The following is a 230,686-nucleotide window of genomic DNA, read 5'->3' on the forward strand; positions in this document are numbered from 1 at the left end:
ATTGTACTCACAATTGGGGTACAACCTCCAGGTAAACCTAAGTTATCGATGTTACCGTTACAGTCGTTATCGATACCGTCGTAACATACATCAACTGCACCTGGACGAATGGAAGCATTAGCATCATTACAGTCTGAGCTGTTAGCCACAAATCCAGCAGGAGCACCTGTACAAGAAATACTAGTGACCGCAATATTACCGAAACCATCATTATCGGCATCTTGATAATAGGTAACATTTGGCAATACACTAATTGTACGGTTTCCAGCAATAGAACAACCTGTCGTAGTGTTGGTCACAGTCACGGTATAGGTTCCAGAAGCCGCTGTTGTTGCAGAAGCAATTGTTGGGTTTTGTTGGTTTGATGTAAATCCATTAGGACCTGTCCATGAGTAGGCTAAAGCAAATGGAGTAAAGGTAATACTCTGTCCATTATTCAAACTAGCGGTATTGTGAGAATACTGTAAAGCTGCCGTAGCATTGTAGTTCAAACCAATAGTGGCAGAAGCACCTCGATCATTCACTGTATCTGTTCCAGAGAATAACACATCATTATATACAAAGTGAATCTGACCTGTTACAGTATCTAACTGAATCTGGAAGGTGATGGTACCTGTACCCGTAGCACTAAAGCTATCTTGGTTGGTCCATTGAACGATAAACGTGTTTCCTACAGTTTGCGTACGAATGCTTGCGCCGGTACCCGGGGTTAAATCATCCCACCATGGGCAAAGTGCAGCAGCACCTGCATTTCCAAGACCTGTAGAAGCAGAAGTACTACCTCCTTGCGGTAGTGGAGAATTCACCCAGTAAATATCACCTGCAGTAGAGCCTAAAACAAGTACTCCATTGTTACCAATACGAGCAGTGGTATAGGTAGTTCCGAAGTAGGTGAACGAAGGAATAGTTACATTATGCTCTGAATCATCAGCAATTGAAGTTACAGCCGTACCTGTAGTACTAATGTCAACAAACGCAACACCACTGTTGGGGTTCATTGCATATCCTAATGCAGAAGAAGTTGCCGTTAAATTCACAGGGGAATTCTCACAAATTGGAGAAGTCGAACCTCCCATTACTGGAGCAGATGGAAGCGCGTTAACTACAATAGTGAAGTTAACTGGAGTTCCAATACAGCCATTAGCTTTAGGAAGAATTGTAATTGTAGCAACACCCGAGGCAGTTGTTGTGAAAGATGGGATCTCAGTTACATCCGATTGGTTGGCTAATCCTATGCTAGCACCTCCTGAAACTTCAAAAGTAACACCCGATGGAGTACCAGACAATACAATTGGTAATGTTGTAGCATTTACACAATAGGTTTGAGTAGCTGGTGCAGTAACCGTAGGCGTTGGATTAACAATTACTGTTACAGGATCACTGATGGCCACATTTCCACAAGCTGGGGTCACGACTACGTCGTAGGTACCCGATTGTGCTGGTAAAGCACCCGTTACAGAATACGTAGCGGCAGTAGCACCAGAAATGTTATTTCCGTTCAAACGCCACTGATAAGTCAAACCAGGACCCGTTGCCGCAACACTCATCGAGAAGTTTCCTCCCTGACACAATGGTGCTGGAGCCACAGGTTGCGTAGTAATAATCGCATCAGCTACAATATTTACCGTTACCGATGCAGTAGCTGAACATCCTGTTCCCGAAGTTACCGTTACGTTATACGTAGTAGAAACTGTTGGGTTAACCGTTGGGTTTTGCAATGATGACGTAAATCCAGGAGGATTTGAGGTCCATGCATAAGTATACGTTGGTAAGTTACTAGGTGTAAAACGATACAAACGTCCATTATCAGGTAATAATGGTGCCGCAAAAGTTCCCACAGCACAAGTTGAAATTGCTGCCGTTCCCACAGTTGGTGAAGACCATGCACCAATATTATTCAAAGAACGAACATTGACAGAGGCGTTACTTGCCCCACGTAAACCAACTTGAACAGTTCCTCCAGCTGTTCTTCCTGAAGAAGTTGTGAAAGCACCATAACGCATTTCTACGATATTACTTCCTTCATACAACCACAATTGGAAATTAGCGGTTGCTGGATTCACTGTACTTGAGAAACTACGTACATTCACCCACTCAATTTTCAAAATACGGTTTGGAGCCGTACCTGTTACTTGGGTGTAGTAGGATGTTGCAGTTGTATTATTACCATTTAAATCACGGTTGAAAACAGCAATAACATTATTGTCTGAACCGTTCAATGCAGAATAGTTAGTTGTACTTACTGAAGCACCTCCTAAGTTTATCCATCCATTGGAGTTGATTTTATACGAAGTAAAATCTGTACCGCCAAAATTGAAGGTAAACGGAATAGTTTGAGTCGCAGAAATTGAATCATCCATACTTGACAAAGTCACTGCACTAGTTCCTGGTTGTCCAACAATAGTTGCATAGGGTGACGTTGTGTTTGCAAATACATAGCTTCCAATGTTGGCTGGTGTGAACGATGATACTCCATTTGCAGTAAGATTAACCGCAGTCGAAGGACACACGCCTAATTCAGAAGCATTTGCTGAAGCGGTTACTGTATTAGAAACGGTAACTGTAACTGTAGTTGAATTAGTACAACCTAAAGCATCAGTTCCTACCACAGTATATACCGTAGTTGTCGAAGGACTCGCTAATACAGTTGCCCCTGTAGTTGCAGATAATCCAGTTGCTGGAGACCATACATAGGATACCGCTCCATTAGCCGTTAACGATACGGCTGAACCTGGTACACAATAGGTAGCACTTCCAGGTGTAACTGTGATGGTTGGCTGTTGAATGGTTAACGAGGCTACAGAAGAAGTCACTCCTGTACAAGGAGCAGCAACATTGACTAAAACACGATAGAAAGTTGTTCCAACTGTTGAAGAACCCGTAACTGGAATAGTCAAAGTAGTCGTTCCAGTGATAGAATCATAGGTACCACCACTTACATTGGTCCATCCTGTTGTACCATTGGCAGAAACTTGCCATTGAACAGAAGATACTGAACCAGCAGCAACAGCAGTAAATACAGCATTACCTGTAGTACGACAAACCGTAACGTCTGTGGGTTGCGTTGATACAGAAACCCCTGTATTGATAAATAACGTAACTGTATTAGAAGAAACAATATTTCCACCATTTACTACGACATAATAGGTATAATTATTACGTGTATTATCCGCATTTTGAATCACAAGGGTATCTGAAGTAGCCCCACTGATATCACCTCCATCTTCTAAAGGAAGTTCTTCAATACCGTCATTTTGATACCATTGATACGTCAATCCTGTACCCGTAGCAACAACACTAAAGGTTGCAACTCCTGATTCACAAAGCGTAACATTAGTAGGCTGTGTAGTAATAGCCGTGTTCCCTACATTTAAGATAACTGTATTCGAATCTAAAGAAGTACATGGAGCCGTTCCAGTAACTTGACAGTAGTAACGGTTATTGTTAAATGAACTAGGAACAGCCGTTAATGTTAACGTAGCAGTAGTAGCCCCTGAGTACTCTCCACCATCTACAACAGCAGTAAAATTGAATCCACCATCAGTAGACTCATACCACTGATAAGCTAAACCTGAACCCGTAGCTACCACACTGAAAGAGGTGTTTGTACCTGTTAAGATAGCAACACCACTAGGTTGCGTAGTAATTGCAACGGGAGCATACACATTGATAGGATAAGAAGCTGTTGTTGAACAACCGCTTACAGTGACTGTATACGTAATTGTTGCAGCACCTGCCGCTAAGGCAGTAACATTTCCACCATTAACTGTAGCTACTGCAGGATTTGAAGTTCCCCATACCCCTTGCGCAGTATTGTTTGTCAAAGCTAAACTAGGTGATGATAAACAAATAGCGTTAGTTGAACCTACAATTGGGTCAACCGTTGGATTAGGTGTAATGGTTAGTGAATTCACACTTGAACCTGTTCCGTAAGCATTGGTAGCGGCAAACACTCCAGAAGTAGCACCAGAAGGTACCACAACACTCATTGAAGTATCAGAGTTAACTGTAAATGAAGTTACTGGAGCACCGTTAAGCGTAACAGCGGTAGTTCCAGTAAAGGAATATCCTGTTAAGTTTACCGTACCGCCTTCATTGAAACATACAGCAGTTGGGGTGAAACTATCAATAACTGGAGCTGTAAAATCAATTCGTAGATTATCAATAGAAACATCATAACTTCCTGTTAACCAAGAACAAGTTAGACGAATGTTTACATTTTGTCCTGCATAAGCACCCAAGTTAAACTTGTAATTACGGTAAGAAGCCGTAGGCGCATCACTAATGGTACCAATAGCAACATAGCTTGTACCACAATCAGTACTTGCCAACACTTCAATGGATCCCCAACCTGCAGCTGGTGGTGCAAATGGAGAAGCAAAATTAGATATTTTCAAATCAAACGATACTGCCATACCTGTTTGAACAGGTCCAAACTTAGCCGTTGACAAAGTAGCCGTAGTATTTGAAGTAGAAAGGTTGGTAAAGGCATTTGCTCCAGGGTTTCCTGTAGCACCACGAGCGGTACCAATAGCAAAACCACCAGTAACCGTCCAACCACCCAACGTATTTAAGTTGGTGAATGGTTCATTCAACGGAAGTGGGTTCGCGTTGTTATTGATTTCTACTGTATTCGAGAAAGAATCTTGCGACGTGTTGGTACACGTTGATCTTAAACGATACTGAATAGTTGTACCTGCGAAAACAGGAGGAGTGTACACAGCAGTAGTAGCTCCTGAACCTCCTACAGCATTACCCCATGAGGCTCCGCCATCGGTAGATTGTTCCCATTGGTAGGTAACCCCAATCCCTGTATCAACACCATTAGCTGTAAATGGCAATACGGGTAAATTAGGACACACACGTTGTACTACAGGAGTTACGTTAGGTACTAAAGGAGCACCTGAACATGGGGTATCAATTTTGATGTTATCAACAGCAAAATAGTAATCCCCTGTTGCCCAAGTTCCTTGGAAACGTATTTTTACATTTTGACCTACATAGGCTGATAAGTTATACGTTTTGGGTCTCCAGTTGATATTTGAGTCAATATTAATAGTCTCAAGTGTAGTATAGCTTGTGCCATAATTCGTAGAAATCTGAACTAGAATTGTACCTGTACCTGTAGATGTAGTTGCTCCTGCACCAAAATTGATGTTACGATAATCAAAAGTTAACACTTGCCCCGCCAAAACAGGACCTAAATTAACCGTAGAGAAGTTACCTGAGGTTGTGGATGACCATAAGTTTATATAAATGGAATTCCCAGGATTTCCGCCTGCAGGTGTACCAATAAAGAAGCTAGTTAAATTGTAGCCAGTTGGTGTTGTCGTTGTCGCAAAAGGCTCATTGTAAGGCGTAGGCACCACTAATTGCGTGGTAAACGAACCACCAGCAGCCCAAGCGGATTGATCAGAAACTGAACAATTGGCACGAACCCAATAGAAATATTGCGTATTGCTATTTAATCCAGTCAAAGCTACTGTAGTACCAGTCACATTACCTGTTGGCGTTGTTAAAGCCGTAGGAGCTGTATTTGTCGTAGACACAAAATAATCGTATCCATTACCCGGTGTAATCGTTGCCGCTGTCCAATTTAAATTAGCAGAGGTATTCGTGATTCCATTAGCGGTTAAAGCCGTAGGTTCCGTACATGTGGGTGTTAACTCCAATCTGAAATCGTCAAAAGCCATATACCACGGAGTTCCACTTGACTGATTTCCACGTATTGCAAAATAATACACCCCTGTAGTTGGTGGAACAAATGAGCGCGTTACTTTAGCGTATGACTGAATCGCTATTGTTCCCGAACCCGCAGCCGTGTATGTTGGTGTTAACTGGGTTGCACCTGTAGCTGAAGGAGTCGTATTCACAAAGATATCATTATTCCAGCCCGTAAAACCATCTCCTTGACCAAAGAACGAAAAGTCATAAGAAACTCCTGCTGTTAATTGGAATGGAGGTGTCCACATAAAAGCATTGGTAGTAGACCATGCATAACGAATATAATTCGACCCCGTTCTGGCGGTGTTATACGTGGTAGCATTGGTTGAACTCCATTGTGTAGATTGGCTTGTCCAACAACTAGGTAAATTGGTAGAAGACCCTGCTACTGTTGTTCCAAGAGTTGTAGATTCAAAGCCTTCATTCCATGGTAATGTTGTAATTGGATTACATGGAGTAACAAAGGGAGCAGAAGTACTCCAAGTACTTATGTCTGTACCAATTGTACAAACAGACCGTACATGTATGTAATATGTTGTTACAGCAGACAATCCTGTCACACTTGCAGTTGTAGCAGCTACAAATGCACCAGATGTAGGTGGTACAGGAGAGGTTGTGACAGCGTACTCATACCCCACAGGAGTGTTACCAGAAGCTGGAGCAGTCCAAGAGATAGTAGCTCCATTAGCCGTAACTGAAGAAGCTGTCAAAGCTGTAGGATTTATACATGAGGGAGTTGCCGAAACGTTTAAATTATCAATAAAAATATCATCACTTCCAAAATCACCCGTACCTAAAAACCGAATTACAGTTGTTGCTGAGGTAGATGCTGTAACTCTTGTAACATTAGTCCAAGATGTAGCTATACCCAAAGCAGCTCCTAAATTCGTAAAAGTCAATCCACCATCGGTTGAAATTTGAACTTGTAAAGCATCAGTACCTGATTGATTTCTATAGTCAAAAGCGATAGTTCTTGTACCAGGACCTCCTGTTGACATATCAACAAATAAATCCATATAACCAAAACTACCAGCAGATGCGTCATAAGAATGGAATCTAGCTGTTGGAACTACAGCAGGCGCTGTAATTGCAGTAGCTGTAGACTCAGTTGTTGATGTCCAACCTGAAGTTGAGGTAAATCCAGAAACCCCAGCATTGTTAGCACGCCAAGATGTATCGCCTCGTGATGGCCATGAACGCCAATTAGTTGCATTTGGCAAATCACCTGTTGAATTTCCATTTGCCCAAGTACCAAAGTTTTCGGTAAAAGGTAAAGAAGCATATGTACCTGTGGCAGAAACCCAAGTTCCTGGGGTATATGTAAATGTTAATCCACTAGCAGGAATAGTTGTACCTCCAGTGGTTCCTAACGTACAACTGCTAGTAGTAAGTGTACCCGCTGTTGTCGTGGTCCAGTTTGTACCAGTACGGTTATTTACATCGGAAGATTCCCCTCCTTTCAAACCTACTTGTCCAGTTAAGGCAGCTGTTCCTGAAGCCCAAGTTCCATAAACAATACGAACAACATTTGTAGTTTGTTCTAATTGAATCTGAAAAGTAATTCGTTGTGCAGCTGCTGCGGTATTCCCCTGCAAATCTTGAAATTGAACCACAAACGTATTCCCTCCTACCGTTTCATAAGAAATCTCAGAGGTTGTTGTAGTTGCATTTCGCAAGTTAACAGCAAAGCCAGCAATAGCCCCTTCATAGTTGGGGTTTGGGTTAGAACTTAGCCCAGTATAAGTAGTAGCCAATGGAGGGTTATCACCAAATGTGATAAAACCATTGTTACTAATTCGAATACTGTTGTAACTTTTACCATTGAACCTAAATGTCCATGGCAACGTCACAGCACTTGAAACTGCATCTGTCCCTAGAGTGGCATTGGATTGCCAAATAACTCTAGAAGCAGACAATGGCGTGTAAGTCCCTGATGTTTGGGCAAAAGAATAACCATTTGTTATTCCAGCACCCGACGTCGGAGGACCTACTTGCGCGATTAATGATACTGTAGAAATCACAAGCATCATTAAACTCACAAACCAAGTTGTCCGATAATTCCTTTTGACTCCATTATTCTTCGGATAGCCAGAGGAACTACTCGAACAGCCAGAGAAAGCATTTTCCCTAACCTTTGAATTGTAGTTATCCATCATAATTAAAAAAATTGGGTTAATTAATGTGTTAAATTAATAAAAGAAATAATACCTCGTTAACACCCCATTAACAAAACCGATATAAACACAAAAAAATCGACAAAATACACTCTTGCCGATTTTTTTGTTATTAATTTCTTAGATTACTTTCTAAGGATACTGTATTTTTCTTGTTAAAGTATTGCCGAATTCATCGGTCACTTTGACCAAAAGTATTTGCTGAGCAAACAAAGAATTACTGAATGAAGATTCCAATCCAGTTGCACTTTGAGTTCCGAGTAAAGCCCCACGGATATCATAAATGTCTACTTTTTGTAATGCATTTAATGAGGACTTCACGCGAATGACACCGTTCTCTACATACACCACCACCAACTGATCAAATTCAAGCGAGGGAGTACTCAATGCACTGTTGGTGAAAACCAATTCAAAGCGATCGTTAAATGTGCCTTGAGCCGAAGTAAAGGCATAATCACTTGACTTTAAATCATGCAATACTTGCAACACCTTATCTTTTAAATAGATGTTTTGTGCTTCAAATAATCCGTCAAAATTATGCAAGCCAATGGTTAGATTACCTGGAGCTGTAGCACTATAGCCTAATGGAATAACATCGGTATCTTCAAAAGGCAATGCACGACCCTGAATAGTTAAGGCATGTGAACCTACTAAAGAATAAATGCTCACTGGAGTCCCCGACGCAAACAAATCACCGTCGTATCCAGAGTCAATTCCATCCGTTGCTCCGTGTGCATAACCCACTAACGCTTGCTTATAGCCGGCAGCTCCATCATAAATTTGCAACCAAATGCGGCTTTTATCTTCAGCCGAACGGAAGAATTGATTGTTGTTCCCCGTTATACGCATACTGTTATTAAACAACGCAGTACCGGCAGACAACCCTTTGATGAAGAAACTTTGACCCGAAGCAATATTCCCATTAGGCACATTGGAATTCGGACCCGGAGCCGCGGCGGTTCCTACCCCACCCATATAGTTATAAACCGCATAGTCACTATTGGTATAATTGTTATTGGTCATTGGAGTGTTGTGAGTCCAGATATAAATGGTCTTATCAACTACATTGGTTCCAGTGTCCCCATTCAAATCCATAAACAAATCGATATCTACCGCACTCGGATAGGGGTTACCAATTAAATTCACGTCAGACGCTCCCAATACAATTGGCACCGAAATAGGACCATTATTTGGCACTCCAAAGAAAGACGCATTAAATACCGAAGGCGTCACTACATCAAAATTGTTGGGAGCCCGGATAATGTATCCTTTTCCAGCATCCATCAACGAGTTACCAGCTACATTAACCCAGTTTCCAATGACAGGATTAAATGTAAAGTATTTATCTGATAACGTTAAAGGAGATAATCCCACTAAGGTCTGAGGAGCTACTGGTGAAGACCAATAGGTATAGTCAAACTTACGCATTGGTGTTGTATTGCGTCGGTAAGTAATATTACCGCTATTAACTGCATTTGTATTTTGTAATAAACTTGAAGTATCTTCAAAGGTTAAACTACCCCCTACTACATTCACCGCATTTTGAACGGTCAATGTATGCCCAGGGTTAATGACCACTGTACCGCTTTGAACGGTTGCCGAACAAGCCGATAAATTTCCAGTTGAGGTAAAGTTACCCGCAAAAATAGCCGCTTTCGTTAGCGATGGGAGACCATTACTCCAAGCAGAACCGTTCCATGTCGTTGCATCAAACGTGATCGTTACCACTGTTGAGAAAGCCGTACATCCACCAAACGAGACCACTGCACGGTAATAACGGGTTGCCGTTAACGTACCCATTTGCGCCGAAGTCAAGGTTGCCGTAGCACTTGCCGGAATATCAACCGGTGTCGTAAAGGCTAAATCACTTGCGTATTGCCAACGTAAAATCGTTCCAACATGGCCCGTCAGCGTCAAATTGGCTGGGGCTCCATCACAAATCGTTTGGTTAGGTCCAGCTGTACCCGCATTTACAGTCGTCACATTAATCGTAACATTAGTTGACGTGGTACATACCGGTGCCAACGTACTTGCACTGGCTGTATAGGTAGTCGTTGTGGTGGGTAAAGCATATACGGTGGCTGCTCCAGTACCCGCTACATAAGGTGTTGTTGCAGCTGCATCAGTAAATAATCCTGCGGCTGGCGACCATGTAACGGAAGAGTTTGCCGTACCCGATACCAAAACATTATCAATAGCCCAGAACCAGTCCCAAGTAGCATCGTATCGGAAACGAATAAATAAGGTAGGTTGGTTAATGTAGGCATCCAAGTTGATAATAACATTATTAAACGCGGTCAACCCTCCTTGGTTTGAACTGTAAACACTTAAATCGGTCCAAGTTACCCCATCAATAGAGGCTTGCACGCGACCGGAATCGCCCGAGAAGAAACGATAACAATGCCAAAAACTCAATCCGAGAGTTGTATACCCTACCGTATTGATGGCTGGAGACGTTAGCGTGGTAGAAATTGAAGTTCCAGAACCGGGTTCATCACTATCAGCCAAGTAGAATTGTGTATTGTCATTACTTCGAATAGCTCCCAAAGGACCAGCGAAATTGTTAGGGCGTAACGTCCAATTGGCAATAGGCGCACCCGAACCTGTTCCAGCTACTGTCCATGTATTGGTAGCACCATTAAATCCTTCATTTAAAATAGGGAATCCTGACACCAAACCTCCCGAAGTGTTGATCGGAATCGCTGGACCTGTCGAGCACACATTGGTGCCTGAAGGGGTTGTAATGGTAATCGGTGTAGGTCGGGTATTCGCATTGTAACGGAAGGTCACACTACGAGTACTGAAAGGAGGGAATGTTTGAACTCCTGTCAATGTATACGTTATAGAGGTGTTACTACAAATGGTATACCCAGTAGCTGCCGTTCCAGTAACTCCCAAAGGAGGACTCCATGTATAGGTATTATAATTACCAAGAGCTGTAGTAATCGAAATCAACGGAGAACAATCACCGGCACATTGTGTTGTAGAAGAAATATTGATCGCTAATGGCGGTGGAGCTACCACTACATTTAAAGTGTAATCCTCAAAGGCTTGATAATTTCCGTTACGACAAGGATCGGTAAACGGACCAAAGTCAATCCCACCAATACGCATACGAACGGGTCCCAAAGGCTGGGCCAAAGGCACAGTAAACGAAGCATTCAATGTAGTAGGAATAGCATTCGTTGAAACGCCTTGATACACCAATTCACCGGCATCAGCGAAGTCCCCATCATTATTCCAATCCACCCAAATATTGGTATCATAGGTAAAACCCGTAGCATAAGTAATACTACAGTTCATCACTTCTCCTTGAGGAGCGATAGTTACCAAATTGGAATAGTTTCCATAATTGTTTGTTTCAATACCCGTAGTATTGTTAATCGAACCAATAGTAACATTCGTTATACCGTTGGGATCTTGAGGGAAAGAAGCTCCAGAGGGCGTACAATATGCTGGAGGAGGTGGCAAAGTTGTAAAGAACGGATTACCCGCATTATTTAAAGCTACCCATTCGCCAAAATCACCTCCACCACAGTTGGTACGAACCCATACATAATAGGTAGTACTTCCGGTAAGTCCCGTTATGGTGGTTACCGTTACCCCAGGCCCTGTTGCACCTGTGGGCGCTTGACTGTACGAGGGAGTGGTTGGTGAAGTGGATACATAATACACATAACCATTGGATGGCGCAGGAGTGGGTGCTGTCCAACTCAACAAGGCGGTAGTAGCCGTGATACTAGCCACCGATACGTTGGTAGGACGCAAACATACCGATAAGTCTACCGATATATCATCGACCGCCAACTGTCCATTGTTGGGATTGGAATAACAATTGAATCCAAAATAATACACCCCACTTGTGGCCGGCACAAAGTTGACAATTGAAATCGAAGGACCTCCTTTAATTTCAGGCTTGTCATCCAATTGTGTGGACATGTTGGCCGCAAATGGTAGCGTTCCATACGAAACACGCATGCGATTCAACGCCGTTGGTGGATTATCGGTACCACTATATAAATATTGTAAACGATAGGATGTTCCTGCCGTCAAGTTGACGCCTTTGGTAAAAAACCAAGTATTGGCCGTACCCGATGCTGAAGGAGCTTGACCGTTATACATCAAGAAATTCCCTTGAAAATCCATATAAATATTGGTGTAGCGCGATTCATCGGAGGTAACCCATGGGTTTCCTACCCCTGTACTTGCTAAATTCTGATTGCGCGTACAAAAAGGCAACCCGCCATGGAAGGGCGTTGTACCCGGTATGGTCACCAAATCATTATCGGGGGCACCCGAGGCAATACCCGCCCCATCAAAACCAATATAATACGGTACATTCACCGCACAATAGGTTTGAAACGAACCCAAAGTTGTCCAAGCACTGCTATCCGAACCGCTACATACCGAACGTACAGCAAAATAATAGGTTTGTCCTGAAGCCAGAGATAAAGGACCTGTTGTAAGCCCAGTGGTTGAATTTGTTACCGTTGGTGTCATCGAGGTCCCTACATAATATTCATACCCTAAAGCGGGCGCAGGACTTGGTGCGGTCCAATTTAAAGTGGCACTGTTGTGAGTTATATCAGTTATATTTGGTGTACCTGGACTTGGACATGTCACAGGCGTCCAACGGAACAAACGGTTGGAAGCCGTTTGAATGGTAGCCGTTAATGTGGCACTATTTCCAGATGTAAATACATTCAATGCATTATTTGTTGTGGTTTGCGCCATACTCGTACTCGGCCAAGGCGCTGTGTGACTTTGATACGAGAGCATATTAAAATCAGAAACACTATTCCCTCGCAAACCGATTTGTCCCGTCATTTGGGAAATAGTTCCTTGAGAACCAAAGTTGGTCGGTTGATAATACATTTCAATCACCCCTGTCGTTTCATACAACCACAACTGCATGATCATACTTGTTTCAGCAGTGGGAGTAGTAATAAAAGAGTTGGCTCCATTGGATCGACGCACTACCCACATCACTTTAAAAATACGATTGGGTGCCGTTCCTGAAATACCATAAAAAATATTAATCCCTGTAGCTGTAGTTCCAATTAAATCCAAATCACGAGCATACACCGCAATAGCACCCGCCGAATAGGTTGTCACTGTTGATGAAATGGGATTGTATTCTGTTGCTGGTGTCCCAGTGGTTGTACCAAAATATACATGACCGTTGGTAGAAATATTCACAGCGGTTTGATTTGCACCTCGGTAAGTAAACTGAAATCCAGCCCCATTGGTCAAAGTTCCAAACGTAACAGGAATAATTGCATCATCTACATTTATACCCGCACCATAAGCGGCAACACCGTTATTATTAGTGTTAAAATTTGCCCCCGTTGTCCAATAACCAGCTGTATTTGCGGCTGGCGCAGCGAGCTGTTGAACCGTGTAGGCAGAAACCTGCGCTTGAGTAGGTACGGTAACACCAATCCACAAGCCCAACACTAGGAGGATTCTCGTGAAAAACGAAACAGAAAAGGGTATTTTTTGTGCCATAGCGATTTATTTTGGGTAAACGTTGTAATAGGCGCTAAATTTACATTAAATTTTTGTAAATACCGTAATCGAAAACCCATAGAAAAGTTAAATCGATAAAGCGAATGTTTTTAACGATGAATTACATAGTTTATTAGCTTTTTCCACAGTATATTTTGTAAAAATTGACTTTCAAATCAAATACAAACTCCTGTATATCAGCAAGAAATGGATCGTATTGTAAATTGAGCTCACCTAATTATCAACAAAAAAGCCTGCTCGGTATAAGCAGGCTTTTGGGGTAAACTAACCAAATTATATATAAAACTAAACTAAAGCGGTTTCTTGAGAAGCAATACGCTTTACAAACGTTCGGTATAACACTTTGTTGGGTTGAGAACCCGAAGTGATGATTTGACGTTTTGTAGTAGACGCCCCTTTGGTTGTGGTTTGCTCCTCTTTATTTAAGTTATTTTGTTTGGTAGACATGAACCAGTTTACTAAATCGGTTTCTGACTCATAAGCTACTTCAACAGCAGGAGCTGGAGTAACTTCTTTTTGCGCAGGCACTTCTTGACCAAACATTCCGAAAGCAGAAAATAAAAACAACGCCAAGAATACAAGAGTACGTTTTGAAGTTGCTGGTGAAGTAGTGGTTGTGTTCATGTTTGTGATTTCGTTTATTTTTCTGGGTCAAAACTACAATCGAACCCAAGGGCACTGAAATAAATTCGATAAAATACATCAAAACTCGTTTAAGACGACACGTTGAGAAGTTCATCCTTTTTTTGTGCATTTCATAGACCAAAAAAAAGCGCCTACCGAGGTAAACGCTTTATTTTGAAGTTATTTCACATATTTTCGCATCACTTTTCGACCGTCGGTGGTCGTAATTTCAAAGAGCAATACTTGTTGCGGTATCGCAAATTGGAAGGTCAAGGAAGTAGCTCCCTCCCCTATGCGCGTCTCTAACAAAGCGCCGCGCACATCATAGACTTTCACGAGTGCCAGCTGTTCCTTTTGTGCCGCTACGGTAATCGTTTCCGGAGTAGTGTGATACAACACTATTGAACTTTCAGAATCAAAATCGGTAGTATTCAAAGCACTTGTTCGGTATACTATCACAAAACGATCGTCAAAAGTACCCGCCACCGAACGGAATTGATAAGGTCCTTGTTTTAAATCATGAAGGACTTCTAAATATTTATCACGCAAGAATATATCCTGAGCCGTAAATAAACCATCGAAGGCCGACAAACGAATGGTGTAATCCTCTGAAGTGGCAGCTGTAAATCCTAACGAAACTTGATCGGCCTCCTCAAAAGGCATTGGGCGTCCTTGGATGGATAGTTTTTGGTTTCCTGGCAAAACCGAATACAAAGCTACGGGCAAGCCTACATTTAGGTAATCACTATCAAAACCACGGTCAATACCCAAGGTAGCTTGGGGTGCATAACCGATTAAGGCTTGCTTGTAGGCGCCTGTGGTATTGGTGACTTCCAACCAGTAACGATGTGCTGTGGTGGGGTTTGTTGCTGGAGCCTGTGCCATACGGAAAAACTGATTGTTATCGCCCACTATACGCATGGAATTATTAAAAAGTACATTCCCCGAACTTAAGGCTTTCATAAAGAATCCTTGCCCCGCAGCAATTTTCCCGTTGGGAATTGACGTATTGACCCCAGGATTGACCGCTGCACTGGTCCCTGTTCCCCCCAAATAATTGTATATCGCATAATCATTATTGGTATACCCATTATTGGCCATGGGGGTATTGTGCGTCCAAAAATAGAGCGTTCCATCCATAACACCCACATTAGAGGGATGCGACAATAAAGCATCGGCACTAATAGCGCTTGGATAGGGATTCCCGATAAGATTATAATTGGTCGTTGAATTTAATACTGGCACATTAAATACTCCATTATTAGGCACCCCCACAAAATTACTGTTAAATACTGTTGGAACAGTAGCCGAAAAATTGTTGGGCGCCCGTATAATGTAACCCACTCCGGGTGTCATTACGGTGGTATTGGCCACATTGACCCAATTCACTAAGGTTGGGTTGTAGATAAAAAATTTATCGGAAAGGGTTTGTGGACTGAAAACATTTAACACTTGCGCGGCAACGGGTGAAGACCAATAAGTGAAATCGAATTTGCGCATAGGTGTTGTAGTGCGACGATAACTAATATTTCCACCATTGATAGCCGTATCGGAAAGTTGTACCAAACTTGCCGTATCCATAAAAGTTAACGACCCTCCAGCCACGACAACATTATTGGTAACTACCAAAGAATGGCCGGCACTAAAAACAATAGTACCTGAATTGACCCGAACGGAGCATGCCGTAATATTTCCAGTTGATGTAAAATTACCTGCAAAAATGGCTCGTACATTGGCATTGGGTACTCCATTACTCCAAGCAGTTCCATTCCAAGTAGTCACAGGTAAGGCCACTGAAACAATATTGGAAAAAGAAGCGGTACATGGACTACTCTGGACGACCACACGATAATACTTTATGGGATTAATAACTCCCATTTGCGCGGGCGTTAAGGTATTGGTCGTATTGGTAATGGTAGCAATATTGACGGTAAAGGCAGGATCATCGGCGGATTCCCAACGAATGATATTACCCACATTTCCAGTGAGGACTAAATTATCAGGGGTTGCCGAAGAACAGACCAACTGACTACTACCTAAGACGCCAGGATTGGTCGCTGGTGCCACGGTAATCGTGCTGGTGCCTACGCGTACACAACCGTTGGACCCCGTTAGAGTAGCGCTATAAGTGATAGTTGAAAGGGGTTTAGTATACACCACACTGGCGGGTGTTCCTGAAACATAAGGAATCGTTGCCGCAGGATCGGAGAACAAAAAGGTTGTAGGCTCCCAAGTTAGCGCCGCCGCCAAACTACCGTTAATAGATACTGAATCAATGGCCCAACAATACCCCCAATTGGACTCGTAATTGAATCGAACCTGTAAATTCGTCATCCCCAAAAAGGCACCCAAGGACAAGCTAACATTGTTAAATGATGTAGGTCCTCCTTGAGAAGCTAAATACGACTGTATCGTTGTCCATGTAGCACCACCATCAGGAGAAACTTGTACCCAAAAACGGTCACCGGAAATAAAACGAATGTAATGTGCAAATTGTAGCTGCGCTGTGGTATACCCGGCTAAACTAAATACGGGAGAAGTAAGCGTTGTTCGGGTGACAGAACCTGCCTCCGTACTTTGTGAATCCGAATTAGCCAAATAAAACTGGGTTCCCGTAGGAGAATTAAACGTAACATTCCAACCAAAGGCATTGATATAATTATAACCACTTGGCCGTATCGTAAATTGAGAATTGAGTGGTGTCCCTCCCGTTGATGTATTGGCTACAACCCAGTTATTGGTAGGGCCGTCAAACCCCTCAAACAATACAACTGACGGGGTGGCTAAACTTGTACTCCCCAAAAGAGGCACGATACTATTCTCACAAACGGTAGGATTTACAGGGAGAATAGCTACGGTTGGCGGAGCAGTTCTCACGTTTATTGTGATGCTAGTTAAATTCCCACATAAACTCCCACCTGTTTGATTGGCGACCAAAGTATACGTAGTCGTTACGGTGGGATTGAAGGTATATCCAGCAACGGCAGAACCCGAAACACCGGTATTGGGTGTCCATGTAAAGGTATTGTAAGCTCCTGCCCCACTCACAGTAACAACAGCTGTAGTTTCGCCCTCACATATCGTCAAGGCACTTTGGCTCAACGTCAAGGCAGGGGGTGCCGTAATGGACAAGGTCACGGGAACGCGCGGGGATAAACATTGGGTGGTAAATCGCCAATTATAGGCGGCTAAATAAAAATTAGGATCGACACTGTTTCCATCCAATGTGGCCACAGCGTTGGTATAAGGATAAGCTGAATTGGTGGTATTCATTCGCAACCCTGAAGCTGGAAGTGTTTCAAAAAACAGATTATACATACCAGGATCTAGAGGAATGTTAATTGGAATAGCTTGAAGCGTATTGCCTCCTGAAACGGCAGTTGTGTAATTGATGGTTGCTAAAGGAATATTTGTATTTGTTCGCACAATGATACGCCCGGTTTGTCCCGAAACCATGGGAAAAATATCGACAGAAAGCAACGTAGTGATGGAATTAACAGAAAAATCGATTTGCCCCACAGTAGTTTGCACACTGCGCACTCCCAATTGGGCAATAGGTGAAGTAGGACCCAATTTAGCAATAGCCCCTAAAGAACGTGCCTCGGCATAATAGGTAAGATTCGTCGAAGTATTTGGAGTGGTAAAGGTATTTCCTGTACCAATGATTGCCCCATTCACGGGAGTATCATACCATCGAATCGTCGCCCCTGCTGAAGGGGTTGCCGTTAACGTTCCGTTTCCAAAACCACATCGAGTCACAGGAATCGTAGACGTTACGGTTGGCGTGGAACATTCGGTATTGAAGGTCTCTTCGGCAGTCCATACACTTTTATCGGTTGGACCACAATTGCCTCGAACCCAAATCCAATAAAAGGTACTTGGAATCAATCCCGTTAAATTTAAAGTAGTAACACCAGGCCCGACAGAACCCGTAGGGGTTGTAGCCGCTGTAGGAGGCGTTGCTGTGGTGGACAAAAAGTATTCATATCCACCAGAGGGGGCAGTGGTCGAAGCCGTCCATTCAATAGAAGCGGTCGTCGAACCAATAGCGCCTACGGCAAGGTTCGTAGGGTCAATACAAGAAGGCGATAAAGTAACACTGATATCGTCTAATGCTAAGTAGGATTGATTGGCAATACTTGACCCGCGGAATCCGAGGTAATACACCCCTGAAGTCGCTGGAACGAAATCGATAGTTACGGTTTCAAAAAAACTATTATTGATTCCATTTAAGTTGATCAAATTGTTGGTCATCCCAGCCACTGTTTGAGAAGTTCCGTAGAAAACGGTCAAATTTTCGGTGGTGGCCGCAACGGCTCCTGTATTGTATCGAAAAATCAAACGATAGGAAACTCCACCTGTTAAATTCAACCCAGGTCCCATCAACCAATCGTTCATATCAACGGTGGCATTACGGTTGATAAAAACGGAACGTGGTGCCGAGGAAAAAGTTGTGGCTTGCACATTCCAAGTTTGGGTGTCACCGTTATTATTTAAAGCCACAAAACAATTGGGAAGTGCATTAATGGCAGTGGTATCAAAATTTTGGAGGTAAGGAATGGTATAAAATCCACAAGTAGTGGTTAACGAAATTGTCCCACTATTTAAAATACAACCTGGACCATTGGCACGAACCCGATAAAAATAGGTGGTAAAAGGCAACAAACCGGTCACATTAAGACTTGTTGTTCCAGCGGGTACATTAAAATTATTGTAAGCGGGTAAAATGGCAGTAAACGTATTATTGGTCGAAACATCCACCGAATAACTCGTGGCCCCAGCTACCGCATTCCAGTTGGCTACAAAATCATTCCCTCCTACGGCTGTAGCTGCGGTAGCAACAGCAGTGGTAAAACACGTGGTAGCATTGGCATACAACGGGGAAGACAAATTATAAAACGGAGCACCCAAACATTTTTCATTAAAAGGAATTACCCAATAGTGATAGGTCGTCCCTGGTGCTAATCCCGTTTGGTTAAACGTTGTCAAATTGGAGTTGGCAATCACCGTAAAGCCACTTACAACCGTTCCTACAGGATAAAAAACGCGATTGACAAATTGAGCTGAAGTGGGCGGTGTAGCCGACAAACTTCTCACAATCAAATAACGAGAGGGAGCTGGCGTTGGTGCCGTAAAACTGTTCCCCACAAAAGAAGTACTTGTTATACCCGTTCCTCCTAAAATCAATCCCGTCGGTAAAGCCGAAGGAATGGCGCAGGGTGGATTTTGAGTAAAAACAAATTGCAATCCAAAATTGGGGTACGCCGATGGGTTGGTAAAAAGGGTTGAGCTATTGGCAAATCCTTGGGTGGTAGCCCCCGCATTTCCCCACAACTGCGAACTCCCTTGAACACGGTTAAACACATTCCCTTGGACTATATTGTTATCAAATCCACGAAGACCTACTTGTACATTATAGGAGGTTGTGGTTAAGGAAGTATCACAATTTCCGTAAGCAAACGTAATCGTATGCGTCGTTTCGGATAGCCGTATTTGAAAATCAAAGTCCCCAGGAAGGGTTACCGTGCCGCTTTTTCGGTTGGCATTGGTCCATTGTATTACAAAAGTACGGTTGGGCGCCGTACCCTCAATGCCATATTCAATGGGCGAACCATTCGATATCCAATCTCCCCCCATGGGCGCTATTGCACCTCCCGTATTTCCTGTGTTGTAAGCTACTGCACTACTCAGCGGAATAAAATTAGTTCCCAAAGGTGCATTAACCCCCAAAGTGATAAACCCATTGGGACTAATAAAACACTGCGTGAAATCGGTGCCGTCATAATTAAAGGTGAACCCAATGGGCACTTGAAGGGCAGTGTTGTTATCCCAAGGCGCGGCAAAGGCAGTAGTACCTCCAGTTAGCGGAGTGTAGCCCACAATATTTTGAGCGAAATTGTAGGAGTTAACCTGGGCTTGCAAACGTGCTGAATCAAGCAATAACCCGCCAAAAATCAATATTACTACAATGAAATACCGAAAAAATTTATCCATAGCTTTTTCAAAATCGACCCTTCTTAATCCCTTGAAATACAAAGCGCTAAGTCAATTAGAAATCTAAAGTAATGCATATTTTTTTAACAAAATAAGCTATTCGATTAACGCTTAAAAACCTCGACAAAATGCAATAAAGCCCGCTTAAGCAGGCTTTATTTTTATTTTTAACATGATATTATTTACAAAATAAACCGACTTAATTTCCTAATTTTTTAACCCATTTCTGACCGTTGGCAAAAACACCTTTGACAATCAAAATTGCATTCGTAGGCAAATGATTAACAGTGTGTTGAAACCCTTCTACAGTTCCTGATGCATGTAATTTACGGCCGTTCAAATCAAAAACTTCCACCGACTGCAAAGCCTCTTCTTGGGATTGAATCATTAACTGACCTTTGTTCAACTGTACTTTCACGCCGGGCGTATCGGTGATTGTTGGGGTATTCAATAAGGTTTGGTACTGAATTTCAAAACGGTTAGCAAAACTTCCGAGAGCCGTGGTAAACGTATAACCACCCTCATTCAATAAATGCATTGCACCCGTTTCATTATCTTTCAAATACACCGCTGTATCGGCTTCAAACACTCCTTCAATACCATCTAATGCAATCGTGTAAGAACCTGCAGCTTCTACTGTGTACGACAAGGGCACTACATCGGTAGGCATAAATGGAGCCTGACGTCCTTGAATCGCAAAGCCTTCACTTCCAATAGTTGAGCTCAACAAAATAGTTCCATCAGCAATTTGCTTGGCATCAATTTCGGTATCCAATCCATTCGTAGCTTCTGCAAAATACCCCACCATGATTTGAGAAAAAGCACCATTGGTATTGGTCATTTTCAACCAGTAACGGTCATTAGACACGCTCTGCGTCGCATTTTCACCTGCTCTAAACATTTGATTCGCATTGTTCAAAATACGCATATCGTTATTGAACACCACTTCAGTAGCATTTTCGCGAGCTTCTACAATAAATCCTTGTCCTACTTGAATAACCCCGTTAGGATTCACCCCTTCCCCATTGGAAGAATGTCCGAATTTAGAAATCGCCCAGTACGAATTGTGAGGAGCTCCGTTGGTTTTTCTCCAAAAATAAACCGTACCGCGGATGTTATTTTGATTCGCATCCAAAAACTTCTCCAAGCTAATGGTTGATGGATATGGATTTCCAATCATATTAAAGCGTTTTGTTGGGTCGGCCGAATTGGTCAAAGGCATCGAAATGGTTCCATTGTGAGGTACGCCTACAAATTGTCCGTTCCAAATTGTAGCCCAGGTAGGATGATTGTTGGGAACACGAATTAAATACCCTCGAGCTCGTTCCATCGTCACTGAAGCTGGAGCCGTAATCGAATTGAAGAAGTTGGTGGTTGTGTTGTAACTGTAAAAACGCGACGTTGGAGAAACCGATGTCAAAGGAGAAAACCCTAATAAGTTTTGTCCAGTTACAGGTGCCGACCACATAATATAATCCAAACGTTTTAAAGCACTACTTCTACGACGAACGGTAATGGGAGTTGCATTGGTCACCGCATTGATTTGTACCAAGTTGGCATTGCTTTCTACGATGAAATTGGTAGCCGCCGTAGTTGAAATTTGATTTGTAACGGTAAGATTTCTTCCGGCTCTCACGGTCAACACGCCTGTACCACTTACCACTACATTATACGCAGTACCATTCGTAGCAATAATTTCAGCCGTTTTAGCCGTGCCAATGCTCACTTTACAATACGCGTTTGGCACTACATTTTCAGCCCAGTTTCCAGGTACATTCCATAGCGTGTTGATTGCGCCTGTCCAATTGCTGTTTCCTAAAACCTCGATTGATTCTTCAGAAGGTGTACCACAATCGCCTGTGATTTGAACATAATATTTTCCTGGACCCATATTGGGCAACACAGCACCTGTTCCTAAAAAGTCGCCATTCCCATTGGGCGCTGAATACCAAGAGGCATTGGCATTGGTTCCTGTTAAGCCATTGACACGCAAAGTGGTGGTTTGATTGGCTAACAAATCATTGGCATCAGCCGTGACACTAGTATAATTTACGGGTTCGATTACTACTACAGTAACTTCAGCGGTAGAAGAACATCCAAAACTATTGGTCGCTGTTACCGTGTAGGTTGTGGTTACCGATGGGGTCAATCCTGTTGGATTTTTAACATTTGAAGTAAACCCTGCCGGATTCGAAGTCCATGCATAGGTAGCTTCTGGAGCACTGCTTAACGTTCCATTGATTACAACATTATCAATCGCCCAATACCAATCCCATGAAGCATCATATTTGAAACGAATGGCCAAATTAGACTGATTTAAATACGCATTTAGATTGAGCGTAGCAGTTGTAAAATTATTGGCAGCGCCTTGTGTTGAAGAATAGGTCACCAAATCAACCCAATTTCCGTTGGTAAAAATTTGAACTACCGCTGCTTCTGTTCCGTTAAAACGATAATAGTGTTGAAAAGATAAGGTAGCCGCAGCTAATCCAACAGTTGAAAACGTTGGGGATTGTAATGTAGTCGCAGTGATACTGCCTACACCTTGAGCATCGCTGTCTGATAAATAGAATTGGGAATTATCGGGCGAGGTAAACACATCAAATGTATTGTCATAGCCGCTAGAACGTAAGGTCCATGCCGCAAGTGCTGGATTTCCTAATGTACTTGTATTGGTAGTTGTCCAGTTGTTGGTCGCACTGTTAAAATTTTCATTCAATACCGTAACCGACGTTGAAGAATTCGAGTTGGCAGAGGCAATCAAATTAACCGACTGACCCAAACATAACGGATTGGGAACACTAGCCACAGCCGTAACTTGGGTAGGTGAAGGATTGATTCGAATCGTTCCAGTCGCTACAACTGAAGAACATCCTCCGATAAGTGGAATACTATAGTTGAACGTTCCCGCTACGGTAGGTGTTCCACTGATGGTAATTGTGTTTGAACTCCAAGTTGCCGTTACACCAGCGGGTAAACCTGTAGCCGTACCGATTCCAGTTGCTCCTTGTGTGCTGTGGGTGATAGAAGGCATTGTGGCATTTAAACATAGGGTTGGTGAACTAGAAGCGCTTCCTACGGTAAAGGGAGCCGCTCTTCGCAACACCAACAAGATGGAGGAACTACGATCAGAACCCGATAAAGTTACAGTTCCATCTCCTGTTGCACCTGATAAAACACAAGCATTCCATGCCGCTCCCACTGAAGCATCATCAGTAAGGGTGGTATTGTGATCAAAAAGTTCTGTGCGTGAATTCGACCAATTGCTGAATGTACGGTCATTATTTATCATAGAAATCATCAATACCGCTGCATTGGCTGATGAAACCGTAGTTCCAGTGGCTGTTGGAGTCGCTGAATTTTGATTGTTGAATGTTCCAGGAACTACGTCAAAAGGACCTCCAGCGGTTCCATTAGGGCGAAGCGCATTGGTGGCAACCCCTGAGAAAGCCACGATACTTCCGATGGCCATATCCGCTCTATCGTTGGGCATGGCAAAAGAAAAGTTTGCCCCTTCGGTGCCATCGGCAATACGATATAAAATAGTTCCAAACCAAGCATTATCGCCATTAGCCGTTCCATCCGAACGTACCAATCCACTGGATACTAAAATCCAACCCGAGGCGGTATTGGCCGATAATCCTCCATTATCATTATCGGTTTCATTTTGAACAATCGTAGCAATCAAAACATCACCCGCTACTACGCCTGCAGGTCTTGCAATGGATAACGTTCTGTTGGAACCCGACAAGTTGGAGGCATTGGTGGTAGCAGTACCACGTTGTGCAATTTGCCCCCATGAAATCGAAACACAAAACAGCAAGGCCAAAAGTAAAAAGGCTTGCTTCAAAAAGCGTGTGTTTGTAAATGCAGGGCGAAAAATTTGATTTTGGGTAATCATTGTTTTCATGATGTGTAGGTTTTTTTATTTGTAAATTGGTGTTACAAAATTGATGTGTATTCCTACATTTTGAAAAACAAATCGATTAGTTGCCCTAAAAATCGTTGAAGTTTACTTTTTTACAAATTGAATGCTTTTTGTAGGTTTTTTCTGTTTTTTCATCGATAACACGCTTCCGATAAACGGTATCATTTTTCAGATAAAAGAGTAAAATCAAACTATTCAATACGAGTGTTTACCTCAAAAAACGCCAAGAAGCAACCAAAATAAAATTAACTATCAATTTTGGATTCGTATTTCAACACTAATCACCATAAAAAACCACCTCGTGGAGGTGGTTTGTTATATCATTTACAAAAGTATTACAAGGTTTTCTTTGCGCCTACTTTTCCATCGGTAGTGGTTACCTGAACAATAAACACTTGATCGGGCTGATTGACAGGTAGTGTTACCGTGGTAGCATTTACAGCATCCATGGTCATAACTATGCGACCGCGTAAATCAAATACTGTTACTTTTTGAAGCGTCTGACTTGCTTGTACAGTAATCGATGTATTGTTTCTGACCACCTCGAAACCGGTAGCCTCCAAGGTAGGATTCTCGTTAGATAATGCATTTTGATACACCAATTCCAAACGATTAGAGAACGTACCCGGTTGGGTATTGAAGGTAAACGGTCCCTGATTTAAGTCGTGGTAAGTACCGTCACTCAAATCCCGAATATAAATAGGTTGCGTTCCTCCTGTAAACAAACCATCTACGCGATCGATCGCAATGGTGTGCTGTCCTGCGGTTGTCGCTTTGTAAGTAAGTGGCACTACATCGGCTGCATCAAAAGGAACGGGACGACCGTTTACAATATAATTAGTGCCGTTGATTTGTGTCATCAAACCTAAGTTTCCATCGTTAAAATACTTACTATCGGTGGCATCCAAGTCCAATGAGCCATCGGTAAAATATCCGACAACCGTTTGGGCAAAATCAACACCACGAGTAATGTTCAACCAAATACGGTTTTTCTCAATTGATGTCGAACGGAACATTTGATTGGCATTGTTGGCTACGCGTTGCGTATTGTTGAATGCCATCGAAGTTGCATTTCCTTTGGCTTCAACAAAGAATCCTTGCCCCACTTGAATAACGCCATTGGGATTTTCAGTAAAGGCTTCCCCATTGTCAACGTAGGTTTCTGTAGCCATGTTCCAAGTACAATACGTAGGACTGTTGGCATTGTTCGTTTTACGCCAGAAATAGAGCGTTGATTCTAAAGCACTGCTGTTCTCCGCAAAGAAAGTATTGATATCTAACGTTGACGGATAAGGATTACTCACCAAATTAAAACGCTGTCCTGGACCAACATTATTTAGAGTAACGGTTTTCGTTCCGTTATTAGGCACTCCTGTAAACACTCCAGTCCAAGTGGCTGGCGCTGTAGGATGATTGAATGGCAAACGAATCAAATACCCACGTCCGGTTTGCATGATATGTGTAGCATAATCGGAAACATTGTTGTATAAGTTGGTTGTCGTATTATACCCGTAGAAGCGAATCGTAGGGTTAACTGAAGTCAATGGTGAAAAGGCAAATAAGTTCTGTGACGCAACAGGGGATCCCCACAAGATATAATCCAAACGAATCAACGGGTTAGTCGTACGACGTACCACAATATTCCCTACGTTCACCGCAGCAGGATCTTCTTGCAATAAATTGGCATTGCTGTTTAAGGTGAAGGTCGAACCTGTTGCTACTTCGAGAGCACCAAACAAAGATACATTGAATCCAGAATTCACGGTAACCACCGCATTATTGCTGACAAACATGCGACAAGCTTGTAAGTTAGCAGCTACGGTTAAATTCCCAGTGACAAAGGCCGCTGTCGTAGCATTGGGAGCTCCATTACTCCAAGCAGTACCATTCCATGTGGTCGTTGCCACAGTAATTGTTGCGCTTTCTGAAAGCGGTATATCAACACAGCCCCCTAGGGTAATCGTTTGTAAAACCAACGTTTGACTAGCTTGAGCTCCACTCACCGAAACGGTTAGGGTGCCTCCTGTTAACACGCCCGTTTGTGTCGCGCCACCATTGAGGGTATAAGCAACAGTAGCTCCAGCTGTTCCATTAATCACAAAACTAGCATCGTATCCATAACACACTGAGGATACAGGGGCAATAGTAGCCGTAGGTTGGGGAGTTACTGTCATTGAAATACTATTCGAAGTCGCTGGTGACCCTGTCAAACAAGGGGTAGCATTCGAAGTCATCACCACCGTAACCACATCGTTATTGGTCAATGAAGACGAAGTAAACGTTGCACTATTCGTTCCTACAGGGTTTCCGTTCACACGCCATTGGTAGGCCGGTGACGTTCCGCCGTTGGTAGGCGTAGCGGTAAACGTTACTGAAGTTCCTGCACAAATCGTCGTAGCCGAAGCCGCAATGCTTACCGATGCATTCAAAATCGGATTCACAGACATCGTGATACTATTTGAAGTCGCTGGCGAACCTGCTAAACAGGGTGCTGCATTCGAAGTCATTACCACGGTAACCACATCGTTATTGGTCAACGAAGACGAAGTAAACGTTGCACTATTGGTTCCTACAGGGTTTCCGTTCACACGCCATTGGTAAGCAGGTGTCGTTCCGCCGTTGGTAGGCGTTGCGGTAAACGTTACTGAAGTTCCTGCACAAATCGTCGTAGCCGAAGCCGCAATGCTTACCGATGCATTCAAAATCGGATTCACAGTCATCGTGATACTATTTGAAGTCGCTGGCGAACCTGCTAAACAGGGTGCTGCATTCGAAGTCATTACCACGGTAACCACATCGTTATTGGTCAACGAAGATGAAGTAAACGTTGCACTATTGGTTCCTACAGGGTTTCCGTTCACGCGCCATTGGTAGGCCGGTGTTGTTCCTCCGTTTGTAGGCGTAGCGGTAAACGTTACTGAAGTTCCTGCACAAATCGTCGTAGCCGAAGCCGCAATACTTACCGATGCATTCAATATCGGATTCACAGTCATCGTGATACTATTCGAAGTCGCTGGATTTCCTGTAACACAAGTCAACGAAGACGTTAACACTACCGATACCACATCGTTGTTGGCCAATGTTGTCGTTGTAAACGTTGCACTATTCGTTCCTACAGGGTTTCCATTCACACGCCATTGGTAAGCAGGTGTCGTACCTCCGTTGGTAGGCGTAGCGGTAAAGGTTACTGAAGTACCCGCACAAATCGTTGTGGCCGAAGCCGCAATACTTACTGAAACGGGTACGGGATTATTTACTACAACTGTGGTTGAAGCCGTAGCGGAACATCCAAAATTATTGGTTGCTGTTACCGTATACGTTGTTGTAACCGCAGGGGTAACATTCGTTGGATTTTTTAAATTGGAGGTAAACCCAGGAGGATTTGATGTCCAAGCATAGGTAGCATCAGGTACAGTTGCCAATGTCCCCGCAACGGTTACATTATCTACGGCCCAATACCAACCCCAAGGGGAATCAAACTTAAAACGGATAAACACAGTGGGCTGATTCAAATACGCACTCATATTGGCTGTTACCTGAGTAAAATTGTTTGCGGCACCTTGCGTTGAAGTGTAGGGGCCTGCCAATGTAGCCCAGTTAGAGCCATCAGTAGACGCTTCCACTACGGCTACCTGCCCTGTAAAATGACGATTGTAGTGGAAAAAAGTTAAAGTAGCGGCTGATAATCCAACGGTACTGAATGAAGGCGATCGTAAAATAGTCGCCGTGGTACTTCCGCTACCTTGCGCATCACTATCAGAAAGATAGAATTGCGTATTATCATTGCTATCAAACACATCATTGGTATTGTCATAACCATCGGGACGTAATGTCCAAGCGGCATTCGCTGGCGTACCTCCTGTACTATTATTGATGGTCGTCCAGTTGTTGGTCGCCCCATTGAAATTCTGACTTAATAACGTAACTGCTGTACTGGAGTTTGATGTAGCCGAAGCAATCAAATTAACTGCCGTTCCTAAACATACACTAGAAGAACTTGCTACTGCACTAACGGCAGTTGGAATAGGATTCACGACAATTCGACCGGTAACCACGCTTGAGGTACAACTTCCCGTAGGAGTAACGGTGTAAGTAAAGGTTCCTGTGGCCGTAGGTGTTCCTGAAATGACAATGGCCCCATCGGTATAGGTTCCTGTCACACCCGCAGGTAATCCTGCAAAAGTAGCACCATAAGCGCCCGAGCATGTATAAGTGATATTGGTAATTGGAGATCCAAGACATACGTTTTGGTTGTCTGTTCCCGCAGCTGAAGTCAGCACATTAGAACATGTCCACGTGACAATAATTTGCCCACGAGCTCCTGCGCCACCGGTAACATTTCCGTTATTTCCTGAGCGAACGCCACCACCGCCGCCTCCAGGTATTGACCCAGCAGTTCCAGCCGTACCGTTATTGGTACTTCCATTCCCTCCATTGCCACCACCTGTGGGAGCCGTTGCTCCATTTTGATTTGTAGCCGTTACACCCGCATTGTCTGGACCGGCAGAAGAACCTCCCCCACCACCATTATTACCATTTGAACCATTAGCCCCTGCCCCGCCGTTGCGTGTAACATCACCCACCGAAGCTGCTGCAGTACCACCTGTTGCACCATTGGTATTATTGTTAGCTACCGAATTACCTCCTTTAGCCATCACCGTGGTGGCATTATTGAAAAAGGTATCACCACCAGGAGAGGCATTCGTACTTCCCGTGCCCACTTGCACATTATAATTTGTGCGAGGAGTAACGGTCAGCGCATTACGACGAGCATAAGCACCTCCCCCGCCGCCACCGGTTTCATTCCCGCTTGATACGGTTGTCCCTCCACGGCCACCACCGCCCCAACATTCTACGCGAAGTGAGGTAATCCCGTCAGGAGTTTGGAAGGTTCCCGTAGTGGTAATCGTTTGGGTTTGAGCAAATGCTGTAAATCCAAAGCCTGTAAATAAGGAAAGTAAGACAAATCGAATCCAAGTGAGCGTGTACTGTTTTTTCATGTTGTTTTTTAATTATTAGATCTAGCGCTTTTTTTGCAAAGGTAACTCCCGTTTTTTCGTCGACACTATTCATGCGTTCAACGATTAAAAAACTCGTTCAATGGACAAATTTGAAAAATATTTTGTATTTCATCGGCTTTTTTATACACTTTATCGATTTTTTGTTTTCGATGAAAATACATAAAAATCCGATGAATAGAATTTCAATATGTTGATTTTCAATATTTTAATTAAATTTACTTTCTGCTAACATTTTTTTAATATTAGTGCGTTTTTTATGTAAAATCTTACACAAAAATCTGTCGCTGTAAGAGAAAAAGAATATTGGAGAATACCACTATTTTATTTGCTTAACCTTTCATCAGGTCTATTTACGGTAAAACATTATTTATGGTTTCCTTCTTTGGGCGTGCCCCCGAATTCATCCTCCAATTCAATCAAATCCTTCGTCGGGGTCGGGTCGTTCGCTTCAATCCGGGCGCTCGTTCCTTCGGCCCGGGATTTCCACTACCACCCCTCACGCACCCATTGCACCTATGGAAATCAGTATAAATCACAAAAGACCATTTTACAAGACACAAAAAAAGCTGCCCTCTCGGACAGCTTTTTGTAAGAAGTAGTGCAGAATGTTTATAAAACTTTCTTCACGCCCGTTAAGCCTGAAGTCGTCGTTACCTGAACTAAGTAAACTTGATTCCCAACAACAGGTAAACTTACTTGCGTAGCGTTAACCTTCGATTGTTGTACGATCAATCGTCCGCGTAAATCATATACACGCACCGTGTCAATTGATTCTGTAGCAGTTACCTGAACTTGTGTTGGATTTTTCACTACCGTGAAGGTATTCGCATTCAATGTTGGATTCTCTGTAGACAAAGCATTTTGATATACCAATTCCAAACGGTTAGCGAAAGTTCCCACCGCAGTCGTAAACGTATACGGACCGTCGTTCAAATTGTGGTACGTTCCTGTTGTCAAATCATGAACATAAATCGGTTGTGTGGTCGAAGCAAATAATCCATCTTTACGATCAATCGCAACACTAAAGGTTCCCGCCGTAGCCACTTTGTACGTTAACGGTACCACATCGGCAGCATCAAAAGGAACGGGACGTCCATTCATGACACAAGCTACGCCATTCACAGGACTCGTTAATTCGGTTGTTCCATCGTTGAAATATTTCGAATCTGTACCGTCCAACCCAAGCGTTCCATCGGTAAAATATCCTACCATCATCTGACTAAATTCGCCTGCAGTTCCGGTAAGGTTCAACCATACACGGTGACGCTCAATCGACTGGGTCGAAGCAGCAGTACGGAAGGTTTGGTTGGCATTATTGGCCACACGTTGTCCGTTATTGAATGTCAACGTCGTCGCAGCATCTTTCGCTTCTACAATAAAGCCTTGCCCTACTTGAATCACTCCGTTGGGATCTTCGGTAAACGGTTGGCCATTGTCGGTATACGTATCTGTAGATAAATTATACGTACAATACGTTGGGTTTTGTGTACCATTGGTTTTACGCCAGAAATACACCGTAGGTTCAATCGCATTGCTATTGTCGTTATAGAAATCCGTCATACTCAATGTAGAAGGATAGGGATTACCCACCAAATTATACCGTTGCCCAGGCGCTACATTTGCCATAGTGATATTTTGTGTCCCATTGTTGGGAACTCCAGTGAATATTCCTGTCCATGTAGCGGGTGCTGTGGGGTGATTAAACGGTAAACGAATCAAATACCCACGACCCAAGACCATCGGATGCGTAGCAAAATCGGCTACATTGGCAAATAAATTCGTCGTCGTGTTGTACGTGTAAAAACGTATCGTTGGACTCACTGAAGTGAGTGGCGAAAAGGCTTGTAAGTTTTGTGCAGCCACAGGTGACGACCACATCACATAATCCAAACGAATTAACGGATTGGTTGTACGACGAACAATGATGTTTCCACTATTGACAGCGCTAGCATCATCTTGTAATAAATTGGCATTACTATTTAACGTAAACGTCGATCCCGAAGCTACTGTTAACGCACCACTCAAATGAACGTTAAATCCAGCAGGAATAACTACTACCGCATTGTTGTTTACGACTAAAGAACAAGCGTCCAAATTGGCTGTAGCGGTATAATTACCTGCAATAACTGCCGTAGTCAACGCATCTGGCACACCATTGCTCCATGCGGTGCCATTCCAAGTGGTGGTTCCCCCTACGGTAATGGTCAACGTGGTGGTTGAGGCACACTGACCCGCATCAGGTGTAAAGGTATACGTAGTCGTTTGTGTATTGTCTAAAGCAGGTGACCATGCACCCGTGATACCATTGGTTGAAGTAGTTGGTAAAGCTGCCAACGGCGCTCCTTGACAAATCGGCGCAACGGGACTAAATGTAGGCGTTACCAAACTATTCACAGTAATCGTCAAACTTGCAGTCGTAGCACATTGACCCGCATTGGGTGTAAAGGTATAGGTTGTTGTTTGCGTATTATCTAAAGCAGGAGTCCACGTCCCAACGATACCATTGTTGGAAGTCGTTGGTAAAGCCGATAAGCTATCGCCAATACAAATAGGATTGACAGCATTAAACGTTGGTGTTGTGGGACTATTTACTGTTAAAACCGCATTGTCAGAGGTCAATACTGGTCCACATTCCCCCAAAACCTCAACAGTATAGGTTGCAGCATCGGTCAAAGCGACTGCAGCAATCGTAAGCGTTGCATTGGTTTCTCCAGAAATTGAAACACCATTTTTATACCATTGATATAAATATCCTGAAGGTGAATTCGCCGCTGTAACACTAAACGTGACAGAACCTCCTTGACATACCGTTTGCGACTGAGGTTGCGCGGTAATAGTAGTATTTGGGGTAACTGTGATCGTCACAACATTGGTCGTAACCTCCAAACAAGCGCCACTTTTCACAACAGCACGATAGTATGAGATTTGCGAAAGTGATCCTGTATTTAAAGTAGCTGTTGTATTACTGATATCTGTCACATTCACGGTAAAGGCCAAATCATCGGCACGTTGCCATTTCACTACACTTCCTGTTTGACCATTCAACGTAAGCGTAGCTCCCGTACCCGTACAGACCGTTTGATTACTACTTAAAGTTCCAGCAACGGTAGTAGGACTAACGGTAATCGTAACAACATTAGAGTTTACAGCTACGCAACTTCCATTACTTACAACCGCACGATAATAACCCGTAGCCGTTAAAGCCCCGAGCGATAAAGTTGCTGTAGTATTTGTAATATCGGTTACATTGGTTGTGAAAGCCAAATCATCGGCACGTTGCCATTTTTGGATAGTACCACTAAAACCAGATAAAGTTAAGTCGGTAGGTACATCTCCACTACAAATCGTTTGATCGGATGAAACGGTTCCGGCAACAGGCGCAGCATCAACCGTTACCGTAGTGGTTGCGGTCGAGGTACAACCAAATGCATTGGTAACCGTTAAGGTATACACTCCTGACATTGCTGGGGTTGCATTGGCAATCATTGGGTTAGCATTGGCCGTCAACACAACTGTTACATCATCAATTGCCAAAAGATGATCATTTCCTGAATCATTCAAATCGGCCCAACGTATCCAAATACTCTCCCCATTAGGAATGGATAAACCTGTCAGTGTGGTCGTCAAGTTAGCATTTCGATTTGCAGCCGCATTACCATCTATTTGCAGTGAATTAGCATTTGTCGTTGAGGTATACGTCAAGGCTGGAATCGATGTCCATGTTCCAGAGGCCGTCGTTAAAGCAGTAGCATTGGTTGAATAATCAACCGTTAAAGTTTGTGGAACAGTATTCGTATCGCGGTATTGTTCTCCCGTATAACTGATGGTAACATTGCTCACAGGGAATCCCGTAGTATTGGTGACGCGAACACCATAATAGTAGGCGGTTGATCCAGCTGATGCTATCGAATTCCCCGCCAATGAACCTAAGGCGCGGTCGGTTGTAGTTACTCCATTGCTTAAATTATACACACCAACAGCAGTTCCCGATCCTGTTCCCGCAACTAATGTTGTAACAGGGGTAGCGGGTGAGGATGTTGTACCTGTACCTTGACCTTGCAACAAATACCAACCGGGTAAAGTCACGTTGTCGGTCCAAGTTGTTCCAGTACCTAAACCGTTGAAATTTTGCGTTACGGTTTGCTGTGTAGAATTGGAACTAAATCCATTCGGACCTGTCCAAGCATACGAACTCATACCCGATGGACCTGCTGTCAAAGCAATAGTCCCACCCTCACAGTAGGGACCTCCATTGGAAGCCGTTGCTGTAGGTGTCGGATTAACAGTCAAAGTAAATACGGTGCTCGCGCTAGGGCAACCAAAAGCATTAGAAACGGTAATTGTTCCCGTATAAGTCCCCGCAGCAGTTCCCGCTGGAATTTGAATCGTAATTGTTCCTGCACCGGTGTTAAACGTATTAGGCTCATTTGTTACAGGAGCAAAAGAATTGGTCGGTGTAGCATTCCATGTGATAGAATATGTAGAAGCTGCACCCGAAGTGGCCGAATAAGCCAATGTAGTGGTTTGCGCAGCTCCAGAGGCACATACAGCGGTGGCTGTACCCGACCATGTAGCCGAAGCGACAGGATTTACGGTAAATGTATCTAAACTCGTAGCCGTTCCTCCAGCTGTAGTCACTTGAACCACACCTGTGGTACCTGAACCGATAACGGCCACGATTTGGGTAGCTGAATTACTCGTAATCGAAGCTACAGGTGTCCCGCCAATGGTTACATTACTGGCAACAACACCATTTAAATCGGTACCATTAATTGTAATTGAACCACCGACGCATCCAGAAGTAGCACTCAAACTTGTAATTGTAGGAGATGAAGCCACGGTAACCAATAAACCATAGTCTTCTACTTCACCATAGGTAAATACTTGACATGGTGTAGCATTCATCGCTGTAGTACCACTAACTGTATCTCCATACTTGATGCGCATTCTTGTTTTTCCAAGTGTTGCGGTCGCAGGTACCGTGATGGTTACGTTATATACAGGTCCCAATCCCGTCACAGGTGAAGAGGTTTCACCAGAGTCCGAAAAGTCACCATCTTGATTCCAGTCTGCTAATACATAGGCAGCATCATCGGCAACAATGGTTCCTCCACCGGTGACCGTTACAGTCAATAATTGACCTTGTGAGACCGTTGCTGTTTGGGTGGCAAAATAACTCGTGTAATTGGAAGCACCTGAAGATTGATTGATACCACCAGCAACGGTAACATTAGAAATGTGCTCAAATGTGGAATCAACAGATCTTGAACCACAATAGACAGTCAAAGCGCCAACATTGGTAGTTGATGTTGCTCCACAGGTTCCCGTTACAACACAACGATAGTAATATACCCCTCCCGCAGTATTAGAGTTTGAGGTAATATTCAACGTTGCCGTGGTATTTCCTGTGTAGGATAATCCGTTTGGAGTATTATTGGCTACATTCGTGTACGTACCGCCTGGGGTTGTCGAATATTGCCATTGAAAAGCAGAAGCACCCGTAGCTGATGTAGAGAACGAAGCTGTATTATTGGTTGTTGCAGCAATTAATGTCGTATTAACGGGTTGACCAGTTATTGTAGGGGCAATAAAGGTAGAACACACAATAGCGTTACTATTTCCAACTACAATTAAATTTGAACCATTCTGAAAAGCCAAGCCGGCGGCAGTAGTGGTGTTGGTATTTAATGTAACTGGACTCGTAGTGTAAGCCGTTGTAAATATCCCGAGTTCTCCAATGCCCGTATTGGTAAAGGAAGCGGCTTGATTGGCAGCTACCCATGTTGGGGTAACCGTAGCCGTGGTTGCAGCTGATGAATTGATACTCCACTGAAGGTTTACAATTCGTGTGGCATCAAATACCGCATTGGTAATCGTACTTCCTACATTTACCGACAAATCGGAAGTTCCTACGGTATTGGTTACTGCTACAGGAGTATAATTAGTAGCATTCAAACCAATAGGAAAAGTAAAAGCGGTATTCCCAACTGCTGCTTTAACCAAACGTCCTGTACCATTGGTAACCACATAATTGGTTGCAGAAGCATTTGAAATAGAAGCTGTACTTCCCAACGAGAGATTATTGCTTCCCAACGTAATACGACCTGCAGTAAGATCTAAATTGGTAATCACTACAATCGCATTATTCAAAGTCAAGCCCGCACTGTTATTTAAACGTAATAAATCAAAAGTCGTTGCTCCTGTAAGGGTTTGCGCTACAGTTCCATTGAAAACAACCAAACGTGTATTGGCATTAAAGGTTCCATTGTTGGTAAAGTTTCCTCCAATATTTAAATCCCCACCTGGTGAAGTTCCAAGATTTAATATACTTCCTGAACTTATGGATAAATTTCCAGCTAAGGCTCGGGCACTACTTGCAGGCATATTGACCGAACTGTTGGTCAAAGTTACATTCTGAGGCGTACCTACCCCTGCCGTGGCGGCATTACCCGTCCATTCGCTGTTCACCCCATAAGAAGTTACGCCGTTGTATACCAATGTAGAAACACTGGAATAAATCGGAGCATTGGTACTCACAAAACCACCACCGTTGATTTGTAACGTTCCATTTAAGGTGGTTCGCGAAGGACCGAAATCCATTCCCGAAGTAAGAATCATCGTGATATTGGACCCTAAATTTAGAGTTCCAGCCCCTGTGACAAACTTATTTCCAGTAATATTAATTACAGCTCCTGTCAACGTCGAGGTTATTGAACGTCCAGCAGCATTGACCAAAATATTTCCGTTGGTATTGTTAAGAGTTAATGATTGTCCGTTCAAATCAAAAGCACCTGCATTAAGTAATTGCAACACTTCTCCTGCCGTAGTATTGATGGTAATGCTGGTAGCCGGTGAGGCACTTAATTGTACACTTCCAGCCGCTTTGTTGATGATTAAATAATCAAAAAACACATTTCCTCCCCCTGTACGTGCAATTGTTTGTGTTCCCGTGGCACCATTAAAAAATACAGCTCTATTGTTATTGGTTTGCGTGGCTGAGGCACCTAACGTCCAGTTTCCAGGCGTAGTGACATCGCCTCCCAAACTTATTGTTCCGTTATTAACGACATTACCCAACACGATTAATCCACCTGATGGCGTATTCATGATGGTACTAGCATCTATGGTTAGTGTACCCGAACATTGGGCAAAATTAGAACCCATATTTACGGTAGTAACCGTTCCTGGGTTACTTATTTGTACGTTGGCAGGATATCCCGCACCCGAGGTAGCTGTGGTCCATTCATTACCCCGACCAAAACTTGTACCTGTATTGTAAATCAATGTTGATGTAGAACCGTAAGAAGGTGTATTGTTAAAAAAGCCTCCTGTATTGATACGACAAATGCCGTTAAAAGTTAGCGTAGCCGAGCCAAAGGTTACTCCGGCAGCAGTTTGAAATGTACCGCTTACTGTTCGGTTGGCACCTGCGTTTAAGGTTAACCCCCCTTGCAATACCGATACGTTAACTGGACCGCTGGTGGTAGGCCAATACACGTGACTGGCATCGACTCCATAAGCACCGGAACTGTTGAAGTTTAATCCCCCTGAGGAACCATACGTAAAGTTAGTACCGCTGGCAAAACCGCCGCTATTTAGCTGAAACGTCCCGTTAACTGTGGTCGAACCCGTGCGCGTTAAGGAAGCAGCCGTTGAAACGGTATGCCCCGCAGCAATGATCACATTATCGGTAGCCGTTGGAACAACCCCACCGACCCAGGTAGAAGTCGCTGCCCAATCCCCTGACTGTGCAGAGGTGATGGCATTTGAAGTACCTTGAACAGTAAAATCATCTATTCTAAAATTACCATTGTTGGACGCTGTTCCAGTCCAACGAAATCTAAGGTTAGTAACACCAGCAGCTCCTGAAGGCAATGTAATTCTCGTCCCACCATTAACTAAAGCCCAGCTTGCATTGTAAGCAACCTGAGTATAAGTAACATTATTCCATGTAGTTCCGTCTGTACTCCATTGAAATGGAACTGCCCCGGTAAAAGAAGCCGTTCCTCTACCTGCCCACAAAACTGTGATATTTGTGAGACCTACTGTTGATAAGTTATTCGCATAAGTTAAAGTATGCGTTGCTCCATTAGTTCCAGTACTATTAAACACAATATTTCCTGTACCGCTGGCACCAGCATATCCAGTAGAGGCAGAAGCACTAGAGAAAGTCCATCCGTTGGTGGTGTTAGAACTTGTCCAACCGGTTGGTAACGCAGTACCTGCACCGAAAGTCTCATTTAATATTGTTGTTTGTCCAAATGATTCAACATTAAAAACAAACAAAAATAAAAATGAGGCAAACCAATGTAAAACTTTAAACTGGTTGAAAAAACGATTAAAACTCGAAGTAAATTTTTCCATTATTCGATTCCTTTTTTTTAGAGTGAAATTCATCCGTTACCGCCTTGAAAATGAGTTCAATTAGGGGTGTTAAAATTACTTCAAAATTCGGTTTCAACAAGGGGATTTTTGGGCATTACAAACAAAATCGACGTATAACCAATTTCATCGTTCAACAACACTACTAGGGTTAGAAAATCGATAATTTTATACCGTTTATGGACTTTTTTCACAAAAAAAATAAGAATCTTTCAAAAGTTTTTGGACAATTTTCAATAATTTTTCATATAATTTTCTTACAAAAAATAACATCTTCCATCATTAACCCTTTGAAAGTGTAATCGACTCCAAAAAGGCACAACAATTGCTGATTTTAAACAAATTACTACAAAAAAAAGGGACCTTTTCAGATCCCTTTTTTAAAATAAAAACTATAAAGAACTAACGCTTCACTACACGAAGGGTTTTCACGTTGGCTCCTTGGGTTAAAATCACTTGGTATACCCCAGCAGGATAGTTGGCTCCTACTTCGGTACTTTCGATAGCATCGGCATTAACCGTACGGGTTTCGATCGTACGTCCCATCATGTCATACACTTGGATAGTGAACGAGGCTTGGCTAGAAGTAGCTACTTTGAAGTAGAACTGCTCTGCAAATGGGTTTGGATATACTTGCGCATCCAATCCTAGGGTAGCAGTGGTAGTTTCTTCAAGGCTACGAGCTATAGAAGGCACAGTCAACGTACAAGTTTTACTGTAGGGGCCGAAATCCAATTGGTTTGGCATACGCACCGCCACTTGAACTGAATAATTTTCCCCCGAAATCAATCCAATAAAGTCACTCAAACGGAAACTATTCAAAGGACGATCGATCGCAAAATCGTATTCTTGTGCTTCATTAAACAAACGGAAGCGATATTGAGCCGCCGATTGAACCGCATCGGCAAACAAACGCTCACTGAAGCTCACTACAGCATAATCATTACACTGCGTACCGCGCATTTGTGTTGTAGGATGTTTCGGCGCTTGAATCGTACAGCTTGGTCCATACGGTAAGAAAGTTCCATCGGTATTACGAACCGCACACGATACATTGTAATTGGCATCGTAACGGAAATCGGTCACCGCTGCAAATGTAAAATTACGTAGTCCCGAGGTAATTTCTTGCGGTAAACCTACCGGTTGCAACGCATTATCCAAACGCTGAATGCGGTAACGGTATCCTGTACTACGCGGAACGAGCGAACTAAAAACTTGGGTATTAATGCCTGTAATCTGTGTACCACAACTCAACATGGTACTCACAGCCACAGGTGTAAACAAGAAACAAGGAGCGCTGAAATTGGGCTGCCAAACGTTGTTGATTCGCACAGCGATTTCAACTTTATATTTTGCATTGTATTTATAATTGGACAAATTGTGTAAATATAAATTACGCAATACCATATCTACGGTCACTTGTGTACCCGGAATTTCACTATCATCCGCTGGATTTACTTCAGTAACGCGGTAACGATACCCTTGAGCTCCAGACACTAAACTTGAATATACAATTCCACCAAAGGCAACTGTTGTTCCACAAGTAGCCGTTGGAAAGGTACTGACAATAGGGGTACATCCTCCTGGCAAACCAAGGTTATCGATGTTTCCATTACAGTCGTTATCAATGCCATCGTAACATACATCAACCGCACCTGGACGGATGGAAGCATTAGCATCATTACAATCGCCATTATTTACAGAAAAACCTGAGGGTGCAATCGACACATTTGCCACACAAACTGTTGAAGGTGCTGCGGTGGAGGCACCAAAGCCATCACCATCCGCATCGACATAGAATGTACCGTTTACAAATACCGCTGGATTAGCATCATTACAGTCGGTTGTGTTGGTAGCGCCACAAGGAGCGGGCGTACTCGTACCGAATCCATCGCCATCGGCATCTACATAGGTCAATAGTGCGTCGTTACAATCAGTATTATTTAGTACACCGCCACAAGCGACAAAGGTCGCAGATCCAAAGCCATCGCCATCAGTATCGGCATAACGCAATTGGCTATCATCACAATCGGTGTTGTTCAACACGCCTCCACAAGCGACAAAGGTTGTCGATCCAAAACCGTCGCCATCGTTATCGGCATAACGCAATTGGTTGTCGTTGCAATCGGTGTTATTTACTACCCCACCACAAGCAACCAAAGTGGTTGAACCAAATCCATCCCCATCAGCATCGGCATAACGCAGTTGGTTATCATCACAATCGGTGTTGTTCAACACGCCACCACAAGCGACAAAGGTCGTAGATCCAAAACCGTCGCCGTCATTGTCGGCATAACGCAATTGGTTGTCGTTGCAATCGGTGTTGTTTACTACCCCACCACAAGCTACCAAAGTGGTTGAACCAAATCCATCCCCATCAACATCGGCATAACGCAGTTGGTTGTCGTTGCAATCGGTGTTATTCAACACACCACCACAAGCCACAAAGGTTGTCGACCCAAATCCGTCGCCATCCGCATCGGCATAACGCAGTTGGTTGTCATTACAATCTGAATTGTTGGTTACAAATCCAACCGGAGCCGAACATGTGGTTTGTGCCACTGAAGGATTTCCAAAACCATCTCCATCGGCATCTTGATAATACGTTGTACTGGGTGTAATCGTCAATACACCGCTATTGTTACTGGTGCCGTTCCACGTTCCACCACCGCCAGCATTAAAACCACCATAGAAGAAGGTACAACCGTTGATTTGGTAACGGAAAGCATAGTAATACGTTCCGGGTGCTAAAGCGGCTCCAAAAGTACCGCGGTATTCGTCGTTATTATTCCCCAATCCTCCTTGTCCAAAATACGGAGCTGCAATCCAATTGGTCCATGTATTTGGATTGGTATTGGTTGAACTGTATCCAACTTCGGCAACAATTCCCGAACCTGCTCCAGGAGCTTCAGTGCGTCCTGAAACAAAAATTTGACCAAATGCATTAAAATCACTGCCTTGGCAAATGGTTACACTACCTGGGAATTGTAAATTCACAAACCCTGGCGTTGGTGCGATAGAATACGAGTAATTACTTCCCCCATTGTTTCCCAATCGTAGGGTTATCAAGTCGTGATCGGAAGCATCGGTTGCCGCAACGGTTGTTGTGTAAGCATAATAAAAAATAGTTCCCGAAGTGTTGTCTGCCCCAGGAATAGTAGCCGAAGCTGTTGACCATGTCGAACCTGTTCCTGTTGCTTCTACGACTTTGGAAGTAGCAAAATTGGAAGTACTGCTGTAGCGAACAAAAACGCGCTCCTGTGGCGATTTTGCGCCCGCCAAGGTAACATTGATCGTTACTGCAGTCCCCGAACAAACAACGCCAGGATTACTCACTGCAGTTGAAGCTGTGGGGTGAAAAGACTGGGGTGCATTGTTGGTCTCCATGATTACTCCTTGACGTGTAGAATAAGAAAGTCCACGTATTTGCAAGGTGTAATGACGGCCCGAGGTTGGTGCAGTAGCAAAAGCACCATTAGGCCCATTAAAACTTCCACCGCCCCAGGTTAAGGTAAAGACCTGATTATAAGGGGTTGAAGTATTCGACCACTTATTGGCATAATTATCCCATTGAACCAAATAATAATTGGTGGTACTAGTGGCTTGGGTGGTATTGGACACAATACCATTCACAGGTGAATTATTGGTCATCACCACATTACCCATTCCAAAACGATCCCAGGCATACCCCCCCGGCTGCGCAAAAAGGAACTTGGTCATTAAGAGCATAACACAGCATGCCCATACTTTTTTCAAGCGTAATTCTTTTTTCATAAAACATTGATTTATAGGGTGTCTTTTTTCTGAAATTTAAAATTACGATTTTAGCTAAGGAAAAAAAATGCACCCTGCAACCGAAAACGTTTTCGTGTTGATAAATTCTGATTTTTATAGGTATATAACCTACACAACCCCTTTTTCTCTTTACGAAAAATGCAAAAAAAGGCACTTGGTAAAGCCCTTTAAATGCAATCAAAAATATTCCCTACCTAACTCACTAGTATAAGTCAATTTAACGGGGTTGTTCGTACGCGTCATCGCCAAAGATATAGCACTGATATAGCACTAGTATAGCACTCTTTAAATAGCTGCTGAGAAGCTAATCCCAACCCTTCGGGGCTGAGCCGTATATAAAAAAAATATCGGTTATGAAGAGACTGCGACTGAGACTGAGACTGAGACTGTTTTTTTAAGCACCTAAGCCGCTGAGAAGCTGAGCTACTGAGACTGAGCTACTGCAACTGAGACTGCGACCGCGACTGAGACTGAGACTGAGACTGTTTTTTTTAAGCTCCTAAGCCGCTGAGAAGCTGAGCTACTGAGACTGAGCTAATGCAACTTAGACTGAGACTGAGACTGCGACTGAGACTGTTTTTTTTAAGCTCCTAAGCCGCTGAGAAGCTGAGCTACTGAGACTGAGACTGTGACTGTGACTGTGACTGTTTTTTTTAAGCTCCTAAGCCACTTAGCAGCTGAGCTACTGAGACTGAGCTACTGCAACTGAGACTGCGACCGCGACTGTGACTGTGACTGTGACTGTGACTGCGACTGCGACTGTGACTGAAATAATTAAGCGGAATAAACTTGAAACCTGTAACCAATCACTAGTCACAAAAATCGTAAATTCCAATAGCTAAAATTCCAAATTCCAAAAGTCTAACAACGAATCACTAGCCTTACTACCAGGATAGGCAGATCACTAATCACTAATCACTAGTCACTAGTCACTAGTCACTAATCACTAGTTACCCACCCCATAATACGCCTTATACCAATCGACAAAAGCCTTTACCCCCTTATCCAAGTCGGTTTGGGGTTGATAATGAAAATCGCGTTGTAATTCGGAGACATCGGCCCATGTTCGTGCTACGTCACCGGGTTGCATGGGAAGCCAATTTTTTTGAGCAGAAATCCCTGTATGGCGTTCGATGGCCTCAATAAAATCTAATAAACGAACCGGTTTACTATTTCCAATATTATACAACCCATAAGGTTTCGTGTAGGCTCCAGAGGCTAAGGCTGCTACGATAGCTTCCATCCCTTGGGTAATATCATCGACGTAGGTAAAATCACGGGATAATTCGCCATGATTAAAAACATCTATAGGTTTTTGATTGAAAATGGCATCCGTAAATAAAAACAACGCCATATCGGGTCGACCCCATGGGCCGTAGACTGTAAAGAAACGCAAGCCTACCGTGGTTATTCCAAACAAATGGCTGTAGGTATGTGCCATTAACTCATTGGATTTCTTTGTGGCTGCATATAAACTAATAGGATGATCAACGGTATCGTTTACTGAAAAAGGCACATGTTCATTGAGTCCGTAGACACTAGAACTACTCGCATAAATCAACTTCTTTACCTGATGATGGCGACAGCATTCTAAAACATTTAAAAAACCTGTAACATTACTATCTATGTACGTAAATGGCTGTTCCAAACTGTAGCGAACGCCCGCTTGAGCCGCAAGATTACAAACAATGTCAAAGGAAAATTGACCAAACAAAGCGTCCATTCCCTTTCGATCTTCCAAGTCAAGCAATACAAATTGAAACCGATCACCATGAATAGCACTCGCTACGGGCTTCCCTGATTGAAATTCATTTGACGTTACCCCCAAAACAGCCAGGCGGTCTTTTTTTAAGGAAACTGGATAATAGGGATTCAAATTATCTATACCCACAACAGTGTACCCTTTTTGAAGTAAGAGTTCACAAAAATGGAATCCAATAAATCCCGCCGCTCCGGTGACCAATATACGCATGACTCGTTTGAATTATTGATATTGTTTTTCGTAATATTCGCGGTAGGCCCCTGAAGTAACATTCTGCAACCATTGTGCGTTTTGCAAATACCAATCGACGGTTTGCTCCAAGCCTTCTTCAAAGGTAACCGAGGGTGACCACCCTAATTCGCGGTTAATTTTACTAGCATCAATAGCATAACGCAAATCATGTCCTGGACGATCTTTCACAAAAGTAATTAACCCTTCAGAAGTCCCAACTTCACGCCCTAACTTGCGATCCATTATCTGACACAACAACCGTACTAAGTCAATATTTTGCCATTCATTAAATCCACCGATATTATAGGTTTCATGATTTTTCCCTTCATGGAAAACCAAATCAATGGCAATCGCATGATCGATGACATACAACCAATCGCGGGTATATTTCCCATCGCCATAAATGGGCAAGGGTTTTTCTTGGATAATATTGTGGATGCACAGGGGAATCAATTTCTCGGGAAAATGATTAGGTCCGTAATTGTTGGAACAATTGGTTAACACATAAGGCAATCCATAGGTTTCTCCATAAGCCCGCACAAAATGATCGGAACTGGCTTTGGAAGCGGAATACGGTGAATTTGGATCGTAAGGGGTTTCTTCCGTAAATAATCCCGTAGCGCCCAAAGTTCCATAGACCTCATCGGTAGAGATATGGTAAAATCGTTTGCCTTCAAACTGACCTTGCCAAGCGGTTTTGGCCGCATTCAACAAATTCATGGTCCCTAATACATTGGTACGTACAAAAGCCAATGGATCGGTAATCGAGCGATCGACATGCGACTCAGCGGCCAAATGAATTACACCATCAAAAGCATGCGTTTTAAAGAGTGAATCGATAAAATGCGCATCCGTGATGTCGCCTTTGACAAAGGTATAATTGGGAAGTTTTTCTACATCGGCGATATTCTCTAAGTTCCCTGCATAGGTGAGAGCATCTAAATTAACAATATGATAATTCGGGTAGCGGGTCACCATGCGTCGAACCACATGTGAGCCAATAAACCCTGCGCCTCCTGTAATTAATATTTTTTTCATATGCTATAATTTTCCGTCCACCGTGTAGGGGAGAACGCCTTTAACATCATAAACAATTGACTTAGGATTTCGTAATCCTGCTAAATCCAGTTCTAAAAACTCACGGTGTGCCACACCCAACACCACGGCATCAAAGGTAGTTTTGGGGAGTGTATTGGTTGTCGTCAAGCCATATTCATGCTTTACTTCCTCGGGGTTGGCCCAAGGGTCGTAAATGGTTACTTGGATTCCGTAATCGGTCAAGGCATTGACCACATCCACGATCTTCGTATTGCGCACATCGGGACAGTTTTCTTTAAACGTAATTCCCAAGAGTAAAAGCGACGAATGATCGACCGAAATCCCTTTTTTAATCATCAATTTAATGATACGCGATGCAACATATTCCCCCATGCTATCATTCAAACGCCGACCTGCTAAAATGATTTCCGGATGATATCCCGTCTCTTGTGCTTTTTGCGCCAGATAATAGGGATCCACTCCGATACAATGTCCACCAACGAGCCCCGGCTTGAAGGGTAAAAAGTTCCATTTTGTTCCCGCAGCAGCCAAAACCGCATGCGTATCAATGTCGAGCAAGTTAAAAATCTTAGCCAACTCATTGACAAAAGCAATATTGATATCGCGCTGTGCGTTCTCAATCACCTTAGCAGCCTCAGCCACTTTGATACAAGGGGCTAAATGGGTACCTGCGGTAATGACAGAGCGGTATAAAGCATCTACTTTTTGACCTATTTCGGGCGTAGAACCCGAAGTGATTTTCAAGATTTTTTCAACGGTATGTTCCTTGTCTCCAGGATTAATGCGCTCGGGAGAGTAGCCCGCGTAGAAATCAACATTAAATTTCAAACCACTCACCCGTTCTAAAACAGGCACACATTCTTCTTCTGTTAATCCGGGATATACGGTCGATTCATAGACTACGATATCCCCTTTTTTCAATACTTTACCCACCGTTTCACTCGACTTATACAAGGGTGTTAAATCGGGACGGTTGTTTTTATCGACAGGCGTTGGAACCGTAACAATATAGTAATTACAATCGCGAATAGCCTCCAAATCGGAAGCACATAACAACCCTTGGGCTTCCGTATGCTTCGACACTATTACCTGCTGAAGCAAGTCGGAGGAAACCTCCAAGGTGCTATCGTGTCCCGCATTCAATTCGGAAACTCGTTGCTGATTAATATCAAATCCGACCACGGGATACTTTGTGGCAAACAAACGCGCCAAAGGCAATCCGACATACCCCAATCCGATAACTGCTATTTTTATATCCATAGTTTGTGTATCACGAACCTATTCCTTGGTAATGGAAGCCGATAACACGCATAGCTTCGGCATCTAATATATTTCGCCCATCAAAAATGAAGGCGGGTTTTAACATGGAATCATAAATTTTTTGCCAATCATAGGTTTTAAATTCATCCCATTCGGTCATAATCGCAATGGCATGCGCTTCATGACATGCCGCATAAGGATCTCCAATTGAGGTGACCAAAGCAGCATTGGAAGCCGCATCACGAGTTTCCAAATAGTTCAAATCCGAGAGCACCTGAGGGTGTTCTACTTTGGGATCATAAACTGCTATTTGTGCTTGTTCTTGCATTAAAGCATCGGCTACATAAATAGCCGCTGATTCACGGGTATCGTTGGTATCTTTCTTAAACGCCCAACCCAAAAAAGCAATCTTTTTTCCCGATATGGTATTGTACAATGTACTTACAATATTGCGTGCAAAACGATTTTTTTGGTGGTCATTCAATTGAATTACTTGCTCCCAATAATCGGCGACTTCTTGCAATCCATATGATTTAGCGATGTAAACTAAGTTCAGAATATCTTTTTGAAAACATGAGCCTCCAAATCCAACCGAAGCTTTCAAAAATTTCGATCCAATCCGACTATCCATTCCGATAGCACGGGCTACTTCATTAACATTGGCTCCTGTTTTTTCACACAATTCTGAAATGGCATTAATGGATGAAACGCGCTGCGCTAGGAAGGCATTTGCGGTCAACTTTGACAATTCTGACGACCATACGTTGGTGGTTAAAATTCGCTCTTTGGGAACCCAATTGGCATAAATATCGACCAACGCTTGGATGGCTTTCTGACCCGCTTCATCGGTTCCTCCACCGATCAATACACGATCGGGAGCTAACAAATCCTCAACGGCCGTTCCCTCTGCCAAGAACTCAGGATTGGATAAAATTTGATATTGAACTCCATTACCGGTATTGTCCAAAATGCTTTTTAAGGCTTCAGCGGTTCGAACGGGTAACGTTGATTTTTCGACTACAATTTTATCGGTAGTCGCAACACGAGCAATTTGTCGGGCACACAATTCGATATACTTCAAATCGGCCGCCATTCCTTTACCTGTTCCGTACGTCTTGGTAGGCGTATTCACCGAAATAAAAATCATTTGCGCTTCGTCAATAGCTTTATCTACTTCTGTTGAGAAAAATAGATTCTTCCCACGGGATGCCGCAACAATCGTACTCAAACCGGGCTCATACACGGGAATATTTTCAACATTATCATCGTTCCAACGAGCAATACGTTCGGCATTTAAATCGACGACCGTCACTTTGATATGTGGACATTTATTGGCAATAACAGCCATCGTTGGGCCACCTACGTAACCAGCACCGATACAACAGATATGCGATATTTTCATATGAATTTATTTTAAATTGTCCCAATACCATGCTACAGCTTCTTCCAAGCCTGCCGCAAAATTGTATTGAGGTTGATAGCCTAATAATTCTTGTGCTTTAGCAATACTCGCTTTGGAATGCGGTATATCACCTACGCGCTGGGGTCCGTATACGATAGGTACTTCAGCAATAGAAGCATCGTAACGGGATAAATATTTTTTGAGTAAATGGACCATTTCATTCAGCGAAATTTGATCTCCTACCGCAGTATTATATACGGTATTTAGGGCTTCGGGTTGGGTTGCCGACAAAGCCAAGGCATTCATTTGAATGACATTATCAATGTAGGTAAAATCACGGGAATACGAACCGTCACCGTTAATTATTGGGGATTCTTTTTGCATCAATAGCTTTACAAATTTGGGAATCACTGCGGCATAAGCGCCATCCGGATCTTGTCGTCGTCCAAAAACATTGAAATAGCGCAAACCGATTGTTTCTAACCCATAGGTTGAGGAAAAAATCGACGCATACAATTCATTGACATATTTGGTTATGGCATAGGGTGACAAGGGTTTTCCAATCACATCTTCCACTTTTGGTAAAGAAGCCGAATCCCCATAGGTCGACGAACTCGCTGCATAGACAAAGCGTTTTACCCCCGCATCGCGAGACGCCACCAACATATTCAAAAACCCTGAAACATTAACTTCATTGGAGATTATTGGGTCGTTGATAGAACGAGGAACCGACCCCAAAGCGGCTTGATGTAATACAAAAGTAGCCCCTTTGACTACCCGATGACACGTTGCTAAATCCCGAATATCACCTTCGTGAAACGTGAAGTTGGCGTGCGAAAGAAATGGCTCTATATTGCGGCGATGTCCCGTAGCAAAGTTATCCAAACCCACCACGTGAAACCCCTGCTCCAAAAAGTGAGCCGTTAAATTGGAACCGATAAATCCGGCCGCACCGGTAATGACGAGGGTTTGCATAGAATTACCGCATTATTTATTACGCTTGAACAGCTTATCTTTTAACTTTTCAAACAGGTTTTTAGGACGATCGTCTTCGTGATAGCCGTTTGAATAATTTCCATAGCCGTAGCCGTAGCCATAGCCGTAGCCATAGCCCGTACCGTAACGCGCTTTGTTTTCAAAACCATTCAAAACAATGCTCACATTTGACAATTCATCGCGTTGTACACGAGTATTGATGAGTTGCACCATTTCTTTTTTAGTGAAATTTTGACGCATGATATACAAGGTTACATCGGCAAAAGGAGCCAATTCTACAGCATCGGTTACTAGACCCACGGGAGGCGTATCCAAAATTACATAATCATAGCGATTCTTTAATTCCTCCATAAACTCCCGCATCGTTTCTCCCATAATCAATTCAGAAGGATTGGGTGGGATCGGTCCTGAGGTAATGACATCCAAATACGGGATTTTCGTATTTTGAATGATTTCGTCGAGTGAATTTTGACCAATCAAATAGTTGACGACCCCTATTTTATTTTTTAAATTAAAATCATCAAAAATTTTAGGCTTACGCAAATCCAAACCGACAATAACGGTCTTCTTCTCACTAATTGCAAATACCGTGGCGATGTTGATGGAACAGAATGTCTTTCCTTCACCCGATACCGAAGAAGTCAACATGAGCGTCTTACTTCCCTCCTTCTTCTGTTTTTTATACAAAAATTGAAGCGAGGAACGCAACGCCCTAAAGGATTCGGAAAGCGCCGATTTGGGTTTCTCAAAAACAGCTAAATTGGAAGAGGTGTATTTCACCCCGATTACTCCTATCAAAGGAATATTGGTTAATGCGCTAATATCTTCTGCATTTTGTATCGAATTGTTGATAAAGAAAATCAAAAACACCACCAACAATGGAATTAAAAGACCCGCAAAAATGGCTATCACATAGTTGACTCCAGTTCGAGGTCCGATCAATCCACCTCCAATATCCTTTGCAGGATCGATAAACTCTACATCCGATAGATTGGCTGCCTTTACAATTTGGGCTTCATTGCGTTTTTGTAAATACGCATCGATAACACTATTGCTCAAGTTGAACTTTCGGGTAATTCGTAAATAATCTTGGCTGTCCTCGGGTAGGCTTTCTATCTTATTTTCCGATGCTCGAATTTTACGGTTCACCTGCGCTGCTTCAAATTGAATGGCCGATTTTGCCGCCACAATATTTTCCAATAAAACCCGCTTCACAGCCGAAATTTCATTGTCAATATTGTTGTACATCAAAGCACTTTTGACGGAGTACGTCATTTCAGAGCGTCGCACCGATAAATCAATCAGCTGCGCAACATTTTTGATAATGTTAGGATCGTCAATACCCGCCACAGATGGAGCAGGCAATTTGGAGTAATCATTGCTATTGCGCAAGTAATTGTTCAATACATTGTAATAATTGATTTTGCGATCAATACCGTCTTTGATTAAATCTAAATCCTGAATTTGAGCTTGGTAGGTTTCACCGCGTTTTTCAATCTCCACGACATTCCGCCCTTTACTAAAATCTTTCAAATCGTTGTTGGCAGATTTCAAATTTTCTTCCATCAAAGCCAAGGTAGTATCGATGTATTTAATGGTGTTTTCAGCAAATAAGTTTTTGCTTTCCAATTGTTTCTTTTTCAACATTTGAACACTTTCGTTCAAATAATCAACGATGCGTGCTTTGTTGGTCCCTTGAAGTGAAATACGAATAATCGACCCTGCTTTTTCATCAATAACGACGCGAACATTACGGTACATACTGACCACATTATCAAACGAATTCATCCGGATGATAAATTTTTGTCCTGTATAATTTCCAGGCATCCCTTTGATATCCAAAGTCCAATTCAAGAAGGGCAATTGCAACGGCTGCCCTACCTTACAACGCTTGCGAAAATCGCCCGAACGCACCGCCTGTGCATCAATGATATTGGTATTGTAATTAATAACGGGTACCGAATTGGATTTTACGGCAATACTAATTTCGTAATCGGTTGGAGACACAAAATGTATTTCAATAGGAATCCCTAAAAGTTGGTTTTTGGATTTATCCAACTTCACTTCAAAAGGAGCCGATCCGTAAACATCTTTTTGATAGTATTTATCTTCTTGAAGGTAGTCGATATAAAACCCGAGTTTATCCACCACCAATTCATTGTGCGAACGCGATTTCAAGGTACTCGCAATACGTTGCACCTGATCGGAAGTGCCTCCCCAATTAAATATCAGGTTGGTATTACTCATAAACAAGGGATTCTCTTGTTCTTTTACGGCCAAGGTAGCCTCTAAGGCATAGATTTTCTGTTTGCGAATATTGATTTGATGCGCCACAAATAAGGCAAAACCCAATCCAAATAAAAACCACTTCCAATAACTTCCTGTCTTAATCAGGAAAGCTTTGAAATCGAAGCTATTTTGTTTTTCAAAAAAGGAAAAATCTTTGATATCAAGCATGGAACGTCGTTTAATTGCGTAATAACAGCGTAAGTGTCAACAACATGGAAGCTGCAGTAATCATAACCGTCAAGGTATCGCGACCTGTTCCGCCAAATCCCCAAGATTTTTGTTTCAAGGGTTTGACGTAAATATAATCGTTGGGTTGCAAATAAAAAGCAGGAGAATGTACTGCCGCAGCATCGGTCAAATCAATACTAAACGTCTCCAAACCATGGGGAAACTGACGAATCACTTTCACCTCTTTTCGATCACCCGTCATGGTAATATCGCCTGAATTGGCTAGGGCTTCCAACACATTCACACGGTCTTGGTACAATACTTTCGACCCAGGATTGTTCACCTCTCCATTAACCGTATATCGGAATCCAGCAAGTTTCACATTGACAAACAACTGCGCTTCTTTTTTGAAATAATCGGCTAACAATTGGGTTTCAATTTTGGCGCGCGCCTCTTCAACCGTATATCCTAATACATTCACCTCTCCCAAAATCGGAATACGAATATTTCCATGATCATCTACGGTATAACCATTAAAATAGAGGGTCTCCACCGTTTGAATCGCTTGATTTTGTGGCGCTGTGTTAAAAATCTCTAACAATCGCTCGTCTACTAGCGCTTTGATTTGCACCGAAACAACATCATTCACCTGCAAGCGGTAAGGTTTATTGCTCGCGACAACCGAGGAACCCGTAGAAGAAGGAGTATTTTTTTTATCTTGAAGGTATATTAAATCCTGCGTAGGAACACAAGCGGTAACAAGGAATAACAATACTATGGAAAACGACAGTATTTTGGTTTTCATCTACTTTGTTTTAGCCAACAAAGATAGTTTTTCAATCGTAAAATCAAAAGACTCGATAGGGAAATCTCTAATTATTTTTAAGGGAATTTTCAAAAGGAATACGGTGTAAAATACTGCGCCCCAGCGTCACTTCATCGGCATATTCCAACTCATCACCTACGGCAATTCCACGGGCAATCGTCGACGTTTTTACCCCCGTGTCTTGAATTTGTTTGTAAATATAAAAATTGGTGGTATCGCCTTCCATCGTAGAACTCAAAGCAAAAATCACTTCTTCAACTGCGGTTGTCTTTACTTTTTCAACCAAGGAAGCAATATGCAACTGACTCGGACCGATCCCGTCGATAGGCGAAATTTTACCGCCCAACACATGGTAAATCCCTTTAAATTGCTGGGTGTTTTCAATCGCCATGACATCGCGTACATCTTCTACAACACAAATCACATGATGATTGCGGGCAGGATTGCTGCAAATCGAACAAACCTCAACATCCGAGAGGGTGTGGCAACTCGTACAAAACTTCATCTGCTCCCGCATTTGGGTTAAAGCCTCGGTCAAAAAGCGGGTTTGCTCCTGCGGTTGCCGCAACAAATGCAACACCAACCGCAACGCCGTTCGCTTCCCAATTCCAGGCAATTGCGCCATTTCGTTGACCGCTTGCTCCAATAACTTTGATGAAAATTCCATACCACAAAAGTACATAATTTGAAAAAGGCATCAATATTTTTGTATTTTTCGCTTTTTAAATAGTACAACATGAGCCCAACCCTCATTCTTTCCATCATCCTCGTGTATTTTGGATTGTTATTGTTTATCGCCTACCGTATTGGTAAAAAAAGCAGCGATAACGACACTTTTTTTAAAGCCAATAAAAACTCCAAATGGTACCTTGTCGCCTTCGGAATGATCGGCACAGCCCTCTCTGGCGTGACCTTTATTTCGGTCCCTGGCGCCGTGGGAAATCCCGAAAATCAGTTTTCCTATTTTCAATTTGTACTCGGCAATGCCCTCGGATTTATCCTCATCGCCACCGTGCTGCTACCGTTGTATTACCGCATGAATCTCACCTCCATTTACAGCTATATCGAACAGCGTCTGGGGGTGGTCAGTTACAAAACGGCGGCCAGTATTTTTTTAATCAGCCGCACCATCGGATCGGCATTTCGACTGTATTTAGTGGTTTTGGTGTTGCAACGCTATGTATTTGATGCTTTCCACGTGCCTTTTGCCGCCACGGTTTTAATCTCGTTGGGTTTAATTTTTGCCTACACGTATCGCGGGGGACTCAAAACCATCATCATCACCGATACGTTGCAAACATTTTTCTTGGTCACTTCGGTGTTTCTTACCATTTACTTTATTTGCAGCAGCCTCAATTACAGTCCCACCCAAGCTTTTGAAGCCGTCAAAAACAGCAGTTATTCGCAAATCTTTTTTTACGAAGATTACCTAAAAGGGCATTTCTTCTGGAAACAACTTCTCGGCGGCATCTTTGTAACTATAGCCATGGTGGGGTTGGATCAGGACTTGATGCAGAAAAATTTGAGCTGTGCCACCATACAAGAAGCCCAAAAAAATATGTTTACGTTTACAGGGATTTTTATACTTATCAACTTGTTTTTCTTGAGTGTAGGGGCTTTGCTATACTTGTATGCCGCGCAAAACCAAATCGCAATTCCTACCGTCAATGACGTACCCCGAACCGATTTACTCTTTCCCGAAATTGCTTTTCATCACCTAGAAATCATACCCGCCATTACCTTTTTGTTGGGATTAACGGCGGCAACTTTTGCCACAACCGACAGTGCGTTAACCGCATTAACGACTTCGTTCTGTGTTGATTTCTTACACATGGACAAGCCCGAAAATCAACATTCCCCTCAAAAACAAGTTCGCATTCGACACCAAGTACATCTCGGCTTTTCATTCCTAATGTTTTTGGTGATTGTTCTTTTCAATATACTCAACGACGAATCGGTGGTCAAAATGATTTTTAAGGTGGCCAGTTATACCTACGGACCGCTTTTGGGACTTTATGGATTTGGATTATTTATGAAAACGAAAACCGTCAACGATCGCTGGGTACCTCTCGTTTGCATAATGGCACCATTGCTATGTTGGGGGATGACAACCTATGCGAAAGAGCTATTTGGCGCGTACCAGTTTGACAACGAACTCATTATTATCAATGGTTTGTTGACGTTTGTTGGCTTACTTTTTATCAGTAAACCTGCCGTAGGACAAACCCGTTTTTAATATTGATGGGTAGCTAATAAAACCAACGTACAGGCCACTTCAACATGAATGCCATGCGACGCCAAAAGGGTATAAAACGCTGGATTTTCGGTTCCCGGATTGAATATCACCCGTCGGGGATGCAACCCGATAATATAGTCGTAATAGGCGGCTTGGTGTGTGGGATTCAAGTACAGTGTAACGGTATCAACATCGGTCAGTTCGGGCAACCCTTCTTGGATAAGAATACCCTCGACCTCAGTGGCTTTACGACCTATGGCGACGACTTCATGCTGGTGTTTTTGCAAACGTAATAACGCTTGGTAACTGTATCGATCGGGGTTGTGGGAGGCGCCCAAAACTAAGGTTTTCATCGGTAACGATTATTTTACCCCACAAAAATACAACGAAACCCCCAATCCCCTACCTTTGTACCATGAACGATTTCATCTTTCTTTTAGCGGCTTTATTTTCGGTGTTAAATCCTATTGGAACCGTGCCAATATTTGTGGCGCTTACCCAAGATTACACCAAAGCCGAACGCTCAAAAGTGTCCCTTTGGACCGCCATAAATGTGTGTCTCATTTTGGTCATCTCTTACTTTATTGGGCAGTACGTACTAACATTTTTTGGCATTACGATTCCCGCATTGCGCATCGCTGGCGGTATCATCATTGCCAGCTCGGGGTTTGGACTTTTAAATGGAAAATTCACTCGCAATAAAGGGTTGGACAAAAAAGCCGAAGAGGAAGCCCAACAACGCGACAACATCGCGCTCACCCCTCTTGCTATGCCCATGTTGGCGGGACCTGGCTCCATTTCGCTTCTCATTGCTTACTACCAAGAACACAACAGTACGCGAGAAATTATTTTCTCTACATTAGCCATTTTTGCGGTAGCAGTATTGATTTTCCTCATTCTTCGAAGTGCACATTATTTGGCCAAATACCTAGGTGCTTCTGGGATTGTAGCGATTTCTCGCATTGTGGGATTCTTAACCATTGCCATTGGCATCCAGTACATCATTAACGCCGTAACCAGTATTTTAAAAATCTAAACCACTACCCATGCGCAACGTTTTATTTAGCCTTTGTATCGCTTTAGGCTTACTGGGATGTAAATCCGCACAAACGCCAAAAAACACCGATAGTTCGGCCATGAAGGAATTAGTCACCATCATGCAAGGCCACTACAGTTCTGAAAAACAAGCCAACCTTGACAAGGACTATTTCAATATCTCCTTGCGGATGACCCCCATTTGGAAATCCAAAGGCCACTACCTTTTTGTAGAGCAAGCCCTTTTCAACAAACAAGACCAACCCTATCGGGTACGCATTTACAAATTAACGCAACAAGGCGACCAATTCATCAGTACCATTTATACGCTTAAAGATGAAAAAAAGTGGATTGGCAAATGGGCAACTCCCGAAGCCTACGATCAACTCTCGGAAGCCGATATCGAACTCAAAGACGGCTGTGAAGTCGTTTTGAAACGCCTCGGAAAAAACACGTTCGAAGGCGCTACGGGGGATAAAACCTGTCCCAGTGAACTCCGCGGCGCACGTTGGGCCAATTCCAAAGTAACGGTTACCCAAAACACCATTCGCTCTTGGGACCAAGGATTTGACAAAGACGGCAAACAAGTATGGGGCGCCACCAAAGGCGGATACGAATTTATCAAAATGTAATAAAAAACCCCAAGCACAAAAACGTTCTTGGGGTTTTTTAATGTCCTAAAGCACAATTATTTCTTGGGCAAAAACACTTCCGCCATCATGCAACGGGCACTTCCCCCTCCGCAGGCTTCAATGGTATCCAAACTCGAATGCAAAATAGTGACATGCTGTTCGATTTGAGCAATTTGTTTTTTGGTTAGCGCTTGGTATGCCGACGAACTCATCACCAAATAGCGTTTCCCCTCCGACCCTTTTACTTCCAACATATTCCCAGCAAAGTTGTTAACCTGATCTTCGGTTATCAAAATAAGGTCTTTCTCATCGCTACGCAAGGAGTCCAAAACCATTTTGCGCTCTTTTTTATCGTCAATAGAATCGGCACAAATCACCGCAAAGGTATCGCCAATACACATCATCACATTGGTATGGTAGATCAGTTTTCGCGCACCGCCCACCGTTTGAAACGCTTCAAAAATAACCGGCGTATACTCAAAATCCTCACAAAATTCAATCATCAACTCCTCATCCGCGCGAGGCGACAAAGCACAATACGCTTTGCCATTTTGTCGGTCAAGCAACAAACTCCCCGTTCCTTCCAAAAATATATTGTCCGCTTCTGCCGACGTGTAATCCATAATGTCATTGACTACAAAACCTTTGTCTTCCAGCAAATCCAAAATATCTTCCCGGCGTTCAGCCCGACGGTTTTCGGCAAACATGGGGTACAATACCACATCCCCTGTTTCGTGAAACGAAATCCAGTTGTTTGGAAAAATACTGTCGGGGGTATTGGGTTCCAACGTATCGTCGACCACGGTAACATCAACCCCCACGAGACGTAGTTTTTGCACAAAGGCATCAAACTCCTGCTGCGCTTTCGCATTGACCGTTTCAGGCGATAAGCCATCCAAAACCTTTTGATAATAATTGTTGACCGCAGTCTGTTCGTTCATCCGAAACGCCACCGGACGGATCATTAAAATAGCATTCGTCGTTTGATTCATATCTCTAGTCTAAAGGTTTCCCTAATTCATAATTCATAACTCGTATCTTTTTGTGCGTGCCCTCCGGGCCGGGCTATCCGCGGTGCACGGCACCTTGCTCCTATCCCTCACGCGGCAGTGCTCCGAATATCAATCCCGAATTAATGGGAGCGTCGAACAGCGCAACAACCCTTCTTGTTTGGCAATTTCGGCATAGGGAATTTCTTCTACCGTAAAGCCCTTGCTGCGCAACCAGGTGTTTAAACGGATAAAATTGCGCTCCGAAACCACCACGTCTTCGGCAATCGAAAACACGTTCGAATTCATGTGGTACATTTCATCGCGGGTAATGTGGAACAGATTTTCTTTTCCAAACAAATTCAAAAGAAAAACATAATCGGCTTCTTCCCGAAAACCACTCTTGTAAATGATGCCTTTGTCTTTTCCTACCGGCTGAAAACAACAATCCAAATGCAAGGCATTGTCGCGGGCTTCCAATTTGGATTTGACCAAATCAAATTCTTTTACAATCTTATGGGGAAACAAACTTTGAATGTAAGCCACCCCTTCCATATTGGTGCGAGCGGTTATATAATCCTTATAATCCGAACCTTTGTAGGTTCCTATAAAAATATAGTCGTTCCATGGCATCACGTCACCGCCTTCAATATGAACTTCCTCGGGGGGACGTTGCACTTTCGCGGGATTGATTTGATCAATAACGTACTGAATCGCATCCAATTCCCGTTCCCGATCGGGGAGAATATTGGCTTTGATAAAGGTATCTTCGATAACAAATCCGATGTCTCGTGAAAAAATTTGATTATAATTCTCGATAATATCAGGACGAAAAACCTGCACATCGTATTTTTTAAACACGTCATGAAAAGCTTCCATTTCGCGAACCATATCGGCTTCTACCGGATACGTTCCTGCCAAAATGTGTTCGAGCGACTTCGGATCATAAGCTTCTTCGGCCGTCGGCGTGGGTCCGTTACTCACCGCGGTCCCCAACACTACTGCACGTAACCGCGAAGTCTCGTTGGTGATATGTAATGGTAGCATAAAGTTTGTTGTTGGCTTTCTACAAATATAAAAAAGCTCCGCCGATTGACGAAGCTTTTCTACTATTGTGAACAAGTTTTAATTTTTCACCAATTTCTCCGCAATTACGGTTCCATCGGTAAGTACAATACTCACCATATAGATGCCATTCGGATAGGCTTGTACATCCAAACGATGGCGTTGGGAAGCCGTAATCGTTTGTGCCATCAAACTTTTTCCTTCGATGGTGGTGATTTGAATCTGGGTAAATTCGCCTTCATCAACAGCTATTTCTACCCACGATTGCGCCGGATTGGGCACCAAAGTGAAGCCGTTGCCAATACGAATGAGATGAATCTCTTCGGGAATGACATCCAAAGGAATATCACGATCCGAAGGCGTTGCTAAGGGAGTGTCGCGGTACAAGAAGTTTCCTGTACAACCCTCGGGATAAGCCGCAAACTGTGCCCCAAATTCTGCTTCAAATCCGGGGAGTAATTCTACAAAATTACCGGCATGATATACAATGCCATTGGCTACTCCATTATTCCCTTGAAAAATAACATTGGTTGCACGAATCCAATCGGAACGCTCTTTTCGCTTGCTCGCGATTTGACCATTATTATTAGTATCATCCGCTGGAGAGGAAAGCGTCAATGTTGGCAAACAACAATTTTCAAACGTGACGTCGGGACCAATGGCTGCCGATTCATCGCGTATGGTATATTGAAAGGTTCCCGCAGGACAAGTAACATTAAAAGTAGCGACCACATCAAATTCAAAATCACCTTGCGGATTGGCGCCAAAGATATTTGGCGGAAGATCAAAACAAAATGTTGTGGGCGTAAGTTGTGTAGGCGCGTTGATGGTACCGATAATGGTATTGCCTTGCAACACATGAAGTACCAAAGAACTTAGCGTAGCATTAACCGGCGGACTGTAGGTTCCACAAACTTGAACAGGTGTTGTTGGAGTTATCGAAGGACAGTTCAATTGAATCGGGTCAATGTTTAAAGCGCCCAACTGAGGCGTAGCACACGTAAATCCACATACATTGTCGATATAAACGGTACCAAAATGCGCCGAGGGCTGGCAATCACTTACTGACAATTCCAAAATTCCAGGTTGACCTACCAATTCTCCCACATTCAAGCGGGCGCATACCCAGCCTGTGTATAGAATACGTCGTCGAGAACTGACATTAATGCGACTAAACAAACAGTTATTGGGATTGGCAATGATACAAAACTCATCAACGATATTTCCGTTTACATCTTTTACTCGAGCTCTAAAATACGGTTGGATATCTTGCTCGTGATCGGGACGGTTGTCCATGATTAAAGAGAAGTTAAAATCCAAAGTGGACTCATTTATCACGGGAAAATAGCGAGAAACTGTTGCCAAATCGGAGGATCCCATGCCCCCCGTATTGTTCAATTTGATGCAACGTGTACCACCATTGGGCGCCAAGGTAGGCATATTAACACCAAAGCTGGCTAACACGGGATCAAATTGTTGGTAATTGGGCGCATTGCTGTCAATTAAGGTAGCACGCGATCCAAAATTATTGGTCGTTGCGGTGAGCACATTGGTTGTAGTCAACGCAGTGGGTGTGGCGCACGATTGAAAAAAAGCGGTTCCCGACTGGGGTTGTGGACGTAAATCGGCCCAAAAAGTGTAGCCTGCGGTTCCATTTTCAAAATCGCCATTAACACAAGTTTGCTCCTCCGAAACCGGTAAGGTCCCCGCGCGATAATACTGTGTTTTTTCTGGAAATTTGGTAAAAAAAAGCTTTCTCAACTCGTTGCGTTTGGCGGCAACTATGGCTTTTTCAACCTCTTCATCAGTAAAATCTTCATGCTCCCGAAGCTCTTCAATAAGTGAGGCCGAGGCTACTTTTGACAGTCGGTATTTATGAAAATTAGCTTCAATAAATTGCTCCACCTCGCGCTCAACGCTAGCGGCTACCGTTATTCTTTGCTGTTCCTCGTCCAAGAATTCCTGAACTTGTGCCCGTCCCCATGAAATATTTAGTAACAGGGCACTGATCCCGAGGAGATAGTGTACCTTGTTCATCTTATTTCATTTTTTGGATCAAAAGCTCCAATTGTGCTTTTAACTGATCGATTTCTTGTTGTTGTTTTGAAAGTGTAGCTTGTTGTGCTTCAATCGTTTTGTTTTGATCGATTACATACAACGTTAATTCTTCAATTTTCTCCATGTGTTTGGCTTGCATCGCAGCTACATCCAAGCCTTCTTTTGCCAAAGTTTCAGCTGAGGCTACACCGGGTAAGTGTTTGTTTTTTTGAATAAACGCTTCCACTTCGTTCAAAGGCATCAAACGGTAGTCGTCGGCAAAAACATAATCTGCCCAATTGGCGGTGCTTCTTAGTGCCACTTTCACTTTTTCTGTCAAAATACCACCTTCTACATACAAGCGATAATTTCCAGTACTGGTGGGATACGTTGCCGTATTTCCGATGTAAATTTTACCATTATTTCCACTTCCTGTTGAGTTGAACCAAATGTTGCGATTGTTCATAGTCACAACGCGATTCAACCCCGTGGTTGTTGCTTGATTGATGCTTCCGTTAGCCGAATATAGACTGGTATCATTGGCATTAATTACAAAAGGCGTTGCGGCCGTTCCGTTGCCAGTTACGGTTACATTAGTTCCGGCAGTAATTTGTGTAGTAGGCAAAGTGATGTTGTTTCCATTAGAAATTGACAACACGTTACCATTTAATGCTAGGGTCTGCGCATCGGTATCTACAGGTAACGTAAACGAACCGCCACCGTTGGAAAGCGTAATGGTATTCCCGTTTTGCGTCAAGGTTTGCAACTCATTAGTTGCATTCGAATCGCCATCAACAGGCAAGGTAACCGAGTTTCCATTAGAAATTGAAAGTACCTGACCGTTTAATGCTAAAGTTTGACCATCTGTGTCTGTATCGACGGGCAAGGTAAACGAACCGCCACCGTTGGAAAGCGTAATGGTATTCCCGTTTTGCGTCAAGGTTTGCAACTCATTGGTTGCATTCGAATCGCCATCGACAGGTAAAGTAACTGAGTTTCCATTAGAAATCGAAAGTACCTGACCGTTTAATGCTAAAGTTTGACCATCCGTGTCTGTATCGACGGGCAAGGTAAACGAACCGCCTCCGTTGGAAAGCGTAATGGTATTCCCGTTTTGCGTCAAGGTTTGCAACTCATTGGTTGCATTCGAATCGCCATCAACAGGCAAGGTAACCGAGTTTCCATTGGAAATCGAAAGCACCTGACCGTTTAACGCCAAGGTTTGTCCATCGGTATCAATGTACGAAGGGATGGGTAAAGTCACTGGTGCACTAGGAACACCATTGATAATAGTAACCAATTGATTGCCTTCATTGATCACGGTAGCAACCGAATTGATAATTGGTGTCGAGGTAGTTACCCCATTGACATTACTTTGTAGGGTATTTTGATTGGATTGCAATTGATTGGATATGGAAAAGGATGGAATCCGTTCTAGCACTACATCACCTGCTGCATTAACGGTTAAAAACTTATCGCTGAATGTTGTATTCGTAGGCACAAAAGCACTGGTAAGATTGGTAAAACGCAATCCAGATGCACCGGGTGTTCCTTGAGCAATTTCCAAACGATTCCCGGGTGTAGCAGTTCCAAACCCCACACGACCCTCTACTAAAAGTCCGTTGGCAGGTGCTGTAAATCCAGCTGTTGGGGTTGGCCAACTACGCGAGGTGTAATTACGACCAATGACTACACCCCCATTGACATCCAAACGGTTGTTGGGGATTACGTTGTTTCCTAATCCTAATCCGATATTTCCTGTTGATGAAACAAAGATGCGTTGATTACCTGCCCCATCAGCAAAGATTATACTTCGATCAAGATTATTTCCAGCGATGATGGGGGTGGTTGGATCGGTAGATACTGCTACACGACCAAGAATCACGTTATGATCCCCTGTAAGCAAATTTACCGCGGTTTCATGTCCTATAAAAATATTGTTATTCCCAGAACTCATGTGTCGTGGCGTCATACTTCCCAACGCGACATTTCCACTACCATAGGTACTAAATAAACTACCAAAACCAACGGCTGTATTATTGGAACCAGGATTTACTACATTGCCCATACTTCTATGACCAATAGCAACGTTTCGATTGCCTGTAAAGTTGTTTTCTAAGGCCCGCGTACCGATAGCCACATTGAGCTCTCCAGTATCATTGTTAGCTAGGGCGCCATTACCAAAACCACAGTTGAAGCTTCCTTTGGAAAGTGTTAAAACGTTATTTCCAAATCCTGCGTTACTATTTCCACCATTATTGGTAAGTGTAAAAAAACCAAATCCGGCATTGTAACTTCCAACATTGTTGGTTCCGGTTTGTTGTCCTTCAAAGGTGTTGTTTAAAGGAGGTGTTTGTGCGAAGAACATAAAAGGGGTGCCGAGGGCAAGGCACGCCCACCATGAGGTAATTCTTTTCGTTTCCATAGGCATTAGTTTGAAGTGGGGTAGGTTAATGTTTGGGGTTCTTTTTTTACATGATAATTTAAATTAAGTTTGACCTATGATTCTGTGTGTTTTGTTGTACTAAATTATAGAATGTTTTTAAAAATAACGACAAAAAACTTATTAAATCGTTGAAAAACACATTTTAATAAAATATATAATATTTTTCTTACAAATAAATTAAAGCCGTAAAAAAAACTCCCCATAAGGAGAGTCTTTTTGAATGAATTATCGTTGATCGACTGGAACAAAGGGACGCAAAGCATACCCAGTGTACACTTGACGGGGTCTTCCAATAGGTTCTTTGTTGATGCGCATTTCTTTCCATTGGGCAATCCATCCAGGCAAACGTCCAATGGCGAACATTACGGTAAACATTTCAGTGGGTATCCCTAATGCGCGGTAAATAATCCCCGAATAGAAATCTACATTAGGATATAGATTGCGTGATTTGAAATAATCATCCTCCAAGGCTACTTGCTCCAACTGTTTGGCGATATCCAGTAGTGGATCATCGACTCCTAGTTTTGCTAATACTTCATCTGCCGCTTTTTTGATAATTTTTGCACGAGGATCAAAATTTTTGTAAACGCGGTGTCCAAAGCCCATTAATCGGAAAGGATCATCTTTATCTTTAGCTTTCAAAACATACTTCGCTACATCGCCACCGTCATTATTAATTTGTTCCAACATTTCCAAAACCGCTTGGTTGGCACCTCCGTGTAAAGGACCCCATAAAGCAGAAACTCCTGCAGAAATCGAAGCAAATAAACCTGCATGTGAAGAACCTACGATTCGAACTGTTGAAGTGGAACAGTTTTGCTCGTGGTCGGCATGCAAAATGAATAATTTATCTAATGCTTCTACGATGACTTTATCGGATTGATAAGGACCCGTAGGCAATTCAAACATTAATCGCATGAAATTCTCTACGTAGCCTTTCGTGTTGTCGTAATAATTCAATGGGAAGCCCATTGATTTACGATAGGTCCATGTAGCAATCACGATAAACTTCGCCATGGTTTTACACACAGCGATATACATTTCCTTGTCATCATGGGGATCAACCGACTTCGGATTGAAAGCGGTTAACGCACTGGTCAAGGAAGCCAAAACGCCCATAGGATGTGCTGTTTTTGGGAACCCATCGATGATGTTTTTCATTTCCTCATTGACCAAAGTATATTTACGAATATCGTCTTCAAATTGATTGAGTTGAGCACGCGTTGGAAGCTCACCGAAAATCAACAAATAGGACACCTCTAAAAAACTTGCCTTTTCGGCCAACTCTTCAATGGCATACCCTCGGTAACGAAGAATCCCTTCTTCCCCATCGAGAAAAGTGATTTTACTCTCACAAGAACCTGAATTTTTGTACCCTGGGTCCAACGTAATAGCCCCCGTTAAAGCACGTAACTTTTCAATGTCAATGGCGGCTTCATTTTCGCTTCCTACGATCATGGGAAACTCATACTTCTTGCCATCAATTTCTAATATCGCTGTTTTTGACATAATATAAATAGGAAATTAAATCTGATAAATAATAATTTAACAAAATTAGGGAATTAACCACGAACTAAAAAGGAAAATATCCAACGTTTTCGTTAAATAAATAATAAATTTTGCAAGATTAATATAGCTGGACGACGGACTGAAAACCAGCACTTATTCTCAGGAAAAAACTGCACGACATGGATTTAGTTCTTGATCAGTTTTTTTACAGCGGTACCGTTTTCGGTCTCCACTTTGATCCAATATACTCCCGAAGCTTTTTGTTGAAAATCAAGCGAATCTTGTAATCCTTGGGTATATCGGATGTGCAACAAACGTCCTTGACTGTCGTATACTTCAATTTTTTTAATCGAAGCCGACGCATAAAGGTTTACCACATCGCCTACAGGGTTGGGCGCTAGAATTATCCCTACAGTATCGGGAGTTTCAGGCAAATTCAAATCTTGATAAACCGTTTGTGTAATACCTGTATTTAAAGGAAGATTGTAGTCAAAGAAAATATCAGCACGGCTATTCACATCGTCTCCATTGCCCAAAGAATCTTTGGAACGAATTCGCATCAATACATTGCCATGCCCCCCGGTATCGATTTGTAAATTCGGAAAAAAGATATCAATTAATTCGTCCTTTTGACGAACTATCGTAGGTGCTGATGTATCGAGCATTTGCCAAGAATCAACATCAAATTCGGTCCCGTTTATTTCTAATCGAACCACTACTTGCGCCGCTTGACTCGCTCCTGTATTTTCAAAATTAATCATATAATGCAAATACGACCCAATAGCTGCGGTTGGCAACTGAGTGCCTTGCAAGCACAACAATGAGTTAGGTTCAAAAGAAGCAATAACAGGTTGTTCTGTCACAAACGAATCGTCATTGGGCTGTTGGTCACTATCGACAGAGCTCGCTGTGGCTTGAAAAGGCAACGAATCACCCACCAATACAGGAATCGCATCGGTTTCGGCATTGACGGCCAATTGTACATAAACCGTTTGCGTCGCCCAAGGGGATAACCCTGTGTAATTCCACGTTAAAAGTCCCCCCCCACTCTGATTTGGCGCCACTGTGGCATTGAGATAGGTACAGCGTGTCGCATCATAACTTAAGGAAAATGTTCCTTGAGACACTTGGTTGCCTTTATTTCGAAGAACGACGACTAAGGTATTGGTAGTTCCTGGCTGAAATAAATAAAGAGGAGCTACCGCTACTTCTACATCGTGATATACGCCGTTGGGTGCCAAACACACATCAACAATTTGCTCTTGCCCATTTACTTGCGAAAAAGTTATGGTTTGTTGCGAGGGTGTAACTGCCGTATTTACAGTATTTTCTACCCAAGGAGAAAGCGTGTAATTGAGGCCCGTATTGGGAAACAATGCAAACGACCCATCGCTAGCCGTAAAGGTGGCATAATTCGCCCCTCCTTCGGCTTTAAGTTTTAAATAACGAACCGGAAAATCATTTGAATCACATCCATTTTGACCAGCATCCCATCGAGCTGTCCCGCGGAGCGTGTTGTAATTCCCCCCTGGCGGTATTGTACAAAAATCGTTAACGGGAACGGTGGAAGCGCCCAAAGCAATCTGAAAGTCATCAAAGGCAGATGCATCGGCGCAAACATATTGTAAACTGGGCAAACTTGACAACGTCAATTGTTGATAGGTAACTTGTCCATTTTTGGCAAAAATAAACTGTAAGGAAGGATTGTTATTACATTCCAAAAATGTAAGCCCTTTTACATTATTAAGGTTGAGCGAAGATAAATTGGCACAGTTGGACATGGTAACCGAATTTAAACTCGGCGCCAAGGGAAACACAAAAGTGGCAAAGCTATTTTGACTGAGATCTACACTCAATAAGTTGGTGTTTGAGGTTAGATCTAAATTTTGCAACCCCATATTTCGAGCGATAAGGGTTTTCAAATTCACCAAAGCTGCAAGATTTGGCGTAAAGGAATTATCCGATAATTTTAAAAACAATAGGGCTGGCGTCGACAACAAATTAAGGCCCGAAAGACTACAACCTTGCAACGACAAAAAGGAAAGCGCTGGAGTAAATTCCAAATTAACCGTCCCCAGCGGATTAAAATCAGCACGGAGGGATTCTAGCAACGCAACGGGTTGTAAATCCAAGGCATTCAAATTGTTTTGCGAACAATCTAAATCATTTAAAAACCCTAGCCCGTTGAGTGTAAGTGTATTTAGCGCATTGTTGTTTATTTTTAAAATTTCAAGCGCTGGCATAACAGCATCAAACTGGGTAATTTGATTAAAGGCTACATTCAATTCCCGACAAGCCGTAAAGGCATTCAATCCCGTAGCATCTGTAAAGGCATTGGGACTGGGTAAACTGGTATTGTTCAGTTTTAAACGCAATACAACTTGCGCTTCACTGACTTGAATTTCACCATCATTATTCGTATCGACATCACCATCATAAATACCATCATCATTAAAATCAGCACAAGAAGTACTTACCAACTTATTCTTCAATACAGCATCGGGAATCACAACCGTTTGTGCTCCGAGGGTAAGTGTACCCAAGCTTAACCAGAAGAATAAAATTTTCTTCATATCCTATGCCGTTATAATGTTTTGGTTATCAATTCTTGCAAGCGTTCCTTGTTTCGTTGTGAAATGGGCAAATGGGTTTGATCGGCCATGATTACATAGCCTCCATTTTTTTTGACATAACTCTTCAAAAAGGTCAAATTAATCAAATGGGACTGATGTATTCGAACAAAACCGTGGTCTCGCAATAACTCTTCAAACTCTTTTAAAGTGCGTGAAACCAAGACAGGCTTATTGTTTCGAATATAGAAAGTGGTATAGTTGTCTTCACTTTCACAACGAATAATATCGGCGATTTCAAACAAATGGATACCATCAGAATTTGTGAGGGCTATGCGTTTAAAATTGTTTGTTTGCCGTTTGATATTCTCTAGTAACAATTCGACATGCGAAATACCTGTAGTCTCATTTTGTGATTTTTTCAACTTTTCGACCACCGATTTCAACTCATCCGGATCAACCGGTTTGAGCAAATAATCTAGGGCACTTAACCGAAATGCTTTCACCGCATATTGCTCGTGAGCGGTAATAAACACCACTTGGCTTCGCAATACGGTATTGTTTTTTGTAAAATGCTCAAGTACATCAAACCCAGTTCCGTCGTTGAGTTGGATATCTAAAAAGATAACTTGGGGCTGCCACTTTTCAATCGCAGCGACTCCAGAAGTTACATCGTCGGCTTCGGCCACAATCTCTACTTCGGGAGCAACCATAGACAACAAACCGCGCATACCACTGCGAAGGTTTGGATCGTCGTCGATTAAAAGGGCGGTTATTTTCATACTATTGTGCTATAAATTGAATAGGGATACTCAAAATTACTTCGGTTCCCGATACCGTCCCTTGTGAGGACAATTCTTTTATTTCAACTCCCGCAGTCTTTCCTGTCGTAGAGGCTATTTTTTCTAAGCGCATTCGGATAATTTCGATAGCCATCGATTTATGCACCGATACCGACTGGGCTTTTATTTTTTGTGAGGCTGTGATTCCAATCCCGTTATCGGCAATGGTACACCTCAATTGTTCGGCGTCCAAATCAAAGCGGATGGTAATCAACCCTGCATTTTTCTTTGGCACAATGCCGTGAATCAAGGCATTTTCCACAAAAGGCTGGATGAGTAATGGAGGAATCCCCATGTTATCTTCAATATCATCCGACTTTTCAATGGTAAATTCAAAGATCGAATTGAAACGCAATTGCTCCAATTCCAAATAATTTTGAAGCGCATCAATTTCTTTATCTACCGAAATTAAGGATTCTTTTGAAAACTCGAGCGTCAAACGCATTAATTTTGAAAATTTAGCCAAATATTTTACCGCAGATTCTTTTCCGTTATTGACGATAAAACTAGAAATCGACCCCAAACAGTTGAATACAAAATGGGGATTCATTTGCAAATGCAAGGCTTTTTGTTCGTATTCGGCCAACTCTTTTTGGAGTGTCAATGTTTTCTTGATTTGTAAACGATTGTACCACAAAAAACCCAATCCAAACAACAAGACGGCAATTAAAACCGAATACACCAATTGCAGGCGATTTCGCTTTGCGGTTTCTTGTAATAGCAAGTCTTTCTTTAGTAAGGCTTCTTTTTGCAACAAATTGCGTTTGTCAAATTCAAAATTTAGTTCAGCTTCGACGCCTTTCCGGATGGAAGCCGCATTTTGAATACTGTCTTTGAGCGAAGTATACAATTTGTAATGACGAAATGCCCCGTTGAGGTCGCCTTCTTTTTCGGCTACTTCACTCAACAATTTCTCAACCAGCATTTGTTGCTCCAAGACTTCATTTTGACGGGCTAAGGCTAAAGTTTTTTGCGCATAAAAACGGGCTTTATCGGTTTGCTTTTCCGTTTGCCAAAATTGAGCGAGATAAAAGTAGGTATCGCCCAAGCCAAAAGATTCCCCAAACGCCGTAAATGTTTGCTCAGCCGATTGCCAGGCTTTGATGGCTTCAGCTTTTTGACCTTTCTTTTGGTAGAGCAATCCAAGATTATTGAACAATTCCCCCAACCCGCGGGCGTCTTGATTTTTCTCTAAAATTAATCGGGCTTTTTGGTAATACGAAGCGGCACTTGTATACTGTTTCTGACCCACCAATGCATTGCCAATGTTGGTATACGTCACTCCCAAAACAGGATCATTGGGATCTTTTAACAACTTTTCGGTTTTTGTAAAATAGGTCAGTGCCTTGCCATAAGCCTGTTGCGATTGATAGAGTACACCGATATTATTGTACAAACGCGCGCATCGTTCGGGTTCGTTTAACTGCTCATAAATGGTTACCGCTTTTAAATAAAACTCAAGCGCTTTGGTGTAATTACTTTGCTCTGAGAAGATTATTCCCAGACTCCCGAGCGCTTTGGCCATACCAATTTTAACGGAGGGTAGCGTTTGATTCTCGGTTTCAAAAATAGATTTCGCCTGTTGAAAATAGCGCAGTGCTCTTTTGTAGTTGGACTGCAACACATCGGCGTTGCCCAAACTAATTAAGGCATAGCCCTCTTGCACATGATCGCCCAGTTGTACCGCTAACTTTTGGGCTTGCAAGGCATAGGTTCGCATGGACTCGGGAGCTGCGGGTTTGTAGGCATCGGATAGGGCATTCAATAAACGTAACCGCTCAACAGGATTGTTTTCTTTGCGCAATACCTGTTGCAAACTATCGGCACTCTGAGGTTGTGCACCAACCCAGAAAAATAGAAGTAAAAAACCGACAATAAATCCGTTACGCATGCTTTTTTATGTAAGAAATCAAAGATAAACAAATCTTCACATGCGCTTCAACTCAATGAGCAATTGCGGGGACAAGACGAGAATTTGCATAAAAAAAGCCCCATCAACACTTGTGATAGGGCTCGTTTATGAAATTAAAAACAACTTATCGTTGCTTAAAAGCTTTTTCACCTGGGAAATATGCGGTTTCAGCCAATTCCTCCTCGATGCGCAACAATTGATTGTATTTGGCCATACGATCGGAACGAGAAGCCGAACCCGTTTTGATTTGTCCGCAGTTGAGTGCAACGGCTAAATCGGCAATCGTAGTATCTTCAGTTTCTCCCGAACGATGTGACATTACAGAGGTATACCCTGCATTATGGGCCATGGTTACTGCTGCGATGGTTTCCGATAAGGTTCCGATTTGGTTTACCTTTACCAAAATTGAATTGGCAATCCCTTTTTCGATACCGGTAGCCAAACGCTCCACATTGGTTACAAACAAATCATCGCCTACCAATTGTACTTTATCTCCAATTTTCTCGGTCAACATTTTCCATCCGTCCCAATCGTCTTCATACATCCCGTCTTCAATCGATACAATCGGATATTTTGAAGCCAAGGAAGCTAAATAATCTGCTTGTTCTTCTGAAGTACGCACTTTTCCGTGGGCGCCTTCAAATTTGGTATAATCGTATTTTCCGTTGACATAAAACTCAGAAGCGGCACAGTCTAGGGCGATTTTGATATCTTCCCCAAAGATGTATCCTGCATTTTCAACAGCAACTTTAATCGAGTCTAAGGCATCTTCAGTACCCCCTGCCAAATTGGGTGCAAATCCACCTTCATCACCTACCGCTGTAGAAAGATGACGGTCGTGCAACACTTTTTTCAAATGATGAAAAATCTCGGTACCCATTTGCATCGCATGCGTAAATGACTTTGCTTTTACCGGCATAATCATAAACTCTTGGAAAGCAATAGGGGCATCGGAGTGCGACCCTCCGTTAATGATATTCATCATCGGTACAGGCAAGGTATGTGCAGAAACACCTCCTACGTAACGGTATAAAGGCAAGCCCAATTCGTTGGCAGCCGCTTTAGCTACGGCGAGTGAAACCCCTAAAATAGCATTGGCTCCTAAATTGGATTTGTTGGCGGTTCCATCCAAATCGATCATAGCCTTATCGATACTATTTTGCTCAAAAACAGAAGTCCCTACAAGTTCTGGTGCAATTTTGGTGTTGACATTTTCAACTGCTTTCAAAACGCCTTTTCCAAGGTAATTTTTGCCACCGTCACGTAACTCAACCGCTTCATGCTCGCCAGTTGAAGCACCACTAGGAACGGCAGCGCGACCTAAAACACCATTTTCGGTTACAACATCCACTTCAATGGTAGGATTTCCACGAGAGTCTAAAATTTGACGCGCATGTACTTTAATGATAATACTCATGCTAATAGGAATTTAATAGTTATGCAATGTTCTTTTTACAAAATTAAAGAATCAAGGGGAACCAAAGTTTGAATTCCTCAAAAACTTATAAACTCAATCGATTGCGAATCAGAAAAAAATAGCTGGAATGAAGAAACAGTCGTCGACAATACTATTAAAAAGTATTTTCTTACTTTTTGTTATCTATTTGTTATTTTATCGTATTTTTTTGTATTTTTATCGAGTAAAAAATTGCACAGCTAAATTTCAGTTTGTATTTTTATACCGTTTTTTAACTAAAACAAGTGAACCCATGAAAACCCTACGCCTCCAATCGATGTTGTTGCTATGTTTTTGTTCCTCATTGCTGATGGGACAACATTACCGCAATGCCAAAGCCTACATTAATGATTTTGGAAAAAACGAATTGTTTGTTAAAGAATCCTTGATGGAGTATTCAAAATCCATTATTGATTTTACTCCAGACTCTAGGATTAGTGCAACGATGGAGCGGATTTACAACAAATTAGAAGATATCAATGAAAATCTTCTTCGGAATGACATTGGGATTGATGGCGATGTGGCTTTACGGGATGCATTTATTCAAATGAATACCAAAACCATTGAATTATTAAAAAACAAATCGCTCAAATTAAACGATTACGCGATACAAAGTGGCTTGGATTATGCCGATATCTTCAAAAATTTTGCGTACAAAGAACATCAAATTGCAAATTATTACAAAGATATCTTAGCGTATGAAACGGCCAAGAAAGCCTTCGGGTTAAAGCATCGTATACTTATTCGCAGCTTCAATAAACGCAATGTTTTTGAATATAATGCGTATCAAAATCTAATTTTTTATAAGATTAACGTGTTGGATGACAAATTAATGGCGTTATTGAAATTCCGTTCCGTTGACCAAGTTCAAGAGTGCATGACCTTCATGAGTGGGGTGTTGCAAGAGTCGTTGCTCAAAACAGACTTATATAAGAACGATTACGAGGATCAGAGTTTGATTGAAGCTAATGTTGAGTTTATTCATTTTATAAAAAATCAGAACGAAACGTTACTTCCCTTGTTTCAGCAATACGTGACGGTTTATGAAGATTTTCAAAAAATTAAAAAGAGTTTTCTTGAAAACAACACTCCCATCAAAGTGGAAGACTATAATGCAGAAGTGCGTCGTTTTAACGAAATAAAAAACACTTTTTTTGACACGCTCTATGCGATACAAGTCAAAAAAAGTGAATTAGTAAACCGCTGGTACGTTACAAACAGTCAGTTCTTAAAAAACAATATTGAATTTGAAGATCTTTACGAAAAATTCACCAATAACGATTAAGCGTTAACCGATTTTGCCTGCTGAATCGCTTCTATAAATTGATCAAACAAATAAGAGGCATCGTGTGGTCCTGGACTTGCTTCGGGGTGGTATTGTACGGAAAAACAAGGTTTCGACTTCATTCGCATCCCTGCCACGGTTTGATCGTTGAGATGAAAATGGGTTATTTCCAAATCAGCATGGTTTTCTAAAGCTTCGCGATCGACAGCAAAGCCATGATTTTGTGAAGTTATCTCCCCTTTCCCTGTCAATATATTCATCACGGGATGATTTATACCCCGATGTCCATTAAACATTTTATAGGTAGGTACACCATTGGCCAAAGCTAGAATTTGATGGCCCAAACAAATCCCAAACACAGGTTTGTTGGAGGCAATCATTTGTCGCGCAGTTTCTTGTACTTGTACTAAGGGATCGGGATCACCAGGACCGTTGGACAAAAAGTAACCGTCAGGCTGAAGGGACGCTAACGTTTCAAAGGGAGTATCATACGGAAAGACATGGATACAACAATCTCTTTGTGCTAAGTTGCGGAGGATATTGCGTTTTATGCCCAAGTCTAAAGCGGCGATATGATAGGTTGCCTCCGTAGCACCAAACGTATAGGGTTTTGTTGCAGAAACTTTTGAGGCCAACTCGAGTCCTTTCATATCAGGCACTAAAGCCAATTGGCGTTTGAGTTCGTCGACGGGAGTTCCATCGGTGCAAATTACAGCATTTTGAGCGCCATGATCACGAATATAACTTACCAAAGCTCGGGTATCAACATCGGAAATAGCGACGACATTTTGTTTTTCAAAATAGGTAAACAAATCACTTTCCGAATCGGGACGCGAATGGGTGAAACTAAAATTTTTACACACCAAGCCCGAGATCATTATTTGATCAGATTCGACTTCCGAAGCATTTACCCCATAATTTCCGATATGCGCATTGGTGGTCACCATAATTTGCCCGAAATACGAAGGGTCGGTAAAAACTTCTTGATATCCTGTCATTCCGGTATTGAAGCAAACTTCACCAAAAGTAGTTCCCGAAATTCCAATAGATTTTCCGTAAAAAAGGGTTCCGTCTGCAAGAAGCAAAAGGGCTTGAGGGCGCGTGGTATATTTCATAGTGTTGTGTTGTTGAGGGCAAAATTAGGATTTCACTTTGGGATGTAAAAATTCTTTTATCAAACTTTTTAAACAAAAAAAAAGGACAAACCCGTAGGTTCATCCTTTAGTATAGTTAATTCAAAAAATGAATTATTCTGCATTTTCAGCGGTTTCTTCAGTACTTGCTTGAGGTGCTTCAGGAGCAGTTTCAGCAGCAGGAGCAGCAGTTTCAGCTTTTTTAGCTTTACCACCACGACGGCTTTTTGCTTTTTTCTCCTCTTTTTTACCTCCGTTGTACAATTCGTTGAAGTCTACCAACTCGATCATTGCCATATCAGCGTTATCGCCCAAACGGTTTCCTAATTTGATAATACGAGTATATCCTCCAGGACGATCCCCTACTTTGGCAGCTACATCTCGGAACAATTCTGTAACGGCATATTTATTTCTCAAATACGAGAAAACGATACGACGATTGTGGGTAGAATCTTCTTTTGATTTAGTGATCAATGGTTCAACGAATACTTTTAGTGCTTTCGCTTTCGCAACCGTCGTGTTAATGCGTTTGTGCTCAATTAAAGAACAAGCCATATTCGCCAACATCGACTTTCTGTGTCCGCTTTGTCTACTTAAGTGATTTACTTTTTTTCCGTGTCTCATTTTAAAATCTTTTTACGCAATAAAGCACTAGTCTTTATCTAATTTATATTTTGATAAATCCATTCCGAACGTTAGGTTTTTGTTGGCTACCAACTCATCCAATTCGGTCAACGATTTTTTACCGAAGTTGCGGAATTTCATCAAATCATGTTTGTTAAACGAAACCAAATCGCCTAGGGTTTCCACTTCAGCCGCTTTCAAACAGTTAAGGGCGCGAACAGACAAGTCCATATCGACCAATTTTGTTTTTAACAACTGACGCATGTGAAGGGATTCTTCATCATACGTATCGGTTTGTGCGATTTCGTCAGCTTCCAACGTAATACGCTCGTCAGAGAAAAGCATAAAATGGTGGATCAAAACTTTAGCTGCTTCTGTTAAAGCATCTTTCGGATTGATTGAACCGTCGGTTTTGATTTCGAAAACTAACTTTTCGTAGTCGGTTTTTTGTTCCACACGGAAGTTTTCGATGGCATATTTTACATTGACTACTGGGGTAAAGATAGAGTCAATATAGATCGTACCGAATGGAGCATTTTGTTTTTTATTTTCTTCGGCGGGAACATAGCCACGACCTTTTTCGATCGTTAATTCAATATTGAAATTAACTTTAGAATCAAGGTTGCAGATCACCAATTCTGGATTTAAAACCTGGAAACCGGAGATGAATTTTTGGAAATCACCCGCAGTAATTTGGTCTTTTCCAGTCAAGGAAACAGTTACCGACTCATTATCGATATCTTCGATTTGACGTTTGAAACGAACTTGCTTCAAATTCAAAACGATTTCGGTTACATCTTCCACAACACCAGAGATCGTTGAAAACTCATGCTCAACACCCTCGATTCTTACAGAAGTAATTGCGTAACCTTCTAAAGCGGATAGCAACACGCGACGCAGTGCGTTACCCACAGTCAATCCATATCCCGGTTCTAAAGGTCTGAATTCAAACTTACCTTCAAAATCGGTAGAATCGATCATGATTACTTTGTCTGGTTTTTGAAAATTAAATAATGCCATAATTTCGACAGGTGTCAGTTATTATTTGTTGTACAACTCTACGATCAATTGTTCTTTGATATTCTCAGGAATTTGAATTCTGGCAGGGACAGAAACAAAAGTTCCTTCTTTAGTATCGTTGTTCCAAGTAATCCACTCGTAAACAGCTGAGGAGTTAGCTAATGAACGTTCGATTGATTCTAATGATTTTGATTTCTCACGCACCGCAATTTTATCGCCAGGTTTTAAGTGGTACGAAGGGATGTTTACCACTTCACCGTTAACGGTAATGTGACGGTGAGAAACGATTTGACGTGCTGCACGACGTGAAGAAGCGATACCCATACGGTATACAACATTGTCTAAACGCGCTTCGCACAATTGTAATAGGATTTCACCCGTTACTCCAGAAGCAGCAGATGCTTTTTCATATAAGTTACGGAATTGTTTTTCCAAAATACCGTACGTGTACTTCGCTTTTTGCTTTTCCATCAATTGTACTGCGTATTCTGATTTTTTACCTCTCTTTTTAGCCAAACCATGTTGTCCTGGAGGGTAATTTCTTTTTTCGAAGGCTTTATCGTCTCCGAAGATCGCTTCACCAAATTTACGAGCGATTTTAGTTTTTGGACCAGTATATCTTGCCATTTTACTTTTTATTTGGGATAGAGATTATGAATTCAGGTCAAATCCTCCGATAATCTGTATTCTATCCGAGTTATACTTTAAAATTAAACGCGACGTCTTTTCGGTGGACGACAACCGTTGTGAGGCATTGGTGTAACATCAATGATTTCGGTAACTTCAATTCCTCCATTGTGGATGGAACGGATAGCAGATTCTCTACCGTTACCTGGCCCTTTAACATATACCTTCACTTTCTTTAAACCAGCTTCTAAGGCAACTTTTGAACAATCTTCAGCAGCCATTTGTGCCGCATAAGGCGTGTTCTTTTTAGAACCACGGAAACCCATTTTACCGGCAGATGACCAAGAGATTACTTCTCCCTTTTTGTTGGTTAACGAAATGATGATATTGTTGAAAGTAGCGTTAATATGAGCTTCACCAGATGATTCAACAATTACTTTGCGTTTTTTTGTATTTGCTTTAGCCATACTACTTATTATTTAGTTGCTTTCTTCTTGTTAGCAACAGTTTTGCGCTTACCTTTTCTAGTTCGAGAATTGTTTTTAGTACGTTGACCGCGTAATGGAAGTCCTGATCTGTGACGGATTCCACGGTAACAACCAATATCCATTAAACGTTTGATGTTTAAGGAAGTTTCTGAACGTAATTCCCCTTCAATTTTGTAGTAGGAAACCGCATCACGGATTGCTCCGATTTCGGTATCATTCCAATCTTGAACTTTTTTGTCTTCGCTAACATTAGCTTTTGCTAAAATTTCGCTAGCTCTGCTTTTCCCAATTCCGAAGATATAGGTCAAAGCAATTACCCCTCTTTTATTTTTAGGTATATCTACCCCTGCTATTCTTGCCATAATTATCCTTGTCTTTGTTTAAATCTAGGATTCTTTTTATTAATAACGTACAATCTTCCTTTACGACGCACAATGATACATTCTGCGCTTCTTTTTTTAACTGATGTTCTTACTTTCATTTTTTAATAACTTTAGTATCTGTAAGTGATTCTTGCTTTGGATAAATCGTAAGGACTCATTTCCAACTTCACTTTGTCGCCAGGCAACAACTTGATGTAATGCATACGCATTTTTCCGGAAATATGAGCAATTACAACATGCCCGTTTTCTAACTCTACTCGGAACATCGCATTGGATAATGCTTCAATGATGGATCCGTCTTGTTCTATTGCTGATTGTTTTGCCATAAAAATTAAGCTACTGCTTTTCTATTTTTACCACTTTTCATCAAACTGTCATAGTGTTGATTCAATAGATACGTATTGATCTGTTGAATTGTATCGATGGCAACACCTACCATAATGATCAACGAAGTTCCACCGTAAAACATGGCCCAAGACTGTTGCACATCCATACTCACTACAATCGCAGGGAATACAGCAATCAACGCTAGGAATAACGACCCTGGAAACGTAATCAAAGACATAATACGATCTAAGTAATCGGAAGTTTCAACACCAGGTTTCACACCAGGGATAAAACCACCACTACGTTTCAAATCATCAGCCATTTTGTTGGTTGGTACTGTAATTGCGGTGTAGAAGTACGTGAAAATGATGATTAGCAAAGCAAAAACAACATTATACCATAATCCAAAGATATTACTGAAAGTACCCGCAATGGATTGGGAAACATCGGATTTTGATAAACCAGCCACGACACCAGGGATAAACATAATTGCTTGAGCAAAAATGATTGGCATTACCCCAGAGGCATTCAATTTCAATGGAATCCATTGACGATTTCCTCCGTTGGCGTCTTGTTCAAAATCACCTGTAGTCGTTCGGCGTGCATATTGCACCGGAATTTTACGAACTGCCATAACCAGTAAGACACAAGCGATAATCACCAATAACCAAATGATAATTTCGAAAACCAACAACATTGGTCCTCCATTATTATTGGTTACACGAGACGAGAATTCTTGAATCAAAGCTTGTGGCAAACGCGCTAAAATTCCGACCATGATTAACAATGAGATTCCGTTTCCTATTCCTTTATCGGTAATTTTTTCACCCAACCACATGGCAAAAATTGTCCCTGTCGTTAAGATTAATACAGATGAGAATAAGAATGCAAATGAATCAAATCCTAGTAAAAAGGCACTGGAAGGAATGGTTTGGTAAAGGTTGTAAATATACCCTGGGCCTTGCAATAAGGTAATCCCTATGGTTAACCAACGGGTAATTTGATTTAACTTTTTACGACCGCTTTCGCCATCCTTCTGTAACTTTTGAAGATATGGAATTGCAATCCCCATTAATTGAACAACAATTGATGCAGAGATGTAAGGCATAATACCTAAAGCAAAAACAGATGCTTTAGAGAAGGCGCCTCCGGTAAACATGTCCAAAATAGAACCCAACCCTTGATCGGTTTGACCCGCTAGGTTGGCCAACTGATTGGCATCAATACCTGGAAGTGTAACGTGAGCCCCAAATCGGTACACCAAAAGCAAGCCTAGGGTGAAAACGATACGGTTTTTCAACTCTTCTATTTTCCAAACACTCTTAATGGATTCAATAAACTTCTTCATAAAGTTAACGTATTATAAAGTTACAGCCTCACCACCAGCAGCTTCGATTGCTGCTTTAGCCGTAGCTGTAAATTTGTGAGCAGTTACTTTCAATTTAGCCTTTAACTCGCCGCGACCTAGAATTTTTACCAATTCGTTTTTAGTTGCCAAACGGTTTTCAACCAACACGGTAAAATCTACAGTATCGGTAACCAAACCATTATCAACTAAAGCCTGAAGCGTGTCTAAGTTTACACCTTGATACTCTACTCGGTTGATATTTTTAAAACCAAACTTGGGTACACGACGTTGAAGTGGCATCTGACCTCCTTCAAAACCAATCTTTTTGGAGTAACCAGAACGAGACTTAGCTCCTTTGTGACCGCGCGTTGAAGTACCTCCTTTTCCGGAACCTTCTCCACGACCTACTCTTTTGTTTTGGTTGTGCGTAGAACCCGCTGCTGGTTGTAAGTTACTTAAATTCATAACGTATCTTGTTATTTAACTTCCTCAACGGAAACTAAGTGTTTAACTTTATTTATCATTCCAAGGATAGCTGGGTTTGACTCATGTTCCACAACTTGTCCTATTCTACGAAGACCTAAAGCAACCAAACCTCTTTTTTGAGATTGAGGACAGTTGATTTGACTTCTAACTTGTTTTACTACTAACTTTGCCATACTTTAAGCGAATTATCCTTTAAAAACTTTATCCAAAGACACTCCTCTTTGTTTGGCAACAGTAGCTGCACTACGCATTTGAAGCAATGCATCAAAAGTAGCTTTTACCACATTGTGAGGGTTTGAGGATCCTTGCGATTTTGACAATACATCGTGAACACCTACCGATTCCAAAACGGCACGAACAGCACCACCGGCAATAACCCCGGTACCGTGTGAAGCAGGCATTAAGTAAACGCGAGCTCCTCCGTATTTTCCTTTTTGTTCGTGAGGTACAGAGTGACCACTAAGAGGGATACGCACTAGGTTTTTCTTAGCATCTTCTACAGCTTTGGCAATGGCTTCAGAAACGTCTTTGGATTTCCCAAGACCGTGACCTACTACACCATGCTCATCACCTACAACGACGATAGCGGAGAAACCAAATGCTCTACCTCCTTTGGTTACTTTCGTAACACGATTTACACTCACCAAACGGTCTTTCAACTCAAGTCCGCTGGGTTTTACTAGTTCGATATTTTTGTACTTGTACATAACGATTAGAATTTAAGTCCAGCGGCTCTAGCGCCATCTGCTAATGATTTAACACGTCCATGGTATAAATAACCACCACGATCGAATGCGATAGTTTCAACACCTGCTTTTAACGCTTTTTCACCCAAAAGTTTTCCAACTTGCTCGGCAATTTCCACGTTTGTACCTTTGAAATCTACTCCTTTTTCGCGCGATGAAGCAGCTAATAAAGTAACACCATTCACATCGTCTATGAGCTGGGCATAGATTTCTTTATTACTTCTGAATACCGAAAGTCTGGGTTGGGTAGCAGTACCCTTGACAATCTTACGGATTCTGAACTGAATTCTTTGTCTTCTTTCCGATTTTGATAATGACATAACCTTTATTTTTAAGCTGATTTACCTGCTTTTCTTCTTAATACTTCACCTACAAACTTGATACCTTTTCCTTTGTATGGCTCAGGCTTACGGAAACCGCGAATTTTCGCCGTTACTTGACCTAAAAGCTGTTTGTCGTAAGAGGTAAGTTTTACAATAGGGTTTTTACCTTTTTCAGAAATTGTTTCCACCGTAACTTCTGGTGCAATTTCTAAAACGATATTGTGCGAATATCCTAAAGCAAGATCTAATTTTTGACCTGCATTAGAAGCACGATATCCTACCCCTACTAGTTCTAATTCATTCGTAAAACCAGTTGAAACTCCAGTAATCATGTTATTGATTAAAGAGCGATATAAACCGTGTTTTGCGCGTTGATCTTTATAATCAGATGATCGTTCAACTGTGATTTGATCACCTTCAACTTTTACAGTTACGTCTGAGAACTCCTGTGTAAGTTGACCTAATTTTCCTTTTACTGTAATCACACCTTCGCCTAGAGTTACCTCTACTCCCGCTGGGATCGTAATTGGGCTTTTACCTATTCTTGACATCGTTTCCCTTTTTATTAGTATACGTAACAAATAACTTCACCACCCACATTCAACTGGCGCGCTTGCTTACCGGTCATCAACCCTTTGGACGTTGACACAATAGCAATACCCAAACCATTCAAGATTCGGGGTAATTTTGTAGCACCTGCATATTTACGTAAACCTGGTTTACTAATTCTTTGGATATCTCTAATCACCGACTCTTTAGTATCCTTATCGTACTTAAGAGCGATTTTGATGGTACCCTGAACGGTAGTATCTTCAAACTTATAGCTTAAGATATACCCTTGATCAAATAAAATTTTGGTGATTTCTTTCTTCATATTAGAAGCAGGAATCTCAACCACTTTGTGATTGGCTTTTGCTGCATTTCTAATTCTCGTAAGAAAATCGGCAATTGGATCTGTATACATATGTATGAATTTGCGGTTATGGTTTTCGCTGAACACTATGCTCAGCGAACCTTTAACCAATTAAACTTTTAGTTGCTTACCAGCTCGCTTTTTTCACTCCTGGAATTAAGCCTTGGTTGGCCATTTCACGGAAAGTTACACGTGAAATACCGAATTGACGCATATATCCGCGAGGACGACCCGTTAATTTGCAACGGTTGTGTAAACGAACAGGAGAGGCGTTTTTAGGTAATTTTTGTAACCCTTCGTAATCTCCAGCTTCTAATAACGCTTTGCGCTTTTCAGCATATTTCGCTACCGTTTTTTGGCGTTTCACCTCACGGGCTTTCATTGATTCTTTAGCCATAACTTAATTCTTTTTAAAAGGTAAACCTAATTCAGCTAGTAATGATTTTGCTTCTTTGTCGGTTTTGGCAGTCGTTACAAAAGTAATGTCCATACCGGCAATTTTGTTCACTTTATCGATGTCGATTTCTGGGAAAATGATTTGCTCAGTAACCCCTAGGTTGTAGTTTCCACGTCCATCAAAACCATTGGCTTTGATTCCGCTAAAATCACGTACACGAGGTAACGCTGAAGTAATCAAACGATCCAAGAATTCGTACATACGCTCACCACGTAAAGTCACTTTAGCACCAATAGGCATTCCTTTACGTAATTTAAAGGAAGCTACGTCTTTCTTAGAAATAGTAGCTAAAGCTTTTTGACCTGTGATTTTAGTTAACTCATCAACCGCGTAATCCACTAATTTTTTATCCGATACCGCAGCACCTACACCTCGGCTAATTACAATTTTCTCAAGTTTAGGCACTTGCATTACATTTTTGTAACCGAATTCTTCTTTAAGAGCGGTGATTACACGACTCTTATATTCTTGTTTTAGTCTTGGAATATATGCCATAACTACAATACTTGATTAGATTTTTTTGAAAATCTTACTTTCTTATCTCCTTTAGACTTGAATCCAACCTTGGTAGCTTCTTTCGATTTAGGATCTACTAGAGCTAAGTTAGAAATATGGATAGGAGCTTCTTTCTTTACAATACCTCCTTGAGGATTTTGAGCGCTTGGCTTAGTGTGTTTAGAAACCATATTGACTCCTTCAACAATCGCTTTATTATCCTCACGGATTACACGAACTACCTTGCCTTCTGCCCCTTTATGGTCACCAGCAATGACTTTAACAACGTCGCCTGATTTAATTTTAATCTTTGTCATCTCTTGATCGAATTAAAGCACTTCAGGTGCCAATGATACAATTTTCATGAATTGCTTCTCACGAAGCTCTCGAGCAACCGGACCAAAAACACGTGTACCGCGCATCTCACCTGCCGCATTCAACAATACACAAGCGTTATCATCAAAACGGATGTAAGAACCATCAGCACGACGTACTTCTTTTTTGGTACGTACAACAACTGCAGTGGAAACCGCACCTTTTTTAACGTTTCCGTTTGGTGTGGCATCTTTGATAGAAACTACAATTTTATCTCCAACAGAGGCATAACGACGTTTCGTTCCTCCTAATACGCGGATGGTTAGTACTTCTTTAGCACCTGTATTGTCCGCAACTTTTAATCTACTTTCCTGTTGTACCATGATTACTTCGCTCTTTCAATGATTTCAACTAATCTCCAACATTTGGTTTTACTCAACGGACGTGTCTCCATGATACGTACGGTATCGCCAATGTTACAGTCATTTTTTTCGTCGTGTGCAACATATTTCTTAGTCTTTAACACGAACTTACCATATAATGGGTGCTTTACTTTTTTAGTTTCAGCAACAACAATCGATTTTGCCATTTTGTTGCTAGTAACCACACCAATTCTTTCTTTTCTTAAATTTCTTTTTTCCATCATTCAGCGGATATTACAATTATTGTAACTCTCTTTTGCTTAATTCAGTCGCCAATCGAGCTACCGTTCTACGCATACTGCGAATTTGAAGCGGATTTTGGATTGGAGAAACGGCGTGAGCCATTTGTAAATCAGCGTAAGACTTTTTCATTTCACTAAGCTTTGCTTGCAACTCAGCTGTAGACAGATTGATAATTTCTGATTGTTTCATAATGTGTTCTGATTATGCTTCGAAATCTCTAGCAACGACAAACTTAGTTTTTACGGGAAGTTTCTGAGCGGCCAAACGCAAAGCTTCTTTGGCTACTGATAGCGGCACTCCACCTACTTCAAACATGATTCTGCCTGGTTTAACAACGGCAGCCCAATATTCAACGGCACCTTTACCTTTACCCATACGTACTTCAAGGGGTTTCTTTGTAATTGGTTTATCCGGGAAGATCTTAATCCATAACTGTCCTTCACGCTTCATGTAACGGGTAGCAGCGATACGGGCAGCCTCGATTTGACGGGATGTTAAAAACGCTGAATCCAACGATTTAATTCCAAACATTCCGTTGGAAAGTACATGTCCACGTTGTGACACGCCTTTCATTTTACCTTTCTGTACCTTGCGGTATTTTGTTCTTTTAGGCTGTAACATTTTTCTTTAATTTAAAAAATTACTTTCTTTTACGGGCCCCTCCCGATTTACCGGATTTCCCATTACGGGGTGCATCCCCTTTACCACCAGCAGCTTGTTTTTTATCCATGCCTACTAATGGCGATAAATCGCGTTTTCCGTAAACTTCACCTTTCATGATCCATACTTTGATACCCATTCTACCGTAAGTAGTATGTGCTTCAGCCAAAGCGTAATCAATATCGGCTCTGAAAGTGGATAGAGGAATACGACCTTCTTTGAAATTTTCAGAACGTGCCATTTCAGCTCCGTTCAAACGACCAGAAATCATTACTTTGATTCCTTCCGCATTCATACGCATAGCAGCCGCGATAGCCATTTTAATAGCTCTTCGGTATGAAATACGACTTTCGATTTGACGTGCGATACTAGAAGCTACTAGAAAGGCATCCAACTCGGGTCTTTTAATTTCAAAGATGTTGATTTGAACCTCTTTGTCAGTAATTTTCTTTAACTCCTCTTTCAACTTGTCTACCTCTTGACCGCCTTTACCAATGATGATACCAGGACGAGCCGTAGTGATAGTAACGGTTACAAGTTTAAGAGTGCGCTCGATAATTACTTTAGATACACTAGCTTTTGATAAACGCGCATGGATATACTTTCTGATTTTATAATCTTCAGCGATTTTGTCGCCGTAATCATTTCCACCATACCAGTTTGAATCCCATCCTCTGATGATACCAAGGCGATTTCCAATTGGATTTGTCTTTTGTCCCATACTGTTTATTAATTACTTTGTGTGTTATCTACTTGTCCTAACACGATGGTTACGTGGTTGGAACGTTTTCTGATTCTGTGTGCGCGACCTTGTGGAGCGGGACGTAATCTTTTCAACATTACACCACCGTCAACTTTGATCTCTTTTACAAATAAGCCTGCTTCTGCTACATTGCCTTCGCTATTTTTCTGCTCCCAGTTGTTGATTGCCGATAACAATAGTTTTTCCAATTTGCGTGAAGCTTCTTTTGAGCTGAATCTTAGAATACTAAGTGCTCTTTCCACTTTCTGACCTCTTACCAAGTCTGCTACTAAGCGCATTTTTCTAGGTGAAGTAGGGCAGTTATTTAACTTAGCAAAAGCCAAAGACTTATTCGCCTCTTTTCTTGCGTCTGCTGTATTTCTTTTACGAACTCCCATTTCTTCTTATTTTTTACCTTTATTTTTAGCTCCAGCATGACCTCTAAAGGATCTTGTTGGTGAAAATTCTCCTAATTTATGACCTACCATGTTCTCGGTAACATACACGGGAACGAATTGGCGACCATTGTGAACTGCGATAGTTTGTCCAACGAAGTCAGGCGTAATCATTGAGGCTCTTGACCAAGTCTTAACCACATTTTTATTGCCATTTTCAGCGTTTTCTAAAACTTTCTTTTCTAATTTATAGTGAACGTAAGGTCCTTTCTTTAATGAACGTGCCATGTCTATCTAATTATTTCTTTCTGCGTTCAACAATATACTTGTTACTTGGATTAGCCAAAGAACGTGTTCTATATCCTTTAGCCGGTAGACCTTTTCTAGAACGTGGGTGACCTCCAGAAGAACGTCCTTCACCACCTCCCATGGGGTGATCAACTGGGTTCATCGCTACTGGTCTTGTTCTTGGTCTTCTACCTAACCATCTGCTTCTACCTGCTTTACCAGATACAATTAACTGGTGGTCAGAGTTAGAAACAGCTCCAATCGTAGCCATACAAGTCAACAAAATCAAACGTGTTTCACCTGAAGGCATTTTGATTGTAGCATACTTACCATCACGCGCCATTAATTGGGCAAAAGTACCCGCAGAACGCGCAATAATAGCTCCCTGCCCTGGACGTAATTCAATACAAGAAATTACGGTACCAAGAGGAATTTTACTTAATGGTAAAGTGTTTCCGATTTCAGGTGCAGCATTTTCACCTGATACTATGGTCTGACCTACTTGTAAACCATTTTGAGCAATGATGTAGGTTTTTTCTCCATCCGCATACGCTAATAATGCGATAAAGGCAGTTCGGTTTGGATCATACTCAATCGACTTAACGGTTGCAGGGATACCAAACTTAGTTCTTTTGAAATCGATAATACGATAACGTTGCTTGTGACCACCGCCTGTATAACGCATGGTCATTTTTCCTTGACTATTTCTACCTCCTGAGCTTTTTTTCGGTGCGATCAATGAACGCTCCGGCTTATCAGTTGTAATGGCGTCAAAACCATTGACAACTCTAAAACGCTGGCCAGGGGTAATAGGTTTTAATTTTCTAACTGACATTGTTTACTTAGTTATTAGAATAAAAATCAATTGTTTCACCTTCCTGTACTTGTACGATGGCTTTCTTGTACGAGTTTGTTTTTCCTTGAATCAAACCACTTTTGGTATATTTAGTAGTACGATCAGGACGAACATTCATCGTGTTTACTTCAACAACGGTAACGCCATAAGCAGCCTCTACAGCTTTCTTGATCTGTACTTTGTTGGCTTTCTTATCTACAACGAAACCAAAACGATTAAAAAGCTCCCCGTCTTTGGTCACTTTTTCGGTAATGATAGGTTTAATGATGATACTCATGGCTCTGTTATTTACTTAAATTTTCTACAATTCCCGCTACAGAACTCTCTGTAAGCACTAAATTATTAGCATGTAAAATACTGTAAGTGCTTAATTCTGAAGAAGTTACAACCTTAGAGGCTTGTAAATTGCGTGACGACAAATATACATTATTATTTGTATCACCCAACACGAACAATGATTTTTTGTTCTCTAACCCTAAAGCATTCAATACACTAAGGAATTTTTTGGTGCTTGGAGTTTCAAAAGCGAAATCTTCCACAACAATCAAATTAGACTCTTTTGCTTTCATTGACAAAGCTGATTTACGCGCTAATCGCTTCAAGCCTTTGTTCAATTTGAAAGAGTAGCTACGGGGACGAGGTCCGAAAATTGTACCCCCACCTACGAACACAGGAGACTTAACACTACCTGCACGCGCCGTACCTGTTCCTTTTTGTTTTTTAATCTTGCGTGTACTACCCGCCACTTCATTGCGTTCTTTCGCTTTGTGTGTTCCTTGTCTTTGGTTAGCAAGATATTGCTTAACATCAAGATATACCGCATGGTTGTTTGGCTCGATGCCAAATACAGCGTCAGAAAGCTCTACTTTTCTGCCTGTATCTTTTCCGTTACTATCTAAAACTTTTACTTCCATTACTTCTGAATGATTACATACGAGTTTTTATGTCCAGGAACCGCACCTTTAACCACCAATAGGTTTTTGTCAGCTACGACTTTTAAAACTCTAAGATTTTGTACTTTAACATTTTGACCTCCCATTCTTCCGGCCATACGCATTCCTTTGAATACACGAGAAGGATACGATGAAGCACCCACAGATCCCGGTGCACGCAAACGGTTGTGCTGACCATGTGTAGATTGTCCAACCCCACCAAATCCGTGACGCTTAACAACCCCTTGGAAACCTTTTCCTTTTGACACACCTTGTACATCGACAAATTCGCCTTCGCTGAAAACGTCTACAGTGATGTTGTCACCTAATTTGTACTCCGTTTCAAAACCTTGGAATTCAACGACTTTTTTCTTAGCAGATGTTCCCGCTTTTTTAAAGTGACCTACGGCCGCTTTGGTGGCGTGTTTTTCTGTTTTGTCATCGAAACCAAGTTGCAACGCTTCATACCCGTCAACCTCTTTGGTTCTGACTTGGGTAACGACACATGGACCTGCTTCAATTACGGTACAAGGGATATTTTTCCCGTTCTCGTCAAAGATGCTGGTCATGCCGATTTTTCTTCCAATTAACCCAGACATAAAAATTATTAATTAATTAAACATTGTTTAGCAATGGCAAGTAGCCATTTTTTTGAGCGTGCAAATATATAGATTAGAATCCATCAATCAAAATAATCTAAGTAATTATTTTTCAGGAAGTAATCAACCGATTTTTAACGACAAATAATACTGAAATAAAATTGATGAAAATATGTTGTAAGCCCCCGAAAACAAAAGGAAACAAAGTTTCAGCATTGATTTTAAAGCGGTACAACAGGAAGGCAAACGCTTAAAAATAGTTATCAACAAAATGGAACAAAAAAAATTTTGCAATAAAAAAAAGAGTTTCACCTCTCTTTTCTTACTTCCCAAAAACAAAAAAAAATGACCGGCAAAAACCGGTCATTTAGAAGGTATAAAAAGTGAATTATCACACTTTGATCTCAACTTCAACACCACTAGGAAGCTCTAACTTCATCAAAGCATCAATAGTCTTAGAAGAAGAACTATAAATGTCTAACAAACGTTTGTAAGAGCTCACTTCGAACTGCTCACGTGCTTTTTTGTTTACGTGAGGAGAACGCAATACGGTGAAGATTTTCTTGTGTGTAGGAAGTGGAATAGGACCCGTTACTACAGCACCTGTGCTTTTCACTGTTTTTACGATTTTTTCAGCGGATTTATCCACCAACATATGATCGTAAGATTTCAATTTTATTCTAATTTTTTGACTCATCTTTTCAAGAATTAAGCGTTACCTTTTGCTTTTTTGATTACCTCATCAGAGATGTTAGAAGGCGTTTGTTCGTAGTGTGAGAACTCCATTGTTGAAGTTGCTCTACCCGATGACAATGTACGCAACGTAGTTACGTAACCAAACATTTCAGAAAGTGGCACATTCGCTTTGATGACTTTAGATCCCGCACGGTCACCCATGTCGTTCACTTGTCCTCGTCTGCGGTTAAGGTCACCTACGATATCCCCCATATTTTCTTCAGGCGTAATCACTTCGATTTTCATGATAGGCTCAAGGATTACAGCACCTGCAGCTTTTGCAACTTCTTTGTATCCTAATTTAGCCGCCATTTCAAACGATAACGCATCCGAGTCCACAGGGTGGTACGAACCATCCAACAAGGTTACTTTCAAGCTATCCACAGTGTAGCCTGCCAAAGGCCCTTGCTTCATCGCTTCTTTGAATCCTTTTTCTACAGCAGGAACGTATTCTTTTGGAACGTTACCTCCTTTTACTTCATTGACAAACTGAAGACCCACAAATCCTTCTTCGGCTGGCTCCAAACGGAAAACAATGTCCCCGAATTTACCACGTCCACCGGATTGTTTCTTATAAACTTCACGGTGTTGCGCTGATTTAGTGAATGCTTCTTTGTACTCTACTTGAGGCTCTCCTTGGTTTACTTCAACCTTGAACTCACGCTTCATACGGTCAATCAAGATGTCTAAGTGTAACTCACCCATACCTGAGATGATGGTCTGACCAGAAGCTTCGTCCGTACGTACCGTAAACGTTGGATCCTCTTCAGCCAATTTCGCCAAAGCCATACCCATTTTATCTACGTCAGCCTTAGTTTTAGGCTCAATCGCGATACCGATTACCGGATCAGGGAACTTCATCGATTCAAGAATGATCGGGTGTTTCTCATCACACATGGTGTCTCCCGTTTTGATATCTTTAAAACCAACTGCTGCTCCGATATCACCTGCTTCGATAAACTCGATAGGGTTTTGCTTGTTAGCGTGCATTTGGTAGATACGAGAAATACGTTCTTTGTTGCCTGAACGTGTGTTCAAAATGTAAGAACCTGCATCCAAACGACCTGAATACGCTCTAAAGAAAGCCAAACGACCTACATAAGGATCGGTAGCAATTTTGAACGCCAATGCCGCGAATGGTTCAGTTACATCAGGGCGACGTGTAATTTTGGTTTGCTCTTCTTCAGGAAGATCAGCATCATCAGGGTGAATACCTTGAATACCATCTTTATCTACAGGTGAAGGCAAATATTTACAAACAGCATCCAACATAAATTGAACTCCTTTGTTTTTGAAAGAAGATCCACACATCATAGGAATGATGGCCATGTCAATAGTAGCCGCACGTAAGGCATTGTTAATTTCGTCTTCCGTAATAGAGTTTTCATCCTCCATGTACTTATCCAAAAGGTTTTCATCGTATTCTGCTACGGCTTCAATCAAGGTAGAACGGTATTGTTTTACCTCATCAACCATTTCAGCTGGAATATCAACGATATCAAAAGTAGCGCCTTGTGTTTCCTCATGCCAGATAATAGCTTGGTTTTTTACCAAATCTACTACTCCTTTGAAGTCCATTTCATCCCCGATTGGCAATGTAATGGCTACTGCATTGGATTTTAACATGTCGCGTACTTGCTGACAAACAGCCAAGAAATTTGATCCTTGACGGTCCATTTTGTTAACGAATCCCATACGAGGAACACGGTATTGGTCGGCCAATCTCCAGTTGGTTTCGGATTGAGGCTCTACCCCATCAACCGCAGAGAATAAGAAAACCAATCCATCCAATACACGCAATGAACGATTTACTTCCACTGTAAAGTCAACGTGTCCGGGAGTATCGATAATGTTAAAGTGATATCCTTTTGTTTCGGGTAAATTTTTACCTTGTTCGGTTGGGAAATTCCACGTACAAGTGGTCGCCGCCGAAGTAATGGTAATACCGCGCTCTTGCTCTTGTGCCATCCAGTCCATGGTAGCTGCTCCATCGTGAACCTCACCAATCTTGTGAGACTTTCCAGTGTAGAACAAAATACGCTCAGTCGTAGTCGTTTTTCCAGCGTCAATGTGCGCTGCAATTCCGATATTTCGGGTAAATCTTAAATCTCTTGCCATCGCTTAAAAATTAAAATCTAAAGTGAGAGAATGCTTTGTTAGCTTCTGCCATTTTGTGGGTATCCATTCTCTTTTTCACCGCTGCTCCTTCTTCTTTTGCAGCAGCTAAAATTTCAGAGGCTAGTTTACCCGCCATGGATTTCTCGTTTCTTTTGCGTGCATAAAGGATTAACCATTTCATCGCCATTGAAATCTTGCGATCGGGACGAATTTGCATCGGGATTTGGAACGTAGCTCCACCCACACGACGTGAACGAACTTCTACGTGAGGCATCACGTTAGTCAATGCATCTTTCCAAATTTCTAAAGCAGATTTTTCTGCATCTTGCTTTTTAGTTTCTACGATTTCCAACGCAGAATAAAACACATTAAAAGCAATTGATTTTTTACCATCCCACATTAAGTTATTCACAAAACGGGTGACCAATTGATCGTTAAATTTTGGATCCGGTAAAAGCGGTCTTTTTTTGGCCTGTCTTTTTCTCATTTCTTCTGATTAAAAGTTTTTAATTACTTTTTGTCTTTTGGGCGTTTTGCTCCGTACTTTGATCTTCTTTGAAGACGTCCGTTAACTCCGGCCGTATCCAAAGCACCACGCACGATGTGGTATCGTACCCCTGGCAAATCTTTCACCCTTCCACCTCTCACTAATACTATCGAGTGCTCTTGTAGATTGTGTCCTTCACCTGGGATGTAAGCATTCACCTCATTACCATTGGTCAAACGTACACGCGCAACTTTACGCATGGCTGAGTTTGGTTTTTTTGGCGTAGTGGTGTAAACACGCGTACAAACCCCTCTTCGTTGAGGACAAGAATCCAAAGCAGCCGATTTACTCTTCTTAGCGATTTTGGCTCTTCCAGTTCTTACTAATTGTTGAATTGTTGGCATAATTTAAATAATAAATTTACTTATGTTTACTTTTACCCGCATTTTACGGGGTTGCAAATGTATAAATTATTTTTTATCAAACAAATACAAAATTCTGTGTTTTTATAGAAACAAAAAAAACCGCCTTTCTTTACACAAAAAAGACGGTTTTAATTGGAAATATCATTTTACTTTTTCAAAACTTTCTTGAGGTATTTCCCCCCAATTGTAGTGGTTTGAATCAGATATACGCCAGGCGGTAACGCTTGCATATCCAATTGCAAGGTAGCTTGATCACCCAATTGCGTCCATAATAAACGGCCCTGGCTGTCGGTAATGGACACAGACTTTATGAGCTCTGGAGCTACAATTTGTAGCGTATTCTCGGCTGGTACCGGGAACATGTCTATTGCATCCGATTGAAAATTAGCAACATCTAGCGTCGTAAAAATACTTGTTTCTGTATTTGTAATAATAGGATAATTAAAATCAAAATAAATAGACGCCGTATTACTAATAGTACTGTTTAAAGTTAGCGTTGGTAATGTTTTAATCTTAAACACTACATACCCATCGTTGCTGTCATCTTCAAAGGGTAATTGAATATTTTCAAAAATAAACCTGACTTCATTTCCTTGAATTTGGGCATAGCCTGAATGACTTGAATGCACCCATCGTAAGGTTGAAATATCAAACATAGCAGGATTAATCACATCCTTAATTACAACATTCCGCGCAGGAAACGTTCCCGTATTTTCAAAACGAATTCGGTAATACACATACGAACCAATTTCTGCTGGATCTATAACAGTTCCTTGCAAACACGTTTTATCGTTAGGATCATACGAGTTAAAAACCGTTTGTGCTAGATCAAACGAATTGTCCAATGGCGTTACATCTGTCGATAATCCCGCCGCATTTGCTTGAAAATTCAAAACATCATTTGCATTGAGCGAAGGAACAGCAGTTGGCGTGTTTAACACAAACGTTACGTTTAACATTCTCGTTTCAAATGGAGCAATCACGCCTAAATTCCAAGTCAATAAACCAACTGTGGAAGATGTAGGTGCTATGGATGCTTGGGTAAAATTCATTACCGCATCATTGAACGTGAATGAAAGCGTGACGTTTTCATTTTGATTCCCTTTATTTTTAACTAGGAGGCTGTAAGAGGACTCAAACCCAGGCACTGCAAAATCTGTTGGAACAATCACCACCTCCAAATCATGGGCAACTCCCACACTAGTTAAACAAAAATCTTGTGTAAATGGGGACGGCGTCGCGGGAAAAGTTACCAAATAGTTTGGTGGTGTAACCGTAAAATAGGTGGGATTCTCCAACTGAGGGGTAATTGAAAACGTACCGTCTTGAACAGAATAGCTATATTGTCCATTGGCATTTCCTATATAACTTGCCGTATTCGTCCCATTGCTGATGCTAATTCGAGGGCTGGGCACAACAAAATCGGCGGGATCACAGCCACTGGCATTGCTATCATGGCGAAATACTCCACGAAAAGTAGATACAGCACCGCCTGGTGTAAACGTACAAAAACTATTAGTGTGGCAGGTTGGGGAAAGTCCAGATTGTTGTTGTTCGATTATATTCTGCATCCACGGCACCTCATCTTCGTCGACACAAATATACACCATAGGATTAGGAGACAAATAAACTGAACTTAAGCTTGAATTTACACCATTTTTAAACGATAAGGTCTGTATTTGGTTGCCCCCACATGCAAATGAAATAAATGAAAAATTGGGAACGGTTGTTAAATCTAAACTACTAAGTAGATTGTTACTACAATCAAATAAAGACATATCATACAAGTTATTCAGTATAAGATTTGACAACAGATTGTTTTTACAATCTAGATAATCTAAATTAGGAAAATCTGAGATAGTTAGAGAGGTTAATTGATTTTCTGAACACCTCAAAAAAATTAAATTTGTTACTCCAAAAAAATTGATGTCCTGAATTAAATTATCATTACACTCTAATAGAAAAAGATCTGAAAGTCCTGAAAGATCTAAAGTTCCAATTTGATTATAACTACATTTTAGTGTTTTTAATAACGTAAGACTAGAAACATTTAACGTCGTTAATAAATTTGAAGAGCAATCTAAATTTTCAAGATTAGTCATGTGAAGTAAGTCAAGAGTGGTTAAGAGATTTTGTTCACAATTTAAAGTAACCATCGAGTCCTGACTTGAAAGATCTAAGATAGATATCAAATTACTAGAACAACCTAAAGTTGTTAGGTTAGATAAACCGGATAAGTTAATATTTGACACTTGATTATATGCAAACAATAAAGTCTCTAAATTTACCAGTCCGCTTACATTTAAATCAGTAAGCTGATTCGAACTACAATTTAAAAACTTTAAATTAGTACTACCCGTAAGATTAATTTGTTGAACATTTGAAGACCCTACCTTAACTGTCTCTAAATGAGTCATATTCGAAATATCTAAATTTGGTATATTGTTTTGAGTAATATCCAAATACTTAAGCAGTGGTACGTCTAGCTTATTAAAAGAGGTCAAATTAGCATTAATAGCATGTAAATATTCTAAATTAGGCATTAGGGACAGATTCAAACCCGTTACAGATGTAATTGAACTATCAAAAGCCTTTAAATTGGGCAACAAAGGAAGATTTAATGCAATAGTCAAATTCATAGCACTATAACCGAAACGGAGCCCCTCTAAGTTTTGTAATGCTGCTGGAAGTGTGAATGTAGAAGCACTTGAACCCTTTAAATTCAAGCCTTCAAGATTAATGAAAGCCTCCAAACCCGTCAAATCTTGGATTGATGTATTGTAGTAATCCACATCCAAGTAAGTTATAGCTTGCGCTTCTGTTACCTGAATCTCCCCATCATTGTTTGTATCGATTGGAACAGACATTCCAATAGGAATAAAAAAACCGACATTATAATCCCAAGGTTGATTGCTTGCAATTAAATTAGTAGAATTGGCTGATAATAAATAAGCCTTAAACGCAGGATCAGGAATGTTTACGATTTGTGCACTGGTTAACTGAACTATAAGAAGCACAAAAAAGGCGTATAACTGTTTCATAATTAAAGGGTTTTAGATGTACAAATATAGAAAAGTATGTACAGACAATCCATGAAAATTCCGTAAAAAATTCACTCCTCAACAATTTCCCAAGAATTCCAGCCTTTTGCTATACCGAAACATCGTTTTTTACGTTATTTTTACCACAAATCCTCGTGATGCGCATACTAATGTTACTTTGTTTGGGTTGTAGCTTTTTCCTCTGCCAGGGACAAAAACAGTATTTGGAGATTACCACAGCCGAAAAAAAAGTCCAAACCCTACTCGAGCAATGGAACTATCAAAAACAACACGATTCGCCCCAAAAACTCCAAGACGAATTGGCGCGCGTACTGCTTCAATTGCAAAAAACGGGATACATCGAAGCGCATTACGAATCGCCCACCGCCGTCAATGACACTCTTGTTAAAGCGCCCTTGAAAGCGGGTCGTTTTATTCCATGGATTCAACTGCAAGCGAGCTCCGGAATGACCTCATTGCCCGAATCCCTTCGCCCCAAAACACCTGTAACGCTACCCTTTTCAGAATGGGACCAGTGGGTGGGCCTTTGGGTAAAAAAATGGGAACGCAACGGCTACCCTTTGGCCACCGCACAACTCACCCAAATTCACATCGTGCAAGACACCTTAAAAGCTACCCTAACTGTGCAGTCGGGACAGCCAAGGAAGGTTAATGCGATTGTGGTGAACGGCTATGAAAAGTTTCCCACCAGTCACAAAAAAGAACTCGAGCGTTTGTTTCGCAATCAAACATTTAACCAAGAAAATCTTGAAAAACTTCACAAAACTATAGGACAGTTTCGTTTTGTGCGCGCCACGAAATACCCCGAGATTTTATTCACCACCGACTCAACAAAGGTTTTTGTATACCTAGAAAAAGTTAGGGCCAACACCTTCGATGGTTTCCTTGGATTTGCCAATTCCGACGGCCAACAATTGGTATTCAACGGCTACCTCGATGTAAGTTTGACCAATGTTTTAAACAACGGCGAACGAATGAATCTCTATTGGAAAAGCAATGGCGAAGAACAACGAACGTTTAATGTCTTGTTTGACCAACCTTATATTTTTAAATCCCCCCTAGCCCTCAAGGCACAACTCAATATCTTTCGGCAAGACAGTACTTTTCAAAATACACAAACCAATATCGACATAGGCTACTGCCTCAATTATGCGTCTCGAGTGTACCTCGGCTATCAAGCCATGGAATCGAGCGATATCAATAATGCCAATACCGCATTACTTCGTGATTTTAAAAATCGATTTCTAACAGCGCAATGGCTATGGACCGTTCGCAATACCGAAGAAGATGCGCTTTTGTTTCCCGACAAAACCCTCCTTTCGCTTAAACTTGGGTGGGGATCCCGAACCGCTTTGGAACAAAAAAACAGTCAATTTCAAGGGCAATTAAACCTCCACCATCAAATCTATTTGAACAAACGCAACAGTATTGCCCTGCGAAACCAAACGTTTGTTTTGCAAAGTTCCTCGTATTTAACCAATGAACTTTTTCGCTTTGGTGGAATTAATTCGGTACGAGGATTTAATGAAAATACGCTTCAAGCCAATTTTATGACAGCTCTTCTCAGTGAATACCGCTACACCTTGAGCAATACCTTGTACTTACACAGTGTGCTCGATTACGGCTATTTTCAAGACCAAACCACCAAGGTCAATGGGAATTTACTGGGAATCGGGTTTGGATTTGGACTGCTCAATAAAAACGGATTGCTCAACTTTGTCTACGCCAACGGAACCACCAACGATCAAGCCATCAAATTAAATAACTCCATTGTGCAAATCAGTTTGAAAACTATTTTCTAACCGTAAATTACGCTCCCCAAAACCAACGGCAGAATTCCTATCTTTGCCGCATGGAAAAAGAAAACCAAATCTTTGGCATCCGTGCCGTTATTGAGGCCATTCACGCCGGTAAAGAAATTGATAAAATTTTTGTGCATAAAGAAGCCCAAGGCGATTTAATGCGGGAATTGATGAAAACGCTCAAAGCCAACAATCTCCCGTTTACGTATGTGCCTGTCGAAAAACTCAACCGCCTTACGCACCTCAACCACCAAGGTGTTGTAGCCACCATTGCGCCTATCAAATTCCAATCGCTTGAAACCCTGGTTGAAAACGTTTTGGAAACGGGTAAAAAACCCTTGTTTCTGATTCTAGATCAACTCAGCGACGCCCGCAACTTTGGTGCCATTATCCGCACCGCCGAATGTACAGGCGTTGACGGCATAATTATTTCAAAAACCGGAGCCGCTCCCGTTAATGGTGATACCGTGAAAACCTCCGCTGGTGCCGTTTTTAATGTACCCATTTGCAAAGTAGACCATATCAAAGACGCCGTGTTTTACCTGCAAGGTAGCGGTATTAAAACCGTTGCCGCTACTGAAAAAACCGAGGATACACTTTATGCGGTCGACTTTACCGAACCCGTGGCCATCATCATGGGTAGCGAAGACCGTGGCATTAACCCATCGGTATTGAAAATTGTGGATGAAAAAGCCAAACTCCCGCTATTTGGAACCATCGGTTCGTTAAATGTATCCGTGGCCTGTGGCGCCTTTTTATACGAAGTGGTACGCCAACGTTCTTAACGATTGGGAGCATCATCCTTTTGCTTTCTCGTGAAGTAATCACCCGCTTTCCGCTGTATCCCTTCACTTCGTTACGGGGATGCCGCTGCAATCGGGGCTAATATAGACCGTTTATCGTTAAAAACAAAAACGCCGAAGGACTTATTCTTCGGCGTTTTTGTAAATATAATTGATTTGTAAGGGAATGCTTTTTGTTCCCATTTCTTCTTCATAGTCCACTATGATTTCTTCTAGTTTTGGCGGATTCACAAACTGACCATTTTCGTCAAAACGCCGCATGAAAGGGTCGGATTTAGGATCAAAATCAGGATGTTCCCATTCGTATCGGTATTCAGAAATATAGTCAGGTGTTTTAAACACAAAAGCCATGACCATACCGGTTAAAAATCCACCCAAATGTCCCTCCCACGAAATCCGCGGATCAACCTCAGGAAACACATACCACACCATCCCTCCGTAAACCACCACGACGGCAAAAGACAAGGCCATCAATCGGTAATATCCCGTGCGCAATCCTTTAAAAAAAATAAAAGAAACCAATACATAAATTAGTCCACTGGCCCCCAAATGCACATTCGGCCGTCCAATTGCCCAAGTAAATACCCCCGAAAAAAGAATTCCGAAAATCAATACTTTCAACGAAAGATCGCGGTAAAAATAAATTAACGCCATCGTCAATACAAACAAGGGCAAACTGTTGTTTGTGAGGTGCTGCCAGTCGGCATGTAGAAAAGGACTGCAAACAATACCCACTAATCCTTCCATGGTTCGGGGAAGAATACCCAAAAACCTCGGACTCATATTGATCCAATCCAACCCCAAAAAAACAGCCCAAAGCGTCACCACAAAAAAAGTGGGCAACAGCCAAACGACGGGGGTAAATTTAAAAATATGGGCGTCTCTCATAAGTAACTTTACACAAATATATGACCAAAGTTGGTTTTCTGCTAAAATGGCAGAACATGGAAATGGGACAAAGATTTTCTTCTTAACTCCTTTTTTTTACCTTTAACGCTCAAATTGGTCCGTATGGAAGCACCCTTAGCCGAACGCGTTCGCCCACATAAACTTGAAGACTACATCAGTCAGTTGCACTTGGTAGGTCCCCAAGGTTCCTTAACCCAACAAATTGCTCGTGGCGTGATTCCGTCTATGATTTTTTGGGGTGCACCGGGAACAGGAAAAACTACCTTGGCGCAAATTATTGCCCGACAAAGTGACCGACCGTTCTATGAATTGAGTGCCATTAATTCGGGGGTTAAAGACGTCCGGGAAGTGATTGACAAAGCCAAGCAAAGCGGCGGTATTTTTACCACCAAAAATCCAATTCTTTTTATCGATGAGATTCACCGCTTTAGTAAGTCGCAACAAGATTCGTTGTTGGGCGCCGTTGAAAAAGGCTGGGTGACGCTTATCGGAGCAACCACCGAGAATCCGAGTTTTGAAGTCATTCCCGCGTTGTTGTCACGTTGTCAGGTGTATGTTTTAAATCCGTTTACCAAAGAGGATTTATTGGCCTTGCTGGATCGAGCGATGAAAATAGACCCTCAGTTGTCGCAACGAAAAATCACCATAGAAGAACACGAAGCCTTATTGCGTTTATCGGGCGGTGATGGACGGAAGCTTCTCAATATTTTTGAACTCGTTGTGAATGCCACTCCTAGTGATGAAGTTGTAATTACCAATGCCAAAGTGTTGGAGTTAGTGCAACAAAACACGGTATTGTACGATAAAACGGGAGAACAGCATTACGACATTATTTCAGCCTTCATCAAATCCATTCGCGGCAGCGATCCCAACGGAGCGGTGTATTGGTTGGCGCGCATGCTGGAAGGCGGTGAAGATGTGAAATTTATTGCCCGCCGAATGCTCATTTTGGCGAGTGAAGATATTGGTAACGCCAATCCCACAGCATTAATCATGGCCAACAACACTTTTCAAGCCGTGACCGCCATTGGCTATCCTGAAAGCCGCATCATTTTAAGTCAATGTGCCATTTACTTGGCGACTTCAGCCAAAAGTAATGCGAGTTATATGGCTATAGGCGCAGCGCAAGCTTTGGTGAAACAAACCGGCGATTTACCTATTCCATTGCATTTGCGCAATGCCCCCACCAAGTTGATGAAAGAGTTGGGTTATGGCGAGGATTATGCTTATGCGCACAATTATGCCAATAACTTTGTCGAACAAGAATACCTGCCCGAGGCCATTCAAGAAACTAAGTTTTACGAACCTGGGAATAACGCGCGCGAAAACGAACTGCGTAAATTTTTACAAAACCGTTGGAACGACAAATACGGGTATTAATTACAATCCCGCAATAAACTGTGGTACTACACGAAGTTGACTCTCTTCATAATATTCCCAAAACCATTGTTGATTGCGGTATAGTAAAACTCCTTTGGGTGCATTGTTTTGGGTGACCATAAAACAATCCCGTGAGCTTGTTTTGTAAAGCACTAAGGTTGGAGTTAAACCCTTCTGTTCATACAAACCTATTGAATTCGCCGAAAGAGTTCGCGCCTCCAAGTATTGGTCTAGGGTCACTTTTCGTTCGGGTAGCGGCGCCTTCCCTTCGAGAATTACTTGAGGTTGAGAAGTGGTGGTTGTGGGCTTATTTTCGGCTGGAGTTGTCGTAAAAAGAGTGCGGTTTTTTAACGCTGTAAATTGATCCATAGCTGCGCGTACAGCTTCGATATAGGCATAACGAAATTCTTTTTCGCGACTGGTTCCCTCGGGGGAAACGGCTATTTCATTGCCTTCGTAATCCATGAGGACTACTTGCATTCGAGTGATAAAAAAATTACTCTTTTTTTTGATAATCACGCCATACTCATGGGGCGCTATTTTTTTGGAAAGTGCTTTTTCGGTCACATCGGTCATGACAACCGCCTGGTATTGATATTTTTCAAAATACAAGCGCAAAAGCGTGCTAATCCCGTATTGGTCGGGGGAAGTCATAAAATCAAACTTTTCTGGAATGCGAATCACCTGACTCTGCAGAGGAACTATCGATAAAAGTCCAATGAGACAAAAAAAGAATACGGATTTATGCATAAGAAAAAATCGGTTTTAATTCGTATAAATTGGTTACTTGACGAATGGTCTCTGGGACCGCTACGTTGAATTCATTAAAAAAAATAGCTTGCATTCCCACCTCAAGCGCTCCTTGAACATCGGCCTCCAAACAATCCCCTATCATCACGGCTTGTTGGGGTGTACATTGTGCTTCGGTTAAGGCTACTTGAAAAATCTTCGGATGGGGCTTTTTAACACCCGCTGTTTCCGAATTGGTAATAGTTTGAAAATACGGCGCAATCCCCGAATTTTTTATTTTTTTATCCTGTACCGCTTGAAATCCATTGGTAATTATATGAAGTTTATAATGCGGTTGTAAAAACTCCAAAAGTTCCAAAGCGCCGTCATATAAGTGGTTATTCAACGGCAAATTTTGTATATACGCCTCCGACATTTCATGGAGTAATGCATCGGAAATGGCATAATCCAAACGATCGAAGGTTTCTTTTAATCGTCCGTATCGCAATTCGGCTTGGGTAACTAGATCTTTACGATATTGCTCCCAATACCAACGATTTAACGGGACATAATGCGTTAAAAAATCAGCCAGTGGAATATCAATATCAAACGCCTCCAACACTGACGCAAAAGCCAAGGCGGAATTCCGTTCGAAATCCCATAACGTATGATCTAAATCAAAAAAAATATCGGTAATACCTTTCACCTTTATAAAATTCCTTCATCGGCAAAACTCAAATATCCGGTTTCGGTAATGATAACATGATCCAAAACCAAAATATCCAAATGTTGGCCCGCAATTTTTAACCGTTGGGTGATGGCCAGATCGGCTTCGCTGGCTTGCAATTTCCCCGATGGATGATTGTGGCTCAAAATTAACGAAGTTGCTTGGTTTTCCAATGCTGATTTGAAAATTAAACGAATATCGACAACGGTTCCAGTAATACCCCCTTTGGACAATACCGCTTTGTGTATAATTTTATTGGAGTTATTTAAATACAACACCCAAAACTCTTCGTGGGCCAACTCACCAATGAGCGGCTGCATGATGTCGAAGACCGTCTTACTCGACGTAATTTTCACTTTATCTTTGACTTCCTCCATCCTTCGGCGTCTTCCGAGTTCGAGCGCAGCCGCTACAGTAATCGCTTTGGCCTCACCGATACCGCGAAACTCCATGAGTTGCGTTATCGTTTGTTTACCAAGCGTATTCAGATTGTTTTGGGAGTGCGCTAGAATCCGTTGCGCCAATTGAACGGCACTTTCGTTTCGGGAACCTGACCCTAATAAAATGGCTAATAATTCGGCATCGGATAAGGCTGTTTTTCCTTTGAGTAAAAATTTTTCACGCGGCCGATCATCTTCAGCCCACTGGGAAATTGGTGTATACATAATGAATTGGCTTATATTGAATTACGAAATAACCGATTTTTTTTATTTCATCAAAATAAACTAATCAACAAAATCGTTTCCTTATAAAACCAACCGTATGCCCTACTTTTTAATCGTTGCCTTACTTTTTATTTCTTGCCAACAAAAACCACAGCAAACCGTTTTTGTACGCGCTGAAGTCCAAGAAAAAAAGATAGAAATTACACCTCTATCTCACCCTAAAAATTTTGGCGAGCGCTTATCCAATGCTGCGTTGCAAGTTATTGACTCTTCGGTAGTTTATACGCCTGCCTATGTATCCATTCCCTACCCCATGGGCGATGTGCCTGCCAAAACGGGCGTTTGTACTGATGTGGTGATTCGGGCGTACCGCAAATGCAACATAGATTTGCAAAAAGAAGTGCATGAAGACTTGAAAGCACATTTTAATCTATATCCTAATTTGAAGAAATGGGGACTGAAAAATCCGGATAAAAACATTGACCACCGAAGAGTCCCCAACCTGGAAGTATTTTTCAGTCGCAAAGGCAAAAAACTAGCTTTAACTCATAACCGTGCCGATTACTTACCTGGTGATATTGTAACTTGGATGATCAATGATAAATTACCCCATATTGGGATTGTCACCCACATCAAAAAAGAGGGTGTCCCAATGATCGTGCACAACATTGGCGGAGGACAAATTATCGAGGACTGCTTGTTTAAATACCCCATGGTAGGGCATTTTCGCTATGAGGGCAACTAAAAATGTCGACCTGAGAACAGGAGCTTTCTTTATGCAATTAATCCTTTTACCTCATCAAAATGCAATCCCCCATAATTTCCAGAACTCATGAGTAACAAGGCGGTATGCTCGAGATTATAATGGAACAAAAACGCTTTGAATTCCTCGGGATTGGTATAAATAATCAGATCATTTCGCTTGAACGATTGCGCAATTTGTTCGTAAGTGACTTCTTCCAATTGTTTAATTTTTACCGCATCGGGGGAATAGAAGACTACGGCAACATCGGCCGCATCTAAAGCCCCTTCATACTCTTTCAAAAACGCCGCATTTAAGCTACTGTAGGTGTGCAATTCAAGACATGCCACCAATTTGCGATCGGGATACTGGTTTTTAACTGCTTTGGTGGTTGCTGCAACTTTACTCGGAGAATGGGCAAAATCTTTATAGGCAACCTTGGTCGTACTTTCAGCAATTTTTTCCAATCGTTTGGAAGCGCCTTTGAAAGTGGCAATAGCTTCGTAGAAATCGGCTTCATCAACACCCATGCATTGGCAAACCCATTTGGCTCCCGCAAGATTATTTAAATTATGGGCGCCAAATACTTCGATAGGCATAGGACCTTCGGGGGTATCTAACAAGGTTTTCCCGTTTTTCACTGTATAACTTGTGGTTTGATACGGAATTTTACGAATGGTGTTTTGGGTTCCTTCGGCGACTTGCTTTACGTGGGCGTCTTCTTCATTATATATCAAAATCCCGCCTTGGGTGATTTGATCTACAAATAGTTCAAATTGATGCACGTAATTTTCAAACGTGGGAAAAACGTTGATATGATCCCAAGCGATACCTGATAGCAAGGCAATATTGGGTTGGTACAAATGAAATTTAGGACGGCGATCGATAGGAGAAGACAAATATTCATCGCCTTCCAAGACAATAAAATCATTGGTTTCGGTGAGGTGAACCATCGTATCAAAACCTTCCAACTGCGCCCCAACCATATAATCCACTTGAATATTATGAAAATGCATCACATGCAAAATCATTGAAGTTATGGTCGTTTTCCCATGAGAGCCTCCAATGACCACACGGGTTTTATGTTTGGATTGTTCGTATAAAAATTCGGGATAGGAGTAAATTTTTAACCCTAACGCTTGTGCCCTTAACAATTCGGGATTATCGGCTTTGGCATGCATTCCTAAAATCACAGCATCGATATCGGAGGTTATTTTTTCGGGAAACCAGCCCATGGCTTCGGGTAGTAACCCTTTTTGTTGTAACCGTGAAAGAGAGGGTTCAAAAATAGCATCATCGCTTCCTGTCACCTGAGCTCCTTTTTGATGAAGGGCTAAAGCCAAATTGTGCATCGCTGCACCACCTATCGCTATAAAATGTGTTCGCATATGTTTTGTTCCGTTAGCCTTCGAATTCTTCTTTTAATTTTCGAGCTTTTTCGGTATTTTTTAATTTGTATTGGTATAAATGATAAAGTTTTTGATACGTTGTTTTGGAATGACCAATTTCGTGCGCTTTCAAATAATGTGCTTCGGCTTTGGTGTACCGTTTAAAATATTCGTCAATGTATCCTTTGGCCATAAAACCGTCTACTTTGGAAATGCCCATTAATTCGTTGGCATATTTAATGGCTTTATTTTCACTGCCCCCAAGAATACCCGGTAATTCCAGATACAACATGACCAAAGCCCAACGGGTATCGACATGTTTGGCGTCTAATTGAGCCGCTTTAAGAAAGGCCGCTTCCACGTCATCAATCAAGCCGAGCGCTTTAAATTTACTAACGGATTTGGCTTTCATACCCATCGCTCCACCATATTTATACCAATAGTTGGCATTGTTGGGAAAACGACTTTTTAGCGTACCATAACGATCAATGGCAGCATCCCAATCCTCTTGCTTCCCTGCGATATCGCCTAAATATTCTATCGTCTTTGGGGCATTGGGTTGCTCGCGCAAACTTTTCTCAAAACAAACTTTGGCTTGTTCCCATTTTTGGGCTTTAAACCATTGCTCTCCTTTTTCAAAATCGGATTGCGCCATTGTTCCTAGTGAAAACAATAAAAATACAATTTGCATGCAACGTTTCATAAGCTCCTTCTTCGTTCTCAAAAATAAAAAAACTCCGGCGATTGACCGGAGTTTTCATGTGATTTTATGGGAAATTATTTGACTAAAGTCATTTCATCGACGATATGTTTCGCTCCAGCAAAATTTTCGATAACCCATAACACGTAGCGGATGTCTACGTTGATGGTGCGTTGTAATTTTTTATCAAAAATAACATCTCCTGCCATCGCTTCAATGTTACCGTCGAAAGCCAATCCGATTAATTCACCTTTACCATTCAATACAGGAGAACCTGAATTACCCCCTGTAATGTCATTATCGGTCAAGAAATTTACGTGTAATGAACCATCTTTATCGGCATAACGACCAAACTCCTTGTTGGCGTTCATTTCAAGAACACGTGCTGGCAAATCAAACTCGGCATCGCCTTTTTTGTATTTTTTTACCTGACCGGCCAAGGTAGTATAGTTGTTAATGGTCGCATCATTGCGTTTGTCGGCGGGTAAAGAACGAACTTTTCCATAGGTCAAACGCAAGGTTGAATTTGCATCAGGATATTTGATAGTCGCAATTTTGGATTCGCGCAATCCTTCAACCAACAGACGGAAAGCTGCTCCAAAGTCGTTTTGCGCTTTGGCAATTTCATCTGATTTGGAATTGAAGTGTGTGATTAAATCAGCAGACAATACATACAAGGGGTCGTTGGTCAATTGTCCTTCAGAAGGAAACTGTAAAAACGCTTTTACGCGGTCTAATGAACCGAAAATTGACATGTCAAAAGCGGCGTTGACATAGCTTGTAAAGTTATTATTATTGGCCTCACCAATCTTTTTCACCATAGGAGCCATAGGATACCCTACCGCTTTTGTAGCATACAACGCCAATTGAGCCGCTAAAATATCACGCTCGGCAGGAATATGCATTTCTTTATACATTTCTTCCGCCATTTCGGTTAGCATGGGCAACATTTGACTGCGTTTGGCCGCATCGGCTTTGGCATAGTTTTCCAATTGACGTCCAAGACTACGAGAAATGGTTCCCATTCCGGAGGTACGTAACAATTGTTGTAAATAATTATCATGACGTGACTTCTCATTGGTCAACGCATAATATTTGTTGATGGTTTCTACAACGGTACCGTATTTTGCCTTGTTTTCGGCTTTGTTGGCCCATTTGTTGAATTTGGCTTCTTGAGCCGCTTTGGTCTTGGCGGTTTCAAATTTAGTCAACGCATCAATCATTCCTTGACGGTTTTTCCAATAGTTGGCCGTAGAAGCATATTTGGAAGCATAGATCAAATTTAAAGCTGCATTTTGATCCATGTATTTTTTCATATTATCCATTCCTGTTTTAGCACCTTCAACCCAAGCAGGATAAGCAAATTTTACATTTTGCTCAATTCCACCAGCGGGCATCCAACGGTTGGTTCGACCCGGATAACCCAAAATCATGGCAAAATCATTTTCTTTCACTCCCCCTAAATTTACAGGCAAGTAATGTTTGGGTTTTAAAGGCACATTTTTTTCAGAATATTCCGCTGGATTTCCATTAGCATCACCATAAATACGGAACATAGAGAAGTCAGCGGTATGACGAGGCCACTCCCAGTTGTCGGTATCCCCTCCAAATTTCCCTAAACTTTCTGGAGGAGTTCCTACCAAACGGACATCTTTATAATCTTGGTATACAAAATAGTAGAACTCATTGCCTTGGAAGAACGAGCGAACAGAAACAACATATTTACCGCCTTCGTTATTCTCTTTTTCAATTTTTGCGATTTCGGCGTTGATTGCTTTTTCGCGTTCTGCTTCGGTCATTTTATCATTGACTACCCCTAAAATTCGTTTGGTACAATCGTCCATTCGAACAAAAAAGCGCACAAATAAACTAGAGGGTTTTAATTCTCCTTTTTTATTGGCAGCCCAGTAGCCGTCTTTCAAATAATTTTTCTCTGCCGAGGACAATTCTGCAATAGCATCATATCCACAGTGGTGGTTGGTTAATACCAAACCGTCTTTGGAAATTACCTCAGCGGTACAACCTCCGTTAAATTGCACGATAGCATCTTTTAAACTGTGGTTGTTAATGCTGTAAATTTCCTCAGAGGTAAGTTGTAGTCCCATTTTTTGCATATCGCGGTGATTCAACCGTTCGATAAACATTAAGAACCACATTCCCTCATCAGCTTTGAGTGAGAAAGGGGTTAGAAGCACTGCCGAAAGCAGCGTAAGTACAAGTTTTTTCATGATTGTTTGTTTGTAATTATGCAATAAAAAAAGAATTGTAAATAAACGGATTTACTTACAATTCTTCAATGGTTTTAAGAAAATTTTTATTCTACAACAACTTTCTTCGTTGCGATACCTTCTTGGGTACGTAACATCACAAAATACACTCCTTTTTGTGCTGAAGGTAACGTGATGGTGCGAACCAATTCGCTATTGTTAACTTGTTCTTCATCAACAATTACACGACCGGTAGCATCATATACTTGGAGCGTATAATTGGCAATGGGATTGGCAAACTGAACGGCAAAAGTTCCGTTGCTTGGGTTGGGAGCCAATGTAAATTGATTTTTCAAAATTTCTTCATTTCCTAACGTCGTCATGTTGAATTGTGAAGAAATGGTATTGTACCATGCGGTCATACGGGTAGCTTGCCCTGCGGTGAACATATACATACACGCATCTTGCACATAATCCATGTAGTTCATGGTCAATTGTGGATTCCCTGTACATGGACTCGCTACATCCCCTGCAGGTAAGCAATCGTATTCAGGAGTATTGGTCGATTCTGTATCACATACGCGGTCACCAGAAGTAGCACAGTTGGATCCATCACAAGACTGGAATGTATGCGCCAAGTTGAAGAAATGTCCCAATTCATGGGTTAACGTACGTCCTCTATTGTAGGGTGCAGTAGGCGCATAACCCGCACAGGTTGCTGGAGAGGTAGTCATTGTTGCCCCAAAGGCATTGTTATCAATTACTACGGTCATACCTTGACCTGGTGATCCTCCTAGTGGTGAAAATCCTAAAATACCACCCGTTAAATTTCGCACCACTAAGTTCATGTACCCTGACCATGTGGAATCTTGATTACAGCCGTCGGTACAACCAATATTCCCAGAGGTTAAGAAATCTGTACCAAATGTCACGGCCACTGTTCCATTGGTCAATCCTGTTCCAGCGGGGTGGTTTTGGGTAGCCAAAATGAATTGCACATCCATGCTACCTACATTGGTATTGGGATAAAATGAACTAGCACTGTTCCACAATGAGATATCAGAATTGGTGGCATTGTAGTCGGCATTCAAAATATTTACCTGTGTTTGAGCCAATGCGCGCAAACATGATTTCAATGATTCTGAAGAAGTATTCGCAACCGTTGGGTAGTGAACTGCTACAGGAATACGAATCGTTACATTAGGTGCCGCTTGAGTGGCTAAGCTAGAACGCCCTTCCAATTGTTCGGTAACTAAACGTCGTAACTCCGTTTCAAAACGGTCTTGCAACGCTTGGTGTTGCTGCTTCATCACCGGATTGGCCATTAATTTTTCCATGTAGGCATCGACACCGCAGGTACGTTGTTGCGCAAATCCTAACTGTGCGATACACAAAGCGAAAAGTAATCGTAATTTCATAAAGTGTAATTTAAATTTTTAGTGGTATAGCCTTATTGATTTATAAAATTTAGCAAATGTAGCCTATTTTTCTTTAAATCAAAGCAATAAGCTCAATACTTCCGTATTATTTTTAGGAATTTAACATTTTCCAAAGCGTATCCTTCAGCTCTTGCAAGCCTTGCTGTGCTACTGAAGAAATAAACAAATAGGGAATTTGCTGAAAGTCACGATCCAAAAGCACCTTCATCTCGGCTTGGAGTTCGGCATCGAGCATATCGCTTTTGGAGATCACCAACAAGCGTTCTTTGTCGAGAAGCTCGGGATTGTAGCGTCGCAATTCATCCAATAAAATATCGTATTCCTTTTTGATGTCATCGGCATCGGCGGGTACTAGAAACAGGAGTGTTGAATTACGCTCGATATGGCGTAAAAAATAGTGCCCTAAGCCTTTTCCTTCGGCGGCTCCCTCGATAATTCCTGGAATATCGGCCATAACAAACGATTGAAAATCGCGATATGCCACGATACCAAGATTGGGTTTCAAGGTTGTAAAAGGGTAATCTGCTATTTTGGGTTTGGCTGAAGTGAGCACCGACAATAACGTTGACTTTCCTGCATTGGGGAAACCGACCAATCCTACATCGGCCAAGACCTTTAACTCGAGAATCACATCGTGCTCTTCGGGGGGCATCCCAGGTTGGGCATAGCGAGGAGTTTGGTTGGTGGCGCTGCGAAAGTGCCAGTTCCCTAATCCTCCTTTACCGCCACGAGCTACGATTTTTTCTTCTCCATGTTCGGTGATTTCAAACAAGATTTCTTCGGTTTCTTGGTCTTTGACGACCGTACCGAGGGGGACTTCAATGATTTTATCTTCGCCGTCGTGCCCGGTGCTTCGGCTGCTTCCGCCATCGCCTCCGTGGCCCGCTTTTACGTGTTTGGTAAATTTCAAATGAAAAAGTGTCCACAAGTTTTTGTTGCCGCGCAAGATCACGTGACCTCCACGGCCACCGTCACCGCCGTCGGGACCACCTTTTTCGATAAATTTTTCACGATGTAAATGCGTAGACCCTTTGCCTCCTTTACCGGAGCTCACATAAATCTTTACATAGTCTACAAAATTTCCTTCTGTCATGGGTTTGGTATTGAGCCAGCCTTGGTTTTGCCCTTGGGCTGGATTAGGAACACGGTTGGGTGGTCCTGTTGAAAACGATTCGTGTATTCTAGCCCCGGGAGCGCCGGCATCCCCCGATTTTCGGGGATATAGGCAATCACGGGAAGGGGGTTGATCGGGTTGTGGGGTGCTTGCTCCTACTGATCGGCCACATAAGGGGCAACGCGTATTTTCTCGACCTTGGCGCCTGCAGTTTCCAAAATGGTGAACTGCATTTTATTCCAAATCAGAAGTTCCCCTTGCTTGGGAATATACCCCATTTCGGTGGTGATTAGGCCGCTCACCGTGGTCACTTCATAATCGCCAATCAAGTCGTCCATATCAAAATAGGTAAGAAAATCATGCAGTGAATATTGACCGTCAACGGTCCAGGTGCCATCGGCTTCAGCCACCAGCTGGTATTCGTCTTCATCAAAATCGGACGCATCGCCCACCAAAGCTTCTAAAATGTCGTTGAGCGTAATTATTCCTTGGAAAATCCCGTGTTCGTCGACGATTAGGGCTTGGTGATTTTTGGTGGATTTAAAATTTTCGAGCGCTTTGTAGGCCGATGTATGTTCGATCAAATACGTGGCTTCGCGTGTAATTTCGCTGAGTTTAAAATCTTTTTGCTCCAATCCCACAAACAAATCTTTGAGCAATACGATACCTTTCACTTCATCGAGGTTGTCTTCACAAACAGGGTACACCGAATGCATTTCGTTGAGAATTTTCTCTTTGACCTCGGCAAAAGTGTCTTCCATGGTGAGGTAGACCACATCATTGCGGTGGGTCATCAAGGAATTGACTTTGCGATCACCGATATGAAACACGCGTTCTACGATATCTTGTTCAATTTCCTGTACCTCGCCCACTTCGGTGCCTTCTTTGATGATGGCTTTGATTTCTTCTTCGGTGACTTTCCCGTCGGCGGTGGGTTTGATTTGAAACAGTTTCAAAAGCGCCTCGGTAGAAGTAGTCAACAACCAAACGAAAGGCATGGTGATTTTGGACACGAGTTTCATGGGCACGGCCACGGCTTTGGCGATACCTTCGGGGAAATTAAGCCCAATACGCTTTGGCAGTAATTCGCCCAATACCAGAGAGAAAAAGGTAAGCACCACCACTACAACAATGGTAGCCAACGAATCGGCGTAGGGGGCTAGTGCGGGAAATCCGGCAATTGCATCTTGTACATCTTGGGTTACTTTCTCGCCGGAGTAAATCCCTGTAAGAATGCCGATTAGGGTAATCCCTATTTGCACCGTGGACAAGAATTTATTGGGAGAATTGGCGAGATCAAGCGCGGCTTTGGCATTGGAATTACCTTTTTTAGCCGCCGTTTCCAATCGGTTTTTACGCGCCGAAATCAAGGCAATTTCCGACATCGAAAAGACCCCGTTGAGTAGGATTAAAAAGAGAATAATCAGTATTTCCATAGGCTGTCACAAAAAAAGAGCCTTCGTCCCGAAGTCCGAAAATGCTCTTTTCTGGTGTACAAATATCTTAAAAATTATTGAATTACGGCTAACATTCAACGGTTTCCTATTTAAAAAGTATCCAATACTGCACTCAAACGCGCGGTAACTTCGGCGATACTTCCTATTCCATCCACCGCATAAAACTTTCCTTGGGCTTGGTAATACGCCATAAGAGGCGCTGTTTTTTCGTTGTATTCTTGGTAGCGGTTGCGAATTTTTTCTTCGTCTTGATCGTCGGGACGGCCTGAGGTTTTACCCCGTTCCAACAAGCGTGCTACAAGAATTTCATCGTCGGCTTCCAAGGCTACGGTAGCGCGAATAGACTCCCCTTTGGACGCTAAAAAAGCATCTAGTGCTTCGGCTTGCGCGATAGTACGTGGAAAACCATCAAACAAGAACCCTGCAGAATCAGGATTTTTTTCCACTTCGCTTTGCAACATTTGAATGGTTACAGCATCGGGGACCAAATCGCCTTTATCCATGTAGGTTTTGGCCAATTGCCCCAACTCGGTTTCATTTTTGATGTTATACCGAAAAATATCCCCTGTAGAAAGGTGTGTCAAGTTGTATTTTTCTTTCAAAAATTCGGCTTGGGTTCCTTTTCCCGCGCCAGGTTTCCCAAAAAGAACGATGTTAATCATTATGGTATTGAAGTTTAGGTTTTAGACTTTAGAAGTTCGACGTTAGACTTTAGAAGTTCGACGTTAGTCATTAGATTATTTAGATTATTGCGCCAGTTGGTATACATCGGGTAGATTACGACCGAGACCGTTGTAATCCAATCCATAGCCCACAATGAATTTATTGGGAATGCGGATACCGATGTAATCGATTTTTACCTCTTGCTGATATGCTTCGGGTTTGAAAAATAAGGTTGCAATTTTCAAATGCTTCACTTTTTGTTGTTTCAAAAGTTGTTTTAAAGCCACAATGGTCGTTCCCGTATCGATGATATCTTCTACGATTACCACGGTTCTTCCTTCCAGATTTTCATTCAACCCAATCAAATGTTTTACGTCATGGGTACTTTCTGTACCTTCGTAGGAACTCACTTTAAGGAAACTCACTTCACACATCCCGCGATAGGCTTTCATCAAATCACCCATCACCATAAAAGAACCGTTGAGTACTCCGATAAAAACAGGAACCTCATCAAAAAAATCATCTGCCATTTGCTTGGCCATATTTTGAATGGCAAAGTCAATTTCCTCCGAGGCAATGAAGGGTTCAAACGTTTTATCGTGTAAATGAATCATAGGTGTTGGGCTTGGGAATAAGGTGCAAATTTAACAACTAAAACCTATTAAAAATCAACTCGTTCGTAAAATTTGCAAATTTGATATATTTACGTCATGAATTCCGATGACTACTCCCAAATCGCTTCCATTAAAGCGTATCGAGCGACCCGAGATTTTTATAAAATGCGTGCTTTTGAGTCGCCCGAATTTTTGGCGCTTCTTGTGGCAGTGGGTTGCAACCCTAAAGACAAACACCATTACAAAGCGTTGTGGATTTTGGAGTTGGTGGCTGAAGAACGCATAGCCTTGCTCGCCCCATATTTGGATGAATTTTGCAATACATTGTCGCAATTGACGTTGGATCCCGCAGTGCGACCGGCTTCAAAAATTTGTTTGTTTTTGGTGACTCAAAAAGAAATTACTTTACTCCCTGTTCACGAGGAAAAAATCATTGAAGGCTGTCTCGATTTTATCTTGCGGGAGGCAAAAGTGGCGACGATAGCTTATGCGCTTCGGGCGTTGTTTCGTTTGGGGGAAAAATATCCGTGGGTTCATAATGAATTGCGATTACTGTTGTCACGCGAATGGGAGAATCCCTCGCCCGCAATGCGGTTTGTGTTAAAGGAAACGCTACATCGTTTGGCCAACCGATAACGAAGTAGTCTTGGAGGAAAGGACGTAATCAACTTCAGAAATATTATATTTGCACAAACAACACAACACTATGAATTACTTCTCTTCTGATTTCCGTTTGGGCATTTTAGGCGGAGGTCAATTGGGCAAAATGCTCCTTTCGGACACGCGAAAATTTGACATCCAAACCTTAGTTTTAGACCCCAGTGCGGAGGCTCCCTCCCGTTTTGGCTGTTCGGCTTTTTACCAAGGAAGTTTGTTGGAATACGATACGGTGTACAAATTTGGGAAAATGGTGCATGTGTTGACGATTGAAATTGAAAACGTCAATTTGGAAGCATTGGAACAATTGGAATCGGAAGGACTTCCCGTGTATCCCTCGCCAAAAACGCTTCGTCTTATTCAAAACAAGGGAAAACAGAAAGATTTCTATGTCCAACATCACATTCCAACCTCGGCGCATCAGCGATTTGTGGGATTAAACGCTTTACGTCAAGCGCTAGCCAACGACACGCTCGACTTCCCTTTTGTTTGGAAAGCAGCCACCGGCGGGTATGACGGCAACGGGGTTAAAATTTGCCGATCTGCTTTTGACTTGCGGGAACTTCCCGATGTAGAATGTGTAGCCGAAGCTATGGTCGATTTTAAAAATGAATTGGCGGTCATTGTGGCCCGTTCGGTTTCGGGAGAAATACGCACCTACCCTGTGGTGGAAATGGAATTTCATCCAGAAGCCAATCAAGTAGAATATGTGATTTGTCCTGCGCGAATTGAGGCTGATATCGCACAAAAAGCGCAAGAAGTCGCTCTAAAAGTTTCGGAAGCGTTTCAACATGTAGGTTTGTTGGCGGTGGAAATGTTTCAAACCCAGGACGACCAAATTTTGGTCAACGAAGTCGCCCCTCGCCCGCACAACTCAGGACACTACAGCATTGAAGCGAGTTATACATCGCAATTTGAAAACCATTTGCGTGCGATTTTGAATTTACCTTTGGGAAATACTGAGAGTAAAGTCGCAGGCATCATGGTCAATTTAGTCGGCGAAGAAGGCCATTCGGGTCCAGTTGTCTATGAAAACATCGAAAAAATCATGGCCATAGATGGTGTCACGCCGCATATTTATGGCAAACGCGAAACCCGTCCGTTCCGAAAAATGGGGCACGTGACGATTGTCAATGCAAATATGGCAGAAGCACGTCGAGTGGCAGAAGAAGTGAAGAATAGTATTCGGGTAATCAGTGGGCAGTGAGCAGTGTTCAGTGAGCAGTATTCAGTGGGCAGTGGGACTTTCATCTAACCAGACAACAAATCCATCGCTTTTTCGTTTAAAAATCTATGAAAAAAATTATTTGCCTATTTACTTTTCTGGTTGTTGAGATCATTTTTGCTCAAGAAAAAACCTTTATTCCTGAGGGACAAATTGCGTTGGATCGAACTACATATTTTGAATTTGTTCAAAAAAAAAGACCCAAAACCCAACTCTTCTTACCTGATGGCAAAGAAATGCCGTTGAAAAAATTGGATTCCCTGAATAAAACAATTCACGACCAACCGTTTACCACTCTTTTTTATGCCGATACTATTCAAAACAAAGCCTCTTTAGTGCTGAAATATCTTTCAAAAGAAGATGTAAAATTGCGCAATGAGCAATTTCGGAAACAGCAAAAAGACTTCGAAAAAAACCGTCGAAAGTTAATTGGCTCAACCCTTACCGAATTGTCTTTAACCGATATGGAAGGGAAAACCTATACGTTGGAGGATTTAAAAGGGAAAGCCATTTTTCTCAACTTTTGGTTCACCCAATGCAAACCCTGTATTGAAGAAATGCCCGATTTGAATAAACTGAAAGAAAAGTACAAAGACCAAAATATCGTTTTCTTTGCGGTAACGTATAATGAAAAGAAATTGATCACTGAATTTTTAAAACGAACAGAGCTGGAACTCACGATCATACCGAACGATCGCAAAACCATCGATCAATTTCACATCAACTTTTACCCCACCAACATTTTAATCGACCCGAATGGCAAAATACTGTTCATCAACGAACTCCTGGGCGGTAACGGTTTGAAGGAAATCAAAAAGTTATTGCAAAAAATGTTCCCGGAATAGACTTCCCTTGTTTTCGCCATTTGGCTAATAAATTGTACCTTCGTATCCGATCATTCAACAAATACAATTTACAATTTACAACAACATGAAAGTAGCCATCGTCATGGGAAGTAAAAGCGACTTGCCCGTTATGCAAGAAGCCATTGATATACTACAATCCTTCGGAATTTCGACTGAAGTTGATATTGTTTCGGCACATCGCACACCTGAAAAATTAGTGGATTTTAGTTCGAATGCCCACCTCCGCGGCATAAATGTTATCATAGCAGGAGCCGGTGGCGCAGCCCACTTACCCGGAATGGTCGCGTCTATGAGTCCGCTGCCCGTTATTGGCGTTCCTGTTAAATCCAGTAACTCGATTGACGGGTGGGATTCGGTACTTTCTATTTTACAAATGCCCGGTGGCGTTCCTGTGGCAACGGTGGCTTTGAATGGTGCCAAAAATGCCGGGATTCTAGCCGCCCAAATCTTAGGCAGTCAACATCCGGAAATTCTGCAAAAAATTGTCGATTACAAAAACGAATTGAAGGACGTGGTGTTGAAAGCCGCTGAGACACTAAAAGGGTAAAGAACCTCATTTAATTTAAAATTTCATAAAAATCATAACGTTATTGCTCCGTTACTGAATTCAGTTCGGACGCCTTAATTTTAGTAAAAAATGTTTACCGAAAAATTCAACACACCCTATACCGCAGCTCCTTTTCGTCAAATACAACTCGACGATTATGTACCTGCTTTTGATCAAACGATTGCCCAAGCCCGCGCTGAAGTCGATGCCATTATCACTAATCCCGAAGCACCAACTTTTGAAAACACCATCGAAGCTTTGGAGTTTTCGGGACAAGCTTTGGACCGTCTATCGTCGATTTTCTTTAATTTGAATTCGGCCGAAACCAACGACACCATGCAGCAGATTGCACAGGAAGTCTCCCCGAAACTAACGGCTTTTGGCAATGACATTGCTTTAAACGAAACCTTATTCCAACGCGTAAAAGCGGTTTATAATCAACGTGAGACTTTATCCCTTTCCCCAGAACAATTGATGTTGTTGGAAAAGAAATACAAAGGATTCAGTCGGAACGGTGCTTTGTTAAATGAAGAGAAAAAGAACCGCTTGCGTGAAATCGACACGGATTTGGCCAAACTCAAATTAACTTTTGGCGAAAATGTTTTGGCCGAAACGAACAGCTATTTCAAGCACATTACCAATGCTGAAGATTTGGCAGGTATACCCGAAGGTGCCCAAGAAGCGGCTGCCGCTTTAGCACAATCCAAAGAACTCGAAGGTTGGGTCTTTACTTTGGACTTCCCGAGTTATATGCCATTGATCACCTATGCCGACAACCGTGAGTTGCGAAAAGAGTTGGCCCTTGCCTTTGGGAAAAAAGCTTTTCAAGACAATGCCCATAACAATACCGAAATTTTGAAAAAAATTGTCGCACTGCGTCACGAACGCGCCCAATTGTTGGGGTATGAATCCCATGCGCATTTTGTTTTGGAAGAGCGTATGGCACAACATCCGGAAACAGTAAAAACGTTTTTGAATGATTTATTAGCCAAAGCCAAACCGGCTGCCCAACGTGAATTTGCGCAGTTATCGGCATTCGCCAAAGAAAAAGACGGATTGGATCATTTGGAAAAATGGGATGGTGCTTATTATTCGGAAAAATTAAAACAAGAATTGTTTGATTTGGACGACGAACTCTTGAAACCGTACTTCCCATTGGAGAAGGTTTTGCAAGGTGCTTTTACAGTAGCGGAGAAGTTGTTCGGACTCACTTTTCATGAAATCGATACGGTTGACAAATACCATCCCGACGTTCAAACCTATGAAGTACGGGGAGAGTCCAATGAATTTGTGGCCTTATTTTATGCCGATTTCTTTCCCCGTGCGGGCAAACGTCCCGGGGCGTGGATGACCTCGTTCAAACCGCAATACATTCAAAACGGTGTGAATGAACGTCCGCATGTATCGATTGTGTGCAATTTTACGCCGCCTACCCCCTCTAAACCGTCGTTGTTGACGTTTAACGAAGTAACCACGTTGTTCCATGAATTTGGACACGCGCTTCATGGCATGTTGGCGAATACCACTTACCCGAGTTTATCGGGCACTTCTGTGTATTGGGATTTTGTTGAATTACCGAGTCAGGTGATGGAAAACTGGTGTTACGAACCCGAAGCGTTGGCGTTATTTGCTCATCATTATGAAACGGGTGAAGTGATTCCGCAGTCCTATGTGGATAAAATCAAAGAAAGTGCGAGTTTCTTGGAAGGCATGGCTACAGTGCGCCAATTGAGTTTTGGATTATTGGATATGGCGTATCATGCACAAGTTCCTACTATTGACGATGTAAAAGCTTTTGAAGTGGCGGCGACACGTGACACTGCTTTATACCCAGATGTTGCAGCCAATTGTGTGAGTCCGGCCTTTTCGCATATTTTCCAAGGCGGTTATTCGTCGGGGTATTACAGTTACAAATGGGCCGAAGTTTTGGATGCCGATGCGTTTGCTTATTTCCAAGAAAAAGGAATTTTCAATAAAGAAGTAGGAACCCAGTTTAAAGAAAACATACTCTCAAAAGGCGGAACAGCCTTACCGATGGAATTGTATAAAAAGTTCCGCGGGCAAGAGCCTAAACCGGAAGCGTTATTGAAACGCGCTGGGCTATTGTAGTTATGAATTATGAGTTATGAATTTAGAGTTATGAATTTAGAGTTATGAATTTAGAGTCGTGAAAGCGGCTCTTTTTTTTAAAAAGTATGACTGCTTTAACTTTTCTGTTTCATTTTCTGAGTAAACGCTTTGTATATTTGTGGAAATCAAAATTTTACTTTTATGCGCCTGAATTTCATTATAATGCAATGTTCCCTTCGTCAGCGGTTTTGGTTAGCGCTTTTACTCATGACGGTGTGCACCTCAACTAAGGCTCAAAATAGGGAAGATAAGAGTCCTCAAGAAACAAGTGAAACGTTTTTCCTTGTTCCCGACGGCACCTCCACCAACCCCATTACCTTCACAACCGCTGGGCAGCTTACTAGCCCTGCTGGAATAGTTTACAATGTACTCAACAACGACCGCCGTATCACCAACGGGCCGTTTTGTAACAGCAATACGCCACCAACGGTGCCTTTAGCGATGAGCTCTATCACCCTTACCAGCACCTCCTCGAGCCCGTTTTTTAGTATTGATAGTAGTAATGGGAATTTACTTCCTTCCGTAGGATTTAATGGAATACCCTTGGGCAATTACACCCTAACTTACACGGTATGTGACTTGACCTTTCCGAGTATTTGCCGCACCACCCAAGTCAATATTCGGGTGGTGGCGCCCAGCCCCCGCTTATCCCAACCCGAAGCGACCAAGACAGTGCCTCAAGTGGCCAGTACCGCTACCCCTAGCTGCGATTGCTCCCCCATTATTTGCTTTAACGACCTCAACTTAAAAAATAGATTGCTTACCGACCCCTCAACTTGTGTTGACCAAGGTTTAATTAACTCTTTTCCCGTTGATGCCAATGGCGATGGTGAGATTTCGATGGCAGAAGCAGCCTTAGTGGGTGGAATAAATATAGGTCACCTTTCAGGGCCTAAATTTACCGACCTGACAGGGTTAAATTGCTTTCAAAACTTAAAGCTTCTTGTTGCCACTGATCATTTGATAACAACTTTTAATTTACCGCAATCCCTTGAAGTTATCTTATTATTTGGCAATCCATTAAATAGTTTTAATACGCAAAACTATACTCAGTTAAGAAGATTGGCTTTATCAAATACACCTGTCAGTTCGTTAAATCTAGAAAACTGTCCCTTGCTTGAAGCCCTTTTTCTCGGAAACAATCCCAACTTAACCTATTTGAACCTTAAAAATGGGTCTTCCTTACTCTATTCCGATATTGGAATGACGTCCTTCTGTTGGAATAACTTCCCGAATCTCAATACGATTTGTGTCGATGATTTTGAATTACCCGCTTTGCAGAATTATCTATTTGGGTGTAACGTCCCTACCTCAGCCATAGCGTTTCCTGCCAATTGTGGTTTAGATACAAGCGCATTTGAATCCTCGAGTCTGCTTCGCGTGAGTCCCAACCCCAGCTCGGGTATTTTTTACCTGCACACAAGTCTTGCGTTGAATACGCGCATGATTCACGTTTACAACAGTCTCGGGCAAAAAGTATATCAAACTTCGCTTCCTCCTCTAGCCGTTGGCGAGTCTATACCCATCGATTTATCGGCGCAACCCACAGGAATATTCTATATTACACTCGATACTGAAACAGCCTCCTATGCGTTGAAAGTTAGCAAACAATAAAGCAAGAACCTGTGTGTTACTTGAAAGAAAAGAGTCATGAAAGCGGCTCTTTTTGTATAGTATACACCATTGACAACAAGGATTGTCAACCTCCAAACCCATACACCAATCCCGCCCATACCATCGGAAGCGCTTCTACCCAAAAGGCTGTAAACGTTTTTGATTGGTGGGGTTGGGTTTTGTAAATGGCCCCTACGGTAAGCACCGCTATACTGATGGCCGCCCATAACTTGTGAAGGTCTTGATTTAGAAAAACGAGTACCACAAATACTACCCCCAAAAAATACCCAAATCGCTTGGTCCAAGGTATTCCAATACGTTGCGGTAACGTACGCAATTCGGCTGGATCATGAGCGCTATCGTAAATTTCAAACGGCAGCATCAGGGCGCTTACAATCACAAAGCGAGAAATGCTCTCCAAAACCAAGAGATTCATAGGTTGCTTGCCATATAAAAAAGGAACCAAAACGGTAAAATACGTTACAGTTCCACTCACCCAAAATAGTTTAAGCCATCCCCATTTTCGGAGCCATGGGTAAAGTACTACAAAACCAAAACCAACGACTAGGCTTTCTTGAATCTCGGTTGGTAACATAAAAAAAAACAAGAGAAAAAAGAGGCTCGCCATTAGAGTTATGGCAAAAATAAACCGATGCAAGAAGAGCCTTGGAATTTGAAAATACCAAATTTTTATATACTTCAATCCATTATAAACTACAAGAGTCCCTAGAACCATTAATCCAATATACTTTTGATTCATGGGCAGATGCTGTTGCTTGTATGTTATTAGAGTTAAACAGCCCACGGCGAGCGCAACATGAAAAGAAGCGTTCAAGTATAAGGTGATAATTGTTCTCCATAAAACCATATTTCAAAAGTAAAGTATCTTGTTAATAACCCCGCTTTTGGTTGAAAAATTCTAAAAATATTAGCAACTGTGCGCTATTAACATAAAAGGATAATAAGTACTTTTGTTAGCGATTTTAAAAATCGAAAAAACAACACACAACATACAACAAACTGACGCTTTATTCCACTACGCAATGAGAACAGATTTATTTGCATCCCGGCACATTGGTCCACGTGAATCCGACTTGAACCTTATGTACCAAACCATCGGTGTAGCCGACATGGACCAACTGATTTACGAAACTTTACCGGATGAAATTCGATTAAAGCAACCGTTAGCGTTGGAACCTGCACTTTCCGAACATGAGTATTTGAACCATATTACGGCTTTAGGTAAAAAAAATAAGGTATTTCAATCGTATATCGGATTGGGATACCACCCCACTGTGATTCCTGCGGTAATTCAACGTAATATTTTTGAAAATCCAGGATGGTATACGGCTTACACGCCTTACCAAGCAGAGATTGCACAAGGTCGTTTAGAGGCTATTTTGAATTTCCAAACCATGGTTATCGAACTTTCGGGAATGGAAATCGCCAATGCTTCATTGCTCGATGAAGGGACAGCAGCAGCCGAAGCTATGGCGCTCTTATTTGATGTGCGTACCCGCGATCAGAAGAAAAATAATGCGCACAAATTCTTTGTTTCCGAAGATATCCTTCCCCAAACCTTATCGGTTTTACAAACCCGTTCAACCCCTATTGGCATTGAATTGGTCGTAGGAAATCACGAAACCGCAACACTTGATGCGGAGTATTTTGGGGCTATTTTACAATATCCTGGAAAATACGGCCAAATCAACGACTACACGGCTTTTGTGGCGCAAGCCAAAGCTTTGGACATTAAAGTTGCCGTTGCAGCCGATATCTTGTCACTTGCTGTACTAACGCCTCCCGGAGAATGGGGTGCTGATGTAGTGGTGGGAACAACCCAGCGTTTTGGTATTCCTATGGGATATGGCGGACCGCATGCTGGATTTTTTGCTACGAAAGAAGAATACAAACGTTCGATGCCCGGACGTATCATTGGGGTAACCATTGACACGAATGGCAACCGTGCTTTGCGCATGGCTTTGCAAACGCGTGAGCAACATATTAAACGTGAAAAAGCGACCTCCAATATTTGTACCGCTCAGGTATTGTTGGCAGTTATGGCTGGGATGTATGCCGTATTCCACGGACCCAAAGGGTTACAATACATCGCGCATAAAGTTCACGCTTCTGCAGTAACCTTAACCGACGCCTTGAATCAGTTGGGTGTGTATCAAACCAACACCGCCTTCTTTGACACTATCGTGGTGAAAGCGGATGCTGCAAAAGTTCGCCCAATCGCAGAACAACACGAAATCAACTTCTATTATATTGACGGTGAAACTATTTCGATTGCCCTCAATGAAACGACATCCGTGGCGCATTTGAACCAAATCGTTCAGGTTTTTGCTACAGCACTTGGAAAATCTCCAGTGACCATTACCGAACTTAGCGCACAAACCCAAATCCCTGCTTCCTTCGAACGTCAATCTGCGTTCTTACAGCATGAGGTGTTCAACAGCTACCACTCGGAGAGTCAGTTGATGCGCTATATTAAAAAATTAGAACGCAAAGATTTATCCCTAAACCACTCGATGATTTCCTTGGGTTCGTGTACCATGAAACTGAATGCGGCAGCTGAAATGCTTCCGTTATCGCAATCCCAATGGAACAGCATTCACCCTTTTGCACCGCTCGACCAAGCGGAAGGGTATCAAATCATGTTGAAAAAACTGGAACATCAATTGAATGTAGTTACCGGTTTTGCGGGAACAACGTTACAACCCAATTCAGGAGCACAAGGAGAATACGCTGGATTGATGGCCATTCGCGCCTACCATTTATCGCGTGGCGACCATCACCGTACAGTGTGTTTGATTCCGTCTTCTGCGCACGGAACGAATCCCGCTTCTGCGGCGATGGCTGGAATGGAGATCATTGTGACCAAAACCACTCCCGAAGGAAATATCGACGTAGAAGATTTGCGTGCTCGTGCCATCGAAAACAAAGACCGTTTGTCGGCTTTGATGGTGACGTATCCTTCTACACATGGAGTGTTTGAAAGTTCGATTATCGAAATTACCAATATTATTCATGAAAATGGCGGTTTGGTCTATATGGATGGCGCCAACATGAATGCCCAAGTAGGTTTAACCAATCCAGCGACCATTGGAGCGGATGTGTGCCACTTGAACTTACACAAAACCTTCTCCATTCCTCACGGCGGTGGTGGTCCTGGTGTGGGTCCTATTTGTGTGAATGAAAAATTGGTGCCGTTTTTACCTACGAATCCAATTATCCCAACGGGTGGTGATCAAGCGATTACCGCTATTTCAGCAGCACCTTTCGGATCGGCTTTGGTGTGTTTAATCTCGTATGGCTACATCATGATGATGGGATCGGAAGGATTGACCAATGCCACAAAATATGCCATTTTGAATGCTAATTATATGAAGGCCCGTTTGGAAAGCCACTACCCTGTTTTGTATTCAGGCGAATGTGGACGTGCCGCTCACGAGATGATTTTGGATTGTCGTGAGTTCAAACAAAAAGGCATTGAAGTTACCGATATCGCCAAACGTTTGATGGATTATGGTTTCCATGCCCCTACGGTTTCTTTCCCTGTTGCAGGAACCTTAATGGTGGAACCAACAGAATCAGAAGATTTAGCTGAATTGGATCGTTTTTGTGATGCCATGATTGCCATTCGTAAAGAAATTGAAGCCGCTTCTGCTGAGGAACCGAACAATGTTTTGAAAAATGCTCCACACACTTTAGCTATGCTAACGGCTAACGATTGGAACTTCCCGTATACGCGAGAAGCAGCAGCATTCCCCTTAGAGTATTTGCATGACAACAAATTCTGGCCTAGCGTTCGCCGTGTAGATGATGCGTATGGCGACCGTAATTTGGTTTGTTCATGTGCACCGATTGAGGCGTATATGTAGGTGGAGTGACTAGTGACTAGTAATTAGTGACTAGTGACTAGTGACTAGTGACTAGTGATTAGTGACTAGTGATTAGTGATTAGTTTTAAAACTTTATAAAATAAAAAAACCGCTTTTAACGAGCGGTTTTTTTATGGGTTTATTCTCGATTGTAAGGCATCAAAATAAGCTTTCATTTCCAGTTGGGCCGTTTTGTCGATTTCATTCGTATCAATTACTAGGGTGGTATGCTTTGCTTTGATGGTATAATCCCCTGCAAAATATTTTAGCGATAGAATTTCATTTACAGGAATGATCTTTTTATGAAAAAAACCGAAGTATTCGATAGACTCAGACTGGAGTTTGACCAAAATCTTGTTTTTGGAATAAAAATACTGCCCAACATAAAGCACTCCTATACCTGATAAGCCCGCAAGGTAGGAACTCCCATCTGTAAAAAATGAAGTAAAACCGAGAGCGATATACCCTATTCCGAGGTATAACGAACGCTTTAAATAACGTTGATTGAGAAGAATATTCATTGTTTTTACCTTATTTTATACGTACCAACACTCCCTTTCGTTTCACCAAATTTTTATAATCCCATTGAATCATTTGTGCCTTTTGCAACCAACGCTCGAGTGCAAGGGCATCGATTTGCGAAACATCTGTATAAAAAATAGAAGCATCCTTACATTTTTCTCCTTGAACATTTAAATCGGGTTCGTCAAAATCTTGCCCACTCCAAAACATTAACCGAATATCGCGTTTCTGTTTACTGTACCCCACAATCGGATTCCCTTCCATAAACCAAACGGGATGCGCGTGCCATAGATTGGATTCAGCTTTTGGCAAACCATCGTGAATAATCTTTGCTAATAACGTACAAATAGACTGTTCCTGAAGATTTAACTGAAGAGTATAGCAATCTATTGACTGCATAATTTAAATTTCTTAACTGCTTTTAAGTACTAATTTTCACAATTTATAATGACTAAAATTAAGTAATTTCTTCCATTTAATTGGAGTACTGCTATTCATTTACGCTATAAATAAGTGTATTCGCTTTATTAATCAAAAAGCAACAATGAAAAGTAAAATTGTAGCATGCGCCTTACTTTGTTATTCCATGGTATCGGCTCAATGGACTCCGAAAGTTAAATTATCTGAAGAAATATCAAAAACACTAATTTTCTAAAAACGAAGCGAGCTTTAAATGGGCAACTAACTCACCATTAAGGATAGCTTCCAATCCACGTTTTTGGAGTTTTGCAAGAAAACCATTAAGGTCTTCTCCTATTTTGAATTGCTTCAAAAATTCATCGGTTAATAAATCTTCTTTTTTCATAAGTCAGTGTAATGTGTTAAAATAATGGGGTTTAAAACCCCATTATTTTTAAACTTACACAGTTGGTGAGATACTACCTTTTCATTCCCTATTATTTTAAAAACATCACTTTAACGAGTAATTAATATAGGTCAAGGGGCTTACCTCCAAGGAATGTTACTTCTTCTTATTCTTTCCTTTTTTCATTGGCTTTTCTTTTGCTAAAGATTGCTTTGTCTTTATACGTTGTTTTAATCGCTCTATTTCACTTTCATTATTAGTAACAGAGGCAAGTGTAAGTTTTTTAATACCTTCCATAGCTGCTTTCCAATCACCTCTCACTTCCATCAAGTGAACATAACGCAACAAAATAGTATACCGATTTATCCCTTTTAAAGTGAGTGCAAATGAAATTAAACGTTCTGCCTCATCCCATTCATTATATAAAATTAATGCATCAATAAAATAGGGATACACAGCCACAGCACCTACATCTGAAGCTAATGCTTCTTGAAAATAGCTAATTGCTTGTTCATAATTCTCTAATTGTTCACTATAAACGCGTCCATACAAACAAAGGGCTGTAACATTGGTTTTGTCATAGGCCAAAGCATAATCCAATGACTCAATGGTTTCCATCAAGGAATAAGGATAATTATCTAAGGCTTGAAATGTATAATGATCTACCGTTTTCATTCTTTTACGTTTTTAATTTTTTGCTCAACACGCACTTTAAACCGTTGTGTTGGCTTTTAAATTCTGATTTTTTTCGTTCCGGTTTAAAATCACTCCCCGTAAATGTGCGCACCGGATTCCCACGTACTACTCGGGTTTGGTTGAGCCATTGATCGTTTAGTTGGTTACAAAGTTGCGCTGCTTGATGACTGCTTATTTTTGCTTTTAATCGCTCCGTTGCCACTTTCTTATTTTGATGTTGCGAACGAAAATCCATGGCAACTACACTGAGACCTGTTGGCAAATGAGTGGCTCGAATAGCCGAACTTACTTTGTTCACATGTTGTCCTCCAGCACCTGAACTTCGAATGGCTTGATAGTGAATATCACCATCAAAGACACTTTGGTTTTGTAATGGGTGCATTGTAAAAACACCAACAAACCAGTTCTTCCTTTTGTGCATTTTGCGAAAAGTACTTTGACCTATCCATTGAATAGTCCCTTCCCATGATGCTACAAACTCTACAACTAAAGAACCTTTTAGTAGAATAGATGCGGTACGAACTGTTCCATTTAAAGTTCCCGAAACATGTTGTACTACTTCTGCATCTATCCCTTGTTCCTGCGCCTCTTTTAAAAGCTGCTTAACAACTTGGGCGGCTACCCAAGTACATTCTTCTGGTCCACGTCCAGCGGTTATTTGAACTATTCGCTCCATATTATCCATCCATTCGGACTATTTTAGGTTGAAACATTCCTCGAACATCCACCAAATCGGATTGCAGTGCCATGACCTTATGAATGTCTTTATAAGCCATTGGTGCTTCATCAATTCCACCGCCAATTAATCGCACCTCTTTTTGTTTTATAGCTTTTAAAAATTCATGTCTCGTGAGTGTAGCTTTACATTTTGACCGCGAAAGTACGCGCCCTGCTCCATGTGAAGCAGACTGTAATGCTCCAGCATTTCCTTTGCCTTGAACTAAAAATCCAGGGGCAGTCATAGAGCCCGGAATAATTCCCCATTGATTACGCGCTGCGGGGGTTGCTCCTTTTCGGTGAACAATAACCTCACGTTCTTCATACCTTTCTTTCCAAGCTAGATTATGATGATTGGAAATCGTAAAAATTGCTTTCTCACCTAAAGCTTTTGAAATTCTGTAATGAATATCTTCATGACAAGCTGTTGCATATTCTGCAGCTACTTGCATTGCCCTCCAATAATCTTGACCCTCAGAATGACTTAAATCTAACCAAGCTAAATGTTGAACTTGTTTCGGCAACTTACATAAAGACTGAGCTATTGCAGTATAATGTTGGGCCACATGGGCTCCCAAGGAACGCGAACCACTGTGTGACAATAAAGCAAAATAATCCCCTGGTGGAATCCCATTTTCAGAAATTCCTTCAGGTAAACGCATCGAACCCAACTCAACAAAATGATTCCCCCCTCCAGAAGTCCCCAATTGTAAATAGGCTTTGCTTTTTAATTTTTTCAAAATTGGAATTTCACTAAAAGCAACATGATTAAAAATTACATGATCTCCTTTACTTACATGGACTTCTTTCATCCCAAAACAAGTATGTTTACGCAACAAGGCGACCATTTGATCTTCTCTTCCCTTTGCAAAATCTCCTGGCAAATTGAATAGAGTTAAATGCATACTGCACCCAATATCTACGCCAACTCCATAAGGAATCACTGCATTATGAGTAGCTAATACTCCACCTATTGGCAATCCATAACCTGCATGTGCATCAGGCATTAAAGCACCAGAAACCGCAATGGGCAAACGCAAAGCATCATACAACTGATTTTTTGCTAAAGCATCAATTTCATTGGCTCCAAAAATCGAAAAAGGAGCTGGAGCATTCAACAAACTATACGTTCGCTGCGCTAATGAATTTTCAAAATTTTGAACTAAAAAATGCCAAGTTGGATCATTTTTAAATCGATCCGGTTGTTGCAATACACTTTTAGCTTCTGCCAGTAGTATTTCTTTTTTTTCGTGGCGACGGTTACGCCCGACATAACCTAAAACTTTTTGTATTGCAGTATCGTTGGGAAACCCTAATTTTATAAGGTCTCTCCCGTTTAATTTATTTCCCATAAAAAATGTAACTTAATTGTGGACTTGATGTCCTAAAAATAATTTTCCCTTTAAGGGTTCGGGAAAGCAGTCTGTCAAAAAAAATCAACAAAAAAGCCCGATTAACTTCGGGCTTCGGTATAACAGACTTTCTTGAGAAGTTACTAGGATACTACGAAACCACGAAGCGACATTACAACCACTTCTTGTGGTGTAAAGTTCAAAGTGTCTAAGCTGTACTTTAACATTTCTTCGTGTTTTTAAATGGTTTAACGCTGCAAAGATTTGAACATTTTTTTTAAAACTCCAAATTTTAATTCGATTTTTTTTTTCTAAGTATTTCGTTTTTAAACCGCTATACTACGTATAGGTTTTTTTTAAATTAAAAAAATATAAGAAAATAATTCGCACTATTCTATTTTATCGTAATATTGCAATATAATTATAAATTAAGAACAATGGGGGTTACTAAAACTGAACATTTCACCGAGGCACAAAATGCTACTGCCCTTCAACTAAAAGCTTTAGCACATCCGGCACGCGTTGCCATTATGGAGTATTTATGCGAAGTTAATTCTTGTATTTGTGGCGACATTGTCAACGAATTACCCTTATCTCAACCGACGATTTCTCAACATTTGAAAGAATTGAAAAACGCTGGACTCATCAAAGGAACGGTTGAAGGAACCGCCATTTGCTATTGTATTGATGAAAATGGGATCGCACAATTACAATCCTACTTCAATCAATTTGCCACACGTCTACACGACAAAAAACAATGTTGTTAACTAAAAACACCTACTTATGAAACTAGCTGCTTTACAAAACGAATTAAAATCGCTCTCAAGTATTCAATTTCAATTGCCTAATGGACAATGGGTACCGGAGCATTTTCACATAACCGAAGCGGGCCTTACCACCAAACGCTTTATCGATTGTGGCGGCACTTTTCGCACCGAAAAAACAATTAATATGCAAGTTTGGGTCGCTGAAGATGTGGATCACCGACTGACTCCTACGAAACTTTTGGGGATTTTGAAAAAAGCGGAACCCTTGTACCAAGAGGAAGATTTGGAGGTTGAAGTCGAATACCAAGAAAGTACTATCAGTCGCTATGGTTTGACTTTTGAGAATGGTGTTTTTCGTTTCGAACCCAAATTCACAGATTGCTTAGCTAAAGACCATTGCGGAATTCCAGAAAATCAGATGCCCCAAAAGAAAGAAACTTCAACAACGACTTCTTGCACTCCTGGAGGAGGTTGTTGTTAATTTTTTGACAGATGAAAAACGAACTTTTTCCCGACTTACGCCACTACCTCGAAGCGAGTGATTTTGAGCGTCTAACCCCAGAACGGTTGTCATTGCTTGAACCTATAATCGCTTTTGGACGCGAGGAATGGGCCGCTGGACGTTCTCTTGTATTGAATTGCATTTGTACCCACAATTCACGGCGCAGCCACCTTACACAGGTTTGGGCGCAAGCCGCAGCCGATTATTATGGCATTCCGCTCACTGCCTATTCGGGAGGGACGGAGGCTACTGCGCTTTATCCTGCCATTCTCGAAACACTGCAAGCTGCTGGATTTCATTGCCAGACCTTGGCGAAAGGAGAGAATCCAATTTACGCCCTCCGCACAGGTCCAAACACCATCCCCATTATTGGATTTTCAAAACGGTACGAGCACACGTTCAATCCCCAAACTGGATTTATCGCTTTGATGACTTGTTCGAGTGCCGACGAAGGTTGTCCTATTGTACTTGGTGCAAAAGCCCGTTTTCCACTTCGCTATATCGATCCGAAACAAGCCGACGGAACTCCAGAACAAGCAGCAGTGTATGCCGAGCGTTGCCGACAAATTGCCACTGAAATGATGTATGTAATGTCTCAAATTCAAAAACAACTACGATGAGTGCCCAAAATTGTACCCCAGTTGTCAACCGAAAACGGCTATCCTTTTTAGACCGTTACCTAACCCTTTGGATTTTTTTAGCCATGGCTTTAGGAGTCAGTTTGGGACATTTTTACCCTTCTGTAAGTGAGGATATACAAAACTTATCCCACGGCACGACCAATATTCCTTTGGCTATTGGATTGATTCTCATGATGTATCCTCCCTTGGCTAAAGTGAATTACAATAAAATGAGACCCGTTTTTAGGAATACCAAAGTACTTTCGGCTTCCTTAATTCTGAATTGGATTGTAGGGCCTATCCTTATGTTTGCTTTGGCGTTGTTATTGCTTCCAGATTACCCAGAATACCGAAACGGATTGATATTAATTGGCTTGGCGCGATGTATCGCCATGGTGGTTGTTTGGAATGATTTGGCCGAAGGAGACCGCGAATACGGCGCCGGACTCATTGCTTTGAACAGTATTTTTCAAGTCCTATTTTACAGCGTCTATGCCTATCTCTTTTTAGGCGTTTTACCACCCTATTTTGGATTACCCGGGATTGAAGTAGATTTATCCATAGGTGTCATCGCTGAAAGTGTCGGTATTTATTTGGGAATTCCATTTTTACTTGGTATAACTTCACGCTATGTTTTGATCCATCAAAAAGGGGAAACTTGGTTTCAAGAACGGTTTGTTCCGTTGATATCACCCTTTACTTTAATTGCCTTGTTAGCAACAATTGTATTGATGTTTAGTTTAAAAGGGCAACTCATTCTTGAAATTCCATGGGATGTTGTGCGTATTGCGGTTCCATTGGTGCTGTATTTTGCCATCATGTTTGTGCTCAGTTTTATCATAGGCCGCTACTTTGGTGCCAACTATGCCCAATCGACAGCGGTGGCTTTCACGGCAACGGGTAACAATTTTGAATTGGCGATTGCGGTTGCCATTGGCGTATTTGGATTACACAGTGGTGAAGCTTTTGCGGGTGTCATCGGGCCTTTGGTTGAAGTCCCCGCCCTCATAGCCCTAGTCCAACTGGCCTTTTGGTTTCGAAAAAAAGGTGCAACAACCGAATCCTAAGGATTGCTATATTTGTCAGCTTAAAACTAAATTCCCGTGACCGACTTACAAACCCAAGAGGATATTTATGTAATTGTAGATGCCTTTTATAAAAAGCTTTTTGCCGACGCGCGAATCAGTTATATTTTCACCGAAGTAATACCCGTACATGAAAAACTAGAAGAACATTTACAAATACTAGTACGCTTTTGGTCGCAAGCCTTACTTGGCACTGGGGGTTATTTCAATAATCTTACCCAAATTCACATGGAGGTTGATACCCTTTCGGCCTTGACCAAGGAACATTTTGACATTTGGTTGAACCATTTTGAAGCGGCGATTAATGAAAATTTTGAAGGATTCAATTGTGAACGCATGAAGAATATGGCACACAATTTATCGACGATAATGCAAATCAAAATCAAACAAAAAAGAGGGTAGCCTAAACAGTCACCCTCTTTTTTTATAACTATACCTTACGGTTTACTTTTTCACAAAAGGTCGCACTACCGATTGCGTATCGTCGCTTAAACGAATCCAATACGAACCTTGGGGTAAGTTGGACACATCAAGCGAGGCCGCCGTTAAAACCCCTTGTCGTACCGTTTGCCCTAATGCATTGACAATTGTATACGAGTTGAAATCTACAGGAGTAGTCCATGTCAACTCGGTTTGCACCGGATTGGGATACAAACGCAAATCAGCAAGAGCGATTTCAGCAACATTCAAGGCATTATTATACACACAAACCACAAAATTAGCCGCTGTGGTAAGCGTGGCGTTGACATTAAACACGCGAATCAAATAGGTTGTACCTACCGTCAGATTAGTTAGATTCACAATCTCAGTAGCACTTGTTCCTGCTTGACTCATACAATTGATTACCGTACCAGAGCAAGAGGCTTCATACACTTGGAACCCGTGATTCACACTATTACCCCCTGTCAATTGAACTGTCATTGTCGATAAGGGAGCTACAAACGAATACCAAACATCTTGCGAAGCCACTGCCGCACAAGTGGGAGCCGGCGGTTCAATCGTTGCTCCAGCAAAAGACACTACGGGACCATTACAAGCATTGGAAGGCGTAAGTGGTGTGGCATTGGCACAAGCATCGTTAGTAGGTTGCGGAAAACTCTGTACACAAATGGTAAATCCATTGGTAATTACGCCACTTGTTGCAGAAGCCACTCGGACAAAGTAGACGGTTCCAGGCACGAAAATAGAATTCAAATACACCTCTGAAGCTCCATTGCCTCCAGTGTTGACACAAGCTAACGCAGTTCCCGTACAACTTCCTTCAAATAATTCTAACACTATATTGAAATTGTTGACTGGGTTTACCGTAATGCTAGTAGTGGCATTGTTGGCCGTAAATTGATACCAAACATCTTGGGTTGAAGCCGTTACACAACTGGGTATAGTACCTGTAGCCGTAGCGCCGTTAAACGTTCCTGACGTCAACACACAAGAAGTTCCAGGGGTTAGTACTTGAGCTGAGGCACAAGCATCATTATTCGGCTGAGGATAATTTTGCACACAAATCACAAAATTTAAGGTAGACAATGCAGCGGCTGTATTCAGAACCCTCACAAAATAGGTGGTTCCCACAACAAAATTGGTATTTACATAAAATTCAGCCACACTACTGCCCGTCTGATTTTGACAAGCCACTAAAGCTCCTGTACACGATTCGGCGTAAATCTCAAAAGCAACATTAAGGTTGGTATTGGGTCCAACGGAAACACTCATCGTAGGGGCTGTTGCGGTAAACTGGAACCACAAGTCTTGCCCAGCATTGGGCGCACAAGTGGGCACACCACCGTTTAGGGTACTTCCTGCAAAAGTAGCTGAAGTTGCCACACAGGTTTCGGCAGGAGTTAACACCAAGGCATTGGCACATGTATTATTTGCGGGTGTTGGATAATTTTGAACACATATGGTAAATCCAGCAGTATTAATTGAAGCCGTCGCCGAAAGTACACGAACAAAATACACTGTGCCTACTGTAAAGTTACTATTCAAAAAGTTCTCCGAGGCCCCAGAGCCACCATTGTTGAAACAACCCAAAAGCGTTCCCGAACAACTTCCGCTGTACACTTCAAAAGCGACATTGAGATTATTTTGAGGGGTTACGGTTATTTCCATCGTTGGGTCGGTTGCTGTAAATTGATACCAAACGTCATGCGGACTGGAAGTCACACAAGCAGGTACTGATCCCGAAATCAAGGCGCCGCTCATTGTGCCTGAAGTTGGATTACATAAACTCGCAGGCGTTAGGACTTGCGCATTGGCACAAACATCATTTGCCGGTTGGGGATAGTTTTGCACACAAATAATAAAATTTAATGTACTCAGCGAAGCACTAACATTAAAAACGCGAACAAAATAAGTGGTTCCTACTACAAAATTAGTATTCACAAAAAACTCCGAAACACCCGTACTTGTCTGACTCACACAGGCTATAGACGTTCCTGTACATGATCCTGTAAAAATTTCGAATCCAACATTTAAATTTGAATTCGGACCCACTGAAACACTCATCGTGGGATCGGTAGCTGTAAACTGGTACCACACATCTTGAGAGGCGGTATTGGCACATGCAGGAGCCGCTGTGGATATAGTCGCTCCGTTAAATGACCCAGAGGTGCCGGTACACGTTGGAGACGGTGTCAAGGTAATTGCATTAGCACACAAGTCATTGGGCTGTGTCGGAATATTTTGCACGCAAATGGTAAATCCACCTGTTACCAAAGAGGCGCTCGAATGCAATACACGAATAAAATAAGTGGTACCTACGACAAAATTATTGGCTAATAACGTTTCTGTAGAACCTGCACCGAACTGTCCGATACAGGAAAATACCGTACCCGAACAACTGCCTGAATACACTTCAAAGGCAACGTTTAAATTGTTATTTGGCACTACAGTAATACGGTTGCTCGTGTCGGTGGCTGTAAAACTATACCACACATCTTGTTGCGATGCTGAAGCACAAGTTGGCGCCGCTGTTGTACGACTCGATCCGCTAAAAGTTCCCGAAATAGCATTACAAGTTAGCGCCGGCGTTAAGGTTACTGCATTGGCACATTCGTCATTGGCGGGTGTGGGGTAATTTTGCACACAGATCGTAAACGAGTTGGTCGCCAAGCCTGCACTCGCATTTAAAACTCGTACAAAATAGGTATTGCCTACTACAAAGTTATTATTCAAATACGATTCGGTTGAACCTACACCAAACTGACTGATACAAGCGACTGAAGTACCGGTACAGCTGCCGTCCAACACATCAAAAGCAACGTTGACATTCCCATTGGGCACCACCGTAATACTCATGGTAGGGTCGGTGGCTACAAAACGATACCACACATCTTGCGAAGCGGTGTTGGCACAAGTTGGCGCTGCTGTTGTACGACTCGATCCGCTAAAAGTTCCCGAAGTAGCATTGCAAGTTAGCGCTGGCGTTAAGGTTACCGCATTGGCACATTCGTCATTGGCGGGTGTGGGGTAATTTTGCACACAGATCGTAAACGAGTTAGTCGCCAAACCTGCACTCGCATTCAATACCCTTACAAAATAGGTATTGCCGACTACAAAGTTATTGTTGAAATACGATTCGGTTGAACCCGCTCCAAGCTGACTGATACAGGCGACTGAAGTACCGGTACAGCTGCCGTCCAAGACATCAAAAGCAACGTTGACATTCCCATTGGGCACCACCGTAATACTCATGGTGGGGTCGGTGGCCACAAAACGGTACCATACATCTTGCGAAGCGGTGTTGGCACAAGTTGGCGCTGCTGTCGTACGACTCGATCCGCTGAAGGTACCCGAAGTAGCATTACAGGTTAGCGCTGGCGTTAAGGTCACTGCATTGGCACATTCGTCATTGGCGGGTGTGGGGTAATTTTGCACACAGATCGTAAACGAGTTGGTCGCCAAGCCTACACTTGCATTCAATACCCGCACAAAATAGGTATTGCCGACTACAAAGTTATTGTTGAAATACGATTCGGTTGAACCCGATCCAAACTGACTGATACAAGCGACTGAAGTACCGGTACAGCTGCCGTCCAAGACATCAAAAGCAACGTTAACATTCCCATTGGGCACCACCGTAACACTCATCGTTGGGTCGGTGGCTACAAAACGGTACCATACATCTTGCGAAGCAGTATTGGCACAAGTTGGCGCCGCTGTTGTTCGACTCGATCCGCTGAAAGTTCCCGAAGTAGCATTACAGGTTTGTGCTGGCGTTAAGGTTACCGCATTGGCACACTCGTCGTTAGCCGGGGGAGCAAACTGTTGCACACAAATGGTAAATCCAGCGGTAGAAGTCCCACTACTCGCATTCATGACACGCACAAAATAGGTAGTCCCTATAGTAAAAATATTTCCAAAATAAGATTCCGTGGAGCCTCCTCCAAACTGTCCAATACAAACTACAGAGGTTCCGGTGCAATTGGCCTCCAATACTTCAAAAGCCACATTGAGGCCGCCTGCTGGGGCAACGGTGATACTCATTGTCGCTTGTGTAGCGGTAAAACGGTACCATACATCTTGCGAAGCGGTGGTGGCGCAATTAGGTTGCGGTGTGGTACGGGTAGCACCGTTAAACGAACCTGAAACCGCATTACAAGTGTTGGCAGGTGTAAGTTCGATCGCGTTGGCACATTCATCATTTTGTGACCAACCGCTTACGATTCCTAGAAAAAGGACAAAAAATAAGCGTAAAGTTCTTTCCATTTTTTCAATTTTTGACAAAAATAATGCATCTATAGTAAATTTAACTGCCTGATTTTAGGTAAAATGTTAATAGGGGGTATAAAAAATTTTAATTTAATAATTTTATAAAGAAAGGGTAACATCTTAGGGTAGAACTCCGTTTCATTTCGTACTTTCGGGTTCAAAAATTGAAACTCATGGCAATAAAAATTACGGGGTCTGGATGTTATATTCCTACTGAAACAGTCACCAACTTGGATTTCGCCCGCCACCAATTTCTCAACGAAGATGGCACACCTTTTCCTTATTCGAACGAAGTGGTAGCTGAGAAATTTTTGGAAATAACAGGGATTCAAGAACGGCGGTATGCTTCCAATGATTTGTTGACCTCAGATATTGCCACTATTGCGGCCCAACGGGCTATTGCCGATGCAGGTATCGACCCTGAAACCCTAGATTACATTATTTTTGCGCACAATTTTGGCAACGTTAAAAAAGGCGCCATACAAACCGACATTCTACCCAGTTTGGCTACGCGTGTGAAATATGATTTAAAAATCAAGAATCCGAAATGTGTAGCTTACGATATTCTTTTTGGTTGCCCCGGTTGGGTGGAAGGCGTAATTCAAGCCTATGCCTTTATTAAAGCGGGTATGGCCAAAAAATGTTTGGTGATTGGCGCCGAAACTTTATCCCGTGTAGTTGATATTCACGATCGGGATTCGATGATTTATTCCGATGGGGCAGGCGCTACGATTATTGAAGAAACCAAAGAATCGGGCGGAATCTTGGCGCATGAAACGGCTACGTTTGCCCACGATGAAGCGTATTATTTATATTTTGGCAATTCCTTCAACAAAGACCATGATCCCGATGTGCGGTATATCAAAATGTACGGACGTAAGATTTATGAATTTGCCTTGAGTAATGTCCCCAAAGCTATGGCCGCTTGTTTGGAGAAAAGTGGTCTAGATATTAGTCAGGTTAAAAAAGTGTTGATTCATCAAGCCAATGAAAAGATGGACGAAGCAATCATTCATCGCTTTTTCAAACTTTACAAACAATCACCCCCTGAAGGTGTCATGCCTATGAGTATTCACAAATTGGGGAATAGTAGCGTAGCGACCGTACCTACGTTATTTGACTTGTTAGTAAAGGGGCAGATTGAAAATCAAGAATTACATCCAGGCGATATAGTGATTTTTGCTTCTGTGGGTGCCGGCATGAACATCAATGCAATTATTTACCAATTGTAATCCAACTGCTCCGAAAAGCTAACTTAGTTCCACCACCAATAATATCCTATAGCAAATAGTGAAGCGTACAACACCAATAAGGTGATTTCCAAACGGTATTTTGTAAAAAGCTGCATGGTTTATTTTTTGTAAAGGTCTTTATTTTAGGGCATATCTAATGGGATAAATACATGAATCCCTGATTTGAATTCGTAAACGGCAGGTTTTAATGCGTATTTGGATGAGCAATTCATAACAAATTTATTTATAATTTTGTCCCGCTTCGTCCTATTGCGAGAAGTCAATTGGTATGTACGAGAAAACCTATCCCTCCAAACGATTCCGAATCACCCTGGAATTTTTAAAAAAGCACATCACAACCGCGGAAACCGTTTTTGACTTGGGTGTTCCTAATCCGTTTTCCAAAATCATGGAGGACAATGGGTATACCGTTCTTAACACCACTGGGGAAGATATTGATATCGATCAATCGGCCTTGCAACAGACGAATTATACCGTATTTACGGCGTTTGAAATTTTTGAACACTTGCTCAATCCGTTTACGGTATTGCAACAAGTAAAAGCCGACAAAGTCCTTATCTCCATTCCGCTTCGCCTTTGGTTTTCACCCGCCTATCGCAGCAAAACCGACCCTTGGGATCGGCATTACCATGAGTTTGAAGATTGGCAATTGGACTGGCTGCTGGAAAAAGCGGGATTCACCATCATCGACCGGGTAAAATTCACCCATCCGGTGAAAAAAATCGGAATTCGTCCGTTCTTCCGTTGGTTTACACCGCGGTACTATTTGGTTTACGCCGAACGAAAAACGTCTTAATCACCAGTTATGTTGCGGTTTGCGGTTGTTATCCCCACCTACAATGAAGAAGCGTTTATCGGACAAACGTTGGCGTCTCTCATGGCCCAAACACAGCTCCCCGAACAAATTATCGTGGTCAATGACGGCTCCACCGATAACACGGCTGCCATTGTTGAATCGTTTGCTGCTCAGTATGCGCAAATTCAATTGGTCCACAAATCTTCTGAAGCCATTCACCTGCCAGGGAGTAAGGTCATTCAGGCGTTTAAGGTTGGCGAAAAGGCACTTACCCTTCCGTATGATGTGATTGCTAAATTTGACGCCGATTTAATTTTTCCTCCCGATTATATCGCTACACTAAACACCCATTTTGAAGCCGATGCTCATGTAGGTATGGTCGGTGGATTTTGTTATATTGAAAAAAATGGGATATGGGTCCTGGAAAATTTAACCGACAAAGACCATATCCGCGGTGCCCTGAAAGCCTACCGTAAAGAAGCCTTTCAGGCAATCGGTGGCCTACGCCCGCAAATGGGTTGGGATACGGTTGACGAATTGTTATGCCACTTTTACGGTTGGAAAATTATCACCGACAACCGTTTGCATGTAAAACACTTAAAACCCACGGGGGCCAGTTATAACCAAGCCGCACGCTTCAAACAAGGAGAAGCATTTTACACCCTAGGCTATGGCTTTTGGATCACGGCTATTGCGGCTGTAAAACTTGCCCAACGCAAACAAAAACCCTTGTTGTTTTGGGATTACCTTCGCGGCTATTGGAAAGCGCAAAAAGCACAAAAACCAATGTTGGTTACCCCCGAACAAGCCCGGTTCATACGACGTTATCGTTGGCAAAAAATGCGTTCAAAACTGCAAGGCCTTTGGCGTTAACAAAAGAAATACTAGCCTAGAATGGCATTTTGAAACAATGAACTTACGAGTCAATAGGTTTTTCGTTGGACCTATTTCGCCACCAAAGACATCAAAATCCAGCACCCGCGCTATCTTGGTCTTTCAAAAAATAAGCGTACTTTTGTGCCAATCTTAAACACAACGGATGCTCCGCTACCTCACTCAAATTGGACAATATTTCTTGATGATCAAGGAAGTATTTTCAAAGCCTACCAAGTGGTCGGTCATGCGTGGTTTGTTGTTCAAAGAAATCGATGATTTGATTATCGACTCGCTTGGGATTGTCTGTTTTATTTCTTTTTTCGTGGGAGGGGTTGTCTCCATCCAAACAGCCTTGAACCTAACCAATCCGTTGATTCCAAAATTTCTTATCGGATTTGCAACCCGTCAATCGGTGATTCTCGAATTTGCCCCTACGTTTATCTCCATCATTATGGCAGGTAAAATGGGTTCGTTTATTACCTCAAGTATCGGAACCATGCGGGTTACCGAACAGATTGATGCCTTAGAGGTAATGGGGGTAAATTCACTCAACTACTTGGTTTTTCCAAAAATGATGGCACTGCTACTTTACCCTTTTGTCATCGGAATTGCTATGTTTTTGGGCGTTTTAGGCGGCTGGATGGGTGGCGTTTACGGTGGATTTACGAGTAGCGCACAGTTTATTCAAGGAATACAAACCGAATTCATTCCGTTTCACATTACCTATGCCTTTATCAAAACTTTTGTATTTGCCTTTTTATTGGCCACTATACCTTCTTTTCACGGCTATTACATGAAAGGAGGCGCCCTAGAAGTAGGTAAAGCAAGTACGGTTTCCTTTGTGTGGACCTCCGTCGTGATCATTTTAACCAACTATATCCTAACCCAATTACTTTTGGCATGATAGAAGTTAAAGACATCGAGAAATCATTCGGTAACGCCAAAGTGTTGAAAGGGATTACTACGACATTTGAAACGGGTAAAACCAACCTTATTATTGGTCAAAGTGGCTCGGGAAAAACAGTACTATTGAAGTCTTTATTAGGCATCCACCAACCCGACCACGGCATCATCGCTTTTGACGGGCGTATTCTTTCTCACATGGATGCCGATGAACGACGGGCACTACGCACCGAAATAGGAATGGTTTTTCAAGGGAGCGCATTATTTGACAGCATGACGGTAGAAGAAAATGTGGCTTTCCCTCTGAAAATGTTTACCAGCAAAACGCCCGCTGAAATTAAAGAGCGAGTTGATTTTGTCATCGACCGGGTAAATTTAGTCAACGCTCACCATAAAAAACCTTCAGAATTATCGGGGGGGATGCAAAAACGAGTGGCTATCGCTCGAGCTATAGTGAATAATCCGCGCTATTTGTTTTGTGACGAACCCAATTCGGGACTTGATCCAAAAACCTCTATTGTTATAGACAACTTGATTCATGAAATTACCGTCGAATACAATATTACCACGGTGGTAAATACCCATGATATGAATTCGGTGATGGAAATTGGGGAAAAAATCGTCTTCCTCAAGGAAGGAATTTTAGCTTGGGAAGGCTCCAAAAAAGAAATTTTCAAAACCGATAATGAAGCGGTAACCGATTTTGTTTACTCTTCCAATCTGTTTAAAAAAATTCGCAAAGCGCAAAACCGCGACGATAGTTAACGACCCGAGGTCAGCAACACCCATCCTTGTTTCTCTGTTCCATTGCGTAAAAACACCAAATAGTAGTACACTCCATCTGGTAAGAGTCCGCCGTTTTCATTTTGCCCACGCCAACTGTTGAGGTAATTTCGCTCTGCAAACACTCGCCGTCCCCAACGGTTATATACTTCAAAACGATCGACATCCAATCCTATTAAATTAAAACTATCGTTGTTCCCATCATCGTTGGGTGTCAGCACATTGGGAAATGCACAAAAAGTATTGAGTACTTCCAAAGGTACAGTAGTGGTACATAAGCCATTTACCGTCACTGCTGCCGTATACGTTCCCGCAGGTTGTCCCGTTAAATCAACCGTTGACGTATTCGCTTGAAATCCGCTAGGCCCCGACCAAGCCAAAGAAGCATTATCCAAATTGGAGGGCGATTGCGGAACAACTTCAAGGTGCACAGACCCATTCACACAAGTAGAGACAATAGAAAAAACAGGCAACGGAGTGACCTCAACGGTTGTCGAGGCAGTCGCCACACAGGAATTGCGTTGTACTGTCAATTCATAAGTACCTGCCGCCTCGGGCGTTGCTGCCAAGGGAGGCGGATTGGCACTCGTAGCGGTAAATCCGTTGGGACCAACCCAAAGGTAAGTAGCCCCCGGAATGGTGGGCGCTGCAAGTTCCAACGGACTTCCCGCACATAGGGCTAGGTCGGCAGTAATATTAAGTTCGGGCAGGGGTTCAAAGAATTGTACAACCACCGTTGCCGTATCAAAAGTATTACACAATCCATCGACGCGATACTCAAACGTATACGAACCAAATGGCAATCCTTGCGTTGACCAAACCGATCCATTGAGTCCACCACTGCCAGAGATATCAGTCCAAATTCCAAACGGTTGATAATTTCCAGACAATACGGTAAATAAATCGAGTGTTACCGTGGGCGAACACAAGGAAACTATCCCATCATCGCCTGCAAAAGGGAGTGTTGTGGGCGGAATTACATATTGCAATACTTGATCGGGACACCCTGATCCGGCAAAAGCATAGGTAATCCGTACAAAATAGGTTCCTGCATGCACCGCATTAAAAAATGGATTAAAAGGAAGTACTGCAGTGGTGCTTAATATTTGACTAGGATTATTGGCATTCCACCATTGGTACGTAAAAAGTGCATTATCATCGACCGCCAATTGTCCAAATTGCCCTTCGCACAAATTATTGGCGGTAATGGCAGGCGGATTCAATGACCCGAGGTTGACCAATCGATTCACAATATTTCCACATTCGTCTTGCACTCTAAAATTGTAAACCCCAGGGACCAATCCTGTAAAAATATTGGAGGTTCCATTCACCAAGGTAAACGGCTGTCCATTAAACGAAGTAATCGAGTAGTAAAGCGGCGCTGCACCTTGGGCAACAATCACCACGCGGGGCGTATCGGCACAGGGAACGCTATACGCATTAATAATTCTTAAATCCCCAAAAAATGAACCTTCCTTTAAGGTGGTCACGCAAGTGGTCAAGCTAGCGTTTCCATTGCTGAAGTAGTAAAAAACTTCAACCACACGAAACTGACCTGTGTAGGCAAAATTTAAATTCATCCCTTGAAAAAGCGGAATCCCATTGGAGGAATTTGGAATGGCTCCACTCACTTGTGGAACTCCCGTCCCAGGATGTGTCCATTGTCCTAATGCAGAGTTCCATTTTTGCAAATAAAAGACATGATTGGACAAGTTATTATCTGTAAAAAACAAGCGTACATCAAAAGAGCCGCAATTGGGGATAAAATCAATCGTATTTTGGGTCACTTGATAGCCAACAAGGGTGTAATCCTCCTCCAATTGTACATTGCAAACGTCGACAGAAGCAATCGTATACGACCCGGCTGGCAATCCATTCATATAGAGTCGTCCGTTAAATAAGTTGGCCGAAACATTATGCGGTAAGGGCTGGGGATACCCAGGGGGCGCAGCGGTTATTTGTACCGACACCAAATCTCCATTCAACGACCGTAAGGCAATGGAACTGAAACCAAAACCACAACCGGTCAACTCTTGTTTGATTAGGGCATTGGTATTGATTTGAGGAACGAGGGTGACACTTCGCACAAAAACACGTCCGCAAACATCCGTTATGGTAAAGGTATAGGTACCCACCGGTAAATTTTGTACAAAAGCATACACCGCTGCGGGTTGAACTATAAAAGGAGTACAATCGTATGGTAGTGGAAAGGTGAAGTTCGCTGGGGCTTCCGTCATTACAATGGATTGAAATTGTGAAAAACGGATACCAATCCCTACCGAACCTAAGTTTCCTACACATCCGTTCGGATTTCCTGGTACCAATTCAACTTCCACAGGTGGTGCACCTACAACCATTGTCAATTGAGATGTTATACCACAACTATCGACTACGGTTATTTCATAATTCCCAGGAGGTAATTCGTCTTCAAAAACACCCCCAACAATAATCCCCGAGGCATCAAAAGGGAGCTGTTGGGTATATTCGGGTGGTGCCTCGGTAAAAATCACGGAAACCACAGGATCACCATTAATTGGCATGCTCAAAACCCAAGAACATAAGGCAGGTTGATATCCCAAATTATACGTCATCGGAGGGTCGTTGACCGTGAAGGAATACGTGATCGTTCGATTACAACCGTCTGTAAATTGAAGGGTATAGTTGCCATTGGGAATTGGAGTCGTGAGGGTAGCGGCAAAGGAAACTGTGCTATCATTGTAAGGTCCAGGGTACTGGGGACTCAGTTGCGCTGGATTAAATCCTGGAGGCGCTTGTGTAAAGTTTAAGGTATACGGCGGAAGAAATAAACAAGGATTGACCTGCAATACACGGAAACAATTGTCTTTAAAACTGGATACAGAAACCGTGGGTTGCGAATTATAATTGATAGGGCCAAAGGTTCGGATATTTCCACAAGCATCCGTAATCACTACCGTATACGTACTGCTGCTTGTATTAAACAAAGGCATTTGTACAGGAATAGCTACCGAAAGAGGGCCTCCCGAAGAAACCGTTTGCGTCCAGGATATCGAACTTTGATTGGGGGCCTGTGCGGTAAAGGCTAAGGTCAAAGGGTAACGCAAAGGAAGGGTAGACTCATTCGTCAAAAGGGTTAATGTACCCGCCCCCAGTGCACAGGTGTTTAATTGACAATCCAATACCAAACTCCCCACGATTACATTAGGGGGATTTTCATAAAATACGGTATAGGTTTGCACAATAGCATCATTGCAAGTGTCATTAACTCGAAACAAATAGGTTCCTGGAGGCAGATTAAAGAACTGATTGGAAGGCTGCGGAGGATAAGTCACCGGACCCGAAATAATTTCATACGAAATGGGCTGCCCGACCGTCACATCAACCGTCACATCAGCATTGAAACAATTTACCTGTTGTCCCAAAATTTGATACGATAAAATTGTCCGTTCATCGGTTACCGTAACCGTTGTTTGTTGACTGTTGCTCGCATTCCCCAGCGTTTGCAAAGCCACCACTTGATAGGCACCTGCTATGAGTCCTGTAACCGAAAGCTGAGTGGTGGTCACCACCGGCTGAGTGGTATTAGGCAACGCATACACAGAAAAAGTAACCGTTGCATTGGGTGTAGTATTGGCCAATTCAAATTGCAACGTACCATTCCCCGTACAGGTTTCATTCTGAACATTAACCAAAAGTGAAAAGTCTGCTAATTGCGCAAAAGAGAAGCTTGAAACAAACAAGAAAAAGAGAAGGCTTATATGTAAATAATTTTTGGATTGCATACATAGCTTTATTTCACTCGATACAAATAATCGATAAGAATTTACTTATAAAGATAATAAATTCCTTGTTTACTTTTCACCTCATCATGAAGTAAATTTCAAAAAAAACTACATCTCGCTTGCCTTGGCCGTAATTCGTTTGATTTCTTGCTCCTTCCCTTTGGGATAAATCAACAAAACATCGTGATGGTCAACAATGATAAAATCATCCAAACCATCAATGACAATAAGTTTTTTTCCTTCGGCGCGAATAATATTGTTGGACGCGTTTTCCAAAATTACGGTTGCATTTACCACCGCATTGTCTTGGGCATCTTTGTCCAATTTTTCATGCAGCGAACCCCAGGTTCCTAAATCATTCCAGTCAAAAGTGGCGGGCAATACGTAGACGTTTCGGGCATGTTCTAAAATGGCATAATCAATCGAAATATTGTCAGCCTGTGCATAATGTTGCGCAATAAAATCGGACTCACTTAAGGTATTGTACGCTTCCATTCCCGCTGAAAACAGGGAAAACATGGCAGGCTGAAAATGCTGAAAAGCTTCTGTTATCGCTTGTACATTCCAGATAAAAATACCTCCATTCCACAAGAAATTGCCTTGCTCCAAAAAGTGTTTGGCCGTCTCATAATCGGGTTTTTCGCGAAATTGAACCACTGGCTTCACGGCGGCAGTCTCCGTTTGATTGTATTCAATATATCCAAAACCCGTGTTGGGGAAAGTAGGTTGAATTCCCAACGTCATCAATGCATTCTCTTGGGTACAAAAATCAAAACACTGCTGTAAATTTTGTGTAAACGCTTGCTCATCCTCTATCCAATGATCGCTGGGCGCCACCACAACGACCGCATCAGGATTTTGCTTCTTGATTTTTAACGAGGCATACAAAATACAAGGCGCGGTATTGCGCATGGCGGGCTCCAATACAATTTGTTCGGGTGCAACTTGAGGTAGTTGTTCTAAAACTAGGGCATTGTAACGCGCATTGGTCAATATCAGAATGTTCTCCACAGGAATGCTCTTCGACAAACGACTGAATGTTTTTTGAATCAAGGTTTCCCCCGAGCCCAACATATCGTGAAATTGTTTCGGATAATCGGCCGTACTCACAGGCCAAAAGCGCGATCCTACGCCACCTGCCATCAATATTGCGTAATAATTGGAATTCATGTAGTCAAAATTGGTCAACAATCCTTTTCGAACCGTTGGTACAAATATATTTAATCCCCAAAGGAAACGTATAAATATGATTATAAAAAGATAAAATAATAGTAGGATTTATCCTCCGGGTACTATTTCTACCTCTGCATTGGCATGAAACAAAAACAATTTTCCCGAAGCCACTTCCAAACAAATATAACGCTTCACCCGCAAGCCTTGTTTTTGAAAAATCCGACCGTTTTTGAGGCGAAAGTAAGCCCCATTGGGCACTTCGTGGATAAAATGCACATCCGGTTTGCGCTCATCAAACTGTTTTAACGCGAAAGCCAGCCGCGCATCGGTATCACTAGAAGCTGTGGGATTTCGAAAATGTTGGGCCACCAAGGGCAACACCGCATGAGGAAAAATTTCAGGTCGTATAAACGGTACCATCAACCGCTGAAACGTCATTTTCCACTCAACACCATGAGGTTTGATAAGTCTGCCGTATTGCTCAAATGCGACCAAATGCGCAATCTCGTGAACCAAGGTGATCAAAAAACGGTACTTATTCAAATTGGCATTCACCGTAATCTCGTGCTTTCCATTGACCGCTTTCCGATAATCACCATGCCGCGTTTGCCGCTCATGGACAATTTTCAAATGCACACTATGGGTTTTGATCAGCTCAAAACAAGGCCGTACAGCATGCTCGGGGAGGTATTTGGCGAGGACTTCCAAAGGAAAAATTATGAGTTATGAATTATGAATTAAGAGATGAGTTTCAAATTTCGTCTCGTTGTTAAAATAATGCTTCGCAATATCCGAAAAACTTCCTCACAATCCTTATTTAATGCATCAAATTGAACTTCAGATATGCGTTGAGAAGCTACCATTAATTCTAACCAATATTGCGTTTCTGCACATTCTTTTTGAGCAATATGAAGTTTATGAATAAAATCTAATTTCGACTGTGCATTATGGGCTTCTCGCACATTAGCCCCAACAGAAGTAACCGACTTCAAAAACTGTCGTTCCGTTACAAAATCTCTATTGGTAAGCAATACTTGTTGATAAAATTGAACCCCTTTCAGGGCTAACTGAAAGCTTTTTTCTATAATTATACTTTTCTTCATGGCTTTTAAAAATTTGATATTTAATAAATGTATGTACTAGTTATAATTCATAATTCATAATTCATAACTCATAATTCATAACTCATAATTCAATCATGGAGTAGAGGACGAAACCTGAATAATTTTTCCATTATGAAAAGCATTCCCTTTTAAGGTGAAATTATAGATATAATCGGCCATTTCGGCGGCTGACACGGGTGCTTGGTACCCTGGGAAGGCTTCTTCCAACATTTCGGTTTGAACCGCTCCCAACGCCAAAACATTAAATGCAATACCGCGCTCTTTGTATTCCTCAGCAAGTAGTTCCGATAAGGTAATGACAGCGCCTTTGCTCGAACTGTATGCCGCCAATCCGGGGAATTTCATACTGCCTTGAATACCGCCCATCGAACTCACACTGACCACATGACTGCCCGATGGCATAAAGGGCAAACAGACCTGGGTCAATAAAGCAACACCAAACACATTCACTTGATAGACACGTTCAAAATCTTCCAACCGCAATTGTTCAAAGGGCTTGTTGACCAAACTCCCCGCATTGTGTACAAGTCGATCTACCTGCTTCCAGCTGTGGGTGAGAAAATCCCGTACCTGATGCAAATCGTCCTCCACCGTTAAATCAAGGGAGAAACAAGTAATATTGGGATGTTGCATCAATTCCTGAGGGATTTTTCGCGATAAGGCCAACACTTGATGCCCCGCTTCTGCACATTGTAGTGCTAATTGCAAACCGATTCCTCGGGATGTTCCAGTAACGATAATATTCATAGGTTTTAGATCTAAGTGGTGACTCTATTTTTTGCGCATTGGCAGCTCATGACCCTTGAAGCAAAGTTAGGGATTTCAACCCACAAAAAAACCTCCACAAAGGGAGGTCTTTTCAATATTCATATAAAAATTAAGCAATGAGTCCACGAGAAATTACTATACGTTGAATCTCAGAAGTTCCTTCATAAATCTGTGTAATCTTCGCATCACGCATCATACGTTCTACATGATACTCCGCCACATATCCGTTCCCTCCGTGAATCTGAACTGCCTCATTGGCTACTTCTAACGCAACTTCAGAAGCATACAATTTGGCCATCGCACCACTGTGGGCAATATCTTTTCCTTCATCTTTTTCCACCGCTGCTTTCATCACCAACAATTTAGCCGCTGTCGTTTTCACATACATATCGGCCAATTTGAAAGCAATGGCTTGGTGTTTAAAGATTTCTTTGCCAAAAGCTTTGCGCTCTTGGGCATATTTCAACGCCAATTCATAAGCACCATACGCAATACCTAGAGCTTGCGAAGCGATACCAATTCGGCCTCCATTCAAAACATTCATGGCAAAAGAAAATCCAAAACCATCTTCACCAATACGGTTTTCTTTCGGCACTTTAACATCGGTAAACATTAACGAATGGGTATCCGATCCGCGAATCCCCATCTTTTTTTCTTTGGGTCCAATTTCAAATCCTTCCCACCCTTTTTCTACAATGAAGGCATTGATGCCTTTGTGTCCTTTTTCAGGGTCGGTTTGTGCCATTACCAAATAAGTTGAAGCGGTTGATCCGTTGGTAATCCAGTTTTTGGTTCCATTCAACAAATAATAATCCCCCATATCTTTCGCCGTCGTTTTTTGCGAAGTGGCATCCGAACCTGCTTCTGGCTCCGACAAACAGAAAGCACCGATCTTTTCTCCTTTGGCTAATGGCACCAAATATTTCATTTTTTGTTCTTCGCTACAGTATTTCTCCATACCCGCACACACCAACGAGTTGTTTACCGACATGATTACCGCCGCTGAAGCATCGACTTTGGCAATCTCCGTCATCGCCAACACATACGATACACTATCCAATCCAGCGCCCCCGTATTTGGGGTCAACCATCATGCCCATAAAACCCAAATCGGCCATCATTTTGACCTGCTCGGTAGGGAACTTGGAGTGTTCGTCGCGTTCAATCACGCCGGGCAATAATTCGTTTTGAGCAAAATCACGCGCCGCCTGCTGAATCATCAAATGCTCTTCGGTAAGATTAAAATCCATATAAATTCGTGTTTGTTAGTCGTAAATTTTAATTTTGGTTTCCAAATGTATAATATAATACGCGAAACTTCAAACGATTTCGTAATTTTAAAAAATGTCTAAACACACCTACCATATTCTCGGCGTCATGTCGGGCACATCCCTCGATGGCATTGACTTGGCTGAAGTTTTTTTTACGTTCGAAAACGGGCGTTGGACCTATGCATTCGGCGTTTCTGCCACTCTGCCTTATTCCAATAATTGGTACCGTCGTTTGCAGGATGCCTTACACTATGCCCCGCTCGAGCTTCAACAACTTAATCAGGAGTATACCGCCTATCTGGGCGAAGTGATTGCGTCTTTTATTCAAACCCATGGCCTTCAAGCTCTTGATGCGGTGTGCTCTCATGGCCATACGATTCTTCACCAACCGCAAAACGGATATACGTTACAAATCGGTAACCTTCCTGAAATTGCCTCCTATTGCCAACAAACGGTAGTGTGCGACTTTCGCGTGCAGGATGTAGAACGCGGTGGACAAGGCGCTCCTCTGGTTCCTATCGGCGACCGAATGCTGTTTTCAGAGTACACGTATTGCCTCAATCTCGGGGGGTTCTCCAACGTTTCCTTTGAACACCATCAACGCCGCATTGCCTTCGATATTTCGCCCGTCAATACTGTTCTTAATCACTATGCCGCACAACTTGGAATGGCCTATGATGCTGGGGGAGAACACGCGGCCGAGGGAACCCTTTTGCCTGAGCTATGGAAAGCTTTAAATGACTTGGAATACTACGCACAACCCTTTCCTAAATCGTTGGGGGTTGAATTTGTGCGCGAAAAAGTCTTACCCCTGATGCACCGTTACAACCCCTCGCCCATTGACGCGCTTCGCACCTTTACCGAACATATTGCCTACCAAACCGCCCAGGCATTACCCATTGCCCAAGGGCGTTTACTTATCACGGGCGGAGGCGCTTACAATCATTTTTTACGTCAACGAATGCAAGCCTACCTCCCCGAAATGACGCTTATCGTGCCCGATAACACAACCTTGGAATTTAAAGAAGCCTTGATTTTTGGGTTGTTGGGCGTACTGCGCTTGCGGGAGGAAATCAATGTGCTTTCGAGTGTAACAGGTGCTCACGAAGACCATTGCAGTGGAAAAGTATATCCTTGGAAAGGATGAATTATAAAGGAATCCGTACTTTTGCGGCACAAACAAACTACGATGAAAGATTTACTGAAAAAATTTGAAAATAAACAACCCGAAATCGTCTTCAATTGGAAAGATAGCGAAACCGATGCCGAAGGATGGACCGTAATCAACTCCCTACGAGGAGGAGCGGCCGGCGGGGGAACTCGCATGCGCAAAGGACTCGATATGAACGAAGTACTTTCACTGGCCAAAACCATGGAAGTGAAATTTACAGTATCCGGCCCTGCCATTGGTGGTGCAAAATCAGGGATCAATTTTGACCCCAACGACCCGCGTAAAAAAGACGTATTGAAACGTTGGTACAAAGCGGTATCGCCACTGCTGAAAAGTTATTATGGCACGGGGGGCGACCTCAACGTCGATGAAATCCATGAAGTAATTCCCATGACTGAAGAATGCGGCGTATGGCATCCGCAAGAAGGGGTGTTTAACGGACATTTCAAACCCACCGATGCCGACAAAATCAACCGCATTGGTCAGTTGCGTCAAGGGGTAATTAAAGTGATAGAAAATCCGAAATTCTCCCCCGATGTTTTGCGCAAATACACCGTAGCCGATATGATTACAGGATACGGAGTCGCCGAGGCCGTTCGTCATTATTACAACACCTATGGCGGGGATTTTCACGGTAAAAAAGCGATTGTGCAAGGATTTGGCAACGTGGGTTCGGCCGCAGCATTTTACCTTGCTGAAATGGGAGTTCGTGTCGTTGGTATCCTCGACCGTGAGGGTGGCGTGATGAATGAAAACGGATTTACCTATGACGAAATCAAACGCTTGTTCCTCAACAAAGACGGCAATAAATTGGTGGCCGAAAACATGATTCCTTTTGCCGAAATCAATGAAAAAATATGGCATATAGGCGCCGAAATTTTTGCTCCTTGCGCCGCCTCTCGCCTCGTTACACAAAGCCAAGTCGATGCCCTAATCGAGAGCGGTTTGGAAGTCATCACATGTGGAGCCAATGTACCTTTTGCGGACAAGGAGATTTTCTTTGGACCCATTATGGAACATACCGATCAAAAAGTGAGCTTGATTCCTGATTTCGTATCCAATTGTGGAATGGCGCGCGTCTTCGCCTATTTTATGGAGAAAAAAGTCCAAATGACCGATGAAGCCATTTTCTACGACACTTCCGAAACCATCAAAAAAGCGATCGAACGCGTACACGATCGTAAAGCCGACAAACATAACATTAGTGCTACGGCCTTTGAAATTGCCCTTCAACAGCTTGTATCATGAAAGTAACTCGATTGTTTACTTCCTTTTTTGAAAGTGAAAAAGCAGGCGGATTAGTCCTTGTTTTTTGCACGATTCTCTCCTTATTCTTGGCCAATTCGCAATTGTCAGAATCCTACTTGCATTGGTGGCATACGCCCATGGGAGGAAAACCTGTAGAATATTGGATCAACGACGGTTTGATGGCGATTTTCTTTTTGCTTATTGGTCTGGAACTGGAACGGGAAGTATACATTGGTGAACTCTCCAAAATCAAAGACGCTGCACTGCCTTTAGCGGGAGCCTTGGGTGGCATGCTCGTGCCTGCGTTGCTGTTTGCCTTTTTCAACCACGACACTCCAACCCACAAAGGCTATGGTATTCCTATGGCAACCGATATTGCTTTTGCCATTGGGATCTTGTCGCTATTGGGCAAACGGGTTCCGGTGGCTTTGAAAGTCTTTTTGACCGCGTTGGCTGTCATCGATGACTTGGGCGCTATTCTGATGATTGCCATTTTTTATACCGATAGTTTACAACTTGTAAACCTCGGCATTTCGCTGGGGGTGTTTGGCGTATTGCTTATCCTCAACCGACTAAAGGTCAACAACCTCTTGTGGTACCTCATTGGAGGGGTAATTATGTGGTATTTCATGTTGCATTCTGGCGTCCATGCCACGATTACAGGCGTTCTTTTGGCCTTTGCCATTCCGTTTGAAAATGGAAGTCCCCGCACGATTTCATACCAACTCCAACATTGGTTACACCATCCTGTAGCCTTTGTGATCATTCCTATTTTTGCCCTATGCAATACCGCTGTTGTGATCGAAGGCAATCTCATCGATACCTTTCAGCACCCGTATAGCATTGGCATTCTGGTAGGCTTAATCGTTGGGAAACCGTTGGGAATTTTTGCCTTCAGTTGGCTCACCGTTCGTTTCAAACTCACTCAACTCCCCGAAGGATTTACGTGGCAGCGGCTTTTGGGACTTGGTATGTTGGGCGGTATCGGATTTACCATGTCCATCTTCATCACCCTACTGGCCTTTGACGATACGACCGTGATCAACAACAGCAAATTTGTGATTGTAATCGCTTCGACCGTATCGGGACTTTTGGGCTACCTCTGGTTACAAAAAACGCTTCCTCCTCCCGCAGCTACCCCCAATGAATGATAATTTTTTGTACTTTTCAGCGTTAAATTCAAAAACCGCGTATGGATTTCCAAGAACATTCCACCCAAGACGTCTCTTTTGACCGCTCACAAGACCGTCTAAAACCGCTCGGAGAGACCACCACCCAAGACAAACGCCTTTCGTTAGTTTTGGCCACAGTGCTTTACGCCCTGCTGATATTGGTTTTGTTTTTCATTCGCTTTTGGCCTCCCTCCGACAAAGAAATGGCGGCTTTAATTGCAGGCGGTGGCGGTGGCGGCGGTGTGACGGTGAACTTTGGCGACAGTGACTTCGGTTCGGGTTCGGATTACCGCAACGACGACCTGAATGTCACCAACCAAAAAGCAACTGCAACCCCTACACCTGAAGAAAGTTTGCTTACCGACGATAGCGATGCTGCCCCCGACGAGGTGGTTGTTCCCAAAAATGAACCGACCAAAAAACCGGTGACGCCAACCAATCTTCCCATAAAAACAACGAAACCCAAAGAGGTAAAACAACCCGTTCGTAAAGTCGACGATGCCTTAGCCAACATTCTCAAAGGAGGAAACCGCGGCGGCGATGGCGATGATGCTGCAGGGGGTAATAAAGGAAAAACCAACGGCAGTCTCGGTTCCAACGGCTACTACGGTAGTGGCGGAAGCGGCGGCGGTACGGGAGGCGGAAATGGCCCTGGGAATGGAACGGGAACAGGTCCTGGCTCAGGAAGTGGCACTGGCGGCGGAAATGGCAGTGGCAACGGACGCGGGAACGGTCCCGGCTATGAACTGGCAGGCCGAAGAGCGCTCAACAAACCCCAGCCCGCCTATACGTGTAATGAAGAAGGAACCGTGGTCGTTCAAATCACTGTGGATAAAAACGGAAACGTCATCGATGCCAAACCGGGCGCGCGCGGCACTACCAACTCTGCTTCATGCCTTGCTAGTCAGGCTAAGATTGCAGCTATGCAAACCAAATGGTCGGCCAGTCCCGACGGTGCTGAACGACAAGTAGGGAAAATCACTTACAACTTCAAGTTAACAGAATAAACCAAAGCGCTTTCGGGCGCTTTTTTTAGGTCTTATTTTTTTCACTAATCCATTTCGATAGGTAGCGGGTGCTTTGCAAGGTATGGTGGTTGAGCAATTGTCCCACAACATTGGCCTCGCGATGCTGTTGAAGTTGCGTACGAACCAAATCCCAACGCGACCAAAATCGGTCGGTATGAAGTGCCGCAGAAAACTGTTGTTGCAACAACGCAAACCCTTGTTCTTGCGCTGCTGTCCATACCAAAGCGTTGGTGTAAAGATGGATTGCTTCCGCTACAAAAACATCCCAATCGTCGGTGATGACCCCGTTTCATAGGCCGTCGTGGTGCATTCCTTCGGCACCGATGGGCGTGGTAACTGTAGGGGTGCCCATTTGCATGGCTTCGAGCAACTTGCCTTTAATACCTGCCCCAAAACGCAAGGGAGCGAGCATAACCTTGGCACTAGCAATGGTAGCCAACGCTTCGGGAGCACGTCCTAAGCAAAGAAATCCTTGCGCGGGTTGGTGCAGCTGTTGGATGCGTTCGGAGGTGTATGCGCCATATATTCGGAGTTGTGCCTGGGGCAATTGACGTCGAATCTTTGGCCAGAGTACCTCTTTCAAAAGCAGTACCGCATCGGTATTGGGATCGTGCATGAAATTGCCCATAAACACAAAATCGGCGCGCGACGAAAAATCGGGTATCGAAGTCCCTTTTTCCCCAAACAAGGGCAAATACACCAATTGAGCCGCTGGAAATTGCCATTCGTTTTGCAACCATTCGTATTCAAAAGTCGAAATAATCAGCACCCAATCACAGCGGTAAAAGGCAGCCAGTTCACGTTTGGCCGTATCCGAAAGCAACAAACTACGGGAAAGCGGCACTTGCTTTTTGACCGCCTGTTGGCGTGCGGCACGTAAAAAATGTAGGTCTTGACTATCGAGCAACGTAAAAGCTTGGGGGCACTGTTCGCGGACGCGCCAGCCAAACTGTTCTTCAGTCACAAATCGGTCAAAAATTACCACATCGGGTTGCAAGGTCTTCACCCAATCGTCGAAGGCCGTATCGTTGACGGCTATGGGGTGAAAGGTATAGGGATAAGCCGCCCAATCGATAGAAAAATCGCGGTTTTGCGCAGCTGAGGCCACGGTAATGGCGTATCCTTTGGCTGCAAAAAGGGAAAGAAGTTGCAACGAACGGGTGCCTGCTGCCGACGATTGCGGTTCGGGCCATACGAGACCGATAAAAAGTAGCCGTGGAGTTTCCATTCCTACAAAGAAAACATTTAATTTTGTGGCATCAAAACGCAATCGTTATGTTGGGATTACAATTGGCCACCGACCCACGCTGGGTGAATATCGTAGAAGCAAACATTGAGGAAATCTTAACCGACCACGCTTGGTGTGAGCAAAAAGCGGCTTCCAATGCGATTTATATTATTGTCAACAACTCCGATAAGGTGGAACTGGTGACCGAAATGTTGCGCATTGCGCGGGAAGAATTGGAGCATTTTGAACAAGTGCATGAAGTGATAAAAAAACGAGGATTGGTGTTGGGCCGCGAGCGCAAGGACGACTATGTAGGCGAATTGGTAAAATTTATGAAAAAAGATGGCAGTCGCAACGATGCCTTGATTGAGCGTTTGCTTTTTGCCGCCATGATTGAAGCGAGAAGTTGTGAGCGTTTTAAAGTTTTATCCACCAACATAAGCGACCCTGAGTTGGCGCAATTTTACCGCGAACTGATGATTAGCGAAGCGGGGCACTACACGACCTTTTTGAAATTTGCCCGTCAATACAGCGAATCAATCGATGTAGATAAGCGGTGGAAGGAATGGATTGCCTTTGAAGCCTCGATCATCACCAAATACGGCAACAAAGAAACGGTACACGGGTAAAGGATATTGGCGTAGGGCGCTGCGATAGAAGCGCCGTAAAGCAAGCGCTTTGCTACAGAGAGGCACGTATCACCCCCAAGACTTTAGCCGAACGATATACAACGGCGGGAGTGAGTAGTTATCTTTACTTATATTCAAAAAACAAATCATATAGTTCTTCATTAATAACTAACTCATCTGGTTTTTGTATTTGTTTAAAACTACCATCCATGTACTGTATTTTTATTGATATTAACTTGAACTTTTCTACAACATCAGTCATCCATACATAATCAAATGAATAAGACCCTTCACTATATGTATTAATGGGGCCAATACATTTTAATGTTTTGACACTTACTGGATCGTCTACTGGATTTATTCCTTTAACACTAATCCAAATATATTTTATAGTCTTCTTTGACATATTTGCCAAAGTGATTCTGTAACCTGTTCCTTCAGTATATTCACTTTGATCAAAGATTTCAGACTTTTTTAAAATTAAACCACATTGTTCTCCTTTAGCTTTGTATTGATTTACTTGTTCTTTAATCTTTTTAAGTAATTCTTCTTTTTTGTTTTTAACTATAATGTGTAGCCTACTCAAAAGTTTTGCTTGGTTTATACTATCTAATGAACTTATGTATTTGTGGTCTTCTTCACTGATATTTACCTCTGTTGTTTTTATTATATATGTTTTATCATTCCAGAAAACTTTATAAAAATCAATGGTATGACGAATTTTACATTGATAATATCCATAAACCATTAAATCATCATTTTCTTTAACAAAATCTAAAATGTTTAAATTACAATCATAAAGAAATTCTTTACCTACACCTGCCTCTTTTTTTGATTTGGCAAAAACAAAGTTTGGTTCAGCTTGCGAGAATACAAAAATTGGAAACAACAATAGAATCAATCTCATAAAATACATTTATTCTTTTATTTATAGTGGATTTTAAGTCTCTCCCCCGCAAATTAAAAAATATTCCCCCATCTTCCTCAGGGTTTTTCCTTGTTTTTTTGAAGTATTTTTCCTTTTGAGTAGTGGTATTTTTCCAGGAAGGGTTAGGTCTTTTTCCCAAAGGTGATACGGCAAACGGTATAGGCTATGAGGCTAAACAGGAGTAGGGTTGTAAAAAAAAGGAGCACCACCCCTACATATTCGAGTCCTGGGCTGTGGGTCATGAGGGCGGTGATACCCAAAGCGCGCGTTACCGGAGCCGTGCCCCACAAAGCCACGCCTGCAGCGAGCGTCCAATGTACCGCCGTAAGACCATAAATCACGTAGGTAGCGTTCACATAACGGTGGTAGGCATACAACAGGTGTTGCGTCAACACCCGCGTCAACACCGCCAGCAACAACAGCACCCCCACGCCTAAGCTAAGGAGTAATCGTATATCGTATTGTGTGGCTGTGTGCATCGGGTAAAGAAAAGTTGCTTAAAGTTACGAAAATCTACCTCCTTTGACGACGGCCCTTTTGTTTTTCCTTATCCAATGGGGCTAACTTGTAGGTGAGCGAGAACATCACGTAACGGCGGAGCACTACATTTTCCTCATCGCGAATGGCTGTTGCCGTGATCGTACGGGTGGCGTTTTGATTTTGGTTCAACACATCATATACTTTTACTTTGGCGGTAAAGCGCTTTTGGTAAAAACTATAGGCCAAACTCGTATTCCACAAATAAAAATCCTTGCGAAAACCGTCGGCGATATTGGAGTTGTACGTGTACCCAAAATCGTTGCCAAATACCCAGTTGGTAGGCCAAAAGAGAGTGGTTTGCAGGTTCACGCGGTGCAAGTAATTGGTCGCTGCATTGACCACATAATTGGTGTACTCCGTAATGTTTCGGGTAAATTGATACGAGGGGTTGATGATCAATCGTTCACCGTATTCATAGGTAAAATTCACCCGTGGGTTCAAGGTCACCGTGCGGGCTTCAAAAGCGTTGCCGTCGGTAATCCCTTTACTGAGTCCGAAGTTCATCGCCCAGCGCAATTCGTACCGAAACTTGTGGGCCTCTTTTTTATAGGTTTTGTTCCAATACAAGCCCGTCCAACTGTTGTATGTCCCCGAAACATTGGTATAGGTCGTGGTCCGCTTCCGGCTGGCATCAAAAGTAGTCGCCGAAACAATCTGGTTAGGGTATACATTACCGCCTCCATAAAATCCGTAGCCCGAACGCGAAGCATAATCAAAATCGCGAAACGATACGTAAAAATAATGGCGTAGGGAAGCCTCCAAATTCGGGTTTCCTATCGTGGTATTCAACGGGTTGGCCAAATCCTCTACGGGCAACACCTGACTGCCCCGTGGGAGTTCGTTATCATACGAATATGTCGCCCAAATGTTCCGCGATTTGGAGAGGCGCAAATTCAACGTCGCTTCGACATAGGGTACAAAAAACGTGCGGTTGGTGGGAGTTGTAACGCCCAAATAATCCATAGATGCATTCAAGGTACTCCATTGCGGACCTACATTGAAAGACGCGTTCCACACCGATTTTTCCAAAACCAAACCCGTGGTGGGTCGAAACACTTGTTGCTTGGTGCGCATGGCATTGGTGAGTAAGGGATTGGCTTGCGTAAAATCATTGGTCACGGGATCAAATTCTTGGGAGTCGCGGCCGTTTTTTTCATTGGTAAACTCATGATAGACATTGTTTACCCACCGTAACGAGTCCTTTACGGGTTCGTAAAACTTCAAGTCGTACGAAAACTGATTCACCCGATTATAACTCGTATTGCGCTGGTTTCGCACATCGTCGGGTTGGCTATTTTGGTAAAAAAGCGTTTGCGAGTCCACAAGATTTTGGGCATCGTCTTGTTGATGCTCTTGGTAAAAAACGAGGGCTACATTGCGTCCTTTCCGACGAAATGACTTGGTAAATGTGGTGCTATTTTCAAAAGAGGTCGCCGTATTTTCGGAAATCGAAGATGCATTACTCTCGTTGAGCAATTGCGCCAAAGCATCCCGCGACTCTTGCCGAGAGACATTGGTGCTCTGACCCAAGGTACGACTCCATTTGGGTTCCATGACTACCGTAAACGTCGAATCAATCGCCCACTCGATATCGCCCGAAAAATTGTGCGCGGTAGCTACATTTTTATAGGAAGCTTCCGAGGCGGTTTCGTAATTCCCCGAGGGCAAAAAGTTGATTTGACGGGTGCGGCTGTTGTTGCGGGTATTGGCTTCACTAAAAAAATAACTCAAGGCAAGAGGACTGTCCTTACGCCATTCGTCGGCATAATTGACCCCTGCCAAATGGGATTGGGTGATGCCCGTATTACCCCCAAAACGTCGGCGGTTGACAAAAAACGAACCGTTGTCGCCCATCCAAACATTGGAATTGCGGCCTCCGCCCATATTGTCGAAGATTTCGTCCATTGAAAAGCCCGTTGCGTTGATGTTGTTGGACGAAGCCAAAACGCTTATCTTACGGTTGTTGTTGAAATAATTGACCAATCCACTGCTTTCGTAGCGGTTGCTCGAACCAGCCCCAGCCATCACTTTTCCAAACCAGCCTTTGTTTTTCTTCTCATCAATGGTAAGATTAATACTAGCATTGTTGGAGGCCGCAACGGCTCCTGTTTTTTCCTCTTGTTTGGTTTTGGTATCGGTGACTTGTACTTTGTTAATCATCGAGGAGGGTAAGTTTTGCAAAGCAATTTTTCCATCCCGATCAAAAAAGGGTTTCCCGTTAACGAGGATTTGATTGACTTCTTTCCCGTTGACGGTGATTTTTCCCTCGGCATCGATTTCAACACCGGGCAGTTGCTTGAGCAAGGCCTCTACATTGGCATCGGGCCGCACTTTGAAAGAGGCAGCGTTAAACTCAAGCGTATCTTTTTTGATCCGAATGGGCGGTGTCTCATTTTTGATTACCACTTCATCGAGTGTTTGCGCTGCGGGTTGGAGTCCGATTATCCCCAAATCTTGGGAAGTCATCAAATTCTTTATGGTTACTTTATAATCTTGATAGGCTACAAAGGAAATTTTCAAAATAACTGGGCCGTTGCTTTTTTTCAGGGCAAAATCAAAGGTTCCATTCTTTTGACTGATGGTGTATTCAATTACGGTAGAATCTTTGGGGTTGGTCAAATAAACGGTGGCCGATTCGATGGGCACGCGCGAATCTTGATCCACAATAGTTCCTTTAAGATGAATAGTTTTTTGGGCTGTTACCGTAACAAAACAAAAAATAAAGAGCAGGATAAACCAATTTTTAGGCATTGAGCGAGTGTAAAATACTAAAACGCGAATATCTTATTTTATTGTGAATAAGGCTCAGTAAATACCCATTTTAACACCATAAAAAAACCCGGAGATTATCCGGGTTTTGTAACGTTTCGTAAAAATTATTTCAATACTTTGAGCGACTCTGTAGCATACGCATTGGTAGGATCCAAGGCTAAGGTTTTGTTTAACAACTCTTTGGCTTTAGCTTTGTCGCTGTTGGCGTAGAAGGAAGCCATGTTGTTGTAGGCTTCGGTTACCTTCGCTTTATTTTTTGTGATTTCCTCAGGTCCTTTTGCAGCTAAGGCATCCAAGTATTTTTGATACGCCTCCGTCATAATATCGTCTTTGGTCATCACGCTGTTGATACGCGCTTTGTACAAATACGCCTCAGGATATTCGGGTTTGGCAGCAATCACATTGTCCATCGCTTTGTCGGCATTGGTTAACGCGGGTAGGTCAATGGATTTGACATCTTTTCCACGATTTACCGTGTGCACACACAATCCATAGTAAATGTTGTCTTCAAAGAAATTTTTGGAGGTGGTATTCAAAATAGCCGCTTCAAATACACCGGCAGCTACCCCGTACAACTTTTGTCCAAAATAGGCTTTTCCGATTTCGTTTAACCCGTTGGCCAAATTCATATCCATTTCTACCGCTTTCTTCAAATGGGCCACCCCTTGAGCTAACAAGGTAGCATCTACCGTTTTACCATCGGCCCCAATGGACTTTTTCACTTGCGCTAAGCCTAAGAAATAATAGTCGCCACCGATGATTTTGGTTGCTTTTCCAAGGAACTCCGTCAAGGCATTGATTGCTTCATCGGTATTGCCATTTTCGTAGGCAGCATACCCTAGGTAACGAAGAATACGTGGATTTACTTTATCCATTTTCTTCATCTCTAGCGCTTCTTTTTCCAATTCTTTGTACTCTTTGGCCAAGATTAAAAAGTCGGCATGACGCATACGGGAAGATAGCGAATAGTCGGTAAGACTCATGTACTTTTCGTAGTTGGACAACGCTTTGGCGATGTTTTCTTTATACGTTGCCGGTTTGTTGCTCGCCCATAAATAATAGGTTTCTGCCAATTCGCGGTACACGGGACCGTAGTTAGGATCGATGCTTACTACTTCGTCGTAGGCTTTCACCGCTTCGACATAGGCTTTGGCTCCTTTCAAAAGAACACCCAACTGCATTTTGGCACGAATCAAATTCTTATCCGTGTTGTACGCATCGCGATAAGATGAATAGGCATCGTTTTGATTTTTCAATCCATAATAGGCATCGCCCATGGCCAACTTTACATAGGCATCGTTGGGGTTCGCCAATTTAGCTTTTTCCAACACGGCAAGGGCAGCTTGATAATCGGGTTTGTCGGCATTCATATAAGCTTGCGCCACATAAATGTATTCTTCGACTTCTTTTTTGCGCATTCCTTGGGTAGCCAAGTCAAATTTTGCTTTGGCTGCGGCTGCATTTCCCGCTTCAAGATCCAACTGACCTAAACCGATGTTGTTGAATTTACCTCCTTCAGCGGCGGTTAATCCTTTATCAAACGTAATTTTGGCAGAGTCTTCCACACTTTGTTTAAGGTATACATTTCCTAAAAGGAAAGCGGCTTTACCGTCGGCGGGTTTGGACTTTATAATGGACTTTAAAATCGATTTTGCCTTATCATATTGTTCAGCATCAATAGCTTTCTTGGCCTGATCTAAGTCCTGCGCTTGTGTAATAGCAGTGGCAGCGAGAAAGGCTACGCTGAAAAATTTAATCGTGCTCATTGTTCTTTGTATTTAAATTTTTGTTTTTTCAATTTGTTTTCGGGTGACGATCTTGCGACCGGGTTCCCGTATGGGGGCAATCCCTGATTTTAATACGATTCGTTGCCCTTTGTCGCCAGCGATGAAGGATGCAAATCCGATGCCGAGACCTTCATACCCTTGACAATTGATGATGTACAAAACACGTGCCAAAGGGTAAGCATTCGTTCCCAGAGCTTCTTGCGTGGGGTAGGCAATAGACCCGTTGGCTTGTTGCACCCCTAATGTTTTTACTTTTTCGACCCAAGGTTGTAAGGCGGCATTGGGTTGAAATAGCCAATTGCTTCCTACCAAACCAATCATTCCTTCATGCTCGGCTACATATTGAATCACGGCTTGGGTATTTTTTTGCGAATATACGCCTTCGGAGGGCAATTGCGTTATACCGGCTTTCTCCATCATATACCGTACAGTTCCCGAATTGGGATTGTCAAAAACGAGGCCTTTCAGCGTTTTATTTTTTCCTTGTAAAAATCCGAGGAGCGTTTCCAAATTCACTACCGTATCAAGGGTTTTGACATTCCCAATCAAAGCCACACCATCGAGCGCAAACGGAGTCGTTCGGGGCACTATGCGTTGTGCTTTGAGAAATTTAGTTTCGTTGGCGTTTAGTTTTCGGGAGAGAATGGCTATGCCTGATTTGGCTTCCGATAACTTTTTGATTACGGAAACTTCTGATGAGGGTTCCAAGGTGAGCGTGGCTTCATACGTGGTTTGAAACACCAACTGTTGGTCTTCAACAATAGGCAACAACGACTCGTCAACCCATAAGGTGGCTTTCCCACGGAGAATGGTGTCTTTTTGGTTTTCGGAGGAATTGGGCTTACAAGAAATGAAAAACCCCAACGTTCCAAAAAACGCCACCATTACATACGGTAAGATTGCATAAACTCTTTTCATGACTCCTCAGTCGGTTCGGACGAATTAAAGAAACGCAGGAAACGAAAGAAGGCGTACACGATAAGTAGTCCTCCAAACATCAAGCGGTAATTGTCGTCCATGTTTAAGGGAATCTTCTTCCAGAAAATGATCATTAACCCTAATGTTAAATAAATCAAAAAAAACAAGATTCCCATAAATAGAAGAAATCGCTCTTTAAGCGATTTCTTCTTGTATTGCATTACCCATTTCGAAAGCATGCTTATTCTTCTGGGGTTTCAATTTTAATTGGAATTTGGTACGAACAACGAACGCGTTTTCCGTTTTGTTCCGCGGGTGTCCATTTTGGACTCTTACGCAACACACGCTCGGCTTCTTTCCCTGTTCCGTAACCGATATCGCGTAATACTTTGATGTCGGTAAGCGATCCGTCTTTCTCCACGACGAAAGAAACAAATACTTGTCCTTTTAATCCTGGCTCGTCGGGCGCTTGGTAATTGTTTTTAATGAAGTTGTAGAACTTCGCAATACCGCCAGGGAATTCAGGTTTTACTTCAATCCCTGCTGAGTTGTAGATGTTGTTGTCTTCTTCTACTACCTCTTGCTGTACAGGACCATTTCCTGGGGGTTCAACACGCAATTCCGCATTCGGATCCCCTTTGATATCCTCTTTCCCCAAGTTTTTATCCTTGATTTCTTCAATCTTCGGGGGTTCTTCGGTTACTTCTTCCGTTTTGGCCACTACCGGCTTCACAAATTTCACTTGATCCACTTTTGGAGGTGGTGGCGGTGGTGGCGGTAAGTTTTCTTTCGGTTTTTCCTCTTTGGGCGGCATTTTTACCGTGGTAATTTTAGTATCGATGGTAGCCGAATCGTCTTCAGTTGCTGAACTAATAAACTCAGCAATCTTGGGCGTGGCTACAGCAATAGAAAAAATCACTGCTCCGATGATAAAAGCGCGCAAGTTGGTATTTCCGTCTTTGATACGTAAATCGTAAGCACCATAACTCTTGTTACGTCCTTCGAAAACGATATCCAACCATTGTCTTTTTAATAAGTCAAGTTTCATACGTTATACTTTTGTACTACAAGAGTGGTTATTTTTTATTCAATTTATCAGCCAACGCTTTTTCTTCCGGAGAAAAATCGTTTACAATCGCATAGGTAGGTACCGAGCAGATTGCCATTTCATCTAAGATATCCACCAAGTTGCGGTAGGTAGACTCTTTGGTTGGTTTGATAATCACAATCAACCCTTTGTCTTTGTTTCCAGTAACTTGTGGTACTGACTCAACACGCTTCAAGATTTCCTTACGGATACCTTCGCGACCGTGAGTAGTTTGGGTAGGCTTCCCTCCTGCTTCAGGAGATTCTAACAACCCGTGAAACCATTCAATTTTGTTGTCATCGCCCAAAATGATAGTCATGGTGCGACGTTGGTCCACTTTAATATCTTTCTCTTTGGTTTTGTCCTCTTCTTTATCGGGCAATCCCAAATCCATCGCCTGTGGTTTTGACAAGGTGGTCGTCAACATAAAGAAGGTAATTAAAAGGAACGCCAAGTCCACCATAGCCGTTAAGTCTACTTTGGAGTTTTGTTTTTTACTGCGTACCTTACCACTCCCTTTTTTGCCGCCACCGTCGTTGGTATTTAATTCAGCCATTTCTTATGTATTGGGATTAATAGTTTTTACCACGAAGACCCGTAACCAGATTGAAACTGTTTACTTTTTGTTTCTGAAGCTCATCCATCACTTGTTTAATACGTGGATATTGCTCTTCTGCATCGCCTTTGATTGCAAAATTCAACTGCTCGTTTTGCACGTCGATATTTGCTTGGCGTGACGTATAAATCCAGTCTCTCAACTGATTATTCTTATTATCATCAATCGTATCGTGTGGAATACCCGGTTGTACCCCTTGTTTATTACGATCCGATCCTTTCATAGCGATCAATTGTTTCAATCCTTCGATCGGAACACCAAATTCATCAATCAAGCTGAATTCTTGGATTTCGTTCTCTGTGAATTGAATACCATATTTAGCGCCCATTAACTCGAGGGTTTTTTTGCGAACTTCTTTCCCTTTGATTCCGTAAAACACTTTGTCTTTTCCACCGATGGTAATGATGGCTAAGTTTTCTTCCGGTAACTTGGATTGTACCGTTGAATTAGGTGTTTCTACTTGAAGCGGTTCCGGGTTTTTAGCGGTAGCCGTAAGGATAAAGAATGTAAGCAAAAGGAACGCCACGTCACACATCGCCGTCATATCAATCGACGTTGCTTTTTTGGACATTTTTACTTTTGCCATAATATCTCTTTTACTTTATTATAGGTTACCCTAAATTATTTCAAGCTTCCTTTCATTTTACGGTACTGGTTTACGATAGCAGTACCTGCCTCATCGATAGAATACGTTAATGTATCGATTTTTGACGTAAACAAGTTGTACGTTACAATAGAAAGCGCCGAAGTAGAAATCCCTGTTGCCGTGTTGATCAATGCTTCAGAGATACCGTTTGCCAACATCGCTTGGTCAGGAGTACCTGCTGTTGCTAATGCCGCGAACGCTTTGATCATCCCCGTTACAGTTCCCAAAAGACCTGCTAAGGTTCCTAACGATACTAAAGTTGATAGGATGGTCATGTTTTTCTCTAACATTGGCATCTCTAAAGACGTAGCTTCTTCGATTTCTTTGTGGATCATCTCAGCTGCTTCTTCGCTTGAGAAACCTTCTTTTTTCACATCTTGGTATTTTACCAAAGCTGCACGAATTGCATTGGCTACAGATCCTTGTTGTTTGTCACAAGCCGCGATAGCGTCATCAATATTTCCTTGTGCGATGCTTGATTGTACATTACGTAAGTAGGCATCTAAATTACCTTTACCCGCTGCTTTTGTGATTACGAAGTAACGCTCAAATGAGAATACAATCACCATCAACAACAATCCCATCAATACGGGTACGATTGGTCCCCCTTTGTAAACCATTGCTAAGTAGTTTCCGGGTAGTGGATGCCCTTCATTGGTTCCTCCTTCGAAGTTAGATCCCGCACCCATGATGAACTGCCATACAATCCATCCTACGAAAATACATAATACAATTACAATTGCGGAGAAATAGTTACCTCCATTTGACCCTTTAGCGTTTTTTGCGTTTGCCATTTTTTTAAAAATTTTTAGTTTTTAATAATTTATAAGCTATTAGTTGTAAATAAACTTGAATTGGAGCAAATTTAATTTTTTACTTCAAAAAAAAAAACTTTTTTGGGCTTTTATAACATTCTACCAAATCGAGACAAAGAACCCCATAAACTTAAATAAATAGAGGATTTTGCTAAGGATTTGACAATAATTACTTTAATTTTATTATTCGTAACATTCGCTTAACATTGTAAAAACGATGAATTACTGCCCTTTAGTATTTAAAAGAGGGAGAAAATGGAATTTAGGTTGGAAAAAATGCGAAAAATTCATCGATTTGCTTCTTTTCATGCATAAAAAAAAGGGTATCTTAGCCTAACACTAAATTATTTGCACTATGCCTTCAAAATCAGGTTTTTTAGAGACGATACAAAAGGGCTACACCTTTTCGGGCGCACAACTAGTACTTGGAGCCGCGCAATGGGAAGGGACCGTCTTTCCCGAAACTCCCGTGGCACTTCCGTTGAAAACGATGAATCGTCATGGACTCATCGCAGGAGCCACCGGTACCGGAAAAACCAAAACAATTCAAGTTTTATCTGAGCAATTATCGGCCCAAGGAATACCGGTCGTCATGATGGATATTAAAGGGGATTTTTCAGGAATTGCGCAACCGGGTACCGAAGCACCTTTTATCACGGAGCGTCATACCAAAATTGGAATCCCTTACACACCCAACGCTTTCCCGGTAGAATTGATGACATTATCGGCCCAAGATGGCGTTCGACTACGGGCAACGATTTCGGAGTTTGGCCCCGTTTTGTTTTCGCGAATTTTGGAACTGAACGATACACAGGCGAGTGTGATGGCCGTACTCTTTAAATATTGTGACGATCGGCAACTGCCGCTTTTGGATTTGAACGATTTAAAAAAAGTTTTACACTACATCACCGAAGAGGGCAAAGAAGACATTGCGGCTGAATATGGAAAAATTGCCACCGCTACTACGGGAACAATTTTGCGGAAGATCATTGCCCTTGAACAACAAGGGGGTGATTTATTTTTTGGGGAATTGTCATTTGACATTGAAGATTTTTTACGGGTTGATGAAAAGGGCCGCGGGTATGTCAATATTATTCGCTTGACCGATATTCAGGATAAACCCAAGTTATTTTCGACCTTTATGCTCAGTCTTTTGGCTGAAATCTATCAGAAAATGCCGGAACGTGGCGATATTGAACAACCCGAATTGATAGTGTTTATCGATGAAGCCCATTTGATTTTTGACCAAGCGAGTCAGGCGTTGCTCGACCAAATAGAGACGATCATAAAACTGATACGGTCGAAAGGCATCGGTATTTATTTTATTACGCAAAATCCGATGGACATTCCCAAAGGAGTTTTGGCGCAATTGGGGTTAAAAATTCAACATGCTTTACGCGCCTTCACAGCCAACGATCGCAAGGCTATCAAAGAAACAGCAGCGAATTATCCTGAAAGCGATTTTTACGATACCGCTACCCTACTGACTTCGTTGGGGATAGGAGAAGCATTGGTTACGGCGCTTAATGAAAAAGGGATTCCTACTCCCTTAGCGTCCACCGTTCTTCGAGCGCCTGAGAGTCGTATGAATATTTTGGAGGAAGCCGAGATTGCGGCATTAAATGCGCAATCCAAACTGGTCAAAAAATACCAAGAAACCTTAGATCGGGAAAGCGCTTACGAAATCCTAAATCAAAAAATAACCGCTGCTGTGGAAGCGGCCCCTGCTCCTGAACCGGAAGCATCGTCTGGACCCACACTAGGCGAATCCATTGGGAAATCAGTCACCAAAGTGGTTACAAGTCCAAGTTTTATTCGAGGTGTTTTTGGCGTGTTAATGAAAATGTTTAAATAAATGCGCGGCGGAATTACCCTACTTTTATTGCTCTTGTCCAATGTATTTATGACCTTGGCTTGGTATGGGCATTTGAAATTTAAAGAGTTGAAATGGTTTGAAAATGCTGGGATTTTTACGATTATCCTTTTGAGTTGGGGCTTGGCATTTTTTGAATATTGCTTTCAAGTTCCTGCCAATAAACTTGGCTATGAGGGCAATGGTGGGCCCTTTACACTGCTCCAATTGAAAGTGATGCAAGAAGTGATCACCTTGGTGGTTTTTGTATTGTTTTCGCTCCTGTTTTTCAAAAATGAGAGTTTGCGGTGGAATCATTTCGTAGGCTTTACTTTTTTGATTTTGGCCGTTTATTTCATTTTTAAAAAGTAAAACCACATGAGAAAAAAACGATTACACGTTGGCTTAACGTCCTTTTTGATAGTGCTGTTTTGGGGCGGTTTGCTTCCCCCGCTTTGGGGACAATCCCTTACGAAGCGCGTCTTATTTTTAGGTAATAGTTATACCAACACCAACAATTTACCCGGATTGATTGCCAGTGCAGCCCAATCGATAAATGATGTTTTGATTCATGATAGTCACACCCCAGGTGGCTTTCGATTCTCAGACCATGTAAGCAATGCTACCTCGTTGGCAAAAATTGCACAAGGCACTTGGGATTTCGTAGTGTTACAAGAACAAAGTCAGCTCCCCTCCTTTCCTATCAACCAAGTCAATGCGCTGGTATTTCCGTATGCAGAAGATTTAAACACCTTAATTACCAGCCAAAACCCGTGCGCAGAAACCGTATTTTATATGACTTGGGGCCGACAAAACGGAGATAGTCAAAACTGTGCGGCAAATCCCCCCGTGTGCACCTATGCGGGTATGGACGATTTGTTGCGGGAGCGGTATATGACAATGGCGACCAATGAAGCGGCTATCGTATCGCCTGTAGGAGCGGTTTGGCGTTACCTTCGCACGAATCATCCCAACCTCAACTTGTATAGTGCCGACGGGAGTCACCCTTCGCTGTTGGGATCGTATGCTGCGGCCTGTACCTTTTACACCACCCTTTTTCGCAAAGACCCCACGCTTATCAGTTTTGAATCGACTCTTTCGCCTACCGACGCGCAGCTGATTAAACTGGCGGTAAAAACGGTGGTTTACAATCAGTTTCCTACTTGGTTTATTGGGACTTATGACCCTATGGCTGCATTTACCTTTACGAATCCAACGGGAACCAATGTTCAGTTTTTCAATCAATCGACAGGTGCAACGAGTTATTTATGGGATTTTGGGGATGGCACGACCGCTACAACAGCACAACCTACGCACACCTATACACAAAATGGGATATACACGGTCACCTTGACGGTAACGCATTGTGGAGTCACTTCTGTCATGCAACAAGTCATTAATACCGCGGTATTGCATCTTTCGCCTCAGCACCCGTTACAAGCTGGGGTAGAAGTGAGTCCGAATCCCGTTACGACCACTTTATCCCTTCAAAGTAATGCATTGATTGAACACCTAAAAGTCTATGACGCGTCGGGACGATTGGTTCAAGTTTTCAGTGGAAATCTGACTTCGGTCGATTGTTCGTCTTGGGCACCTGGCATGTATTTGCTCTCGGTGGCCACTCCAGATGGAAATTACACCCAAAAAATTATCAAGTTATGAAAAAGTATCATATTCAAACCACCCCTTTTGTGGTTCCCACTACCGATGGCAAGTTAATCGAAGAGCATCACGGTCGTGTAGCGACGCAGAACGAGGCCATTTCGATTGCCCATATGATTGCACCGCCGCATTGGAGCGAACCTTTTCAGACGCCCGAATTTGAAGAATACACCTATATTATATCAGGGAAAAAACAATTTATCATCGAGGGAGAAACGGTAATTTTGTCTGCGGGTCAATCCATTCGTATTGTCGCAAACACTCGGGTTCAATATTCCAATCCGTTTGAGGAACCCTGTGAGTATATTTCGGTTTGTCGTCCGGCTTTTGATTTTACTAAAGTGCATCGCGAGGAATAAGGGCGTGTTTTGCGCGAGGGGTGGCAACGGAAATCCTTGGCGTAGGTACGGAGCCAAGATTGCAGTGAACGACCCGACCCCGACAGGGATTTTGTGATATGGCTAAAAAACAGCATTCGGGGGCGCGCCCAAAAAAACTATTGCTTTTGTTGAAGTAGCGCAATGATTTTGGCCTCTACTTCGGGACTATTCCAAATTTCTTCAATGTTGGGCAATTGCATTACCTCTTCCATAATGGCATTTTGGTAATCGCCTATGGCTAGGGCTTCGGCATAGGGTTGCAAGCTAAAGGTCACGCGACTATAGAGGGGCATCCACTTGTCGGGATGTTTATCGGAGAACCATTTTTCGATTTTCTTTTGAAGTAAAAACTGGGCGTCGGCCGTTTTGGCGCTCATTTCCTCAAAGTTTCTTCGAGAGAGTTCGGCGATCGCATCGGCATTGGGTTTGCGGGACTTCTCATAGGCTCTAAAAATCGCATTCCAATCGTCGCCGTATTGCTCGATCATTTGGTTGAGGAGCGTAATATCTTCGAAACCAGCATTCATCCCGTGACCGTAAAAGGGAACAATAGCGTGGGCGGAGTCACCAATTAGCGCCACTTTATCTTCGAAGGTCCACGGATAACACTTCATGATCGCCAAGTAACTCGTTGGATTTTTAAAGAAATTGCTCACCAAATCGGGAATAACAGCGGCGGTATCGGGGAAATATTCGGCAAAGAAATTGACTAATGCCGTTTCATCTTTCAACTGCTCGAAGGAATTTTCGCCTTCAAACGGCATAAATAGGGTACAAGTAAAACTTCCATCGAGGTTAGCCAAGGCCATGAGCATAAAATGACCTCGGGGCCAAATATGTAAAGAATTTTTGTCAATTTTATGCGACCCGTCGGGATTGGCAGGAATATGGAGTTCTTTGTAGCCAATTTTCATGAACTCTTGAGAGTAATCAAACATACTCTGGCGTTGCATGCGGTGGCGAATACGCGAAAAAGCACCATCAGCACCGAAAACTTTATCGTATTTTAAATCGGTCCAAGCTCCTTTTTCGGTGGGTCCCATGTGTAAGGTTGCTTCGGCCAGCGTCACATCCCAAATACGGTGCTCGAAGAAAAATTCAACCCCCGCTTCTTCGGCCAGATCAATCATTTTTCGGTTGAGTACGCCACGGGATAAAGAGAAAATGGCCTCACCTTCTTTGCCGTAGTATTGGTAGTTTATCTGTCCGTCTTTAAGGTGAATCGCACGTTTGTCTACGGGAATTCCAATACTGCGAATGGCATCGTCCAAGCCAATATCTGCCAACGTCTTCCAACCGCGATCGGACATCACCAAGTTAATGGAGCGTCCAGAGAATTCAACCGTACGAATGTCGGCACTACGGTCGAAAACGTGTACAGTATGGCCTTGCTTTTTTAGATAAATCGCTAGGAGTGTCCCGACTAATCCGGAACCCACCACGGCAATTCGTTGTGGCGTTTGCATGGTATGGGTAAAAATGTTAGACAAAAATACTTAATAATATCCGAACGTTACCGTAACAGTAGCGCAAAAATAAAGCAAAACTTAAAATTTGTTTAAACTTTTTAATATTTCATTAAACAAATTTATCTTTGAAGAAAAAAGTAATGAAAGTCTTTACCGCTTCGGACCTTGCCGCCCTATCAAAAGTAGAACGTTTAAACCTCGTCAACAGTTGCACTGGCTACAAATCGGCCAACTTAATTGGTACCCTTTCGCCGGAGGGACATGAAAATGTGGCGGTATTTTCGAGCATCACGCATTTGGGAAGTGACCCCGCGATGTTAGGATTTATCGTACGTCCTACTTCGGTGCCCCGGCATACCTATCAAAACATTAAAGCTACTGGGTTGTTTACCGTAAATCATATTACGGTGGTTCAAATGGAAGCGGCGCATCAAACCTCGGCTGCTTACGATTATGGGGTTTCGGAGTTTGACATGACAGGATTGACCCCGACCTACCGCGAAGGCATTGCGGTGCCTTTTGTTTCGGGATCACCGGTGCAATTGCTTTGCCGTTATTTGAATGAATATCCGATCCATGAAAACAACACCATCCATGTTATTGCGGCCATCGAAGCTATCTATGTAGAGGATACTTTAGTTACGCCTGATGGTTGGTTGCAATTGGACCGAGGAGATGTGGTGGCGATTAATGGTTTGGATGGCTATGCGCGTCCCACCTTACAAGATCGATTTGCATATGCCCGACCCAAAACGCCCTTAAAATCACTTCGCCCCCATGCCTCATAAAAAACCCTTTTTACCCCAAAAAATATGTGTGGTTTGCGGACTCCCCTTTTCCTGGCGCAAAAAATGGGAAAAGAATTGGGAGTCCGTTAAATTTTGCAGTGACCGTTGCCGAAAAAATAAAAATACCCTATGAAACATCTCGTTTGGTTTCGAAATGACCTTCGCACCGAAGATCAATATGCGTTGTGGAAAGCCACACAACAAGCTGAAAAAGTGATTGGCGTATATTGTTTTGACCCACGCCATTTTGCCCTTACCCCTTATGGATTTCCAAAAACGGGTGCCTATCGCGCTCAATTTTTATGGGAGAGTGTTCGCGCGCTAAAACGCAATTTGGAAGCCTTAAACATTCCGCTATGGGTGTTTTATGGCGAACCCGAGACAACGATTCCCGAGTTGGTAAAAACCCACGGCATCACCACCCTTTTCACTACGCATGAATGGACTTCAGAGGAACGTAAAGTCACTGACGCGCTTAAAGTTCAAATGCCCCGTATCGCTTTCCATGAACTTCAAGACGGCTTTTTATTTCACCCTGAGGATATCCCGTATCCTGCCGCCAAAGAGATTCCAGAAATCTTCACGGAGTTTCGTAAAAAATGTGAAAAGCTTTCAAAAATAAGACCGTTGGTCGAACCCAAAGCGATGCCGAAATCGAATTATGAAATAACCCCAGAGCTACCAACTTTGGCCTCCTGTGGCATTACACCTCAATCTGCCGATAAGCGCACGGCTTTCCCCTTTAAGGGTGGCGAAAATAAGGCGTTAGCGCGCTTGGAGGATTACTTCTACACGACCGAAAATTTATCGCAATACAAACAAACCCGCAATGGATTGATTGGCGCGGATTATAGTTCGAAGTTCTCACCTTGGCTTGCCCACGGCTGTATTTCGCCCCGAAAAATCTACTGGGAAGTGCAACAGTACGAAGCAGAAATATGCAAAAATGAAGATACGTATTGGCTCATTTTCGAGTTGATTTGGCGCGACTACTTTCGGTACATTTCTCAAAAACACGGGAACAAAATCTTCCAATTGAATGGCATTGTCAAACAAAAATACGAATGGGAATTTAACGCTCGTAAATTTGAAAAATGGACCCAAGGCAAAACGCCCGAACCTTTTGTAAATGCCAACATGAAAGAATTGGCGGCTACAGGATTCATGAGCAACCGCGGGCGTCAAAATGTGGCGAGTTTTTGGGCCAAAGAATGGGAACAGGATTGGCGTGCTGGAGCGGCTTGGTTTGAATCGTTATTAATCGACTATGATGTACATTCCAATTACGGAAATTGGTTGTATAACTCGGGGGTAGGCAACGATCCGCGCGACCGAAAGTTTAACATTCGCCGTCAAGCGGAAATGTATGATCCAAAAAACGAATACCAGGATTTATGGAATACGTAACCTTACGCTTGATTTTGGGTGACCAATTGAATCTAAAGCATTCGTGGTTTTCTGAAAAAGACCCTTCCGTGTTGTACTTGATGGCCGAAATGCGCCAAGAAACTGACTATGTGAAACATCATATTCAAAAAGTAACAGGCTTCTTTTTGGCGATGCGTAATTTTGCGAAAGCCTTACAAAACCAAGGCCATGAGGTACATTACATTGGCATTACGGAAGAATTGGCTACAAAAAGTTTGCCTGAGATTCTGCAACATTGTTTCGACACCTATACTATTCAACATTTTGAATACCAGCTACCCGATGAATACCGATTGGATGTGCAATTGAAAAGCTTTTGCACAGAATTATCAATTTCGCACCAAGTGGTGGACACCGAACATTTTTATACCACACGGGAAGAATTGGGTCAGTTTTTTGAAGGCAAAAAGCAATTCTTGATGGAGAATTTTTACCGTATGATGCGGAAGAAACATCAGGTGTTGATGGTGGGAAATGATCCTTTGGGCAACCAATGGAACTTTGACCATGACAATCGCTTAAAGTACAAAAATCAGGTTCCCGTGCCTCCCATGGCGGTTTTTCCAAAAAATGTGCAGGACGTTTTGGATGAAATACACCAAGCGGGCGTGCAAACTTTTGGGCAAATCGAACCCCATTTTTTTATTTGGCCGATCAATCGAGAGGAAGCTTTGGAGCAATTGGACTATTTCTGTGAGCATTTGTTGCCTCATTTCGGCGATTATGAAGATGCGATGCATACCGAGCAAGCCTTCCTTTTTCACTCCCGCTTATCCTTTGTACTGAATACGAAAATCGTAAGTCCGAAGGAAGTCGTGGATCGCGTAGTTATGCATTTTTACAAAAATCAAGACACTATCACGCTATCCCAAGTTGAAGGATTTGTACGGCAAATATTGGGCTGGCGCGAATACGTGCGCGGAATTTACTGGCGTCACATGCCCGACTATGCGCAACGCAATGCTTTGGACAATACTTATCCCTTACCCGAAATGTATTGGACCGGGAAAACCAAAATGAATTGCATGCACCATGCCTTGGGCTTAAGTTTACAAAATGCTTATGCGCATCACATCCAACGATTGATGGTCATCGGCAATTTTTCACTCCTCACCCAGCGCCATCCCGATGCGGTAGATGCTTGGTATTTGGGCGTTTATATGGATGCATTGGAATGGGTTGAACTCCCAAACACCCGCGGGATGAGTCAGTATGCCGATGGGGGAATTTTGGCCACCAAACCCTATGTCTCCTCGGGTAGTTATATTCAAAAAATGAGCAACTACTGCACGGGTTGCCACTATGATGTAAAATCCCGTACGGGGGAGCAATCCTGTCCGTTCAACAGTTTGTATTGGAATTTTTTGGATGATAAAAAAGCCTATTTTGCCAAAAACCAACGCATGGCTATGATGCTGAATTTATTGGGAAAAATCCAACCCGAAGAATTGTATGCAATAAAAAAGAGGGCTTCCGAAATTATCGAAAACCCAGACCTATTTTAATATTATAAATTATGAATTATAAATTATAAATGTTGGATTAATTGGTTTTGGGTTTTAACACCAATAATGTTGACGTTGCTTCAATCTCTTTGCGGTTGAGTTTCATTTTTCGGAAACGGCCTTTGACAAAAAGTTCCGCTTGGTCATTGTAGTGCGGACTGGAACGTACCCCCGATTGACCCGTAGGTAGTATACTCACACTATTTTCCACATCAGAAAAATCGATAATACGACGGGTTGAAGGACCCCCGCCCACGTTGTGCTTCCCGTCTTCGGCCAAATAAAACAATAAGTTATTGATGACTTCATTCCCGCCAGGCACCTCGTAAGTTCCCACATTAAATAGGGGTCGTAAGGCCGCTACTTTCCCCAACGGGTGTTGGTGTTCCAATGTATGTACTTTTCCCCAGCGCCAATTTGTATAGTCCGGTCCTAATTGATTTTCTAATGCTTTAATCGCTTCATGAAAGGAACGGTTCATTACTTGATTTCGGGTTTCTTTACTGCCTTTGGTGTTCACATCATCCCACCACGGTGAATTGGGATTGTTACTTTGTCCCGCGACCATTTGTTTGACAATATGCGTTCCCAAGAAAAGGGTAAATCGCTCTTCTCCTAATTCGTCCTGGAAAGTGTTTTTTAAATAAAAATACAACCATTTGTTGTAAATCGTGGGCGCGATATCATAGACGGCATGCGTTCCTTCCCATTGTTGCAGGGTTTCTAAGGCGCTTTTTTCGGTCGCTGTCAGTCCGTTTTTGGGGATACATTTTATCCAATCTTTCACTAAATCAGGATAAATTAAGGACGTATGGTCATTGATCATGCGTTCCACATCGGAACGATCCCAATTGCTTTTGGTGGCCAACAACGACTGAATCCGTTTGGCGCGGTCTTGGGGCAAATAATAGCCGGGATATAAATAGCCGTTTATGGGTTCGGGTTGATTATTAGCCGAATAGACATAATGCCAGTTGGGATTGATCGCATAGGGATTTTCTTCAAAAGGCAAGAAGGTCCGTTGGTCGTCTTTGCCATTCGTTCCATCCAAAATAAAGTTGGGATTTACGCCTTCGGGCATGCGATACAATTTCCCCGACGTGATCCAAGCGATATTATTTTTGGCATCGCCATACATCACGTTCAACCCGGGGGCGTGCACGAGACCTACCTTTTGATAAAAATCATCCAAATTTTTGGCATGACTCAACCCATAGACAGCTTCCAAAATATGATTGGCGTGTTGGGTGTAAATCCACGACATGGTTACCGGATTTTTGGCTTTCAATCCTTTCAACAATCCATTCATTACCGGCCCGTGTTGGGTTGATTGTATGGTCAATGCAACATCGGCGGTGTCTTTTACTTTGATGGTTTTGGTACGAATAACATAGTCGGCATAACCGGATGCTGTTTTGTATTGCATGGCATTTTGGGGATGATTTTCTTCTTGGAAAAAGTCCAAATCATCGTTTTCAAACATAGTCAACCCATACGCATACTCACGGTTATGGCCGAGCAAAGGAAAAGGAGTTCCGGCCAAATAATAGCCGTACATTTCATAACCGGGACAAGAAATGTGTGCTTCATACCATGTGCCCGGTTGGGAGAACATGATATGTGGGTCGTTGGCAAAAATAACCTTGTTGTTCTTGGTTTTTTCGGCACCGATTACCCAGCTGTTGCTCCCGATAAAAGGAGGCACGGGTGAGTTTTCGAGAAGTTCAGTGATTGATTTTGAAATGGCAGCATAATCGTTGGCTTTTCCCTTATAGGATTTCAAACGGGTTTTGGCCAAAGCACCGTCCAGCCCAAAATCAGTTAAGTAGTCCATTCCCCATTCGTCACGGATTTCCGTCAATAACGGGTCGGTTTTTTGCGCCATGGCAAAACTGAAGGACATGAATCCGAAGATGTTGTACATGTCTTTGAGGGTAAATGGAGTCTTTTCAACTCCGATCAAATCAAATTCAACGGGGGTTTTTCCTACCTCCATGTAGTGATTTACCCCATCGATATAGGCTTGGGCCAATTGGTAGGCTTCTGAATTTTTATCCAAAGCCGCTACCGCTTGGGCTGAATTTTCATCAATTCCGATACCGGCAAAGAACTTGTCGTTTTCTAACGCTTTTACCCCAAACAATTCCGACAAGCGTCCGGGAGCAATACGCCGCATCAACTCCATTTGCCACAAGCGATCTTGGGCATGCACATAGCCAAGCGCTCGTAAAGCATCTTTTTGATTTTGGGCATAAATATGAGGCACCCCGTAGTCATCAAAATAGACTTTGGTTTCGTTTGACAAGCCTGCTAGTGACTGTTCGCCTTCGTATTGGGGTGCTTTCGTTTGGAAATAAATATAAATTCCAAGGCAAATAGCCAATACAATCGACAATGCGATTAGTACAATTCGTTTCACTATTTTCATGATAACAAGTAAGATAAACTTTAGTCGTTGGATACAATTATTTGTTTCAACAAAAAAAAAGCCTTAGAGTAAGGCTTTCAAATTTATTGTTTTTGCAAGGCTAAAATTCCCGTTTTCAAAATCTGTCCAAATGCATACATATCTTCATACGAACAATAGAAAGGAGCGGGAGCCAACCGAATTACATTGGGTTCACGCCAATCGGTAATGACGCCATTTTGCATCAAATAATCGAATAAACTTCGCCCTTGTCCATGTAAATACACCGACAATTGGCAAGCGCGTTCATCGGGATTGCTGGGCGTGATGACTTCAAAATCGGCACCGTCCAACTGTTGATCGATATCGTGTAATACAAATTCGAGGTAAGCCGTCAATTGGTTTCGCTTGGCAATCAGTCGTTCCATACCCACTTCATCAAAGAGTTCGACCGATGCCAAATACGGCGCCAATGACAATATGGGCAAATTGCTCACTTGCCAACCGTTGGCACCTTGTACGGGATCAAAGTCGGGTTCCATTTTGAAACGACGTTCTTTATTGTGTCCCCACCACCCTGCAAAACGGGGTAAATTGGTGTGGTGGTGTTTTTCGTGAACAAAACAACCCGAGGCATTTCCAGGCCCAGAGTTCATGTATTTATAACTACACCAAGCGGCAAAATCGACATTCCAGTCGTGCAAGTTCAATTGTATATTCCCCGCAGCGTGCGCCAAGTCGAATCCTACATAAGCGCCTACGGCATGACCGGCTTCGGTGATAGTTTTTAGATCAAACACTTGACCCGTGTAATAATTCACACCGCCCCACAATACCAGTGCCAACTCCTCGCCGACTTCATTGATTTTAGCGATAATATCTTCGTGGCGAATATTGTGTTCGCCCTCACGACGTTTTACCTCAACTATCGCATCTTTTGGGTCAAATCCGTGGACACGAACTTGGGATTGAAACATATATTGATCGGAAGGGAAAGCTTTTTCTTCGCAAATGATTTTGTAGCGTTTGCCTTGCGGGCGGTAAAATGACACCATCAATAAGTGCAGGTTCACCGTCAAGGTATTCATTACCGTCACTTCTGAAGGCAAGGCACCTACAATTTTACTCAGTGGATTGGCAAAACGTTCATGGTAATCCCACCAGGGTTTTTCGGCATAAAAATGTCCCTCTACCGCCAAATTCGCCCAATCATCCATAACCTCTTGTACAAATTGAGCCGCCGATTTGGGTTGCAACCCCAAGGAATTTCCCGTAAAATAAATTACATTTTTACCTTCATGTTGAGGAAAAATAAACTGATCGCGGTACGCACGCAGGTCGTCTTGGCTATCGAGTTGTTGTGCGAATTCACGCGTATTTTGAAATGTCATCGTTTTGTTGGTTTGAAGGGTAAATGTAGTAATCTTGGAGGAGATTTGAAATAGTAATTATGGGTTATGAATTATGAGTTATGAATGAATTGCTGATTATGTAATAGCTTCATCGACACATCGACAAATTGACACATCGACAAATTGCCTTATCGACACATTAAAAAAGGCCTTCATTTCTGAAAGCCTTTTCTACATTATAAGATCAACATCGCGTCGCCATAGGAATAAAAACGATAGCGTTCTTTCACGGCTTCTTCGTAGGCTTTTTTCATTAAGTCATGTCCACAAAAGGCTGAAATCATCATTAACAAGGTTGATTTTGGCGTGTGGAAATTGGTCACCATACAATTGGCAATACTAAAATCATAGGGTGGGAAGATGAATTTGTTGGTCCAACCATCATAAGGATTTAGCGTACGGTTGGATGAAACCGAACTTTCAATGGCGCGCATCGAAGTAGTTCCAATGCAACACACACGGCGTTTGTTTTCGATGGCTTTGTTGACGGTATCACATGCCTCTTGAGAAATGCGTAATTCTTCGGAGTCCATTTTATGTTTGGATAAATCCTCTACTTCAACAGGATTGAACGTTCCTAATCCCACGTGAAGCGTAACTTCAGCGAAGTTGATACCTTTGATTTCAAGACGTTTCAACAAATGCTTTGAAAAGTGCAATCCCGCAGTGGGAGCTGCTACGGCGCCTTCTTCTTTAGCGTAGATGGTTTGGTAACGTTCGGCGTCCTCTTCGGTAACCTCACGATTGATGTATTTAGGAATCGGCGTTTCTCCTAATTCCTTCAATTTATACCGGAATTCTTCGTAGGAACCGTCGTATAAGAAACGAAGGGTACGTCCACGGGAAGTGGTGTTATCGATAACTTCAGCCACCAATGAATCGTCATCGCCGAAATACAATTTATTCCCGATACGGATTTTACGGGCAGGATCGACCAAAACATCCCATAGGCGTTGTTCCGCATTTAATTCGCGCAACAAGAACACTTCGATACGCGCTCCTGTTTTCTCTTTGTTTCCATACATACGCGCTGGAAACACTTTGGTATTGTTTAAAATCATCACATCGCCATCATCAAAATAGTCGATAATGTCTTTAAACAATTTATGTTCGATTTGCCCAGTGCTGCGGTGAACCACCATTAAGCGCGACTCATCGCGGTTTTCAGCAGGAAATTCGGCCAGTAACTCTGGAGGTAAATGGAAATTAAAATGGGATAGTTTCATCTTTTTATAGCCTTTAGATTACATTATTTTGCCTCACGGCAAACGGGTGCAAATATACTATCCGTAAAAGGGGGTTGTCAAGTAAATTAGGATTTATTTTCCGACATTTTCCCTGAAATCCCTACCTGCGCGAGATCGCTCCAAAAAGTGGGATATGATTTTGAGACCACTTCGGCATTTTCAATGTGTATAGGCACACGAAGCGCTAATGGTGCAAAGGCCATGGCCATTCGATGGTCTTGATATGTTGCTATGGCCACATTGGGAATTAGGTGGGTTGACGATTCAAGATGTAAGGTATCAGCAGTGGTTTGGATTTGTCCCCCTAGTTTTGAAATCTCTTGCTGCAGGGCTACTAACCGGTCGGTTTCTTTAATTTTAAGCGTATGCAATCCGGTCAATGTACATGAAATCCCGAGTCCTAAACAAGTCACCGCAATGGTTTGTGCGATATCGGGAGCTCCAATTAAATGGGCTTCAAAATGGGAGGTTGTGGGAGGTGATACTTTGGTGAGACGAAGGCGAAAATGGGGTAAAAATGTGGTCGCTACCCCTAATTTTTCGTACAAGGAAATCAAAACTTGATCGCCTTGTAAACTATTGGGACGGTAGCTCGACAACGTAACTTCGGCACCCACATCCGATAAAGCGATGATACTATACCAATAGGAAGCCGAAGACCAATCGCTTTCTACGGTAATCGACATCGAAGCACTTTCATTTGGTGGAGCCATCATGGGGTACACCCGAATCTGATTTCCTTCAAACGAACTAGTAACACCGATTTGTTGTAGTAAAGCTAAGGTCATTTGAATATACGGAATTGACGTAATTTCACCTTCCAACGTCAGTTCGATACCCCTTTCCAAACTGGGAGCAATGAGTAGAAGGGCTGAAATGTATTGGCTGCTGACATGGGCGGGTAAACTAACTTTATCCTGTGATACCTTTTTCCCTGAGATTTTCAAAGGCGGAAAACCATTTTGTTCCGCATAAGTTATGTCGGCACCAAGTTGTTGCAGCGCTTCGACGAGAATTTGAATTGGACGTTCTTTCATTCGCGATGACCCTGTAAGCAAAACTTTTTTTCCTTCTTGAATAGCAAAAAAAGCGGTGAGAAATCGCATGGCTGTCCCTGCATGATGCACATCAATCACAAGTTCATCCTGATTTTCGACCCGTAATTTCTGAAGAGCTTGCATCATAACGTCCGAGTCATCGGAGTTGGAGGTGTTTTCCAAGTGTAAAAACGGATATAACGCTTGGAGCAAAAGGAGTCGGTTGGTTTCTGACTTAGAACCGGTTATGGCAATTTCTTTTCCCGGGATTAATGTCGAATGCAGTAAGTGGTTAGTCATGTAGCGAGTCAAATTTGAATCCAATGCAAGGCGTTATGCGTACGAGTTGTGAATTATGAGTTATGAATTATGAGTTATGAGTTATGAGTTGAAAATAACTAACTCACCTAGAGGCTAGGAGTCTAGTCACTAGTTACTAATTACTAGTTACTAGTTACTAGTTACTAGTTACTAGTTACTAATCACTAATCACTAATCACTAATCACTAATCACTAGTCACCAGTCACTAACCTGCCTGCCGGCATAGGCAGGTCACTAGTTCCTACTTCAGCTTCTCGTTATTGTGATGGCGATCGTGGTCACGTTTTGTTTTCAAGTCCATTTTTTTATCAAATGCGGCTTGCAAATCGACCCCTGTCTGATTGGCCAAACAGAGCACGACAAATACAACATCGGCAAGTTCTTCGCCGAGATCTTTATTTTTGTCACTTTCTTTCTCCGATTGTTCGCCATAGCGGCGTGCAATGATACGGGCTACTTCTCCGACTTCTTCGGTGAGTTGCGCCATATTTGTGAGTTCGTTAAAATAGCGAACCCCATGATTTTTTATCCAATGATCGACGTCGAGTTGGGCGTTTTTTAGGTTCATGATTATTTTTTTACCAAGACAATTTTCTCTGTCTCTTTTGCAACGACCAAGGTAAAAAATTCTTTAAGTTCGAGATACTGTTCAGCTGGAATTTCTGATTTATTTAAGGATAATGTAGTAGTAATGACTAGCTGATTAGGTTTTCGTTCAATGAAAAAACGAAAAGAACCTGTATCGTTGGACATTTTAAACACTTTGTCGACTGGAGCTGATTCCAATTGAAATTCAGCGGGATATGAAAAAATAACCGTAGTCATTTCCCTTTTTGGATACGTAAAATTCACCGGGTATTGACGGTTTTCAGCCGTAAACCATGGGATTGTATGCGTGTTAAACAACAAGGGGTCAACATACCATTTTTCGCCTATCTTTTCTACAAATTTATCGGTCTCAAATGAGAAAATCTCTTTAGCTACGGCTTCTTCACTTTTGTTTTGAATGTCGTGTTTGTTGATGACAATATTTTTGAATTTATTTTCTCGATTCCTAATCCACGTATCTTTATCCATTCGTTGTGAATCGGCCATGACATCCCAACAATCATAATTTGTAAATTGAGCTACACAATCTCCAATTAAGCCCTTATCCTCCTGCCAATTCACTTGAATATTGTAGAAAGAGATGGAGGGTGTTTTGGGCGTTAGACTCACTTCTTCAGAGGTGCCGTTTTTACGAATTAATCGTCCTTTTTCGTTTAGAGCATGAACAGGAAGTAAGGTAGTTTTGCCTGCTTTTTGAGTCGCATCCAAAAGGAGTTGCTCGCCATCAAGATTTACAGCGGTGATCACATAGTTGAATTTGGAATAGGATGGAAACGAAACAAATCCATTTTCTCTTGTGCTTAAAAGAACAGGATGAGCATCAATCCCAGCCTGCGTTAACATTGCCGTTAGGGTTAAATTGACATCGGCTACATTACCATTTCGTTTATTATAAGCTTCTTCGAGTGATTGACTCGTATTATATCCCATTTTGCCGTTCCACGCGATTTGCTTCTTGACCCATTCAAAAATTGCCAAGGTTTTTGTTCGAGCATCCATCTCCTTTTGAACAATTCGGTCTAAATCTGATAAAAAGTAGGATGTTTTTTGTAATTCACCCCCAAAAGAAGGATTACTAAACACCGTTTTTACCACATCATCCCATGTTACAGCAATCTTTTTTTGCGGTTCCTCGGGAAATTGAACGGATTCTAATTCAAGGCTAATCTTTGCATAATAATCATTGCGATTCGCCGTAAAGGGTTCATTTTTTAGGGCAGGAACATCCCATTGCTCTAGTTCGTAGACCGCCGTTTTAAAATTCAAAATATAATCGCGTTTAGCACGTGTTCCTTCAATATAAGCTGAATAATTGATAGAACCATCCCCATAGTTGGATTGCATTGGAATATCTACAAATCCAGAGCGAATAATTTTGTAGGTATACAGCAAAGGCAATTCCATTTTTAAATAGGCTTTACGCACTGGAATATCAAATTGGTATTGAAACAAATCGATAGTTTGGATATCTTCCGAACGAATTTCGTAAGTCAGCTCAATAATAGAACCTGGTTTGACGCCAGGAAACGTAATCAATTTTGTTTCCCAAAATTCGTTTGTTTTTTCCAACAGGACTCCAGATGAAGTCACTTTTTGTTTTTTTACTTTGCCTTCTTCTAGATTGTATGAATACGCTTTGAGGTTGACAATGCGATCTTTGTTCAGCTTTTTATAGCCAACGTAATAGGGAATTTTCACATCAGCCCATCGAAGCCCTTCAGTCTTGTAAATCTTTATTTTCTGTTTATATTCGGCTATATACGAAAAGCCGTTTTCGGCCGAATAATCAAATCGCAGGGCACACGTTGTAAACAAATACGCCGCCGAAGCTGAAGAATCTACAGAACAAGAGCGCTCTTCTAATTCTTGTTTTGTTACCTCGTTTAACTCGAATTTTTGGCCAAAACAAAGCGCCGTAAAAGAGAGAAAAAGAAGAACAGCGCTATACTTTTTTAAGTACAATCTTCTCATTGACTTTATCTACAATTAGCTTAAAAAACTCTTTTAAACTCTCGTATTCATCTGGAGGCATAATAGCTGTTTTTATCTCCAAATTGGTTTGAATCACGAGTTTGTTTTCATTTTTAGTAATGGAAAAACTGAATGTCCCGTAATTTTTATCCAATCCGAGAGCCATGTTTTCGGGTAAGGTTTCTATGGTATATCCTTCGGGCAGATTAACTATAATCATTTGCTTTTCGCGAAATGGAAATGAAAAATCTATTGGATATTCTCGGGTTTCCTGTTTGAATGGATTTTCATCCAAACCAAGGTGAAATAACGGACGAACAAACATTTTTCCGCCAATTACTTCCACACTATTGGTACTCTCAAAAGAATATTTTTCCACCAAAGCTTCACTCACACCATTATCGGCCAATTCAAACTCGGTCACTTCAATGCCGGTATAATTTTTTTGCAAGCGTTCGATTTGCGACTCTTTGGATAGTTGACGGTAACGGTCGCGAAAACGCAAGGCACTATAGTCGACCATTTGATTGCGCACTTTACCCGAAACTGACCCATCTGCAGCCAAATCGATAGCCGCATTTTCTTGATTTAAGGAGACCATTTTGGGCATTAAATCGACTAATTCAGCCGTCCCGTCATCGAGCAGCATACGACCATACCAATTCAAATCCCGTAACGGTAATATATCGGGACTGGCATACTTACTGGTTGCATCTAAAAACAAAACACCGCCATTTCTTTTCACTCCTACAATGACTGCATTATAGGCATTAAAACTTGGATACATGGCAATACCGTTGGCACGAGTACTCAACAAAATAGGGTGTGCGTTAATTCCAAGATGACGTAACATTCCTACCATCATCAAATTGATCTCGGCGTAATTTCCTGTTTTCTCTTCATAAGCTTTTCGCACCCCTTTGTCGGTAAAAATGCGATAGGACTCATTCCAATTCATACGATTTTGCACGTATTGAAACACCATAGCAATTTTTTCATCATCGGTTGTCAAACCTTCTACCAACTTGGTGAGATCGGCTTCAAAATAACCCGTTTTTCGCATCTGAGGGCCAAACTCTTCATCCTCATAAATTTTGCGGCATACATCTTCCCAAGTTTTGGCATAATACTGATAGGTACTCTGTGGCAACATAGTAGAAGCGTGCTCATGAATGAGGGTCGAACGATAATTACTGATGTTATTGACAAACGATTCTTCTTTCATGGCGGCAACATCCTTTACCTTATACGTCATACGATTGTCAAAATATTCAAAACGATTCCCTACTGAAAATGTAACCGACCGATTCACCTTTTCTTGGGCTATATCCAAAATTAAGGCTCCACGATAGTAATTGTTAAACTTATAATATTCGGGGATGTCGACTACATATTCACAATAGTTGATAGGCACATCATATTGAAAAAACCAATCCCGAATGTTGGAGATAAATGGGGATAAAATAGAGTATTTGTATTCGATAATACAGCCTTCTTTCACTGCTGGCATCGACAGTTTCTTTACTTTGGTATTTTTATTGACCTGTTCTGTAAAAATATTTTCAGACTTCGCTTTGGTTTTTTCGATTTGTCCATTAACCAAGTTATAGGTCACCGCTTTGGTGAAATCTACCTGTTCCCCCGGACCTGAATTGGGGGCATAGTGATATAATGAAAAATTGGCTTTCTCATAAGCTTCCTTTTTATATATTTTAATCTTAACACTTACTTCAGTGATCACATTAAATTGCCCATCGGTTAGTGTAAAATAGGTTCGTCCTTTTTTAAACAAAATAGCTGCACTCGCCGAAGTATCTTTGGGATGCACTTTTTCTTGTAATTCAGCTTGGGTTACTTCACCCAAATCATACGATTGTGCAAAACCAAAAGAAAAAAAGGCCGTGCAAACAAAACAAATTAAAATTAAACGCATTTTCATGGCTATTACGATTTAATGAATACAATTTTAGCATTATCGGCTCGGGCGATTTGTTCCCGAAACTTTCGATACAATTCATAGGATTCTTTAGGATATTTGCCTTTTCGTAGTAAAAAAGTACGTTTGACCAGTACCTCTTTCTCTTTTACAGTCACCGTCATGGAGTAACTTCCAAAAGTATCTTCTAATTGCACTGCATCGGGTATGACATCTACTTTTAATCCCTCGGGAATTGTAAACGTAAATGTATCTTCATCGTAGAACCCTCGGGTTATTTCAACCGGATTTTTTCGATTTCGGTACCGTGCGGGGACTTGTACACTTTGATTAAAAGGGTTCACATTGACCAAAATCATATTTCCTGAAGGCTTTGCATAACCTAAAGCAGAAATTTCGAGCTCTTGTGTAAACTGAACTGTTTTTTTATCATTGGTTAGGCGACATTTATCAACTTTCAAGTTATTAATCCAACTAAAATAGGATTTATAATGCTCATCCAGTTTGTCTTTGGGTTGCCCTTCTAAAGCACTCGCTTGGTCGTATTGAATTCCCGTACTAACTATTTGAAGTGATCCTTTAAAATCTCCTTCGGGAGTAATTTGAAAAGATCCTTTACTAAGTTGAGTGCTTTTCTTTTCCGAATAATTTTGTGTACGAACCACCTCTCCTTTATCAGGTTTTATCAACAAGGCAAAGCGATCATCTGTAAAATCTCCTTGAAAACCAAAGGGCACCGTTTGACTTGTACATTCCATAAAGGTATACCCACCTTTTCCATCGGGCATAGCTAAAACGGCATGATTTCCTTGCATGCCCACAAAGTCGGGCGTAATATCAAACTGTTCGTCACCTCCATAAATTATGGTGTAATACGATTCAATTCCCACCGCCTGAAGCAAGGCACGGGTATAATTGGATAACGCTTTACAATCGCCATATCCCAATCGATCAACATCTTTGGCTAACATGGGTTTCCAACCTCCGATCCCCAATTGAACACTCACATAACGCGTGCGCCCTTGTACATATTCATATATTTTTCGCGCTTTTTCAAGAGGATCTTTGCAATCGGCGGTCAATGTTTTAACCTTAGCGATTGTCTCCGGACTTAATTCGTCGGTACCTTTTAAAATGCCTTCATACATCCATTTTCCAAAATCTGCCCAAGTATTCACTTCTCCGTCAACACCTTCCAATGAAAAGCGATTCAAAGCAACGCGAACCTTTGGGAAAATTTGATCTGTACTGGGTGCATAATCTTCTCTTTTTTCAGCGGGTAAATTTTCTACCGTGTAAGACAAAACGCCTTTCTGTTCGGTTTTGGTTATGGTGCGCCCTTCAAAATTCTCTTCTTTAATTCTAAGCGTTAAATCCTCAGGATATTTGTACGTTACAGAGGATTTTTGAATGGACGAATAATAATTTTCATAGGGGCTCCACGAAGCAATAAACGCTGTATTTATGGTTTTTAGCTCCGATTCAAAAACAAATGTAAGCGGAAACTCCGTTGGGGTATAATCCAAAAAAAGGACACGATTATCAGTGAGAAGTGAAAATCCATCCGCTACACTTTGGTCGGTAAAATCACTCTTTTTAAATTTTTTAATCTCCATCCCCATGGCATTGTAAACCGTGAGCTGTAGTTGTATAACTTTTTCCGAAGGACTATACGAAAGATAAGCATCGATATGGTCTTCTCCTTTTTTATTAAAAATGGTAACCACCCGTTTACGACTGATGGTGTAAGACTTGGATGATGTAATATTGACTACAATATCATCCGCACGAACAATACTATTCGCGGATTCTTTTAATGCATCTGGAACTGTAAGGGCGGTGTAATTTGGATTTTGACCGAAAAAAAATTGGGATACCAACAACAGTAGGAGTAAAGGCTTATACATCTCGAAATAATTTTTTCCAAATATATTTTTTTTGGAAAAAATTAACAAACAAAACTTACAATTTATTTTGAGTATCCATAAATATCGTCACCGGACCGTCATTGAGTAAGGCAACTTTCATATCGGCACCAAAAATCCCTGTACCCACTTTTTTCCCCAATTCTCGTTCCATCGCCAACACAAAGGCTTCGTACAAAGGAATCGCTTGTTCGGGTCGGGCGGCCTTAATATAGGAAGGGCGATTGCCTTTTTTGGTCATGGCATGTAAGGTAAACTGACTCACCACTATACAATCCCCTTGGCAATCTTTCACGGATAAATTCATCACCCCCTGCTCGTCGCCAAAAATCCGAAGGTTAGCAATTTTGGACGCCAACCATTGCACATCGTCCATACCATCGGCTTCTTCTACCCCCAACAAGATCAACAAACCCGTTTGAATTTCAGACACTATTTTTCCATCAACGGTAACCGAAGCTTGTGTGACTCTTTGAAGAACTGCACGCATAGGGAAGAGTTATGAATTATGAGTTATGAATTATGAATTATAAATTTTGAGATTTGAGATTTGATATTGAATTTTGATATTGAAATTGATATTGATATTGAATTTTAAACTAACCTCCCAACCGCCTTAGAAACTCCACCAATCACGATTCAGCCCCGAAGTTTCGGAACTAATCACTAGTCACTAGTCACTAGTCACTAATCACCAGTCACTAACCTGCCTGCCGGCATAGGCAGGTCACTAATCACTAGTCACTAATCACTAGTCACTAATCACTAGTCACTAGTCACTAGTCACTACAAACTCCTCCGTTCCTCTGCATATTGGTCTCCGCGGTACTGCTCGTCATCTCCAGCTAAAATTTGTAAATAGCTACGGTAGCGCGACCACGCAATGGTATCGGCTTCTAATGCTTTTTTCACAGCGCAATGCGGCTCTTCTTTATGCAAGCAATTGTTGAACTTGCACGATTCTTTTAACGCAAAAAACTCAGGAAAGTAATCGCTTACTTCTTCGGGCTCCATATCGACCACGCCAAAACCACGAATACCCGGAGTATCTATAATTTTTGTCCCAAACGACAAATCAAACATCTCGGCAAATGTTGTCGTATGTTGCCCCTGTTGATGGGAATCCGAAATCGACGCAGTACGTAAATCCAACCCCGGTTCCAACGCATTGACCAAAGTCGACTTCCCTACTCCGGAATGTCCCGAAAACATACATACTTTATCCACCATTAATGCTTTAAGTTCTTCAAGACCTTTGGCTTCCAAGGCCGAAACACGTAAGCAACGGTAGCCAATCTGACTGTAAACATATTGCAAATACAATTGCTCATCCAAAGCTGCGTCGTCATAGGTGTCTATTTTATTGAACACGAGAACCGCTTCAATACCATAAGCCTCAGCAGTTACTAAAAAACGATCAATAAAACTGGTCGTTGTTGTAGGGTTATTGATGGTTATCAGCAAAAAAACAACATCTACATTGGCCGCAATAATATGTACTTGTTTGGACAGGTTAACCGATTTTCGAATAATATAATTTTTTCGGTCGTGAATGGTATGAATTTGCCCTATGGTTTCGTCAGTGGACTGGTCTAGGTCAAAATCAACGCGGTCGCCTACAGCAATCGGATTGGTACTTTTGATGCCTTGGATGCGAAATTTCCCTTTTATCCGACAATCATAGAGCTCTCCCGTATCCGTTTTTACCGTATAGTAACTTCCCGTCGATTTGTAAACCCATCCTGTCATGCTACAAAAATAAAACAAAAAAGGCACCGAAGTGCCTTTAGTATTTTGAAATAATGCGGAATTAGTATTTGTAAGCTACTCCTTTTTTGATGACTTGTGAGCCTCCCAATTGGTTGGAATTAGCCCCTACAGTCGCTTTATCAGCAGTCAATAAAATAAAAGGACATCCTAACTTAGCGGCTTCCATTTTTAATTTTTTCTCTGCTTTTTTATCTCCAGTGTTTCCGGTTTGAAAGTTGATCAAACCTGTTTTTCCACGTACTTCTTCTCCTTTTTTCAAACCTGAGATGTACGCTTTGTCTTCTAAGATGACCACTTTTTCCCAATCGTCCTCACCGTTCACTACAATTTTCTCTGTAACTTCTTCTACACGACCCGATTTTCCGTAAACGATTTTTTCAATAGCATACTTACTTACTGTGTTTTCTGCATCCTCGCCATCATATTTGAATACGATGGTGTACTCTTCTAATTTAACTACTTTTCCGGTAATCACTTCACCGTTGTGCTTGTAAATTTTGTCTGCCTGTGCTGATACGATGGAGGTGATCAGGGCAAATAGTAAAACTAATTTTTTCATGATTAATAATTTAGAGGTTATCGAACGCAATATTAAGAAATTATTCTGATTTAAACACTTTTTCTTGATGCGCTATACTTTCTTGGTGGATGGCTTTAAAGAACTGAACGATAAACTCTTCGCTCAAGCCTCGTTGCGACCCTTCTTTGACCATACGTTCCAAAATTTCATTCCAACGTTTATTTTGTAAAACAGCCACATTCTTTGCCTTTTTCAACGCTCCAATATCTTCCGCTACTTTCATCCGTTGCCCGATCACATCCAATAATTTGGAATCATAATCGTCGATCTTGACGCGAAGTTTTGATAGTTGCTGCAAATAATCCCCATCGGCATCGTCTTCTTTCCGAATAACCAAGTCAAAAATGATCTGCTTTAACCGCTCGGGAGTCACTTGCTGTGCGGCATCGCTCCAGGCATTATCGGGATCACAATGGGTTTCAATAATCATCCCATCGTAGTTGAAATCCAAGGCTTGTTGGGTCACTTGAAAAATCATATCGCGTTTCCCCGTGATGTGCGACGGATCGATAATCAACGGAATATCGGGAAACTTACTCTGAAAATCAATGGCAATTTGCCACTCGGGGTTATTGCGGTACTTGGTTTTTTCATAGGTCGAAAAACCACGGTGAATCACGCCCAATTTCTTGATGCCCGCATGGTATAAGCGCTCCACCCCACCAATCCATAAGGCCAAATCGGGGTTAACCGGATTTTTCACCAATACAATCTTCTCTGTATTTTGCAAAGCATCGGCAATTTCTTGTACCGCAAAAGGATTTACTGTTGTGCGTGCTCCAATCCACAACACATCAATATCGTGTTCCAAAGCCAATTTCACATGCGCTGCTGTAGCTACTTCGACCGCCATCAACAACCCGGTTTCGGCTTTGGCTTTTTGCAACCATTTTAATCCAATTTCGCCCACGCCTTCAAATCCGCCCGGACGTGTTCGGGGTTTCCAAATACCTGCGCGAAAAATCGACACTTTAGAATCTTGTAATTCACGGGCAATTTGCAGTACTTGATTTTCGGTTTCGGCACTGCAGGGACCCGCAATTACCAACGGGTGGGGCAAGTGAAAATCATCCAACCAAGTGCGCATTTCTTTTTTATTTTCCATAGGGCTTATTTTTTGATTCCGTTTAATATCTCTTTGATGCGATTGGTATGCTGCATTTCTTGATATAAGGCTTCATACTGGTCGGCTTCCAATAATTCCCGAAATCGGGACAAATTTCGGATATATTCTTCTAAAGTGGCTAAAACATTTGCTTTGTTTTGGTTAAAAATGGGCGTCCACATGTCGGGCGAACTCTTTGCCAAGCGCACCGTACTTTCAAAACCACTGCCCGCCATGTCAAAAATATCACGTTCGTCTTGCTCTTTCTCGATGACGGTTTTGCCCAACATAAACGAACTGATGTGCGACAAATGGGAAACGTAGGCAATGTGTTTGTCGTGCGACTGTGGGTCCATATACCGGATGCGCATCCCCAATTTCCGAAACAATTCCATGGCGCGTTCTTGCAACCCAAATGCGGTTTTTTCCACTTCACAAATGATATTCGTTTTGCCTTCAAACAATCCTTGTAAGGCGGCGGTTGGTCCCGAAAACTCGGTTCCCGCAATGGGATGTGTCGCCAAAAAATTATGGCGGTTGGGATGGTGTTGCACGGCTTCACATAAGGGTTGCTTGGTCGAACCCACATCCATGACCAAAGTGTTTTCATTAACCAAATCCAAGACGTGAGGTACCACGGTAAGCGCTTTATCTACCGGCACCGAAACAATCACCATATCCATTTGCGGAATTTCTTCCCATTGTCCTTCTCGGTTGACAAGGCCAAGTTCGATCGCTTGTTGTACATGACCCGCATCGACATCCATTCCAATGATTTCCGCCTGATCCCAAATCAAACGGATATCTCGAGCGAGCGAACCACCTATCAAACCTATTCCGATAACTGCTATTTTCATATTGTAAATCGTTGTATTACTTCTTTAATTTTTTCTTCGGTGACACAGAGTGAAAACCGAATGTATCCTTTTCCGTTGCTGCCAAAAATGATACCTGGGGTGATAAATACATGGTAGCGGTACAACCATTCATCAATCAAACTTTCGGCGTCACTTCCTTCGGGTAACTTCGCCCAAACGAAGAGACCGACGCCTTTTCTATCATACGTACACCCCAACAAATCGGCCAGTTGCCAAATCAGTTCCCGGCGTTTGCTGTAGATCTTATATTGTTGTTCAAACCAATCAGTACCCAATGCCAAAGCAGCCACAGCGCCTTTTTGAATGCCTAAAAACATGCCGCTGTCCATATTGCTTTTGACTTTTAACACGGCATCGAGAAATTCGGGTTTTCCAACTGCCATACCCACACGCCAACCCGCCATGTTAAACGTTTTGCTGAGGGAGTTGAGTTCGATAGCTACCTCAACCGCCCCTTGACAGTTGAAAATAGAAATCGGGTTGTGGTGCAGCACAAAACTGTACGGATTGTCATTGACCAAAAGCAGTTGGTGTTTGCGGGCAAAATCGACCCATTGCTGCAAAAGCTTTACACTTCCTGGTGCACCCGTAGGCATGTGCGGGTAGCCGATAAAAATCATTTTCACTTTTGACAAATCCAAAGCTTCCAAAGCGGCAAAGTCGGGTACCCAATCCTGCTCCGGCTGAAGGTCGTAATACACCGTCTCAGCCTGCACCAATTCGGTTACCGAGGCATAGGTGGGATACCCCGGATTGGGCAACAACACTTGGTCCCCTGGATTTAGAAAGGCCATGGCGATGTGCAAAATTCCTTCTTTGGAACCCATTAACGGCAAAAAATCAACGGGGACATCGGGAGCCAAATCAAATTGCGTTTCGTAAAACCGACGCATGCCCGCGCGGAGTTCGGGAATCCCTTGATAGCTCTGGTATTCGTGCGCTTTGGGTAAAGCGAGGGCCTCGACTAAGGCTTGTTGCACAGAAGGGTGCGGCGGCAAATCGGGACTCCCAATACCCATATTGATCACGGGGTGTCCTTGAGCCACGAGGGCTTGGACTTCTTTCAATTTACGTGAGAAATAATATTCCTGCACGGATTGTAAGCGATTGGCTGGGGTAATCATACTAATGTATTTTGGTAAATTCCTAATAATTTAAATGAGGAAGCCATCAAGGTGAGTAACGCAGCGGCCTTTTCAAAATCGGCATAGTCTTCAAACGTCACATCGACAAAAAAGGCATAGGTAAACGGCGACTCGATTTTGGGCAGGGATTGAATCTTGGTAAGGTTCAAACGGCAATCGCTCATTACGTTGAGCACGGCAGCCAAACTCCCGCGTTGGTGGTGGAGTTCAAACTTCACCGACGCTTTGTTGATTTGAGCTGAAGGCCTATTGGCTTGACGCGACACGATGGCAAACCGCGTAAGGTTGTTGTTCACGGTTTGAATTTGTGGCGCGATGATTTCGAGTTCAAATAATTCAGCGGCTACGACACTCCCAATGGCAGCGATACCCTGTAATTGCTGCGCTTGAATGCGGCGGGCGGTTTCGGCGGTATCTTTATCCTCAACGAGTTTGAGATGGGGATGTTGTTTTAAAAACTCCATACACTGAAGCAAGGCCATCGGGTGAGAATGGACTTCTTGCAGGGAAGCCAACGACTGCCCGGGTAGTGCCATCAGATTTTGTTGGATTTCCAAATAGTGTTCTCCAACAATATGAAAATCGTTGCGATCAATCAGGGCGTAATTGGGCAATAATGCTCCGGCAATGGAATTTTCCAAGGCCATGACGGCTTGGGTGGCGTGACCCTGCAGTAAACTATCGGCGACGGCTTCAAACGAGAGGCATTCTACCAATTCAAAGGCATCTTGAAAATACGCAAGAGCAACTTGATGGTGGAACGAACCTTGAATTCCTTGGATGGCAATTTGTGGTTTCATAGGCAAAAAAAAATCCCGATGGGAATCGGGATTTTAGTATTGGTGCTTAATTTTTTACTTCTTGATGTAACACAAAACCATTCCCTTTTCCTTCGGTGAGAAGAAATAAAAGAAATACGTAAAATAAGTATGGATTGTGTTTGACATGAATAATTGTTTGTGAGGCTAATGTAGCAAAAAATTAGTGTCCTCCCATGGTTACGTCAAAAAAAAGTTACGAAAACGATTGAAGCAGATTTGAACCTTTTATTGGGTGTCTTTTGCAGAAAAAATAAATCTTGCTCCATACTTTCTATTGGCAACTCGCGTTAAGGATGGAGGCCTTGCGGAGCTCGCCTGAGGGAACGAAGGCAGCGACGGCCGATAGCCTGACCTTGTGGGGTGAAAAACAAGCGACGTAGCGTTGTTTTTCACCCCACGAGGGAACGCCCCAAAAAATTGAATGAGAATCTTTACCTTTGTGTGAAATAAATTACCATCATGTCTATAGAAGTGCAAGCGGTTTCGAAATATTACGGGGCGCAAAAAGCCTTGGATTCCGTATCGTTTTCGGTCCAAAAAGGAGAAATTGTGGGATTCTTGGGTCCGAACGGCGCCGGAAAATCAACCTTAATGAAAATCCTAACCACCTATTTAAACGCCGACGAAGGTTCGGCCGCCATCAACGGACATGATGTAGTGGGGCAAGCGAAGGCGGTGCAACGTGTTGTTGGGTATTTGCCCGAACATAATCCGCTGTATTTGGACTTGTATGTTCGTGAATATTTGGCGTTTAATGCCGACGTCTATCGCATTCCGAAAGCGCGAATCGAAGAAGTGATTACGTTAACCGGTTTGACGCCCGAAGCGCATAAAAAAATCGGGCAACTCTCGAAAGGTTATCGGCAACGTGTGGGATTGGCCACGGCTTTACTGCATGACCCAGAAGTGTTGATTTTGGATGAACCCACCACGGGACTTGATCCGAATCAGTTGGTTGAGATTCGCAATGTGATTCGTCAGGTGGGGAAAAATAAAACCGTGTTTTTATCTACCCATATTATGCAAGAGGTGGAAGCTTTGTGCGATCGGGTTATCATCATCAATCAGGGAAAAATCGTAACCGACAAAAAGTTGGATAAACTGGTCGACGAAGTCACCGTTCAAGTGCTGGAAGTTGAGTTTGATCAAGACGTTGAAGCGACCGTTTTGGAAGCGCTCGTGGGACTAACTCAAGTTCGAAAAACCAAAGATCGCGTTTGGGAACTTACCTTTCAAACTGAGGAAGATCCACGGGTACAATTATTTGATTTTGCCACGGCACAGGGCGTTCGTGCGTTACAAATCGTTACAAAAAGTAAGAATCTGGAGCAAATTTTCCGCGAAAAAACGACGACCAAACGTTAAGGATACAACAGTTGCCCTTGGTAGGTGGTTTCTACCGCTACCAGCGGAGGCACATGGGTCAAACGTACATTTCCGGTACTAACAATCTTACCCGAAATTTTTTGAATGGGATGCACCAAAAGGTCGTTGGACCCGCGGTGGAAAATTACCACTTCATCAGCCACCAGTTGGGGTGCTTCGACACGACTGTCTCCGGCCCAAATTAGATATTGTGCTTGTTGGGTTTGACCGCTGAGATAAAAGCGTGCCACATTGTTGGATTGCACAACGACTTGATTGTTTTGAACTTCTATAAAAAAATCGCCCGTACCTGCACCACTTACGCCATCAGCATCTTCATCCAAGGCAAATAACCGCAGTGTAGGATAGGTCAAAATCCCATTTGAGCGAATATCCTGTTCGGTTTTGGAGTAAATTTCTTCTATATTGGGTGCGGTAATTTTTAAGATTGCCGTTCCGTATTCGCGGGTCCAATTGCATTGCGAAGCATCACGCAACATCAGCCGGTTCCCGTCGTGGGTGACTTGCACGTTGTTGATGAGATTCTCCCCCGCTTCGATAAAAACCTTGTATTCGGGTCCTTGGGTGATTTCGACGCCGATGCCGCGATAGACTTCGAGGCGTGTAAACGGACTTACGGGAACTTCCCGCAGGATGCGCTGCCCTTCCGTCTCGATACAATCCATGGGACGTTCGCAGCGAATAAATAATACTACCAAACAACTATAGAACAATGGTTTCATACTTATAATCGAATTCCTATGCCCCACTCGATGGCTTCGGCGAGGAACAGATGGGTTTTTAAACTTAATGAGGAATATACCTTTGGAGTCCAATAATATTTGAGTCCGATACGGTCGTAAAGGGGAATATCATTTTGCAAACGGTCGTACACATAATAACCCACTTGTGCTTCAAAGGAGAGGCGGTTGATGTACCATTCGTACCCCGCAAACAACCCTACTCTTCGGTAATCGGTATCGGGATCGATTTGATCTTCGGGAAAGGCTGCCGATTTGTAGCGGATGAAATCTTTGAGACTTTGAGTAAGAAACACATCGACACCCAATTGGAGTCCCGATTTACGATTCAAACGCTTATCGACATAGGCGCCCAAATGTAAAAAAGGATATTGGCCACTGTTGATGACCGAACTTTCATTGACGCCCGTTCGAACCACCACGTTGTAATGCAATTTTTGACGGTAGTTGAGGGTATCTTTGACACTAGTGTCGATGGTTTTTTCGGCTGATTTTGGGGAACTATAGGTAAGTCCGAGGTTGAGCCCATACGAGTTGATGCCGCTGTTGGGGGACTTGGTACGTCCGTTGGAGTAGTGGGTAAAAAGAAAACCCGCTTGCATCGTCCAAGGAGAGCGAAACAAGGGAATTTGGTAGTGCAATCCCAAGTTGATATTGGCCAACAAAGGACTCCCAAACGCTTTATTTTTGCTATTGGTAACCTTATCATAAGGCTGATTCATATAGGCCACCCCAGCCGCCGTGGTGAGTCGCAAATGACGGTTTAGAAAAAAGAATTGAAACTGCCCACCGACAGCCCAACTGTGGCCGAGAAAACGATTGTTGAAATCCTGATACAACAGATACATCCCGTAATTGGGATTATCGTAAGTGCGGTGCCACTCTTTACTGCCGTGGGTTTGCCAATTATAGGCCAACATAACCCCTTCGGGATGCCCTTGCAAATGGTATAAATCGGGTGTATGTGGCAGCACATTCCCGCGAAACAAACTTACTTCCCATTGCGGTGTAACCCCAGGCGCCTGCGCCCATAGGAGTTGTAGTCCACACAAAAACAAAAAAATACTGCGCATCGCAATGGGTTAGGTGAAGCAAATATAAAGGAAATTGGGAATTTGGAATTTGAAATTGGGAATTTGAAATTTTAAATTTTAAATTTTAAATGAGAGTAAACAACATAGTATGCTCTCTCTTTGTAATTTTACCTTATGGAAGAAAACTTTACACCGCCTCAAAACATTTATCTGTTCCTTTTGGTGACCTTTTTTGTGGCTTTACTGTTTCAAAGTGAAATTGGTATCCTGATGTGGTTAGGATTGTATTTTATTTTGAATGGATATATTCTTTACAAAATTCCGCATTGGTCGTTACAACATCCAAAACGATGTCGAGTGCTGTCTCTTGTTTTGATAGGAATTCCGTTACTATGTCTCGGATTTTTATACTTCGTTTTTAAAAATGCACGAATGTGTTAATTCTTGGGTGACTTTTTTACTACCCCAAAAAGCTATTCTTTAATCACTTTCCGTGTCACACGTTCTCCAGTAGGTAAAGCTACTTGTACATAGTACACCCCGGCTTCTAGCGAAGACAAGTCAATTGTTTCGACTTGATTGCGACTGAAGACTTGTTTTCCTAAGGCGTCAAAAAGGATCACTTCATCATAGGTCTGTCCCAAGTCTAAACTTGCTTTGGTCGGATTGGGATACATAACAGGAAGAACCGTTTGCACTTCAGGTGAGGTAAGTGCAATATAATCTTGATAGCGGTATAAAATAGCACTCACCATAACTACCAATTTATTATCACTTTGCAAGTGAGCAAAACGCGCCCAATCCCATGCGGTAACATCGTTCAAAAAATAGCCATTCGACATAAACGCGGTGTCGAGTGTCGTATCTTCATTGAGTTGTGCAATGATGTAATTGTATGAATTGCTTTGACGAACGGTCATGCATAAAATATAATCTCCGTTGGGCATTTGTTTGATTAAATCTGAACTAATCCCGGGGTAATTCTCAGCCCCAATGGTGAAATGATTGGGGACGGCAATATTGGTTAAATTGATTCCATCACCGCTAAAAGTGGTGTCCAATATACCATTGGCGTCCAGCTTTGCAAAAGCCAACCCGCCGGTCACATTCAACCCACTCACCATCAAACTCCCATTAGATTGAGGGAAAATACTCGCTGGATATGTTTTGCCTCCAAAAGCCAATTGAGCAATTCCATTGGTGCCGAAAGCTGTATTGAGTGTCCCGTTGGAGGTAATTTTCATAACGGTCAAATTGGAACTCGTACTGGAGGGGATAACATTGCCAAGAAGAAGCAAATTGCCATTTTCAGCTTCATAGATATCCGAGAAACTGTCGGTACCTGTAAGTGGGGATTCAAAAATACCATTGACGCCAAAAGTGGTATCCACCGCACCGTTCGCCGTAAAACGAATCGCCAATCCGCTACCGTCGTAATTGGTTCCGCCTAAAAACCAATAATTATATCCCACAGCCGTAATACGCCCTTGACTATCAACCCAAACATCGGTCAAGCGCTCGTCGTTGGGATCGGCACTATTTTCTACATAGGTATTCAAAATTCGAACGCCATTGGTTCCAAAACTGGTGTCTTTTGTCCCATTGGCATTCAAACGACAAATAAAAACGCGGTAATCCGTGGTAAATCCCCCTAAGTTGTGACTGCGCCCTACTAAAAGAATTTTACCATCACTTTGCACCGTTATACCCGAAACATCAAACCTTTCCGCATGATTGTTTGAGGTAAACAAAGCAATACCATTGGTTCCAAAAGAAGCATCTAAACTCCCATTTTCGAGGTATTTTCTAACACCAATCGTAGGGGCTAAATTAGGAAACTGTATACTGAAATTCGGATTCAACGAATACGGGATCAACACTTTGTTGTCCGCATAAAAATAATGGGCATTCGACACCCCACTAATTCCACTGCCATAAACATTCCCTGAAGGCAATCCCGTATCATTAACCCCCGCATTGCCATAGGTAGGATCCAATACCAGCTGGGAAAACGTAAATGAGGAATAGCACACAATAACAAGGAAGATAATCTTTTTCATAGCGTTATTTTTTACAAATATAAGAGAAACTGCTTCTAGTCAAAAGGTTATGAATTATGAGTTATGAATTATGAATTAAATGGCCAAAAACTCTGAAAGAGGAGTTAACCTTTTCAAATCAACCGACTTTTGACTTACGACTTAATTGACTTAAGACTTACGACTTATGACTTTCTGACTTACGACTTACGACTACCCTGACTTACGACTACCCTGACTTACGACTACAAAAAAAACCTGCCCCACCGAAGTGCAACAGGTTTCTCGATATAAAGGTTAGTTAGTAGCGGTTAAAACACCTCTTGAGCAATCGCCTTAATGTTGTCGGCTTTCCCCATAGAATAATAATGCAATACGGGAACGCCCGCTGCCAAGAGTTCTTTACTTTGTTGAATGCACCATTCAATCCCAATTTGCTTCACCGCATCGTTGTCTTTGGCACGCACCACTTCCATAATCAAACTGTCGGGCAATTCCAGACTGAATCGGTGCGGAATCAAGTTCAACTGCTTCTTCGTAGCAATCGGTTTGAGTCCGGGAATAATCGGCACCTCAATGCCTGCTTTTCGACATTTGTCCACAAAGTCAAAAAACTTTTGGTTGTCAAAAAACATTTGCGTGATGATATAATCGGCGCCGTTCTTAATTTTTTGCTTTAAAAAATGGATATCCGAATCCAAACTTGGCGCTTCCATATGCTTTTCAGGATAGCCCGCCACCCCAATACAAAAATTGGTTTTAGCGGTATTTTTCAGGTCTTCGTCCAAATAAATGCCGTGGTTCAGGTTGCTAATTTGCTCCACCAAATCCGAAGCATAATGGTTCCCGTCTTTCTCGGGTTTGAAATAGGTTTCCGTTTTCAACGCATCCCCGCGCAACGCCACCACATTGTCAATACCGAGGAAGTCCAAGTCGATCAACAAGTTCTCGGTATCTTCTTTGGTAAAGCCACCGCACAACACATGCGGAATTGCATCCACGTCGTATTTCCCTTGAATGGCCGCACAAATTCCTACGGTTCCCGGACGTTTTTTTACAATTTTCTTTTGCAGCAAACCGTTTTCCAACTCCTTAAATTCGTATTCCTCACGGTGATACGTCACGTCAATAAACGGCGGTTGAAATTCCATCAACGGATCAATCCCGTCAAAAATCGACTGGATATTCTGCCCTTTCAACGGCGGTAAAATCTCAAAAGAAAACAATGGTTTTCCTTGGGCATTTTCGATATGTTGGGTTACTTTCATGAAATTTTTGTTTCAAGTTTAATGTTTAAAGTTTAATGTTTTTTTGGGCGCGTCCCTGTGGCAGCACCTTAGTCTTTATTTCGTGAAACTGCACCCACAGGGTCGGGTTATCCGCGGTGCACGGCACCTTGCTTCTACCCCTCGCGCACTCCCTGCACCAATCACTCCTTATGAATAGGAACAAGTCACTAATCACTAATCACTAGTCACTAATCACTAGTCACTAATCACTAATCACTAGTCACTAATCACTAATCACTAGTCACTAATCACCAGTCACTAATCACTAATCACTAATCACTAGCCACTAATCCGCCACATTCGGCGCCAGCCACTTATGCGCCACCTCCACCGAGACACCACGACGTTGTGCGTAATCTTCGACCTGATCGGCTTTGATTTTCCCCAATCCGAAATACTTGCTTTCTGGATGGGCAAAATAGTACCCCGACACCGAAGCCGCAGGCCACATCGCCATACTTTCGGTCAAGGTTACCCCAATGCGTTCTTCTACTTGCAAAAGTTTCCAAATCGTCGGTTTTTCCAAATGGTCGGGACAAGCGGGATAGCCCGGTGCGGGTCGGATACCCTTATAATCTTCGGCAATCAAGGCTAGGTTGTCCAACTGCTCGTCGCTGGCATAGCCCCAAATTTCTTTCCGAACTTTCCAATGCAAATATTCGGCAAACGCCTCCGCCAATCGGTCGCCCAAGGCTTTGACCATAATCGCCTGGTAATCGTCTAAATCCTGTTCAAACACCGCTGCTTTTTCATCCACCCCAAAACCCGTCGTCACACAAAAACACCCGATGTAATCTTGTATGCCCGATTCTTTGGGTGCGATAAAGTCGGCCAACGCGATATTCGGAGCTCCTACATTTTTCTTCGACTGCTGACGCAGGGTGAGAAAGGTTGTCGGTTGTGGGTTGTCGGTGGTTGGTAACACTTCGATATCATCATCGTTGACGGTATTTGCGGGAAAAATGCCCACCAATCCTTTGGCGGTAAACCAATTTTCCTCAACGATTTGTGCCAACATTTTTTGGGCATCGTCAAACAACTGTTGCGCTTGTTCGCCCACAACATCATCGTTCAATATCGCGGGGTATTTCCCAAACAACTGCCACGAATGGAAGAACGGCGTCCAGTCGATAAACGGCACCAATTCCGCCAAGGTTACCTTCACTTCTTGTACCCCAATAAAATTGGGCTGTGCCGGTTGGTATTGAGACCAATCCAAACGCAATTTATTGGCACGGGCTTCACTGAGACGCAAAAACTCCTTTTCGCGACTGCGGTTCAAATACCCTTCGCGCAATTGATCGTATTCCTCCCGAATTTGTTCGGCATAAGTTGCTTTATTTTCGGGTTGCAACAAATTACTCGCTACCGTCACGGCACGCGAGGCATCGTTGACATGCACCACACTTCCCGTGTATTCAGGGGCAATCTTCACGGCAGTATGGGCACGCGAAGTCGTTGCGCCTCCAATCATAATCGGAATGGAAATATTCAAACGTTCCATCTCTTTGGCGAGATAGACCATTTCGTCCAAAGACGGCGTGATCAAACCGCTCAATCCAATGATGTCTACATTTTCAGCGACAGCGGTTTGTATAATTTTCTCAGGCGGTACCATCACCCCCAAGTCGATAATTTCAAAGTTATTACAGGCCAACACCACCGATACGATGTTTTTTCCAATATCGTGTACGTCGCCTTTTACAGTAGCCATCAGCACCTTCCCAGCCCCTGCCGAGTGACCGTCTTTACTAGCTTCAATAAATGGCAATAGGTACGCCACTGCTTTTTTCATAACCCGAGCCGATTTCACCACTTGCGGCAAGAACATTTTCCCCGATCCAAACAAATCGCCGACTACATTCATTCCGTTCATCAAATGTTGTTCGATGACTTGGATGGGTTTATCAACCAATTGACGTGCTTCTTCCACATCCTGTTCGATAAATTCGTCCAAACCTTTCACTAGGGAATGCGTAAGGCGTTCTTGTACCGAACCGTTACGCCATTCTTGAACAACCTTATCTGTAGTTTTGGTATCCGATTTTAAGTTTTCGGCGTAGTCGAGCAAACGTTCTGTGGCATCGTCACGACGGTCAAGCAAGACATCTTCAACATAGGTAAGTAAATCGGAATCAATTTCGTCATAAATCTCCAGCATTTCTGGATTTACAATCCCCATCGTCATGCCGTGTTGGATGGCATGGTAGAGAAAAGCGGAGTGCATGGCTTCACGCACTTTGTCATTCCCACGGAAGGAAAACGACACGTTACTCACCCCTCCCGAAACATGGGCATAGGGCAGATTTTCACGAATCCATTTTGTCGCTAAAAAGAAATCCAACGCATTGCGGCGGTGTTCCTCCATACCGGTAGCGACAGGAAAAATATTGGGATCGAAAATGATATCGGTAGCTGGAAATCCCACTTGATGCACCAAGATATCGTAACTGCGTTTACAGATTTCAATTCGGCGTTCGTAAGTATCCGCTTGTCCCACCTCATCAAAAGCCATAACAATCACGGCAGCGCCATAACGTTTGATCAATTTAGCATGATGAATAAAAGCGGCTTCTCCTTCTTTCAAGGAAATCGAGTTCACGACCCCTTTTCCTTGAATGACTTTGAGTCCAGCTTCAATAATTTCCCACTTCGAACTGTCGATCATCACGGGAACACGAGCAATATCGGGTTCGGCGGCAATTAAATTCAGGAATTTGGTCATGGCTTCTACCCCATCAAGCATTCCTTCGTCCATGTTGACGTCGATGATTTGCGCACCACCTTCAACTTGCGCGCGAGCGATATCTACAGCGGCCTCGTAATTTCCCTCCTTAATCAAACGTAAAAACTTACGCGAACCCGTTACATTGGTCCGTTCCCCTACGTTCACAAAGTTGGTTTCTGGAGTGATGATTAGTGGTTCTAGACCGGATAATTGCAAATATTGGGTTATCGGTTGTCGGTTGTCGGTTGTCGGTATCTCCTTACTCATGATGCACTTATAAACGGGCTACTGATGACTGTATACTGCTCTCGGTTCTCGGCTTAAATTCGGCGGCCACTTGCGCAATCGCACGAATATGCTCGGGAGTAGTCCCGCAACAGCCACCGATAATGTTCACTAAGTTTTCATTCAAATACTCGCGAATTAACGCTTGCATTTCTTCGGGTGTTTGATCGTATTGACCGAAAGCATTAGGCAAACCCGCATTGGGATGTGCTGAAATATTGAGTTGGGTATGTTGGCCCAAGCGTTTTAAATACGGTTTCAATTGATCCGCCCCGAGTGCACAATTGAAGCCCACACTCAATAAAGGAATGTGTGCAATCGAAATCAAAAAGGCCTCCACCGTTTGCCCAGACAAGGTTCGTCCCGAGGCATCGGTAATGGTTCCAGAAACCATCACGGGGATATCGGATTGGCGTTCTTCTTTTACTTCTTCAATGGCAAACAAGGCGGCTTTCGCGTTCAGCGTATCAAATATGGTTTCCACCAAAAGTAGGTCGGCTCCCCCATCGATTAGTGCTTCCACTTGTTGGCGGTAAGCCATTCGCAAATCGTCGAAGGTTACGGCGCGATAGCCGGGATCGTTGACATCCGGACTCATGCTGGCGGTACGGTTGGTTGGACCGATAGATCCCGCTACAAAACGGGGCTTGTCGGTAAACTCATCGGCGACTTCACGGGCAATTTTGGCGGATTGATAATTGAGTTCGTACACCAAATCTTCCATATGATAATCGGCCATCCCAATCGTGGTTCCCGAAAAGGTATTGGTTTCCACGATATCGGCACCCGCTTCAAAATAGGCACGATGTACGGCTTTTACAGCCTCTGGTTGGGTAATAGAAAGCAAGTCGTTATTCCCTTTTAGGGGATGTGGAAAATCTTTAAACCGTTCGCCACGAAAATCGGCTTCTTCAAACTGATTGCGTTGCAACATTGTTCCCATGGCGCCATCGAGCACAAGGATTCGCTGTTTTAAGATTTCATAAATAGAGGTTCGCATACTGATAACAAGTCTTTGGGGGCGTTATCAGGAAAGAGAAGATTCTCCTAAGTTATCTTTTTCTGAAAAAATCAGAATAGAATGTAGCACCTTCCTCGAGGTTGAGGGGTTGCTAAGCGTTCGTAGGGTCTATTCCCTCCCGCTTTCGTGATAACGCCATTATTTTTAAGAACAATGCAAAGGTAAGACAAGAAAATCCTCATTTCAAAATAATTATTTGAAAAAAAGCGCAAACGTTTGCGAAAAATTTAAAGATATATTTGGATTTATTGGAATTGATTTTCATAAATTTGCAACCGAAAAATAGAAGAGGAGAAATTTGTTCTGATTGCAACCTCGTAAAAAAATGCTAAAGCAGTAATTCTTCTTTAGTTGTTGCACCACCCTTTTTTCCCTCTCATCATTTAAAACAAAAATTTTAAAGGTATAATTATGGCTTATTTATTTACTTCTGAGTCGGTAAGTGAAGGACACCCAGACAAAGTGGCGGATCAGATTTCTGACGCGTTAATTGACAACTTTTTGGCATTTGATGCTGATTCCAAAGTAGCTTGTGAAACGTTGGTTACCACCGGACAAGTAATTTTGGCGGGTGAGGTGAAGTCCAACACCTATTTGGATGTGCAGCAAATTGCACGTGATGTGATCAAGAAAATTGGGTACACCAAAAGCGAATACATGTTTGAAGCCAATTCTTGTGGGGTTTTATCTGCGATTCACGAACAATCGGCAGACATCAACCAAGGAGTAGACCGAGCCACCAAAGAAGAGCAAGGGGCGGGTGACCAAGGAATGATGTTTGGCTATGCTACAAATGAAACCAACAATTACATGCCCTTGGCGTTGGATTTGTCGCATGCCTTATTGATTGAATTGGCGAATTTACGTCGCGAAAACAATGAAATCACCTATTTACGTCCGGATGCCAAGTCGCAAGTGACTTTGGAATATTCTGATGATAACAAACCTCAACGTATTGATGCAATTGTGATTTCGACGCAACACGATGACTTCGATCAAGAAGAAGCGATGTTGGCAAAAATCAAGAAAGACATGATCGAAATCTTGATTCCACGTGTCAAAGCAAAATACCCCCAATACGCACACTTATTTAACGATGACATCACCTACCACATCAACCCAACGGGTAAATTCGTAATCGGAGGACCTCACGGAGATACCGGTTTAACAGGTCGTAAAATCATCGTGGATACCTACGGTGGAAAAGGCGCTCACGGTGGTGGTGCTTTCTCAGGAAAAGACCCAAGTAAAGTAGACCGTTCAGCAGCGTATGCTACACGTCATATTGCGAAAAACTTGGTAGCCGCTGGTTTGTGTGACGAAGTTTTAGTACAAGTGTCGTATGCCATTGGGGTGGCGAAACCAACCTCTATCAACGTGAATACTTACGGTACGGCTAAAGTTGACTTAAAAGACGGCGATATCAGCAAAATTGTAGAAACGATTTTTGATATGCGTCCGTACTACATCGAACAACGTTTGAAATTACGTAATCCGATTTATAGTGAAACAGCGGCTTATGGGCACATGGGACGTACGCCAGAAGTAGTAACCAAATCCTTCAAATCACCTGATGGGCAAACCAAAACCGTTGAAGTTGAATTGTTTACTTGGGAAAAATTAGATCACGTAGAAAAAGTAAAAGCGGCTTTCAACTTGTAGTCATTTTTACTTAGAGCATAAAAAAAACCTGACTTTCGCGAGTCAGGTTTTTTTGTTTATAAATTATAGCGCAACGTCAACATAACGTATCGGGGTTGCACAAAAAACTGAGAGTCTGTAATTCGGAACTGGTCAAACGAGTTGTCGTTCAAAGCTTTTGTATTTAACAAGTTGGTTCCTGAAATACGGTATTCCCATTTGCTTCCTTTTTTCTGATAGCTGAAACTCGCCGAAAGAAAATCGTATTCATTATCGACGCTTTTGTCGCTATTGTAATAATGGTAAAACTCATATTCAGACACGAATGAAAATCCGTCTAAGAAGAAATATTCTAAACGCGCAAAAGGTTTGTCGGTAAAGAATTTGGTTATCCCGCGAGGGTTTTCAAATTCACTGATTGAATACGTATACCCCAATTCTAAGTTGGGTACATTTTTAAAATTGGTAGATAATCGAACGGTATGATTTTGATTGATGCTTCGCGACAAGGCGCTTTCACCTCCCAAGAAGTTATAGAATTTAGACCAACTGATATTGGTAGACAACGAAGCTTTGTAATATTTCAAAAAGGAACGTCCGTATTGACCAAAACCGTTGAGTGTCTCATCCACAAAATTGGTGTTGTTAAAGGGCGATGAGATTTGGTTCACTCCCACGAATTCCGTCTGTGATTTGATGGCATCCAAGCGTCGGGTGTAGGAAACGGACGCATTGATGTTTTCAAAATTAAACATGTTGTACTTGAAATAACGCAGAGTGTGTGTTTGGGCAATCGCATTTTCTAACCTTCTGTTTCCACTTGACAAACTGGCATAATTGTTAATGATAAACCCTTGGGCCAACCGTGTTACATCGGCAAAATCATTAGTAATAGCAAAATTATACGTCAAGGTCTCTGATTTCTTAATTTGATACATCGCATAGAAGTCAGGCAAGACGCGAGCAAAACTTTGTTTAAAACTTGACCCTAACTGCACGTTATTCAAATGATAGTAATGCACACTGACGCCGGGATTAAAGGTGAACTTTTTGTATAAAATTTTATAATGAACGCCTAAAAACAAATCATTAAAATCATAGGAAACATCGTTGTTATTTTCAGGTGCCGTCAAATTGTTTTGAGTACCGTTGTCCAAAAGCTGAAAAATCGAGGAATTAAATCGCTGTTTGGAATAGGTATTCCCTAAGGTAAGATTCAAATTGGCTTTGGGTGTCACCATGTAATAATAATCCAATTTAGCATCGACTTTGTGTGTTTTAATCAAGCGCGATTGGTTGTAATCATTGCGATTTTGCGTGATATATCCATTCAACTGAAACGGTTGCAACGCTAGATTGGCATTGTAAAAAGGATCTTCGTTTTGGTACAAATGCTGGGCTTCAAACGCAATGACATGCTTTTCTGAAGGCGTATGGTAGAGCGCTACATTTTGATTGACTGAAATCGGTTGTTGATCTTTGTTGGTCAAGATGGTTTCGTCAAAAACAGAACTTCCTGAAATAATATTTCGGAACAAGTTCCCATTTTCCAATTGGTCTGATTTTTTGACAAGAATGTCATAATCCACCTGTAAGGTAGTGCTCGGTTTGTAACTTGCACTCCCTTTCATCAATCCGAAACGACTGTTTTGACGGGTTCGATCAATGGTATTGGCAATGGTATTGTTGGCAAAATTGGTGGTAACCGTTTGCGTTTCCAATTCGGTTTTGGAGCCAGAATAAATTCCAAACCCACTCAATGTCCAGGACTTCGATGGATTATAAGAAAAATTAACGGCACCAAATTGCGTATCGATATTCTTCGCGCGATTGTTTCGCAACAAGGAAAGCCCCAAATCGTTGGAGCTCACATTGAAACTGCTCCCGCCTTTGGACATCATATTGCGAAAACCCCCAGTAATTTTAAAATAATCTTGAATCGTTAGCGGTAATTCCCCAATATTATTGATGTTGGTAATCACGTTAATACTGTATTTGGGATTGTAATAAAACAGCTTCGGATTGACATTGTAGCGGTCAAATTTGGCTTCCGGTTGAAAACCACCAGCAGCCGTCACATCCCCAAACCAGAAGTTCTTTTTCCCTTCTTTGAGTTTGATGTTCATCGCAATATTATCCTGGTTGTTTTCAACGCCTTTGAGGATCGAATTTTCATTGTAATTCCGCAGTACTTGAATCTTATCAATGGCATCGGCGGGAATGTTTTTTACCCCCAACTTGGTATCGCCGTCAAAGAAATCTTTTCCTTCGACCATCAATTTGGAAACTTTTTTCCCTTCAACTTCAACTTCGCCATCGGCATTGACTTCAACACCGGGGAGTTTTTTCAACACATCCTCCAACTTACGCTCGGTCCCGTTTTTAAACGAATCGGCGTTATACATAATGGTATCGCCTTTGATCGAAACGGGCATTTCTTTGATAATCTCGACGCCATCCAACTGAATCCCTCCCGGCTCCATAGCGATGTTTTGCGTAAGGTTCTCCGATTTGGTTTGCAAGGTAATTTCCTTATTTTGCATCCCGATATAACTCAACTTCAATACATAAGTAGCATTGGCTTTGAGGGTTAGCGCATACTTTCCTTTATCATTGGTTATGGCATACGAATCGACCCCTTTGGTCTCTTGATTTACGGCCATAATGTTGGCCATTTCCAAAGGTGTTTTCCCTGATTCGGTCACGATGCCCTCCACACGAATACTCTGAGCCACTGTGAATAACGAACTCAACAGCGCCAAAAAAAAGCTAATTTTTTTCATGAAAAAAAGAATTAACGAGAGAAACGCATTTCCATTCGTCGACCGCCACCGGGACCGCCATTCATTTCACGAAACTCCTCCATTTTTTTCAGTACAATATCGTCGTATTCTTTTTGTTTGACCTCTTTTCCGTTGGTAGGTGCTTTGATTTCGGCTTTATCTTTTGGGTTTAATACAATTTTGGAGCACAAGATAATCGTCTTGCCATCGTTGACTTCCAAAATCAACCCGGGAAGTCCCCAATACCCTTCAGGTCCTTGATTAATAGGGATTTCAGGCGTATACCATGCGGTGATTGTGATGTCTTTGGGCAGATCAAAATCGTCCATAAAATTGGTACGGGTTTGTTTTTTCTCTGCGGTCGCCTCAGTTTTCGCCTCAATAGTTCCCTCTTCTTTCTTGGGTTCAGCAGCCGTTTCTTCCTTCTTTTTGGGACGGAAATTGCGGAAATCGGTTTTGCTTGCTGGGATAACACAGGTCGCTTTAAAACAGTTGTAGCCCCCGATTTGTTTGGTCTCGCCAGTCATTTGCCATTTGTAGTGGGTAAGGGTATCTTTCACTAAAAACTCCTTGCCCATAAACTCTTTATCGACGGTATACATTTGGTCTTTCACATTTTTGTAGTAGGTTCCGCCGCCGCCCATAAACGAGCTCATCATTCGGAAACCGCCGCCATTTTGACCGGGAGCGTCCAGTTTTTCCTCTTCTTTGTAGATGGAGGCTTGCTTATCAAATTGAAGTACAAAGGTTTTCTCAAACATTTTTTTCATGCGTTCTTCAATCATTTTTTGCATTTCAGGCGTCATGTCTTTGTTGCCTTCAAAACGGGACTTAAAATCGGCGGTACTTGTTTTGGATTCATACACGGCCATGCCTTGAAAATCCTTTTGGGCCAATGCCAAAGCAGAAAAGCACAAAGCTAATCCGAGGAAAATTGTATTTTTCATGTGCGATAAAATTGTTTTTTTGGTCAACAAATATGACGAGGCTTAAGCCAAAAAGTTACCAATATTATGTTAAATTGCATTTTAGACCTTTTAAATAATCCAAAGGTTTAAAGTATCTTAGCGATATGAAGTTACGCTGGCTCCTATTATTCTGTCTTGCACTCCCTTTTTGGGGGGAGGCACAACTTGAAACGCAGCAGCCCGAAAAGCGCTCTCATCTTGCTATTCAAGCCGATGCTTTTTGGGGGTTTGACGGGTTGGGGAACTATTTTTACAGCAAAAACAATGTGCTGTTTAAACACCATGAATCGGGTGTTTTGCAATACCAAAACCTTCCCTTTGGCAAATTAAAAAGTGTGGATATCACTCAACCGTTGCGTCCCATTTTGTTTTACGAAAATTTCAATGCGGTGGTAGTGTTGGATAATTTTTTAAATGAAATTCAAGTCGTCGAGTTTTCAACTATTCCAACACCTATTATGATTACTGCCGTAGGAATGGCCAATCAAAATCGCTTATGGGGGTACGATGCGGTGATGCAACAAATTGGAATGTATCACCTCACCACAGGCTCCTTTAGTCCCATTGGAAACCCTGTCCCTGGCAGTTGGAAATATTACCAATGTGCCTTCAATAGCTTAACTTGGATTGATGCAAAAAACCATTGGAAATCAATAACCATTTATGGCCACATAAGCGACTACGGCCAACTCCCCGAAGGCATGTATTACTTTGTGAATGAGAACGTCGTGTTGGTATACAACCATGAAACATGGACGCTATGGAATAGGCTTACGGGAAAAAAATCCAGCTTTGAAATTGTTGAGAAATCGGTCAAAAATTTTTCGTGTAACGACCAAATTTTATCTATTTTTACCGCAGAAGGAATTACAAATTATAAAATCACCGTACCCTAATGCACATCGCAGTCGCAGGAAATATTGGCGCCGGAAAAACCACTTTAACTCGGTTTTTGGCGAAACATTACAAGTGGGAACCCCATTATGAAGACGTTGTTGACAATCCCTATTTGGATGATTTTTACCATCAAATGGAGCGCTGGTCGTTTAATCTTCAGATTTACTTTTTGAATAGTCGTTTTCGTCAAATTTTACAAATTCGCGAAAGCGGGAAAAAGATTATTCAAGACCGAACGATTTATGAGGACGCCCATATTTTCGCCCCCAACCTACATGCGATGGGGTTGATGACAAATCGTGATTTTGAAAACTACAGTTCCCTATTTGAACTCATGGAAGCTTTAGTTAAAGCGCCCGATTTACTAATTTACCTTCGCAGTTCTATACCCAATTTGGTGAAGCAAATCCACATGCGAGGTCGCGATTATGAAAACACCATTTCGATTGATTATTTGAGCCGCCTCAACGAACGTTATGAAGCGTGGATTCACACCTATGACAAAGGTAAATTACTGGTGATTGATGTCGATCATATTGATTTTGTCAATAATCCTGAAGATTTGGGAACAATTATCAACCGTATTGATGCTGAAATCAACGGATTGTTTTAAGCTATAGCCCAGCGTACTTACTGAGGAAATGTATCAAATAATGAGATTATCTTTACCGTATCGGTTGGTCGATCGGTTTTGATTATTCTTGGAATCCCTGGAATTACATCAAAAAAATTATCGCCAAAAGAATGGTCCGTTGCTTGTAGAAATACATTTTTAGCAAGGGTATTTGTGCTGACCTCCAGCAATGTTTCGCCAACAATTTTAACATTTATTGTAGGCTTTTCCAGTCGCAATTCCTTTGGTTTTACAAAATAATGGTAGGCCACAGTTTTTTTATGATTGCTGGTGAACTCTAAGTATAAAACTGTTTTTTCTTTTTCAAATTCAGGCAAAGTCGTAAACGGAATCGGCATTAGTGCAGTGCTTTTTTCATCGTCCAACACACATTCTTTGGAAGCCCTCCATAGTTCTATCCCCGAAAAATCAATCAATCGTACCGTTAGGATTCCTGTATTTTCCTCCAAAGTATCCGTATGCCCATGAATTGAAATGCCGGTTTCATTTTGTGTCACCGCTAAAAAAACAGGAGCAAAACTTTCTTTCACTTGATAATGGGATGCCTTCCATTGGCCCAAATAATCTATGGAACTCCAAGAAGTTACCGGCCAACAATCGTTCAATTGCCAATAGAGACTGCCCATACAATAGGGTTTGGCCAAACGATGGGCTTCGATCGCGATTTTCATTCCTCGAGCTTGGAGTAATTGAGAAACATACTGGTATTTTTCAACATCGGCAGGCAACCAAAAGTCGCGTTGCATGTATTCATCAATAGTAGCATACCCCGTAGGGTGTTTTTGATGGTGTCGAACGGCTTTTGAGGTTAACGACAAGGGTTCGCCATCAGACAAATACCGTAATGTTTGTAGGGATGGCATGGCTTGAAATCCGTATTCACTCATGAATCGCCCTACTTTTTCCTTGTATTTTTCAAAAGGTTCTTTTCCCCACCACACACCCCAATAATGGGAATCGCCTTGGCTTAAACTTTCTTTTCGCCCCCAACCAATAGATGGAGAAGACGGCCAATAGCGGTTTTCATTCGAGGGCAGTAATCGCTTTAGCGTATTGGGAATACGTTGGTGAAACAACTGCTCATAGTCGTTCCAAATCTGGGCAGCATCTTGTGTTGTGTAGTTGTACTTTTTTTGCCAACCCCAATTGTGCCATCCTTCATCGCTTTCATTGTTGCCACACCATAAAGCTAAGGAGGGATGATTTTGCAAACGTTTCACTTGATCTTCGACTTCCTGTTCAACCGATTTTAAAAAAGCCTCATCGCCGGGATACATGGCACAAGCAAACATAAAATCCTGCCAAACCAAAATTCCTTTTTCATCACAAGCGGTATAAAACGCATCATCGGCATACACACCACCACCCCAAACGCGGAGCATATTTTGATGGGAAAGTCGGGCGTTCTCCACCAAGGCTACCCATTGCGCTTCAGTCACCCGCGGCACAAAACTATCGGGCGGAATGACATTCGAACCCTTTATAAAAACGGGTTTTCCATTCAGTTTGAAATAAAAACTCTTGCCTTGGGCATCGGTCTCTTGGACCAGTTCGAGCGTTCGAATACCTATCTTTAGTTCCCGTTGCTCAATATGCTTTCCTTGCTGTTGAAGTATTACGGATAGGGTATACAAATGCGGCGCTCCCAATCCGTTGCACCACCATAACTTGGGTTTTGTAATCGTCAAGGGGAAATCGAGTTGAGTTGTACCCTTTTCCACTGCGACACGGTGCTTTTGGTTGTTGATTAAAAAATCGAGCGTCGTAGAAACAGTGCTTTCCAAAGCAACCTTCACCTTAATTTCGGCTTTTTCGGGAGTCACGGCAACTTGTTCATGAAACACTTGTTGGATACGCACATCATTCCAAAACTGCAATTTAACGGGCTTCCAAATACCGCACGTTACCAAGCGTGGCCCCCAGTCCCAACCAAATTGATAGGGTGCTTTACGAGCAAAAACACGATTATCATCGGGGAGTTGATAAGGTATTTTTTGGGCTAAGGCATTGGTTTGTTGCACCGCTGATTTAAATTGAATTTTTAGATGATTTTGCGCTTTCGCGAAAGGTTTTATCTCCACCCGCCAAGTGCGAAACATATTATCTGCATCGAGTAGGGATTGCCCATTCAAAAAGACACTCGCAAACGTATCTAGGCCTTCAAATACAAGTTCGATATGAGCATTTTGAAGTTCGCTCTTCGTCAATTCAAATTCGGTTTCATACACCCAATCTTCGTGTTCAATCCACTGCACCTCATTTTCATTGGATTGTAAAAAAGGATCAGGAATACGCTGGTTGGCAAATAAGTCGGTATGAATAGTCCCGGGAACTGTGGCTTTAAGTTTTTCATTTTTTCCCAACTGATGAACGGTCCAAGACAAATTACGTAAGTCTTTCTCAACCACTTGAGCGGTAAGACCGATCGACCAAAAAAGAAAAAACAACCACTTTTTACACATTGGACTCTTTTTTTATAGCTATAATTTCTTCGGGATTGGCTAAGGTACCTCCATCGGTAATGGCCGAAGAATGCACGAAATGCCCCCCTGTAACGTGTACAATTTGAAGAACATTAGACGAACGTAATCCGCCACCCGGCATAATTGTAATTCGATCTCCCGCTTGTTGTTGCATTGCTTGCAGTTCGTGCAAACCTTCCATTACATTGGCTTTTGTGCCTGAAGTGAGTACCGTTGAAAAGCCACAATCGATGATTTGTTCCAAGGCGAATTCCCAATGCTTCACACGATCAAAAGCCCGATGAAACGTACACGGAATAGGATGCGCTAGTGCAACTAATAGTCGGTTGCGCGCCTCATCCAGCGTATCGTCTTCCATTAATATTCCGAATACCAAACCCTGCACCTGTAGTTTTTTGAATGCGGCAATACTGGCTTTCATGGCCTGAAATTCTGCATCGGTATAGACAAAATCACCGCCTCGTGGCCGCACCATTACATAGACTGGAATGGGCACTTGGGTCAGGACTTTCTGTGTCGTTTCTAGATTGGGAGTGGTTCCTCCTACTTCGATACCGTCACACAATTCGATGCGATCGGCTCCAGCCTGTGCAGCGATGATGGCTGACTCGGGATTAAAGCAAGCGATTTCGAGTTGGATCATTTTAAATAATAATTAGCGTCAATCAAACGGTTGCCCATAGCATCGTGCACGGCATAATTGAATCCGCCTTGCACGCAATAGGAACCATAATTTCCTTGTTTATCAAGGGCAATGAAACCCACCTGAATATCTTTGAGATTCTTTTTACGGATTTGGGTCAGTTTCACAATGCGCATCACGGCTTCTTCACAAGCTTGCTGCGGCGACTTCCCTTGGCGCATGAGTTCGACCACCAAATGACATCCGGCAATACGAATTACTTCTTCGCCATGACCAGTAGCTGTTGCGGCGCCAATTTCGTTGTCGACATAGAGTCCGGCACCAATAATCGGCGAATCCCCTACTCTACCGTGCATTTTATAGGCCATACCACTCGTGGTACAAGCGCCCGACAGATTTCCAGTTGCATCAAGAGCAATCATGCCAATGGTATCGTGGTTTTCGATATTGACTTTGGGTTGGTATTGACTCGTTTTCAGCCATTCTTTCCATTCTTTTTCGGAAGCTTCTACCAACAAATTCTCCTTTTTAAATCCTTGCGACAAGGCAAAATCGAGTGCACCTTGTCCGACCAACATCACATGCGGTGTTTTTTCCATAACGGCACGTGCCACGGATATAGGGTGCTTGATATGTTCGAGACAGGCTACCGAACCAATATTGGATAATTCGTCCATGATACAAGCGTCAAGGGTAACTTTACCATCGCGATCAGGACGCCCGCCGTAGCCTACACTGCGCTCGTTGGGGTCTCCCTCAGGAATACGAACCCCCGCTTCTACCGCATCGAGAGCACGGCCTTTTTTGGATAAAATTGACCAAGCGGCTTCATTGGCTTGCAATCCGAAATTCCATGTAGACAAGACAATTGGTTTTGTCCCTTCGCGTGTAGAAACATCGCCCATTTGGACGGCTTTTGAGGTCCAAGAAGTGAGGGACAATCCTACGGTTCCGATGGCAGCAGATTTTAAAAATTTACGACGGGTATTTTCCATATTATTCTACGATTAATTCATCCACAAACAGCCACGATCCGTTTCCAGCGCCGGGCATACCTTCTTGAATTTTACCCTTATTTTTAGCCGTAACTTTAATGAATTGGGCTTTTACTTTTTTTCCTTTCCAATCAATAGTTCCTTTGGCTTGTTGAATCTCCGATTGGGAAAAAGTTTGGATTGTTTCGAATTTAATACCATCGGTAGACACTTCAAAAACAACTTCTTTGGGGAAATAAATCCAACTTGACGGACTTTCTAAGGTTCCCAAATTAAGATGTGAAATGGATTGTTTTTTTCCCAAATCAAGGAGAGCGACCAAGTCGTTACCCCAGAATCCCAACCAATCGCGACCAAATTTTTGAGGATCGCCTTTGACTCCATTGACCAAAGCAAAGGCACCCCCTATATTATAGCGTTTATCGGGCTGGTTTTGTAAATGGACCAAACAACTGGTGGCTTTATGAATCGTAAACGCTTGCTCAGAAAGCGCACTTTTTTGCATTTCATTTTCAAAATAGGCCGCTTTTACCGTTTGCGATTGTTGTATCGTTAACGCGGAAGAAAAAGCAGGCGATTGTGCAGTGGGCTGACTCCCATCCAAGGTATAATGAATATTCGCTGGATTTTGGTTGGATTTCAACACGTACATTACGCCATTTACGCCCCCGGGATTGGGCATGACCTCCGCAGTAATTTCGAAAACGGCTTTGCTAAAGTTGATTTTTTTGGCTTCCCAATCTTTAAAATGTTGGGTCACACGGTTAAAATAATTGGAATAGTTATTGGGATTTGCCGTTCCCCATAACACTTCAGAAAGTGCAGTCATTCGGGGGAAAATCATGTATTCAACCTGTTCAAAAGTAGGGATGTATTCGGTCCAAACATTGGCTTGTGCCCCGAGAATATATGTAGCTTCTTCCGAAGTGAGTTCGCTAGGAATGGGTTGGTAGCTGTATACTTTTTCCAAGGGCGTATAGCCACCAATCGCTAGGGGTTCATTTTTGGGTTCCCCCTGATAATGATCAAAATAACAATGTGAGCCTGGCGTCATCACCACTTGATGTTTTTGTTGTGCCGCTGCGATTCCGCCTTCCGTACCGCGCCAACTCATTACGGCGGCATTGGGTGCCAATCCACCTTCGAGAATTTCATCCCAACCGATGATTTTTTTGCCTTTACTATTGACAAATTTTTCAATGCGTTGGATAAAATAACTTTGCAATTCATGCTCGTCTTTTAGGTTATTATCCTTCATGCGTTTTTGGCAATTGGGACAAGCTTTCCAACGGGTTTTGGGACATTCATCGCCCCCAATATGGATGTATTGCCCCGGAAATAAGGCCATCACTTCGGTAAGCACGTCTTGTAAAAAGGTGAAGGTTTCTTCTTTGGGACAAAACACATCCTCCAAAACACCCCATTCTTTGGCCACTTCAAACGGTCCGCCCGTACAAGAAAACTGGGGATAAGCCGCCAATGCCGCTCGTGCGTGGCCCGGCATTTCGATTTCGGGCACTACGGTGATATGACGAATACGAGCATAATTGACTACCTCACGAATTTCCTCTTGGGTGTAAAAACCACCGTACCTATCGGTATTAAATTTTTGTTCATTGTAATGCCCTACCATCGACCCGTTGCGCCAAGCGCCTTCTTCGGTGAGTTTAGGGTATTTGTTGATTTCAATGCGCCAACCTTGATCGTCGGTAAGATGCCAATGAAAGGTATTGTACTTGTATGCCGCGAGGTAATCGATGTATTTAAAAATGGCTTCTTTCGGGAAAAAGTGACGACTTACATCGAGGTGCATACCGCGCCATTTGAATCGAGGAGCATCTTTAATGATCCCACAAGGCAACTTCAATTGATTTTTAGGAACCCCGAGAAGCAATTGGGTTAATGTTTGAAAACCATATTGAACTCCCGTATAATCGCTTGCCTTCAAGAAAACCACTTTGGGATTAATTTCCAAAACATAGGCTTCGGGGGCGATACTAGTTTCTAGTTGAACCACAATGGCATTCTCAACGACTCCCGCCTTGTTTGAAATGTAAAGGGCTTTTTTTCGTGCGCGAACCTCGTTGATAAAAACTTCAGCTTCGGCATCCATTTCTAGGGGAGCGGTGAGGATAATTGTTTCATCAATGGTAAAAAAACCCTCTTGGAACGCGGCAAATTGGGGTTGGGGAATCAGGGGATACTCTTGTTGCGCCCACATCCATGTGGAACATAGTAGAAAAAAAAGAGAGAGCTTACGATACATTCCTTAACTTGTTTGAGGTAAATATAAAAAAAAAGCCCCACCGAAGTGAGGCTTATGATTTATAGAGCAGATTATTTTTTATCTCCCTCTGCGCAACATCCAGCAGCGTCTTTGGAAGCTATAAATTTTCCGTCTTTATCGTAATGTGATAAACATTTTTCTTTTTCTTCAGGAGAGCACCCTAACGAATCGCACATTTTGGCACATTCCTCTTTGGTCATGGTGGCACATTTGCTCATGTCGCATTTTTCAACCATTGTCGCATTTTGTTTTTTACAAGCTGCGACACAAGACGCTTTATCGGCACACATTTCTTTGGATGCACAAGCTTTTTTGTCGGTTGTTGCATGGCCATCACTTAAAATTGGCGCGATAACCAAACCAACTAAACACGTTAATTTGATCAAAATGTTCATTGATGGACCAGAAGTATCTTTGAATGGATCACCCACAGTATCCCCAGTTACGGCAGCTTTGTGCGCATCTGAACCTTTGTAGGTCATTTCTCCATTGATCACCACTCCTGCTTCAAAAGACTTTTTAGCATTGTCCCAAGCACCACCGGCATTGTTTTGGAAGATAGCCCAAAGCACACCAGAAACACAAACACCTGCCATATATCCTCCAAGCGCTTCAGGTCCCATCAATAACCCCAAAATAATAGGAGTAATGATGGTAATTGCACCGGGCAACATCATTTCACGTAATGCTGCTTTGGTAGAAATATCCACACATTTGCCGTACTCTGGCTTTCCTGTTCCTTCCATAATACCTGGAATTTCACGGAATTGACGACGAACTTCTTGTACCATATCCATAGCGGCTTTTCCAACGGATTGCATCGCTAAGGCAGAGAAAACTACAGGAATCATTCCTCCAATAAACAAGGCGGCTAAAACATCCGCTTTGAAAATGTTAATCCCGTCGATACCTGTAAATGTTACATAGGCTGCAAACAAGGCTAAAGCCGTTAATGCCGCAGAAGCAATTGCAAAACCTTTTCCTACGGCTGCTGTCGTATTTCCTACCGAGTCTAACACGTCGGTACGTTGACGTACTTCTTTGGGTAATTCACTCATCTCAGCCACCCCTCCTGCATTGTCTGCAATGGGTCCGAAAGCATCGATTGCCAACTGCATTGCTGTAGTAGCCATCATGGCTGAAGCTGCTATCGCCACCCCGTAGAAACCAGCTAAAAAGTAAGCTCCCCAAATTGCCGCAGCAAAAAGAATCACCGAACCAAAGGTTGATTTCATCCCCGTGGCTAGACCTGCAATAATGTTGGTCGCTGCGCCTGTTGACGAATTTTGTACAATATTTAAAACGGGTTTTTTACCTAAAGCGGTGAAGTATTCTGTAATAGCAGAGATCAATAACCCTACGGCTAACCCTACTAGTGTTGCATAAAATACATTAATTCGAGCAACTTCTTTCATGCCTTCGCCGAAGAAATTCATGCTAATTTTTTCAGGCAACATTTCACCAATTAAAAACCAACAGGCTACCACCGTTAAGGCAAGAGAAATATAGTTTCCTAAGTTCAAAGCGCCTTGAACTTCAGCTTCTTTGGCTTCGTTATTTTTGATTTTTACAAAAAATGTTCCGATGATAGAGGCTAAGATTCCGATACCTGCGATTGCTAAAGGTAACAAGATAGGCCCCATGTTTCCGAAAGCATCGGTAAATTGAGTCCCGTTGGCCTCTGTCATATCTTTAATGATATAGTTTCCTAACACCATAGAAGCCAAAACAGTAGCTACATACGAACCAAACAAATCGGCCCCCATACCGGCTACGTCGCCCACGTTATCGCCCACGTTATCTGCAATTGTTGCAGGGTTACGTGGATCGTCCTCTGGAATACCAGCTTCCACTTTTCCTACTAAGTCGGCTCCTACGTCGGCTGCTTTTGTATAAATTCCTCCTCCTACACGAGCGAAAAGTGCAATCGATTCAGCGCCTAAGGAGAACCCCGCAAGCGTTTCCAACACCATAGACATGTTGTCGTAGAAGGATTTCCCTTCGGTGCCCATGAATTGGTTTAAGAAAAGTAAAAAGAAAATACTCAATCCTAGTACTGCTAGACCCGCTACTCCCAACCCCATGACAGTACCTCCAGAGAAAGAAACTTTCAACGCCTGAGGCAAACTTGTTTTAGCGGCTTGAGTCGTACGTACATTAGATTTTGTGGCGATACGCATCCCGATGTTACCTGCAAGTGCTGAAAAGATAGCTCCAAAAATGAAAGCAACCACAATCATCCAATGCGAAACTCCTGAAATTTGCGACACAGCAAACAAGGCTCCAGAAGCAATTACTACGAAAATGGCCAAAATTCGGTATTCTGCTTTTAGGAAGGCCATCGCACCTTCTTGAATACTTTTGGCAATTCCTTGCATTCGTTCGTCACCCGCATCCTGCTTATTAATCCATGCGGCTTTAATCCCCATGAACAGCAATCCTAAAACTGCCATTGCAATGGGCAGATAGATATACATTTTCTCCATAAAATTGGTTAGTTAGTTAATTTTAAATTTGAAATCGAGCAAAAATAAAGAAAAATAAATTCTGAGATTATGAATTTTGCCTTTTTGTTATTTATTTTCAAGAAAAGCGGCACATTCTTTTTTGGGAAACTCAAATTTTCGACAGCCTTGTAAGCAAATCGTTAATTCGTCATTAATTTATTGCTTTTATGATGTCAAAAAAAAAGAGCTGCCTTCATGTCAACTCTCTTTTTACTTATGTTTATTTGATACTAAACAATCCTTGGGGACGATTTTCAATAGCCGCAAAACGATCGACACATTGTTGGATAATTTCACGGGCTTCCGTTACATTCCCCCACCCGTGTACATCCACTTTTTTATTCTCCAAATCTTTATAGACTTCAAAAAAATGTTCGATTTCCTTAAGCATGTGAGGATTGACGTCGCTTAAGTCATTCAATTTGTTCCAAACGGGATCAGAAACGGGTACACAAATAACTTTTTCATCGGGTCCTTTATCGTCGGCCATGTGGAAAACTCCGATGGGTTTTACCTCCATGACACACATGGGAAAAGTAGGCTCGGTAACCAATACCAATACATCCAGTGGATCGCCATCCAAGGCTAAGGTTTCGGGAATAAATCCGTAATCGGCAGGATACATCATGGAGGAGAACAACATACGGTCGTAGCGAATTTTCTTTAATTCAAAATCGTACTCGTATTTGTTGCGACTTCCTTTGGGGATTTCAATTAAAACATCAAATGTATTTTTATGATCTGCAGTCATTTCTTTAGCTTTTTAGAGGGGGCAAATTTACAGCCTGAAATAGGTTTTCACCAAACACTTTTCCCCAAAAATAAAGGGCTGCACACGTATTTATGAATCCGAAATTTATTTAACCTAAAAAATAAACGATGTGCTTTTTTCTGGTAAATTTTTTGTCAAATTAACAGCATTTAGAAGCCAAAAAAAAACCGAAATCAAAAGAAATGATCTCGGTTAATTAGACTGAAAATTAGGTTTGTTTAAAAATAGAATCCAAACTCTCCTTTAATCGTAAAATTGCTGGTTCCGGGTACATCGCGGTAATTGCCTCGCCAACAAGCATCAATTCGAAATACTTTAAAGATATTACCAATCCCCACACTGTATTCCCAATATGGCGTAGTGGGTGCTTTGTAAACCAACCCTGAGGCATTTAAGAGTCGGTTTTCTTCCGAAAAATCGCCATAAGCCCCTCGAATTCCAATAATTTCACGCCAATTCAACTTGCGCAACATCGGGATACGTGAGAACAAGCGCCCTTGAAAATTATGATCCCATTGTAAGGTAAGGTATCGGTCGGAAACAAACTCGTAAAAATTAAGGTTACTAAACGTGTTCCCGATAATAAAATAGGTTTGGTTACCAGGCACGATACTCATCAATCCCAGGGGTACTTTCCCAAACGTTTTCCCCATTTCAAGGGTTAAATTGGTGCGACCCAAGGGTCCGATGATAATGGGTTGTTTGTAATACAACTGAACTTTGGTATAGTCAAAATCACTATTTAAAAACCCTTTAATCCCTTGACTAAACTTGGCGAATACCCGACTGTAAGGATTGTCAACCGAAAGGCGCTCAACCCCATACCCTACTGTTTTTCGTCCAGGGGTATATTCAACTTGAAAATGGGCTTCTGCCTGACGCAAGTCGCCTCGAGTTTGGGTTCGGGCATCATCGGTAAAATAATCCATAGTGAAAAACTCACGGGAAGCCGACTCAAGGGTGCGATAGGAAAGTCCGGTTTCGAACACTAAATTTTTAACGGGTTCGATTTCAAGTGCCGTAGTGGTGAGATTGATGTTGGACAGTTTACCATTGGTTCCCGACATGAAAACCCCTGAGGAAGCAAAACTGCGTCCCAAAACATCATTGGTCGTTGTTAAACTCGCTCCAATTTGCTCGATATCTCGTCGGTTTCCGGCAGAAATAATCAAGCGATTTTTGGTATTGAGCATCCACTTGGCCGAGATTCCGTATTTGAATTTATTATCATCAAAACCGTAGGCCGTATATCCTTGCAAACGCCATTTGTCATTGGGTCCAAAATAGGTTCGACCCCCCGCACGTAAACGAATTCCTTCTACAACATTATACCCGAAGGTGGAGAAAATGGGACCGTAATCAAAATTCCCTTTTTGAATGTAACCACTGGCCAAAATGGTGACCAAATTATACATTTGCTTAAACTTCTTGACGGTTTTGAGGGTATCCAACATTTTATACACCCCAATTTCATCTTTATTGAGTTTTTCAAATCGATTTTGCTCCCAAAACGATTCGGGTCGGGTGTATACGGTATTGTCAATAAAGTTAACTTCCTCCTTATAAAACTTCTCCGGTTTGGGTTGGTTGAACTTATGATTGCGGTACAAGGACGTTCGTTTTCCATACACCCCTTTGGCTTCGTCTTTTTTGGACAAAGAGAAATCAGACATCATATAATCTCGGGTGAGCAGGAATACTGAATCGTTGACCACATCAAATTCTTGCTCAATATAAATATCCTTAACCCAGTTGATGTTGGCACTTTTGGAAACCGCCATATTAATGGTTTTGATGGCAAAGGTGGAATCATTTACCCAAAAATCGCCTTTGAAGGTGAGTTCGTTTTTACGACGGGGATAAAACACAATGTTGTAGCACCATTTATTGTCGATATAGGCACTGTCGCGCAACACGTAATTATAAACATCGATGCCTGTGGTAGAGATCGGACTTGTAAAACTCTTGTCAAAAAAGGTCAGGTGGTTGTTGTAAATATTGTAATCATTATACAAATCCTTGATAAAGGTATTGACCCCATCGCCGTTGCTCAAACCTGAGTTTTTGTTTCCGGTAAGAATTTGTTTCTCCTTACCCATTTTGTTATCGCCATAAACTTGATATACCGATTCGTTGATAAAAATAGGGAGGTATGTTTTTCCTGTTATTTTGGAGGTATCAACTTTTTTGAAAACAAATTCGAGTCCTTTGAAGATTTTACTCTTCATAAAGTTACTATCGATGGTATTCAGGTCAAATTCTACTTTCTCATATTTATCGTAGGCGTATTGCTCAAACATTCGCAAACCGTTTTTCCGTTTTCGCTCCCAAATCTTGCGCAGGATACGCAAGGCGGGATTGTTTTTTTTGGACGTTTTTCCCGTGAAAATGACCACTTCATCCAAGATCTGCTCTTCAGTGAGTACAATTTTCATGTTGTAGTTTACAGGCTTCTCCAACTCGACATCGCGGGTGGTGTACCCCATGAAAGCCACCACCAAAACGGAATAGGTCTTAGAAGATTCGATATAAAACTTCCCGTTTTCATCACTGACTACCCCTTCGTTGGACCCCTTAAAGACCACATTGGCGAAAGGAATGGGTTGGTTCTTTTTGTCGATTACCGTGCCACTCACCTTTGTCTGCGCCCATGATAGACTGGAAACAGCGCAAAACAAAAAGAAGAGAATTTTTTTAAACATGAATTGAAAATTAAAAAAAAAGCCATCTCGGAACTTCCCGAAATGGCTTCAAATATAAGAGAATATCCTTATCGATACATTACTTTTTTTACAGCTTTTACCACATCACCGGCATTGGGCAACCATTCTTTTAATAAGGTTGGCGAATAGGGTGCTGGTGCATCAGCGGTGGTGATTCGTTGTACTGGCGCATCCAAATAATCAAAAGCGCGCTCTTGAACCATATAGGTAATTTCAGAAGCAACACTCGCAAACGGCCAAGCCTCTTCCAAAACTACCAATCGGTTGGTTTTTTTGACTGAATTAATGATGGCGTCGTAATCCATGGGACGAACCGTACGTAAGTCGATAATTTCACAAGAAATACCTTCTTTGGCTAACTCGTCGGCAGCAATCATGGCTTCTTTAATAATTTTTCCAAAAGAAACAATCGTCACATCCGTACCTTCGCGCTTGATATCGGCTACGCCAATGGGAATGATGTATTCGCCCTCAGGCACTTCGCCTTTGTCTCCATACATTTGCTCTGATTCCATAAAAATAACAGGGTCGTTATCACGGATAGCCGCTTTTAAAAGCCCTTTAGCGTCGTACGGGTTGGAAGGAACAATTACTTTCAATCCAGGACAATTGGCATACCAGTTCTCAAAAGCTTGGGAGTGCGTAGCCGCCAACTGACCTGCAGAAGCGGTTGGTCCTCGGAACACCATAGGCATGGGGAATTGTCCCGCTGACATTTGACGCATTTTGGCCGCATTGTTGATGATTTGATCAATCCCAACCAAAGAAAAATTGAAAGTCATGAATTCTACAATCGGACGACATCCGTTCATCGCAGAACCCACAGCAATACCCGCAAATCCTAACTCTGCAATTGGGGTATCAATAACACGCTTGGGACCAAATTCATCAAGCATTCCTTTGGAGGCTTTATAAGCACCATTGTATTCGGCCACCTCTTCCCCCATCAAATATACTGATTCGTCGCGACGCATTTCTTCACTCATCGCTTCGGCAATTGCTTCTCTAAATTGTATCGTTCTCATATCGAATAAATCGTTAATCCATTTTTGGAAAGGCAAAAATAACAAATCTACAGGATTTAGATATTGCCCTTTCCTTTTTTGTGTGTGCTTTTTTTACGAAATCGATATAGATAAAAAAAAACAACCGAAAACGGCAAAAGATTAAGGTGTCGTTTTGGATATTTTTTTACTCCAAAAGAAAATCTGCGTTAAATTTTTTATAAAAACCCACCTTTCCCCCAACATCTTCAAGAATCTTTGGCGAAATCGATTGAAATATGAAAAAATATTATGCGTGCATACAAAAATTAGAAATATATTTTTTACTTTTACATCGGAAAAATTTAAACCCCTCTATACGGTATGAAAATATTAGTTTGCATCAGCCATGTGCCTGATACTACTTCAAAAATTAACTTCGTCAACGGGGATACGGAGTTTGACACGAATGGTGTTCAATATGTGATCAACCCGAATGACGAATTTGGATTAACCCGTGCCATTTGGTTCCAAGAACAACAAGGTGCTAAAGTGACGGTTGTAAATGTGGGAGGTCCTGATACAGAGGCAACCTTACGAAAAGCGCTTGCGATTGGTGCTGATGACGCAATTCGGGTCAATGCCGTTCCGATGGATGGATTTTTTGTAGCACAACAATTGGCCGAAGTTGCTAAAAATGGTGGGTATGACTTGATCATTTGCGGAAAAGAGTCTTTGGACTACAACGGAGGTATGGTACCAGGAATGATGGCTGGCTTATTGGGGTACAACTTTGTGAATGCGTGTACCGAACTCACCGTAGAAGGTACACAAGCCAAAGCGGCCCGCGAAATCGACGGAGGTAAAGAAGTTATTGCAACGGCATTACCTTTGGTGGTTGGTGGCCAAAAAGGAATTGTAGAAGAAAAAGATTTACGTATTCCTAACATGCGTGGAATCATGACTGCGCGTACAAAACCGCTCTCTGTTGTTGAGCCTGTTGGCGGTGACGATAAAACGAAGGCTGTTAAATTTGAAAAACCAGCCCCAAAATCAGCGGTGAAAATGGTTTCTCCCGACAATCTTGACGAACTCATTAACTTATTACACAACGAAGCGAAAGTAATTTAAGCTTCCTAAAAAATATCACTATGTCTGTAGTACTTTATGCCGAATCATCTGACGGCAAATTCAAAAAAGTAGCGTTGGAGGTAGCTTCCTACGCCAAAGCAGTAGCCGACGCATTAGGAACTCAGGTTACCGCGGTAACAATCAACGCTAGTGATGCTAGCGAATTGGGAAAATATGGGGTAAACAAAGTCCTTCAAGTTCAGAATGACGCACTCCAAGCATTCAATGCCAAAGCATACGCCGATGTAATCCAACAAGCGGCTCGTCAAGAAGGCGCTCAAGTAGTGGTGTTTTCTTCCTCTACCGATAGCTTGTATGTAGCCCCCTTGGTAGCGGTTGCTTTGGAGGCAGGAATGGCATCAAATGTTGTCGCAGCTCCTGTAAGCACCGCACCGTTTCAAGTGAAACGCAGTGCTTTTTCCCAAAAAGCCTTTAATTATACCACGATCAATACCGCTGTAAAGGTGTTGAGTATCTCCAAAAACTCCTTTGGAATCCATGAAAACGCTACGAGTGTTACTGCTGAAGCCTTTGCACCGCAATTAAACGAAGGTGATTTTGCTACCAAAGTGGCCGCGGTTGAAAAAGCAAGTGGCCAGGTATCGATTGCCGACGCTGACATTGTGGTTTCAGGAGGCCGTGGATTAAAAGGTCCCGAAAATTGGCATATTCTTGAAGATTTAGCCACTACATTAGGTGCAGCAACAGCTTGTTCCAAACCTGTATCCGATATCGGATGGCGTCCTCACAGTGAACACGTGGGACAAACGGGGAAACCGGTGGCGTCTAACCTATACATTGCCTTAGGAATTTCTGGTGCCATTCAACATATTGCGGGGATCAATGCTTCTAAAGTAAAAGTGGTAATCAATACCGATTCCGAAGCGCCTTTCTTCAAGGTAGCCGACTACGGCATTGTGGGCGATGCCCTTGAAATCGTACCGCGATTAACGCAGAAATTAAAGGAATTTAAAGCGCAAAATAGCTAAGCAATTCCGACCAAAGTTTATACGATACTAACGCCTTTTGTTTTTTCACAAAGGGCGTTATTTTTTTTAAAAAAACACCGAATCTTTTTGTTATTTTGCAAGCTGTAACCTTACAGTCTGATAAACAAACGAGGGTTCGTTTTTTGGGAGGACAAAAGGAACAAAACCGCCATCTAGACCTGTAGCGTCAAGCGGTTTAGAAATTGAAAAATAGAGGAAGGAACATGAGTTTAGTGAAACTTACCATAAAGGGAATTTCGTATAGTCAAACCCAAAACGGGGCCTACGCATTAATATTGAATGAAGTAGATGGAGAGCGCAAATTGCCCATCGTTATTGGTGCTTTTGAAGCCCAATCAATTGCCATTGCTTTAGAAAAAGAGATCAAGCCTCCCCGCCCGTTAACCCATGATTTGTTTAAAAGCTTTGCCGACCGTTTTGATATTGTGGTCAAGCAAGTCATCATTCACAAATTGGTCGATGGCGTATTTTACTCCAGCATCATTTGTGAGCGCGATAAAATCGAAGAAATTATCGATGCCCGCACCTCTGACGCGATTGCCTTGGCCTTGCGTTTTCAAGCGCCTATTTTTACCTATAAAAATATTTTAGACAAAGCGGGAATCTATCTAAACCCAACGGGCTCTGAATCGGAAAGTGACGATGTGCTATCGTCGCCCGAGCCCCTAGGAGATTCCAAAGACACGTCGGGATCTGGATTGAGTAAATTTAGCCTTGCCGAACTGCACGAGCAACTTGAAAATGCGGTGCAAGATGAAGATTATGAAAAAGCGGCCCGTATCCGTGATGAAATATCAAAACGTGAATCTTAAAAATCAATTAGAGTGAAGCAATACCACGACCTCGTAAAACATGTAATGGAACACGGTGTTCAAAAGGGAGACCGCACAGGAACGGGAACGAAAAGTATCTTTGGGTATCAAATGCGTTTTGACTTGAGCGAAGGATTTCCTTTAGTGACGACCAAGAAACTGCATGTTAAATCCATTATTTATGAATTGTTGTGGTTTTTGAAAGGAGAGACGAACATCGGCTATTTGCAAAACAATGGCGTTAAAATTTGGGACGAATGGGCCGATGAAAACGGCGATTTGGGTCCGGTATACGGTCATCAATGGCGCAATTGGGATGATAAAAATATCGACCAGATTGCTGAATTAATTACAACATTGAAAACCAACCCCAACAGCCGACGCATGTTGATTTCTGCTTGGAACCCTTCGGTTTTACCCGACACTTCAGTATCTTTTGCCGAAAATGTAGCCAACGGTAAAGCCGCACTTCCTCCCTGTCATGCTTTTTTTCAATTTTACGTAGCCGAGGGCAAATTATCCTGTCAACTCTATCAACGCAGCGCCGATATTTTTTTGGGCGTTCCTTTTAATATTGCCTCGTATGCGTTATTAACCATGATGATTGCGCAGGTGTGCGACTTACAACCGGGTGATTTCATCCATACCTTTGGCGATGCCCATATTTATAACAACCATTTCGAACAATTGGAATTGCAATTGAGTCGCGAGCCACGCCCGTTGCCTACCATGAAAATCAACCCCAATGTAAAAGATATTTTCGCTTTTACCTATGAAGATTTTACCTTGGAAGGATATGATCCACATCCGCATATTAAAGGAGCGGTAGCTGTATAACCCGATACAAATGAAATTTTACCTTTCCCTACTTTTATTGTTTAGTTCTTTCTTTTTAACAAGGGGACAAACAACTAAAATTATTTACCAAGATTCTATTGGTTATCCAGCTACACCAGAAACTTTTTTCACAAAAAGGGTAATTGAATTCAACGAAAAAATAACCGTTGAAAAAAAATTCAATGCTAAAAATTATCTAATTCAAACCACTGAATTTAGTGACTTTACTAAAAAAATTAAATCCGGTTGGCAAAAAACTTATTATGAAAATGGCCAGGTGAAATCGCAAGTGATGTATCAAAATAATTTAAAAACAAAGCGATACACGAGTTATTATCAAAATGGACAAGTCAAGGAAGAAGGGGATTTTGTTTACGACAAGAAAAATAAAAAAATAGACTATTTAATCCTCAACTATTACGGTGAAAATGGCGAAAAATTAATTGCCAATGGAAACGGTAGTGCCACAATGGATTCCGAAAATGGCACGGAGACAGGGCGTTTTAGCGACGGAAAAAAAGAGGGGACATGGGAAGGAATGGATACGCGAATTCGTAGATCCTTTGTAGAAGAGTACCAAGCTGGAGAATTTGTTTCAGGATATACTATCGACAGTTTAAATCAAAAAATCGACTATAAAAAACCGATTATAAATTTAAACACAAAAAACAACAGAGGCATTGATGATTTTTACAATTACATCATTAAGAATTTAAGTGACTTGAAATACAATATCAATTTCTATGTATTATTGCAATTCAACGTTACTTCACAAGGAAAAGTTACTCATGTCATCGTAGACAATTCAATATTTCCTGAAATTGAAAACAAAATCGTACAATTGATTTATAACTATAAAGATTTTATACCGATGATAGTTAAGGGTATACCTATTGAAGCCACTTTTCATATTCCCGTGCAAGCCTTCTCTGAAGAGGAATAAAAATAAAAAATCCGCCTTGCAGGGCGGATTTTAAAACAAACCAACTAAAACTTATACTTCTAAAACGCTGTTTTCAGCGTTGGCATAAGCATTCCAACGGTAGCTGTCGGCTTCTGGGTCATTAAGGTATTCGCCATCCACCACATATCTAAATTCAAAGGTGTTGTCTTTGGGTAAATCAAAGGCACCTTTAAACGATCCGTTCTTTAATTTCGATAGTGAACCGGCCTCAAGATTCCAATCATTGAAATCTCCCACAACAGCCGCTGTGGCCGCATCCTTGGCTTCTACAGTAAACGTCACTTTACAAACCGGCTTCGTCTTTACAAACTGTTTCTTAATCGCCATAACTATTTCATTTATAGATTACTGCAACAAAGTAAAGCAAATATTTCGGCGGTTGTATCGCTCCAAATACGATTTATGATATTCACAAAAACTGCCAAAAATTATCGTTCAATTGCTATTTTTTAGTTTTTTTTCTCATTAAAAAAATTTAGGAAAACGTTTTCTTAATCGTGGATTGTAAATTTGAGTTTTATGGATTCCGTCCATTTTTGGCTAAACAAACGTCAAATTTTGACTAAAAAACGTCGGGAAACGGAATTCCAACCCCACATTTGAATGAAAGAACGTATTTTTACATCTTCAAAAACAATTCCATGATTACCTTAATTGCCGCGGCGGCGGAGAACAATGCGCTAGGAAAAGACAACCAATTGGTTTGGCATTTACCCAACGATTTCAAACGGTTTAAGGCCTTAACCACGGGGCATTATATTGTGATGGGACGGAAAACATTTGAGAGTTTTCCCAAACCCCTACCACAACGCACCCATGTAATCATTACCCGTCAAGCCGATTATACCTATGAAGGATGTCTTGTGGTGCATTCCCTTGAAGAGGCACTAACAGTTTGCCCCAAAGATCAAGTAACTTATATTATAGGAGGCGCCGAAATTTACCATCAAGCCATGCGTTGGGCCGATACTATTGAATTGACCCGCGTGCATGCCACATTTGAAGCAGACGCTTTTTTTCCTGAAATTCCAGAGGAAGAGTGGGAATTAATCGCTACTGAATCGCACCCCGCCGACGACAAACATGCCGTTTCGTATACCTATTGCACCTACCGTCGGAAATAAAGCTATATAAAAATGCGGTAAGTTATGTACCTTTGCCGCGCAAATCAGCACTCGCTTATGGCACAAAATGTTACGCCTTACAAAGATTCCTCTCTAGGAAAAAAGGAACAAGTCACGCAGATGTTTGACACCATTTCAGGAAATTACGACGGATTAAATCGGGTAATTTCCTTTGGTATCGATGTCAAATGGCGTAAAAAAGTATTGCGCCTGGTACAAGCACAAAATCCCGATACTGTTCTCGACATTGCCACGGGAACAGGAGATTTAGCGATTTTGATGGCTAAAACCAACGCAACCAAAATCACAGGCTTGGATATCTCCTCGGGAATGTTGGACGTTGGAAAGCAAAAAGTAAAAGAACGCGCCCTCGAAAACCGAATCGCTATGGTGCTGGGGGATTCTGAAAACATGCCTTTTCCCGACAACCACTTTGATGCCATCACTGTTTCGTTTGGTATTCGAAATTTTGAAACCTTAGAAAAAGGGTTGGCTGAAATTTTACGCGTATTAAAACCCAACGGCATTTTTGTCATCCTGGAAACTTCAGTACCCGAAAAAACGCCGTTCAAACAAGGATACCGTTTGTATACCAAAAATATTCTTCCCCTTATCGGGAGACTTTTCTCCAAAGACAATGTAGCCTATGGATACCTCTCGGAATCAGCGGCTGTTTTTCCTTATGGAGAACAACTAAACAATATTTTGCGTAAAATTGGGTTTACTAACGTGAAAGCGCTGCCCCAAACCTTTGGTGTAGCCACGATATACACTGCATCAAAATAAGTTATGAGGTATTTTTTATTCGTGTTTTGTTTTTGTTCGTTAGGATTGACCGCGCAATCCAAAGGGATGTTTTCTAGAGATCCTATTATTAATTTGGAGAACTTTGACAAGCAACGAGTGCATTGGGGTTATTTTTTGGGATTTAACAGTTTTGACTTCAAAATTGATTACATCAACCCCCCTGCACGCGATATTGTGGTCAATGGAACGACAGGATTTAATGTAGGTTTGGTTGGAAATCTTCGCTTGCATGAATATATTGATTTGCGTTTTGAACCTGGATTGTATTACACTCAACGCAATCTTACCTACTCTGGTTTTACCCGAACCATCGATGCATTGCGGGAAGTTCGTTCCACCTACATCTCCTTTCCGCTACTTTTAAAATTTTCTTCAAAACGCGTCGGAAATGTGCGTCCCTATTTGGTCGGAGGGGTGAATACCACCTTAAACTTATCCAGTAATTCTAAGTCGTTGGATGACAATTACCAACAACGATTTAGAGTCAAACAATGGACCAATAACTATGAAATCGGATTTGGAATAGACCTTTATCTCGAATATTTCAAATTTTCACCGTCCATCCGCGGCATCTTTGGTATGGGCGATGAACTGATTCGCGACAACAATCCCGATAGCCCTTGGACAGGCAACATTTCGGGCTTCCGTACACGAGGTTTTGTGGTTAACTTTACGTTCCACTAAGTCGCTCGTCGAAATTCACTTAAAAATATAGCCGCTGCCGTTGCCACATTCAAACTCTCCGTTTGTTGCAAATCGCCAAATCGGGGTATAGACAATCGATGTGTTACGTGTTGGGCAACTGCATCCGAAATACCGTTGGCTTCGTTTCCTAAAAGTACAATGGCCGATTGCGGTAAGTTTTGTTTGTACACCGAAACTCCGTCCATAAAGGTTCCATAAATGGGCAACTTCGTTTGCCTCAAAAAGGCTTCAATATCGGTATATTCTACCGAAACGCGACTCAGCGATCCCATGGTCGCTTGCACAACTTTGGGGTTATACACATCGACAGTGGCGGCACTACAAACAACTTGTGTTATCCCAAACCAATCGCACAATCGTATAATCGTCCCCAGATTGCCTGGGTCGCGAATTGTATCCAAAACCAACAATAATCCCTCCTCAAGAATAGCTTGTGGTTCACGCATTCTAAAAACGCCAAGACAATTGTTGGGTTCGTGTAACGCCGACATTTTTTTTAATATATCGGGGGAAATAAGTTCCGGCGAGATTGAAGTTGGAGGCAACACTTTTTCTGTTTCAAAAAGATATACCGGCTGAAAATGGGAATGCAAGAGTTCGGTAATCACCTTCACGCCTTCAGCAATGAAGAGGCCCTCGGCAGTTCGGTACTTTTTTTGCTGTAAGGATGCAATTAACTTGATTTGGTTTTTGCTCACCATAAAAAAACGTTACTTTTGGATTTAAAATTTGAACCTTTGCGCGTCCACGTTACAAAAATAGCATTATTCACCGGAATCGTCCTTTTTCTTGTGGCCTGTAATGTTACCCAACGGGTTCCCAACAATAAACGGTTGTTGGTCAAGAATGAAATTGAAATCAACGGTAAACCCACGCGCGACGAAACCGTTTATGTGCAATTATACCAAAAACCCAACACGTCAATATTGGGGTATCGCCTTCGCTTGCAACTGTACAATTTGGCCAAGCAAAATGCCGATACCGCTTATAAACAATGGTTGCAACGAAAACCCAAACGACAAGAACGGCTGAATCGATTTTTGTCGGCCAAGCAAGTGGAGCGCTTAGGAAAATCATTTATCGTTTCGGGATTGAGTAATTTTTTGATGAAAACGGGAGAACCGCCTGCCTTGTTTGATTCGATCAGTACCCAAAAATCAATCAAACGGCTCAACTCATTTTACTACAACAAAGGTTATTTTGACGTAGCCACTACCATCGAAAAAGACACGTCAAAAGCAAAAAAAATTGGCATTCGTTACCGTGTCGACCTCAAAAAACCGTACCTAATTGACAGTTTGAAGCCCCAAATTTCGAGTCCCAAGCTCGATTCATTATTTCGGTTAACTGCGGCGCGCTCCCTCATCAAATCGGGCAAACCCTATGAAACCGAAACCCTCAACGCCGAACGGGACCGCATTACCTCTGAGTTTCGCAATAACGGCGCCTACCTTTTTCAACAAAACTACATACGGTACTCCCTAGACACCTTGGGGACGCAAAATAAAGTAAATGTACGTTTACTCATTAAAGACTACAGCTACCGCGAGAATGACACGGCCAAAACGGCTCCTTTTCAACTCTATACCATCAATAAAGTGGCCATTTTCACCGATCATTCGACCAGCAAAAACGAAATAAAAAGCAAAGACAGCGTTACGTACAAAGACTTTGTTTTGTACAGTGAAAAAAAATTAAAGTACCGTCCCAAAGCGATTACCGACGCGGTTTTTATCACCAAAGGGAGTTTGTTTTCAGACAACAATACCTCATTAACCACACGCTATTTGAGTAATTTACGGGTTTTCAAATACCCTACCATTCAATACCAACAAGACCCTAAGGACCCCAACGGATTGATTGCCAACATTTATTTGACTCCCAGAAAAAAATATACTTTTGGCGCCTCGGTTGATTTCACGCATTCGAATATTCAGGATTTTGGTATTTCGGGAAATACGTCTTTGGGAATTCGCAACGTCTTTAATGGGGCGGAAACGTTTGAAATTGGATTCCGCGGCAACGTAGGTTCCTCACAAGACTTGGCCA

Annotated in this window: 182 protein-coding genes, 1 pseudogene and 1 riboswitch (1 of these 184 cut by a window edge); of the genes and pseudogenes, 52 read left to right on the forward strand and 131 right to left on the reverse strand. The window is 42.3% G+C overall.

From position 1 onward, the window contains the following. The 16 genes from BUC17_RS02315 to recR form a co-directional block, all read right to left on the reverse strand. Window positions 1–7,880 (reverse strand): fibronectin type III domain-containing protein (locus BUC17_RS02315; RefSeq protein WP_143161692.1); only part of this gene is annotated, 7,880 nt, incomplete at its 3' end. Between the two features lie 150 nt (window positions 7,881–8,030). Continuing rightward, window positions 8,031–13,406: a GEVED domain-containing protein gene (locus BUC17_RS02320; protein WP_083544712.1), complete on the reverse strand. Its 5,376-nt coding sequence runs from the start codon at window positions 13,404–13,406 to the stop codon at window positions 8,031–8,033. A gap of 306 nt (window positions 13,407–13,712) precedes the next feature. Next, entirely contained in the window at window positions 13,713–14,051 is a 339-nt protein-coding gene (locus BUC17_RS02325) for a hypothetical protein (protein WP_073361217.1), read from the reverse strand. A gap of 180 nt (window positions 14,052–14,231) precedes the next feature. Next, complete coding sequence (locus BUC17_RS02330) at window positions 14,232–20,045, reverse strand: choice-of-anchor J domain-containing protein (RefSeq protein WP_073361219.1); 5,814 nt, start codon at window positions 20,043–20,045, stop codon at window positions 14,232–14,234. A gap of 199 nt (window positions 20,046–20,244) precedes the next feature. Further along, window positions 20,245–23,955, reverse strand: coding sequence for a hypothetical protein (locus BUC17_RS02335; protein WP_073361221.1), 3,711 nt, complete (start codon window positions 23,953–23,955; stop codon window positions 20,245–20,247). A 353-nt stretch (window positions 23,956–24,308) separates the two neighbouring features. After that, window positions 24,309–28,973: a glycine-rich domain-containing protein gene (locus tag BUC17_RS02340; RefSeq protein WP_073361223.1), complete on the reverse strand. Its 4,665-nt coding sequence runs from the start codon at window positions 28,971–28,973 to the stop codon at window positions 24,309–24,311. A 630-nt stretch (window positions 28,974–29,603) separates the two neighbouring features. Continuing rightward, window positions 29,604–37,358: a GEVED domain-containing protein gene (locus BUC17_RS02345; protein ID WP_073361225.1), complete on the reverse strand. Its 7,755-nt coding sequence runs from the start codon at window positions 37,356–37,358 to the stop codon at window positions 29,604–29,606. A 420-nt stretch (window positions 37,359–37,778) separates the two neighbouring features. Then, window positions 37,779–41,150, reverse strand: a complete 3,372-nt coding sequence (locus tag BUC17_RS02350) for a T9SS type A sorting domain-containing protein (protein WP_073361227.1) — start codon at window positions 41,148–41,150, stop codon at window positions 37,779–37,781. Window positions 41,151–42,117: 967 nt separating this feature from the next. Continuing rightward, a complete protein-coding gene (locus BUC17_RS02355; protein WP_073361229.1) occupies window positions 42,118–43,143 on the reverse strand; it encodes an NAD-dependent epimerase in 1,026 nt (341 codons plus the stop codon). Window positions 43,144–43,155: 12 nt separating this feature from the next. Next, entirely contained in the window at window positions 43,156–44,202 is a 1,047-nt protein-coding gene (gene rfbB, locus BUC17_RS02360) for a dTDP-glucose 4,6-dehydratase (protein WP_073361231.1), read from the reverse strand. 3 nt (window positions 44,203–44,205) lie between these two features. Then, on the reverse strand, window positions 44,206–45,483 hold the full coding sequence (locus tag BUC17_RS02365; protein ID WP_073361233.1) for a nucleotide sugar dehydrogenase: 1,278 nt from the start codon (window positions 45,481–45,483) through the stop codon (window positions 44,206–44,208). A gap of 10 nt (window positions 45,484–45,493) precedes the next feature. Continuing rightward, window positions 45,494–46,885, reverse strand: a complete 1,392-nt coding sequence (locus tag BUC17_RS02370) for a UDP-glucose 6-dehydrogenase (protein WP_073361235.1) — start codon at window positions 46,883–46,885, stop codon at window positions 45,494–45,496. 6 nt (window positions 46,886–46,891) lie between these two features. After that, a complete protein-coding gene (locus BUC17_RS02375) occupies window positions 46,892–47,860 on the reverse strand; it encodes an SDR family oxidoreductase (protein ID WP_073361237.1) in 969 nt (322 codons plus the stop codon). A 12-nt stretch (window positions 47,861–47,872) separates the two neighbouring features. After that, complete coding sequence (locus tag BUC17_RS02380; RefSeq protein ID WP_073361239.1) at window positions 47,873–50,338, reverse strand: polysaccharide biosynthesis tyrosine autokinase; 2,466 nt, start codon at window positions 50,336–50,338, stop codon at window positions 47,873–47,875. A 10-nt stretch (window positions 50,339–50,348) separates the two neighbouring features. Then, window positions 50,349–51,143 (reverse strand): polysaccharide biosynthesis/export family protein, encoded by a 795-nt coding sequence (locus BUC17_RS02385; RefSeq protein ID WP_073361241.1) that lies wholly within the window; start codon window positions 51,141–51,143, stop codon window positions 50,349–50,351. Window positions 51,144–51,210: 67 nt separating this feature from the next. Continuing rightward, window positions 51,211–51,831 (reverse strand): recombination mediator RecR, encoded by a 621-nt coding sequence (recR, locus tag BUC17_RS02390; RefSeq protein ID WP_073361243.1) that lies wholly within the window; start codon window positions 51,829–51,831, stop codon window positions 51,211–51,213. Between the two features lie 69 nt (window positions 51,832–51,900). Between recR and BUC17_RS02395 the strand changes: the two genes are divergently transcribed. After that, on the forward strand, window positions 51,901–53,400 hold the full coding sequence (locus BUC17_RS02395) for a sodium:solute symporter (protein ID WP_073361245.1): 1,500 nt from the start codon (window positions 51,901–51,903) through the stop codon (window positions 53,398–53,400). Here BUC17_RS02395 and BUC17_RS02400 read toward each other — a convergent pair. Further along, window positions 53,397–53,753 carry a CoA-binding protein gene (locus tag BUC17_RS02400; protein WP_073361247.1) on the reverse strand — a complete coding sequence of 119 codons (357 nt, stop codon included), beginning with the start codon at window positions 53,751–53,753 and terminating at the stop codon, window positions 53,397–53,399. The genes BUC17_RS02395 and BUC17_RS02400 overlap by 4 nt on opposite strands. Window positions 53,754–53,815: 62 nt before the next feature. Here BUC17_RS02400 and BUC17_RS02405 point away from each other — a divergent pair, with 62 nt between their 5' ends. Both BUC17_RS02405 and BUC17_RS02410 read left to right on the forward strand, forming a co-directional pair. Continuing rightward, entirely contained in the window at window positions 53,816–54,436 is a 621-nt protein-coding gene (locus BUC17_RS02405; protein WP_073361249.1) for a MarC family NAAT transporter, read from the forward strand. Window positions 54,437–54,446: 10 nt separating this feature from the next. Then, a complete protein-coding gene (locus BUC17_RS02410) occupies window positions 54,447–55,067 on the forward strand; it encodes a chromophore lyase CpcT/CpeT (protein ID WP_073361251.1) in 621 nt (206 codons plus the stop codon). A 56-nt stretch (window positions 55,068–55,123) separates the two neighbouring features. Here the strand turns inward: BUC17_RS02410 and ctlX are convergent, their stop codons facing one another. The 9 genes from ctlX to eno all read right to left on the reverse strand — a co-directional run bounded on the left by ctlX (window position 55,124) and on the right by eno (window position 69,854). Then, on the reverse strand, window positions 55,124–56,059 hold the full coding sequence (gene ctlX, locus BUC17_RS02415) for a citrulline utilization hydrolase CtlX (RefSeq protein ID WP_073361253.1): 936 nt from the start codon (window positions 56,057–56,059) through the stop codon (window positions 55,124–55,126). A gap of 129 nt (window positions 56,060–56,188) precedes the next feature. Continuing rightward, on the reverse strand, window positions 56,189–57,103 hold the full coding sequence (locus BUC17_RS02420; RefSeq protein ID WP_073361255.1) for a dimethylarginine dimethylaminohydrolase family protein: 915 nt from the start codon (window positions 57,101–57,103) through the stop codon (window positions 56,189–56,191). 78 nt (window positions 57,104–57,181) lie between these two features. After that, a complete protein-coding gene (locus BUC17_RS02425) occupies window positions 57,182–59,158 on the reverse strand; it encodes a 3-coathanger stack domain-containing protein (RefSeq protein WP_073361257.1) in 1,977 nt (658 codons plus the stop codon). 1 nt (window position 59,159) lies between these two features. Then, window positions 59,160–61,583: a hypothetical protein gene (locus BUC17_RS02430; RefSeq protein ID WP_143161693.1), complete on the reverse strand. Its 2,424-nt coding sequence runs from the start codon at window positions 61,581–61,583 to the stop codon at window positions 59,160–59,162. Between the two features lie 246 nt (window positions 61,584–61,829). After that, window positions 61,830–63,113, reverse strand: coding sequence for a citrate synthase (locus BUC17_RS02435; RefSeq protein ID WP_073361261.1), 1,284 nt, complete (start codon window positions 63,111–63,113; stop codon window positions 61,830–61,832). A 185-nt stretch (window positions 63,114–63,298) separates the two neighbouring features. Further along, window positions 63,299–65,686 carry a DUF7619 domain-containing protein gene (locus BUC17_RS02440; RefSeq protein WP_073361263.1) on the reverse strand — a complete coding sequence of 796 codons (2,388 nt, stop codon included), beginning with the start codon at window positions 65,684–65,686 and terminating at the stop codon, window positions 63,299–63,301. An 11-nt stretch (window positions 65,687–65,697) separates the two neighbouring features. Beyond that, window positions 65,698–66,465, reverse strand: a complete 768-nt coding sequence (locus BUC17_RS02445; RefSeq protein WP_073361265.1) for a LytR/AlgR family response regulator transcription factor — start codon at window positions 66,463–66,465, stop codon at window positions 65,698–65,700. 1 nt (window position 66,466) lies between these two features. Beyond that, window positions 66,467–68,416 carry a tetratricopeptide repeat-containing sensor histidine kinase gene (locus BUC17_RS02450; protein ID WP_073361267.1) on the reverse strand — a complete coding sequence of 650 codons (1,950 nt, stop codon included), beginning with the start codon at window positions 68,414–68,416 and terminating at the stop codon, window positions 66,467–66,469. Between the two features lie 145 nt (window positions 68,417–68,561). Further along, entirely contained in the window at window positions 68,562–69,854 is a 1,293-nt protein-coding gene (gene eno / locus BUC17_RS02455) for a phosphopyruvate hydratase (RefSeq protein WP_073361269.1), read from the reverse strand. A gap of 292 nt (window positions 69,855–70,146) precedes the next feature. On the opposite strand from eno, the gene BUC17_RS02460 reads away from it, so the two are divergent. Then, a complete protein-coding gene (locus BUC17_RS02460) occupies window positions 70,147–71,178 on the forward strand; it encodes a hypothetical protein (protein ID WP_143161694.1) in 1,032 nt (343 codons plus the stop codon). On the opposite strand, the gene carA is transcribed toward BUC17_RS02460, so the two are convergent. The 34 genes from carA to BUC17_RS02630 form a co-directional block, all read right to left on the reverse strand. Then, entirely contained in the window at window positions 71,175–72,293 is a 1,119-nt protein-coding gene (gene carA, locus BUC17_RS02465) for a glutamine-hydrolyzing carbamoyl-phosphate synthase small subunit (protein ID WP_073361273.1), read from the reverse strand. The two genes, BUC17_RS02460 and carA, sit on opposite strands and share 4 nt — an antisense overlap. Window positions 72,294–72,425: 132 nt before the next feature. Beyond that, complete coding sequence (rplQ, locus tag BUC17_RS02470; RefSeq protein WP_073361275.1) at window positions 72,426–72,935, reverse strand: 50S ribosomal protein L17; 510 nt, start codon at window positions 72,933–72,935, stop codon at window positions 72,426–72,428. A 27-nt stretch (window positions 72,936–72,962) separates the two neighbouring features. Beyond that, window positions 72,963–73,955: a DNA-directed RNA polymerase subunit alpha gene (locus BUC17_RS02475; protein WP_073361277.1), complete on the reverse strand. Its 993-nt coding sequence runs from the start codon at window positions 73,953–73,955 to the stop codon at window positions 72,963–72,965. 21 nt (window positions 73,956–73,976) lie between these two features. Beyond that, window positions 73,977–74,582: a 30S ribosomal protein S4 gene (rpsD, locus tag BUC17_RS02480; RefSeq protein WP_073361279.1), complete on the reverse strand. Its 606-nt coding sequence runs from the start codon at window positions 74,580–74,582 to the stop codon at window positions 73,977–73,979. Between the two features lie 83 nt (window positions 74,583–74,665). Then, on the reverse strand, window positions 74,666–75,049 hold the full coding sequence (gene rpsK / locus BUC17_RS02485; RefSeq protein ID WP_073361281.1) for a 30S ribosomal protein S11: 384 nt from the start codon (window positions 75,047–75,049) through the stop codon (window positions 74,666–74,668). A gap of 8 nt (window positions 75,050–75,057) precedes the next feature. Continuing rightward, window positions 75,058–75,432: a 30S ribosomal protein S13 gene (gene rpsM, locus BUC17_RS02490; RefSeq protein WP_073361283.1), complete on the reverse strand. Its 375-nt coding sequence runs from the start codon at window positions 75,430–75,432 to the stop codon at window positions 75,058–75,060. 2 nt (window positions 75,433–75,434) lie between these two features. Continuing rightward, complete coding sequence (gene ykgO, locus BUC17_RS02495; protein ID WP_073361285.1) at window positions 75,435–75,551, reverse strand: type B 50S ribosomal protein L36; 117 nt, start codon at window positions 75,549–75,551, stop codon at window positions 75,435–75,437. A 12-nt stretch (window positions 75,552–75,563) separates the two neighbouring features. Continuing rightward, window positions 75,564–75,779, reverse strand: coding sequence for a translation initiation factor IF-1 (gene infA, locus BUC17_RS02500; RefSeq protein WP_026714631.1), 216 nt, complete (start codon window positions 75,777–75,779; stop codon window positions 75,564–75,566). Between the two features lie 5 nt (window positions 75,780–75,784). Continuing rightward, entirely contained in the window at window positions 75,785–77,128 is a 1,344-nt protein-coding gene (gene secY, locus BUC17_RS02505; RefSeq protein WP_073361287.1) for a preprotein translocase subunit SecY, read from the reverse strand. Window positions 77,129–77,140: 12 nt separating this feature from the next. Then, the gene (gene rplO / locus BUC17_RS02510; protein ID WP_073361289.1) at window positions 77,141–77,593 is read right to left on the reverse strand and encodes a 50S ribosomal protein L15; all 453 of its coding nucleotides are present in this window, start codon (window positions 77,591–77,593) and stop codon (window positions 77,141–77,143) included. Window positions 77,594–77,604: 11 nt separating this feature from the next. Continuing rightward, a complete protein-coding gene (rpmD, locus tag BUC17_RS02515; protein ID WP_073361291.1) occupies window positions 77,605–77,787 on the reverse strand; it encodes a 50S ribosomal protein L30 in 183 nt (60 codons plus the stop codon). Between the two features lie 12 nt (window positions 77,788–77,799). Further along, window positions 77,800–78,321: a 30S ribosomal protein S5 gene (gene rpsE, locus BUC17_RS02520; RefSeq protein WP_073361293.1), complete on the reverse strand. Its 522-nt coding sequence runs from the start codon at window positions 78,319–78,321 to the stop codon at window positions 77,800–77,802. A 5-nt stretch (window positions 78,322–78,326) separates the two neighbouring features. After that, window positions 78,327–78,680 carry a 50S ribosomal protein L18 gene (rplR, locus tag BUC17_RS02525; RefSeq protein WP_073361295.1) on the reverse strand — a complete coding sequence of 118 codons (354 nt, stop codon included), beginning with the start codon at window positions 78,678–78,680 and terminating at the stop codon, window positions 78,327–78,329. A gap of 11 nt (window positions 78,681–78,691) precedes the next feature. Next, window positions 78,692–79,234, reverse strand: coding sequence for a 50S ribosomal protein L6 (gene rplF / locus BUC17_RS02530; RefSeq protein ID WP_073361297.1), 543 nt, complete (start codon window positions 79,232–79,234; stop codon window positions 78,692–78,694). A gap of 14 nt (window positions 79,235–79,248) precedes the next feature. Beyond that, window positions 79,249–79,647 (reverse strand): 30S ribosomal protein S8, encoded by a 399-nt coding sequence (gene rpsH / locus BUC17_RS02535; RefSeq protein ID WP_073361299.1) that lies wholly within the window; start codon window positions 79,645–79,647, stop codon window positions 79,249–79,251. A 76-nt stretch (window positions 79,648–79,723) separates the two neighbouring features. After that, a complete protein-coding gene (rpsN, locus tag BUC17_RS02540) occupies window positions 79,724–79,993 on the reverse strand; it encodes a 30S ribosomal protein S14 (RefSeq protein ID WP_073361301.1) in 270 nt (89 codons plus the stop codon). 3 nt (window positions 79,994–79,996) lie between these two features. Beyond that, window positions 79,997–80,548, reverse strand: a complete 552-nt coding sequence (gene rplE, locus BUC17_RS02545) for a 50S ribosomal protein L5 (protein ID WP_073361303.1) — start codon at window positions 80,546–80,548, stop codon at window positions 79,997–79,999. Window positions 80,549–80,550: 2 nt separating this feature from the next. Beyond that, window positions 80,551–80,865 (reverse strand): 50S ribosomal protein L24, encoded by a 315-nt coding sequence (gene rplX / locus BUC17_RS02550; RefSeq protein ID WP_073361305.1) that lies wholly within the window; start codon window positions 80,863–80,865, stop codon window positions 80,551–80,553. Between the two features lie 12 nt (window positions 80,866–80,877). Next, window positions 80,878–81,246 (reverse strand): 50S ribosomal protein L14, encoded by a 369-nt coding sequence (rplN, locus tag BUC17_RS02555; protein ID WP_007803649.1) that lies wholly within the window; start codon window positions 81,244–81,246, stop codon window positions 80,878–80,880. A gap of 2 nt (window positions 81,247–81,248) precedes the next feature. Further along, the gene (gene rpsQ, locus BUC17_RS02560) at window positions 81,249–81,506 is read right to left on the reverse strand and encodes a 30S ribosomal protein S17 (protein WP_073361652.1); all 258 of its coding nucleotides are present in this window, start codon (window positions 81,504–81,506) and stop codon (window positions 81,249–81,251) included. Window positions 81,507–81,525: 19 nt separating this feature from the next. Further along, a complete protein-coding gene (gene rpmC / locus BUC17_RS02565) occupies window positions 81,526–81,717 on the reverse strand; it encodes a 50S ribosomal protein L29 (protein WP_073361307.1) in 192 nt (63 codons plus the stop codon). A gap of 12 nt (window positions 81,718–81,729) precedes the next feature. Beyond that, window positions 81,730–82,149, reverse strand: coding sequence for a 50S ribosomal protein L16 (gene rplP, locus BUC17_RS02570; protein WP_073361309.1), 420 nt, complete (start codon window positions 82,147–82,149; stop codon window positions 81,730–81,732). Window positions 82,150–82,168: 19 nt separating this feature from the next. Then, on the reverse strand, window positions 82,169–82,909 hold the full coding sequence (gene rpsC, locus BUC17_RS02575; protein WP_073361311.1) for a 30S ribosomal protein S3: 741 nt from the start codon (window positions 82,907–82,909) through the stop codon (window positions 82,169–82,171). Between the two features lie 8 nt (window positions 82,910–82,917). Continuing rightward, on the reverse strand, window positions 82,918–83,328 hold the full coding sequence (gene rplV / locus BUC17_RS02580; protein WP_073361313.1) for a 50S ribosomal protein L22: 411 nt from the start codon (window positions 83,326–83,328) through the stop codon (window positions 82,918–82,920). A 6-nt stretch (window positions 83,329–83,334) separates the two neighbouring features. Beyond that, entirely contained in the window at window positions 83,335–83,613 is a 279-nt protein-coding gene (gene rpsS / locus BUC17_RS02585; RefSeq protein WP_073361315.1) for a 30S ribosomal protein S19, read from the reverse strand. A gap of 10 nt (window positions 83,614–83,623) precedes the next feature. Further along, window positions 83,624–84,448: a 50S ribosomal protein L2 gene (rplB, locus tag BUC17_RS02590; RefSeq protein ID WP_073361317.1), complete on the reverse strand. Its 825-nt coding sequence runs from the start codon at window positions 84,446–84,448 to the stop codon at window positions 83,624–83,626. 7 nt (window positions 84,449–84,455) lie between these two features. Next, window positions 84,456–84,746: a 50S ribosomal protein L23 gene (gene rplW / locus BUC17_RS02595; RefSeq protein WP_073361320.1), complete on the reverse strand. Its 291-nt coding sequence runs from the start codon at window positions 84,744–84,746 to the stop codon at window positions 84,456–84,458. Between the two features lie 7 nt (window positions 84,747–84,753). Then, window positions 84,754–85,383: a 50S ribosomal protein L4 gene (gene rplD, locus BUC17_RS02600; RefSeq protein WP_073361322.1), complete on the reverse strand. Its 630-nt coding sequence runs from the start codon at window positions 85,381–85,383 to the stop codon at window positions 84,754–84,756. Next, window positions 85,383–86,000 carry a 50S ribosomal protein L3 gene (rplC, locus tag BUC17_RS02605; protein WP_073361324.1) on the reverse strand — a complete coding sequence of 206 codons (618 nt, stop codon included), beginning with the start codon at window positions 85,998–86,000 and terminating at the stop codon, window positions 85,383–85,385. Before rplC ends, rplD begins: the two co-directional genes overlap by 1 nt. 391 nt (window positions 86,001–86,391) lie before the next feature. Beyond that, window positions 86,392–86,697: a 30S ribosomal protein S10 gene (rpsJ, locus tag BUC17_RS02610; protein WP_026710316.1), complete on the reverse strand. Its 306-nt coding sequence runs from the start codon at window positions 86,695–86,697 to the stop codon at window positions 86,392–86,394. Window positions 86,698–86,708: 11 nt separating this feature from the next. After that, window positions 86,709–88,853 carry an elongation factor G gene (fusA, locus tag BUC17_RS02615; RefSeq protein ID WP_073361326.1) on the reverse strand — a complete coding sequence of 715 codons (2,145 nt, stop codon included), beginning with the start codon at window positions 88,851–88,853 and terminating at the stop codon, window positions 86,709–86,711. Between the two features lie 10 nt (window positions 88,854–88,863). Continuing rightward, window positions 88,864–89,340 (reverse strand): 30S ribosomal protein S7, encoded by a 477-nt coding sequence (rpsG, locus tag BUC17_RS02620; protein WP_073361328.1) that lies wholly within the window; start codon window positions 89,338–89,340, stop codon window positions 88,864–88,866. Between the two features lie 23 nt (window positions 89,341–89,363). Beyond that, a complete protein-coding gene (gene rpsL / locus BUC17_RS02625) occupies window positions 89,364–89,744 on the reverse strand; it encodes a 30S ribosomal protein S12 (RefSeq protein ID WP_073361330.1) in 381 nt (126 codons plus the stop codon). A 167-nt stretch (window positions 89,745–89,911) separates the two neighbouring features. After that, window positions 89,912–92,806 (reverse strand): DUF7619 domain-containing protein, encoded by a 2,895-nt coding sequence (locus tag BUC17_RS02630; protein WP_083544714.1) that lies wholly within the window; start codon window positions 92,804–92,806, stop codon window positions 89,912–89,914. Between the two features lie 158 nt (window positions 92,807–92,964). On the opposite strand from BUC17_RS02630, the gene BUC17_RS02635 reads away from it, so the two are divergent. Next, on the forward strand, window positions 92,965–94,629 hold the full coding sequence (locus BUC17_RS02635; protein ID WP_073361332.1) for a BamA/TamA family outer membrane protein: 1,665 nt from the start codon (window positions 92,965–92,967) through the stop codon (window positions 94,627–94,629). Window positions 94,630–94,679: 50 nt separating this feature from the next. Then, window positions 94,680–95,414: a 23S rRNA (guanosine(2251)-2'-O)-methyltransferase RlmB gene (gene rlmB, locus BUC17_RS02640; RefSeq protein WP_073361334.1), complete on the forward strand. Its 735-nt coding sequence runs from the start codon at window positions 94,680–94,682 to the stop codon at window positions 95,412–95,414. Window positions 95,415–95,555: 141 nt separating this feature from the next. On the opposite strand, the gene BUC17_RS02645 is transcribed toward rlmB, so the two are convergent. Next, window positions 95,556–96,320, reverse strand: coding sequence for a rhomboid family intramembrane serine protease (locus tag BUC17_RS02645; protein ID WP_073361336.1), 765 nt, complete (start codon window positions 96,318–96,320; stop codon window positions 95,556–95,558). 123 nt (window positions 96,321–96,443) lie between these two features. On the opposite strand from BUC17_RS02645, the gene BUC17_RS02650 reads away from it, so the two are divergent. Continuing rightward, window positions 96,444–97,721, forward strand: coding sequence for a replication-associated recombination protein A (locus BUC17_RS02650; protein WP_073361338.1), 1,278 nt, complete (start codon window positions 96,444–96,446; stop codon window positions 97,719–97,721). Here the strand turns inward: BUC17_RS02650 and BUC17_RS02655 are convergent, their stop codons facing one another. Genes BUC17_RS02655 through radC form a run of 3 tightly spaced genes read right to left on the reverse strand, consistent with a single transcriptional unit; the run spans window position 97,722 to window position 99,842 of the window. Then, complete coding sequence (locus BUC17_RS02655) at window positions 97,722–98,471, reverse strand: hypothetical protein (RefSeq protein ID WP_073361340.1); 750 nt, start codon at window positions 98,469–98,471, stop codon at window positions 97,722–97,724. Beyond that, complete coding sequence (locus BUC17_RS02660) at window positions 98,464–99,156, reverse strand: YjjG family noncanonical pyrimidine nucleotidase (protein WP_317044499.1); 693 nt, start codon at window positions 99,154–99,156, stop codon at window positions 98,464–98,466. The genes BUC17_RS02655 and BUC17_RS02660 overlap by 8 nt, the downstream gene beginning before the upstream one ends. A gap of 2 nt (window positions 99,157–99,158) precedes the next feature. Further along, window positions 99,159–99,842, reverse strand: coding sequence for a RadC family protein (gene radC / locus BUC17_RS02665; RefSeq protein ID WP_073361344.1), 684 nt, complete (start codon window positions 99,840–99,842; stop codon window positions 99,159–99,161). A 97-nt stretch (window positions 99,843–99,939) separates the two neighbouring features. Here radC and BUC17_RS02670 point away from each other — a divergent pair, with 97 nt between their 5' ends. After that, window positions 99,940–100,587 (forward strand): DUF1287 domain-containing protein, encoded by a 648-nt coding sequence (locus tag BUC17_RS02670; RefSeq protein WP_073361346.1) that lies wholly within the window; start codon window positions 99,940–99,942, stop codon window positions 100,585–100,587. A 29-nt stretch (window positions 100,588–100,616) separates the two neighbouring features. On the opposite strand, the gene BUC17_RS02675 is transcribed toward BUC17_RS02670, so the two are convergent. The 8 genes from BUC17_RS02675 to hpt all read right to left on the reverse strand — a co-directional run bounded on the left by BUC17_RS02675 (window position 100,617) and on the right by hpt (window position 110,166). Then, window positions 100,617–101,972 carry a UDP-N-acetylmuramate--L-alanine ligase gene (locus BUC17_RS02675; protein WP_073361349.1) on the reverse strand — a complete coding sequence of 452 codons (1,356 nt, stop codon included), beginning with the start codon at window positions 101,970–101,972 and terminating at the stop codon, window positions 100,617–100,619. A 13-nt stretch (window positions 101,973–101,985) separates the two neighbouring features. Then, entirely contained in the window at window positions 101,986–102,675 is a 690-nt protein-coding gene (locus tag BUC17_RS02680) for a tetratricopeptide repeat protein (protein WP_073361351.1), read from the reverse strand. A gap of 74 nt (window positions 102,676–102,749) precedes the next feature. Continuing rightward, window positions 102,750–104,900, reverse strand: a complete 2,151-nt coding sequence (locus BUC17_RS02685) for a S46 family peptidase (RefSeq protein ID WP_073361353.1) — start codon at window positions 104,898–104,900, stop codon at window positions 102,750–102,752. An 86-nt stretch (window positions 104,901–104,986) separates the two neighbouring features. Further along, window positions 104,987–106,297 (reverse strand): zinc-dependent metalloprotease, encoded by a 1,311-nt coding sequence (locus BUC17_RS02690; RefSeq protein WP_073361354.1) that lies wholly within the window; start codon window positions 106,295–106,297, stop codon window positions 104,987–104,989. Window positions 106,298–106,409: 112 nt separating this feature from the next. Beyond that, window positions 106,410–107,411, reverse strand: a complete 1,002-nt coding sequence (obgE, locus tag BUC17_RS02695; protein ID WP_073361356.1) for a GTPase ObgE — start codon at window positions 107,409–107,411, stop codon at window positions 106,410–106,412. Window positions 107,412–107,587: 176 nt separating this feature from the next. Continuing rightward, window positions 107,588–108,868 carry a hemolysin family protein gene (locus tag BUC17_RS02700; protein ID WP_073361358.1) on the reverse strand — a complete coding sequence of 427 codons (1,281 nt, stop codon included), beginning with the start codon at window positions 108,866–108,868 and terminating at the stop codon, window positions 107,588–107,590. A gap of 110 nt (window positions 108,869–108,978) precedes the next feature. Next, on the reverse strand, window positions 108,979–109,551 hold the full coding sequence (locus BUC17_RS14200) for an adenylate kinase (protein ID WP_073361360.1): 573 nt from the start codon (window positions 109,549–109,551) through the stop codon (window positions 108,979–108,981). A gap of 84 nt (window positions 109,552–109,635) precedes the next feature. Continuing rightward, window positions 109,636–110,166, reverse strand: coding sequence for a hypoxanthine phosphoribosyltransferase (gene hpt, locus BUC17_RS14205; RefSeq protein ID WP_073361362.1), 531 nt, complete (start codon window positions 110,164–110,166; stop codon window positions 109,636–109,638). Window positions 110,167–110,262: 96 nt separating this feature from the next. Here hpt and BUC17_RS02715 point away from each other — a divergent pair, with 96 nt between their 5' ends. The 6 genes from BUC17_RS02715 (at window position 110,263) to BUC17_RS02740 (ending at window position 117,205) form a co-directional block, all read left to right on the forward strand. Further along, window positions 110,263–110,802 carry a hypothetical protein gene (locus BUC17_RS02715; RefSeq protein WP_073361364.1) on the forward strand — a complete coding sequence of 180 codons (540 nt, stop codon included), beginning with the start codon at window positions 110,263–110,265 and terminating at the stop codon, window positions 110,800–110,802. Window positions 110,803–110,872: 70 nt separating this feature from the next. Next, window positions 110,873–112,030 (forward strand): 5-(carboxyamino)imidazole ribonucleotide synthase, encoded by a 1,158-nt coding sequence (locus tag BUC17_RS02720; protein WP_073361366.1) that lies wholly within the window; start codon window positions 110,873–110,875, stop codon window positions 112,028–112,030. Window positions 112,031–112,116: 86 nt separating this feature from the next. Then, the gene (locus BUC17_RS02725; protein ID WP_073361368.1) at window positions 112,117–112,893 is read left to right on the forward strand and encodes a TlpA family protein disulfide reductase; all 777 of its coding nucleotides are present in this window, start codon (window positions 112,117–112,119) and stop codon (window positions 112,891–112,893) included. Window positions 112,894–112,978: 85 nt separating this feature from the next. Then, on the forward strand, window positions 112,979–113,461 hold the full coding sequence (gene purE / locus BUC17_RS02730) for a 5-(carboxyamino)imidazole ribonucleotide mutase (protein WP_073361370.1): 483 nt from the start codon (window positions 112,979–112,981) through the stop codon (window positions 113,459–113,461). A 90-nt stretch (window positions 113,462–113,551) separates the two neighbouring features. Then, window positions 113,552–115,570 (forward strand): M3 family metallopeptidase, encoded by a 2,019-nt coding sequence (locus BUC17_RS02735; RefSeq protein ID WP_073361372.1) that lies wholly within the window; start codon window positions 113,552–113,554, stop codon window positions 115,568–115,570. Window positions 115,571–115,732: 162 nt separating this feature from the next. Then, window positions 115,733–117,205 (forward strand): T9SS type A sorting domain-containing protein, encoded by a 1,473-nt coding sequence (locus BUC17_RS02740; protein ID WP_073361374.1) that lies wholly within the window; start codon window positions 115,733–115,735, stop codon window positions 117,203–117,205. A gap of 85 nt (window positions 117,206–117,290) precedes the next feature. On the opposite strand, the gene BUC17_RS02745 is transcribed toward BUC17_RS02740, so the two are convergent. After that, window positions 117,291–117,965, reverse strand: coding sequence for a hypothetical protein (locus BUC17_RS02745; protein WP_143161695.1), 675 nt, complete (start codon window positions 117,963–117,965; stop codon window positions 117,291–117,293). 283 nt (window positions 117,966–118,248) lie between these two features. Between BUC17_RS02745 and gcvP the strand changes: the two genes are divergently transcribed. Next, window positions 118,249–121,092 carry an aminomethyl-transferring glycine dehydrogenase gene (gene gcvP, locus BUC17_RS02750; RefSeq protein WP_073361378.1) on the forward strand — a complete coding sequence of 948 codons (2,844 nt, stop codon included), beginning with the start codon at window positions 118,249–118,251 and terminating at the stop codon, window positions 121,090–121,092. 131 nt (window positions 121,093–121,223) lie between these two features. Here the strand turns inward: gcvP and BUC17_RS02755 are convergent, their stop codons facing one another. The 6 genes and pseudogenes from BUC17_RS02755 to BUC17_RS02775 all read right to left on the reverse strand — a co-directional run bounded on the left by BUC17_RS02755 (window position 121,224) and on the right by BUC17_RS02775 (window position 125,184). Beyond that, complete coding sequence (locus tag BUC17_RS02755; protein WP_073361380.1) at window positions 121,224–121,613, reverse strand: hypothetical protein; 390 nt, start codon at window positions 121,611–121,613, stop codon at window positions 121,224–121,226. A gap of 10 nt (window positions 121,614–121,623) precedes the next feature. After that, entirely contained in the window at window positions 121,624–122,013 is a 390-nt protein-coding gene (locus tag BUC17_RS02760; protein WP_143161696.1) for a DUF1801 domain-containing protein, read from the reverse strand. Between the two features lie 271 nt (window positions 122,014–122,284). Continuing rightward, window positions 122,285–122,419 (reverse strand): annotated as a pseudogene (locus tag BUC17_RS14050) (IS256 family transposase); the annotation flags it as partial. A gap of 156 nt (window positions 122,420–122,575) precedes the next feature. After that, window positions 122,576–123,094 carry a tetratricopeptide repeat protein gene (locus BUC17_RS02765; RefSeq protein ID WP_073361384.1) on the reverse strand — a complete coding sequence of 173 codons (519 nt, stop codon included), beginning with the start codon at window positions 123,092–123,094 and terminating at the stop codon, window positions 122,576–122,578. 4 nt (window positions 123,095–123,098) lie between these two features. Beyond that, window positions 123,099–123,800, reverse strand: coding sequence for a peptide chain release factor H (gene prfH, locus BUC17_RS02770; protein WP_234977675.1), 702 nt, complete (start codon window positions 123,798–123,800; stop codon window positions 123,099–123,101). After that, complete coding sequence (locus BUC17_RS02775; RefSeq protein ID WP_073361386.1) at window positions 123,793–125,184, reverse strand: RtcB family protein; 1,392 nt, start codon at window positions 125,182–125,184, stop codon at window positions 123,793–123,795. The genes prfH and BUC17_RS02775 overlap by 8 nt, the downstream gene beginning before the upstream one ends. A gap of 437 nt (window positions 125,185–125,621) precedes the next feature. Here BUC17_RS02775 and BUC17_RS02780 point away from each other — a divergent pair, with 437 nt between their 5' ends. Genes BUC17_RS02780 through BUC17_RS02800 form a run of 5 tightly spaced genes read left to right on the forward strand, consistent with a single transcriptional unit; the run spans window position 125,622 to window position 128,560 of the window. Then, window positions 125,622–125,951 (forward strand): ArsR/SmtB family transcription factor, encoded by a 330-nt coding sequence (locus BUC17_RS02780; RefSeq protein ID WP_073361388.1) that lies wholly within the window; start codon window positions 125,622–125,624, stop codon window positions 125,949–125,951. 16 nt (window positions 125,952–125,967) lie between these two features. Next, complete coding sequence (locus tag BUC17_RS02785; RefSeq protein WP_073361390.1) at window positions 125,968–126,432, forward strand: DUF6428 family protein; 465 nt, start codon at window positions 125,968–125,970, stop codon at window positions 126,430–126,432. A gap of 11 nt (window positions 126,433–126,443) precedes the next feature. Further along, entirely contained in the window at window positions 126,444–127,073 is a 630-nt protein-coding gene (locus BUC17_RS02790) for a low molecular weight phosphatase family protein (RefSeq protein WP_073361391.1), read from the forward strand. After that, complete coding sequence (gene arsB / locus BUC17_RS02795; protein WP_073361393.1) at window positions 127,070–128,140, forward strand: ACR3 family arsenite efflux transporter; 1,071 nt, start codon at window positions 127,070–127,072, stop codon at window positions 128,138–128,140. Before BUC17_RS02790 ends, arsB begins: the two co-directional genes overlap by 4 nt. 36 nt (window positions 128,141–128,176) lie before the next feature. Continuing rightward, window positions 128,177–128,560, forward strand: coding sequence for a group III truncated hemoglobin (locus BUC17_RS02800; protein WP_073361395.1), 384 nt, complete (start codon window positions 128,177–128,179; stop codon window positions 128,558–128,560). Window positions 128,561–128,602: 42 nt separating this feature from the next. Here the strand turns inward: BUC17_RS02800 and BUC17_RS02805 are convergent, their stop codons facing one another. Continuing rightward, window positions 128,603–132,865: a T9SS type A sorting domain-containing protein gene (locus BUC17_RS02805; RefSeq protein WP_073361397.1), complete on the reverse strand. Its 4,263-nt coding sequence runs from the start codon at window positions 132,863–132,865 to the stop codon at window positions 128,603–128,605. Between the two features lie 176 nt (window positions 132,866–133,041). Here BUC17_RS02805 and BUC17_RS02810 point away from each other — a divergent pair, with 176 nt between their 5' ends. The 5 genes from BUC17_RS02810 (at window position 133,042) to BUC17_RS02830 (ending at window position 137,461) form a co-directional block, all read left to right on the forward strand. After that, window positions 133,042–134,100, forward strand: coding sequence for a 3-oxoacyl-ACP synthase III family protein (locus BUC17_RS02810; protein ID WP_073361399.1), 1,059 nt, complete (start codon window positions 133,042–133,044; stop codon window positions 134,098–134,100). A 289-nt stretch (window positions 134,101–134,389) separates the two neighbouring features. Further along, window positions 134,390–134,917 carry a class I SAM-dependent methyltransferase gene (locus BUC17_RS02815; RefSeq protein WP_073361401.1) on the forward strand — a complete coding sequence of 176 codons (528 nt, stop codon included), beginning with the start codon at window positions 134,390–134,392 and terminating at the stop codon, window positions 134,915–134,917. Window positions 134,918–134,929: 12 nt separating this feature from the next. Beyond that, a complete protein-coding gene (locus tag BUC17_RS02820) occupies window positions 134,930–135,790 on the forward strand; it encodes a glycosyltransferase family 2 protein (RefSeq protein ID WP_073361658.1) in 861 nt (286 codons plus the stop codon). 166 nt (window positions 135,791–135,956) lie between these two features. After that, complete coding sequence (locus tag BUC17_RS02825) at window positions 135,957–136,697, forward strand: MlaE family ABC transporter permease (RefSeq protein ID WP_073361403.1); 741 nt, start codon at window positions 135,957–135,959, stop codon at window positions 136,695–136,697. Then, window positions 136,694–137,461: an ABC transporter ATP-binding protein gene (locus tag BUC17_RS02830; RefSeq protein ID WP_073361405.1), complete on the forward strand. Its 768-nt coding sequence runs from the start codon at window positions 136,694–136,696 to the stop codon at window positions 137,459–137,461. Before BUC17_RS02825 ends, BUC17_RS02830 begins: the two co-directional genes overlap by 4 nt. Here BUC17_RS02830 and BUC17_RS02835 read toward each other — a convergent pair. The 6 genes from BUC17_RS02835 to BUC17_RS02860 all read right to left on the reverse strand — a co-directional run bounded on the left by BUC17_RS02835 (window position 137,458) and on the right by BUC17_RS02860 (window position 145,554). Next, window positions 137,458–141,240 carry a T9SS type B sorting domain-containing protein gene (locus BUC17_RS02835; RefSeq protein ID WP_073361407.1) on the reverse strand — a complete coding sequence of 1,261 codons (3,783 nt, stop codon included), beginning with the start codon at window positions 141,238–141,240 and terminating at the stop codon, window positions 137,458–137,460. The genes BUC17_RS02830 and BUC17_RS02835 overlap by 4 nt on opposite strands. A gap of 108 nt (window positions 141,241–141,348) precedes the next feature. Beyond that, a complete protein-coding gene (locus BUC17_RS02840; RefSeq protein ID WP_073361660.1) occupies window positions 141,349–142,410 on the reverse strand; it encodes a mannose-1-phosphate guanylyltransferase in 1,062 nt (353 codons plus the stop codon). Window positions 142,411–142,518: 108 nt separating this feature from the next. Beyond that, the gene (locus BUC17_RS02845; RefSeq protein ID WP_073361409.1) at window positions 142,519–143,121 is read right to left on the reverse strand and encodes a SprT-like domain-containing protein; all 603 of its coding nucleotides are present in this window, start codon (window positions 143,119–143,121) and stop codon (window positions 142,519–142,521) included. Window positions 143,122–143,150: 29 nt separating this feature from the next. Continuing rightward, on the reverse strand, window positions 143,151–143,516 hold the full coding sequence (locus BUC17_RS02850; protein ID WP_073361411.1) for a four helix bundle protein: 366 nt from the start codon (window positions 143,514–143,516) through the stop codon (window positions 143,151–143,153). Window positions 143,517–143,609: 93 nt separating this feature from the next. Beyond that, the gene (locus tag BUC17_RS02855) at window positions 143,610–144,284 is read right to left on the reverse strand and encodes an SDR family NAD(P)-dependent oxidoreductase (RefSeq protein WP_073361413.1); all 675 of its coding nucleotides are present in this window, start codon (window positions 144,282–144,284) and stop codon (window positions 143,610–143,612) included. 130 nt (window positions 144,285–144,414) lie between these two features. After that, window positions 144,415–145,554 (reverse strand): acyl-CoA dehydrogenase, encoded by a 1,140-nt coding sequence (locus BUC17_RS02860; RefSeq protein WP_073361415.1) that lies wholly within the window; start codon window positions 145,552–145,554, stop codon window positions 144,415–144,417. Between the two features lie 94 nt (window positions 145,555–145,648). On the opposite strand from BUC17_RS02860, the gene BUC17_RS02865 reads away from it, so the two are divergent. Genes BUC17_RS02865 through BUC17_RS02880 form a run of 4 tightly spaced genes read left to right on the forward strand, consistent with a single transcriptional unit; the run spans window position 145,649 to window position 150,173 of the window. Continuing rightward, the gene (locus BUC17_RS02865; RefSeq protein WP_073361417.1) at window positions 145,649–146,722 is read left to right on the forward strand and encodes an anhydro-N-acetylmuramic acid kinase; all 1,074 of its coding nucleotides are present in this window, start codon (window positions 145,649–145,651) and stop codon (window positions 146,720–146,722) included. A gap of 42 nt (window positions 146,723–146,764) precedes the next feature. Further along, window positions 146,765–147,994, forward strand: a complete 1,230-nt coding sequence (locus BUC17_RS02870) for a Glu/Leu/Phe/Val dehydrogenase dimerization domain-containing protein (protein WP_073361419.1) — start codon at window positions 146,765–146,767, stop codon at window positions 147,992–147,994. Beyond that, window positions 147,991–149,145, forward strand: a complete 1,155-nt coding sequence (nhaA, locus tag BUC17_RS02875) for a Na+/H+ antiporter NhaA (RefSeq protein ID WP_073361421.1) — start codon at window positions 147,991–147,993, stop codon at window positions 149,143–149,145. The genes BUC17_RS02870 and nhaA overlap by 4 nt, the downstream gene beginning before the upstream one ends. 41 nt (window positions 149,146–149,186) lie before the next feature. Further along, a complete protein-coding gene (locus BUC17_RS02880; protein WP_234977676.1) occupies window positions 149,187–150,173 on the forward strand; it encodes an energy transducer TonB family protein in 987 nt (328 codons plus the stop codon). A 25-nt stretch (window positions 150,174–150,198) separates the two neighbouring features. Here BUC17_RS02880 and BUC17_RS14210 read toward each other — a convergent pair whose 3' ends face one another. Beyond that, window positions 150,199–150,417 (reverse strand): hypothetical protein, encoded by a 219-nt coding sequence (locus BUC17_RS14210; RefSeq protein WP_234977677.1) that lies wholly within the window; start codon window positions 150,415–150,417, stop codon window positions 150,199–150,201. Between the two features lie 66 nt (window positions 150,418–150,483). Further along, entirely contained in the window at window positions 150,484–151,422 is a 939-nt protein-coding gene (locus BUC17_RS02885; RefSeq protein ID WP_234977678.1) for a glycosyltransferase, read from the reverse strand. A 47-nt stretch (window positions 151,423–151,469) separates the two neighbouring features. Here BUC17_RS02885 and miaE point away from each other — a divergent pair, with 47 nt between their 5' ends. After that, on the forward strand, window positions 151,470–152,051 hold the full coding sequence (gene miaE, locus BUC17_RS02890; protein WP_073361423.1) for a MiaE family protein: 582 nt from the start codon (window positions 151,470–151,472) through the stop codon (window positions 152,049–152,051). A 124-nt stretch (window positions 152,052–152,175) separates the two neighbouring features. Here miaE and BUC17_RS02895 read toward each other — a convergent pair whose 3' ends face one another. From BUC17_RS02895 to BUC17_RS02940, 9 genes are all read right to left on the reverse strand, one after another. Then, window positions 152,176–152,958, reverse strand: a complete 783-nt coding sequence (locus BUC17_RS02895; RefSeq protein WP_143161697.1) for a hypothetical protein — start codon at window positions 152,956–152,958, stop codon at window positions 152,176–152,178. A gap of 143 nt (window positions 152,959–153,101) precedes the next feature. After that, on the reverse strand, window positions 153,102–153,458 hold the full coding sequence (locus BUC17_RS02900; RefSeq protein WP_073361427.1) for a hypothetical protein: 357 nt from the start codon (window positions 153,456–153,458) through the stop codon (window positions 153,102–153,104). Window positions 153,459–153,492: 34 nt separating this feature from the next. Further along, window positions 153,493–156,270, reverse strand: coding sequence for an outer membrane beta-barrel protein (locus BUC17_RS02905; protein WP_073361429.1), 2,778 nt, complete (start codon window positions 156,268–156,270; stop codon window positions 153,493–153,495). A gap of 125 nt (window positions 156,271–156,395) precedes the next feature. Further along, window positions 156,396–158,057, reverse strand: coding sequence for a tetratricopeptide repeat protein (locus tag BUC17_RS02910; RefSeq protein ID WP_073361431.1), 1,662 nt, complete (start codon window positions 158,055–158,057; stop codon window positions 156,396–156,398). A gap of 12 nt (window positions 158,058–158,069) precedes the next feature. Then, complete coding sequence (locus BUC17_RS02915) at window positions 158,070–158,996, reverse strand: PstS family phosphate ABC transporter substrate-binding protein (protein ID WP_073361434.1); 927 nt, start codon at window positions 158,994–158,996, stop codon at window positions 158,070–158,072. 241 nt (window positions 158,997–159,237) lie between these two features. After that, window positions 159,238–160,044 carry an energy transducer TonB gene (locus tag BUC17_RS02925; RefSeq protein WP_073361438.1) on the reverse strand — a complete coding sequence of 269 codons (807 nt, stop codon included), beginning with the start codon at window positions 160,042–160,044 and terminating at the stop codon, window positions 159,238–159,240. A 28-nt stretch (window positions 160,045–160,072) separates the two neighbouring features. Further along, a complete protein-coding gene (locus BUC17_RS02930) occupies window positions 160,073–160,639 on the reverse strand; it encodes an ExbD/TolR family protein (RefSeq protein ID WP_073361440.1) in 567 nt (188 codons plus the stop codon). Between the two features lie 16 nt (window positions 160,640–160,655). Then, entirely contained in the window at window positions 160,656–161,285 is a 630-nt protein-coding gene (locus BUC17_RS02935; protein ID WP_073361442.1) for an ExbD/TolR family protein, read from the reverse strand. Window positions 161,286–161,320: 35 nt separating this feature from the next. Continuing rightward, window positions 161,321–162,139, reverse strand: coding sequence for a MotA/TolQ/ExbB proton channel family protein (locus BUC17_RS02940; RefSeq protein ID WP_073361444.1), 819 nt, complete (start codon window positions 162,137–162,139; stop codon window positions 161,321–161,323). A gap of 376 nt (window positions 162,140–162,515) precedes the next feature. Between BUC17_RS02940 and BUC17_RS02945 the strand changes: the two genes are divergently transcribed. Genes BUC17_RS02945 through BUC17_RS02960 form a run of 4 tightly spaced genes read left to right on the forward strand, consistent with a single transcriptional unit; the run spans window position 162,516 to window position 166,033 of the window. After that, window positions 162,516–164,015, forward strand: coding sequence for a helicase HerA-like domain-containing protein (locus tag BUC17_RS02945; protein WP_073361446.1), 1,500 nt, complete (start codon window positions 162,516–162,518; stop codon window positions 164,013–164,015). After that, window positions 164,016–164,384 (forward strand): DMT family protein, encoded by a 369-nt coding sequence (locus tag BUC17_RS02950; RefSeq protein ID WP_073361449.1) that lies wholly within the window; start codon window positions 164,016–164,018, stop codon window positions 164,382–164,384. It begins immediately after the preceding gene. Between the two features lie 6 nt (window positions 164,385–164,390). Then, on the forward strand, window positions 164,391–165,674 hold the full coding sequence (locus BUC17_RS14285) for a PKD domain-containing protein (protein WP_073361451.1): 1,284 nt from the start codon (window positions 164,391–164,393) through the stop codon (window positions 165,672–165,674). Continuing rightward, the gene (locus tag BUC17_RS02960) at window positions 165,671–166,033 is read left to right on the forward strand and encodes a cupin domain-containing protein (protein WP_073361453.1); all 363 of its coding nucleotides are present in this window, start codon (window positions 165,671–165,673) and stop codon (window positions 166,031–166,033) included. Before BUC17_RS14285 ends, BUC17_RS02960 begins: the two co-directional genes overlap by 4 nt. Before the next feature lie 137 nt (window positions 166,034–166,170). Here the strand turns inward: BUC17_RS02960 and BUC17_RS02965 are convergent, their stop codons facing one another. Further along, window positions 166,171–167,520 (reverse strand): FAD-dependent oxidoreductase, encoded by a 1,350-nt coding sequence (locus BUC17_RS02965; protein ID WP_073361455.1) that lies wholly within the window; start codon window positions 167,518–167,520, stop codon window positions 166,171–166,173. A 128-nt stretch (window positions 167,521–167,648) separates the two neighbouring features. Here BUC17_RS02965 and BUC17_RS02970 point away from each other — a divergent pair, with 128 nt between their 5' ends. From BUC17_RS02970 to BUC17_RS02985, 4 genes are read left to right on the forward strand one after another with little or no spacing between them, the layout of a single operon-like run. Then, window positions 167,649–168,311 (forward strand): flavin reductase family protein, encoded by a 663-nt coding sequence (locus BUC17_RS02970; protein WP_317044500.1) that lies wholly within the window; start codon window positions 167,649–167,651, stop codon window positions 168,309–168,311. Beyond that, window positions 168,301–168,444 carry a DUF2256 domain-containing protein gene (locus BUC17_RS02975; RefSeq protein ID WP_073361459.1) on the forward strand — a complete coding sequence of 48 codons (144 nt, stop codon included), beginning with the start codon at window positions 168,301–168,303 and terminating at the stop codon, window positions 168,442–168,444. Before BUC17_RS02970 ends, BUC17_RS02975 begins: the two co-directional genes overlap by 11 nt. Then, window positions 168,441–169,718: a DASH family cryptochrome gene (locus BUC17_RS02980; protein WP_073361461.1), complete on the forward strand. Its 1,278-nt coding sequence runs from the start codon at window positions 168,441–168,443 to the stop codon at window positions 169,716–169,718. The genes BUC17_RS02975 and BUC17_RS02980 overlap by 4 nt, the downstream gene beginning before the upstream one ends. Then, entirely contained in the window at window positions 169,706–171,244 is a 1,539-nt protein-coding gene (locus BUC17_RS02985) for a cryptochrome/photolyase family protein (RefSeq protein WP_073361463.1), read from the forward strand. The genes BUC17_RS02980 and BUC17_RS02985 overlap by 13 nt, the downstream gene beginning before the upstream one ends. Before the next feature lie 37 nt (window positions 171,245–171,281). Here BUC17_RS02985 and BUC17_RS02990 read toward each other — a convergent pair whose 3' ends face one another. The 15 genes from BUC17_RS02990 to BUC17_RS03060 form a co-directional block, all read right to left on the reverse strand. Continuing rightward, window positions 171,282–173,672, reverse strand: coding sequence for a penicillin acylase family protein (locus tag BUC17_RS02990; RefSeq protein WP_073361465.1), 2,391 nt, complete (start codon window positions 173,670–173,672; stop codon window positions 171,282–171,284). A gap of 83 nt (window positions 173,673–173,755) precedes the next feature. Beyond that, window positions 173,756–175,042, reverse strand: a complete 1,287-nt coding sequence (gene kynU, locus BUC17_RS02995; RefSeq protein ID WP_073361467.1) for a kynureninase — start codon at window positions 175,040–175,042, stop codon at window positions 173,756–173,758. Between the two features lie 197 nt (window positions 175,043–175,239). Further along, a complete protein-coding gene (gene queA, locus BUC17_RS03000) occupies window positions 175,240–176,289 on the reverse strand; it encodes a tRNA preQ1(34) S-adenosylmethionine ribosyltransferase-isomerase QueA (protein WP_073361469.1) in 1,050 nt (349 codons plus the stop codon). A gap of 86 nt (window positions 176,290–176,375) precedes the next feature. Beyond that, the gene (locus BUC17_RS03005; protein ID WP_073361471.1) at window positions 176,376–177,647 is read right to left on the reverse strand and encodes a 3-phosphoshikimate 1-carboxyvinyltransferase; all 1,272 of its coding nucleotides are present in this window, start codon (window positions 177,645–177,647) and stop codon (window positions 176,376–176,378) included. Between the two features lie 263 nt (window positions 177,648–177,910). Further along, window positions 177,911–178,237: a nucleotide pyrophosphohydrolase gene (locus tag BUC17_RS03010; RefSeq protein WP_073361473.1), complete on the reverse strand. Its 327-nt coding sequence runs from the start codon at window positions 178,235–178,237 to the stop codon at window positions 177,911–177,913. Window positions 178,238–178,239: 2 nt separating this feature from the next. Next, the gene (locus BUC17_RS03015; protein ID WP_073361475.1) at window positions 178,240–180,249 is read right to left on the reverse strand and encodes a transglutaminase family protein; all 2,010 of its coding nucleotides are present in this window, start codon (window positions 180,247–180,249) and stop codon (window positions 178,240–178,242) included. After that, on the reverse strand, window positions 180,221–182,188 hold the full coding sequence (locus BUC17_RS03020; RefSeq protein WP_073361477.1) for a DUF3857 domain-containing protein: 1,968 nt from the start codon (window positions 182,186–182,188) through the stop codon (window positions 180,221–180,223). The genes BUC17_RS03015 and BUC17_RS03020 overlap by 29 nt, the downstream gene beginning before the upstream one ends. A gap of 5 nt (window positions 182,189–182,193) precedes the next feature. After that, window positions 182,194–184,092, reverse strand: coding sequence for a DUF3857 domain-containing protein (locus tag BUC17_RS03025; protein ID WP_073361664.1), 1,899 nt, complete (start codon window positions 184,090–184,092; stop codon window positions 182,194–182,196). Between the two features lie 55 nt (window positions 184,093–184,147). After that, a complete protein-coding gene (dtd, locus tag BUC17_RS03030; protein WP_073361480.1) occupies window positions 184,148–184,600 on the reverse strand; it encodes a D-aminoacyl-tRNA deacylase in 453 nt (150 codons plus the stop codon). A gap of 296 nt (window positions 184,601–184,896) precedes the next feature. Next, complete coding sequence (gene rsgA / locus BUC17_RS03035) at window positions 184,897–185,859, reverse strand: ribosome small subunit-dependent GTPase A (RefSeq protein ID WP_073361482.1); 963 nt, start codon at window positions 185,857–185,859, stop codon at window positions 184,897–184,899. 61 nt (window positions 185,860–185,920) lie between these two features. Beyond that, window positions 185,921–186,439, reverse strand: a complete 519-nt coding sequence (locus BUC17_RS03040; RefSeq protein ID WP_073361484.1) for a hypothetical protein — start codon at window positions 186,437–186,439, stop codon at window positions 185,921–185,923. A gap of 40 nt (window positions 186,440–186,479) precedes the next feature. Further along, window positions 186,480–187,565 (reverse strand): bifunctional 3-deoxy-7-phosphoheptulonate synthase/chorismate mutase type II, encoded by a 1,086-nt coding sequence (locus BUC17_RS03045; protein ID WP_073361486.1) that lies wholly within the window; start codon window positions 187,563–187,565, stop codon window positions 186,480–186,482. Window positions 187,566–187,570: 5 nt separating this feature from the next. Beyond that, the gene (locus tag BUC17_RS03050; protein WP_073361488.1) at window positions 187,571–188,422 is read right to left on the reverse strand and encodes a prephenate dehydrogenase; all 852 of its coding nucleotides are present in this window, start codon (window positions 188,420–188,422) and stop codon (window positions 187,571–187,573) included. Continuing rightward, complete coding sequence (locus BUC17_RS03055) at window positions 188,419–189,567, reverse strand: pyridoxal phosphate-dependent aminotransferase (protein ID WP_073361490.1); 1,149 nt, start codon at window positions 189,565–189,567, stop codon at window positions 188,419–188,421. The genes BUC17_RS03050 and BUC17_RS03055 overlap by 4 nt, the downstream gene beginning before the upstream one ends. After that, window positions 189,564–190,388 (reverse strand): prephenate dehydratase, encoded by an 825-nt coding sequence (locus tag BUC17_RS03060; protein ID WP_073361492.1) that lies wholly within the window; start codon window positions 190,386–190,388, stop codon window positions 189,564–189,566. The genes BUC17_RS03055 and BUC17_RS03060 overlap by 4 nt, the downstream gene beginning before the upstream one ends. A 480-nt stretch (window positions 190,389–190,868) precedes the next feature. Here BUC17_RS03060 and gldA point away from each other — a divergent pair, with 480 nt between their 5' ends. Further along, window positions 190,869–191,774 carry a gliding motility-associated ABC transporter ATP-binding subunit GldA gene (gene gldA / locus BUC17_RS03065; protein ID WP_073361494.1) on the forward strand — a complete coding sequence of 302 codons (906 nt, stop codon included), beginning with the start codon at window positions 190,869–190,871 and terminating at the stop codon, window positions 191,772–191,774. On the opposite strand, the gene BUC17_RS03070 is transcribed toward gldA, so the two are convergent. Both BUC17_RS03070 and BUC17_RS03075 read right to left on the reverse strand, forming a co-directional pair. Beyond that, window positions 191,771–192,517, reverse strand: a complete 747-nt coding sequence (locus BUC17_RS03070) for a head GIN domain-containing protein (RefSeq protein WP_083544717.1) — start codon at window positions 192,515–192,517, stop codon at window positions 191,771–191,773. The genes gldA and BUC17_RS03070 overlap by 4 nt on opposite strands. Window positions 192,518–192,519: 2 nt before the next feature. Beyond that, window positions 192,520–193,608, reverse strand: coding sequence for an acyloxyacyl hydrolase (locus tag BUC17_RS03075; RefSeq protein WP_073361498.1), 1,089 nt, complete (start codon window positions 193,606–193,608; stop codon window positions 192,520–192,522). Between the two features lie 135 nt (window positions 193,609–193,743). Here BUC17_RS03075 and BUC17_RS03080 point away from each other — a divergent pair, with 135 nt between their 5' ends. After that, a complete protein-coding gene (locus tag BUC17_RS03080) occupies window positions 193,744–194,010 on the forward strand; it encodes a hypothetical protein (protein ID WP_073361500.1) in 267 nt (88 codons plus the stop codon). 32 nt (window positions 194,011–194,042) lie between these two features. Here the strand turns inward: BUC17_RS03080 and BUC17_RS03085 are convergent, their stop codons facing one another. From BUC17_RS03085 to BUC17_RS03100, 4 genes are all read right to left on the reverse strand, one after another. After that, the gene (locus BUC17_RS03085) at window positions 194,043–195,629 is read right to left on the reverse strand and encodes a T9SS type A sorting domain-containing protein (protein ID WP_073361502.1); all 1,587 of its coding nucleotides are present in this window, start codon (window positions 195,627–195,629) and stop codon (window positions 194,043–194,045) included. A gap of 290 nt (window positions 195,630–195,919) precedes the next feature. Beyond that, window positions 195,920–196,876, reverse strand: coding sequence for a methylenetetrahydrofolate reductase [NAD(P)H] (metF, locus tag BUC17_RS03090; RefSeq protein ID WP_073361504.1), 957 nt, complete (start codon window positions 196,874–196,876; stop codon window positions 195,920–195,922). 307 nt (window positions 196,877–197,183) lie between these two features. Then, complete coding sequence (gene metH, locus BUC17_RS03095; protein ID WP_073361506.1) at window positions 197,184–199,892, reverse strand: methionine synthase; 2,709 nt, start codon at window positions 199,890–199,892, stop codon at window positions 197,184–197,186. Window positions 199,893–199,899: 7 nt separating this feature from the next. After that, window positions 199,900–200,910 carry a homocysteine S-methyltransferase family protein gene (locus tag BUC17_RS03100; RefSeq protein WP_073361508.1) on the reverse strand — a complete coding sequence of 337 codons (1,011 nt, stop codon included), beginning with the start codon at window positions 200,908–200,910 and terminating at the stop codon, window positions 199,900–199,902. Window positions 200,911–200,959: 49 nt separating this feature from the next. Then, a riboswitch (SAM riboswitch) is annotated at window positions 200,960–201,067 on the reverse strand. 275 nt (window positions 201,068–201,342) lie between these two features. Between BUC17_RS03100 and metK the strand changes: the two genes are divergently transcribed. Next, on the forward strand, window positions 201,343–202,593 hold the full coding sequence (gene metK / locus BUC17_RS03105) for a methionine adenosyltransferase (RefSeq protein WP_073361510.1): 1,251 nt from the start codon (window positions 201,343–201,345) through the stop codon (window positions 202,591–202,593). Between the two features lie 56 nt (window positions 202,594–202,649). Here metK and BUC17_RS03110 read toward each other — a convergent pair whose 3' ends face one another. Both BUC17_RS03110 and BUC17_RS03115 read right to left on the reverse strand, forming a co-directional pair. Continuing rightward, complete coding sequence (locus BUC17_RS03110) at window positions 202,650–205,355, reverse strand: carboxypeptidase-like regulatory domain-containing protein (protein WP_073361512.1); 2,706 nt, start codon at window positions 205,353–205,355, stop codon at window positions 202,650–202,652. 11 nt (window positions 205,356–205,366) lie between these two features. Beyond that, window positions 205,367–206,302 (reverse strand): GLPGLI family protein, encoded by a 936-nt coding sequence (locus tag BUC17_RS03115; RefSeq protein WP_073361667.1) that lies wholly within the window; start codon window positions 206,300–206,302, stop codon window positions 205,367–205,369. A gap of 125 nt (window positions 206,303–206,427) precedes the next feature. Between BUC17_RS03115 and BUC17_RS03120 the strand changes: the two genes are divergently transcribed. After that, entirely contained in the window at window positions 206,428–207,219 is a 792-nt protein-coding gene (locus BUC17_RS03120; protein WP_073361515.1) for a hypothetical protein, read from the forward strand. After that, the gene (locus tag BUC17_RS03125; protein WP_073361517.1) at window positions 207,219–207,833 is read left to right on the forward strand and encodes a deoxynucleoside kinase; all 615 of its coding nucleotides are present in this window, start codon (window positions 207,219–207,221) and stop codon (window positions 207,831–207,833) included. The genes BUC17_RS03120 and BUC17_RS03125 overlap by 1 nt, the downstream gene beginning before the upstream one ends. Window positions 207,834–207,850: 17 nt before the next feature. On the opposite strand, the gene BUC17_RS03130 is transcribed toward BUC17_RS03125, so the two are convergent. The 8 genes from BUC17_RS03130 to BUC17_RS03165 all read right to left on the reverse strand — a co-directional run bounded on the left by BUC17_RS03130 (window position 207,851) and on the right by BUC17_RS03165 (window position 221,307). Further along, a complete protein-coding gene (locus tag BUC17_RS03130; RefSeq protein WP_073361519.1) occupies window positions 207,851–210,316 on the reverse strand; it encodes a beta-mannosidase in 2,466 nt (821 codons plus the stop codon). Next, on the reverse strand, window positions 210,309–210,980 hold the full coding sequence (locus BUC17_RS03135; RefSeq protein WP_073361520.1) for a copper homeostasis protein CutC: 672 nt from the start codon (window positions 210,978–210,980) through the stop codon (window positions 210,309–210,311). The genes BUC17_RS03130 and BUC17_RS03135 overlap by 8 nt, the downstream gene beginning before the upstream one ends. Further along, window positions 210,977–211,975 (reverse strand): isoaspartyl peptidase/L-asparaginase family protein, encoded by a 999-nt coding sequence (locus tag BUC17_RS03140; protein ID WP_073361523.1) that lies wholly within the window; start codon window positions 211,973–211,975, stop codon window positions 210,977–210,979. Before BUC17_RS03140 ends, BUC17_RS03135 begins: the two co-directional genes overlap by 4 nt. A gap of 1 nt (window position 211,976) precedes the next feature. Next, on the reverse strand, window positions 211,977–214,241 hold the full coding sequence (locus BUC17_RS03145; RefSeq protein WP_073361525.1) for a glycoside hydrolase family 20 protein: 2,265 nt from the start codon (window positions 214,239–214,241) through the stop codon (window positions 211,977–211,979). A 71-nt stretch (window positions 214,242–214,312) separates the two neighbouring features. Then, the gene (locus BUC17_RS03150; protein WP_083544718.1) at window positions 214,313–216,748 is read right to left on the reverse strand and encodes a sodium-translocating pyrophosphatase; all 2,436 of its coding nucleotides are present in this window, start codon (window positions 216,746–216,748) and stop codon (window positions 214,313–214,315) included. 241 nt (window positions 216,749–216,989) lie between these two features. Continuing rightward, window positions 216,990–217,520: an inorganic diphosphatase gene (locus BUC17_RS03155; protein ID WP_073361527.1), complete on the reverse strand. Its 531-nt coding sequence runs from the start codon at window positions 217,518–217,520 to the stop codon at window positions 216,990–216,992. 239 nt (window positions 217,521–217,759) lie between these two features. Beyond that, entirely contained in the window at window positions 217,760–220,243 is a 2,484-nt protein-coding gene (locus BUC17_RS03160) for a DUF5686 and carboxypeptidase-like regulatory domain-containing protein (RefSeq protein WP_073361529.1), read from the reverse strand. A 68-nt stretch (window positions 220,244–220,311) separates the two neighbouring features. Next, window positions 220,312–221,307, reverse strand: coding sequence for a pyruvate dehydrogenase complex E1 component subunit beta (locus tag BUC17_RS03165; RefSeq protein ID WP_288041118.1), 996 nt, complete (start codon window positions 221,305–221,307; stop codon window positions 220,312–220,314). A gap of 324 nt (window positions 221,308–221,631) precedes the next feature. On the opposite strand from BUC17_RS03165, the gene BUC17_RS03170 reads away from it, so the two are divergent. The 5 genes from BUC17_RS03170 (at window position 221,632) to BUC17_RS03190 (ending at window position 225,980) form a co-directional block, all read left to right on the forward strand. Then, complete coding sequence (locus BUC17_RS03170; RefSeq protein ID WP_073361533.1) at window positions 221,632–222,378, forward strand: electron transfer flavoprotein subunit beta/FixA family protein; 747 nt, start codon at window positions 221,632–221,634, stop codon at window positions 222,376–222,378. Window positions 222,379–222,398: 20 nt separating this feature from the next. Further along, window positions 222,399–223,367 carry an electron transfer flavoprotein subunit alpha/FixB family protein gene (locus BUC17_RS03175; protein ID WP_073361535.1) on the forward strand — a complete coding sequence of 323 codons (969 nt, stop codon included), beginning with the start codon at window positions 222,399–222,401 and terminating at the stop codon, window positions 223,365–223,367. 224 nt (window positions 223,368–223,591) lie between these two features. After that, window positions 223,592–224,200, forward strand: coding sequence for a bifunctional nuclease family protein (locus tag BUC17_RS03180; protein WP_073361537.1), 609 nt, complete (start codon window positions 223,592–223,594; stop codon window positions 224,198–224,200). A gap of 12 nt (window positions 224,201–224,212) precedes the next feature. Further along, window positions 224,213–225,037 carry a thymidylate synthase gene (locus BUC17_RS03185; protein ID WP_073361539.1) on the forward strand — a complete coding sequence of 275 codons (825 nt, stop codon included), beginning with the start codon at window positions 224,213–224,215 and terminating at the stop codon, window positions 225,035–225,037. A gap of 10 nt (window positions 225,038–225,047) precedes the next feature. Beyond that, window positions 225,048–225,980 carry a toxin-antitoxin system YwqK family antitoxin gene (locus BUC17_RS03190; protein ID WP_143161698.1) on the forward strand — a complete coding sequence of 311 codons (933 nt, stop codon included), beginning with the start codon at window positions 225,048–225,050 and terminating at the stop codon, window positions 225,978–225,980. Window positions 225,981–226,031: 51 nt separating this feature from the next. On the opposite strand, the gene BUC17_RS03195 is transcribed toward BUC17_RS03190, so the two are convergent. Next, entirely contained in the window at window positions 226,032–226,328 is a 297-nt protein-coding gene (locus tag BUC17_RS03195) for an isoamylase early set domain-containing protein (RefSeq protein WP_073361543.1), read from the reverse strand. 314 nt (window positions 226,329–226,642) lie between these two features. Between BUC17_RS03195 and BUC17_RS03200 the strand changes: the two genes are divergently transcribed. The 3 genes from BUC17_RS03200 to porT are packed head-to-tail and all read left to right on the forward strand — an operon-like array spanning window position 226,643 to window position 228,616. Beyond that, window positions 226,643–227,125, forward strand: coding sequence for a dihydrofolate reductase (locus BUC17_RS03200; RefSeq protein WP_073361545.1), 483 nt, complete (start codon window positions 226,643–226,645; stop codon window positions 227,123–227,125). A 57-nt stretch (window positions 227,126–227,182) separates the two neighbouring features. Next, on the forward strand, window positions 227,183–227,911 hold the full coding sequence (gene ubiE, locus BUC17_RS03205) for a bifunctional demethylmenaquinone methyltransferase/2-methoxy-6-polyprenyl-1,4-benzoquinol methylase UbiE (RefSeq protein WP_073361547.1): 729 nt from the start codon (window positions 227,183–227,185) through the stop codon (window positions 227,909–227,911). Between the two features lie 3 nt (window positions 227,912–227,914). After that, on the forward strand, window positions 227,915–228,616 hold the full coding sequence (gene porT / locus BUC17_RS03210; protein WP_073361550.1) for a type IX secretion/gliding motility protein PorT/SprT: 702 nt from the start codon (window positions 227,915–227,917) through the stop codon (window positions 228,614–228,616). On the opposite strand, the gene BUC17_RS03215 is transcribed toward porT, so the two are convergent. Continuing rightward, a complete protein-coding gene (locus BUC17_RS03215; protein ID WP_073361552.1) occupies window positions 228,613–229,338 on the reverse strand; it encodes a TrmH family RNA methyltransferase in 726 nt (241 codons plus the stop codon). The two genes, porT and BUC17_RS03215, sit on opposite strands and share 4 nt — an antisense overlap. Window positions 229,339–229,353: 15 nt before the next feature. Between BUC17_RS03215 and tamL the strand changes: the two genes are divergently transcribed. Then, window positions 229,354–230,686: the 5' portion of a translocation and assembly module lipoprotein TamL gene (gene tamL / locus BUC17_RS03220; protein WP_234977679.1), read on the forward strand. It continues 1,238 nt past the right edge of the window; 1,333 of the gene's 2,571 nt are visible here — the first part of the coding sequence; its start codon is at window positions 229,354–229,356; its stop codon lies off the right edge, out of view.

Origin of the sequence: Flavobacterium fontis, from assembly GCF_900129405.1 — a bacterium.
Lineage (GTDB): Bacteria > Bacteroidota > Bacteroidia > Flavobacteriales > Flavobacteriaceae > Flavobacterium > Flavobacterium fontis.

What these genes read in the sequence shown, in the direction of transcription:
- BUC17_RS02320 (WP_083544712.1), bottom strand. Translation starts at nt 13,406, where the DNA reads ATGGCACAAAAAATACCCTTTTCTGTTTCGTTTTTCACGAGAATCCTC.
- BUC17_RS02325 (WP_073361217.1), bottom strand. Translation starts at nt 14,051, where the DNA reads ATGAACACAACCACTACTTCACCAGCAACTTCAAAACGTACTCTTGTA.
- BUC17_RS02330 (WP_073361219.1), bottom strand. Translation starts at nt 20,045, where the DNA reads ATGGATAAATTTTTTCGGTATTTCATTGTAGTAATATTGATTTTTGGC.
- BUC17_RS02335 (WP_073361221.1), bottom strand. Translation starts at nt 23,955, where the DNA reads ATGAAAACAATGATTACCCAAAATCAAATTTTTCGCCCTGCATTTACA.
- BUC17_RS02340 (WP_073361223.1), bottom strand. Translation starts at nt 28,973, where the DNA reads ATGAAAAAACAGTACACGCTCACTTGGATTCGATTTGTCTTACTTTCC.
- BUC17_RS02345 (WP_073361225.1), bottom strand. Translation starts at nt 37,358, where the DNA reads ATGGAAAAATTTACTTCGAGTTTTAATCGTTTTTTCAACCAGTTTAAA.
- BUC17_RS02350 (WP_073361227.1), bottom strand. Translation starts at nt 41,150, where the DNA reads ATGAAAAAAGAATTACGCTTGAAAAAAGTATGGGCATGCTGTGTTATG.
- BUC17_RS02355 (WP_073361229.1), bottom strand. Translation starts at nt 43,143, where the DNA reads ATGCGTATATTGGTCACCGGAGCGGCGGGATTTATTGGATTCCATTTT.
- rfbB (WP_073361231.1), bottom strand. Translation starts at nt 44,202, where the DNA reads ATGAAAAAAATATTAATTACAGGAGGCGCAGGGTTTATTGGCTCACAT.
- BUC17_RS02365 (WP_073361233.1), bottom strand. Translation starts at nt 45,483, where the DNA reads ATGGATATAAAAATAGCAGTTATCGGATTGGGGTATGTCGGATTGCCT.
- BUC17_RS02370 (WP_073361235.1), bottom strand. Translation starts at nt 46,885, where the DNA reads ATGAAAATATCGCATATCTGTTGTATCGGTGCTGGTTACGTAGGTGGC.
- BUC17_RS02375 (WP_073361237.1), bottom strand. Translation starts at nt 47,860, where the DNA reads ATGCAAACCCTCGTCATTACCGGTGCGGCCGGATTTATCGGTTCCAAT.
- BUC17_RS02380 (WP_073361239.1), bottom strand. Translation starts at nt 50,338, where the DNA reads ATGCTTGATATCAAAGATTTTTCCTTTTTTGAAAAACAAAATAGCTTC.
- BUC17_RS02385 (WP_073361241.1), bottom strand. Translation starts at nt 51,143, where the DNA reads ATGAAAACCAAAATACTGTCGTTTTCCATAGTATTGTTATTCCTTGTT.
- recR (WP_073361243.1), bottom strand. Translation starts at nt 51,831, where the DNA reads ATGGAATTTTCATCAAAGTTATTGGAGCAAGCGGTCAACGAAATGGCG.
- BUC17_RS02395 (WP_073361245.1), top strand. Translation starts at nt 51,901, where the DNA reads ATGAGCCCAACCCTCATTCTTTCCATCATCCTCGTGTATTTTGGATTG.
- BUC17_RS02400 (WP_073361247.1), bottom strand. Translation starts at nt 53,753, where the DNA reads ATGAAAACCTTAGTTTTGGGCGCCTCCCACAACCCCGATCGATACAGT.
- BUC17_RS02405 (WP_073361249.1), top strand. Translation starts at nt 53,816, where the DNA reads ATGAACGATTTCATCTTTCTTTTAGCGGCTTTATTTTCGGTGTTAAAT.
- BUC17_RS02410 (WP_073361251.1), top strand. Translation starts at nt 54,447, where the DNA reads ATGCGCAACGTTTTATTTAGCCTTTGTATCGCTTTAGGCTTACTGGGA.
- ctlX (WP_073361253.1), bottom strand. Translation starts at nt 56,059, where the DNA reads ATGAATCAAACGACGAATGCTATTTTAATGATCCGTCCGGTGGCGTTT.
- BUC17_RS02420 (WP_073361255.1), bottom strand. Translation starts at nt 57,103, where the DNA reads ATGCTACCATTACATATCACCAACGAGACTTCGCGGTTACGTGCAGTA.
- BUC17_RS02425 (WP_073361257.1), bottom strand. Translation starts at nt 59,158, where the DNA reads ATGAACAAGGTACACTATCTCCTCGGGATCAGTGCCCTGTTACTAAAT.
- BUC17_RS02430 (WP_143161693.1), bottom strand. Translation starts at nt 61,583, where the DNA reads ATGGAAACGAAAAGAATTACCTCATGGTGGGCGTGCCTTGCCCTCGGC.
- BUC17_RS02435 (WP_073361261.1), bottom strand. Translation starts at nt 63,113, where the DNA reads ATGTCAAAAACAGCGATATTAGAAATTGATGGCAAGAAGTATGAGTTT.
- BUC17_RS02440 (WP_073361263.1), bottom strand. Translation starts at nt 65,686, where the DNA reads ATGAAGAAAATTTTATTCTTCTGGTTAAGCTTGGGTACACTTACCCTC.
- BUC17_RS02445 (WP_073361265.1), bottom strand. Translation starts at nt 66,465, where the DNA reads ATGAAAATAACCGCCCTTTTAATCGACGACGATCCAAACCTTCGCAGT.
- BUC17_RS02450 (WP_073361267.1), bottom strand. Translation starts at nt 68,416, where the DNA reads ATGCGTAACGGATTTATTGTCGGTTTTTTACTTCTATTTTTCTGGGTT.
- eno (WP_073361269.1), bottom strand. Translation starts at nt 69,854, where the DNA reads ATGAGTATTATCATTAAAGTACATGCGCGTCAAATTTTAGACTCTCGT.
- BUC17_RS02460 (WP_143161694.1), top strand. Translation starts at nt 70,147, where the DNA reads ATGAAAACCCTACGCCTCCAATCGATGTTGTTGCTATGTTTTTGTTCC.
- carA (WP_073361273.1), bottom strand. Translation starts at nt 72,293, where the DNA reads ATGAAATATACCACGCGCCCTCAAGCCCTTTTGCTTCTTGCAGACGGA.
- rplQ (WP_073361275.1), bottom strand. Translation starts at nt 72,935, where the DNA reads ATGAGACACGGAAAAAAAGTAAATCACTTAAGTAGACAAAGCGGACAC.
- BUC17_RS02475 (WP_073361277.1), bottom strand. Translation starts at nt 73,955, where the DNA reads ATGGCATTATTTAATTTTCAAAAACCAGACAAAGTAATCATGATCGAT.
- rpsD (WP_073361279.1), bottom strand. Translation starts at nt 74,582, where the DNA reads ATGGCAAGATATACTGGTCCAAAAACTAAAATCGCTCGTAAATTTGGT.
- rpsK (WP_073361281.1), bottom strand. Translation starts at nt 75,049, where the DNA reads ATGGCTAAAGCAAATACAAAAAAACGCAAAGTAATTGTTGAATCATCT.
- rpsM (WP_073361283.1), bottom strand. Translation starts at nt 75,432, where the DNA reads ATGGCAAGAATAGCAGGGGTAGATATACCTAAAAATAAAAGAGGGGTA.
- ykgO (WP_073361285.1), bottom strand. Translation starts at nt 75,551, where the DNA reads ATGAAAGTAAGAACATCAGTTAAAAAAAGAAGCGCAGAATGTATCATT.
- infA (WP_026714631.1), bottom strand. Translation starts at nt 75,779, where the DNA reads ATGGCAAAACAATCAGCAATAGAACAAGACGGATCCATCATTGAAGCA.
- secY (WP_073361287.1), bottom strand. Translation starts at nt 77,128, where the DNA reads ATGAAGAAGTTTATTGAATCCATTAAGAGTGTTTGGAAAATAGAAGAG.
- rplO (WP_073361289.1), bottom strand. Translation starts at nt 77,593, where the DNA reads ATGAATTTAAGTAACTTACAACCAGCAGCGGGTTCTACGCACAACCAA.
- rpmD (WP_073361291.1), bottom strand. Translation starts at nt 77,787, where the DNA reads ATGGCAAAGTTAGTAGTAAAACAAGTTAGAAGTCAAATCAACTGTCCT.
- rpsE (WP_073361293.1), bottom strand. Translation starts at nt 78,321, where the DNA reads ATGTACAAGTACAAAAATATCGAACTAGTAAAACCCAGCGGACTTGAG.
- rplR (WP_073361295.1), bottom strand. Translation starts at nt 78,680, where the DNA reads ATGTCATTATCAAAATCGGAAAGAAGACAAAGAATTCAGTTCAGAATC.
- rplF (WP_073361297.1), bottom strand. Translation starts at nt 79,234, where the DNA reads ATGTCAAGAATAGGTAAAAGCCCAATTACGATCCCAGCGGGAGTAGAG.
- rpsH (WP_073361299.1), bottom strand. Translation starts at nt 79,647, where the DNA reads ATGTATACAGATCCAATTGCCGATTTTCTTACGAGAATTAGAAATGCA.
- rpsN (WP_073361301.1), bottom strand. Translation starts at nt 79,993, where the DNA reads ATGGCTAAAGAATCAATGAAAGCCCGTGAGGTGAAACGCCAAAAAACG.
- rplE (WP_073361303.1), bottom strand. Translation starts at nt 80,548, where the DNA reads ATGGCATATATTCCAAGACTAAAACAAGAATATAAGAGTCGTGTAATC.
- rplX (WP_073361305.1), bottom strand. Translation starts at nt 80,865, where the DNA reads ATGACAAAGATTAAAATTAAATCAGGCGACGTTGTTAAAGTCATTGCT.
- rplN (WP_007803649.1), bottom strand. Translation starts at nt 81,246, where the DNA reads ATGGTACAACAGGAAAGTAGATTAAAAGTTGCGGACAATACAGGTGCT.
- rpsQ (WP_073361652.1), bottom strand. Translation starts at nt 81,506, where the DNA reads ATGGAAAAAAGAAATTTAAGAAAAGAAAGAATTGGTGTGGTTACTAGC.
- rpmC (WP_073361307.1), bottom strand. Translation starts at nt 81,717, where the DNA reads ATGAAACAATCAGAAATTATCAATCTGTCTACAGCTGAGTTGCAAGCA.
- rplP (WP_073361309.1), bottom strand. Translation starts at nt 82,149, where the DNA reads ATGTTACAGCCTAAAAGAACAAAATACCGCAAGGTACAGAAAGGTAAA.
- rpsC (WP_073361311.1), bottom strand. Translation starts at nt 82,909, where the DNA reads ATGGGACAAAAGACAAATCCAATTGGAAATCGCCTTGGTATCATCAGA.
- rplV (WP_073361313.1), bottom strand. Translation starts at nt 83,328, where the DNA reads ATGGGAGTTCGTAAAAGAAATACAGCAGACGCAAGAAAAGAGGCGAAT.
- rpsS (WP_073361315.1), bottom strand. Translation starts at nt 83,613, where the DNA reads ATGGCACGTTCATTAAAGAAAGGACCTTACGTTCACTATAAATTAGAA.
- rplB (WP_073361317.1), bottom strand. Translation starts at nt 84,448, where the DNA reads ATGTCAGTTAGAAAATTAAAACCTATTACCCCTGGCCAGCGTTTTAGA.
- rplW (WP_073361320.1), bottom strand. Translation starts at nt 84,746, where the DNA reads ATGAGTATCATCATTAAACCTATCATTACCGAAAAAGTGACCAAAGAC.
- rplD (WP_073361322.1), bottom strand. Translation starts at nt 85,383, where the DNA reads ATGGAAGTAAAAGTTTTAGATAGTAACGGAAAAGATACAGGCAGAAAA.
- rplC (WP_073361324.1), bottom strand. Translation starts at nt 86,000, where the DNA reads ATGTCTGGGTTAATTGGAAGAAAAATCGGCATGACCAGCATCTTTGAC.
- rpsJ (WP_026710316.1), bottom strand. Translation starts at nt 86,697, where the DNA reads ATGAGTCAAAAAATTAGAATAAAATTGAAATCTTACGATCATATGTTG.
- fusA (WP_073361326.1), bottom strand. Translation starts at nt 88,853, where the DNA reads ATGGCAAGAGATTTAAGATTTACCCGAAATATCGGAATTGCAGCGCAC.
- rpsG (WP_073361328.1), bottom strand. Translation starts at nt 89,340, where the DNA reads ATGAGAAAAAGACAGGCCAAAAAAAGACCGCTTTTACCGGATCCAAAA.
- rpsL (WP_073361330.1), bottom strand. Translation starts at nt 89,744, where the DNA reads ATGCCAACAATTCAACAATTAGTAAGAACTGGAAGAGCCAAAATCGCT.
- BUC17_RS02630 (WP_083544714.1), bottom strand. Translation starts at nt 92,806, where the DNA reads ATGAAACAGTTATACGCCTTTTTTGTGCTTCTTATAGTTCAGTTAACC.
- BUC17_RS02635 (WP_073361332.1), top strand. Translation starts at nt 92,965, where the DNA reads ATGCGCATACTAATGTTACTTTGTTTGGGTTGTAGCTTTTTCCTCTGC.
- rlmB (WP_073361334.1), top strand. Translation starts at nt 94,680, where the DNA reads ATGGAAAAAGAAAACCAAATCTTTGGCATCCGTGCCGTTATTGAGGCC.
- BUC17_RS02645 (WP_073361336.1), bottom strand. Translation starts at nt 96,320, where the DNA reads ATGAGAGACGCCCATATTTTTAAATTTACCCCCGTCGTTTGGCTGTTG.
- BUC17_RS02650 (WP_073361338.1), top strand. Translation starts at nt 96,444, where the DNA reads ATGGAAGCACCCTTAGCCGAACGCGTTCGCCCACATAAACTTGAAGAC.
- BUC17_RS02655 (WP_073361340.1), bottom strand. Translation starts at nt 98,471, where the DNA reads ATGCATAAATCCGTATTCTTTTTTTGTCTCATTGGACTTTTATCGATA.
- radC (WP_073361344.1), bottom strand. Translation starts at nt 99,842, where the DNA reads ATGTATACACCAATTTCCCAGTGGGCTGAAGATGATCGGCCGCGTGAA.
- BUC17_RS02670 (WP_073361346.1), top strand. Translation starts at nt 99,940, where the DNA reads ATGCCCTACTTTTTAATCGTTGCCTTACTTTTTATTTCTTGCCAACAA.
- BUC17_RS02675 (WP_073361349.1), bottom strand. Translation starts at nt 101,972, where the DNA reads ATGCGAACACATTTTATAGCGATAGGTGGTGCAGCGATGCACAATTTG.
- BUC17_RS02680 (WP_073361351.1), bottom strand. Translation starts at nt 102,675, where the DNA reads ATGAAACGTTGCATGCAAATTGTATTTTTATTGTTTTCACTAGGAACA.
- BUC17_RS02685 (WP_073361353.1), bottom strand. Translation starts at nt 104,900, where the DNA reads ATGAAAAAACTTGTACTTACGCTGCTTTCGGCAGTGCTTCTAACCCCT.
- BUC17_RS02690 (WP_073361354.1), bottom strand. Translation starts at nt 106,297, where the DNA reads ATGAAATTACGATTACTTTTCGCTTTGTGTATCGCACAGTTAGGATTT.
- obgE (WP_073361356.1), bottom strand. Translation starts at nt 107,411, where the DNA reads ATGACAGAAGGAAATTTTGTAGACTATGTAAAGATTTATGTGAGCTCC.
- BUC17_RS02700 (WP_073361358.1), bottom strand. Translation starts at nt 108,868, where the DNA reads ATGGAAATACTGATTATTCTCTTTTTAATCCTACTCAACGGGGTCTTT.
- BUC17_RS14200 (WP_073361360.1), bottom strand. Translation starts at nt 109,551, where the DNA reads ATGATTAACATCGTTCTTTTTGGGAAACCTGGCGCGGGAAAAGGAACC.
- hpt (WP_073361362.1), bottom strand. Translation starts at nt 110,166, where the DNA reads ATGATTCATTTACACGATAAAACGTTTGAACCCTTCATTGCCTCGGAG.
- BUC17_RS02715 (WP_073361364.1), top strand. Translation starts at nt 110,263, where the DNA reads ATGAATTCCGATGACTACTCCCAAATCGCTTCCATTAAAGCGTATCGA.
- BUC17_RS02720 (WP_073361366.1), top strand. Translation starts at nt 110,873, where the DNA reads ATGAATTACTTCTCTTCTGATTTCCGTTTGGGCATTTTAGGCGGAGGT.
- BUC17_RS02725 (WP_073361368.1), top strand. Translation starts at nt 112,117, where the DNA reads ATGAAAAAAATTATTTGCCTATTTACTTTTCTGGTTGTTGAGATCATT.
- purE (WP_073361370.1), top strand. Translation starts at nt 112,979, where the DNA reads ATGAAAGTAGCCATCGTCATGGGAAGTAAAAGCGACTTGCCCGTTATG.
- BUC17_RS02735 (WP_073361372.1), top strand. Translation starts at nt 113,552, where the DNA reads ATGTTTACCGAAAAATTCAACACACCCTATACCGCAGCTCCTTTTCGT.
- BUC17_RS02740 (WP_073361374.1), top strand. Translation starts at nt 115,733, where the DNA reads ATGCGCCTGAATTTCATTATAATGCAATGTTCCCTTCGTCAGCGGTTT.
- BUC17_RS02745 (WP_143161695.1), bottom strand. Translation starts at nt 117,965, where the DNA reads ATGAATCAAAAGTATATTGGATTAATGGTTCTAGGGACTCTTGTAGTT.
- gcvP (WP_073361378.1), top strand. Translation starts at nt 118,249, where the DNA reads ATGAGAACAGATTTATTTGCATCCCGGCACATTGGTCCACGTGAATCC.
- BUC17_RS02755 (WP_073361380.1), bottom strand. Translation starts at nt 121,613, where the DNA reads ATGAATATTCTTCTCAATCAACGTTATTTAAAGCGTTCGTTATACCTC.
- BUC17_RS02760 (WP_143161696.1), bottom strand. Translation starts at nt 122,013, where the DNA reads ATGCAGTCAATAGATTGCTATACTCTTCAGTTAAATCTTCAGGAACAG.
- BUC17_RS02765 (WP_073361384.1), bottom strand. Translation starts at nt 123,094, where the DNA reads ATGAAAACGGTAGATCATTATACATTTCAAGCCTTAGATAATTATCCT.
- prfH (WP_234977675.1), bottom strand. Translation starts at nt 123,800, where the DNA reads ATGGATAATATGGAGCGAATAGTTCAAATAACCGCTGGACGTGGACCA.
- BUC17_RS02775 (WP_073361386.1), bottom strand. Translation starts at nt 125,184, where the DNA reads ATGGGAAATAAATTAAACGGGAGAGACCTTATAAAATTAGGGTTTCCC.
- BUC17_RS02780 (WP_073361388.1), top strand. Translation starts at nt 125,622, where the DNA reads ATGGGGGTTACTAAAACTGAACATTTCACCGAGGCACAAAATGCTACT.
- BUC17_RS02785 (WP_073361390.1), top strand. Translation starts at nt 125,968, where the DNA reads ATGAAACTAGCTGCTTTACAAAACGAATTAAAATCGCTCTCAAGTATT.
- BUC17_RS02790 (WP_073361391.1), top strand. Translation starts at nt 126,444, where the DNA reads ATGAAAAACGAACTTTTTCCCGACTTACGCCACTACCTCGAAGCGAGT.
- arsB (WP_073361393.1), top strand. Translation starts at nt 127,070, where the DNA reads ATGAGTGCCCAAAATTGTACCCCAGTTGTCAACCGAAAACGGCTATCC.
- BUC17_RS02805 (WP_073361397.1), bottom strand. Translation starts at nt 132,865, where the DNA reads ATGGAAAGAACTTTACGCTTATTTTTTGTCCTTTTTCTAGGAATCGTA.
- BUC17_RS02810 (WP_073361399.1), top strand. Translation starts at nt 133,042, where the DNA reads ATGGCAATAAAAATTACGGGGTCTGGATGTTATATTCCTACTGAAACA.
- BUC17_RS02815 (WP_073361401.1), top strand. Translation starts at nt 134,390, where the DNA reads ATGTACGAGAAAACCTATCCCTCCAAACGATTCCGAATCACCCTGGAA.
- BUC17_RS02825 (WP_073361403.1), top strand. Translation starts at nt 135,957, where the DNA reads ATGCTCCGCTACCTCACTCAAATTGGACAATATTTCTTGATGATCAAG.
- BUC17_RS02830 (WP_073361405.1), top strand. Translation starts at nt 136,694, where the DNA reads ATGATAGAAGTTAAAGACATCGAGAAATCATTCGGTAACGCCAAAGTG.
- BUC17_RS02835 (WP_073361407.1), bottom strand. Translation starts at nt 141,240, where the DNA reads ATGCAATCCAAAAATTATTTACATATAAGCCTTCTCTTTTTCTTGTTT.
- BUC17_RS02840 (WP_073361660.1), bottom strand. Translation starts at nt 142,410, where the DNA reads ATGAATTCCAATTATTACGCAATATTGATGGCAGGTGGCGTAGGATCG.
- BUC17_RS02850 (WP_073361411.1), bottom strand. Translation starts at nt 143,516, where the DNA reads ATGAAGAAAAGTATAATTATAGAAAAAAGCTTTCAGTTAGCCCTGAAA.
- BUC17_RS02855 (WP_073361413.1), bottom strand. Translation starts at nt 144,284, where the DNA reads ATGAATATTATCGTTACTGGAACATCCCGAGGAATCGGTTTGCAATTA.
- BUC17_RS02860 (WP_073361415.1), bottom strand. Translation starts at nt 145,554, where the DNA reads ATGGATTTTAATCTTACCGAAGAGCATTTGATGATTCAGCAGGCGGCG.
- BUC17_RS02865 (WP_073361417.1), top strand. Translation starts at nt 145,649, where the DNA reads ATGTCTAAACACACCTACCATATTCTCGGCGTCATGTCGGGCACATCC.
- BUC17_RS02870 (WP_073361419.1), top strand. Translation starts at nt 146,765, where the DNA reads ATGAAAGATTTACTGAAAAAATTTGAAAATAAACAACCCGAAATCGTC.
- nhaA (WP_073361421.1), top strand. Translation starts at nt 147,991, where the DNA reads ATGAAAGTAACTCGATTGTTTACTTCCTTTTTTGAAAGTGAAAAAGCA.
- BUC17_RS02880 (WP_234977676.1), top strand. Translation starts at nt 149,187, where the DNA reads ATGGATTTCCAAGAACATTCCACCCAAGACGTCTCTTTTGACCGCTCA.
- BUC17_RS02885 (WP_234977678.1), bottom strand. Translation starts at nt 151,422, where the DNA reads ATGGAAACTCCACGGCTACTTTTTATCGGTCTCGTATGGCCCGAACCG.
- miaE (WP_073361423.1), top strand. Translation starts at nt 151,470, where the DNA reads ATGTTGGGATTACAATTGGCCACCGACCCACGCTGGGTGAATATCGTA.
- BUC17_RS02895 (WP_143161697.1), bottom strand. Translation starts at nt 152,958, where the DNA reads ATGAGATTGATTCTATTGTTGTTTCCAATTTTTGTATTCTCGCAAGCT.
- BUC17_RS02900 (WP_073361427.1), bottom strand. Translation starts at nt 153,458, where the DNA reads ATGCACACAGCCACACAATACGATATACGATTACTCCTTAGCTTAGGC.
- BUC17_RS02905 (WP_073361429.1), bottom strand. Translation starts at nt 156,270, where the DNA reads ATGCCTAAAAATTGGTTTATCCTGCTCTTTATTTTTTGTTTTGTTACG.
- BUC17_RS02910 (WP_073361431.1), bottom strand. Translation starts at nt 158,057, where the DNA reads ATGAGCACGATTAAATTTTTCAGCGTAGCCTTTCTCGCTGCCACTGCT.
- BUC17_RS02915 (WP_073361434.1), bottom strand. Translation starts at nt 158,996, where the DNA reads ATGAAAAGAGTTTATGCAATCTTACCGTATGTAATGGTGGCGTTTTTT.
- BUC17_RS02925 (WP_073361438.1), bottom strand. Translation starts at nt 160,044, where the DNA reads ATGAAACTTGACTTATTAAAAAGACAATGGTTGGATATCGTTTTCGAA.
- BUC17_RS02930 (WP_073361440.1), bottom strand. Translation starts at nt 160,639, where the DNA reads ATGGCTGAATTAAATACCAACGACGGTGGCGGCAAAAAAGGGAGTGGT.
- BUC17_RS02935 (WP_073361442.1), bottom strand. Translation starts at nt 161,285, where the DNA reads ATGGCAAAAGTAAAAATGTCCAAAAAAGCAACGTCGATTGATATGACG.
- BUC17_RS02940 (WP_073361444.1), bottom strand. Translation starts at nt 162,139, where the DNA reads ATGGCAAACGCAAAAAACGCTAAAGGGTCAAATGGAGGTAACTATTTC.
- BUC17_RS02945 (WP_073361446.1), top strand. Translation starts at nt 162,516, where the DNA reads ATGCCTTCAAAATCAGGTTTTTTAGAGACGATACAAAAGGGCTACACC.
- BUC17_RS02950 (WP_073361449.1), top strand. Translation starts at nt 164,016, where the DNA reads ATGCGCGGCGGAATTACCCTACTTTTATTGCTCTTGTCCAATGTATTT.
- BUC17_RS14285 (WP_073361451.1), top strand. Translation starts at nt 164,391, where the DNA reads ATGAGAAAAAAACGATTACACGTTGGCTTAACGTCCTTTTTGATAGTG.
- BUC17_RS02960 (WP_073361453.1), top strand. Translation starts at nt 165,671, where the DNA reads ATGAAAAAGTATCATATTCAAACCACCCCTTTTGTGGTTCCCACTACC.
- BUC17_RS02965 (WP_073361455.1), bottom strand. Translation starts at nt 167,520, where the DNA reads ATGCAAACGCCACAACGAATTGCCGTGGTGGGTTCCGGATTAGTCGGG.
- BUC17_RS02975 (WP_073361459.1), top strand. Translation starts at nt 168,301, where the DNA reads ATGCCTCATAAAAAACCCTTTTTACCCCAAAAAATATGTGTGGTTTGC.
- BUC17_RS02980 (WP_073361461.1), top strand. Translation starts at nt 168,441, where the DNA reads ATGAAACATCTCGTTTGGTTTCGAAATGACCTTCGCACCGAAGATCAA.
- BUC17_RS02985 (WP_073361463.1), top strand. Translation starts at nt 169,706, where the DNA reads ATGGAATACGTAACCTTACGCTTGATTTTGGGTGACCAATTGAATCTA.
- BUC17_RS02990 (WP_073361465.1), bottom strand. Translation starts at nt 173,672, where the DNA reads ATGAAAATAGTGAAACGAATTGTACTAATCGCATTGTCGATTGTATTG.
- kynU (WP_073361467.1), bottom strand. Translation starts at nt 175,042, where the DNA reads ATGACATTTCAAAATACGCGTGAATTCGCACAACAACTCGATAGCCAA.
- queA (WP_073361469.1), bottom strand. Translation starts at nt 176,289, where the DNA reads ATGAAACTATCCCATTTTAATTTCCATTTACCTCCAGAGTTACTGGCC.
- BUC17_RS03005 (WP_073361471.1), bottom strand. Translation starts at nt 177,647, where the DNA reads ATGACTAACCACTTACTGCATTCGACATTAATCCCGGGAAAAGAAATT.
- BUC17_RS03010 (WP_073361473.1), bottom strand. Translation starts at nt 178,237, where the DNA reads ATGAACCTAAAAAACGCCCAACTCGACGTCGATCATTGGATAAAAAAT.
- BUC17_RS03015 (WP_073361475.1), bottom strand. Translation starts at nt 180,249, where the DNA reads ATGAGAAGATTGTACTTAAAAAAGTATAGCGCTGTTCTTCTTTTTCTC.
- BUC17_RS03020 (WP_073361477.1), bottom strand. Translation starts at nt 182,188, where the DNA reads ATGAAAATGCGTTTAATTTTAATTTGTTTTGTTTGCACGGCCTTTTTT.
- BUC17_RS03025 (WP_073361664.1), bottom strand. Translation starts at nt 184,092, where the DNA reads ATGTATAAGCCTTTACTCCTACTGTTGTTGGTATCCCAATTTTTTTTC.
- dtd (WP_073361480.1), bottom strand. Translation starts at nt 184,600, where the DNA reads ATGCGTGCAGTTCTTCAAAGAGTCACACAAGCTTCGGTTACCGTTGAT.
- rsgA (WP_073361482.1), bottom strand. Translation starts at nt 185,859, where the DNA reads ATGACAGGATGGGTTTACAAATCGACGGGAAGTTACTATACGGTAAAA.
- BUC17_RS03040 (WP_073361484.1), bottom strand. Translation starts at nt 186,439, where the DNA reads ATGAAAAAATTAGTTTTACTATTTGCCCTGATCACCTCCATCGTATCA.
- BUC17_RS03045 (WP_073361486.1), bottom strand. Translation starts at nt 187,565, where the DNA reads ATGGAAAATAAAAAAGAAATGCGCACTTGGTTGGATGATTTTCACTTG.
- BUC17_RS03050 (WP_073361488.1), bottom strand. Translation starts at nt 188,422, where the DNA reads ATGAAAATAGCAGTTATCGGAATAGGTTTGATAGGTGGTTCGCTCGCT.
- BUC17_RS03055 (WP_073361490.1), bottom strand. Translation starts at nt 189,567, where the DNA reads ATGATTACCCCAGCCAATCGCTTACAATCCGTGCAGGAATATTATTTC.
- BUC17_RS03060 (WP_073361492.1), bottom strand. Translation starts at nt 190,388, where the DNA reads ATGAAACCACAAATTGCCATCCAAGGAATTCAAGGTTCGTTCCACCAT.
- gldA (WP_073361494.1), top strand. Translation starts at nt 190,869, where the DNA reads ATGTCTATAGAAGTGCAAGCGGTTTCGAAATATTACGGGGCGCAAAAA.
- BUC17_RS03070 (WP_083544717.1), bottom strand. Translation starts at nt 192,517, where the DNA reads ATGAAACCATTGTTCTATAGTTGTTTGGTAGTATTATTTATTCGCTGC.
- BUC17_RS03075 (WP_073361498.1), bottom strand. Translation starts at nt 193,608, where the DNA reads ATGCGCAGTATTTTTTTGTTTTTGTGTGGACTACAACTCCTATGGGCG.
- BUC17_RS03080 (WP_073361500.1), top strand. Translation starts at nt 193,744, where the DNA reads ATGGAAGAAAACTTTACACCGCCTCAAAACATTTATCTGTTCCTTTTG.
- BUC17_RS03085 (WP_073361502.1), bottom strand. Translation starts at nt 195,629, where the DNA reads ATGAAAAAGATTATCTTCCTTGTTATTGTGTGCTATTCCTCATTTACG.
- metF (WP_073361504.1), bottom strand. Translation starts at nt 196,876, where the DNA reads ATGAAAGTAACCCAACATATCGAAAATGCCCAAGGAAAACCATTGTTT.
- metH (WP_073361506.1), bottom strand. Translation starts at nt 199,892, where the DNA reads ATGAGTAAGGAGATACCGACAACCGACAACCGACAACCGATAACCCAA.
- BUC17_RS03100 (WP_073361508.1), bottom strand. Translation starts at nt 200,910, where the DNA reads ATGCGAACCTCTATTTATGAAATCTTAAAACAGCGAATCCTTGTGCTC.
- metK (WP_073361510.1), top strand. Translation starts at nt 201,343, where the DNA reads ATGGCTTATTTATTTACTTCTGAGTCGGTAAGTGAAGGACACCCAGAC.
- BUC17_RS03110 (WP_073361512.1), bottom strand. Translation starts at nt 205,355, where the DNA reads ATGAAAAAAATTAGCTTTTTTTTGGCGCTGTTGAGTTCGTTATTCACA.
- BUC17_RS03115 (WP_073361667.1), bottom strand. Translation starts at nt 206,302, where the DNA reads ATGAAAAATACAATTTTCCTCGGATTAGCTTTGTGCTTTTCTGCTTTG.
- BUC17_RS03120 (WP_073361515.1), top strand. Translation starts at nt 206,428, where the DNA reads ATGAAGTTACGCTGGCTCCTATTATTCTGTCTTGCACTCCCTTTTTGG.
- BUC17_RS03125 (WP_073361517.1), top strand. Translation starts at nt 207,219, where the DNA reads ATGCACATCGCAGTCGCAGGAAATATTGGCGCCGGAAAAACCACTTTA.
- BUC17_RS03130 (WP_073361519.1), bottom strand. Translation starts at nt 210,316, where the DNA reads ATGTGTAAAAAGTGGTTGTTTTTTCTTTTTTGGTCGATCGGTCTTACC.
- BUC17_RS03135 (WP_073361520.1), bottom strand. Translation starts at nt 210,980, where the DNA reads ATGATCCAACTCGAAATCGCTTGCTTTAATCCCGAGTCAGCCATCATC.
- BUC17_RS03140 (WP_073361523.1), bottom strand. Translation starts at nt 211,975, where the DNA reads ATGGAAAATACCCGTCGTAAATTTTTAAAATCTGCTGCCATCGGAACC.
- BUC17_RS03145 (WP_073361525.1), bottom strand. Translation starts at nt 214,241, where the DNA reads ATGTATCGTAAGCTCTCTCTTTTTTTTCTACTATGTTCCACATGGATG.
- BUC17_RS03150 (WP_083544718.1), bottom strand. Translation starts at nt 216,748, where the DNA reads ATGGAGAAAATGTATATCTATCTGCCCATTGCAATGGCAGTTTTAGGA.
- BUC17_RS03155 (WP_073361527.1), bottom strand. Translation starts at nt 217,520, where the DNA reads ATGACTGCAGATCATAAAAATACATTTGATGTTTTAATTGAAATCCCC.
- BUC17_RS03160 (WP_073361529.1), bottom strand. Translation starts at nt 220,243, where the DNA reads ATGTTTAAAAAAATTCTCTTCTTTTTGTTTTGCGCTGTTTCCAGTCTA.
- BUC17_RS03170 (WP_073361533.1), top strand. Translation starts at nt 221,632, where the DNA reads ATGAAAATATTAGTTTGCATCAGCCATGTGCCTGATACTACTTCAAAA.
- BUC17_RS03175 (WP_073361535.1), top strand. Translation starts at nt 222,399, where the DNA reads ATGTCTGTAGTACTTTATGCCGAATCATCTGACGGCAAATTCAAAAAA.
- BUC17_RS03180 (WP_073361537.1), top strand. Translation starts at nt 223,592, where the DNA reads ATGAGTTTAGTGAAACTTACCATAAAGGGAATTTCGTATAGTCAAACC.
- BUC17_RS03190 (WP_143161698.1), top strand. Translation starts at nt 225,048, where the DNA reads ATGAAATTTTACCTTTCCCTACTTTTATTGTTTAGTTCTTTCTTTTTA.
- BUC17_RS03195 (WP_073361543.1), bottom strand. Translation starts at nt 226,328, where the DNA reads ATGGCGATTAAGAAACAGTTTGTAAAGACGAAGCCGGTTTGTAAAGTG.
- BUC17_RS03200 (WP_073361545.1), top strand. Translation starts at nt 226,643, where the DNA reads ATGATTACCTTAATTGCCGCGGCGGCGGAGAACAATGCGCTAGGAAAA.
- ubiE (WP_073361547.1), top strand. Translation starts at nt 227,183, where the DNA reads ATGGCACAAAATGTTACGCCTTACAAAGATTCCTCTCTAGGAAAAAAG.
- porT (WP_073361550.1), top strand. Translation starts at nt 227,915, where the DNA reads ATGAGGTATTTTTTATTCGTGTTTTGTTTTTGTTCGTTAGGATTGACC.
- BUC17_RS03215 (WP_073361552.1), bottom strand. Translation starts at nt 229,338, where the DNA reads ATGGTGAGCAAAAACCAAATCAAGTTAATTGCATCCTTACAGCAAAAA.